General features: G+C 43.0%; 213 protein-coding genes, 1 tRNA gene, 1 other RNA gene, 2 pseudogenes, 3 riboswitches and 2 other annotated features (2 of these 222 only partly in view). Of the genes and pseudogenes, 169 read left to right on the forward strand and 48 right to left on the reverse strand.

Features of this window, described 5'->3' with window-relative positions:
* The 3 genes from D4T97_RS02825 to D4T97_RS02835 all read left to right on the forward strand — a co-directional run.
* Nucleotides 1-1,185, forward strand: partial view of a sigma 54-interacting transcriptional regulator gene (locus D4T97_RS02825; protein ID WP_164525445.1) — the 3' portion only. Its footprint begins 693 nt before the window's first position; 1,185 of the gene's 1,878 nt are visible here — the last part of the coding sequence; its start codon lies off the left edge, out of view; it ends in the stop codon at nt 1,183-1,185.
* Between the two features lie 141 nt (nt 1,186-1,326).
* Nucleotides 1,327-2,733, forward strand: a complete 1,407-nt coding sequence (locus D4T97_RS02830; RefSeq protein WP_126047425.1) for an FAD-binding oxidoreductase — start codon at nt 1,327-1,329, stop codon at nt 2,731-2,733.
* On the forward strand, nt 2,730-4,061 hold the full coding sequence (locus tag D4T97_RS02835) for a (Fe-S)-binding protein (RefSeq protein ID WP_126047427.1): 1,332 nt from the start codon (nt 2,730-2,732) through the stop codon (nt 4,059-4,061). The genes D4T97_RS02830 and D4T97_RS02835 overlap by 4 nt, the downstream gene beginning before the upstream one ends.
* Before the next feature lie 43 nt (nt 4,062-4,104).
* Here the strand turns inward: D4T97_RS02835 and D4T97_RS02840 are convergent, their stop codons facing one another.
* Nucleotides 4,105-5,262, reverse strand: a complete 1,158-nt coding sequence (locus tag D4T97_RS02840) for an NAD(P)/FAD-dependent oxidoreductase (protein ID WP_126047429.1) — start codon at nt 5,260-5,262, stop codon at nt 4,105-4,107.
* 156 nt (nt 5,263-5,418) lie between these two features.
* Between D4T97_RS02840 and D4T97_RS02845 the strand changes: the two genes are divergently transcribed.
* The 13 genes from D4T97_RS02845 to D4T97_RS02905 all read left to right on the forward strand — a co-directional run bounded on the left by D4T97_RS02845 (nt 5,419) and on the right by D4T97_RS02905 (nt 19,182).
* On the forward strand, nt 5,419-6,597 hold the full coding sequence (locus D4T97_RS02845) for a CdaR family transcriptional regulator (protein WP_126047431.1): 1,179 nt from the start codon (nt 5,419-5,421) through the stop codon (nt 6,595-6,597).
* A 149-nt stretch (nt 6,598-6,746) separates the two neighbouring features.
* Nucleotides 6,747-9,884, forward strand: a complete 3,138-nt coding sequence (locus D4T97_RS02850; protein WP_126047438.1) for an Ig-like domain-containing protein — start codon at nt 6,747-6,749, stop codon at nt 9,882-9,884.
* Between the two features lie 84 nt (nt 9,885-9,968).
* Nucleotides 9,969-11,096 carry a glycerate kinase gene (locus D4T97_RS02855; RefSeq protein WP_126047440.1) on the forward strand — a complete coding sequence of 376 codons (1,128 nt, stop codon included), beginning with the start codon at nt 9,969-9,971 and terminating at the stop codon, nt 11,094-11,096.
* 157 nt (nt 11,097-11,253) lie between these two features.
* A complete protein-coding gene (locus tag D4T97_RS02860) occupies nt 11,254-11,715 on the forward strand; it encodes a hypothetical protein (RefSeq protein WP_126047442.1) in 462 nt (153 codons plus the stop codon).
* 157 nt (nt 11,716-11,872) lie between these two features.
* The gene (locus D4T97_RS02865) at nt 11,873-12,325 is read left to right on the forward strand and encodes an SRPBCC family protein (RefSeq protein ID WP_164525446.1); all 453 of its coding nucleotides are present in this window, start codon (nt 11,873-11,875) and stop codon (nt 12,323-12,325) included.
* Nucleotides 12,326-12,344: 19 nt separating this feature from the next.
* Nucleotides 12,345-13,268, forward strand: a complete 924-nt coding sequence (locus tag D4T97_RS02870; protein WP_126047446.1) for a TIGR01777 family oxidoreductase — start codon at nt 12,345-12,347, stop codon at nt 13,266-13,268.
* 70 nt (nt 13,269-13,338) lie between these two features.
* Nucleotides 13,339-14,577: a helix-turn-helix domain-containing protein gene (locus D4T97_RS02875; protein ID WP_126047448.1), complete on the forward strand. Its 1,239-nt coding sequence runs from the start codon at nt 13,339-13,341 to the stop codon at nt 14,575-14,577.
* 196 nt (nt 14,578-14,773) lie between these two features.
* A riboswitch (TPP riboswitch) is annotated at nt 14,774-14,884 on the forward strand.
* A 434-nt stretch (nt 14,885-15,318) separates the two neighbouring features.
* Nucleotides 15,319-16,326, forward strand: coding sequence for an ABC transporter substrate-binding protein (locus D4T97_RS02880; protein ID WP_126047450.1), 1,008 nt, complete (start codon nt 15,319-15,321; stop codon nt 16,324-16,326).
* An 11-nt stretch (nt 16,327-16,337) separates the two neighbouring features.
* Nucleotides 16,338-16,631 carry an MTH1187 family thiamine-binding protein gene (locus D4T97_RS02885; protein WP_126047452.1) on the forward strand — a complete coding sequence of 98 codons (294 nt, stop codon included), beginning with the start codon at nt 16,338-16,340 and terminating at the stop codon, nt 16,629-16,631.
* Nucleotides 16,628-17,389, forward strand: a complete 762-nt coding sequence (locus D4T97_RS02890; protein ID WP_126047454.1) for an ABC transporter permease — start codon at nt 16,628-16,630, stop codon at nt 17,387-17,389. Before D4T97_RS02885 ends, D4T97_RS02890 begins: the two co-directional genes overlap by 4 nt.
* The gene (locus D4T97_RS02895) at nt 17,390-18,130 is read left to right on the forward strand and encodes an ABC transporter ATP-binding protein (RefSeq protein WP_126047456.1); all 741 of its coding nucleotides are present in this window, start codon (nt 17,390-17,392) and stop codon (nt 18,128-18,130) included.
* A gap of 1 nt (nt 18,131) precedes the next feature.
* Entirely contained in the window at nt 18,132-18,917 is a 786-nt protein-coding gene (locus D4T97_RS02900; protein ID WP_126048047.1) for a TatD family hydrolase, read from the forward strand.
* Between the two features lie 49 nt (nt 18,918-18,966).
* Nucleotides 18,967-19,182, forward strand: coding sequence for a hypothetical protein (locus D4T97_RS02905; protein ID WP_126047458.1), 216 nt, complete (start codon nt 18,967-18,969; stop codon nt 19,180-19,182).
* Between the two features lie 192 nt (nt 19,183-19,374).
* Here D4T97_RS02905 and wrbA read toward each other — a convergent pair whose 3' ends face one another.
* The 5 genes from wrbA to D4T97_RS02930 form a co-directional block, all read right to left on the reverse strand.
* The gene (gene wrbA, locus D4T97_RS02910) at nt 19,375-19,986 is read right to left on the reverse strand and encodes an NAD(P)H:quinone oxidoreductase (protein ID WP_126047460.1); all 612 of its coding nucleotides are present in this window, start codon (nt 19,984-19,986) and stop codon (nt 19,375-19,377) included.
* A 78-nt stretch (nt 19,987-20,064) separates the two neighbouring features.
* Nucleotides 20,065-20,670 carry an alpha/beta hydrolase gene (locus D4T97_RS02915; RefSeq protein ID WP_126047462.1) on the reverse strand — a complete coding sequence of 202 codons (606 nt, stop codon included), beginning with the start codon at nt 20,668-20,670 and terminating at the stop codon, nt 20,065-20,067.
* A 12-nt stretch (nt 20,671-20,682) separates the two neighbouring features.
* Nucleotides 20,683-21,294 carry a flavin reductase family protein gene (locus D4T97_RS02920; protein ID WP_126047464.1) on the reverse strand — a complete coding sequence of 204 codons (612 nt, stop codon included), beginning with the start codon at nt 21,292-21,294 and terminating at the stop codon, nt 20,683-20,685.
* A 15-nt stretch (nt 21,295-21,309) separates the two neighbouring features.
* The gene (locus tag D4T97_RS02925) at nt 21,310-22,245 is read right to left on the reverse strand and encodes a ring-cleaving dioxygenase (protein WP_126047465.1); all 936 of its coding nucleotides are present in this window, start codon (nt 22,243-22,245) and stop codon (nt 21,310-21,312) included.
* Between the two features lie 13 nt (nt 22,246-22,258).
* The gene (locus D4T97_RS02930; protein WP_126047467.1) at nt 22,259-22,690 is read right to left on the reverse strand and encodes a MarR family winged helix-turn-helix transcriptional regulator; all 432 of its coding nucleotides are present in this window, start codon (nt 22,688-22,690) and stop codon (nt 22,259-22,261) included.
* A 205-nt stretch (nt 22,691-22,895) separates the two neighbouring features.
* Between D4T97_RS02930 and brnQ the strand changes: the two genes are divergently transcribed.
* From brnQ to D4T97_RS02975, 9 genes are all read left to right on the forward strand, one after another.
* Entirely contained in the window at nt 22,896-24,266 is a 1,371-nt protein-coding gene (gene brnQ / locus D4T97_RS02935; protein WP_126047469.1) for a branched-chain amino acid transport system II carrier protein, read from the forward strand.
* 82 nt (nt 24,267-24,348) lie between these two features.
* Nucleotides 24,349-24,604 (forward strand) — a binding site (T-box leader).
* Between the two features lie 123 nt (nt 24,605-24,727).
* Nucleotides 24,728-24,974: a binding site (T-box leader), on the forward strand.
* Between the two features lie 115 nt (nt 24,975-25,089).
* Nucleotides 25,090-26,115: an anthranilate phosphoribosyltransferase gene (gene trpD, locus D4T97_RS02940; RefSeq protein WP_126047471.1), complete on the forward strand. Its 1,026-nt coding sequence runs from the start codon at nt 25,090-25,092 to the stop codon at nt 26,113-26,115.
* 1 nt (nt 26,116) lies between these two features.
* Complete coding sequence (gene trpC, locus D4T97_RS02945) at nt 26,117-26,905, forward strand: indole-3-glycerol phosphate synthase TrpC (protein WP_126047473.1); 789 nt, start codon at nt 26,117-26,119, stop codon at nt 26,903-26,905.
* Nucleotides 26,906-27,511 carry a phosphoribosylanthranilate isomerase gene (locus D4T97_RS02950; RefSeq protein WP_126047475.1) on the forward strand — a complete coding sequence of 202 codons (606 nt, stop codon included), beginning with the start codon at nt 26,906-26,908 and terminating at the stop codon, nt 27,509-27,511.
* A gap of 18 nt (nt 27,512-27,529) precedes the next feature.
* Entirely contained in the window at nt 27,530-28,735 is a 1,206-nt protein-coding gene (trpB, locus tag D4T97_RS02955) for a tryptophan synthase subunit beta (RefSeq protein WP_126047477.1), read from the forward strand.
* Complete coding sequence (gene trpA, locus D4T97_RS02960; protein WP_126047479.1) at nt 28,728-29,522, forward strand: tryptophan synthase subunit alpha; 795 nt, start codon at nt 28,728-28,730, stop codon at nt 29,520-29,522. The genes trpB and trpA overlap by 8 nt, the downstream gene beginning before the upstream one ends.
* A 66-nt stretch (nt 29,523-29,588) precedes the next feature.
* Nucleotides 29,589-29,870 carry a hypothetical protein gene (locus tag D4T97_RS02965; RefSeq protein ID WP_126047481.1) on the forward strand — a complete coding sequence of 94 codons (282 nt, stop codon included), beginning with the start codon at nt 29,589-29,591 and terminating at the stop codon, nt 29,868-29,870.
* A gap of 187 nt (nt 29,871-30,057) precedes the next feature.
* Nucleotides 30,058-30,894, forward strand: a complete 837-nt coding sequence (locus D4T97_RS02970) for a metallophosphoesterase (RefSeq protein ID WP_126047483.1) — start codon at nt 30,058-30,060, stop codon at nt 30,892-30,894.
* A 51-nt stretch (nt 30,895-30,945) separates the two neighbouring features.
* A complete protein-coding gene (locus D4T97_RS02975) occupies nt 30,946-31,308 on the forward strand; it encodes a DUF2512 family protein (protein ID WP_126047485.1) in 363 nt (120 codons plus the stop codon).
* Nucleotides 31,309-31,605: 297 nt separating this feature from the next.
* Here D4T97_RS02975 and D4T97_RS02980 read toward each other — a convergent pair whose 3' ends face one another.
* The gene (locus tag D4T97_RS02980) at nt 31,606-32,232 is read right to left on the reverse strand and encodes an NAD(P)H-binding protein (protein WP_126047487.1); all 627 of its coding nucleotides are present in this window, start codon (nt 32,230-32,232) and stop codon (nt 31,606-31,608) included.
* 132 nt (nt 32,233-32,364) lie between these two features.
* Here D4T97_RS02980 and D4T97_RS02985 point away from each other — a divergent pair, with 132 nt between their 5' ends.
* The 3 genes from D4T97_RS02985 (at nt 32,365) to D4T97_RS02995 (ending at nt 37,097) form a co-directional block, all read left to right on the forward strand.
* Nucleotides 32,365-33,033 carry an SOS response-associated peptidase gene (locus D4T97_RS02985; RefSeq protein WP_126047489.1) on the forward strand — a complete coding sequence of 223 codons (669 nt, stop codon included), beginning with the start codon at nt 32,365-32,367 and terminating at the stop codon, nt 33,031-33,033.
* Between the two features lie 213 nt (nt 33,034-33,246).
* The gene (locus tag D4T97_RS02990; protein ID WP_126047491.1) at nt 33,247-35,643 is read left to right on the forward strand and encodes a M14 family zinc carboxypeptidase; all 2,397 of its coding nucleotides are present in this window, start codon (nt 33,247-33,249) and stop codon (nt 35,641-35,643) included.
* Between the two features lie 332 nt (nt 35,644-35,975).
* Nucleotides 35,976-37,097, forward strand: coding sequence for a YsnF/AvaK domain-containing protein (locus D4T97_RS02995; RefSeq protein WP_164525447.1), 1,122 nt, complete (start codon nt 35,976-35,978; stop codon nt 37,095-37,097).
* An 87-nt stretch (nt 37,098-37,184) separates the two neighbouring features.
* On the opposite strand, the gene D4T97_RS03000 is transcribed toward D4T97_RS02995, so the two are convergent.
* Entirely contained in the window at nt 37,185-37,643 is a 459-nt protein-coding gene (locus tag D4T97_RS03000) for a low molecular weight protein-tyrosine-phosphatase (RefSeq protein WP_126047495.1), read from the reverse strand.
* Nucleotides 37,644-37,813: 170 nt separating this feature from the next.
* Here D4T97_RS03000 and tagU point away from each other — a divergent pair, with 170 nt between their 5' ends.
* Complete coding sequence (gene tagU, locus D4T97_RS03005) at nt 37,814-38,740, forward strand: polyisoprenyl-teichoic acid--peptidoglycan teichoic acid transferase TagU (protein ID WP_126047497.1); 927 nt, start codon at nt 37,814-37,816, stop codon at nt 38,738-38,740.
* A gap of 493 nt (nt 38,741-39,233) precedes the next feature.
* Complete coding sequence (locus D4T97_RS03010; protein ID WP_126047499.1) at nt 39,234-39,641, forward strand: VanZ family protein; 408 nt, start codon at nt 39,234-39,236, stop codon at nt 39,639-39,641.
* On the opposite strand, the gene D4T97_RS03015 is transcribed toward D4T97_RS03010, so the two are convergent.
* Complete coding sequence (locus tag D4T97_RS03015; RefSeq protein WP_126047501.1) at nt 39,612-40,796, reverse strand: M14 family metallopeptidase; 1,185 nt, start codon at nt 40,794-40,796, stop codon at nt 39,612-39,614. The two genes, D4T97_RS03010 and D4T97_RS03015, sit on opposite strands and share 30 nt — an antisense overlap.
* A gap of 409 nt (nt 40,797-41,205) precedes the next feature.
* On the opposite strand from D4T97_RS03015, the gene D4T97_RS03020 reads away from it, so the two are divergent.
* Nucleotides 41,206-42,081: an ROK family protein gene (locus D4T97_RS03020; protein ID WP_126048049.1), complete on the forward strand. Its 876-nt coding sequence runs from the start codon at nt 41,206-41,208 to the stop codon at nt 42,079-42,081.
* Nucleotides 42,082-42,148: 67 nt separating this feature from the next.
* Here the strand turns inward: D4T97_RS03020 and D4T97_RS03025 are convergent, their stop codons facing one another.
* Entirely contained in the window at nt 42,149-42,784 is a 636-nt protein-coding gene (locus D4T97_RS03025) for a YigZ family protein (RefSeq protein WP_126047503.1), read from the reverse strand.
* 180 nt (nt 42,785-42,964) lie between these two features.
* Between D4T97_RS03025 and D4T97_RS03030 the strand changes: the two genes are divergently transcribed.
* The 19 genes from D4T97_RS03030 to D4T97_RS03110 all read left to right on the forward strand — a co-directional run bounded on the left by D4T97_RS03030 (nt 42,965) and on the right by D4T97_RS03110 (nt 58,071).
* Entirely contained in the window at nt 42,965-44,125 is a 1,161-nt protein-coding gene (locus D4T97_RS03030; protein ID WP_126047505.1) for a sensor histidine kinase, read from the forward strand.
* A 30-nt stretch (nt 44,126-44,155) separates the two neighbouring features.
* Nucleotides 44,156-44,836, forward strand: a complete 681-nt coding sequence (locus D4T97_RS03035) for a response regulator (RefSeq protein ID WP_126047507.1) — start codon at nt 44,156-44,158, stop codon at nt 44,834-44,836.
* A 255-nt stretch (nt 44,837-45,091) separates the two neighbouring features.
* Nucleotides 45,092-46,429: a DEAD/DEAH box helicase gene (locus D4T97_RS03040; protein ID WP_126048051.1), complete on the forward strand. Its 1,338-nt coding sequence runs from the start codon at nt 45,092-45,094 to the stop codon at nt 46,427-46,429.
* The gene (locus tag D4T97_RS03045) at nt 46,422-47,123 is read left to right on the forward strand and encodes a ComF family protein (RefSeq protein ID WP_126047509.1); all 702 of its coding nucleotides are present in this window, start codon (nt 46,422-46,424) and stop codon (nt 47,121-47,123) included. The genes D4T97_RS03040 and D4T97_RS03045 overlap by 8 nt, the downstream gene beginning before the upstream one ends.
* Before the next feature lie 84 nt (nt 47,124-47,207).
* Nucleotides 47,208-47,474 (forward strand): flagellar biosynthesis anti-sigma factor FlgM, encoded by a 267-nt coding sequence (gene flgM, locus D4T97_RS03050; RefSeq protein WP_126047511.1) that lies wholly within the window; start codon nt 47,208-47,210, stop codon nt 47,472-47,474.
* Nucleotides 47,475-47,492: 18 nt separating this feature from the next.
* Complete coding sequence (locus tag D4T97_RS03055; protein ID WP_126047513.1) at nt 47,493-47,978, forward strand: flagellar protein FlgN; 486 nt, start codon at nt 47,493-47,495, stop codon at nt 47,976-47,978.
* Nucleotides 47,979-47,997: 19 nt separating this feature from the next.
* Nucleotides 47,998-49,425 carry a flagellar hook-associated protein FlgK gene (flgK, locus tag D4T97_RS03060; RefSeq protein WP_126047515.1) on the forward strand — a complete coding sequence of 476 codons (1,428 nt, stop codon included), beginning with the start codon at nt 47,998-48,000 and terminating at the stop codon, nt 49,423-49,425.
* Nucleotides 49,426-49,438: 13 nt separating this feature from the next.
* Nucleotides 49,439-50,305: a flagellar hook-associated protein FlgL gene (gene flgL, locus D4T97_RS03065; RefSeq protein WP_126047517.1), complete on the forward strand. Its 867-nt coding sequence runs from the start codon at nt 49,439-49,441 to the stop codon at nt 50,303-50,305.
* A gap of 50 nt (nt 50,306-50,355) precedes the next feature.
* Nucleotides 50,356-50,922 carry a DUF6470 family protein gene (locus D4T97_RS03070; protein ID WP_126047519.1) on the forward strand — a complete coding sequence of 189 codons (567 nt, stop codon included), beginning with the start codon at nt 50,356-50,358 and terminating at the stop codon, nt 50,920-50,922.
* 13 nt (nt 50,923-50,935) lie between these two features.
* Nucleotides 50,936-51,370 carry a flagellar assembly protein FliW gene (fliW, locus tag D4T97_RS03075; protein ID WP_126047520.1) on the forward strand — a complete coding sequence of 145 codons (435 nt, stop codon included), beginning with the start codon at nt 50,936-50,938 and terminating at the stop codon, nt 51,368-51,370.
* A gap of 4 nt (nt 51,371-51,374) precedes the next feature.
* Nucleotides 51,375-51,602, forward strand: coding sequence for a carbon storage regulator CsrA (csrA, locus tag D4T97_RS03080; RefSeq protein ID WP_126047522.1), 228 nt, complete (start codon nt 51,375-51,377; stop codon nt 51,600-51,602).
* 139 nt (nt 51,603-51,741) lie between these two features.
* The gene (locus tag D4T97_RS03085) at nt 51,742-52,980 is read left to right on the forward strand and encodes a flagellin N-terminal helical domain-containing protein (RefSeq protein WP_126047524.1); all 1,239 of its coding nucleotides are present in this window, start codon (nt 51,742-51,744) and stop codon (nt 52,978-52,980) included.
* A 64-nt stretch (nt 52,981-53,044) separates the two neighbouring features.
* Nucleotides 53,045-53,479: a hypothetical protein gene (locus D4T97_RS03090; protein WP_126047526.1), complete on the forward strand. Its 435-nt coding sequence runs from the start codon at nt 53,045-53,047 to the stop codon at nt 53,477-53,479.
* A 277-nt stretch (nt 53,480-53,756) separates the two neighbouring features.
* Nucleotides 53,757-53,903, forward strand: a complete 147-nt coding sequence (locus D4T97_RS20380; RefSeq protein WP_164525448.1) for a hypothetical protein — start codon at nt 53,757-53,759, stop codon at nt 53,901-53,903.
* Nucleotides 53,904-53,978: 75 nt separating this feature from the next.
* Complete coding sequence (locus D4T97_RS20385; protein WP_328588750.1) at nt 53,979-54,182, forward strand: methyl-accepting chemotaxis protein; 204 nt, start codon at nt 53,979-53,981, stop codon at nt 54,180-54,182.
* A gap of 59 nt (nt 54,183-54,241) precedes the next feature.
* Nucleotides 54,242-54,478: a hypothetical protein gene (locus D4T97_RS20390; protein WP_164525449.1), complete on the forward strand. Its 237-nt coding sequence runs from the start codon at nt 54,242-54,244 to the stop codon at nt 54,476-54,478.
* A gap of 130 nt (nt 54,479-54,608) precedes the next feature.
* Nucleotides 54,609-54,791: a hypothetical protein gene (locus D4T97_RS03100; RefSeq protein ID WP_126047528.1), complete on the forward strand. Its 183-nt coding sequence runs from the start codon at nt 54,609-54,611 to the stop codon at nt 54,789-54,791.
* Nucleotides 54,792-55,091: 300 nt separating this feature from the next.
* Complete coding sequence (locus tag D4T97_RS03105; protein ID WP_126047529.1) at nt 55,092-56,390, forward strand: PD-(D/E)XK nuclease family protein; 1,299 nt, start codon at nt 55,092-55,094, stop codon at nt 56,388-56,390.
* Nucleotides 56,391-57,360: 970 nt separating this feature from the next.
* On the forward strand, nt 57,361-58,071 hold the full coding sequence (locus tag D4T97_RS03110) for a hypothetical protein (protein ID WP_126047531.1): 711 nt from the start codon (nt 57,361-57,363) through the stop codon (nt 58,069-58,071).
* A 198-nt stretch (nt 58,072-58,269) separates the two neighbouring features.
* On the opposite strand, the gene D4T97_RS03115 is transcribed toward D4T97_RS03110, so the two are convergent.
* Nucleotides 58,270-60,144: a sigma 54-interacting transcriptional regulator gene (locus D4T97_RS03115; protein WP_126047533.1), complete on the reverse strand. Its 1,875-nt coding sequence runs from the start codon at nt 60,142-60,144 to the stop codon at nt 58,270-58,272.
* Nucleotides 60,145-60,406: 262 nt separating this feature from the next.
* Between D4T97_RS03115 and D4T97_RS03120 the strand changes: the two genes are divergently transcribed.
* From D4T97_RS03120 to D4T97_RS03135, 4 genes are all read left to right on the forward strand, one after another.
* The gene (locus D4T97_RS03120) at nt 60,407-61,870 is read left to right on the forward strand and encodes an aldehyde dehydrogenase family protein (RefSeq protein WP_126047535.1); all 1,464 of its coding nucleotides are present in this window, start codon (nt 60,407-60,409) and stop codon (nt 61,868-61,870) included.
* 65 nt (nt 61,871-61,935) lie between these two features.
* Nucleotides 61,936-62,628 carry a cyclase family protein gene (locus tag D4T97_RS03125; RefSeq protein WP_126047537.1) on the forward strand — a complete coding sequence of 231 codons (693 nt, stop codon included), beginning with the start codon at nt 61,936-61,938 and terminating at the stop codon, nt 62,626-62,628.
* A gap of 70 nt (nt 62,629-62,698) precedes the next feature.
* Nucleotides 62,699-62,974 carry a hypothetical protein gene (locus tag D4T97_RS03130; protein WP_126047539.1) on the forward strand — a complete coding sequence of 92 codons (276 nt, stop codon included), beginning with the start codon at nt 62,699-62,701 and terminating at the stop codon, nt 62,972-62,974.
* Entirely contained in the window at nt 62,975-64,480 is a 1,506-nt protein-coding gene (locus tag D4T97_RS03135) for a sodium:solute symporter family protein (RefSeq protein ID WP_126047541.1), read from the forward strand.
* An 81-nt stretch (nt 64,481-64,561) separates the two neighbouring features.
* Here the strand turns inward: D4T97_RS03135 and D4T97_RS03140 are convergent, their stop codons facing one another.
* A complete protein-coding gene (locus D4T97_RS03140) occupies nt 64,562-66,514 on the reverse strand; it encodes a sigma-54 interaction domain-containing protein (protein ID WP_126047543.1) in 1,953 nt (650 codons plus the stop codon).
* A 103-nt stretch (nt 66,515-66,617) separates the two neighbouring features.
* Between D4T97_RS03140 and D4T97_RS03145 the strand changes: the two genes are divergently transcribed.
* The 8 genes from D4T97_RS03145 to D4T97_RS03180 all read left to right on the forward strand — a co-directional run bounded on the left by D4T97_RS03145 (nt 66,618) and on the right by D4T97_RS03180 (nt 74,616).
* Nucleotides 66,618-66,818, forward strand: coding sequence for a hypothetical protein (locus tag D4T97_RS03145; protein ID WP_126047545.1), 201 nt, complete (start codon nt 66,618-66,620; stop codon nt 66,816-66,818).
* Between the two features lie 97 nt (nt 66,819-66,915).
* Nucleotides 66,916-68,346 carry a purine-cytosine permease family protein gene (locus D4T97_RS03150; RefSeq protein ID WP_126047547.1) on the forward strand — a complete coding sequence of 477 codons (1,431 nt, stop codon included), beginning with the start codon at nt 66,916-66,918 and terminating at the stop codon, nt 68,344-68,346.
* A 210-nt stretch (nt 68,347-68,556) separates the two neighbouring features.
* On the forward strand, nt 68,557-69,897 hold the full coding sequence (gene hemA / locus D4T97_RS03155) for a glutamyl-tRNA reductase (protein ID WP_164525450.1): 1,341 nt from the start codon (nt 68,557-68,559) through the stop codon (nt 69,895-69,897).
* Between the two features lie 16 nt (nt 69,898-69,913).
* On the forward strand, nt 69,914-70,903 hold the full coding sequence (locus D4T97_RS03160; RefSeq protein WP_164525451.1) for a heme-dependent oxidative N-demethylase family protein: 990 nt from the start codon (nt 69,914-69,916) through the stop codon (nt 70,901-70,903).
* A 25-nt stretch (nt 70,904-70,928) separates the two neighbouring features.
* The gene (locus tag D4T97_RS03165; RefSeq protein WP_126047553.1) at nt 70,929-71,456 is read left to right on the forward strand and encodes a dimethylamine monooxygenase subunit DmmA family protein; all 528 of its coding nucleotides are present in this window, start codon (nt 70,929-70,931) and stop codon (nt 71,454-71,456) included.
* 59 nt (nt 71,457-71,515) lie between these two features.
* Entirely contained in the window at nt 71,516-72,475 is a 960-nt protein-coding gene (locus tag D4T97_RS03170) for a PDR/VanB family oxidoreductase (protein ID WP_235872133.1), read from the forward strand.
* 18 nt (nt 72,476-72,493) lie between these two features.
* Nucleotides 72,494-73,987 carry an aldehyde dehydrogenase family protein gene (locus D4T97_RS03175; protein WP_126047555.1) on the forward strand — a complete coding sequence of 498 codons (1,494 nt, stop codon included), beginning with the start codon at nt 72,494-72,496 and terminating at the stop codon, nt 73,985-73,987.
* A 74-nt stretch (nt 73,988-74,061) separates the two neighbouring features.
* The gene (locus tag D4T97_RS03180; protein ID WP_126047557.1) at nt 74,062-74,616 is read left to right on the forward strand and encodes an HPP family protein; all 555 of its coding nucleotides are present in this window, start codon (nt 74,062-74,064) and stop codon (nt 74,614-74,616) included.
* 103 nt (nt 74,617-74,719) lie between these two features.
* On the opposite strand, the gene D4T97_RS20875 is transcribed toward D4T97_RS03180, so the two are convergent.
* Together D4T97_RS20875 and D4T97_RS03185 are read right to left on the reverse strand one after the other, a co-directional pair.
* The gene (locus D4T97_RS20875) at nt 74,720-74,845 is read right to left on the reverse strand and encodes a hypothetical protein (RefSeq protein ID WP_268920389.1); all 126 of its coding nucleotides are present in this window, start codon (nt 74,843-74,845) and stop codon (nt 74,720-74,722) included.
* Between the two features lie 83 nt (nt 74,846-74,928).
* A complete protein-coding gene (locus tag D4T97_RS03185) occupies nt 74,929-75,531 on the reverse strand; it encodes a Dph6-related ATP pyrophosphatase (RefSeq protein ID WP_126047559.1) in 603 nt (200 codons plus the stop codon).
* A 506-nt stretch (nt 75,532-76,037) separates the two neighbouring features.
* Here D4T97_RS03185 and flaG point away from each other — a divergent pair.
* The 11 genes from flaG to D4T97_RS03240 all read left to right on the forward strand — a co-directional run bounded on the left by flaG (nt 76,038) and on the right by D4T97_RS03240 (nt 87,970).
* Nucleotides 76,038-76,397 carry a flagellar protein FlaG gene (flaG, locus tag D4T97_RS03190; protein WP_126047561.1) on the forward strand — a complete coding sequence of 120 codons (360 nt, stop codon included), beginning with the start codon at nt 76,038-76,040 and terminating at the stop codon, nt 76,395-76,397.
* A 25-nt stretch (nt 76,398-76,422) separates the two neighbouring features.
* A complete protein-coding gene (gene fliD / locus D4T97_RS03195; protein WP_126047564.1) occupies nt 76,423-78,426 on the forward strand; it encodes a flagellar filament capping protein FliD in 2,004 nt (667 codons plus the stop codon).
* 35 nt (nt 78,427-78,461) lie between these two features.
* Nucleotides 78,462-78,869 carry a flagellar export chaperone FliS gene (fliS, locus tag D4T97_RS03200; protein ID WP_126047566.1) on the forward strand — a complete coding sequence of 136 codons (408 nt, stop codon included), beginning with the start codon at nt 78,462-78,464 and terminating at the stop codon, nt 78,867-78,869.
* The gene (locus tag D4T97_RS03205) at nt 78,866-79,213 is read left to right on the forward strand and encodes a flagellar protein FliT (protein ID WP_164525452.1); all 348 of its coding nucleotides are present in this window, start codon (nt 78,866-78,868) and stop codon (nt 79,211-79,213) included. The genes fliS and D4T97_RS03205 overlap by 4 nt, the downstream gene beginning before the upstream one ends.
* 144 nt (nt 79,214-79,357) lie before the next feature.
* Nucleotides 79,358-79,918, forward strand: coding sequence for a ribosome hibernation-promoting factor, HPF/YfiA family (gene hpf, locus D4T97_RS03210; RefSeq protein WP_126047570.1), 561 nt, complete (start codon nt 79,358-79,360; stop codon nt 79,916-79,918).
* A 238-nt stretch (nt 79,919-80,156) separates the two neighbouring features.
* Complete coding sequence (gene secA, locus D4T97_RS03215; RefSeq protein WP_126047572.1) at nt 80,157-82,670, forward strand: preprotein translocase subunit SecA; 2,514 nt, start codon at nt 80,157-80,159, stop codon at nt 82,668-82,670.
* Nucleotides 82,671-82,717: 47 nt separating this feature from the next.
* A protein-coding gene (prfB, locus tag D4T97_RS03220) for a peptide chain release factor 2 (RefSeq protein ID WP_235872134.1) occupies nt 82,718-83,816 on the forward strand; the annotation gives its coding sequence in 2 pieces (ribosomal slippage) (nt 82,718-82,780 and nt 82,782-83,816; 1,098 coding nt in all).
* A 113-nt stretch (nt 83,817-83,929) separates the two neighbouring features.
* The gene (cccB, locus tag D4T97_RS03225; protein WP_126047576.1) at nt 83,930-84,265 is read left to right on the forward strand and encodes a cytochrome c551; all 336 of its coding nucleotides are present in this window, start codon (nt 83,930-83,932) and stop codon (nt 84,263-84,265) included.
* A 694-nt stretch (nt 84,266-84,959) separates the two neighbouring features.
* Nucleotides 84,960-85,646, forward strand: coding sequence for a cell division ATP-binding protein FtsE (ftsE, locus tag D4T97_RS03230; RefSeq protein ID WP_126047579.1), 687 nt, complete (start codon nt 84,960-84,962; stop codon nt 85,644-85,646).
* The gene (gene ftsX, locus D4T97_RS03235) at nt 85,636-86,520 is read left to right on the forward strand and encodes a permease-like cell division protein FtsX (RefSeq protein WP_126047581.1); all 885 of its coding nucleotides are present in this window, start codon (nt 85,636-85,638) and stop codon (nt 86,518-86,520) included. Before ftsE ends, ftsX begins: the two co-directional genes overlap by 11 nt.
* Nucleotides 86,521-86,599: 79 nt before the next feature.
* Nucleotides 86,600-87,970 (forward strand): murein hydrolase activator EnvC family protein, encoded by a 1,371-nt coding sequence (locus D4T97_RS03240; protein WP_328588751.1) that lies wholly within the window; start codon nt 86,600-86,602, stop codon nt 87,968-87,970.
* A 42-nt stretch (nt 87,971-88,012) separates the two neighbouring features.
* Here the strand turns inward: D4T97_RS03240 and D4T97_RS03245 are convergent, their stop codons facing one another.
* Entirely contained in the window at nt 88,013-88,897 is an 885-nt protein-coding gene (locus D4T97_RS03245; RefSeq protein ID WP_126047583.1) for a leucine-rich repeat domain-containing protein, read from the reverse strand.
* Nucleotides 88,898-89,168: 271 nt separating this feature from the next.
* On the opposite strand from D4T97_RS03245, the gene cls reads away from it, so the two are divergent.
* The 4 genes from cls (at nt 89,169) to D4T97_RS03270 (ending at nt 93,589) form a co-directional block, all read left to right on the forward strand.
* Entirely contained in the window at nt 89,169-90,623 is a 1,455-nt protein-coding gene (cls, locus tag D4T97_RS03255; RefSeq protein WP_126047586.1) for a cardiolipin synthase, read from the forward strand.
* 92 nt (nt 90,624-90,715) lie between these two features.
* Nucleotides 90,716-91,327: a hypothetical protein gene (locus D4T97_RS03260; protein ID WP_126047588.1), complete on the forward strand. Its 612-nt coding sequence runs from the start codon at nt 90,716-90,718 to the stop codon at nt 91,325-91,327.
* Nucleotides 91,324-91,917, forward strand: coding sequence for a TlpA disulfide reductase family protein (locus tag D4T97_RS03265; protein ID WP_126047590.1), 594 nt, complete (start codon nt 91,324-91,326; stop codon nt 91,915-91,917). The genes D4T97_RS03260 and D4T97_RS03265 overlap by 4 nt, the downstream gene beginning before the upstream one ends.
* Nucleotides 91,918-92,031: 114 nt before the next feature.
* A riboswitch (SAM riboswitch) is annotated at nt 92,032-92,138 on the forward strand.
* Nucleotides 92,139-92,284: 146 nt separating this feature from the next.
* Nucleotides 92,285-93,589 (forward strand): homocysteine synthase, encoded by a 1,305-nt coding sequence (locus D4T97_RS03270; protein ID WP_126047592.1) that lies wholly within the window; start codon nt 92,285-92,287, stop codon nt 93,587-93,589.
* A gap of 836 nt (nt 93,590-94,425) precedes the next feature.
* Here the strand turns inward: D4T97_RS03270 and D4T97_RS03275 are convergent.
* On the reverse strand, nt 94,426-94,998 hold the full coding sequence (locus tag D4T97_RS03275) for a DUF3891 family protein (protein ID WP_126047594.1): 573 nt from the start codon (nt 94,996-94,998) through the stop codon (nt 94,426-94,428).
* A 117-nt stretch (nt 94,999-95,115) separates the two neighbouring features.
* Between D4T97_RS03275 and D4T97_RS03280 the strand changes: the two genes are divergently transcribed.
* The 3 genes from D4T97_RS03280 to ybaK all read left to right on the forward strand — a co-directional run bounded on the left by D4T97_RS03280 (nt 95,116) and on the right by ybaK (nt 99,094).
* Nucleotides 95,116-96,555: a S41 family peptidase gene (locus D4T97_RS03280; protein WP_126047596.1), complete on the forward strand. Its 1,440-nt coding sequence runs from the start codon at nt 95,116-95,118 to the stop codon at nt 96,553-96,555.
* 721 nt (nt 96,556-97,276) lie between these two features.
* On the forward strand, nt 97,277-98,470 hold the full coding sequence (locus tag D4T97_RS03285) for a PDZ domain-containing protein (protein ID WP_126047598.1): 1,194 nt from the start codon (nt 97,277-97,279) through the stop codon (nt 98,468-98,470).
* Nucleotides 98,471-98,608: 138 nt separating this feature from the next.
* Complete coding sequence (gene ybaK / locus D4T97_RS03290; RefSeq protein ID WP_126047600.1) at nt 98,609-99,094, forward strand: Cys-tRNA(Pro) deacylase; 486 nt, start codon at nt 98,609-98,611, stop codon at nt 99,092-99,094.
* Between the two features lie 181 nt (nt 99,095-99,275).
* Here the strand turns inward: ybaK and D4T97_RS03295 are convergent, their stop codons facing one another.
* Nucleotides 99,276-99,629 (reverse strand): winged helix-turn-helix transcriptional regulator, encoded by a 354-nt coding sequence (locus D4T97_RS03295; RefSeq protein WP_126048057.1) that lies wholly within the window; start codon nt 99,627-99,629, stop codon nt 99,276-99,278.
* A 143-nt stretch (nt 99,630-99,772) separates the two neighbouring features.
* On the opposite strand from D4T97_RS03295, the gene D4T97_RS03300 reads away from it, so the two are divergent.
* From D4T97_RS03300 to D4T97_RS03330, 7 genes are all read left to right on the forward strand, one after another.
* Nucleotides 99,773-100,615: a pirin family protein gene (locus tag D4T97_RS03300; RefSeq protein WP_408021583.1), complete on the forward strand. Its 843-nt coding sequence runs from the start codon at nt 99,773-99,775 to the stop codon at nt 100,613-100,615.
* Between the two features lie 145 nt (nt 100,616-100,760).
* Nucleotides 100,761-101,327 (forward strand): NADPH-dependent FMN reductase, encoded by a 567-nt coding sequence (locus D4T97_RS03305; protein WP_126047601.1) that lies wholly within the window; start codon nt 100,761-100,763, stop codon nt 101,325-101,327.
* A 306-nt stretch (nt 101,328-101,633) separates the two neighbouring features.
* Nucleotides 101,634-102,689 carry an ABC transporter ATP-binding protein gene (locus D4T97_RS03310; RefSeq protein WP_126047603.1) on the forward strand — a complete coding sequence of 352 codons (1,056 nt, stop codon included), beginning with the start codon at nt 101,634-101,636 and terminating at the stop codon, nt 102,687-102,689.
* A 299-nt stretch (nt 102,690-102,988) separates the two neighbouring features.
* Nucleotides 102,989-103,957 (forward strand): ABC transporter ATP-binding protein, encoded by a 969-nt coding sequence (locus D4T97_RS03315; RefSeq protein ID WP_126047605.1) that lies wholly within the window; start codon nt 102,989-102,991, stop codon nt 103,955-103,957.
* A 51-nt stretch (nt 103,958-104,008) separates the two neighbouring features.
* Nucleotides 104,009-105,625, forward strand: a complete 1,617-nt coding sequence (locus D4T97_RS03320) for an ABC transporter substrate-binding protein (protein ID WP_126047607.1) — start codon at nt 104,009-104,011, stop codon at nt 105,623-105,625.
* Nucleotides 105,626-105,713: 88 nt separating this feature from the next.
* Nucleotides 105,714-106,718 carry an ABC transporter permease gene (locus D4T97_RS03325; RefSeq protein ID WP_126047609.1) on the forward strand — a complete coding sequence of 335 codons (1,005 nt, stop codon included), beginning with the start codon at nt 105,714-105,716 and terminating at the stop codon, nt 106,716-106,718.
* 12 nt (nt 106,719-106,730) lie between these two features.
* A complete protein-coding gene (locus tag D4T97_RS03330) occupies nt 106,731-107,639 on the forward strand; it encodes an ABC transporter permease (RefSeq protein ID WP_206435525.1) in 909 nt (302 codons plus the stop codon).
* Nucleotides 107,640-107,704: 65 nt separating this feature from the next.
* Here D4T97_RS03330 and D4T97_RS03335 read toward each other — a convergent pair whose 3' ends face one another.
* Nucleotides 107,705-107,881, reverse strand: a complete 177-nt coding sequence (locus tag D4T97_RS03335; RefSeq protein ID WP_235872135.1) for a DUF4083 family protein — start codon at nt 107,879-107,881, stop codon at nt 107,705-107,707.
* 656 nt (nt 107,882-108,537) lie between these two features.
* Between D4T97_RS03335 and D4T97_RS03340 the strand changes: the two genes are divergently transcribed.
* From D4T97_RS03340 to D4T97_RS03350, 3 genes and pseudogenes are all read left to right on the forward strand, one after another.
* The gene (locus D4T97_RS03340) at nt 108,538-109,236 is read left to right on the forward strand and encodes a Type 1 glutamine amidotransferase-like domain-containing protein (protein WP_126047611.1); all 699 of its coding nucleotides are present in this window, start codon (nt 108,538-108,540) and stop codon (nt 109,234-109,236) included.
* Between the two features lie 44 nt (nt 109,237-109,280).
* Nucleotides 109,281-109,373: pseudogene (locus D4T97_RS21045) on the forward strand (GrpB family protein); the annotation flags it as partial.
* Nucleotides 109,374-109,709: 336 nt separating this feature from the next.
* On the forward strand, nt 109,710-110,540 hold the full coding sequence (locus tag D4T97_RS03350) for an EcsC family protein (protein ID WP_126047613.1): 831 nt from the start codon (nt 109,710-109,712) through the stop codon (nt 110,538-110,540).
* Nucleotides 110,541-110,591: 51 nt separating this feature from the next.
* Here the strand turns inward: D4T97_RS03350 and D4T97_RS03355 are convergent, their stop codons facing one another.
* From D4T97_RS03355 to D4T97_RS03365, 3 genes are all read right to left on the reverse strand, one after another.
* A complete protein-coding gene (locus tag D4T97_RS03355) occupies nt 110,592-111,428 on the reverse strand; it encodes a MetQ/NlpA family ABC transporter substrate-binding protein (protein WP_126047615.1) in 837 nt (278 codons plus the stop codon).
* A gap of 113 nt (nt 111,429-111,541) precedes the next feature.
* Nucleotides 111,542-112,927 carry an LLM class flavin-dependent oxidoreductase gene (locus D4T97_RS03360; RefSeq protein ID WP_126047617.1) on the reverse strand — a complete coding sequence of 462 codons (1,386 nt, stop codon included), beginning with the start codon at nt 112,925-112,927 and terminating at the stop codon, nt 111,542-111,544.
* Nucleotides 112,928-112,941: 14 nt separating this feature from the next.
* A complete protein-coding gene (locus D4T97_RS03365; protein ID WP_126047619.1) occupies nt 112,942-114,117 on the reverse strand; it encodes an acyl-CoA dehydrogenase family protein in 1,176 nt (391 codons plus the stop codon).
* A 104-nt stretch (nt 114,118-114,221) separates the two neighbouring features.
* Nucleotides 114,222-114,329: riboswitch (SAM riboswitch) on the reverse strand.
* 254 nt (nt 114,330-114,583) lie between these two features.
* Between D4T97_RS03365 and D4T97_RS03370 the strand changes: the two genes are divergently transcribed.
* A complete protein-coding gene (locus tag D4T97_RS03370; RefSeq protein WP_126047621.1) occupies nt 114,584-115,453 on the forward strand; it encodes a cation diffusion facilitator family transporter in 870 nt (289 codons plus the stop codon).
* A 54-nt stretch (nt 115,454-115,507) separates the two neighbouring features.
* Here the strand turns inward: D4T97_RS03370 and D4T97_RS03375 are convergent, their stop codons facing one another.
* The 4 genes from D4T97_RS03375 to D4T97_RS03390 form a co-directional block, all read right to left on the reverse strand.
* Nucleotides 115,508-115,891 carry a DUF302 domain-containing protein gene (locus D4T97_RS03375; protein ID WP_126047623.1) on the reverse strand — a complete coding sequence of 128 codons (384 nt, stop codon included), beginning with the start codon at nt 115,889-115,891 and terminating at the stop codon, nt 115,508-115,510.
* 122 nt (nt 115,892-116,013) lie between these two features.
* Nucleotides 116,014-117,054 (reverse strand): M14 family zinc carboxypeptidase, encoded by a 1,041-nt coding sequence (locus D4T97_RS03380; RefSeq protein WP_126047625.1) that lies wholly within the window; start codon nt 117,052-117,054, stop codon nt 116,014-116,016.
* A gap of 1,419 nt (nt 117,055-118,473) precedes the next feature.
* Nucleotides 118,474-119,229, reverse strand: coding sequence for an ABC transporter permease (locus D4T97_RS03385; RefSeq protein ID WP_126047628.1), 756 nt, complete (start codon nt 119,227-119,229; stop codon nt 118,474-118,476).
* On the reverse strand, nt 119,226-119,918 hold the full coding sequence (locus tag D4T97_RS03390; protein ID WP_235872136.1) for an ABC transporter ATP-binding protein: 693 nt from the start codon (nt 119,916-119,918) through the stop codon (nt 119,226-119,228). The genes D4T97_RS03385 and D4T97_RS03390 overlap by 4 nt, the downstream gene beginning before the upstream one ends.
* 190 nt (nt 119,919-120,108) lie before the next feature.
* Here D4T97_RS03390 and D4T97_RS03395 point away from each other — a divergent pair, with 190 nt between their 5' ends.
* Nucleotides 120,109-120,435, forward strand: a complete 327-nt coding sequence (locus tag D4T97_RS03395; protein ID WP_126047632.1) for a four-helix bundle copper-binding protein — start codon at nt 120,109-120,111, stop codon at nt 120,433-120,435.
* A gap of 152 nt (nt 120,436-120,587) precedes the next feature.
* On the opposite strand, the gene D4T97_RS20395 is transcribed toward D4T97_RS03395, so the two are convergent.
* Together D4T97_RS20395 and D4T97_RS03400 are read right to left on the reverse strand one after the other, a co-directional pair.
* A complete protein-coding gene (locus D4T97_RS20395; RefSeq protein WP_164525453.1) occupies nt 120,588-120,737 on the reverse strand; it encodes a hypothetical protein in 150 nt (49 codons plus the stop codon).
* A 199-nt stretch (nt 120,738-120,936) separates the two neighbouring features.
* Entirely contained in the window at nt 120,937-121,917 is a 981-nt protein-coding gene (locus D4T97_RS03400) for a DUF4003 family protein (RefSeq protein WP_164525454.1), read from the reverse strand.
* A gap of 178 nt (nt 121,918-122,095) precedes the next feature.
* On the opposite strand from D4T97_RS03400, the gene D4T97_RS03405 reads away from it, so the two are divergent.
* Together D4T97_RS03405 and D4T97_RS03410 are read left to right on the forward strand one after the other, a co-directional pair.
* Entirely contained in the window at nt 122,096-122,803 is a 708-nt protein-coding gene (locus D4T97_RS03405; RefSeq protein ID WP_126047636.1) for a cytochrome c biogenesis CcdA family protein, read from the forward strand.
* A gap of 92 nt (nt 122,804-122,895) precedes the next feature.
* The gene (locus tag D4T97_RS03410) at nt 122,896-123,945 is read left to right on the forward strand and encodes a beta-carotene 15,15'-monooxygenase (RefSeq protein WP_126047638.1); all 1,050 of its coding nucleotides are present in this window, start codon (nt 122,896-122,898) and stop codon (nt 123,943-123,945) included.
* 351 nt (nt 123,946-124,296) lie between these two features.
* Here the strand turns inward: D4T97_RS03410 and D4T97_RS03415 are convergent, their stop codons facing one another.
* The 4 genes from D4T97_RS03415 to D4T97_RS03430 all read right to left on the reverse strand — a co-directional run bounded on the left by D4T97_RS03415 (nt 124,297) and on the right by D4T97_RS03430 (nt 125,847).
* Nucleotides 124,297-124,434 (reverse strand): YjcZ family sporulation protein, encoded by a 138-nt coding sequence (locus D4T97_RS03415; RefSeq protein WP_126047640.1) that lies wholly within the window; start codon nt 124,432-124,434, stop codon nt 124,297-124,299.
* A 155-nt stretch (nt 124,435-124,589) separates the two neighbouring features.
* A complete protein-coding gene (locus D4T97_RS03420; protein ID WP_126047642.1) occupies nt 124,590-124,814 on the reverse strand; it encodes a hypothetical protein in 225 nt (74 codons plus the stop codon).
* A gap of 232 nt (nt 124,815-125,046) precedes the next feature.
* Entirely contained in the window at nt 125,047-125,445 is a 399-nt protein-coding gene (locus D4T97_RS03425; RefSeq protein ID WP_126047644.1) for a DUF1259 domain-containing protein, read from the reverse strand.
* A 162-nt stretch (nt 125,446-125,607) separates the two neighbouring features.
* Nucleotides 125,608-125,847 (reverse strand): indolepyruvate ferredoxin oxidoreductase subunit alpha, encoded by a 240-nt coding sequence (locus D4T97_RS03430; RefSeq protein WP_126047646.1) that lies wholly within the window; start codon nt 125,845-125,847, stop codon nt 125,608-125,610.
* Nucleotides 125,848-126,254: 407 nt separating this feature from the next.
* Here D4T97_RS03430 and D4T97_RS03435 point away from each other — a divergent pair, with 407 nt between their 5' ends.
* The 32 genes from D4T97_RS03435 to D4T97_RS03595 all read left to right on the forward strand — a co-directional run bounded on the left by D4T97_RS03435 (nt 126,255) and on the right by D4T97_RS03595 (nt 158,781).
* Nucleotides 126,255-126,572 (forward strand): ArsR/SmtB family transcription factor, encoded by a 318-nt coding sequence (locus D4T97_RS03435; RefSeq protein WP_206435526.1) that lies wholly within the window; start codon nt 126,255-126,257, stop codon nt 126,570-126,572.
* 24 nt (nt 126,573-126,596) lie between these two features.
* Nucleotides 126,597-128,702, forward strand: coding sequence for a heavy metal translocating P-type ATPase (locus D4T97_RS03440; RefSeq protein WP_126047648.1), 2,106 nt, complete (start codon nt 126,597-126,599; stop codon nt 128,700-128,702).
* A gap of 13 nt (nt 128,703-128,715) precedes the next feature.
* A complete protein-coding gene (locus D4T97_RS03445) occupies nt 128,716-129,423 on the forward strand; it encodes a response regulator transcription factor (protein WP_126047650.1) in 708 nt (235 codons plus the stop codon).
* Between the two features lie 2 nt (nt 129,424-129,425).
* Complete coding sequence (gene pnpS / locus D4T97_RS03450; RefSeq protein ID WP_126047652.1) at nt 129,426-131,189, forward strand: two-component system histidine kinase PnpS; 1,764 nt, start codon at nt 129,426-129,428, stop codon at nt 131,187-131,189.
* A 606-nt stretch (nt 131,190-131,795) separates the two neighbouring features.
* On the forward strand, nt 131,796-132,788 hold the full coding sequence (locus tag D4T97_RS03455) for a PstS family phosphate ABC transporter substrate-binding protein (protein WP_126047654.1): 993 nt from the start codon (nt 131,796-131,798) through the stop codon (nt 132,786-132,788).
* A 65-nt stretch (nt 132,789-132,853) separates the two neighbouring features.
* Nucleotides 132,854-133,801 carry a phosphate ABC transporter permease subunit PstC gene (gene pstC / locus D4T97_RS03460; RefSeq protein ID WP_126047656.1) on the forward strand — a complete coding sequence of 316 codons (948 nt, stop codon included), beginning with the start codon at nt 132,854-132,856 and terminating at the stop codon, nt 133,799-133,801.
* Entirely contained in the window at nt 133,801-134,679 is an 879-nt protein-coding gene (pstA, locus tag D4T97_RS03465; RefSeq protein WP_126047658.1) for a phosphate ABC transporter permease PstA, read from the forward strand. The genes pstC and pstA overlap by 1 nt, the downstream gene beginning before the upstream one ends.
* A gap of 27 nt (nt 134,680-134,706) precedes the next feature.
* Nucleotides 134,707-135,507 (forward strand): phosphate ABC transporter ATP-binding protein PstB, encoded by an 801-nt coding sequence (gene pstB / locus D4T97_RS03470; protein ID WP_328588758.1) that lies wholly within the window; start codon nt 134,707-134,709, stop codon nt 135,505-135,507.
* 22 nt (nt 135,508-135,529) lie between these two features.
* Nucleotides 135,530-136,189 (forward strand): phosphate signaling complex protein PhoU, encoded by a 660-nt coding sequence (gene phoU, locus D4T97_RS03475; protein ID WP_126047662.1) that lies wholly within the window; start codon nt 135,530-135,532, stop codon nt 136,187-136,189.
* A gap of 101 nt (nt 136,190-136,290) precedes the next feature.
* Nucleotides 136,291-136,935 (forward strand): YfbR-like 5'-deoxynucleotidase, encoded by a 645-nt coding sequence (locus D4T97_RS03480; RefSeq protein ID WP_126048067.1) that lies wholly within the window; start codon nt 136,291-136,293, stop codon nt 136,933-136,935.
* 349 nt (nt 136,936-137,284) lie between these two features.
* Nucleotides 137,285-137,524 (forward strand): CsbA family protein, encoded by a 240-nt coding sequence (locus D4T97_RS03490; protein WP_126047666.1) that lies wholly within the window; start codon nt 137,285-137,287, stop codon nt 137,522-137,524.
* Between the two features lie 375 nt (nt 137,525-137,899).
* A complete protein-coding gene (locus D4T97_RS03495) occupies nt 137,900-138,880 on the forward strand; it encodes a DMT family transporter (RefSeq protein WP_126047668.1) in 981 nt (326 codons plus the stop codon).
* Nucleotides 138,877-139,539, forward strand: a complete 663-nt coding sequence (locus tag D4T97_RS03500) for an HAD family hydrolase (protein ID WP_126047669.1) — start codon at nt 138,877-138,879, stop codon at nt 139,537-139,539. The genes D4T97_RS03495 and D4T97_RS03500 overlap by 4 nt, the downstream gene beginning before the upstream one ends.
* 68 nt (nt 139,540-139,607) lie before the next feature.
* Entirely contained in the window at nt 139,608-139,982 is a 375-nt protein-coding gene (locus tag D4T97_RS03505) for a hypothetical protein (RefSeq protein ID WP_126048069.1), read from the forward strand.
* A complete protein-coding gene (locus tag D4T97_RS03510) occupies nt 139,969-140,487 on the forward strand; it encodes an RNA polymerase sigma factor (RefSeq protein ID WP_126047671.1) in 519 nt (172 codons plus the stop codon). The genes D4T97_RS03505 and D4T97_RS03510 overlap by 14 nt, the downstream gene beginning before the upstream one ends.
* Nucleotides 140,477-140,695 carry a hypothetical protein gene (locus D4T97_RS03515; protein ID WP_126047673.1) on the forward strand — a complete coding sequence of 73 codons (219 nt, stop codon included), beginning with the start codon at nt 140,477-140,479 and terminating at the stop codon, nt 140,693-140,695. Before D4T97_RS03510 ends, D4T97_RS03515 begins: the two co-directional genes overlap by 11 nt.
* Before the next feature lie 19 nt (nt 140,696-140,714).
* The gene (locus tag D4T97_RS03520; protein WP_126048071.1) at nt 140,715-140,957 is read left to right on the forward strand and encodes a DUF2164 domain-containing protein; all 243 of its coding nucleotides are present in this window, start codon (nt 140,715-140,717) and stop codon (nt 140,955-140,957) included.
* A gap of 226 nt (nt 140,958-141,183) precedes the next feature.
* Nucleotides 141,184-143,160 (forward strand): excinuclease ABC subunit UvrB, encoded by a 1,977-nt coding sequence (uvrB, locus tag D4T97_RS03525; RefSeq protein ID WP_126047676.1) that lies wholly within the window; start codon nt 141,184-141,186, stop codon nt 143,158-143,160.
* Between the two features lie 7 nt (nt 143,161-143,167).
* A complete protein-coding gene (gene uvrA, locus D4T97_RS03530; protein ID WP_126047678.1) occupies nt 143,168-146,053 on the forward strand; it encodes an excinuclease ABC subunit UvrA in 2,886 nt (961 codons plus the stop codon).
* Nucleotides 146,054-146,128: 75 nt separating this feature from the next.
* Nucleotides 146,129-147,310 carry a DUF4097 family beta strand repeat-containing protein gene (locus D4T97_RS03535; protein ID WP_164525455.1) on the forward strand — a complete coding sequence of 394 codons (1,182 nt, stop codon included), beginning with the start codon at nt 146,129-146,131 and terminating at the stop codon, nt 147,308-147,310.
* A 3-nt stretch (nt 147,311-147,313) separates the two neighbouring features.
* Nucleotides 147,314-147,670: a phage holin family protein gene (locus tag D4T97_RS03540; RefSeq protein WP_126047682.1), complete on the forward strand. Its 357-nt coding sequence runs from the start codon at nt 147,314-147,316 to the stop codon at nt 147,668-147,670.
* A gap of 290 nt (nt 147,671-147,960) precedes the next feature.
* On the forward strand, nt 147,961-148,896 hold the full coding sequence (gene hprK / locus D4T97_RS03545) for an HPr(Ser) kinase/phosphatase (RefSeq protein ID WP_126047684.1): 936 nt from the start codon (nt 147,961-147,963) through the stop codon (nt 148,894-148,896).
* Nucleotides 148,897-148,933: 37 nt separating this feature from the next.
* A complete protein-coding gene (gene lgt / locus D4T97_RS03550) occupies nt 148,934-149,743 on the forward strand; it encodes a prolipoprotein diacylglyceryl transferase (protein ID WP_126047686.1) in 810 nt (269 codons plus the stop codon).
* 29 nt (nt 149,744-149,772) lie between these two features.
* Nucleotides 149,773-150,714 (forward strand): nucleoside recognition domain-containing protein, encoded by a 942-nt coding sequence (locus D4T97_RS03555; protein WP_126047688.1) that lies wholly within the window; start codon nt 149,773-149,775, stop codon nt 150,712-150,714.
* Nucleotides 150,714-151,367, forward strand: a complete 654-nt coding sequence (ppaX, locus tag D4T97_RS03560) for a pyrophosphatase PpaX (RefSeq protein ID WP_235872137.1) — start codon at nt 150,714-150,716, stop codon at nt 151,365-151,367. Before D4T97_RS03555 ends, ppaX begins: the two co-directional genes overlap by 1 nt.
* Entirely contained in the window at nt 151,364-151,891 is a 528-nt protein-coding gene (locus D4T97_RS03565; protein WP_126047692.1) for an acyltransferase, read from the forward strand. The genes ppaX and D4T97_RS03565 overlap by 4 nt, the downstream gene beginning before the upstream one ends.
* 495 nt (nt 151,892-152,386) lie before the next feature.
* On the forward strand, nt 152,387-153,898 hold the full coding sequence (locus D4T97_RS03570; protein WP_126047694.1) for a tetratricopeptide repeat protein: 1,512 nt from the start codon (nt 152,387-152,389) through the stop codon (nt 153,896-153,898).
* Nucleotides 153,899-154,049: 151 nt separating this feature from the next.
* Nucleotides 154,050-155,012, forward strand: coding sequence for a thioredoxin-disulfide reductase (gene trxB / locus D4T97_RS03575; RefSeq protein WP_126047696.1), 963 nt, complete (start codon nt 154,050-154,052; stop codon nt 155,010-155,012).
* A 625-nt stretch (nt 155,013-155,637) separates the two neighbouring features.
* Complete coding sequence (rapZ, locus tag D4T97_RS03580) at nt 155,638-156,531, forward strand: RNase adapter RapZ (protein WP_126047698.1); 894 nt, start codon at nt 155,638-155,640, stop codon at nt 156,529-156,531.
* Complete coding sequence (locus tag D4T97_RS03585; RefSeq protein WP_126047700.1) at nt 156,528-157,511, forward strand: gluconeogenesis factor YvcK family protein; 984 nt, start codon at nt 156,528-156,530, stop codon at nt 157,509-157,511. Before rapZ ends, D4T97_RS03585 begins: the two co-directional genes overlap by 4 nt.
* Nucleotides 157,512-157,536: 25 nt before the next feature.
* Nucleotides 157,537-158,496: a DNA-binding protein WhiA gene (whiA, locus tag D4T97_RS03590; protein WP_126047702.1), complete on the forward strand. Its 960-nt coding sequence runs from the start codon at nt 157,537-157,539 to the stop codon at nt 158,494-158,496.
* A 27-nt stretch (nt 158,497-158,523) separates the two neighbouring features.
* On the forward strand, nt 158,524-158,781 hold the full coding sequence (locus D4T97_RS03595; RefSeq protein WP_126047704.1) for an HPr family phosphocarrier protein: 258 nt from the start codon (nt 158,524-158,526) through the stop codon (nt 158,779-158,781).
* 305 nt (nt 158,782-159,086) lie between these two features.
* Here the strand turns inward: D4T97_RS03595 and clpP are convergent, their stop codons facing one another.
* A complete protein-coding gene (gene clpP / locus D4T97_RS03600) occupies nt 159,087-159,686 on the reverse strand; it encodes an ATP-dependent Clp endopeptidase proteolytic subunit ClpP (protein ID WP_126047706.1) in 600 nt (199 codons plus the stop codon).
* A 228-nt stretch (nt 159,687-159,914) separates the two neighbouring features.
* Between clpP and D4T97_RS03605 the strand changes: the two genes are divergently transcribed.
* From D4T97_RS03605 to D4T97_RS03620, 4 genes are all read left to right on the forward strand, one after another.
* Nucleotides 159,915-159,986: transfer RNA gene (locus D4T97_RS03605), tRNA-Arg, on the forward strand.
* 893 nt (nt 159,987-160,879) lie between these two features.
* Nucleotides 160,880-161,419, forward strand: a complete 540-nt coding sequence (locus tag D4T97_RS03610; protein WP_206435527.1) for a hypothetical protein — start codon at nt 160,880-160,882, stop codon at nt 161,417-161,419.
* A gap of 125 nt (nt 161,420-161,544) precedes the next feature.
* Nucleotides 161,545-161,742 (forward strand): DUF2642 domain-containing protein, encoded by a 198-nt coding sequence (locus tag D4T97_RS21050; protein ID WP_164525456.1) that lies wholly within the window; start codon nt 161,545-161,547, stop codon nt 161,740-161,742.
* A gap of 1,198 nt (nt 161,743-162,940) precedes the next feature.
* The gene (locus tag D4T97_RS03620; protein WP_126047710.1) at nt 162,941-163,618 is read left to right on the forward strand and encodes a DUF2642 domain-containing protein; all 678 of its coding nucleotides are present in this window, start codon (nt 162,941-162,943) and stop codon (nt 163,616-163,618) included.
* Between the two features lie 522 nt (nt 163,619-164,140).
* Here the strand turns inward: D4T97_RS03620 and D4T97_RS03625 are convergent.
* From D4T97_RS03625 to D4T97_RS03640, 4 genes are all read right to left on the reverse strand, one after another.
* On the reverse strand, nt 164,141-164,527 hold the full coding sequence (locus D4T97_RS03625) for an SET domain-containing protein (RefSeq protein WP_328588759.1): 387 nt from the start codon (nt 164,525-164,527) through the stop codon (nt 164,141-164,143).
* Between the two features lie 14 nt (nt 164,528-164,541).
* Complete coding sequence (locus D4T97_RS03630; protein WP_126048073.1) at nt 164,542-165,594, reverse strand: CotH kinase family protein; 1,053 nt, start codon at nt 165,592-165,594, stop codon at nt 164,542-164,544.
* 2 nt (nt 165,595-165,596) lie between these two features.
* Nucleotides 165,597-166,187 (reverse strand): hypothetical protein, encoded by a 591-nt coding sequence (locus tag D4T97_RS03635; protein WP_126047714.1) that lies wholly within the window; start codon nt 166,185-166,187, stop codon nt 165,597-165,599.
* A gap of 833 nt (nt 166,188-167,020) precedes the next feature.
* A complete protein-coding gene (locus D4T97_RS03640) occupies nt 167,021-168,379 on the reverse strand; it encodes an arsenic transporter (RefSeq protein WP_126047716.1) in 1,359 nt (452 codons plus the stop codon).
* Between the two features lie 1,286 nt (nt 168,380-169,665).
* Here D4T97_RS03640 and tnpA point away from each other — a divergent pair.
* A pseudogene (tnpA, locus tag D4T97_RS03645) lies at nt 169,666-170,018 on the forward strand (IS200/IS605 family transposase); the annotation flags it as partial.
* Between the two features lie 801 nt (nt 170,019-170,819).
* Here tnpA and D4T97_RS03655 read toward each other — a convergent pair.
* On the reverse strand, nt 170,820-171,137 hold the full coding sequence (locus D4T97_RS03655; RefSeq protein WP_126047718.1) for a CotD family spore coat protein: 318 nt from the start codon (nt 171,135-171,137) through the stop codon (nt 170,820-170,822).
* A gap of 245 nt (nt 171,138-171,382) precedes the next feature.
* Here D4T97_RS03655 and rpoN point away from each other — a divergent pair, with 245 nt between their 5' ends.
* The 13 genes from rpoN (at nt 171,383) to ssrA (ending at nt 185,521) form a co-directional block, all read left to right on the forward strand.
* Entirely contained in the window at nt 171,383-172,723 is a 1,341-nt protein-coding gene (rpoN, locus tag D4T97_RS03660; RefSeq protein WP_126047720.1) for an RNA polymerase factor sigma-54, read from the forward strand.
* Nucleotides 172,724-172,738: 15 nt separating this feature from the next.
* A complete protein-coding gene (locus D4T97_RS03665; RefSeq protein ID WP_126048075.1) occupies nt 172,739-172,981 on the forward strand; it encodes a glutaredoxin family protein in 243 nt (80 codons plus the stop codon).
* A gap of 101 nt (nt 172,982-173,082) precedes the next feature.
* The gene (locus D4T97_RS03670; protein ID WP_126047722.1) at nt 173,083-174,111 is read left to right on the forward strand and encodes a sugar-binding transcriptional regulator; all 1,029 of its coding nucleotides are present in this window, start codon (nt 173,083-173,085) and stop codon (nt 174,109-174,111) included.
* A 4-nt stretch (nt 174,112-174,115) separates the two neighbouring features.
* Entirely contained in the window at nt 174,116-175,123 is a 1,008-nt protein-coding gene (gene gap / locus D4T97_RS03675) for a type I glyceraldehyde-3-phosphate dehydrogenase (RefSeq protein ID WP_126047724.1), read from the forward strand.
* A gap of 138 nt (nt 175,124-175,261) precedes the next feature.
* A complete protein-coding gene (locus D4T97_RS03680; RefSeq protein WP_126047729.1) occupies nt 175,262-176,443 on the forward strand; it encodes a phosphoglycerate kinase in 1,182 nt (393 codons plus the stop codon).
* 226 nt (nt 176,444-176,669) lie between these two features.
* A complete protein-coding gene (gene tpiA / locus D4T97_RS03685; protein ID WP_126047731.1) occupies nt 176,670-177,431 on the forward strand; it encodes a triose-phosphate isomerase in 762 nt (253 codons plus the stop codon).
* Complete coding sequence (gene gpmI, locus D4T97_RS03690) at nt 177,424-178,956, forward strand: 2,3-bisphosphoglycerate-independent phosphoglycerate mutase (protein ID WP_126047733.1); 1,533 nt, start codon at nt 177,424-177,426, stop codon at nt 178,954-178,956. The genes tpiA and gpmI overlap by 8 nt, the downstream gene beginning before the upstream one ends.
* 266 nt (nt 178,957-179,222) lie before the next feature.
* On the forward strand, nt 179,223-180,512 hold the full coding sequence (gene eno, locus D4T97_RS03695) for a phosphopyruvate hydratase (protein ID WP_126047735.1): 1,290 nt from the start codon (nt 179,223-179,225) through the stop codon (nt 180,510-180,512).
* Between the two features lie 79 nt (nt 180,513-180,591).
* Nucleotides 180,592-180,825: a preprotein translocase subunit SecG gene (secG, locus tag D4T97_RS03700; protein ID WP_126047737.1), complete on the forward strand. Its 234-nt coding sequence runs from the start codon at nt 180,592-180,594 to the stop codon at nt 180,823-180,825.
* A 236-nt stretch (nt 180,826-181,061) separates the two neighbouring features.
* Nucleotides 181,062-181,808: an alpha/beta hydrolase gene (locus D4T97_RS03705; RefSeq protein WP_126047739.1), complete on the forward strand. Its 747-nt coding sequence runs from the start codon at nt 181,062-181,064 to the stop codon at nt 181,806-181,808.
* Between the two features lie 17 nt (nt 181,809-181,825).
* On the forward strand, nt 181,826-184,162 hold the full coding sequence (rnr, locus tag D4T97_RS03710; protein ID WP_126047741.1) for a ribonuclease R: 2,337 nt from the start codon (nt 181,826-181,828) through the stop codon (nt 184,160-184,162).
* Nucleotides 184,163-184,574: 412 nt separating this feature from the next.
* Nucleotides 184,575-185,042 (forward strand): SsrA-binding protein SmpB, encoded by a 468-nt coding sequence (smpB, locus tag D4T97_RS03715; RefSeq protein ID WP_126047743.1) that lies wholly within the window; start codon nt 184,575-184,577, stop codon nt 185,040-185,042.
* Between the two features lie 113 nt (nt 185,043-185,155).
* Nucleotides 185,156-185,521, forward strand: a transfer-messenger RNA (tmRNA) gene (ssrA, locus tag D4T97_RS03720).
* Between the two features lie 82 nt (nt 185,522-185,603).
* On the opposite strand, the gene D4T97_RS03725 is transcribed toward ssrA, so the two are convergent.
* A complete protein-coding gene (locus tag D4T97_RS03725) occupies nt 185,604-186,920 on the reverse strand; it encodes a VTT domain-containing protein (protein WP_126047745.1) in 1,317 nt (438 codons plus the stop codon).
* A 631-nt stretch (nt 186,921-187,551) separates the two neighbouring features.
* On the opposite strand from D4T97_RS03725, the gene mprF reads away from it, so the two are divergent.
* The 6 genes from mprF (at nt 187,552) to D4T97_RS03755 (ending at nt 198,688) form a co-directional block, all read left to right on the forward strand.
* Complete coding sequence (mprF, locus tag D4T97_RS03730; protein ID WP_126047747.1) at nt 187,552-190,077, forward strand: bifunctional lysylphosphatidylglycerol flippase/synthetase MprF; 2,526 nt, start codon at nt 187,552-187,554, stop codon at nt 190,075-190,077.
* Nucleotides 190,078-190,313: 236 nt separating this feature from the next.
* Nucleotides 190,314-191,246, forward strand: coding sequence for a bile acid:sodium symporter family protein (locus D4T97_RS03735; protein WP_164525457.1), 933 nt, complete (start codon nt 190,314-190,316; stop codon nt 191,244-191,246).
* Between the two features lie 121 nt (nt 191,247-191,367).
* Entirely contained in the window at nt 191,368-191,841 is a 474-nt protein-coding gene (locus D4T97_RS03740) for a CarD family transcriptional regulator (RefSeq protein ID WP_126048077.1), read from the forward strand.
* Nucleotides 191,842-192,254: 413 nt separating this feature from the next.
* Entirely contained in the window at nt 192,255-195,215 is a 2,961-nt protein-coding gene (gene fdhF / locus D4T97_RS03745) for a formate dehydrogenase subunit alpha (protein ID WP_126047751.1), read from the forward strand.
* Complete coding sequence (locus D4T97_RS03750) at nt 195,208-195,774, forward strand: DUF1641 domain-containing protein (protein ID WP_126047753.1); 567 nt, start codon at nt 195,208-195,210, stop codon at nt 195,772-195,774. The genes fdhF and D4T97_RS03750 overlap by 8 nt, the downstream gene beginning before the upstream one ends.
* 169 nt (nt 195,775-195,943) lie before the next feature.
* Entirely contained in the window at nt 195,944-198,688 is a 2,745-nt protein-coding gene (locus D4T97_RS03755) for a M14 family metallocarboxypeptidase (RefSeq protein ID WP_126047755.1), read from the forward strand.
* 800 nt (nt 198,689-199,488) lie between these two features.
* Here D4T97_RS03755 and opp4C read toward each other — a convergent pair.
* The 6 genes from opp4C to D4T97_RS03785 form a co-directional block, all read right to left on the reverse strand.
* On the reverse strand, nt 199,489-200,358 hold the full coding sequence (gene opp4C / locus D4T97_RS03760) for an oligopeptide ABC transporter permease (RefSeq protein WP_126048079.1): 870 nt from the start codon (nt 200,356-200,358) through the stop codon (nt 199,489-199,491).
* A 53-nt stretch (nt 200,359-200,411) separates the two neighbouring features.
* Nucleotides 200,412-201,362, reverse strand: coding sequence for an ABC transporter permease (locus tag D4T97_RS03765; protein ID WP_126047757.1), 951 nt, complete (start codon nt 201,360-201,362; stop codon nt 200,412-200,414).
* Between the two features lie 113 nt (nt 201,363-201,475).
* On the reverse strand, nt 201,476-203,137 hold the full coding sequence (locus tag D4T97_RS03770) for a peptide-binding protein (protein ID WP_126048081.1): 1,662 nt from the start codon (nt 203,135-203,137) through the stop codon (nt 201,476-201,478).
* A gap of 553 nt (nt 203,138-203,690) precedes the next feature.
* Entirely contained in the window at nt 203,691-204,710 is a 1,020-nt protein-coding gene (locus D4T97_RS03775; RefSeq protein WP_126047759.1) for an ABC transporter ATP-binding protein, read from the reverse strand.
* On the reverse strand, nt 204,707-205,690 hold the full coding sequence (locus D4T97_RS03780) for an ABC transporter ATP-binding protein (RefSeq protein WP_126047761.1): 984 nt from the start codon (nt 205,688-205,690) through the stop codon (nt 204,707-204,709). The genes D4T97_RS03775 and D4T97_RS03780 overlap by 4 nt, the downstream gene beginning before the upstream one ends.
* A gap of 296 nt (nt 205,691-205,986) precedes the next feature.
* A complete protein-coding gene (locus D4T97_RS03785; RefSeq protein ID WP_126047764.1) occupies nt 205,987-206,133 on the reverse strand; it encodes a lmo0937 family membrane protein in 147 nt (48 codons plus the stop codon).
* A 103-nt stretch (nt 206,134-206,236) separates the two neighbouring features.
* Between D4T97_RS03785 and D4T97_RS03790 the strand changes: the two genes are divergently transcribed.
* Nucleotides 206,237-206,683, forward strand: coding sequence for a GNAT family N-acetyltransferase (locus D4T97_RS03790; RefSeq protein WP_126047766.1), 447 nt, complete (start codon nt 206,237-206,239; stop codon nt 206,681-206,683).
* A 305-nt stretch (nt 206,684-206,988) separates the two neighbouring features.
* On the opposite strand, the gene D4T97_RS03795 is transcribed toward D4T97_RS03790, so the two are convergent.
* Nucleotides 206,989-207,138, reverse strand: a complete 150-nt coding sequence (locus D4T97_RS03795; RefSeq protein ID WP_126047768.1) for a lmo0937 family membrane protein — start codon at nt 207,136-207,138, stop codon at nt 206,989-206,991.
* Between the two features lie 166 nt (nt 207,139-207,304).
* Between D4T97_RS03795 and D4T97_RS03800 the strand changes: the two genes are divergently transcribed.
* The 7 genes from D4T97_RS03800 to speB (D4T97_RS03830) all read left to right on the forward strand — a co-directional run bounded on the left by D4T97_RS03800 (nt 207,305) and on the right by speB (D4T97_RS03830) (nt 215,089).
* Nucleotides 207,305-208,735 carry a phospholipase D family protein gene (locus D4T97_RS03800; protein WP_126047770.1) on the forward strand — a complete coding sequence of 477 codons (1,431 nt, stop codon included), beginning with the start codon at nt 207,305-207,307 and terminating at the stop codon, nt 208,733-208,735.
* Between the two features lie 93 nt (nt 208,736-208,828).
* Nucleotides 208,829-209,428 (forward strand): spore coat protein, encoded by a 600-nt coding sequence (locus tag D4T97_RS03805; protein ID WP_126047772.1) that lies wholly within the window; start codon nt 208,829-208,831, stop codon nt 209,426-209,428.
* Nucleotides 209,429-209,706: 278 nt separating this feature from the next.
* On the forward strand, nt 209,707-210,885 hold the full coding sequence (locus D4T97_RS03810) for an FtsW/RodA/SpoVE family cell cycle protein (protein WP_126047774.1): 1,179 nt from the start codon (nt 209,707-209,709) through the stop codon (nt 210,883-210,885).
* Nucleotides 210,886-211,267: 382 nt separating this feature from the next.
* Complete coding sequence (locus D4T97_RS03815) at nt 211,268-212,626, forward strand: purine-cytosine permease family protein (RefSeq protein ID WP_126047776.1); 1,359 nt, start codon at nt 211,268-211,270, stop codon at nt 212,624-212,626.
* Nucleotides 212,623-213,429, forward strand: coding sequence for a carbon-nitrogen hydrolase family protein (locus tag D4T97_RS03820; protein ID WP_126047778.1), 807 nt, complete (start codon nt 212,623-212,625; stop codon nt 213,427-213,429). The genes D4T97_RS03815 and D4T97_RS03820 overlap by 4 nt, the downstream gene beginning before the upstream one ends.
* A complete protein-coding gene (locus D4T97_RS03825; protein WP_126047780.1) occupies nt 213,419-214,066 on the forward strand; it encodes a cyclase family protein in 648 nt (215 codons plus the stop codon). Before D4T97_RS03820 ends, D4T97_RS03825 begins: the two co-directional genes overlap by 11 nt.
* Nucleotides 214,067-214,090: 24 nt before the next feature.
* Complete coding sequence (gene speB / locus D4T97_RS03830) at nt 214,091-215,089, forward strand: agmatinase (protein ID WP_126047782.1); 999 nt, start codon at nt 214,091-214,093, stop codon at nt 215,087-215,089.
* A 135-nt stretch (nt 215,090-215,224) separates the two neighbouring features.
* On the opposite strand, the gene D4T97_RS03835 is transcribed toward speB (D4T97_RS03830), so the two are convergent.
* Complete coding sequence (locus tag D4T97_RS03835) at nt 215,225-216,112, reverse strand: LysR family transcriptional regulator (protein ID WP_126047784.1); 888 nt, start codon at nt 216,110-216,112, stop codon at nt 215,225-215,227.
* 155 nt (nt 216,113-216,267) lie between these two features.
* On the opposite strand from D4T97_RS03835, the gene D4T97_RS03840 reads away from it, so the two are divergent.
* From D4T97_RS03840 to D4T97_RS21055, 5 genes are all read left to right on the forward strand, one after another.
* Nucleotides 216,268-217,215, forward strand: a complete 948-nt coding sequence (locus tag D4T97_RS03840; protein WP_126047786.1) for a D-2-hydroxyacid dehydrogenase — start codon at nt 216,268-216,270, stop codon at nt 217,213-217,215.
* A gap of 32 nt (nt 217,216-217,247) precedes the next feature.
* The gene (gene speB / locus D4T97_RS03845; RefSeq protein WP_126047788.1) at nt 217,248-218,207 is read left to right on the forward strand and encodes an agmatinase; all 960 of its coding nucleotides are present in this window, start codon (nt 217,248-217,250) and stop codon (nt 218,205-218,207) included.
* 157 nt (nt 218,208-218,364) lie between these two features.
* Nucleotides 218,365-219,765 carry a sodium:solute symporter gene (locus D4T97_RS03850; RefSeq protein ID WP_126047790.1) on the forward strand — a complete coding sequence of 467 codons (1,401 nt, stop codon included), beginning with the start codon at nt 218,365-218,367 and terminating at the stop codon, nt 219,763-219,765.
* A 313-nt stretch (nt 219,766-220,078) separates the two neighbouring features.
* Nucleotides 220,079-220,210 (forward strand): hypothetical protein, encoded by a 132-nt coding sequence (locus tag D4T97_RS20880; protein WP_268920390.1) that lies wholly within the window; start codon nt 220,079-220,081, stop codon nt 220,208-220,210.
* Nucleotides 220,211-220,265: 55 nt separating this feature from the next.
* A complete protein-coding gene (locus D4T97_RS21055; protein WP_408021588.1) occupies nt 220,266-220,985 on the forward strand; it encodes a nuclease-related domain-containing protein in 720 nt (239 codons plus the stop codon).
* 251 nt (nt 220,986-221,236) lie between these two features.
* Here the strand turns inward: D4T97_RS21055 and D4T97_RS03860 are convergent, their stop codons facing one another.
* Both D4T97_RS03860 and D4T97_RS03865 read right to left on the reverse strand, forming a co-directional pair.
* The gene (locus tag D4T97_RS03860) at nt 221,237-221,581 is read right to left on the reverse strand and encodes a spore coat protein (RefSeq protein ID WP_126047794.1); all 345 of its coding nucleotides are present in this window, start codon (nt 221,579-221,581) and stop codon (nt 221,237-221,239) included.
* 340 nt (nt 221,582-221,921) lie between these two features.
* Complete coding sequence (locus D4T97_RS03865; protein ID WP_126047796.1) at nt 221,922-222,200, reverse strand: hypothetical protein; 279 nt, start codon at nt 222,198-222,200, stop codon at nt 221,922-221,924.
* A gap of 139 nt (nt 222,201-222,339) precedes the next feature.
* Between D4T97_RS03865 and D4T97_RS03870 the strand changes: the two genes are divergently transcribed.
* The 6 genes from D4T97_RS03870 to D4T97_RS03895 form a co-directional block, all read left to right on the forward strand.
* Entirely contained in the window at nt 222,340-223,257 is a 918-nt protein-coding gene (locus tag D4T97_RS03870; protein ID WP_126047798.1) for a proline dehydrogenase family protein, read from the forward strand.
* A gap of 147 nt (nt 223,258-223,404) precedes the next feature.
* Nucleotides 223,405-225,831, forward strand: a complete 2,427-nt coding sequence (locus D4T97_RS03875; protein ID WP_408021584.1) for a 3-hydroxyacyl-CoA dehydrogenase/enoyl-CoA hydratase family protein — start codon at nt 223,405-223,407, stop codon at nt 225,829-225,831.
* A gap of 33 nt (nt 225,832-225,864) precedes the next feature.
* Nucleotides 225,865-227,040 carry an acetyl-CoA C-acetyltransferase gene (locus D4T97_RS03880; RefSeq protein ID WP_126047802.1) on the forward strand — a complete coding sequence of 392 codons (1,176 nt, stop codon included), beginning with the start codon at nt 225,865-225,867 and terminating at the stop codon, nt 227,038-227,040.
* Between the two features lie 58 nt (nt 227,041-227,098).
* On the forward strand, nt 227,099-228,883 hold the full coding sequence (locus tag D4T97_RS03885) for an acyl-CoA dehydrogenase family protein (RefSeq protein ID WP_126047804.1): 1,785 nt from the start codon (nt 227,099-227,101) through the stop codon (nt 228,881-228,883).
* 301 nt (nt 228,884-229,184) lie between these two features.
* Nucleotides 229,185-230,012: a MotA/TolQ/ExbB proton channel family protein gene (locus tag D4T97_RS03890; protein ID WP_235872139.1), complete on the forward strand. Its 828-nt coding sequence runs from the start codon at nt 229,185-229,187 to the stop codon at nt 230,010-230,012.
* Nucleotides 229,993-230,686: the 5' portion of an OmpA family protein gene (locus D4T97_RS03895; RefSeq protein ID WP_126047806.1), read on the forward strand. The gene runs 65 nt beyond the window's last position; the window shows 694 of its 759 coding nt (coding positions 1-694); its start codon is at nt 229,993-229,995; the stop codon falls past the right edge of the window. The genes D4T97_RS03890 and D4T97_RS03895 overlap by 20 nt, the downstream gene beginning before the upstream one ends.

Here is a 230,686-nt window from a genome sequence, read left to right on the forward strand (position 1 = left end):
TCTGCGCAAGAGATATTGTCCATCACGAATCGAAACCTGATTGGAATGTCTATAGAAGGTATTTTAAACAAGGGAAAATTCCTGGATCTTTTATTAAGCGGAAATGATTACCAAGAGGAGATTGTCAGCTATGACTCCATTCAGTTGTCAGTGAAAAAAGCGGGGATCTTTTTAAAGGGTAAAAGAACCGGGGACATGGTCGCATTTCAGGACGTAACAGGTATTCAGGAAATGGAAGGGGAAATCAGGAAAAAGATTCATTTGCGCGGACATGTGGCGAGGTACCGCTTCGATGATATCCTTTATAAAAGTGATTTGATCGGACAGACGATTGAAACGGCGCAGCTGTATAGTGAAGCTGATTCGAATATTTTAATTGTCGGTGAGACCGGAACAGGGAAAGAAATGTTCGCACAAAGCATCCACAATTATAGTGAACGCAGAAAAAATCCCTTTGTTGCAATCAACTGTGCGGCCCTTCCGGAAAGTCTGCTGGAAAGCGAACTTTTCGGATATGCGGAAGGCGCTTTTACCGGTGCCATGAAAGGTGGAAAGCAAGGGTTCTTTGAGCTTGCACATAGGGGGACGCTCTTCCTGGATGAAATCGGTGAAGTTTCTCCCAAGCTCCAAAGCAGGCTGCTCCGTGTTTTACAGGAGCGGGAGATCATGCGCATCGGGGACGATAAGGTAATTCCCGTTGATGTAAGGATCATCGCTGCAACCAACAAAGACCTGATGGACATGGTGAAAAACAACGAATTCAGGGCGGATCTGTTTTATCGCTTGAGCGTCCTGGACCTTCAATTACCCCCGTTAAGAGAACATCGTGAAGATATTCCCGTGCTGGCCGAGGCTTTTATCAAAAACAGCAGGTTGACAGAAGAAGCGAAAGAAAGGCTGAAAGAAGAAGAGTGGGAAGGAAATGTCAGGCAGCTCCAAAACTTTTGCGAACGGATGACGGTGCTTTGCAAGGATCGGGTGATAGATGTTTCCGAGATAGAAAAACATCTTCCGAAAAGCTCCGTGGAAGCTAAGATTGGAAGAGTCTACATTTCTGAGCGTGAAAGAATATTCATGGCGCTTGAAAAGCATCACTACCATAAAGGTAAAGCCGCCTCTGAATTGGGAATGAGCCGAACAACATTTTGGAGGAAATTAAAAAAGTGGGACATTGAAACAAACTGAAACAATTGTGAAACGAAATAACTCATTATATTTCTTTGTGTGATAGAATATATAAATGAAGTCACTGTTGTTGTGTTGGCATAATAATTGCATATATAACATTACAGTGATTTTATTTTCTTATAGATGGAGTGACCCCACATGGAAACCAATCAATTATTTAAGTTGATCCAGTCCATTGTTTCTGAAAATCGGATCTTAACAAACTTGGCTGATCGCTATTCATACAGTTTTGATGCTTCGTTCGGGGAATATTTGCCGGATATTGTTATCCAGCCGAAAAATAAAGAAGAGATTGCTTTAATTATAAAGCTTGCCAATGAGCACAAGATTCCCGTCTATCCGAGAGGGGCAGCGACCTCATTAAGCGGAGGATCGCTGGCTGTCAAAGGCGGTATAGTCCTGGATATGTCTCAGTTTGAAAAGAAACTGGTCATTGACCAGGAAAACCTTCTGGCCATTGTTTCACCGAGTGTCATCACAGGAGATATTCACAAGCAGGCAGAGGCCGTCGGCTTGTTTTACCCGCCGGACCCAAGCAGTTCACACGTATCTACAATAGGTGGCAACCTGCTTGAGAATTCCAGCGGTCCGAAGGGATTGAAATACGGAACCACAAAGGAATATGTGATCGGGCTGGAAGTCGTTACACCGACCGGGGAGATTATAAGGACGGGCGGAAAGACTGTGAAAAATGTAACTGGGTACGATCTAACCCGCTTGATTGTAGGCTCGGAAGGAACGCTTGGAATTGTGACGGAAGCGACCTTACGGCTGATTCCGAAGCCGCAGGCACAAAAGACATTGCTTGCTTCTTTTGGTAGATTAATAGATTCGGGACATGCGATTACGAATATTTTAGCGGCAGGAATTTTACCAAGCGCGATGGAATTGATGGATAATGCCTGCATTCGTGCGGTGGAAAATTACACACCGAGCGGGCTTCCTGTCGATGCGGAAGCTATCATCATCATTGAAATTGATGGGCATGAAGCCGCCATTGAAGAAGAAATTAAAAGATGTGAAGAAATCTGTCTGAAACAAAATGCAACAGAAGTTAAAGTTGCGCAGGACGAAAAATCCCGGGCCAGCATCTGGAAAGCGAGAAAAATGGTTTCCCCCGCGATCACTCAAATGGGACCGACAAAAATTTCCGAGGATGCGACTGTTCCACGGAGCGAAATTCCGAAAATGATGGAAAGGCTCCATGCAATCCGTGATAAATATCAATTGAACCTCGTTGTATTCGGCCATGCCGGTGACGGAAATCTTCATCCAAACATCATCACAGACAAACGTAATTTGGAAGAAATGAAGAAGGTCGAAGACGCAGTCAGCGAAATTTTCGAGGCAGCCGTCGAACTTGGAGGAACACTTTCAGGAGAGCATGGAATCGGCACGTTGAAATCACCGTACATGGAAATGGAGCTTGGGAAAGAAGGGCTCATAATGATGAAAAAGATCAAAGATGCATGGGACCCGAACGGTATTTTGAACCCAGGTAAAATATTCCCGGAGCCTGGACAGACGAAGGTGGCGTTAATATGAGTAAACCAGCCTGCACTCAAGACAATAAATATGTTTCTTTGCTACATGACCTTTCCTATGAAGCTGCAAATATGTGTGTTCAGTGCGGATACTGTCTTCCTGCCTGTCCGACGTACGAATCGATGGGGAATGAAGCGCACTCTCCAAGAGGACGCATCAATCTAGTAAAAATGGCTGCTGAAGGAAAAATAGATTTGCAGCAGGATCTCGCTGAGCCGATCGATCTTTGTCTCGGCTGCCGCGCTTGTGAAGTCGCCTGCCCGGTAAATGTGCCTTACGGCCAAATATACGAAGCGGCCAGGGAGGTAATCACTCTCCAGCAAAAAGAGGAACAGAAGAAGCCTTCTGCCGGAGAGAAAGTCCGGGATCAAGTGCTGAACAATCTTTTTCCACATCAAAAGCGCCTCCGGTTACTCGGGAATGCAACGTGGCTCTATCAAAAAACAGGCGTGAACAAAGTTGCCCAGAAGATGAAGCTTGTCAATAAGGTGTCAGAACCGATGGGGCAATTTGAAAAAATCCTCCCGCCGGTGGAGTCGCCTTTGAAACGGTATAAATTCGGAGATGTATTCCCGGCTCACGGTACGAAAAAAATGACCGTTGCTTTTTTCCCGGGCTGTATTATGGATGCGGTGATGTCGAAGATTAACCGTCAGACGATTGAACTGCTACAGAGCTCCGGCTGTGAAGTGTTCATCCCAAAAGGGCAGAACTGCTGTGGCGCATTGCATGCCCACCAGGGAATCATGGATGAGGCCAAAGTGCTGGCAAAATCAAACATCGAGGCATTCGAAGCTTCAGGTGCGGATTATTTTATCAATAATGCCGGCGGTTGTGGAGCGATGCTTCGCGAATACGATCATCTTTTCAAGGGAGATGCCGAGTGGCATGAGCGTGCGAAAGCCTTCGTGGAAAAAACGCGCGATGTTACTGAGGTGCTATTTGAACTGGGACCCCTTCCGTTCAAGAAGGAATGGGATGGAATCATCACTTACCAAGATTCCTGCCATTTAAGAAATGTTCAGGGAGTAGCGGAACAGCCGAGAGAGCTTCTTCGTTCGGTTCCGGGGGCAACATTTGTGGAAATGGAAGGCAGCGACCGCTGCTGTGCTTCAGGCGGAATCTATAACCTTATTCATTTTGACGAATCCATGAAAATATTGGATGACAAAATGGTCAAAGCAAAAGAGACCAAAGCCCAAACAATTGTCACGACGAATCCGGGCTGCTTGCTGCAAATGAAACTGGGAGTGGAAAGAAGCGGCCTCGAAAATGCAAGGGCGCTCCACCTCGTTGAAGTTTTGGCGGAAGCCTGTGATATCCAATGAAAATAGCGCTTTGTACTTTACTTGTACAAGGCGCTATTTTTCTCTAAACGATGGCTTGCTCCAGTACCAGATCATTTTCAGCAAATCGTTCAAAGCGAAGCGGTGTCAAATCAAGTGTTTCATATTGGCCTTTTACGATGAGCTCAGCCAACCCAAGGCCGACTCCAGGCGCCTGCTGCATCCCGTGGCCGCTGAATCCAAGGGCCATGTAATAGCCCTTCATGTCCGGATGTCCGCCAATGATGGCGTTTTGATCCTTTGTGTTGTGATCGTACAATCCCGCCCAGCCCGATTCTAGCTTCAGGCTCTCAAAATTGGCTACTCTATGAGCGAGGATTGGCCATAGTTCATCAAAATAAGAGCGCTTCCAATTGAAGTCATAGCCGGGTTTGACCTTTTCGGAAAAACCGGTGATGACGCGATCGCCCTCATGGCGGAAGTAAACGCCGGTCGTATCTACAGTAAGGGGCAGCGGGTTTTTCAACGGGACGGATGTATCGAACAGGAATACTTGTCTTTTTAAAGCCACGACTGGAACTGGAAGACCGATTTTTTCACTTAATTCCGGGCCCCATGCACCTCCGCAGTTGATAACAATGTCTGCATCGTGGCGGCCGCCGCTGATTGTCCGGACCCCTGTAATCCGATCTTGTTCACAAAGAATTGTATCGACTTCCTCCGAAATGTAATCCACCTCGCTTTCCCGTGCCTGATGTTTGTATGCCTGCATGACGGAATAAGGATCCAAATAGCCGTCTTCCGAGCAATAAAGCCCGCCGGCCAAATCCTCGGTATTCAATTCCGGAATGATCGACAGCAATTCTTGGGGAGCAAGAAGCTGAGAAGGTACGCCCATTTCATTTTGAAGTTTTTTCTGTTTTTCGATAGCAGGAAGCATTTCTTTTGTTGCTAAAAAAAGGTACCCGCGCTGTCTGAAATCAATTTCTGCAGGGTCGCCGTTAATTTTCATCGTTTGCGGGAAATTCTTATATTGCTGGAGACTGTAGCGGCTCAGTTTTATATTGATGGCAGTGGTGAAAAGCTGCCTGATGCCCCCGGCGCTCCGAGGAGTCGAAGAGTATTCATAGACAGGATCTTTTTCGAAAACTGTAATTTTACCTTCGTAGCCGATTTTGCGCAGGTGATAGGCGGTACTCGACCCCATGACACCTCCACCTACAATAATGATGTGATCTTTCAAAAAGTTCCCTCCTCGCTTGATTTTACTTGTATTATAGATGACTGAACCAATCAATCAATAATCAAAGTGCACAAATTTCAGAATGTCGGAATACTTGGAATTTGGTATAATTACTATATAAACAATGAAAGCTTGATATTGTTTGGGGGTAGGAGCATGAAGATTCTTGAGCAGGTTGCACAATCAATTGTAGAACAAACATCGTCTTTACTTGGCGTTTCCATGAGTATCACTAATGCGGAAGGCCTGATTATCGGATGCGACCGGAAAGAACGTGTCGGCACACTCCATCGTGTATCCGTTCAAGTAATCAAGGATGGAAGAGAGGCTATTTTTACAAAAGAAAAAGCGGCGACGCTTGAAAATGTGCTGCCGGGAGTTGCGGTCCCCATTCGATTTAATCAGCAGATCATAGGTGTGCTCGGGATTATTGGGGAACCGTCGGAAGTGAAAAAGTATGTGAAGTTTGTCCGGAATCATGTTGAAATGATGCTGCAGGAAAACTTCAAGACAGAATCTTTTTTCGTACAGATGAAAACGACGGAGGTCTTTGTGCAGCACTTGATTCACTACAAGGAGTGGGAAAATAAGAAAGACCTTGAGAGTTACAGTGAGCTGCTCGGGGTTCAATTTGACAAGCCTAAAGTTTGCATATTGATCCATCTTCCTTCGCTTGTCAGAACACATACGGAAGCGAGGCAGTTTGCCAAGCTGTCGCTGCTTGAACTGAACAATCTCATTTGCCATCTTTTTCAGGAAAGCATGGAGGACATTATTTGCCCCATCAGCCAAGATCAATGGATTGTGATAAAGGAAGTCAAAGCCCGTGACTTGTTAAGGTTAAAGAAGCTGTGTGAACGTGCTGCTGAAAAGCTGAATTCTTTTATGGACCAGCAAAATCTTCATTGCAAAGTGTCCATCTCTTATGGAAAAAGCTACGAAGGCTTTGGAGGCGTCTCGCGTTCGTATCGCCAGGCTCATAAAACATTGATGGTCGGGCTGGAGAAAAGACCGGAGGATACTGTGTATTCGTTTGACAGCTGGACGATTTTACCGGATATTTTCCTCGAAGGAATCGATTTGTCGTTTATGGAGTTGTTCAGTGATGATATCGAGGTCATATGGGATCATCCCGAGGCCGATATGCTTGTAGAAACATTTATTGCCTACTGTGAAAGCAGTATGAACATCAGCCAGGCAGCTCGCAATTTGTATGTCCACCGGAATACGCTCATATATCGCTTGAATAAAATAAGCGAGCTTTTCCATATTGATACGCAGTCGTTTGAACAATGCCTTGTTTTATATGTGGCGTTAAAAAAGGGAACGAGTTAATAATAGGAAAAGCAATTTTTTCAAAAAAATGTTTATTAAAAGAATGGAAAGTTTTGCAAAAATGAAAAGAAAATATTTCCAAAGTAGCTATTTATTAACTTTGGATTAACTTATAATCCTATTATATTAAATATAATGGGGTGTATTGCATGAAAAAGGGGAAAATCAGATATACGGCCTTTTTGCTGGCTATCATGCTGTTGCTGAGCATAGTTCAACCGCTTGCTCCGAAAGCCAGTCCAGCAACTGCCAATGAGGCGATTCAGCTTGTTAAAGGCGATGCGGTTGTTGGGAGTTTCAGCGAGCCTGGAGATGTCCAATGGTATAAGATAGAGCCGACGAACGAGGAAATTCAAAGAGATACACATATGAAAATAGTACTCTCTGGGACTTTTGAGGGAAATATATCGGTTTACCCTGATAAGGACAGGGCTGAAGAGGACTTTACATTTGATGACTATAGAGCAGAAATCACTGAAGGTGCACCGGCAGTCATTTACATGCCGCACGCCTGGACAGGTCCTTATTTTATAAAAGTGGAATATTACGGCAATATTGAAGAAATAGACGAAGTTGAAGGTGAAACAGAGGAACCTCAGGGAGCGGACTATGAAATCAGCTACGAAGGAAAAAGGCTTACCCCGTCAGACTTGTCTGAGGAGGCTTGTCCGGTTGAATTAAGTGTGAATAAACGGGCGGCAGGCGTGGAGATCTTAAAAGAACTTCGCCAGGTGAGAGACGAACTGTTGTCAAAAACGGACAAGGGACAAGAAGTGACATCCCTGTACTACAAGATAGCTCCCTTCCTTGTTACGAAAATGACTTTTGATAAAGAGACTCGGGATCAAGCTTACAAAAGTCTGGTCACGCTGAAACCGATTTTTAGTGAGTTAGCGGAAAAAGGCGATGCCAGCAGCTATCGTCTGAACAAAGCAGATCAGATCGCGATAAATGAGTTGTATGAAATCGTCATCCAAAATGTACCTGACTGGCTAAAGCCGGAAATTGAAAAGATTGCAAAAGAGATTGGCATTGACAAGTTAATAGGAAAAGAAGTTTCTGCAATTTTAAAAGAAAATAAAATGGCTGTTTCACAATCGGATACAGACCGGGTCATCGTTAAATTGAAGAGTGGAAAAACGAAATCAGTATTAGAAAACAAAGCTAAGCGATTAGCCAAATCCCCTTCTTTTAAAACGGTTAAGGGAAACGGGACAAGCCTGAACAACATGTATGTCCTGGACGAGGTTAAAAAACCGGAGGAACTGGCTAAAAATCTGGAAGAATTACCGGAAGTAGAGTATGCGGAGCCAGTGTATACATATCATAAAAATGCTACAGATCAACCCGTTTTCGATGCCCAATACTCTTCTCAATGGAGCTTGGAAAATACAGGAGAGGGTTTCGGGAAAGCGGGAGCCGATATCCAATTTAGAAAGTTCTATAAAACTATTAATAATAAACAACTAGAAGAAGTGGTTATTGCGGTCGTAGATACAGGGGTTGATTATACCCTGGCTGACTTGGAAGAAATAGTTTTGCGGGACGAAGGGTATGATTTTGTGAACAGGGATGAGGATGCATACGATGACGAAGGTCACGGGACCCACGTTGCGGGAATCATTGCAGCAGGAATGGATAATAATTATTCCATGACGGGTATACATCCGAATGCAAAAATTTTACCAGTCAAAGTCCTTGATGCCAGCGGAAGCGGTGATACGGAAAAAATTGCTCTGGGTATTAAGTACGCTGTGGACGAAGGTAAGGCTGATGTCATCAACCTTAGTCTCGGCGGACCATATAGTAGAGTGATTGAGGAACAATTGAAGTATGCGGCATCAAAAAATGTGACCATAGTCGCTGCAAGCGGAAATGATGGGGCTGATATGTTAGATTACCCAGCTGCATCAAAACACTCCATTGCAGTAGGAGCATCGAACAGGCTCGATATCGTTTCCGACTTTTCAAGTTACGGAGAGGGATTGGATCTCGTTGCTCCTGGATCGGATATCCCAAGCTTGCTTCCGAACGGAAATGTCACTTATCTCAGCGGTACATCAATGGCTGCCCCTCATGTTGCGGCGGCTGCAGGATTATTGCTTTCAGTAAATAAGGACCTGAAACGGGAAGAAGTAAGAAGGATATTGACCGAAACAGCAGAGGATATTGCTGTTGAAGAGCCTGTGAGTCAACCGGATTACTATGATGACGATTTTCCAGTGAGAGTCTTGGAGCCTGGATATGATGAAGTTTCCGGGTGGGGCAGGCTGAATGTATGGAGTGCCTTTAATACGGTTGGCTTGAGACTTGCTGTTGATCCTTTAACAGACAATGATATGAATATATCAGGAAAAGCTGTGAAAGGAATGCCGCTTGAATTAATGGATGGCGAAACTTCTTTAGGAAAAGGCGTAGCGAAAGCGGACGAGAAATTCAGCTTTAAAATTACTCCCCAACAGGGGAATAAAGTTCTTCATCTTGTGGCAAATGACGGAGCTGCTTCTGTCAGGGTTTCAGTCAAGGAAACACCGGCTCCTGAAATCCCCATAGTAAAACCGGTAAGTGACAGTGATACAGTTGTGACAGGCCAAGCGGAAAAAGGGACGACTGTAGCTGTTAAATCAAAGAAGAAGTTGCTCGGCGAAGTCAAGGTCGATGCCAAAGGGCACTTTAAAGTGAAAATTGAGAAGCAAAAGGCCGGTACGCAACTTTTAATTACATCCACAAGTGTTTCCAAAAAAGTGAGCAAAACTGCGAAAGTTGTTGTCATTGATAAAACACCTCCGGCAAAGCCGAAAGTGAATTCGGTCGGTGACTCGGATCAGTTCGTCGGTGGTAAAACGGAACCCGGAGCGACCGTTATTGTGAAGCTTAAAGGAAAGACAATCGGAAAGAAAAAGGTCGATGCAAAGGGTACTTTTAAAGTCGCGATTAAGAAGCAAAAAGCGGGCACTGTTCTTTCGGTGACAGCGAAGGATGCCGCAGGAAATGAAAGCAAGGCAACTAAAGTGACGGTCAAGGATAAAACCCCGCCGGCGGTGCCCAAGGTAAACAAGGTGACAGATCGGGACAAATTTATTACCGGTAAAACAGAAAAGAATGCGGTTGTCTATGTAAAACATAAAGGGAAAACCCTTGGAAAGAAAAAGGCAGACGCAAAAGGCAAGTTCAAGGTGAAAATCAAGAAACAAAAAGCCGGAACCACGCTGTCTGTGACAGCAAAAGATGCAGCTGGAAATACAAGCAAAGCTGCAAAAATCAAGGTGAAAAATTATAAAAAGTAAAAGGTGATTCCTAAAACCCTCGGCTTGCCGGGGGTTTTAGTTGAATACTAGGCCTAATGCTTATAAATAAAGGAGGCGGCTATCATAAAAGTCGTAATTGCACCTGATTCGTTTAAAGGCAGCGTTACCGCTCTGGAGGCAACACTGTCGATTGAAAAAGGAATAAAAAGGGCTTTTCCGGATGCGGAAACAATCCGAGTTCCGTTGGCAGATGGCGGTGAAGGAACAATGGAAAACCTAGTGTCCGCCACAAGCGGAAAAAAGATTGCCGCCACAGTAACAGGACCGCTTGGAAAGCCAGTCGAAGCTTTTTACGGCGTGCTTGGCGATGGAAAAACATGCGTCATAGAAATGGCAATTGCTTCCGGTTTGGATCTCGTTCCAGAAATGGAACGAAATCCGCTTGTAACAACAACATATGGAACAGGTGAATTGATTAAAGCTGCTCTTGAAGCAGGCTATAGGAACTTCATCTTAGCTCTAGGCGGCTCTGCCACAAATGACGGCGGAGCCGGAATGCTACAGGCACTAGGGATAAAGCTTTTAGATGGAGAAAAAGAAGAAATCGGCTTTGGAGGCGGTGAACTGGCCCAGATTCATGAAATAGTCGTTGAAGGGCTAGACTTGCGTATAAAAGAAAGCTCCTTTGTCATTGCCTCGGACGTTGAAAATCCTCTTGTCGGGAAAAACGGTGCTTCGTTTGTTTTCGGCCCTCAAAAAGGAGCAACGGAAGAGATCGCCCAAAAGCTGGACTCCAACCTGACACATTGGGCAGACAAAGTGAAAGAAGTAACAGGGGTTAATTTGCACGATATGCCAGGTGCAGGAGCGGCAGGTGGTCTAGGAGGGGCTTTCCAGGCATTTTTCCCCGCTGTAACGGAAAAAGGTGCCGAGGTTGTTATAGGATACACGAAGCTGAAAGAAAAATTGACCTGTGCCGATCTTTTAATAACAGGCGAAGGTCAGGTCGACTTTCAAACAGCCTTTGGCAAAACGCCGAAGAGGGCTGCGCAGGCAGCAAAGGAACAGGGCGTTCCAACGATTATTATCGCTGGATCCGTCGGGAAAAATATTGAGGAGCTTTATCAGTACGGGGTGGTCAGTGTACATAGTATCATGACAAGGCCGATGGCGCTTGATGAAGCAATGGAATCAGCCTCTGAACTGCTTGAGCATACCGCTGAGCAGATTTGCCGAACATATTTTAAATAAATCTCCCTTCCATGTCATAGCACCTGCAGCATTTTTTGCATATAAAAATAATAAAATAAAGGCATATTAGCAATGCATTACGTTTAAGAATTGGGAAAGAAGGGTATGTATCAATCTAAAGAGAAAACCAAGCAAGAAATGGAGAGGGGGCACAACAGTGAGTACGATTTATTCTCACTCGGATGACCATATGCTAGTTGGAGAAACCAATTTAAAAATTAAATCTTTTGTTAAAGGGGATCCTTCACCTTTTCCCGATATCGATTATTCTCATTCATGTGTTTACGAACTAACCGATTTTACATTTAGAACCCCGTTAGAAAAAATGGATGTATTCAATCAGTTGCTTGAAATACCCCACCCTTGCGAAGTATGGATTTTGCCGGTTACGGAAGAGACGACAGCACTTTTGGAAGACATGCCAAAAGATGAAACTTATGAGAAGACAGCGGCGCTTTTTTCAATGCTGTCAAATGTAAAAGAAAAAATTGAAGCCGACCGAACATTTCTCATTACCCACAAAGACTATTGCAGCGACATCATTCAGTCGCTTGAAAAGCTGGGATTCACGGTCACTGAGAAAAAGAAGGAAGAATTAAAAACAATCGACTTATCATAATACAAAAAGCCGATCTATTGATCGGCTTTTTGCATGTTCCAAATTTCTTCAAATTCAATATAAAGTAACAGTGCTAGAAGATTTGGTTAGTTAGTTATTTGAATATAATGTAAGCTAAGCTATGTATCATTTAAAGAGGAAAAAAGGGGTATCCGGCTTGAAGATATATCATATGAATAACAGTCTGATCGTGAATGCGCCAATAGAGGAAGTGTGGGGCTTTTTTTCAAATCCCGGCAATCTGGCTGTTCTTACACCACCGAAACTTAAATTCAAATTTATGCAGGAGTCGCCTTCCCGTATGTTTCCCGGCCAACGGATTACCTATTGCCTGTCTCCATTTCCAGGCTTCCGAACTAGGTGGGAAGGCGAAATAACAGAAGTTATCGAACTTGAACGATTCATCGATGAACAGAGAAAAGGACCTTTCGCCTATTGGCGGCATAAGCATCTGTTTTATGAAAAAGCTATAGGGACAGAAGTACGTGACCACCTGAACTATGCTCTGCCGTTAGGCATGATTGGATCCGCCTTTCAGCCTTTTGTCCAAAGGAAAATGACGGAGATGTTTACATATAGGAATGAAAAGTTGAAAGAAATATTTTCGTAATAAGGGAGCGTGGGGACAAGTGCATGTTGTCATTGCCGGTGGAAGCGGGTTTGTCGGGCAGGTTTTGCAGGAAAAGCTGCTATCCGAAGAAAGCCGTGTGACTATTTTAACAAGAAACCCTGAAAATATCCGACAGACGGACAGGTTGAGGGCTGTCGAGTGGCTGAAGGAAAATAGCCACCCGGAAAAAGAGATGGGAAACGTGGATGCTATCGTCAACCTGGCCGGAGAATCAATAAACGGACTTCGCTGGACAAAGCAAAAGAAAGAACGAATCCTGCAAAGCAGGATGGAGGCAACAGGGGAAATCATAAAGCTGATTGACAAATTGGAGAGGAAGCCACAGGTGCTAATTAATGCTTCGGCTGTCGGATATTATGGAATGTCGGACACAGAAGTTTTTACGGAAAAAAGTCCTAGTGACGCTAACGATTTCCTGGCTGACACGGTACAAAAGTGGGAGCGAAAAGCGTCTGAAGCAAGCCGCTATGGCGTCAGGACAGTTTTTGCCCGTTTTGGGATCATCCTTGGCCGTGAAGGGGCACTCCCTCTGATGGCGCTTCCTTACAAAGTGGGAATCGGCGGAACGATTGGTACTGGAAGGCAATGGGTGTCATGGATTCATGTTGACGATGCTGCCAAGATGATCAAATTTGCCATCGACACTCATGCCATAGAAGGGCCGCTCAATGTCACCGCCCCGACGCCTGTAATGATGAAGGAGTTTGGCAAAGTGCTCGGCTCTGTTTTAAGAAAACCGCACTGGCTCCCTGTACCTGAAACTGCTTTGAAGGTGATTTTGGGCGAAATGAGCAGCATGATTATCCGGGGCCAACGCGTTCTTCCGGAAAAAGCCAAGGTGCATCATTATGAGTATCTTTTTCCTGAACTGGAAAGCGCACTTAAAGATATTTTTTTAAAGACAAAGATTACAAGTTCATGAAAAAATAGATTTATTATCCAAATTGTGCTACTATTTATCTATAAAAGTAGCATGACTAGAGGATGAAAAGATGAATTTGGAGAAAATGAATATTGGTGCAATGATCAAGTATCATCGCCAGCTGCGGAACATGACTCAGTCCGAGCTTTGTAATGGCATCTGCTCTGTTACCCATTTGAGCAAGTTTGAGAACTACAACAAAGAAGTGAATCAGGAAACTATAATGCTGCTGCTCGACCGTTTGGACATTTCGTTGGAATCAATTCAAAAAGCGACGAAGTCCATTGCTGCCGACCTCACTAAATTGCTCGATGCTGTCCTTTCTTATGATAAGAAACGGGCGACAGAATGCTTCAAACGTGTGGAAGAACAGCGTGAATACATTACATTCTCCAACTACATAGCACGCTACCACCTTTATGTATACCGTTACTTTTTGCTTGTCAACGACATTGAGAACGCCGAGAAGGAAAAGGAAATCCTCAGGCAAATTGCAAACTCGTTAAGTGCCCAGGAAAGGGAACTTTATGAGTATTTGAATGCGCTTTTGCAAATGTTCAAGGGAGAGTATAAGCCCTCTTTGGATGTATTGTTAAGACTCGAAGCCAATGATTTGCTGCCCTCAAATTGGAAAGCGGAGCTATATTATTTTATTGCTTTCAATTTTGGCAATCTGAAAGACAGCAGTAGCTGTGTAGCATATGGTCTCAACGCACTGGAAGAGTATTCAAGAACGTTCAACTATTTGAGGATATTGCATACTCAATTTTTGCTAGGCATAGCTTACACGGATTTAGGGCTTTACGATAATGCCGAGGAACAGTATCAATTTATCTTTAAAAACATGAATCTAATAAATGCTGAAGAACTGACTTCAGCCATGTATAACAACTATGCCCTGTTGTTGGAAAAGACGGGGAACATGGAAGAAGCCTTTGAGTATTATCTTCATTCCATGGAACATGCAAAAAGTGATATAGAATATTTGATGAGCCTGTGTAGTTACACCGAATTGTTGATAACTCAAGGGGAGAAGGAAAAAGCTCTTCGTAATATATCTAAAATATTGCGTGAAACAAAAACAAGTGCAACAAGGAAACAGCATTTAACTTTCAAGTATTATCAATACTTATTGAGGGATCAAAAGGATAAAGCGATGAGCTATTTGGAAGAAGAAGTCCTACCCTATTTAGATAAGCTCTTTTTTATTGAGGATTATAATAAATTTGCTTTATCCTTAGCTAAATATTATTCAGCAAAAAATACGGATAAAGCACTTTATTATTATAAAAAAATTGCAGAAAGGTGATGAACCATGAAAAAGCTTATTCTTACAGCAGGCGTTGCCTGGGTATTATACGCTGCTCCGATTTTTGGAGGCGGAATCACTCCGCAGTCACCGCCTATTTTCCCTCCATTGTAATTAGAATGCAAGACAGGGGAAGCTGCTCCATTTACGGGGCAGTTTTTATTTTTTTCTGCTATAATGATGTTGAATTAAATAATTATTTTTGTAGGGGAACCGGTGAAGCCGGTTGAGAAAGCTTTCGGGGAATTGCTGACCCTTTGAACCTGATCTGGCTCATACCAGCGAAGGGAACGTCAAACTATGAATGCCTTGGCGCCTGGGTTCAACTTCCCCGGCGCTTTTCTTTTAGTTAAAGAAGTATAAAATCATACCAAATTTTCTATTCAAATTAGGAAACGGTATGTCTAGCTCCGACGCACAGGAAGTGCTAGTGCAGGCGAAGCGACAGGACGTCGCTGCTTGAGCCTGCCAGGCGCCTAGCCCCTCGAGGTCACAAGCCTGCAAGGAAGCTGATTCAAGAAGAATGTGCTCCTGCGCCATAGATATTCGAGGAAGTTTTGTTCAGCTCGTCGCAAAGCTGCACGAAGCATATTCAAAGAAGTTTCACACGGTGTGATTGAAGTCAGTAGCTTCCCTGTGGTGGCTGAAGAACTACCTCCTCGGGAATCGTCTTGTGCTTGTCGGGGCTGATCAAGGCGCCTTGCGCTTTTCTAATATACATAACATCTAGGAGGACACTCAATGAAAAAGTGGTTGGCAAGTTTTGCTTTTATCTTATTACTATTGGCCGGATGCAGCGGGAATGCTGATGAGAAAAAGGATTCCGCTGAGAACGCTGAAAAAGAGGACGCCCTGAAAAAGGTATCTGTTGTCCTGGATTGGTCGCCGAATACGAACCACACAGGGTTATATGTTGCAAAGGATCAAGGTTATTTTAAAGATGAGGGGCTCGATGTGGAAATCATCCTACCGGGTGAAGCCGGTTCGGACCAGCTTGTAGCCTCAGGGAAGTCTGAATTTGGGGTCAGCTACCAGGAGAGCATAACTGAAGCGCGCGTACAGGATGTACCGCTTGTTTCCATTGGAGCAGTGATCCAGCATAACACGTCCGGGTTTGCATCTCCAGCTGAAAAGAACATTAAATCGCCGAAAGACTTTGAAGGAAAAGCTTACGGAGGCTGGGGAGCCCCGCTTGAAAAAGCGGTTTTGGGCTCTTTGATGGAGACTGAAGGAGCGGATGTGGAGAAGGTGGACATCGTTAATATGGGCGACTCCGACTTTTTTACAGCTGTAAAAAGAGACATTGATTTTGCTTGGATTTATTACGCGTGGACAGGCGTGGAAGCTGAGCTGCGCGGAGAAAAAATCAACATGGTTTACTTGACGGATTACACCGATAAGCTCGATTATTACACGCCGGTCATTTCGACGAGTGAAAAAATGATTGAGAATGATCCGGAGACGGTAAAAGCCTTCATGGCCGCGGTGACCAAAGGGTATCAATTTGCCATCGATGAACCCGAAAAGGCCGCTGATATTTTAATCACTGCTGTTCCTGATCTGGACCCTGAGCTTGTAAAGGCAAGCCAGAAATGGTTATCGCCGAAGTATCAGGATGATGCTCCGCGATGGGGAGAACAAAAAGCCGAAGTTTGGAAAAATTATATGGATTGGATGCTCGGAAAAGGATTGCTGGAAAAAGAGATCGATGTGGACAAAGCGTTCACCAATGAATTTTTACCTAAATAGGAGGGCTGAAAATGGCCAACTCACTGATTAGCATACAAATCATCCCGAAAACGAAAAACGGCGAAGATGTCATTCCATACGTGGATGAAGCGATCAAAGTGATTCAGGAAGCGGGCGTCAAGTATGAGGTGCATCCGTTGGAAACGACAATGGAAGGGGAATTCTCAGAATTGATGGAAGTCATCAGGAGAATGAATGAGCGGATGATTGAAATGGGGAGCAAAAACGTCATTTCGCAAGTGAAAATTTTATATCAGCCGGAAGGAATAACAATGGACCAGTTGACGGAGAAATACCAAAAATGAACTGGGTCATAAAAAAAGGATGGAGGCCGGCAGCGGTCCTCCTCCTTTTATTATGTATATGGGAATTAGCTGTAAAAATGCTCGATATTCCGGGATGGCTCCTACCGGCTCCTTCTTCTATAATAACGGAAGCTTTGGCTGGCTATGAGGGGCTTCTGCCGCATCTGCAGTCGACCACTGCTCTTGCGGCTGGCGGCTTTTTAATTGGCTGTTCCATCGGACTGCTGACTGCTGTCATTTTGCATTTGCTGCCAGGTGTGCAGGAATCTGTTTATCCGTTGTTGATTTTATCCCAAAACGTCCCGATCATCGTATTGGCTCCGCTTTTGGTCATTTGGTTCGGCTTCGGTCTGCTTCCAAAAATCATCGTCATTACGCTTGTCTGCTTTTTTCCGGTGACAGTGGCTGCGATGGACGGGTTTCGCAATGTCCCTTCTGATATGAAGCATTATATGCTTATGGCCGGCGCTTCCAAAACCCAGTTGTTTTCCAAGCTGGAGTGGCCGTACGCTCTTTCCTCGGTTTTTTCAGGCTTGAAAATTTCAGCGACGTACAGTGTGATGGGAGCGGTCATTTCAGAGTGGCTCGGAGCAAAAAACGGAATCGGCGTCTATATGACACTGGCTTCTTCCTCTTTCCGGACAGATCGGGTTTTTGTAGCCATAATTATCATTATGATCTTGAGCTTGCTGTTTTTTGCAATTATCGTGGCTATCGAAGCGAAGCTTGTTAAATGGAGAAGAAAGAAGGTTGGATAAATGAGTCATTTGGAAATCAGAAATTTGTCCATTAGCTTCGCTGGAAAAGAAGTATTGAAAGATATCCGCCTTACAGTTGAGGGAGGGGAATTTGTCACTATACTCGGGCCCTCCGGCAGCGGTAAAAGTACACTTTTTCATACCATTGGGGGTCTTTTGACACCTGATGAGGGTGGTGTCTTTTTGAGCGACCAGGAAATTACAGGAGAACGCGGACATATTAGCTATATGCCGCAGCAGCATTCCTTGTTTCCTTGGCGGACGATATTACAAAATGTGCTTCTGGGGCAGGAGCTGACCGGAAAAACTGATAAAGCCCGGGCATTGGAAATGATTGAAAAAGCCGGGCTGGCAGGCTATGAAAATGAACTGCCGGATGCTTTATCAGGCGGAATGAAGCAACGAGCCGCTTTTATTCGGGCATTATTAAGCCCGCAATCTCTCATTCTCCTGGATGAGCCGTTCTCAGCGCTTGATGATTTCACGAGGCAGGATATGCAGCAATGGCTTCAGTCCATCTGGATGGAGTATAAAAAGACGATTCTTTTCGTAACACACAATATTGAAGAGGCTCTTTTCCTGTCTGATCGGATCGTAGTCCTGTCAACGAAACCGGCAACTGTAGTCAAGGAATATAAGCTGCCTTTCGGTAGGCCACGAAAAAAGGAGCTGTTTTTTTCGAGAGAGTTTTTTGACTGGAAGCAGGAAATCAGCCGCTGGATTGTGAATGGCGGTGACTAAAATGAATCGAGTGATTGATTCCCACATTCATTTGGATTTGTACGAGCAAAAAGAAATTGAAGAGATCATGGCGGGGCTGAACTCTGCCGAGTGTACGGATTTGATCTCGGTATCTTTCCATTTGGATTCTTGTTTGCGTAATTTACAACTGGCCGAAACATATGATCAGGTGCATCCGGCATTCGGATTTCACCCGGAGCAGGAATTGCCTTCAGATGAAGAGCTTCAGGATTTATTTTCCTGGATGGAAAAATATCAGAAGCAAATGGTCGCTGTCGGGGAAGTGGGACTACCTTATTATTTGCGTACGGAAAAGGGAACCGGTTTTTCAATTGATGAGCACATTGACCTACTCGAACAATTCATTGTGAAGGCTAAGCAATGGGACAAGCCGGTCATTTTACATGCCGTGTACGATGATGCGCCGATCGCCTGTGATTTATTGGAAAAGCATGGAGTGGAAAAAGCGCATTTCCATTGGTTTAAAGGAGATTCAAAGACTGTGGGGCGGATGATTGAAAACGGATGGTTTATTTCCGTGACTCCTGATCTTATTTATGAGAAGGAAATCCAGGAGCTGGTAAAAAAGTACCCCCTCGGACAAATGATGGTGGAAACCGATGGACCGTGGCGTTTTGAAGGACCTTTTACAGGGAAAATGACGCAGCCAATAATGATCCATGATACAATTACCGCCATTACTTCGATAAAAAACTGCGGACGGGAAGAGGCGTATCGAACGCTGTATGACAACACCGCCAAATTCTATCGATTGAACATGTTTTAAACTCCCTTTTTAAGGAAAAAAGAAGAATAAAGAAGTGGAGGGAGTAAACATGGGATCTAAACCGACACAAAATAAGATAGACAGGGCGAAGGCCCTGGAAGAACGCAATGAGAAGGATAAAGCTTTTTACAAAGACAAAGTGAAGCAGGCGCAGCGTGATCAGCTGGTCATGCCAGTCGATGATATTTCTAACGAACTGGTGGAAAAAAGGGAAGAGTTTGAGGATGATAAGAAAGCTTCTTATGGACCGCGTAAAGATGAATAAAGTGTAAAAAGCTGACCGTTGAAGGTCAGCTTTTTTTAAAGCAGTTTTTATTGCAGAATCCTTATACGTATAGATGCGGAATTCCGCTCTTGTGCGCGTAAACAGGCATTATTCAAGTATGCCCTCGCAGCACAACTTGCGGTAACATTGTTCTTCAAAAGGTACGCTACCGATCGAGTTTGTTATCCACGGTCACTGACTCCCGTTTTTCACCCACTCTGCAACGGTCACAGTACGTTTCGCCTGATAGTTGACAGCATCCTTAACGTCCTCCACCATATTCCCGTCCTGGTCGACGGAGACGCTTGTCCCATAAGGGTTTCCTCCCGCGCCAAACAACACAGGGTCCGTGTAACCCGGAGCCGCTACGATAGCGCCCCAATGATACATCGTTGTATATAAAGATAAAATTGTTGCCTCTTGTCCGCCGTGAGGGTTCTGCGCAGAAGTCATGGCGCTGACAACTTTGTTCGCGAGTTTGCCTTTTGCCCAGAGGCCGCCCTGCAAATCAAGAAATTGCTTCATTTGGCTGGCAGGGTTGCCGAACCTGGTTGGAACGCTGAATATGATGGCATCCGCCCATTCCAAATCCTCAGATTTTGCTTCCGGGACATTCTTTGTCTTCTCTACGTGGGCTTTCCAGAGCGGATTGGACTCAATGGCCGACTGTGGGGCCAGTTCAGGCACCTTTAACACCCTTACCTCAGCACCTGCTTCTTTCGCTCCTTCTTCTGCCCATTTTGCCAATTGATGATTTGTTCCAGTTGAGCTGTAATAAATGACTGCGAGTTTAACGTTTGCCATTCCATCTCCTCCTAGAGCTTATTACAACTCTTGTTTTCCCTGCTGGGCAAAAATCAATCCTCTTAAAAGGAAGATGAATTAGAGATAGATTTTTTCATACGATTTAGCGGCTTCTACAACCTCGGTCCTGGTCAATTGGTGCCCGTTATGTTCCCAATGTACCGTCACATCGGCATGGGCCCCGGTAAGCAAGTCATAAAGATCCTTAGATTCTTCGGGCGGGCACATTGGGTCATTTTTACCAGCCGCTATAAAAACATGCCTGCCTGTCAGATCCGGAAGTTCAATTCCTCTTCTCGGCACCATCGGATGGTGTAAAATCGCTCCTTTTAATGAATCTTTATCATGAAACAATAAGCTTGCTGCAATGTTGGCGCCGTTTGAATATCCGATGGCTACAACATTATTCCGGTCAAATTCGTATTGTCCTGCTGCCTCATCCAAAAATTCGTTCAATTCATTTGTACGGAAAATTAAATCCTGTTCATCAAATACACCCTCTGCCAATCTACGGAAAAAACGGGGCATCCCATTTTCCAGGACATTACCGCGGACGCTCAATACCGAGGCGTCCTTGTCGATGATTTCTGCCAGAGGTAGGAGGTCGGATTCAGTTCCTCCTGTCCCGTGAAGTAAAAGCAAGGTCGGATTTGATAATTTCCCTTTTTTAAAAATATGCTTCATAGTTTTCTCCTTTCATTTCGGTCTTTCAATCTCAAAGATTTCTCCTACTTTTGCATAATTGTTCCCAGCCAAACGGCTCACTGCTCTCAAAGCATCAGGATCAATTTTTCCATCAAAATATATTTCTTCATCGAAATGGAATTGGACCACTTTGCCGATGATCAGATCGACGCCAGGCGTGTCGCCGTTACCTCCAAGTGCCACGGCTTGCTCCAATACGCATTCCATTCTCACTTTGGCTTCTTTTATCCCAGGAACTGAGACCATCCTGCTGTCTACCGTTGCCAATTGTGCAACGTCCAGCTCACTTTCATCAGGTGGAAGAGAGGCTGCTGTTTCATTGATCTTAGTCACGTTTTGTTCATCAACGATGTGAACGACGAATTCTTTCCGCTCTTGAATGTTGTGCGCGGTATCTTTGGGCATTCCGTTTTTCCGCTGGATTGCCAGCGAAATCATCGGCGGGTTGGAAGAGACGATGTTAAAGTAGCTGAACGGCGCACCGTTGATCGTGCCGTCTTTCGTTTGGCTTGTCACAAAAGCGATGGGTCTTGGAATAATGCTTCCAATCAGAAGTTTGTAATTATCCCTTTCACTGTTTTGAAATGGATCGATTGATATCATTACAATACCCTCCCCTTAATTCAGTTCCCTTACCTTAATTGGAATCAGGCTCTCCTCCAACCGCTGTCTATACATTTCATACTGCTGTGGAAGCATCAATTTTTCACCCATCGTCTCGAACGATTCATCGTGGGCGAATCCCGGCGGATCAGTCGCAATTTCAAAAAGGATATTTCCATGCTCTCTGAAATAGATGGCGTTAAAATAGTTCCTGTCTTGGACGGGCGTCACGCCATATCCATGGCTGGCGACGTATTTTTGCCAGTCCAGCTGATCGGCATCGTCTGCTGCACGCCAGGCGATATGGTGCACGGTGCCGACGCCCATTCTGCCGGGACCGCTCCGGGTTGATTTCAGGTCGATGACATTTCCAATATCGGCAGATGAGCGGAATCGGATCAATCCGCCTTCTTCCCCGACTTTTTCAAGACCCATGATATTTTCCAACAGTTCCGCCGTTTTCTCCGGACGCGAAGATAAAAGTGTTGCACCTCCAAACCCTTTGATGGCGACATCAGGATGGATCCCATCAAAAGCCCAAGTGTTTTTCTCTCCCGCTTCCCTTTCGACAATTTCCAGTTGAAGGCCGTGCGGATCAGTCAACGAGAGATAACTTTCTCCAAAGCGCTCGGATTTGGTAAAAGGCACTTGAAGCGTCTCCAGACGCTTTTCCCAGAATGGTATTGCGTCTAAAGGCACCGCATACGAAGTCACGCCTACTTGACCGTCACCGATTTTTCCCGGATACGCATCGGGCCATGGAAAAAATGTAATGATTGTACCGGGCCTTCCGCCTTCATTTCCGAAATACAGATGGTACGTGCCCGGGTCATCAAAGTTGACTGTTTTCTTGACCATTCTCAAACCCAGTACACCGGCGTAAAAATCCACGTTTTCCTGAGGATGTCCGACAATTGCTGTGATATGATGTATCCCTGCGGTTTTTTTCACAAGCTCATCTCCTTTAAATGCTTCCGGCTTTCTGTCCGATTTTCTTTAACATGCTGATTAATGATTCTTTATCTTTCTCGCCTAAATCGCCAAAAATCTTATCAATCAATTGTTGATGCACAGGAAAAACCTTTTCCATAAATGCGTTTCCCTGTTCCGTTAAAATCACATGGATTACCCTTCTATCTACTGGGCACGTTTTCCTTTCGAGCATGCCTTTTTTCTCCAACTTATCAATGACATATGTCATTGATCCGCTGGCAATCAAGACTTTGCTGCAAATTTGCTGGACCGTCAACTGTCCCTTGTGATAGAGAGCTTCCAAGACGGCAAATTCAGAAAGGTTGACATCGTAGTTGGCGACATCCTGTTTGACCTTTTCTTCAATCGACTTGGCGGCTTTCATCAGGACAACGAATGATTTTAAGCCCAAGTTTTCACCCATGTTGAAACCTCCACGAAGTTATTCTGAATTCAAACTATATGAATTGAGAATATTTTATATCGCCGAAAACTTATTGTCAAATAATAAAAGTTGAAAATTATTCCACTTATTGCATACCAACAGTAAAAAAGGTAATATAGTAGAGTCTCTATTATATTCGACATTATTCTTACTTTTTCAACATTTTGGAGGGGAACCAATTACTATGGAGAAAAAACTTTCTTTTTCATCATACTTTATTATTGGTGTGATGTTATTTGCGTTATTCTTTGGGGCAGGAAACCTTATTTTTCCAGCGTCGCTTGGACAGAATGCCGGAACAAATCTTTGGCCTGCTGTTATTGGATTTTTAATTACAGGAACTGGCTTGCCATTTCTTGGAATACTTGCCATGGGCTTTTCAGGAAGTCGCAATCTTCAGGAACTTGCGAGTAGGATCAATCCGATTTATGCAGTGATTTTTACATCGCTTCTTTATCTGACAATTGGACCTTTTTTCGCAACTCCGCGTACAGGAGCAGTGGCTTATGATATCGGGATTGCTCCTTTTGTCGGCGATGATTTTGCAAAAATCGGGCTGTTCATTTTCACTCTTGCGTTTTTCGGAATCACTGTCTGGCTTTCGCTGAATCCTTCAAAAATGGTAGACCGTGTCGGAAAGATTCTGTCACCGGGTATCATTATTCTTCTTGCTGTTTTACTTATAACAGTCATTGTCAAACCGATGGGCTCATTTGAAGCACCTCAGGAAGCGTATAGCAGCGGCGCATTCCTAAAAGGTTTTACAGAAGGATATAATACGATGGATGCTCTTGCATCACTCGTTTTCGGTATTATCGTCATCAATGCAATCCGCGCTTTAGGTGTTACTAGCAAAAAGGACATCCTGTCAGCAACAATGAAATCCGGTATTGTTGCAACACTATTTCTAAGTATCATCTACGTAGGTATCGCTTATTTGGGTGCGACCAGTACGGAGAAATTCGGCCTTTTTGATACAGGTGGACCTGTATTGAGTGGTGCATCTTCTTATTATTTTGGTACGTTCGGATTGATTATGCTTGCGGTAATTATCATCCTAGCTTGCTTAACTACAAGTATTGGATTGATCACGGCTTGCGGGGAATATTTCCATACTCTTTTTCCAAAAATCAGCTATAAAGCATTCGTTGTTTTCTTTTCGTTGTTGTCTTTTACAATCGCGAATTTCGGGTTGGCGAATATCATCAACTATTCGATTCCAGTGTTGATGTTCCTGTATCCTTTGGCAATTGTTCTAATGCTGCTTACATTCTTGTCACCATTGTTCAAGCATTCACGCCTGGTATATGTGGCTGCAACTGCAGTGACTTTCTGCATCAGCATCATCGACGGGCTAAAAACATTCTGTGCCTTGTTTGAAATCCCATATTGGGGCTGGATGGCTCCGATTGTTGATTTTTATGAAAGCAATCTTCCAATGTATGCTGAAGGCCTTGGCTGGCTAGTACCTGTCCTTCCAGTGATCGTTGTGACGGGAATTATTGGACGAGTGATTTCTAATAAACAAGAAGACTTGAAGGCGTCTGAAGTCTGATTTTATTAAAAAATTGACCAAATGGTCTTGACATCCATTTATGAAAAAGATATTATCATAAATAATTAAAACTTTACGGATAATTCCGGCTGTGACGAAGAGGAGTAGCTGTTTTTCAACACTTAAGAGAGCCAGTGGGTGGTGTGAACTGGTGTGTGGGAATGGTGAATGGACTTCCGAGCCTTCAAACTGAACTTTGCCGCAAGGCAGTCAGTAGGTTTAGACGTGCGAGTCTCAACGTTATAAGAGACGGGCAATAAGCGTATGTGCTTGCTGCCGGCAAAGTGAGCCGAATTTCGGCTAATAAAGGTGGTACCACGGGTTCCCTCGTCCTTTGGATGAGGGGCCCTTTATGTATTTATATAAAGAAAAGCGGCAGGCGCCTATAGGCGCTGAAGCTAGACGCAACATTAATTCGGATCACAAATTAGTAGCAATTAATAATTTTTATAACAACATAAACCAAATCGATGAATAAGAAGAGTACACATGGCACGTACGTTACAGAGAACCGGTGATGGTGGGAATCCGGTGCGGACCGCTTTGTGGAATGGGCTTATGAGAGGTTTCCTGAAGAGAAGTAGGGAAAGACGGTTTCCCCCGTTAAAGGGATAGGGTATCGGCCGGATAAGCTGGCGCTGTACCCGAAAGAGATGGAGATTTTCATGTCTTCAATAAGAGGTGGCACCGCGTACTTTCGCCCTCTATAAATGCACTTATGTGTATTTATAGGGGGCTTTTTGTATTTATAATTATCGCGCATAGGCAGGATGAAAAGCGACAGGCCGTCGCGCTTGCGCTTGAATAAAAAGGAGGAATTCAAATGAAATTTCAATTGCAAAAATTGATGGCTGGTGAAAATTTAAGCATAGAAGAAATGAGAGAAGCCGCCGGTTTTCTGTTTACTGGCGAAGCCACGGAAAGTGAAGCTGGAGCATTGCTCGGATTGTTGGCATTGAAAGGGGAGACTGCCGATGAAATTGCCGGCTTGGTTCAAGCCATTCGGGAAAGGTCGGTTCCCATTCGATCCATACAAGGCAGTGTCATGGATAATTGCGGCACAGGCGGAGACGGATCCAGAAGCTTCAATATCAGCACGACGTCAGCGTTTGTCATTGCAGGAGCCGGAATCAAAGTCGCAAAACATGGGAACAGAAGTGTTTCCAGTCAAACAGGCAGTGCAGATGTGTTGGAATATTTGGGAGTTGCCCTTGAATGTACACCAGAGGAAACAGAGGAATTGCTGGAAGAAAATAATATCGCCTTTTTGTTTGCGCCGTATATTCACCCTGGAATGAAACAGGTGATGAAGGTTAGAAAGGACCTGCGGGTTCCAACGATTTTTAACCTGATCGGCCCTTTGACCAATCCGATTGAACTCGATACTCAGCTGATGGGGATTTACCGCCGTGATAAATTGCAGCTGATGGGGAATGTCCTGGAAAGGCTAGGGCGCAAACGAGCTGTAATCGTCAACGGGGCAGGACATATGGATGAATTGTCACTTGCGGGTGAAAATCATCTCGTAATTCTGAATCAAGGGAATATACAATCCATCACCCTGACTCCGGAGCAAGTTGGCCTTCCAACGTATTCTCTTGAAGAAATCGCGGGCGGGGATGCCGAAAGAAATGCCAGCATCATGATGAGCATTTTGCGTGGCGACGACGGTCCGTTCCGTGATACGGTACTGCTTAACGCTGGCGTAGGAATTTTTGCAAACGGCAAGGCGGATACGATTCAGGAAGGGATTAAGTTGGCAAAAGAGAGCATCGATTCAGGAGCAGCTTTATCGAAATTGGAGTTTTTAATTAAAAAGAATGAGCGTTTAACGCGGGGAGTGGTATAAAATGACAATATTGGATCGCATCATTGCACAAAAAGAAATAGAAGTAAATGAATTGAAAGCTATATACGGCTTCAAACAGCAAAAGCCTGTGAAAAGAAAGTCTTTATATGAAAGTCTTCAACAATCCGATACGATGAGCGTGATTGCGGAAGTGAAGCGTGCTTCTCCATCAAAAGGGGACATCAACCAGAAGGTGGACCCGGTTGCACAAGCAAAGCAATATGAAATCGCGGGAGCCACGGCAATTTCAGTGCTGACGGACCGGCAGTTTTTCAACGGCTCGATGGCGGATTTATCGGCGGTGGCTTCAGCTGTTCCCGAACTGCCTTTGCTTTGCAAGGATTTCATGATTGACCGAATTCAAATTGACACGGCCGTCGATCATGGCGCAAGCATCATATTGCTCATTGCAGCGGCCTTGGAGGAGGAGCAGCTCAGAGATTTGTACGACTACGCCAAATCGCTTGAGTTGGATGTATTATTTGAAGTTCATAATGAGAAGGAAGCGGAAACGGCCCTACGGATCGGAGCGGATATCATCGGAATCAATAATCGCGACCTGAAAACTTTCAACGTCGATTTGGCAGTGACGGAGCGGGTGTCTGCTTTAATAAAAGATGAGAATATTGCGGTTGTCAGCGAAAGCGGTATTCGGACACGTGAAGATGTTGTTTTTGCCGAAGCCGCAGGAGCCAGGGCGGTGCTTGTGGGAGAAACATTGATGCGAACAGATGATATTACTGCAACGATGAATGAAATCCGCATTCCGCTTCGCAAGGCGGTGCGCTGATTGAAAGTAAAAATCTGCGGAATCACTACAAAAGAATCAGCACAGGCAGCGTGTGAAGCGGGTGCTGACATGCTGGGGTTCGTGTTTGCAGAAAGTACGAGGAAGATTACTCCAGAAGCTGCGCGGGAAATCGTGGATCAACTCCCACAGCATGTAGCGGCTGTCGGTGTTTTCGTAAACGAGACAGTCGAAAACATTGAGCAGATTGCTGAAACTGCTGGACTCGATTACATCCAGCTTCACGGGGACGAACCTCCGGAATTTTGTGGAAAGCTTTCGCGTCCTATTATCAAGGCTTTTACAATTAGAGAAAAAGATGACGCTGAAAAGTTGTTCAAATATGAATGTGACTATTACTTAGTGGATAGTCCGGGTATCCGTTACCGTGGAGGAAGCGGGATGCCGTTTGATTGGAGTCTTTTACAAAATCAAAACATCCCAAGGGGGAAAATGATCCTTGCGGGTGGCTTGAATGAAGCGAATGTAACAGAAGCTATCGATATGGTGCAGCCCTCCGGAGTGGATGTATCAAGCGGCGTGGAAACGGACGGACAAAAAGATTTAAAGAAAATATTTGCTTTTGTCAAAACGGCAAAACAATTATAACAAGGGAGAGAAATGGCTATGGCTACCAATATTTTACCAGATAAAAAAGGCCGTTATGGACAATTTGGCGGACGTTTCGTCCCAGAAACATTAATGCCAGCAGTATTGGAATTGGAAAAGGAGTATAAAAAGGCGGTAACTGACCCCGAATTCGCCGAACAGATGGACTATTACTTAAAACAATATATCGGCAGAGAAACACCTTTATATTTTGCCGAGAATTTAACGAAGCAGTTGGGCGGAGCCAAAATCTATTTGAAGCGCGAAGATCTGAACCATACTGGCGCCCATAAAATCAATAATACAATCGGCCAGGCTTTACTGACGCAGAGGATGGGTAAGAAAAAAGTTGTTGCGGAAACAGGAGCCGGCCAGCATGGGGTGGCAACGGCTACAGTCTGCGCATTGCTTGGTTTGGAATGCATCGTATTCATGGGAGAAGAAGACATCAGACGCCAGCAGCTGAATGTTTTCCGGATGGAACTGCTTGGTGCTGAAGTAAGAGGCGTCTCTCAAGGAAACGGGACATTAAAAGATGCGGTGAACGAAGCGCTGCGCTACTGGGTCGCAAATGTAGAGGATACCCACTACATTTTGGGTTCAGTCGTTGGTCCGCATCCGTTTCCGCAAATCGTCCGCGATTTCCAAAGCATCATTGGAAACGAGACAAAAAAGCAGATGATCGAGCAGGAAGGGAAACTCCCTGATGCAGTCGTTGCCTGTGTTGGCGGCGGAAGCAATGCGATGGGGATGTTTTATCCGTTTGTAGAGGATAAGGAAGTGAAGATATACGGTGTTGAGGCGGCAGGATCCGGAATTGGAACAGGCAAGCATTCGGCAACACTGACGGATGGAAGAGCGGGAGTTTTACACGGCACGTTAACGTATTTACTGCAGGACGAAGCGGGGCAAATTCAGGGAGCGCATTCCATTTCTGCTGGATTGGATTATCCGGGAGTAGGTCCGGAACATGCTTATTTAAAGGACTCTGGGCGTGTTATTTACACGTCTGCGACAGACGAAGAGGCTCTGGAAGCCTTTCAGTATTTATCCAAAACAGAAGGGATCATTCCTGCGCTTGAAAGTTCTCATGCAGTGGCTTATGCAGTTAAATTGGCAAAAGAGATGAAGCCGGAGGAAACATTGGTCATTTGCTTGTCAGGAAGAGGCGACAAGGATGTTGAAACTGTAAGAGCAGCGTTGGGAGGCGGATTGAATGGGTAAAGAACGGGTCGTTGAGGCAATACGCAGCGTGTTGGATCGGGGAAATAAAGCTTTTGTTCCTTACATCATGGCGGGAGACGGTGGTCTTGAAAAATTACCGGAGCAAATTTCATTCTTAGAAAAAAGCGGGGCGACAGTCGTTGAACTGGGAATTCCGTTTTCCGACCCGGTCGCCGACGGCCCCGTCATACAGGAAGCTGGAATCCGAGCGCTGGCCAATGGAACTACATTGGAAGCCGTGCTGGAGACAGTAAAGGGAACGAAGGAGACACGCACCATTCCAATCGTGTTAATGACATATTTCAACCTTATTTTCGCCTATGGCATCGAACGGTTTGCAGCGGACTGTGCAACGTCCGGCGTTGACGGCGTCATTATTCCTGATCTTCCGTTGGAAGAAGAGGAATTGGCTGTTCCGGCACTTTCCGAGCATAATATCGCATTGATCCGACTTGCTGCCCCGACAAGTCCTCGAAGCAGACTGGAGGAAGTCGCAAAACGGACAGAAGGCTTCCTTTATGCGGTGACTGTCAAAGGGACGACAGGAGCCCGATCCGAATATGAAGAAGGAGTCGCGGGATATTTGGAGGAGCTGAAATCTTTATCATCCACTCCGGTATTGGCAGGCTTTGGCGTATCGTCTCCGGAACAAGTGAAGACATTGGCGCAGCATTGCGACGGCGTCATTGTCGGAAGTAAAATCGTCCAGTCGCTTGCGGAAGGAAAACTGGATGACATCACAGAGCTTATTAGCGCAGCGAAACAGGCAGAGCCGAAAACCGTTTAAAAAAGATGCTTTATTCTCTGGAAAACGGGTAAATAGGGGGAAAGGGAATAAAGGAGGAAACCTCTTATGGGTAAAACCAGAAAAATGAACCCTTATTTACTGTTGGGACTCGGCGTGGCCGGAGCTTTCTTATCGTCTAAGGAAAACCGTGACAAAGCAATGGAAATGGTAGAAAAAGTAAAACACAAGGCGATGGATCTTTGGGGAAATACAAGCAATCCGGACCCAGATCTTTTGGAAAAGGCCGGACGTCCCGATCCTCATGATTTGGAAGATGCTAAAATGGTTGGGGAAGGCGCGCAATATAGCGTTGACTATTACAACAAACAAGTACAATCAACAAAATGAAGACGAGGTCAGTCAATTTAGTAAATTGACTGGCTTTTTTTGTAATTGCCCAGTAATATCCTCGCATAAAAATCAATGTATAGTCATTTTTTTATCAAAGATTTTTAATGGAAAGTGATACAATATTCATAGAAAGGAATGAAGTTTTGTCTATGAAAACCGATAAAAAAATCTGTATATGAAAAAGATGAAAAGTAAATTATTCAAATTTGTTCTGTTTATTGCATTCATTTGGTTATTTTTATATGGAAACAATCATTGGCTGCAAGTATCCTCCTATGAAATAACTTCTGACAGAATCCCGAGCGCATTTGACGGTCTTGTCATCGTGCAGCTTTCGGACTTGCATGATGCCGAATTTGGCGAGAATCAGGTGAGGTTGGCAAAAAAAGTAAAAGACCTCAATCCCGACCTTATTTTTCTTACAGGAGACCTGATTGACAGCAACAGGTACGACCTGGAAAGAAGCCTGAATCTTGTACGGCAATTGGTGAAGATGACAGATGTTTATTATGTAACAGGAAACCATGAAGTTGCTGTCAACCGCGTGGACGAAATCACAGGTTCCCTTCGGGCATTGGGTGTTCATGTATTGAATAATGAGACAAACATCCTGGAGCGGGAGGGTGAACAGTTGGTGATTGCAGGGATTGAGGACCCATTAATGAATCCGCTGGAGCTGCCTGAAAAAACTGTCGCACAGTCGATCGATCGCGCATTGGATGGTATATCTGATCAAAATTATCGCCTGCTTCTTTCTCATCGCTCCGAGGTGCTTGATGTTTATGTTGACCAACAGGTTGATTTAATATTTACGGGGCATGCTCACGGAGGGCAAGTCCGGATTCCGGGAATCGGAGGCCTTATCGCACCTGGCCAGGGATGGTTTCCGAGATATACTGCAGGGGTCCATACAAGGGGGATCACTACTATAGCAGTGAGTCGGGGACTAGGTAACAGCGTCATCCCATACAGGGTTTTTAACCGTCCTGAAATTGTTGCGGTGACGCTTAGAAAAGAATAGGAATAAAAAAGCAATAGTCATGGCATCCTTTTCATTAAAGGGGGCCTTTTTATGTTGAATCTCATTATGAAATTGATTATTTGCCCAATCGTTGTAAGCATCGCGGGAAACATGCTGGCGAGCGTGAACTTTTCACATGCCTACCAGCCGATCATCATTGGCGTTACATTGGCTGTCGCCGGGCATCTGCTTGAATGGGCATTGCTGTCCAGAAACACATTTTGGTTCAGTACAATTACTGATTTTGTAGCTTCTACCCTCATCATTTACATTTTGGGTTACTTCTTTTATACGGCGCAGGTAACGCTTTTCGGAGCAGTAGTCACTGCATTGCTGCTGACTCTAGTAGAGTTTTTCGTCCACATGTGGCTGATCCGGTCAGGGCGGGCCAGAAAGGAAATGAAATTGGGATAAGAAGAGTGGTAGGCGCGCAGCCTTAGTCCACAAGCACAAGACGAATATTGATTAGGGAGCTTTTGGCCACGACAGCAAAGCTGCTGACATCAACACTTTATGCGAAGTGTCAGCAAATAAATTCCATGCAGCTTTGCAACGAGGGATACAACATTAGCTGTGCCGCAGGAGCATCTTTTTCATGAGTAAGCTAAGCTTCCTCGTGGCTTGTGACCTCGAGTCCAAAATTTACTCTAGATTTGTCTTCTTTTAAGAAAAGAGGCGGGGTAGTCCATCCTAGAAGCACTCAGCCCGCCTTTATATTTTTTGTACAGCATCTTCCACAGGAGTGTCCCCTGAGCTTAGTTCAACCGTTTTGTTCCTAACATGGTCGGACTCGAGGGAGGCGGAAATCACTTTTGCCAGATCTGCGCAAGAAATGGTTGGATCATCAATCCAATGAATATTCTCCTTGAGGTTCACTTTTCCCGAGGGTTCTTTATGGGCAATCTCCCCGGCCCTAATGATCGTAAAGTTTATTCCAGAGTTTTTTAAATAATCCTCCGCTACCCGTTTCATATATAAATAATCTTCAATGGAGCCCTGCGGATCATCCGCCCCCATCGCACTGAGAAGAATGAAGCTTTTCACGCCGCTGCGGACAGATGCATCAATCAGCGTTTTCGTATCGTTTAATACGGAGTCGATCACCCTACGGTCATTCGATTTAACATCACAACCGCCTGCATATACCACTGCATCCATTTCGGCGATCAAAGAGTCCGAAGGCTTGATTGCAATTCTTTCCTCGTTTATATGATCGAAAGCGCCCTTTAACTCTTCATTCTTAATGACGGCATAAATTTCGTGATCTGTATTGTCAGCTAAAAAGTCTGCAAGACAGCGCCCGGTATGTTCACAAGCTCCGGCAATCAATACATTCATGGACAACGCTCCTTTTCCATAGTGTTAAATATTATTTTTCCTGTTTTAAGGTAGAATAAACAACCCCTCACCATTTCATTGAGCCGCAAGTAATTGTATGATAGTAGGAAATGGACGAGGGAGTGGAAAGCCGTGTGCGGACGATACAGCTTGTTTGCAAATAGAAATGAGCTTGTTGACAGATTTCAAATCATCAACGGGGAGGATCTGGAATGGATAGAGCGGTTCAATATAGCCCCGAGCCAAAATGTTCTCGCCATAGTAAAAGATGAACATGGAAACAGGGCAGGGTTTCTTAAGTGGGGACTTGTTCCTTCCTGGGCGAATGATCCAAAAATCGGCTTTAAAATGATTAATGCAAGAGCTGAAACAGCGGATCAAAAGCCTAGTTTTAAAAGGCTCCTGAAAAGGCGGAGGTGTCTTATTGCAGCCGACGGTTTCTACGAATGGATAAAGCAAAAGGACAATGTCCGGAAACCTTACCGATTTGAATTGAAGACACAAGAGCCTTTTGCTTTCGCCGGTCTTTGGGACAGGTGGGAGAGTGAAGATGAAGTCATTCATTCCTGTACAATCATTACAACGGAAGCGAACGATCTCGTGAAGGAAGTTCATGACCGGATGCCGGTGATTCTGACGAAAGACGCGGAAGAAATATGGCTCGATCGTTCCGTTGAAGATACAGAAAGGTTGAAAGGGATTTTGCTGCCTTACGATATGGAAAAAATGGCTGCCTACCCTGTGTCCACGCTTGTAAACAGTCCGAAAAACGATACGAGAGAAATACTTAATTCTAAATAAAGTCCCCTGATTTTTGGAGGGGGCTTTTTTCTGTGCCAAAAGCCCTCGCAATTTGTGAAAAAGGTAGATGAATAGTCGTATGTCTTTACTTGAAACGACAAAGATTACGAGAGGAAAGAACTATTTTAAAATAATTTAGAATTTTCTAATGAAATGTGGTATCAATAGTCTTATAATAAGGTTGATTTAACAAAAGACGGGAGGTTCGTTTAAATGGTCATGAAGAAAAAGCGAAGGAGCTCCTTTGTTATTTTGACAACTTTTGTTATGCTCGGCTTTACTTTTTCAGCATCAGGGAATGATTTTCAAGTGTCGGCTGCTGATGAAAAAGCAGAACCTATTGCTGAAGAAGAGTCCGTTTCCACTGTTCAGCTTAATGTTCCTAACCAGCAGGCCATGGAAAAATTGATGCAGCTTGATATCGACCTGGCACACCGGGTCCTTGAGCATGACGGCGCGTGGGAAGTGGATGCAGTAGTGACACCTTCGGAGATTGCGATGTTGAAAGTTCATGGGATTACGGTGAAAGACACACTGTTGACAGAAAAACAGTGGAATCAACGGGTAGCGGAAAGGGAAAGGGCCATTCAGCAACAGTCGGCTATTGCTGCGGCTGAGGATCAATTGAAAGTTTTGCGTGCCAACCATTTTACTAATCAATCAGGGACGTTTCTTTATCTCGAAGTGAAATCAAGTGCGGGTTCGACTGCAAGTACTGCTTTAAGAGCGGAATGGACGGAGAATGGAGAGCAGAAGTCCGCGGCTATGTCCCGCAAGGTGGACTATGGAGAGTATTTATATCACTTTCTTCTTTTGCCTATCGAGGCAAAGCCTGACACGGTAAAGATTACAAGTAATCTCGGTGGTTCGGCAAGTGCCGATATTACAGAGTGGCTTGGAGCGGACAAGCCCGGCAATCCAAAGAAGCACTATGTGACAAACTTTGTCGATCATTATATGGATCCGACCGAAGTGGATGAGCGCATCGAACAATTAGCCAAAGAGTTTCCTGATCTCGTGGAAATTATAGAAATGCCAAACAAAACAAATGGATATAGACGTCATGCCCAAGCGACAATGGGAGGTTTTACAAATACCGCAGTTGTTGTTACATCGAAATCGTGGGGCCACGAAGGTGGAAATGATATTTCCGTAGAATTCAAGAATCCAGGAAAGAACAGCTCACCGCTCGACGTATCTGTCAATGGAACCAACATTGTTGTTGAGCTGGCAACAAACGCCTCGGGAAGTACAACAAGCACAGCAGCACAGGTTGTATCGGCGTTGAATTCAAAAGCTGGGAATCTTGTATCTGCGACAACCTACCGCGGGAACGCCGGAGCGGGAGTTGTAACTCCGGTCAATGCCAAATTAACGGATAACTTGAGTGCACCTGACCATATTTCCAGGGATCCTAATACAGTAAAAGCGATTCGGATCGGAAAGCATAGAGACGGTTCCAAACCTGGAGTACTGGGATATTCGCAGGAACACGCACGCGAGTGGGTCACACCGCTTGTTACCATTGAAACTGCTGAGCGTCTGCTAAGAAACTACGCTCAAGACGGGGAAACGAAGCGTTTGGTCAATAATCTCGACATCTTTTTAATCCCATCGGTAAACCCGGACGGCGGACATTACAGTTTCTATGATTACAATATGCAACGGAAGAATATGACGAACCACTGTGGTCCGACACAATCAGATTCGGGCTACCGTGACAGCTGGGGAGTCGACTTGAACCGCAACCATTCGGTAGGTTCCATGTTTGATGGATTTGTTGGAGCATCGGCCAGCTGTACAAGCAGTACTTTTGCCGGTCCTTCAGAGAATTCAGAGCCTGAAGCTAAAAACATTGTCTGGCTGGCAGACCAATATCCAAACCTGGCGTTCGGTATGAACATTCACTCGTACGGAGGATATTTCATGTGGTCACCGGGAGCGTATGACCCGCAGCGGAAGACGCTACCGCGTCCAACTGCAGGGGAAGAATCGTTTTACTGGGCAGCATCCACGCATATTTTAAATAAAATTCAGGACCACCGTGGAACGGTAATTTTACCAAGCAGAACTGGCCCAATTCCGGACGTACTTTATTCTGCGGCAGGAAACTCTGCGGACTATCTATGGTATGAAAAAGGGATCTATACATGGAACTTTGAAGTAGGCGCTGATCTCTGGAATGCAAGCACAAATAGATGGCAGGCAGTTGGATTCCAGCCAACTTATGCAGAGGGGCATGAAGAAGCGATGGAGTTTGCCAACGGTTTGATTGCTTTGATGGAAGTGGCCTACAATCATGCAAAAGACAAGCAGCCGCCGAAATCCAAAGCAGTTCCAGGGAAAGGAACTTTTGACGGACCAGTTGATGTAACATTTGAGCTCAGCGAACCGGCCACAGTGTACTATACATTGGACGGCAGCAAGCCGACCTTCGAGTCCGAGAAAATTCAGCTGAGCGGAACAAGGGAAGGCGCTGAGAGCATCCGTGTAACGGAGTCAACAACGATTAACTACTTTGCAGTAGACCCAGCTGGAAATATTGAGAAGAATTACAACCCATTGGGGAATGGCAACAACTTTAATTCAGCTAAAATAACAATTAAATAAAAGTGAAAAAGCAAGGGAGCCTCTTTGAAGTAGGCGTACCCTTGCTTTTTTAGGTTCTTCATCAAAATCATTTAATTTCAAACAAAGACCATATGCTCTTTTCGATCAAAACTTCAGGGTGAAGTCGGGCCAAAAAATCCTTCATAAAAGTAGGCTCATCTTCAACTCAGTCTGGACAAGTTCCAGACTACTGGGGCTTTTTTATTTTTTGTTCCAAATTTTACATTTTCATTGCATTCCAATTTCAAGCAAATATGTGTGTTTCCATTAAAAACAGCCGGGTATACATTAAAACGAACAACAAAAAGTCAACCCAAAGGAGGAACACATTCATGAATAAAAAAATCATAGGTGTATTTCACTCAGAAGAAGATGCTATCCGGAAGGTTGAAGAATTGGAAACGCAAGGCTGTGACGTAAGTGATATATATGCAGTGGCAAAAGATGAAGATGATATATCAATGGTACGCGGAAGAACGAATATTGATGTGAGGTCGACAGGCGGAAACTGGTTTGATCGCTTTGTCGGATTCCTTACAGGAGAAGAGCCGGTAAGAGAAGCATTGCACAATGTCGGACTAACGGGGCCGGAAATGGATGAATATTACCATGAGATCGATGATGGCGGAATCCTACTTTATGTAGACAAGGAGTATGACAGTATGTACGGTTCAACCATCCGTAATATGGATGAAGACCCGACGGATGTGCATAATGTTGACTCCGAGATGCATACAGAAGCCAACTTTTTTCCTCATACAGAATTGGACACAAGCCATCAGGCAGATCGATTGCACAATGATGTCGAGACTTCTGACGAAGCACGCATGAAACTCCATGAAGAAAAGCTTCGCGTGGATAAAGAAGAAGTGGAAACAGGTGAAGTAAGGGTCCGTAAACATGTCGTGGAAGAAGAGCAATCTGTCGATGTCCCGGTAAGCCGTGAAGAAATATATATCGAACGACGGCCTGTGGATGAAACGGAGGCAATGAATGAAGCTTCCGCTGCCTTTGATGATGATGGACAGAACATCCGTATACCGTTGAGGGAAGAGCGAGTTGAAGTAACGAAGAAGCCTGTCGTCAATGAGGAACTCATCATCGGCAAGAAAACAGTTGACGATACCGAAACGATCAGCGAAACCATTCGCCGTGAAGAGGCGGATATTGACGGGGCGGATGAAATGTATGGCCAAGTCGACAATCAGGCTTCGATGAATGCCGATTTAAAACAAAATCAAAACATCGAAAACACAAGTCAAGATTCCAGAATAGATGTAAATCAACCATTGAATGAGACATTGAATGGGACAAGCAATAATCTGATGGGCCTTCATGATGAGGAGCAGGCTCGAATGAATAAGCTGGATGAAGAACTTGAAAAAAGAAGAGCTGAAATGCAAGCTAAAAATTACAACCCGTACTCTGAAGAAAACAGGAACGATAACTTATAAGAAGAAAGTGGAAAAAAGAGCGGACCTCCACAGGTCCGCTCTTTTTCACTCGACAATATTCGAGAAATTCCGGGAAGTGACAAGCACCTACATTTCCGATTTAATTTTTTCCAAAAGCACCTGGCAGCCCTCACTCACTAAATCGTACGTTTCCTGAAAATCCCCGGTGTAATATGGATCTGGAACGTCCTTTTTTGCTTCTGTCAGATCAAGGAGCCGGATGATTTTCGGGGCTTCAGGCTTGCCCGTCATCTCATAAATATTCCGGATGTTCGATTCGTCCATTCCTACAATGTAGTCATATTCATCAAAATCTTTTTCTGAAAATTGCCTAGCGACAAGGCCTTCTGTGCTGATATTATATTCTGCCAGCTTTTTCAGCGTACCTTTATGCGGCGGGTTCCCGATATGCCACGAACCTGTTCCGGCAGAATCAACAGAAATTTTACCGCTAAACCCTTCTTTTTCAATCAAGTCTCTCATGATCGCCTCAGCCATCGGCGACCGGCAAATATTACCCAAGCAGACAAATAATACTTTAACCATATCAACGTCTCCCCATAATTTGCTTCTAGTCATAATTTATCTGATATAGTAGCATATAGGGATGGCAAAGTGAATCAAACTGCTTAAATTATATTGATTTATGAGAATTGTCGATTATAATTAAGGTTGGTAGATTTAGAAGATTTAACCAATACAAAGGGGAAAAATGTATGTCCAGACATAAACCGAAAAAGAAATCAAGAGTTTTGAGAATTTTCCTGATTATTGCACTTCTTTTAGTTGTAGTCGTGGCAGGATTTGGGTTTGCGATCTATCATAGCATTAATAAAGCTGCTAAAAATATGCACAGCCCGCTTGACCGGACACCCGAAGTAGCAAGGCCGGCTGATCTGTCACTTAATAAAAAAGAGCCATTTTCAGTCCTTATGCTAGGGGTGGATGAACGTCCTGGCGACCGTGGCCGATCCGACTCCATCATCGTGATGACAGTCAATCCGCAAAAACAATCGATTGACATGCTCAGCATTCCGAGGGATACAAGGGTAGAGATTGTCGGCAAAGGCATTGACGATAAGATCAACCACGCGTATGCTTTCGGCGGTGTTGAAATGTCCATGAATACAATTGAAAAATTCCTTGATATTCCAATTGATTATTATATTAAAATCAATATGGAAGGCTTCAAGGAAATCGTGGATGCAGTCGGCGGTGTCGATGTAAATAATGATATCGACTTTTCAGTCGGCAATAAACATTTCAATCAAGGTCCAATCTCTTTGAACGGCGCAGACGCCTTGGCGTACGCACGGATGCGTTACGATGACCCACGCGGGGATTTCGGCCGCCAGCTTCGCCAACGCCAAGTGATCCAAGGGGTAATTAACAAAGGTGCCAACATTTCTGCGCTTTGGAAATACGACGATGTGCTAAAAGCACTTGGAAAAAATGTGGAAACAAACCTCTCACTGGATGAAATGGTGGAGATTCAAAAGAATTATAAAGAGGCGCGCCATAATATCGACCAATATCAAATTGAAGGACAAGGTTCTATGATCAATAATGTCTGGTACTATATCGTTCCCCAAGAGGAAAGGGAAAGAGTCCAGGGCGTGTTGAGGGAACATCTTAATATGTAATAAAAACAATGAAAAGGCGGGACTGCCTATGCAAAATAGGGTCCCGCCTTTATTATTTCGGACATTCAGAAGATAGTGTGGAAAGGGACCTTGAAATACCAAATCCTACATACTTTATGCTTTGTGGGATTATTATTCGTCATTTGAAAAGTCCATGGTGCCCGAGAAAGCGGGAAAAACATTGTTAGGGTAACTATGAGTGGTTCATAGTTACCGAACTAGCAGAAAGCTCGTTGTCATGGTCACTATGAAGAATTCATGGCGACCAGGCAAGTGAAAAAACCGTTACCGTGGTCACTATGATGAGGAGACTGTCCAAGCAAAAATTAAGTAACTTTAAGGTGCATGTATTTCCCAAGTTAAAGGAATTGAACGCACACAGAAAAGCCAGCTTTATCAAAAGCCTGAGATACTATTCGTTTTTGAATCAAGTCTCTAAGATTTTACCGCACGATTGTCCGATATCCAGTATTCCAAAAAAAGAGGTTATTTTATGAAAAAAAGTCATCTCTGGCTCATTGCAGCGGTTGCCTGGGCCACGGCAATTTTTATCGCCACCCAATCCCCGTCTTCGACCGGCGGGAATACCCAATTTTTAATAGAGAAATTCTTAAGGCTGACACCAGAGCAGGCTGCCCTAATCAATTTGGCATTTCGCAAGTTCGTGCATCTTGCTGCGTTCGGCTTGCTGGCCTTCCTTCTTTATAACAGCTTTGAAAAAAGAAAATATTTTTTGGCCTGGTTCATTACAACCATTTATGCGGCAACGGACGAAATCCACCAATCCTTCGTTTCTGACCGGACCGCTTCCATATGGGATGTCTGCCTGGATTCGCTCGGAGCCCTAATTGTTTTGGGCTTGATCAAAGCATTAAATCAACGCTCTTACAAAAAGGCCTAGCATGTGGGCATAGATTTCCTCAAACTGTGACAAAGGAAGTGGGTTTTGGCCAATGCCCAACTCAATAGTAAAGCCCGACTTTCTGAAATCCTGGATAAACCAATCTTTGTATCCGGCATAGCTGTCAATATAGCGGACGGCCTCATATCCGCTGAGCCTGGCAAAGTCACTTGCAATAATTTGGGATTCCGGCGGTTCCAGCCCTTCATAGCCCCAATATATTTCTTGCCCTTGCGTATGAAGGGCGAGCAGCCGGTCATATTTTTCGGTTCTGGCCAATTCCGCCATCGTCTTCGTTTCAGGCTCGGAAATCGGGGTATAGCCTGGAAAGTCGCGAGGCCCGGGTTCTTTGGGCTTTCTTTCTTTTTCAAACTCCCAATTCGCGGGGAACTGTTTATTTAAATCTACCCCACGTATATTCGATTTCCAGCCTGAAAAGTCACGGCTTCCTTTATTAAGCCGGACGAGGTTCTCCTCCCTTTCAGGCGGAGGACCGTTCAGCACAAGATTGACACCGTCCGGATTCACCATGGGAATGGCAAACAACCGACTGGCTGTATACATCGTTAAAGCGGGTATGCCTTTGATCATCAATCCATTTGTCAAAGCAACCATATAGTCATTTAAAAATCTCATGAAAATTGCTGTGGTAATCCATTCATTTGCATGAAAGGAAGCGTTGATTTGAACTTTTCTTCCTAGCCGTCCGATCTGCATTTCATATAGTGGATGGCCAAGGACACTTTTTCCCGCTTCCCGACGTCCGATAAATGGATAGATGGCTAAAAGTTTGTTCATGTCACGGGTCATTTTTTGAAAATCATACGGTTCATTTCCATTGATCACCCTAGACATGACTCTCACTGGGATATGGATTAACTGGCCAATAGCCAGTTCATTCGGATTGATATTTTGATTTAAAAGCAATAGGGCGTCAATATCAACATTACGGCTATGTGCAATTTTCCAAAAAGTGTCACCTTGCTGAATAGTATAAGCCCCTATTCGAAATCCGGGAATTTGAATCGTCTGCCCAACTTGAAGGGCGTTTGGATTGGCTAGATTCGTATTGGAATCGAGGATTAAAATGAATGGAATATGAAATAACAGGCTGTAATGCCAAAGTGTATCCCCTGACCGTACTTTGACTTCCATGGCCGTCCCCCCAAATTGTCTTTATCCTGTCCAGCTTCAGCGCCTAGCCCTTCGATGTCATAGGTAGATTCGGAAAAAATGTACTTTTTCATTATAATTTTTTAGAGGACGTTTTGTTCAGCATGTCGCAAAGCTGCTTGAAGCATACTAAAGGGGCATCGCATGATGTGATTGAATTCAGCTGCTAGGCTGAAAAGCTGCCTCCATGGGAATCGGCTTATTTGCCCGGGCTGAACAAGGTGCTGCCGCATTTCTTAAGTGATTAAGAAAGAAAAAAGTTAAACGATAATGTTATTTGTCCAGCTCCCGGCGCCTTCCCCATTTCTTATAATTAGTTGTATGTTCATAACAGATAAATATGATGATAGAATAAAAGGAAAAGACCGCCAGGAAAGTAGTGATTTATAATATGCTTGGAGCGATTGAAGCCGGAGGGACCAAGTTCGTCTGCGCTATAGGGACCGAGGATGGGAAACTGATCAAACGTTTGGAATTTCCGACGGAAATACCGGAAAAAACAATCCCGCGGGTAATTGAATTTTTTCGTGCGCATCAGATCTCTGCTCTTGGAATCGGAAGCTTCGGTCCTCTTGATTTGAATAAAAGCAGCGATACATTTGGATATATTACATCGACACCGAAACCTGGATGGGTCAACTTTCCATTTGTTGAGACTATGATTGAGGCTCTGAATGTGCCTGTCGCATTTGATACAGATGTGAACGCAGCGGTTTGGGGGGAATTCCTTTTTGGTGCAAGAAAAGGGCTTGCCAGCTGTCTGTATATAACGGTTGGAACCGGAATCGGTGCAGGAGCCGTTGTTGATGGGAAGCTTCTTCATGGTCTTTCCCACCCGGAGATGGGGCATATCCACCTCCGCAGGCATCCCGAAGACCAATTCGCCGGCTTTTGTCCGTATCACACAGACTGCCTGGAAGGGCTGGCGGCCGGTCCGGCACTTGAAAAAAGATGGGGAACGAAAGGGACCGGGCTGTCAGAAGATCATCCCGCTTGGGGAATGGAAGCCTATTATCTTGCACAGGCTTTGATGCAATATATTTTAATTCTCTCGCCGGAAAAAATTATCATGGGCGGCGGGGTAATGAAACAGGCACATTTATTTCCCCGCATTCATCAAAAAGTCGAGCAATTATCTAGCGGCTTCCTTTCACTGCCAGCGATGAAAAGCTATATCGTGCCGCCAATGCTTGAGAATGATTCCGGCATTATGGGTGCGTTAATGATGGCGAAAGAAATTTATGATGGCAAAAAATGTAAAAAGTAACGGTCGAAAAAGAAATTTTCCCTAATAAAAAAGATAGGAGTCTTTACTCCTATCTTTCCCAATAACATTATTTTACATCTGATTCCATATAGAGTTGTTCGCCATCGGATATGTCGGCCTGTCCATTTGTCAGCTCAGTCATCCATTCTTGAAATTCGTTGATTTGATCTTCTTTTACATACACTTCAATTTCAACAGTGTCCGCATAATGGATTTCTTTCAATTGGTAGACAGAGGAACGGATTTCATTTTCAAGCTTGCCGAGCCATGTATAATCGACCTTCACATGCATGATTGTCATGAGCGTTCTTTGGACGGTCCCGATAGCGTCCAATCCCTCAGAAACCGCTCTGCCGTAGGCGCGGATGAGTCCTCCGGCCCCTAACTTAATGCCTCCGAAGTACCTCGTCACGACGACAACCGTATCTTTCAAATTTCTTTTCTTAAGCACCTCGAGCATCGGAACGCCGGCCGTCCCGCTTGGCTCGCCATCGTCGTTCGCCTTTTGAATCTGGTCGTTCTCACCGATCATATAGGCTGAGCAGTTATGGGTGGCATTCCAGTGTTCTTTCTTGATTTCCTGTATAAAGGCTTGAGCCTCTTCCTCCGTTTCAGCCCTTTTTAGATGTGTAATGAACCTGGATTTTTGAATGTTGATCTCATGTGTTCCTTCCGTTTTTACTGTCAAATATTGTGGAAGCACGACTCTGCTCCTTTCAAAATGCTAAATATTTTCCCAACTAAAATAGTGTGTTTAATGAAATTATACATGATATAATAATTTTAGTAGAATGGTAGGTATGTCTTAACGCCTATTTTTTCTAAGCGCTTGCGCTTTCTTACCATTATACCAATCCGAAAGGGGGAGCCCTCGAGGAAAAAAATGGCACTGAAAAAAGTAAATATAAAAGAACTGGATAACATTGTCGAACAGATGATCAGCACCGTGGACCGCAGTAAGGATGAGATTTTTGAAATTGCCGAGCAGTGCCGCCGTGATCATGACAATATATTAAATGAACTGGAAAAAATCAAGGAAGAAGTCATGAAAGTTATCGATGAAGGCGATCAATTGGAAGTGAAATCCAGGCTTTCAAGGCAGCGTCTATCCAATTTGAGCATGCACTTCAAAGAATACAGCGAGGAAGAGGTTCGTACGGCGTACGAACAGGCCCATAGTCTGCAGACAAAATTAATGATTAACCGACAACAGGAAAAACAGCTGAGAGAGCGCAGGGATGACCTTGAAAGACGACTGATCATTCTACAGCAGACGATTGAACGGGCAGATACCCTTGTTTCGCAAATCTCCATTGTATCTAACTATTTGGTCAGTGACATAAAAGAAATGGGCGAGGCCCTGGAAGATGCAAAAATGAAGCAGGATTTCGGTTTGCGTATCATCGAGGCACAGGAAGAAGAAAGAAAGCGGTTATCCCGGGAAATTCACGATGGTCCAGCCCAGCTGCTCGCAAGTGTTCTGATCCGTTCGGATCTTGCGGAGAGAATGCATTATGAAGAAGGGCCGGAGCAATCGCTTGAGGAAATCCGCAGCCTGAAGAAAATGATCCGCACAACTCTTTATGAAGTCAGGCGCATCATTTATGACCTGCGGCCGATGGCACTCGATGATCTCGGGTTGATCCCGACGTTGAAGAAATACTTGGCGACAGTCGAAGACTATCACAAAACTACAGCTATCGAGTTCCTATATTTAGGGAAGGATACAAGACTTCCGCCAAAATATGAAGTAGCTCTTTTTCGTCTCATCCAAGAAGCTGTACATAATGCCTTAAAACATGCTCAGGCAAGGACTATTCAGGTGAAACTGGAAATTCAGCCGGAGCAGATATATGTACTTGTAAAAGATGACGGCGTCGGCTTTGACGTCAACGTGAAAAAGAGTGACAGCTACGGGATGATTGGAATGAGAGAGCGTGTGGGGATTTTGGACGGTATGTTCACTGTTCATTCCAAATTGGGAGCGGGAACAGTGATTTCAATCAAGATACCCCTCGACGCAATGAGAGTAAGCAGTTTTTAAAAAAACAAAAAAATTAAGGGGGAATAACGAATGCAAACAAAAATAGCCATTATTGATGATCACGAATTGTTTCGCGAAGGTGTAAAGAGAATATTGGAATTCGAGAAGACATTCTCTGTCGTCGCGGAGGGCGCAGACGGCTGTGATGCAGTTGGAATTGTTGAGGAATATTCCCCGGATGTTGTCCTGCTGGATATCAATATGAAAAATACTAACGGAATTGAAGCAACACGCCAACTGATGGAAAATTATCCGGATTCCAAAGCGATCATCCTCTCCATCCACGACGAGGAAGCGTACGTAACGCATGCCATGAAGACTGGTGCTGCGGGATATATGCTGAAGGAAATGGATTCAGAAGAACTTATTGGAGCAATCAAAGTTGTTGCGGGTGGCGGCTCCTACATCCATCCGAAGGTCACTCACAAATTGGTGAGGGAATACAGACGCTTAGCCAACCAGCAAAACAAAGGAACAGGCTACCAACAGCCGGAAGTGAGAGTGCCGCTTCATCTGTTGACAAGCCGCGAATGTGAAGTTCTCCAGCTGTTGGCTGATGGAAAAAGCAACCGTGCAATCGGTGAGACACTTTATATAAGCGAAAAAACAGTTAAGAACCACGTGAGCAATATTTTACAAAAAATGAATGTCAACGATCGTACCCAAGCAGTAATCACTGCCATCAAGAATGGATGGGTCGAAGTACGCTGATATTTGGGCCGAAATGCATGATGCATTTCGGCCTTGCCGCGGTCTATAGGAAGGGTGGCACCTAAGGTGAACCATCATGAACTGGACAATTAGCATCGACACTATGATTATTGCAATTAAACTGAAATAATCGCGAGAATCGCCTTTTAACATTATTTTAAATGAGGTGATAAATTGAATACCACGAAATTTTCCCCGTCGGCAACTCCCCCACGAAAATACTCTCCTGAACTTCAACAGTTTCTATCCGGACGAATGCTCCTTTCCAGTGAACTTCCATTTTCCCAAGAAGAAATCGACCGGCATTTGAATGCCGGATATATTGAAAAAGTGCCTGGGTTGAACCGCAATACCAAGGGCTGGGTGTGCCACCGTTGCAACAATAATATACAGCGGCTTTTCTCCTGGTTTCCGTGTGCTTTGTGCAAGCGTGAATGTGTGTATTGCCGGCATTGTCTCATGATGGGAAGAGTTTCTTCGTGTTCGAGCTTTTACCGCTGGATAGGACCTGACATTGGATGGGTTCCGGAACAATCTTATTTAGAGTGGGACGGGCAATTATCTGAGGGGCAGGTAGCGGCAGCTGGTGCCGTAGTTTCTGCTGTGCAAAACAAAGAGGAGTTGCTTGTATGGGCGGTATGCGGAGCTGGAAAGACAGAGGTGCTGTTCCACGGCATTGGAGAATCTTTGAAGCTTGGCCATCGAGTCTGTATCGCCACTCCTCGGACTGACGTTGTCTTGGAACTGGCTCCCCGTCTTCAGAAAGTGTTTCCTTCCATTTCCGTTGCTGCTCTATACGGAGGCAGTGAAGACCGCCATCGATTTTCCCCCATCACGATTTCAACTACACACCAACTCCTTCGTTTTCACCATGCCTTCGATACAATGATCGTCGACGAAGTCGATGCCTTCCCATATACATTTGATGAAAGCCTGCAATGGGCCGTTGAAAAATCAGCCAAACCTGGAGCTGCACGGATATATTTGACTGCTACCCCAAGCAGGAAGTGGCAGGATGAATGTCGATTTGGAAAACGGAAATTTATTAAAATCCCTGCCCGTTTTCACCGTAAACCTCTCCCGCTTCCTCAGTTTATGTGGTGTGGTAACTGGCAAAAACGGTTGGAAAGGGACCAGCTTCCGCCATCTGTTTTGAAATGGGCGGATAAACGGCTGAAGTTGGGAAAACAGGCACTAATTTTTCTTCCCCATATAGAGCTGATGAAAAAATCGCTTCCTCTTTTTCAGCGGCTGCATCCGGCTGTCGAATCCGTTCATGCTGAGGACCCACTAAGGAAAGAGAAAGTACAGAGAGTGAGGACAGGCGAAACGCCGATTCTTCTAACGACGACCATTTTGGAAAGGGGCGTCACTTTTCCCAATATAGATGTAGCTGTTCTGGGAGCGGAAGATGATATTTTTACAGAGTCAGCCCTCGTTCAAATTGCCGGCCGGGTGGGACGCAGTTCGGAATATCCTGCGGGTGATATTACATTTTTTCATTATGGTCGCACGAAAGCGATGATTCAGGCTTTGCTTCATATTGACGGGATGAACGAGGAAGCCCGGAAGGCAGGGCTGCTCGATGAATAATCATTGTCTGTATTGCGATGCTGTCATCCAGGAAGAAATGACGTGGAGAAAATTTCTTTTTGGTGCTCCGGAGCAGAAGCTATGCAAGACGTGTACAGGGAAGCTGGCGATAATCACCGGTCCAACTTGCCGAAAGTGTTCTCGGCCTCTTGCTGAACTGGCTTCCGAGTACATTCATGAAGACATTTGTCGCGACTGCTTTCGTTGGAAACAAGATTCAAAGTGGGAAGGTATTCTTGAACGCAATGTTTCCATATATCAATATAATGATTTTTTAAAAGAGTTGATGGCACGATATAAATATCGCGGGGATTATGTACTGGCGAAAGCATTTTCGCAGGAAATACGAGACGCCCTTTCAGAAGCATCATTCGATTTGGTGGTGCCGATTCCGTTAAGTGAGGAGCGGTTGATGGAGCGCGGCTTCAATCAAGCTGCTGGCTTAGCGGTCGGAGCTGGTTTTAAAACACTTGATGCTCTCGTAAGAATCCATGGCGAAAAACAATCGAAGAAGTCCCGTGAAGAGAGAATTCATTTGTCACAGGTTTTTAAAGTGGATCAAACCGTTTCAGGAAAAAGCATTTTTTTAATAGATGATATTTATACAACAGGATCGACGCTGCATCATGCAGCGCATGCTTTGATGCAAGCCGGAGCTAAAAGCGTGAGTTCTTTTACACTGGCAAGAGGTTGAATTTTTCAGCGAAGTTTATCTAAACAATTATTCAGATAAACCGATATAATAGATACGTAACGTTGAAAGCAAGGAGGTTATTTAATGAAAATCAATTCTTTCAACAGACCTGATACGAATCCGTATTCAAAACAGATTAATCACGTAGAAAAACAAACCCGCACAGAACGTATCGAGGCGGATCAAATACAAATTTCCAAAGAAGCCAAAGAGCTTCAGCAAACATCCAAATATGACGCAGAGCGGTCAGCTCGCATAGATCATTTGAAAAATCAGATCGAACAGGGCAATTATAAAGTCGATCCGAAAAAAGTTGCGTATAGCATAGCGAAATACTACTTCAATCAATAATTGAAAGGAGGCTGCTCCATGTCTGCAGAGACTTTGATTAACAATCTGACCAAGCAATATCAACTGCATGAGGCTTTGCTGAAAAATGCCCTCAAAAAAACGGAAGTCCTGAAAAAAGGCGATGTGGACAGCCTTCAGGAAATCATGCGTGAAGAACAAAAGCTGACAACAGCCATCACTATGATGGAAAGTGAGCGGCAGACGGCTGCGCAGTCGTTTTTAAAGAAAAACGGAGACGGCCAGATAACGATGGCGGACTGCATAGCAGAGGCAACCCCTGAGGCGGCGGAAACGCTGCGGGCATTACAGGAGCAATTGGTTTCAGTGATAAACAAGCTCCAGGAACAGAATGAACTGAACAAGCAGCTCATCTACCAGTCATTGCAATTCGTCAACATGAACCTGGACATGTTGCAGCCAGAAAAAGAGACGGCTACTTACGGCAGGCCGGACACAAGAAAACAAACGAAACTAGGCAAGTCTTTCTTCGATTCAAAGGCTTGATTAAAACGGAGGAAATCACATGTCATCTACCTTTCATGGCCTGGAAACGGCAAAGCGTGCGCTACATACTCAGCAGGCCAGCCTTTACACGACCGGAAATAATGTTGCAAATGCGAACACACCTGGCTATACGCGCCAGCGGATCAATATGCAGGCAACCGAAGCATATCCGCCGGCTTCATTGAACCGTCCGCAAATTCCTGGGCAGATAGGAACTGGGGTAACAGCAGGCGAGGTTCAGCGTGTACGGGAATTTTTTTTAGACAGTCAATATCGTAAAGAAGGCGCCAAACTTGGCTATTACGGAACGACTTCCGACGCACTAGCCAAGCTAGAGGATATTTTAAACGAAACAGGAAAAGACGCTACTGGCATTTCCAAGGTGCTCAATGAGTTTTGGCAGTCGCTTCAAGATTTAAGCGTCCATCCCGAGAATGACGGTGCCCGCGAAGTTGTGCTTCAGCGTGGACATATGGTGGCAGATACATTCAATTACATATATGCAAACATACAAACTTACAGGGAAGATCTTGGTCTGCAAATCGAAACAGACCAGAATGCAATCAATTCCATTTTGAAAAACATTGATGCGCTCAATACAAGGATTGCGGAAGTGGAACCGCTCGGTTTTATTCCGAACAACTTGTATGACGAACGCGATAAGCTTGTTGATGAACTTTCCCAATATATAGATATACAAGTTGTTAAAGAGGACAGCTACGTAAATCCAAAGGGTGCAATGGAAGGCATCTATAAGATTAAAGTTGGCGACATTGAAGTTGTTAACCGTTCTGGGTACAAGGAGCTGGATATTACGACAGATGGAGATCCAGATATTGTCACTGGGTTATCATTTGGGGGGGAACAGGTTTCCATTGAAAGCCTGCCTCAAGGAAGAATGAAGAGTTTAATCGAAAACTATGGCTATGGCAGCGATGACCATGATTCTTATTTACAAATCATGAAACAACTGGACGATTTGGCGAATGAATTTGCAAAAAGTATCAACGATGTTCACAAGCTTGGAAAAACGAAAGACGGCAATGATGGCGGAGTTTTTTTTACTGAAGGAGTAGGAGCATTAGGGCTGAAAATGCTGTTACAGCATACGAATGCCCTTGCAGCTTCAAAAACCGGCTCAGTCGGCGATAGCCAACAAGCTTTGGAAATGGCAGACTCGTTTAAGAGCGTGCTTACAGGTTATCAAAAAGTCATTGGAAAGCTCGGGGTGGAAGCACAATACGCCAACCGGCAAAAGGCCAATGCGGCCACACTTCAATCCTCTGTTGATGAAAGGCGCCTTTCAGTGACCACTGTTTCTTTGGACGAAGAAATGATGAATATGATTAAATTCCAGCATGCATACAATGCGGCTGCAAGAAATATAACCGTAGTCGATGAAATGCTCGATAAAATAATCAATGGAATGGGCGTTGTTGGGAGATAGGGGGTAACGGAATATGCGTGTCACACAGTCAATGCTTGCAAATAACTCACTTAGACATTTAAGCAACACATATGGAAGGCTTGGGCACCTACAGGAGCAGATGAATACGGGAAAAAAGATCACCCGTCCGTCTGATGATCCGGTTATTGCAATGAAAGGGATTGCGTACCGGACAAATGTGCTTCAAACCGAGCAGTTCAAACGGAACTTCTCGGAGGCACACAATTGGATAGATAACACAGATGCTGCCCTTGACCATGCGACAAAGGCAATGGATCGGATCCGGTATTTAACCGTTCAAGCGTCAAATGGTACTTATGAAGAAGGACAGCTAGGAGCTATTACTGAAGAAATAAAGCAAATCATGAAGCAACTGGAGAATATCGCTAATACGGAAGTTGCGGGGAAATATATTTTTAATGGAACGGATACAGATAAACCTCCAGTCAATCTTGATGCGGGAACGTATCCATCAAGTACAGAGGACGTAAAAATTGAACTTGGAAAAGGCGTAATTATACCTGTTAACACAAAGCCAGAAACAATTTTTTCAGAGGACTTCTTTACTTCTATCAAAAACTTGATTAATGACATTGATTCCGAAGGGGACGTCGGCAGCCATTTATCCGTTTTGGATGAGCGGATTGATGAATTGTTGAAAGAGCGTGCCTCACTCGGAGCAAGGTCTAACCGGATTGATTTGATGGAACAGCGGGTAGACCAGCAGGAGGAAATCTCCAAGAAAATGATGTCTGACAATGAAGATGTGGAATATGAGAGAGTGATTACGGAATTAATCATGGAAGAAAGTTTGCTCCGTGCATCACTGAGCGTCAGTTCCCGAATCATCCAGCCAACGCTGATCGATTTTCTGAGATAAAAGCTATTCTATGGGATAGCTTTTTTGTTGATTATAAGGAGGGGTGTAGCATGAGGTTAATACCGCAGATCCGGATGGAGTCAGTGATGGGGCAGATTGGTATGAGAACAAGGCCGGCCAGACAAACCATTGAACAGCCCAAGGCGGTTTTGGACATTCAGCAGCCTCCGGCTGAAATGCACATTGAGCGAACGCCTTCGAAATTAACGATTGATCAGACGAAGGCGTGGGAAGATATGAATTTGAAATCATTGCCAAAGGTCATGGAGGAGTTTGCGCAGGAAGGCAGGTCGAAGGCAATGGAGGGAACTGCTAGGCGAGCCGAAGAAGGAGACGAATTGATGCGAATTGAGCAGGGAGGCAATCCAATTACAGGCTTGGCAAAACGCAATTCGGAAAGGCCTGAAGCTTCGTTTAATATTGGCTTTATCCCATCTCCTTTCAGTGTGAAGCTGAACTATGAACCTTCTATCGTGGACATACAGTGGACAAGACGTGAGCCGATTATTCATGTGGAGCCGCAGAAGCCTGTCGTGGAATACGAACAGGGTAATGTGGACATTTATATGGAACGTGAACCATCTTTGAAAATAGATTTTATTAATTTGGAAACGTGAAGGGAGCGAGAAGATGAACATTGAAACGAAATACCACGGAACCCAGGAAATAAAGAGAGAAGATATTTTGAAGTTTGAAAGCGGGATACCGGGGTTTCCGGATGAGAAGGAGTTTGTTTTATTGCCGCTTGATGAAAGCACTTTGTCAGTAATGCAATCAGTGAAAACCCCGGAAATCGGCTTTATCGTTGCAGATCCTTTTTCATTTTTTCCGGAATATGATTTTCAATTGGATGAATCGGCGGTCGGGCAGTTAGGCTTGGAGAAGCCGGAAGATGCTGTGGTTTTTGTAATTTTAACTGTGCAAGATCCTTTTGAAAAAACAACCGCAAACTTGCAGGCGCCAGTTCTTAACAATGCTCGAAATAACAAAGCGAAGCAAGTGATCTTAAACGATTTCCAATACAAAACAAGACACCCACTGTTCGGGCAGAAAGTGGAGGCCTGACGGTATGCTTATATTATCAAGGAAAAAAGGCGAAGCCATCCAAATCGGACCGGACATTGAAATTTCCATCACAGCCATTCAGGGGGATCAGGTCAAAATCGGCATCAATGCACCCAAAAACGTTGAAGTTCACCGCAAAGAAGTTTGGGTGGAAATCCAAAACGAAAATACGGCTGCACTAAAAGGGGTGTCCGATCTCTCAAGCATCCTGAAAAACGCGAAAAAACATTAAAACACTATTAAAATATATCCTCCTCATGCCGATATAAACATTGAAGGCGAAAACCGGGCGGCCGACCGGTCACTTTGCCAACAATAAAGGTAAACCGCCCACAAGGATGTGAGCGGCACATTCAAGGAGGAAAAATTAAATGAGAATCAATCACAACATTGCGGCGTTGAATACGCATCGTCAGTTGAATGCAGCTACAACTGGACAAGCTAAATCTATGGAGAAATTAGCTTCAGGTCTTCGTATTAATAAAGCTGGTGACGATGCTGCAGGTCTTGCAATTTCCGAAAAAATGCGCGGACAAATTCGTGGGTTGGATATGGCATCAAAAAACTCTCAAGATGCAATTTCTCTAATTCAGACAGCTGAAGGTGCGTTAAATGAAACTCATTCCATCCTTCAACGTATGCGTGAACTTGCTGTTCAATCTTCAAACGATACAAATACAGCAGAAGATCGTAAGAACATTCAAGATGAAGTAAAACAACTTGGTGAAGAGATTGAAAGAATTGGTAACCAAACAGAATTTAATACGAAAAAATTAATCAATGGCGATTTGGGTACAGGAGTTAGTGCTGCAACTACTCATGCAGTTACAGGTTCATTGGAAGCAACAATGGCAGATGGCATAGCGTTAAGTGGACTTCTTGATGCAAATGGAAATAATCTACAATTAGCTGTTGGAGATACATTCACAATGACTTGGTCAGTTAATGGTACGCAACATTCAGCTACACACACAATTGTTGCTTTAACTGAAACTCTTAAAGATGTAACTGATAAAATTGCAGCGGATGCGTCAGTAGCATCAGTAGCAACTACTGCAGGGAAAATGGTTGTTACTTCCGCTACCGCTGGGACTGCTGGTCAAATAAATGGTTTATCTATCCAAGTAACTAGTCAAGATGGAACAAGAAAAGAAGCTGCATCAAATGCATTGTCTAACTTCGCAACTACAACAGAAGCAAAAGATAAACGTGCAGATGGTAGTGCTGATTTCCAAATTGGTGCAAATCAAGGACAAACTCTTAACCTATCAATTAATGATATGAGAGCAAGTACTTTGGGAGTAAGAGAATTACAAGTTGGAACAAAGTCTCAAGCGGGTACGGCAATTAAAGTTTTAGATCAAGCCATTCAAACAGTATCTGCTGAGCGTTCAAAACTTGGTGCTAACCAAAACCGCTTAGAACACACAATCAACAACTTGAACACATCTTCTGAAAACTTAACTGCAGCTGAGTCTCGTATCCGTGACGTTGACATGGCGAAAGAAATGATGGAGCAAACTAAAAACTCTATCCTATCTCAAGCTGCTCAAGCAATGTTGGCTCAAGCTAACCAACAACCACAAGGAGTTTTACAACTTCTTCGTTAATATTAAATATTATTGAGGCTCTAGTTTCTACTAGGGCCTCTTTTCCATTGGGGGAAAGGAACTTATGGGTATTTATGATATCTTATCCAATTTGGCTGAAACTTACGAGAAACTAGAAGAAGGGTTCTACTCTTATGGTGATTATCCAGCACCGGAGAAATTAATTAGAAATGACCCATATATATCAATAAGTACATTTAATGGACTAATTGATATAATTATGGAACTGGATGAATTCCTAGGTGGCTCACGTGTAACAAGAGAAATTATTGAATTGATAGAAGAGGATTCTGCAATTTCAAATCTAGTAAACTTTGATGAACAAGACCATGCTTCGGAAAGAATAAATCAAGATATTGAGGCATATGATGAAAACTTAGGACCTACTCAAGAGAATGCCTCTCAGCAAGCACATGAAATAAAATCAGAATTATTGGATGTTGCAATGGAGGATATTAGGCGCTTAATGGAAGAGATATTACCGTCTTTAATCCGATAAGTTTTAAAGCTGTTTATTATAAGGACTAAAGATAGGATTCGGAAAGTGCACTCCCTCGAATTTTGTCATAACAAGCGGTTAGGAAACACCGGGTGAAGATATAGTCTAATAACTAAGGTGATGCAACTTCTTCGTTAATTTCAAGGGGGGCACTAGCTTTGCTAGGGCCTCTTTTTACATATAGGGGTCATGACGAAGAATGAAAATATAGCAAATTGTCCTAGAAGCTTATAAAATAAAGAGGTTAGAGTCTCAGTTTGAAGAAGGGAAAACCTTTTTGAAAAATAAAATGGCTGCTGTAAGTGAAGAATTGCTGGCAATGGTCAAGCAAATAGAAGATTCTGTTGAAGAGCTAAGCTCAAATATTCACAAAGTCAGTTTGACTACTTTGGAAAGCAACGATCAGGCGGTATTGGCAAATTAATACACGAGTGAAGGCAAACATAAATTGGATGAACTGCTTCAAAAGAACAATTTTATGGAGATTCTTTCTAGGAAAATGATAGATAATATACACCAATTAGGTGAGTCATCCAATCAGATTTCCAGCGTCATCCACATTGTCCAAGACATTGCAGAGCAGACGAACATATTGGCTTTGAACTCTGCCGTCGAGGCGGCGCGTGCCGGTGAACATGGCAGAGGATTTGTGGTTCTACTGGAAGAGGTCCGAAGGCTCGCTGAACAAAGAAAAGCTCCATAGACGAAATACATAATCTAATTTCCACGTCCGACATATACAAGCAGCAGGTCAAAGAGTCATTGGAGCAGGTGGAAGATGCTGTGCAGTCCAGCATTTCGACTTCAGTACATTCCCATGAGTCTTTTCAGCAAATTGTGCAATCCATTCAACAAAATGGAGCGACCGTATTGAAGGTTCAGGAACAGATGAATAAGCTGATACAAGTGGTGGATGAAATTGAAAAAAGCCACCTCGATTGCCGCTTCGGCATCTGCGGAGCAGTTGAACGAAGCGGCAATCAAGGTGTAGACATTTGATATGGAAGCTTAAAGAGTAGGAGTATGGAAAATTCATGTGTCTACTTTTTTATTTGATTGTCTGATATGCCCTTTTCTTAAACATTTTTCCGGCTATTACATATACCAAAGATTGCATGGGAGTGATCAAGTGAAAGAGTATCAAAAACTGTATAAGTATCTGCCCTATTTTGAAAATCTGAACAACGGGGAGCCTACGGAAGGGAAACAGTCGTTTGTGCTTGAAGCTCATCCGTTTTATTACAATTATGCACAGGAGATGGAAGGTTTCGCAAAATGTGATTCTGAAATCGGGTTTGTCGATTATGAATAGCCTAAGACGCTCAGTGAGTATGGTGTAATAAATAGGGGAAATATGGAAAGTGCAATTTCATCTGCAGAAGAAAGACTATTAAAAGCTATTCTAACAAAGATGGTCAGGGATGAGAGGTTTACGGCGGATGCCTGGGCATCATAAAAAGGCTGTTTGAAAAAGTGTTGCGGAGAATGGGAGAATTATATGGATTTACGTCCTCAAGCTGATTAGAGAACAGGCATCTACTAAAGCTGTTTGAAAAATTATGCTCCCTTTGAACCATTCAGCCGTCTATAGGGAAAAGAAAGGAGAATTTATATGACAAAAGAGATTTGCCCTGAGTGCGGGGCTGGTTTGATTGAGGATGCTTCAGAGAAATTGATAGAAAGAGAGGATAGCACGGTGGAAATCGATGCGTATCCGGCTCTTGTCTGTAAATCAGGGTGCGGTCATACGGAGCCGATTAAGGAATATCCGAGAATCATTGGGCAGCAAGATAAAGACCAGCTGTTATTGCTTTATCCAAATGAACAGGGAAGAATTTTGGATCTGCGTGATAGGGTGCTTTATCCGCCGATTCACTATCTTTCGATTCTTGGACGCGGTTATTGGGAAGAATACAGCGGGATTCACGATGTCCATGCATTGCTTGAAGGGATATATGATCCGGAAGAATCTGCGACTGAGCCACCTAATCTATTTACCTATGCAACGAGTGAGCTGTCGCAGGATGCCTTTTTATGTTGGCTGCTATCTTGGAGTGAAAAGAAATACCAATCCATGGATCGCTTTTTACATAATGTGGCTGTTGAGTTTGTCTCCACCATTTTTGCTGTACATAACTTGGCAATTCCGGAAATTCGTTCATTAAAAATCATTCCGCAATTCAAGTCACTCGATATATTGGCGATAGTGAATAATCAATATGCAATTTTAATAGAAGATAAGACTTTTACGAAAAATCATTCCAATCAGTTATGCCGTTACCGAAATGCTGTGAAAAATGAATACCCCGATCTGATTCAACTTCCGATTTATTTTAAAATAGCTGACCAAAGTCATTACCGTTCTGTTGAATCTGCCGGATACATACCGTTTACGCGTAAAATGATGCTGAAGATTATGGATAAAGGCAAGGATATAAACAACGCGATCTTCCTTGATTATTACCGACATTTGCAGCGTTTGGACAAGAAGGTTTCATCATTTTGGGTTACACCTGTATCGGAGTGGAGTGCTTTCGCTTGGCAGGGTCTTTATCAGGAACTGCAAAAAGAAATTGGTGGCGATTGGGGATATGTGTCTAATCCTCGGGGAGGATTTTGGGGATTTTGGTGGGGGCGAGACCGAAATGAAAAACATTATTACCAGCTGGAACAGCAAAAGCTATGTGTGAAAGTGGTCGCTGCAGATGATGAGGACAAGCGGGAGTTGCGATATCAAGTGATGGAGGAGATCCTGCTGAGATCGGATAAGGAGGGGCTTTCTTTGCAGAAACCAGCCAGGGTAATGAGCGGACGAACGATGACCGTTGCCGAAAGGCACGACTATATCTTGACGGACGCGGCAGGGTTTGTAGATATGGAATTGACGATTGCAGAATTGAAGAAACTTTAAAGAACCTAACAAACTGGTGCCATTGAAGCCGAGATGTATTTAGCTGAGTGGATATGGCATCTTAGAGCAATATTCCACCTTGTACAAAAATCAGTAATATAAAAAGGTGTACCAATTCTTGTGTCATAATAAAATGAAACACTTTATTTTTGTAAGCTTAATATAACGCTCTTGATAGCTGTACGCGAAATGGGATGTTATTCATATGGACCTAACAGAAAGCCGTATGGGATGCAGAAGCAGATAATAATAAAAAGCCAAGCTCCAAAAGGCTTGGCTTAATGAATATATATTTATGCAGTATCTAGATGCTTGATGTTTAGTTGCATTTGTTTGATGTTCCGAATCGTACGAAGCCTTCAAACATACCGACTAAGCTAGTAATGAAACTAATCTTCATTTAAACTACCTCTTTCATAATTGTGGTAACTTCATTATCAGTCCCATTCTTAAGAATCTATTTGCTTAGTTGCGTTTGTTGAGGACTCTTGCTGTTCTGACGCGTACGAAACCTTCGTACTTATTGACTAGGCTATTGATGAAAGTCTTCATTTAACCTACCCTCTTTCCTGTCTTATTAATTTTATTATCAGATTCTTCCTCATAATAAACAAACTCGGAAAGTTTGAAAGAAAACGGAAACAAGTACAATGAAAGCGAGTGTCATCGTTCATTTTCTCCTTAAATCTCACTATATCTCTTCTTTTCAGGGTATTGTCCTTAATACTTAATAATATATGGCGAATATTTGAACAACTCTGCAGAATGAAAGGGCGAAACCGTCCCGATTCCGGGGTTTGGTCCGCTTTATAATAGAAGCCGCGGCTTGTGGGATAAGCAAATTAATTTTCACGGCGAAATTTAATGGAAGCCCAAAGTTATTCCTGAACAATTATACAATTTCCAATTTTTACTAGCATCTTTATTAATGTTCCTAGGCACTTTATAATAGTTTCAAAGGGGGGTTAATGTGAAAAAGTTATTATCTATTATGCTTTTATTTTTATTAGTTTTAGCCGGCTGTTCTAGTGAAGGTAAAAGTGCCAACACCAATGAAAGTGGTTCAGGAACAGAGGAAGTCTCTGAAGCGACGGATACAGAAACAACTGACGTTGAGCAAGCGGAAGAGGCGCCAGATGTGGAAGAGACTCCACAAGTCAAGATGATTCAAAGTATCCAAGAATTGATTGAAGAAGGCTCTGCTTTTGATGCCGGTTCATACATAAAAGGTGATATTCCTAAAGGGGAGTATGCTTTCACTACTTTTGACGGGAGCGGCCAGTATTATTCCGAAGAAGATAGTGCAGGCAATATCATTGATAATGAAAACTTTGACAGTTTCGGATATGTAAATGTTCACGAAGCAGGAAATATTAAAACTTCAGGTGTATTGGTCAAAGTAGATGCGTTAGAAAAATTGGGTGTTTCAGGGGCTAAAGAGCTGTATGAAATAGTCAATGATCAGGAAGATTATACGGAAGCGGGTTACTACAAGATCGGCGCCGATCTGAAGCCTGGCGAGTACGTTATTGAAAGTTTCGGGGAAGGCTATGTCGCTATTATGACAGGACCAGTCGGAAACAGTGAAATTGTCGATAACGAAATTTTTAACGGCAAGTACAGTATTAACGCCAGTGATGGACAATATTTAAAGATTTCAAGAGGTACCTTGGTAAAATAAACTTAAGGCCTGAAACCTGGTTTCAGGCTTTTTTTTGCATTTGGAAAAAGAAGTTGTCCTCATGTCGTGAGAGCCTATTTTAAATTTTAAACGCCGCAGTATTGTTCCCTGCCGATTTTTTCTCCTTTGAACAGCTTTATTAACCGTAAATGTAATAAAGTCACAACTCACATTAGTCAATCAAACTATATGCTCCACTTAAATATGGACATTCAACATTTTTCCTATCTTCCTAATCTCCATATCTACATAATTTTTGCTATAATCATACCCGACCAGGGCGATCACTGTACCGGAATCATCGAAAATCGGTGCGAAACAAGTTTTCCATATACCGTAATCATCCTTGTACAGGTTAGTTACTTCGACTTTTCCGTTCATAGCAGCAGTAGCAGATTTTATCGCGTCAGGAGAGCTTTTATACAGCTGTCCGGGTTCTAATGGATAAGTATCATCAGCGACTAAATTGCGTAATGTTGAATCATTGATATATTCAAAAAGATACACATATTCTATGGAGCCTTCTTGTTCCTTAAGGTTGGAGAGTCTTTTTTTCAATGCTTGGTATGCTTTACTATTCGGTAATAGATCATTTTTTAACTGGATGATTTTATCCGGTTGAATGGCTGCTGCTGTTACAATAGCCGTGGAGCGTAGCTGCTTGTTAAGCTGCTCTTCCAATATTTTTCTTTTGTTGGTAGGAGATAAGTTGGCATTATCCAGCTTTTCACGAATCTTTTTGTATTTTCGGCTCATGGTCGGCTGGGTGAGACCCAATACTTTTGCTGCAAGGTTTACTGATTTAAATTGTTCCATGGACATGGTGATTAATTGTTCTTCCACTAAATCAATGGCTTCTTGAAGCGGCATAATGTGCTCTATTATCGGGGTAGCTTTCACCGCGTCTTTTTTCCACGGAATCATGTGACGGATGGAGGCAGCATTCAGTTTATTTTTAACAGCTGTAACTACAATTCTTTCAATGAGATTTTCCAGCTGCCGAACATTGCCCGGCCAATGGTAAATGGAAAGCAGATCAATGGCTTCTTTTGTAAGGCGTATTTTTCTTCCATATAACTCATTGTATTTTTGAACAAAATGCGTGACTAATGAAGGAATCTCTTCAACTCTTTCTTTTAATGAAGGAATTTCAATGGGTACGACATTTAAGCGATAGTAGAGGTCCTCTCTAAATTTCCCCTCTTTTACCATCTTCTCTAGTTCTTGATTGGTAGCAGCTATGAATTGAATATCAAGTGGAATCGATTGCGAGCTCCCAAGAGGAGTGACTTCCCTTTCCTGAAGGACTCGTAAAAGTTTTACCTGCAAAGTAAGAGGCATTTCTCCAATTTCATCCAGGAAAAGGACACCGTGGTTGGCAAGCTCAAATTTTCCAGGCATCCCTTCTTTTTTTGCTCCGCTGAAGGCTCCTTCTACATAGCCAAACAACTCACTCTCTAACAAGTTTTCAGGAATGGCACCGCAGTTCACTGCAACAAAAGGTTGATCTTTTCGGAGACCCAACTCATGAATGGCTCTGGCGATCATTTCTTTTCCGACCCCGGATTCTCCCAGAAGCAGAACTGTGGATGGATACTTTGAGACCATCTGAATCGTTTGGTATACTTCTAACATTTTTTTGCTCTTTATGATCAACGGGAAAGAAAGTTTAGTTGCTTTCGACACATCTCCTCCAGACTGAATCTCAGTTTTTAAAGTATCCGTCACTTTCGTCAATCCCCAGGCAAATCCAGCCATCCCTTCTTTTTTCAAAGGATAGGCCGTGACCAGGATCTCCATATTGTTCCATGCAGTCAAAAGGGCAGATGACTCTTCTTTATTAATCAATGTTTTCAAAACGGCATCTCCTGTAAAAAAACGTTCTTCCAATTCAAGGAGCGATGTTCCGATCAATCCGTCCTGCTGCGTATCCCATAGACCTTCAATCTGTCCTGCACTACTTTTTATAACGCAGATTTCGTCTGTAATGAATACTTCATCGTAAATGGATAAAAGCATTGTCTGATAAGCGAAAATAGTGCTTTCATGATCCATTTCCTGAATAGTAGGCATGTTGTTCACTTCCTTTTGTGGTGATGGAATCAATCCATTTTCGGATCGAATATTCAAAAAAGTATATTTTTAATAGTGGAAATCCCGAGATTACTGGGTTTATAGTTTGGCACGGGATTTGCAAATTAGTTAAGTAACTGCAATCAAAAGAGGTACTTCGTAGCTAATGGCATCATTTGATTGAAGTCAGGGTTAAAAACCCTAATTGTAAGCGGTTTAGAAAAACAATACATTTGAAAAAAATGAAAGGGGAGATTGGAATATGGCACAAGCCGTAACCGCCGTAAAATTACATGCTAAATCTTATATTAACGGAAAATGGGTCGAAGGAGAAGGGGAGACAGTAGAAGTCATCAGCCCCATTGATGGAAGTGTGATCGGAACATTCAAAGCTTGTTCAAAAGAGCAGGTGGATGAAGCAGTCAAAGGAGCGAAAGAAGCGCAGAAAAAATGGGCTGCCCTTCCAGTACTGGATCGCCTGGATATTATCAATCGTGCGATCGAGCTGTGGGATGAAAGAGGCGAAGAGATGGCGCAACTGATCAGTAAGGAAATGGGCAAAACCATTCGTGAAGCCCGCGAAGAGATTTACGACATGTTATTGCCGATTTCTAAAAATGTAGAGGGAGACGTGTTGAGATTCCGGGGGGAAACATTGCCAAGCACAGCCGACAGAAGCAACAGTAAAAAAATCATGACGACTTTTGTTCCGATTGGGGTCATTGGCGTCATCACTCCATGGAATTTCCCAGTTTCGATTTCCAGTGAAGTTCTTCCTCATGCATTGGCCATGGGAAACGCGACTGTTTATAAGCCATCTGAAAAAACTCCATTTAGTACAGAACTGTGGGTAAGGCTTTGGGAAGAGGCCGGTGTTCCAAAAGGTGTACTGAATATGGTTCATGGCTTGGCGGAAGTGGGAAGCTCAGTGGTTGAACATGATGATGTCGGAGCTATTTCTTTTACAGGAAGTACGGCTGTCGGTGAAAAAATTGCTAAAGCAGCCGGCTTAAAAAAGCATTTGTTTGAACTGGGCGGAAGCGACCCAATGATCATCATGGATGATGCGAACATTGAAGAAGCAGTGAAAAGTGCTATCATCGGCTGCTTTTATAATGCAGGCCAAGTATGTACTTGTACGGAAAGAGTTTTGGTACACGAAGACGTACATGACGAATTCGTCAGCAAGCTGGCTGCAGAAGTAAGAAAAATCCGCGTCGGCAATCCTCTGGATGAAGAGTCTGATATGGGACCGCTATCCAGCCAGGCAGTTTTAAATAAAATTAACGCACATGTTCAGGATGCGGTTGAAAAAGGGGCAGAAATTGTTTGCGGAGGCACACACGAGGATCTCTATTACCAGCCGACAATTTTGACGGGTGTAACGCCTGAAATGGAAGTCGGTTCCGAAGAAACATTTGGACCTGTAGCGCCGATCATCAAATTCTCTACTCGGGAAGAAGCGGTAGAAATTGCCAATGATACAAAGTATGGTTTGACTGCCTCAGTTTTCACATCCGGATTGGAGAATGCATGGTACCTTTCCGACCATATTCAAAGCGGGATGGTTTATATCAATGAAGATACGAACTATTGGGAACTTCTTGCTCCATTCGGAGGCGTAAAGAAGAGTGGAAACGGCGGAAGAGTGCTTGGCAAATATGCTGTTGAAGGAGTATGTGAGATTAAGCAGGTTGTGATGGAACCTACAAAAGTGAAAAAGTAAGATTTTATGGTTCGGAGAAGTTTGAATAAAAAAACTTTTAAAAAAGATGCTGAGGAGGAATTATAATGGTTACAAGTATAGTAGTACAAGAGACAAAAAAGACATATGTAGATTTCACAAAAGCTCTGGAAGACGGCATGCAGGTGTACCCTGGAGAGCCGGAAGTTAATATCGAGTACCGTCAGACAGGACAATATGCAACAGTAGCTCTATCCATGAGCAGCCACTCCGGAACAAGTATTGACACACCGAAGCATATTATTCCTGACGGAAAGACATTGGATGAATATCCGTTCGATACATGGAACAGCCATGGTGTGATCATCTCTTTTGCAGAATTTGGCAGAAGAGATGTTGTGGAACCAGTAGATTTTGAAAAAGTGACGGCTGAGATCAGAGACCAGCTGCCTGGAAGCTTTGTTTTTATCCATACTGGCTGGGACAGACATTGGGGCGAAGATGAGTATTTCAACCATCCTTATATCAGCAAAGCATCATGCGACTGGCTCGTGGAGCAGGGTGTAGCTTTGGTCGGAATTGATGCTCCAAATGTAGACGCTTCCTGGAACAATGAGGACATTGCCCATACAACACTTTTGGAAAATGATGTGATTGTGGTTGAAAACGTGTATGATTTAAACTCTGTTATGTCTGCTGGACAGGCTTACCAAGAGTTGGATGATGCATGGGTGGTTCCATTGAAGGTGGCTAAATCCGACGGTGCTCCTGCAAGAGTATTTGCTTCATTAAAAAAATAAACTTACCAGATAAATAGGCTGTCTCATTAAATAAGGGGGCAGCCTTTATAAATCCGGGGGAGGTATTTGAGTGAAAATCAACCATAATGTAATCTTCGTAATGATTTTAGCAGCCATGGTGACCTTAGTCGTACATCCCACTCCTTTTGGCTGGGCAAACCGTATAGATCCTTGGGTATTTGGAGTCCCCTTTGTGATGTTTTGGGTCCTATTGATTTGCACTCTCATGTGTGGAGTGATGATCGTCTGGTACTTTGTTGATTTGAAAAAAGGAAATATAGATATCGATATTGAACCTGCTACAGAAGAAGAAATGAACAGCTGGAATCCAAAGGGGGGAAATTAAATGTCCATATTGATGATTGTGGCCTTTTTTGCTATTACCATTATAATAAACCGAAAAAACTTCGGAGTAAAAAACTTTGAAGATTATGCAACCTCCAGCGGAAGCTTTGGTACGTTTGCTGTGGCATTGGCTATATTCGCCACCTGGTATACAGGAGCGGTTTATGTTATTTGGGCTGATTTTACGGTTGTATACGGTTTTATCGGGACGTATGTTCTTGTATATACCTCTATCATGCTCGTGTTCATGTATCTGGCCAGCGAAAAGACCTATTTGTGGGGAAGGAAATATGGGATCAAGACTCAGGCCGAATTGATGGACCTCCGGTATCGAAGCAAGTGGCTCCGCTTAATCATGGGGCTAACTGGCATCGCTTTCATTGCGCCGTGGCTGTTATTGGAGTGGGTAGCGCAAGGTTACGTATTTTATTACGCTACTGGTGGAGCGGTAGAGCCAGTTTGGGGAATGATTCTCGGTGCTATTGTTGTACTGATTTATGTAACCACTGGTGGTATGCGTTCAGTGATCACGGCGAACCTGCTGCAAGGCTCATATATGTTTTTTATTGGAACTGCCCTGATGTTTTATTTGATTTATCTGTTCTTCGATAGCTTTGGCGGGGCGATGAGCACGATTCAAACTGTTTCTCCTGAAGCGTTGACATACCCTGGGCCGGGATTGGAAGTACCAAACACATACTGGGCTTCAATCATTCTTTCCAGTGGCATGGGTGCGCTCTTATTCCCGTTTGTATTTAATAAAATCTTGGTGGCAGACAGTATTCGTTCAGTGAAAAAATCCACTTTGATTGCACCCATTTTGAGTATTATTTTCTGGGCAGCATTTGTTTTCTTGGGACAAGCTTTGCATACGATTGACTTTGCAAGAGAAAATCCGCTTGATTCCTATATGTGGCTTGCGAAAGAGGCCGGACCGTTGCCGTTGGCTCTCATGAGTACGCTTGTCGTGGCAGCGAGTGTTTCAACTGTTGCAGGGATTATCCAGGCGATTGCCAGCTGTGTTTCCACAGATGTCGCGGAAGTATTTAACCGAAAAATCACTGACCGTCAATCTTTGAAAGTGGCAAGAATTTCTGTAGTAGTCATCTCTTTGATTACCTTGTATTTTGCTACAGGAAACCAAGAACAATTAGTTTATCTTGGTCTTCTTTGTTATCAAGGTATCTTGGTTCTTTTCCCAGCCGTCATGCTTGGACTGTTTTGGAAGCGTGCCAATAAGCAAGGGGCTCTTACTTCCATTATCATCGGTGTTCCGATCTCCATGTATTTAACGATTACGCAGCCAGCCTGGATGGTCGAATCTGGATGGACCGGCGGAATGTACGCAATGGTTGTCTGCTCTGCGATTATGATTATATTCGGGTTCCTCAAACCTGCTGATGCTCATGTGGAAAAACTTTGGAAAGACATTGAAGATGCAAAAGCACGATCGAAAGCAAAGAAAGAAATTCCTGAAACCAGCATTAAACAAAGTTATACTGGTTAAGGCTGGCTTCCCTTAATTGTTTCGACAAATCCGGAGAGTGACAGGCACGAAAAGGCGGGCATTCGCCCGCCGCCTTTCTTCTTATATATTAATCTTCAATACTTTCCCCATTTTGCTTAACTCAGCCTCAACGTATTCTTTGCTATAGTCATAGCCGATTAATGCAATGACTTGGCCTGACTGGTCCATGACTGGAGCGAGGCAGGATTTCCACTCACCAAATACATCTCTATATACAGGGGTGACTTCGACTCTTCCTTTCATAGCGTTACGGGCCACTTTGGCGAATTCGGCACCAACTTCGTATAGATCTCCCGGTTGCATTACAAAATCTTTATCGCCTGCTATTGTTCTGAGAGTTTCATTGTCAATTACTTCAAAGATAAAAGCCCATTTCATTCCCCCTTCCTGCTTGATAACCATCGTCAGTTGTTTTTGTATTTTTAGGAAAATTGGATTTTTTACTGATGGGTTTTTCCTTAGCTCCATGACTTCGTCTGTTTCTATTATAGCAGCCGTTGCGATAGCTACGGAGCGCAGCCGGTTATTTAATTGTTCCTCAAGAATCTTTCTTTTTTCAGAAAGGGGAATATTTTGTTTTGAGAGATTATTAAGTATTCTCTTGTACTTCCTGCTCATAGTAGGCTGGCTGACATTCAGCGCTTTGGCCGCAAGCTTAAGTGATTTATATTTTTCCATAGCCATCGTGATCAGCTGTTCCTCGACAAGGTTAACTGCATCTTGGAGCGGCATGAGATGATCAAACACTGGAGGTGTTTTAACAGTCTCCTGAGCAATCGGTACATACTCTTGAACGGCGGACGCATCTACTGTAGGTTTCGTACACGTAACGACTATTCTTTCAATTGTATTTTCGAGTTGTCTGACATTTCCAGGCCATTCATATATGGACATGTGGTCAATGGCATCTTGCTCAATTTGAACCGAGCGGTCATACAGATTGTTATATTTATGCAAAAAGAAGTTAATAAGGTATGGTAACTCTTCGAACCTTTCTCTTAATGGTGGAATTTCAATGGGGATGACATTTAATCTATAGTAAAGGTCCTCTCTAAATTGCCCTTTTTCAACCAAAGTCTTAATATTTTTGTTGGTCGCCGCAATAATTTGGATATCCAATTTGATTGATTTGGAACTGCCCAAAGGTGTAATTTCTCTCTCTTGAAGAACCCGCAGCAGCTTCACTTGAAGGTTAAGCGGCATTTCCCCTATCTCATCCAAAAAAAGCACGCCGTTATTTGCAAGTTCAAATTTGCCGGGTACGCCTTCTTTTTTTGCCCCGCTAAAGGCTCCATCCACATAACCGAACAATTCACTTTCTAACAAATTATCGGGTATTGCCCCGCAGTTGACTGGAATAAACGGCTGGTTTTTTCGTGGTCCCAAATCATGGATGGCCCGGGCTATTACCTCTTTGCCAACACCGGATTCTCCTAATAAGAGAACAGAAGAAGAGACTTTAGCGACCATTTCAACTGTACTTAAAACTTTCATCATGCTTTGACTTTTCATAACGAAAAGTCTGGAGGTCTCTTTCTTTGAAATGCTTGGAAAGTCAATCTTTTCATCCGTGTTGCTTTCCATTAAAACGCTATCATTTCTTGAAATAACTTTAAAACCCCATGTAATGTACTCTTGATCTACCGTTTTAATATCCGGATAACAAGTAACCAAAACCCTTTTGTTGTTCCAAGAAGTTTTGATGATCGATCTCTTATATTCATTATTGAAATCCTCTAGTGGTAATTCTTCATGAAAGAGCTGTTTTTCAATTTCAAATAAATTCATGCCGATTAAATTACGCCTATCACCCCACAACCTTTTTATTTTCCCAAAGTTCTCCTTAATCTTCCCATGAATGTCTGTGATGATGATTTCGTCGTAGATTTTTAGAAGGGTAGACTGTAAAGCGTTTACAAAAGATTTGTTTGTTTGTAAGGATAGACTCTTAATTTTAATCACTCCCACCTTTTCTAAAAGAATAATGATTTCAATTTTAAATGAAAATTTCATAAATGCAACTGGAATTTTGTCGAAACGCGGAAATGTAAGGGCTTCCAGTTTGGCATGCTACTTGCAATATAGGTATTCACAATAAATTATTGGGGGAATTTAAATGAAAAGGGAAAGCATGATTGAAAAGAATATGAAGTCATCGGATGAGTTTGTTAGGAACTTGTTCACTGATCTTCATGGGAGAATTCAAGATTATGAGAGGGAGGAATCGAATGTAAAAAAAATGTCGAAGTTAGACGCTGCACCGGAGCTCGTCATAGTAGGGGGTTTTACCGTTTTTTTGTTCGCTGTTATATTTTAAAAACTATTTACGCTTAGTTTTATGGAGGCGTTTTCTCACGTAGTACAGGCAGCAAGATATTGCCACCAGAAAATAACTATAAAAATTGGAGGATAAAATGAGTAAAGATAATAGATCTGCTATTTCAGATGATGTGGCATTTGGTTTTCTGCCTGCACAAAAAAAAGACCGCGTGTTTGGATTTTGGGATTTGATTCTTATTCAGGTAGGGATCGGTATTTCTTGTATCTGTATACTGACAGGCAGTAGTGCCGGTATGCTTGTCAACGCAAAAGATGCGTTGGCAACGGTATTATTTGGGAATGCCATACCGTTCTTTTTAATTTCTCCCATTATACTTCTTTTTGCCAGGTATGGAGTCGATACGTTTTTAGGATTCCGTAGTGCGTTAGGGTATTTGGGATCTAATATTTTCTACTTTATTTTCATGTTTCTTACAATTGGCTACATGGCTATCGCATTTTTCATGGCGGGAGAGGCTTTGGTCAAGATAGCTTCCGTAATGGGATTACCAGGCTTCTTCTCAAACAGTGCTACTGGAGCTCCATTCTTTGCGATCATGATCTTTGCCATTGTGTTTCTCATAACATTCCAAGGACCCCTGGTCATGCGGAAATTTAACCTGATCGGTGTGCCGGCCATTTTGCTTGTTGTCGTAGGGTTGTTCATCACGTTGATATTTGGAATAGGTATCACGAAAATTTTCGGTTTAACTCCAGCAGAAGCATACCCGGGGGATCATGCCCGTTCGTTTGTAACAGCTTTGGAGATTAATGTTGGTCTTGGATTTTCCTGGCTTCCATACTTGGGACAGTACGCCCGTCTTGCTAAAAATGAAAAAACAGCTTTTAGAGCAGGATTTTTCAGCTATGGTGTCATCGTCAACGTTGCGGTTCTTCTCGGAGCCCTTGCTGCAATTGTCGTTGCATCGGTAGACCCAACGGATTGGATGTTTGCGATATTAGGTTCATGGGCCGGAACGATTGGGCTTGCATTACTTACAATCGGAAATATCACTGCCGGGACATTCTTGATGTATTCACAGGCGATCAGCTTTAAAACTGTTTTCCCGAAAAGATCATGGAAACTTGCCATGGCAACAGCCATCCCGACTATATTATTGCTGCTGAGTGCATCTTTTTACCAAGCGTTCGCATCCTTTATTACAGTCATTGCTTATATCATGTCTATTTTCGGAGGAATCGTCATTGCTGACTTTTTCTTTGTGAAAAAACAGAAGGTTTCTATTAAAGACTTATATGATACGAATGGAAATTATTATTACTGGCGTGGAATAAACCCTTCTGCAATTGTCAGCTTTATTATTGGTACCATCGTTTATTGGAGTTTATATAATCCGGTGTTGGATGCACCAAGCGGCTTGTTCTATTATATATCCGCTGCTATTCCGGCCTACTTTGCGGCAGGGATCACCTACTATCTGTCAGCTAAATTCATTTTTTCCTATGCTGTTGATCGAGTGGCCGATGAAGACCCAATGGCTGGTAACAGAAAAAGTGCTGTTTAATTATAAAATTTCGGAATTTCGTTTTTGAATGGAAATTTAAGAAATGAAATTCAAATGCCAAAAGTAAAAAACCTAAAAGTTGATTGCATCGGGTTTGAACCCGATTTGAATGTTGGCACAGTATTTGCAAATGTAATAAGTGTAAGTGATAAGTTAGTCATCCTTTCAAATACTGTCTGCTACATGTGATCAACTGGAAGGAGGGATATATTGGCTATTTTAGTTGTTGGATTAAACCACAACAGTGCCCCTTTGCAAATAAGGGAGCAGCTTCACTTTAGCGAGGAAGAGAAAAAACTTCTCGAAATAAAATTGACCTCGAGCTTCAGTATTTTAGAATGCATCGTGCTCAGCACATGTAACAGAACAGAAATCTATGCTGTTACAGACAGTCCGTACCTAGCAGAAGGAATTATAAAAAATCATCTCCTACAAAAGGCGGCTAAGCATTCAAAGACTGCTGCCAAAAGCCTGTATGTAAAAGTGAACGATGGAGCTGTCACCCATTTGTTTAACGTTGTATGCGGCCTGGATTCGCTAGTGGTTGGGGAAACTCAAATTTTAGGGCAAGTGAAGGAAGCTTTTTTCCAGAGTCAAAAGGACGGTTGCACCGGGACATTGTTTAATCGGCTTTTTAAGCAGGCTATTACAATCGGTAAAAGAGCTCACACCATTACCGGTATTAGCAAGCAGGCAGTTTCAGTCAGCTATGCGGCTATTCAGCTCCTAAAACAACATATTACCCGCTTAAATCAAAAGCAAACCTTGATTATTGGAGCGGGAGAGATGAGCAAATTAGCTGCCAAGCATTTACAGTCGGAAGGATGCACCAAGCTGATTTTTGCAAACCGTACATTTGACAGGGTTCAAGAATTGGCTGGCCTATTCGATGGAAGTGCCTGCCCATTAGAAGACTCTTTTGGACTAATGGAAAAAGTCGATATCGTCATCTGTTCTGTAAGTAAAAGGGATTATTTGCTTCAGTCAGCAGGCATACATGACTTAATTGCAAAAAGAAAGCGTCCTCTTTATCTGATCGACCTGGGTGTGCCTAGGAATGTTGATCCTAAGATTGCCGGCTTTGAAAACGTTCACTTATATGATATCGATCATTTAAATGGAGTGATTGAATCTAACAGCCGACGGAGATTGGAAGAATCGCATAAGATCAAAGTCATGATTAAAGAGGAATTGACTGATTTTAAACACTGGAAAAAAACACTTCCAGTTACTGCACTTATACGGGAATTGCAAGAAAACGCTTCCCGGATTGAGAGGGAAGCAATGAGGAATATCGAAAATAAGCTTCCGGATTTAACCGATCGTGATAAGCAGATCATTCATAAGTTTACAAAAATGATTTCCAATCAATTGATCCGTCAACCTATTATTTCAATGAAAGAAATAGCTTCCGATGAAGTTGACCAGGCCAAAAAAGATGAATATTTGGCATTGGCTTCACGATTATTGGGACTCGAAAGTGAGATTGCATTGGATCCTGATGGGGACCATGAACGAATAAATGAAATGTTCAAAGAGACTGGAAGTTAAAAGGGAGGAAAAGCAAATGTTTAAATCTATGTATAAATCTACGAATCTGGATATGTTTACATTTCCATTTGTAAATTTCAAAGACAAAACGTACCGTTATTCCAATGACCTGGTGGCGCTGCCCGAAGATAAGGTGAACTTTATGAAAATCACTCCGGAATACGAGGCGCAAATCAAAAGAAAACGGATCTTGTTGGATCAACAGCCGGATGTCCGCTACCAATCATTTCCTCACACGATGGAAATGCAATGGGAATTTGTTGAATTAATTATTGGTTTAGCAGTAGATAAATACCCTGAGCACTTTAGCATTGAAATAGATGGGGATCAATGGACTTTTACCAACCACATTCTCGGAGAAACTGAAAAATTCACATTTGGGGATGAATCCAGTCTTTCACTTGAGCCATACGACATGATCGGCCGCCATTTCCATCATGATTATATGTTGATGGTTCATCGAGATGACAACTTCTATCTTGAAGTGGCACAGGAATCTGTTGCAGCCCTGTTCTCGCCAAACTGGAATCTTGGAATGAGCTTTAATGAAATCCATGCGCCTGTACCATTTAAAAATCGGGAAGGTGTACATCTGGCCGATAGGGTAAGGAAGTTTTTATTGACAATTGAACCAGGAGCACCAAAAACAAGGGTCAATTGGAACCTGATGGCGGGCCGCTGGGATGTAAACTATGAAACGATGGACGAATGGGGACCTCATAGACATCAAGTGACACCTGAAAACGCCGGCAAGTTGGTTCACCTCCGAGTAGAGGAGCAATGGTTCATTCGCATGCCACGAAGCAACGCAGTTTTGTTTGTCCTTGATACAATGTTCCTGCCGTTGGAAGACCTTGTAAAAAGACCTGATTGGCTGGAAATCACTTACTACAATCTCGCTGATATTCCGGAAGATATGGCGGAATATAAAGGTATGGCACCATTTTTGCCTCAATCAGTCGAGTACTTGAAAAACTTGATCGAGAGTATGAAAGTAGCACAATAAAACCAACTAGAAAGGGAGGAGCACTATGAGTACTAGTAATGTATATAGCAGCCCTGTATTTTATGACAATTCCGAAACGATAAAAGAAGAGCTTACACTTCATAGTACAAGAAAAAAACATCTGATTATTTATGATCAAAAGGCTGTTGATGACATCAACCAAGCAATTGACAATCGTTCTGAGGAAGAACTTGAAACAATGGAAATACAAGGTTCTATTAATCTTCAAGATTTGCGAGTTCTCCTTTACAGTCAAAAAATGGGCACTCAATTGTATATAGCAGCTGAGTGGGCTAATGCTGTGACCGTTTTTGACGAAGCTGTAGAAGCAGGTTTTACAGAAGATGAAATTCAAGTGATTATATACGGAGAAACTAAACGGTATGTGTATTGTATGAAATGCTACCACACTAGCGAAACGACGTACGATGATGAAGTTCAATGCCCGAAATGTAGTGCTCATATGGATGTAGGGCCGTTTTTCTCAAAAGTGCGTAAAGGATATATCGGATATCCATTTAATCCAATCTATCGAGAAGTAGGACAGGCGTAGAGGTTTATCGAAATTCATTTAACCCAACTTGGAGAATCATAAGAAAGGACTGATACAAAATGTTGAGAGTATATGGAAACCTTGACATGGTTGTAGAAAAGATAGAACAAGTAACTGACAATGTAAAACGATTCTATCTATACCCAGCAGACCGGAAATTACTGCCTGCTTTTACTGGCGGTGCGCATATTACCACATACGTAGACACCGGAAGTGAGATCATCGATCGGGACTATTCCCTTGTGAGCCATCCGACTGAGCGTACTCATTATTCCATTTCGATCAATCGTGATGAGAATTCAAGAGGCGGGTCTGTCTACTGGCACGACCATGTAAAAGAAGGAGACAAGGTTAAGATAAGCCATCCCAAAAACCATTTTGCCTTAGGATTCCATGCTAAGCACCATGTGTTTTATGCTGCAGGAATCGGGATTACTCCATTCTTAACAATGATGGCTGACCTTGAAGCTCAAGGTAAAACATTCGAGCTTCATTACGCTGCAAGAACAAAAGAACAATGCGCCTTTTACGATTATTTGAATGAAAAATATCCTGGAAAATGTACGTTCTACTTCTCCAGAAGTGAGAAGCCGAACCGACTGACTCCTGAGACGATGAAGGAACATAGAATCGGAAGCCATGTTTACTTCTGTGGGCCTGTTTCCATGGTGACTGAGTATAGGGATGCAGCTTTATCCTATGGCTATCCGACACAATCCATCCATTTTGAAATTTTCAATAATGATACTGGACCTAAGAATCCATTTGTTGTCGAAGTGGATGGCAAGGAAATTCAAGTAACGGAAGAGGAGACGCTGCTAGAAGCACTGTTGGCAGCAGGCGTAGACGCACCATATTCTTGCAGAGGCGGCGGATGCGGCCAATGTGAGGTAGATGTTGTTTCGGGTGATGTGGATCACCGCGATATCTTCTTCAGCGATGAAGAAAGAGCTGAAAGAAATAGTATTTTGACTTGTTGCTCAAGAGCCAAGGAAGAAAAATTAGTTATCAAAATATAAAATAAGGAGTGGTTAGCAATGACAGTAAAAGCAGATGTTATTGAATTAAATAATTATATCAATGGTGAGTGGAGAGGTATTTCTGGCACAGATAGAAATGAAGTCATCAACCCTGCGAACCAGGAAGTGATTGCGGTAGCCCCAAGAGCGACTAAAGAAGAGACAGAAGAAGCGATCGCAGTGGCAAAAGCAGCTTTTGAAAGCGGAGTTTGGTCTGAGTTGACTGCTCATGAGCGCAGCGAAGTTTTGCATAAAATTGCAGACAAAATTGATGAGAAAGCAGAAGAGCTTGTAGAGCTGGAAGTAATGGATAACGGAAAAATAAAGGCTGAGGCAGAATTTGATATCGCTGATGCTGCTGCTTGCTTCCGTTACTATGCAGGATTAATCCTCGCTCCAGAAGGTGAAACTTTCCAGGCTCCAGAAAATGTACAGCCCATGATTGTCAAAGAGCCAGTTGGTGTAACCGGTCTGATTGTCCCTTGGAACTTCCCTCTATTGATGAGTGTATGGAAAGTTGCCCCAGCTTTGGCTGCAGGAAATACAATCGTATACAAGCCGGCAGAAGCAACACCAATCACAGCTATGAGATTGGTTGAGATCATTGAAGAAGTCGGTGTGCCAAAAGGGGTTGTCAACCTTGTCATGGGAAGAGGGTCCGTTGTCGGTCAGACAATTGCAGAAAGCAAAGACGTCGATCTTGTTTCCTTCACTGGCAGTACCGAAGTCGGCCAGGAAATCATGAAAGCAGCTGCAGGAAACTTGAAGAAAATTTCTCTTGAGCTTGGCGGGAAATCACCAAACATCATTTTTGCCGATGCGGATTTTGAGACTGCAATTGACCATGCTCTAATGGGAATCTACTTTGGTTCAGGACAAGTTTGTTCAGCGGGAAGCCGTGTTTTAGTGGAAGAGAGCATTTACGATAAGTTCGTAGAAACCTTCGTCGAACGAGCAAAATTGATCAAAGTTGGTCCTGGCCTAGATGAGAATTCTCAAATGGGTGCAATCAACAGCGAAAGCCAAATGAATACAATCCTGAAATATATTGAAATTGGTAAAGAGGAAGGGGCTACGCTGGCAACTGGCGGTCGCCGTTTGACTGAAAATGGGTTGGATAAAGGATTCTTCATTGAGCCGACTGTATTCACAGATGTAACTTCCGATATGAGAATTGTTCAGGAAGAAATCTTTGGACCGGTTGTCACTATTCAAAAGTTCAAAGATGAAGAGGAAGCAATTCAACTTGCAAATGATACAGATTTTGGCCTTGCTGGTGGTGTATTCTCTAACGATGGAGCAAAAGCGCTTCGTGTCATCAAAAAGGTCCGCGCTGGAATTACATGGGTAAACACATTCGGCCCAACATATAATGAAGCGCCATGGGGCGGTTACAAAATGAGTGGAATTGGCCGCAGCCTTGGAACTTACGGTTTGGATGATTTCCAAGAAATCAAGCAAATCAGTATCAACCTTGATGTACAGCCTTCAGGTTGGTTTCCAAACAAATAAGTGATTGATAAAGAGAAGTGAGATCCTCACTTCTCTTTTCAAAATCGTACCATCGTAAGGAAAGGAGAGAATAAATGGAAAGTCAAAGAGTTACAGATCAGGTGGAAAAATATTCAGTACCCTTTCCATTTACCTCCAAAATGAAGGGTGCGGGCGTAAGCCCGTTAACGATAAATGTTAAAGATGCAATGACAGGGCTGTTAGGTGGTTTTTTGACCATTTCTGTTTTGGCTATATTAACAGGTGCCACTTCAACAGAGTGGTTGATGGCTCCATTTGGAGCGAGTTGTGTTTTGGCATTTGGTGTCTGGAACGCACCGTTATCGCAGCCCAGGAATATTATTGGCGGACATCTGATTTCAACTTTTGTCGGCTTGGCCGTGTATCATACGCTGGGAAACGAGTCTTGGGCAATCGGTTTAGCTGTCGGCCTGGCTATAGCTGCATTGATGCTGACAAAGACAACGCACCCTCCGGCAGGGGCCAACCCGCTTGTTGTAATGATGGGAGATTATGATTGGAGCTTTTTGTTCTCGCCTGTATTAATTGGTTCCGTAATCGTCGTTGTTTTTGCATTAGTAATAAATAATTTGCGAAGTGACAGGGACTACCCGACATTTTGGATATGAATAACATTAGAAGGGACTGCTTCAAAAGTGAATGTGTTTCCTTCTATTTTTTTGATGGCAAAAAACAAAAAACAGGCGAGCACACTCACTCACCTGTTCACCATTACCTGGATTTCTTTGTTCCCAAGGCTTTAAATTGATCCATCAGTTTGTTGCGGGATTTTTCATTTCTCATTAAATAAGCGGCTCCAAGCGCTAGGCCTGTCAACATAGCTTTGTTTTTGTTCATGTAATGTCACTCCCTTTGCGTTGTATGTTTCTTTTTCCCGGGTCCGTCCGGAAATAAACAGGTTATTTTTAGGAGTGATCTGCTTATATATTTACTTCCTTTTTAAATAAAGGGCCATCGTAAACGAACGTATGATATTCTCCTGATTCACCCATCGGACAGACATCTTCTTTGCTTATATCCTTTAAAAAGCTTTCATCTAACTGGCGTCCTACCCAGCTTGCCGGCAGTACATCTTCCCTGACTTTGATGATCTCCGCTTTATATCCGGTTTCGATAAACTTTCTTAAGGATTCCGTCATTTGTGATTGCTCTGCCCACAAGGGATAGAGGGCTTCTAATTTTGCTGCATCCGCCAATTTTTGTCCCCATTCCCTATGCCCATCCAAATACATATCGCCAAATGCAATGGCATCAAGCTTATATTTGGTTTTCAACCGCATCAATTCTTTCAGGAAATCATCAGTGTATGTATCATATGTGCAGTGAATAAATTCCATTGGGATTCGGAGTGAATCTGCCTGAGCTTCAATTTTTTTCATGTCCTCGTTATGAGCAAATGTTTTACCTGTTTCCTCGGGTACTGTCGTAACGAGGCAAACAACATCCGACCCCTTATGGGTCAGTTCGTGAAGGGCCATGCAGCTGTCTTTACCTCCGCTCCACGATAGGGCTATACGATTCATAACTTAACCTCCCAGCCTATTCATCGTATCTATATTATAAAACAGAATTAAAGATAGAAAGACAAAAGTCGAACATTTCCTGGGAAATGAATGCGGAAATTGACGAAACCGGACTTAAATCTGTCCGGCTTTCGAATTCTCTATTACCAGAAAAGTGGGAAGGAAAGCCAAATCCGAATCCCCATGGTCTAAAGAAGGGACTTCTCCATCCCTCACCCCACGGCCCTCCGAAAGAAAACCTTTCATCTGCTGGTAGCATTCCCATGAAAGGATATCCGTGCTGACTCGATTGATAATAATGATTCAACTCAGGTCCTCCTCATCTTTTTTTATTAAAATGTTCAACTTATCCAATGCGCTTGACCCAAAAAAGGGCATTGGAATGAGGGCTGGAGAAGCAAAATAGGCATTTCTTATAGATTTCGGGAGATTCATTATAAAGAAATTCAATTATAATCCGATATTACTTATAAGTATTTAATTTTTTACCGAAGGAGAGAAAGAGGATGATTGGATCGATCGGAGGAAGGCTTCCAGTTGAAGGTGCTGCGATGCCTATACGCTCTGCAATCGGCATCGGAGAGTCAAACCGGGAGTCAAGTACATCGAAAGAACGATCATACGAGCTTTCGGAAAAAGATGCGACGGCGTTGCTTGAAAGAGCGGTAGCATTTGCAAACAGTCAAATGAAAACGTCCAAGCAATATTTAAAATTCGAATATCATGACCAATTGAATAAATATTACGTAAAAGTCGTGAACGAGGAGACGGAAGAAGTGGTGAGGGAGATCCCGCCTAAGAAGCTTCTCGACATGTTTGCGGCAATGGCGGATGCCATGGGAATCCTTATAGATAAGAAGATATAGGAAATAAAAGGAAGTGGAATGATATATGCGGATCGGCGGCTTGGCAAGCGGTATGGACATTGACTCGATCGTCAAAGATATGATGAAGGTCAAAAGGATGCCTCTTGATAAAATGAAACAACAGAAACAGATTATTGAATGGAAACGTGACGACTACCGAAGCATAAACACGATGCTCCTAGGCTTCCGAGATCGGTTGGCACAGCTAAAACTAACCAGCAATTATAGGGCGAGAATGGTGACTTCCACAGACGAGGCGAAAGTTTCCGCAACTGTGACGAGTGGTGCATCGCAGGCTTCGTATTCGATTTCGAAGGTGGAGCAGTTGGCGACGGCGGCGACTAGGATAGGTGGAAAGATTGAGGGAATTGATTCGGCAATAAGTTTAAAGGATCAGGAAAATCTGGGGATTGAATGGAAAAAAGGTGTTATTGAAACAAGAACTTTTTCTGGGGAAGGATCAGCAGTCAATTTTGACGCAGGCGGAAAATATGTGGCTGACTCACTCAGTGTCAAAGTTAATGGAACATCCTACGAGGTTGTTGCAAGTCAAGCTGATCTAAACACCGGGAATTCGGAAGACAACAAGGTTTGGTATGATGTAGGTACAGGTGAATTGAAGTTTAATAAAGATCTGGCAAAGGGAAGTTCAATAAGAGTTGATTATGCAGTTAGTGAAAAAGCGACCACTCACAAAATCGAAGAAAAGCAAAATATGATTCGACTGGGAAAAAGTTCAATTGCTGAGCTTTCGGTTTCTGTAGATGGCAAAACTTATACGATGGAGACGCCGGACGTAAACGGCTTCGCAGCATTAACTCATACTGATGCTGAAAATAATAAAACAGTATTTGGGAAAGTGAATGTTGCTACTGGTGATATTATGTTCGAACTTCCGAATATGGAAGGTAAAGATTTAGATGTTACATTTAAACAAAACTATACGGATTTTACTATCGAATCATATACATCTAAAGGAAAAGTAACCGAACATATCTTTGTAACTGGAAATGAATCTTTGAACAACGTCATCCGTAAAGTAAACGAATCGACTGCTGGTGTAACCATGTTTTTTGACGAACATACAAGTAAATTAACGATGACTCGAAAAGAAACAGGTAAGTTCAATAATACGGGTGATGATATTAATATTTCCGGTGCTTTTAATACGATATTAAAGTTCGACGGTGCAGAAAATAGCGGCCAGAATGCAAAATTCACCATCAATGGTCTCGAAACAGAACGCACGTCTAATACCTTCTCCATGAACGGGGTCTCTTTTACATTAAAGCAGGTTTTTACTGACGGCACCCCAATCTCAGTCAACGTCTCCAACGACTCAGAAGGTGTCTTGAAAACAGTCAAGGACTTTGTCGGTCAATATAACACCTTGATAGATGACATCAATAAAAAGCTGACGGAAGAACGCAATCGAAAATATCTGCCACTTACCGATGATGAGCGGGAAGAGCTTTCCGATAAACAACAGGAAAAATGGGAAGAGCTTGCTAAGAGCGGGCTTCTCAAAGGTGATCCCATGTTATCAGGTGTTCTGTCACAAATGCGCTTGGATATGTCCAGCTCCGTTGAAACAAATAGTCTGTTCAAGCAGCTGGCTGCTATCGGCATTACGACGACAGCTAATTATTTGGACGGCGGGAAATTGGAGATTAACGAGACAAAGCTGAAAGAAGCGATTGAACAGGATCCGGAAGCCGTTGAGAATTTGTTCCGAGGTACGGGAACTACAGATGCAGATCGTGGAGTCGTCCACAAGCTTTATGATTCCGTGAATCAGTCAATCTCAAAGATTCAGGATCGAGCCGGTCGAGCGACCTCAACGAACCAGCAGTTTGCCTTGGGAAGGGAATTAATTTCTGTTGATAAAAATATCGATAGCTTTGAAACAAGGCTGAAAATGCAGGAAGACCGCCTGTGGCGGCAATTCACCGCTATGGAAAAGGCTATCCAGCGTGCGAATAATCAAGCGGTCTATCTCATGCAGCAATTTGGCGGCGGAATGTACTAATTTTAATCAAATGATTTTTCTAGAGGAGTGGAAATATGGCAAGCAGGAATCCGTATGAAGCTTATAAAAACAACTCGGTTACAACTGCTTCACCGGGTGAATTGACACTGATGCTGTATAATGGCTGCCTTAAATTCATCAATTTGGCGAAGAAGGCAATTGAAAATAAAGAAATTGAGCAAAAAAACACGAACATCCAAAAAGCACAAAACATCATTTCTGAGTTGATTCTTACGTTGAACACAGATGTCGAAATATCCAAAAACATGCACTCCTTATATGAGTACGCAAACAGGAGGCTCCTGGAAGCAAACATTCAACAGGATATCTCCATTCTCGAAGAAGTCGAAGAAATTATCACAGAATTCCGTGACACTTGGAAACAGGTCATTCAATTGAACAGGCAGCGGCAGCATGCCCCTCTTGAAAGTGTGAATCGATGAGTGCGGTTCAAGAATGCCTCACCATTACGAGAAAACTCGTTGACAGCCTTAAAAGTATGGAAAAGGACCAACGAGAAGAGCTAATCGTTCAAATTGAAGAATTGCTTGCTCAAAGGGAGGAATTGCTTCCAGCGATTCAACCTCCTTTTTCAGCTCAAGAACAAGCTGCCGGCAGGGAGCTTTTGAAGCTTAATAAAGAACTGGAATTTTTGCTGGAGAAGCTCAATAAGAATATCTTACGGGATTTAAATGCGATTGATTTGAAAAAGACATCAGCGGCACGATATACTAATACATATAAGCAAGTGCATCACGATGGAGTTTTTTACGACAAAAGGCAATAAGGTAGTACTATCCCGCTTTCTGTCACAGACTTTTATGATTCGCCGGTTTTCTCATAAAATCGACAAAATCTTTCACTTTATTTGGCAGGATTCCGGGAATAGATATAGAAGTATATATACATAGCCTTTAAAGGAGGAGTTTATATGCTAAGGTATCAAATCCGCGGTGAAAACATCGAGGTAACTGAAGCAATCCGAGATCACGTAGAAAAGAAAGTGAGCAAGCTAGAGCGGTATTTTATCGAAACTCCTGATGCAAATGTGCATGTTAATTTAAAAGTAAACCCTGATAAAAAATCAAAGGTTGAAGTGACAATTCCGCTTCCACAGCTAGTTTTAAGAGCTGAAGAAGTGAACGATGACATGTATGCTGCTATCGATTTGATTGTAGATAAGCTTGAGCGTCAAATTCGCAAACACAAAACAAAAGTAAACCGCAAATTCCGTGAAAAAGGTGATTTGCAACAATTATTTGCCACTGGGGCTAACGGTGCGGTTGCAGTTGAAACAGCTGACGACGAGGACGAACTGACAATTGTTCGTACAAAACGTTTCGACTTAAAACCAATGGACAGCGAAGAAGCAGTACTTCAAATGAACATGCTTGGCCATAGCTTTTTCGTCTACACTGATGCGGAGACAAACGGTACTAACATTGTTTACCGCCGTAAAGACGGAAAATATGGATTGATTGAAACTAGCTAAAAATGAAATGAAAAGCACGCAGCCTTCATAATAAGGCGAGCGTGCTTTTTTTACATTAATATAACTTAATGTTTTGTTGATGAAAAATTCATATCCCGAGTTTTGGTCGACACTCCATGTTATTGTCATTAAGCATTTATTAATGTTAAAATAAATAGATGATGTTCAACTAACGAACATCACTCAGAACTAAATGTATTGTCGCCCGTATCTGATAAGTAAAGGGAGAGTAATATAAATGATGGCTTTCATAACAAAACTATTTGACCCTAATACACGTGAATTACGTCGTCTAGATAAAATGGCAACAGAAATTAAAAAGCTGGGCTCCGAGATGGAGAAAAAATCCGATGAAGAGCTTCGGGAACTGACGGATCGTTTTAAGAGCCGCTATGCCGGAGGCGAATCGCTCGACAGTATGCTTGCTGAGGCGTTTGCGGTAGTTCGGGAAGGGGCACGCCGTGTCCTTGGCCTTTATCCGTATCCTGTACAGCTGATGGGGGGAATTGCCCTTCATGAAGGAAATATCGCCGAGATGAAGACTGGTGAAGGTAAAACATTGACTGCGACTTTGCCGGTTTATTTGAATGCGTTGACAGGCAAAGGTGTGCACGTTGTCACGGTGAACGAATATCTGGCAAGCCGTGATGCTCAGGAGATGGGCCAGCTGTATGAATTCTTAGGTCTCACTGTTGGCCTAAACCTCAACAGCATGTCCAAGAGTGAGAAAAAAGAAGCGTACGAGGCAGATATCACGTACGGAACGAACAACGAATTCGGCTTTGACTATTTGCGTGACAACATGGTGCTCTACCAGGAAGACCGCGTCCAACGGCCGCTCTATTATGCGGTCATTGATGAAGTGGACTCCATTTTGGTCGATGAAGCCCGTACACCGCTCATTATCTCCGGCCAGGCTCAAAAGTCTGCACAGTTGTACCTGCAGGCAAATGCTTTTGTAAACACATTGAAAAAAGATGAAGACTATACGTACGATGAAAAGACGAAAGGTGTCCAACTCACCGAAGAGGGAATTAATAAGGCAGAGCGTGCCTTCCATATCGATAATTTGTTTGATATTTCACATGTGACGCTGAATCACCATATTAACCAGGCGCTGAAAGCGCATGTGAGCATGCACAAGGATATCGACTATGTTGTCGAAGAAGGCGAGATTGTCATCGTTGACCAATTCACGGGACGCCTCATGAAAGGCCGCCGTTTCAGTGACGGGCTTCACCAGGCCATTGAGGCAAAAGAAGCCGTCGAAATTCAAAACGAATCGATGACGATGGCAACCATCACATTCCAGAACTATTTCCGGATGTATGAAAAACTTTCTGGAATGACAGGTACGGCTAAAACGGAAGAAGAGGAATTCCGTAACATATATAATATGCGTGTCATTGCAATTCCTACGAATAAACCTATTGCCAGGGATGACCGTCCGGACTTGATTTATGCTTCAATGGACGGAAAGTTTCAAGCGGTCGTCGATGACATTGCGGAACGCTATAAAAACGGCCAGCCTGTCCTTGTTGGGACAGTCGCAATCGAAACATCCGAATTGATCAGTTCCTTGCTTAAGAAACGAAAAATTCCGCATAACGTCCTAAATGCGAAAAACCATGAGCGTGAGGCGGAAATCATCGCGGAAGCGGGGAATAAAGGCGCTGTTACGATTGCAACAAACATGGCGGGACGGGGAACGGACATCAAGTTGGGAGAAGGTGTTTTGGAGCTTGGCGGACTCGCCGTCATCGGTACTGAGCGTCATGAATCCAGACGGATTGACAACCAGCTTAGAGGACGTTCCGGACGTCAGGGTGACCCGGGAGTTACCCAATTTTACCTGTCCATGGAAGACGAGTTGATGCGCCGTTTTGGAACAGACAATCTGAAAAATATGATGGAAAAATTCGGCATGGATGATTCCGAGCCGATTCAAAGCCGTTTGGTGTCCAGGTCTGTTGAATCTGCACAGAAACGTGTGGAAGGAAACAACTTCGATGCACGTAAGCAGTTGCTTCAATATGACGATGTCTTAAGACAGCAGCGGGAAATCATCTACAAACAGCGTGATGAGGTCATGGGTGCGGAAGAACTTCGTGATATTGTGGAAAAAATGATTCAATCCGTGATCAACCGTGTTGTTGAAGTATATACACCTCGCCATGAAGAGGAAGAGGAATGGAATCTTCAAGGCATCATCGATTATGTCAATGCAAACCTTCTTCCAGAAGGTGATATCACAGCAGATGATCTAAAACGCAGAGATCCTGAAGAGATGACGGAGCTTATTTTTGAAAAAGTCAAAGCCCGCTATGATGAAAAAGAAGAGCAGCTTACTCCAGACCAAATGCGTGAGTTCGAAAAAGTCATTTTACTGCGTGCGGTTGATACGAAATGGATCGACCATATTGATGCGATGGACCAGCTCCGTCAGGGAATTCATTTGCGTGCCTACGGACAAATTGATCCATTGCGTGAATATCAAAACGAAGGTTTCATCATGTTTGAAAATATGGTGGCTTCCATAGAGGAAGATGCCGCAAAATATATCATGAAAGCTGAAATCCGCAACAATTTGCAGCGCGAGGAAGTGGCCAAAGGCCAGGCTGTCAATCCGAAAGAGGAAGGCGGCAAGGTGAGAAAGAAACCTGTCCGCCGTAAAGAAACTGTCGGACGTAATGATCCTTGTCCATGCGGTTCCGGTAAAAAATACAAACATTGCCACGGTCGTCTAGGATGACGGCAATGGCTGACTGGCAAAACTAATAATACATCAGAGGTGTTAATATGGAACTTTTTGAAATAAGAAGTGAATTAGAAAATACGGCTAAGAGGTTAGCTGACTTTAGGGGGTCTCTTTGACTTAGAGGAAAAAGAGACGAGAATCGCTGAGCTTGATGAACAAATGGCTGATCCATCCTTTTGGGATGACCAGTCAGCTGCACAGACTGTAATCAATGAAGCCAACGGATTGAAAGATTTGGTGGGCGAATACAATGAGTTGATTGAAAACCAGGAGGATCTTGAAGTTACCCACGAGCTTGTAAAAGAAGAGGGCGACGCCGATCTTGAGGCGGAACTTGAAGATGATCTGAAGGAATTCAAAGACAGACTCGATAAATTTGAATTACAGCTCCTTTTAAGTGAGCCTTATGATAAAAATAACGCTATTTTGGAGCTCCATCCGGGTGCCGGCGGTACGGAGTCACAGGACTGGGGGTCCATCCTTCTCCGCATGTATACAAGATGGGCAGAGAAGCACGGCTTCAAGGTGGAAACGCTCGATTATCTGCCTGGGGATGAAGCTGGGATTAAAAGTGTAACCTTGCTCATCAAAGGGCATAACGCCTATGGCTATTTGAAATCTGAAAAAGGGGTTCACCGCCTTGTAAGGATTTCACCATTCGACTCGTCCGGAAGGCGGCATACGTCTTTCGTGTCGTGTGAAGTGATGCCTGAATTCAACGATGACATCGAAATTGAAATTCGCTCAGAAGATATAAAAGTGGACACATATCGCGCAAGCGGAGCAGGCGGACAGCACGTAAATACAACAGATTCCGCTGTCAGGATCACACACCAGCCTACTGGAATTGTTGTGACGTGCCAAAACGAACGTTCCCAAATAAAAAACCGGGATAGTGCAATGAAAATGCTCAAAGCAAAATTGTATCAGCGCGAAATTGAACAAAAAGAAAAAGAACTTGCAGACATTCGCGGGGAGCAAAAGGAAATCGGCTGGGGAAGCCAAATCCGCTCCTATGTGTTTCATCCATATTCAATGGTCAAGGATCACCGCACAAATACCGAAGTTGGAAATGTCCAAGCGGTGACCGACGGAGATATCGATACATTCATTAATGCATATTTGCGTTCCCGATTATAAAAGTTGTCACTAATTTTACATTTATTAGGAATCCGCTGCAGCTTTATTTGTTTAAAAAAACCCGTATATTGGTATACTAAAGGAGCAACATTTTTGAAAAGGAGATGTATGTCTTGAAGAAAAAAATGTGGGCTCTCGTAATGAGTACTGGATTAGCCATCGGACTTGCTGCCTGCGGCGGAGGCGGCAACAATAATGACAACAACAATGCTGGCGGTGGAGAAACTGCCACAAATGATGCAGAATCGATCTACCAAACAAGCTGCGTCAGCTGTCACGGTGAAAACCTGGAAGGCCGGAATGGTCCTGCACTTGACAAAATCGGTGCTAAATTAAGCCAAGATGAAATCCACGATGTCATTGAAAACGGAAGACCAGGAATGCCTGCTGGCATTATCAAAGGTGATGACGCAGACAAAGTGGCTGCTTGGTTAGCTGAGAAAAAGTAAATTAATACAAAAAGGGCAAGCAGATAAAACGGCTTGTCTTTTTTTATGGAAAAATTGCAAGACACTATTTGTTTGGAGCTGACAGGTAAAAAGTGGTTTGTAATGCCAGGCTGTGTCAGCCTTCGGGTGAAGCTTGGAGTTCTTCGTAATAAGAGCAATTAGTGGACTGATTACTAAAACACTATCCGAAAGGGAAATACTATCCAAAACCCCAAAATATTTTCCAAAGTCCACAAATCCTATCCCACATTCGAAAAACCTATCCAAATTTCAAAAACAGAAGAAATCGCATCTGATGTGTTCGAGCAAATTGGAGTGAGTCTTCTTACCTATAGTCAAAAAGGCCCAACCGCTGATAAATACGAAGGTCTAAAGCTGGCAACACAATTATTTTGCCGAACTGCTGTTTTTGCAACATGTCAAAAAACAGCGAATATTACCGTATCGTGACAAAATGAAATATAAATGTAATATAAATGTACCTTAAAATCTGGAGCGCAAGTGTTATAATGGGTCTGGGTTTAAATTTCGATATAATTTGACGAGTTTTTCAAAATGAGCGCGGCTCGATTGGCCGCGATTTGAGTGAAAATATATGTTGCTTTTTATTCTGCTTGTCTTAAGGAGTTTCCCTCGTCTCAATGTTAGAAAAGTACATAGCGAATAATGAAGATAGAGGAGTAAGGTGGTTTATATGATTGAAATGCAGGATGTAAGCAAGAAATATCCTAACGGTATTATTGCTGTAAACGCTTTGGACATCCTGATTAATCAAGGTGAGTTTGTCTATGTAGTAGGTCCCAGCGGGGCCGGGAAAACAACCTTCATTAAAATGATGTACCGGGAAGAAAAGCCCACTTCAGGAAAAATCATTGTCAACGGAGTGGACTTAGCGAAACTTAAAAATAGAGAAGTACCTTATTTGCGCAGAAATGTAGGAGTAGTCTTTCAGGATTTCAAATTGCTTCCGACACTTACAGTCTTTGAAAATGTCGCATTTGCCTTGGAAGTTATTGAACAGTCTCCAAAAGAGATTAAGAGAAGAGTCATGGAAGTTTTGGCATTGGTAGGCTTGAAGCATAAAGTCCGTATGCTACCTTCGGAACTATCCGGCGGGGAACAACAGCGGGTTTCAATTGCAAGATCAATCGTCAATAAGCCGAAAGTCATTATAGCGGACGAGCCTACTGGGAACTTAGATCCCGAAACGTCGTGGGAAATCATGAATTTATTGGAAGAAATCAATTTGCAAGGAACAACGGTGATAATGGCGACCCATAACCGTGAAATCGTCAACACGATCAAACACCGCGTTGTTGCCATTGAAAATGGAATCATTGTCCGTGATGAACAGCAGGGGGAATATGGTTATGAAGGCTAGAACATTTCGGCGCCACCTGGGTGAAAGCTTCAAAAGTCTGCGCCGCAATGGATGGATGACCTTTGCCTCTGCAAGTGCAGTCACCGTCACATTGCTGCTCGTTGGTGTTTTTTTCGTCATCATGCTGAATATGAATAAATTTGCCACGGATATTGAGAATGATGTCGAAATCCGCACGCACATTGAGTTGACAGCTACAAAAGATAATCGGGAAGCCTTACAGAAAAAAATTGAAAAAATTAATCAAGTGGAGTCAGTCACCTTTTCATCCAAGGAACAGGAACTGGATCACTTAATCAAGACAATGGGGAAAGATTGGAAGCTGTACGAACAAGAAAATCCGTTGCACGATGTCTTTATCGTAAAAACGAAAAAGCCGACAGATACGCCGTCGGTTGCTAAAAAGATCAGCTCGTATGAACATGTAAATTCTGCGGTCTACGGTGAGAAAAAAGTCGAAAAACTGTTTAATACGCTAAAAATGAGCCGAAATATCGGAGTTGTCCTGATCATTGGTTTATTGTTTACTGCCATGTTCTTAATCTCAAATACTATTAAGATTACCATTTTTGCAAGACGCAAGGAAATTGAGATTATGAAACTGGTAGGAGCGACGAATTGGTTTATACGCTGGCCGTTTCTATTTGAAGGCATGTGGCTTGGAGTGATCGGTGCGGTAATTCCAATTGTAGTTGTGGCAGCAGGTTATTACTATGCCTATGATTTTTTAGCTACCCGTATCCCAAATCAAGTCATACAGCCGCTTGCATACACACCGTTCGTATATCAAGTCATTGGATTGATGCTGTTGATCGGCGTCATTATCGGTGCCTGGGGAAGCTTCATATCCGTCAGACGCTTTTTGAAAATATAACAGATTTACTTTACCCGACCTTAAAATGGTTGAAATGCGCATACAATGTTTGTTGCCAGGGAGAAAGGGGAACAGTTTGGTGTTGAAAAGACGTTCGTTACTATCAATCACACTAGCAGGAGTCATCGGTTTTGGAGGAACATTTTCATATATAGGACAGGCTTCCGCTTCTAAAATATCAGATTTGCAAAGTGAACAAAATCAGATTTTAAATAAAAAGTCCGACATCAATAAATCCATCGGTGAAAAAAACAGCCAGATTACAGACATTGATCATCAAGTAGGATCCATTGAAGCTGATGTTAAGAAAATCGAAGGTGAAATTGCTACGACTAATAGCAAAATCAAAGAAAAAGAGCAGCAAATTTCCGATACAAAATCAGAAATTGAAAGTTTAAAGGCGGAAATTAAAGAGCTGAAAATTAAAATTAAGAAAAGAAACGAATTGCTTAAAGAAAGAGCACGCAATATTCAAACAAATGGCGGTTCAGTGGATTACATAGATGTTATCTTGGGCGCTGAAAGCTTTGGTGATCTGGTCGACCGCGTTTCAGCAGTGAATACGATTGTCGGTGCGGACAAAGAGATCATGGAAGAACAGCAGCGTGATAAGGAAAAGCTGGAAGAAAACCAGGCTAAAGTAGAGAAAAAGCTTGCTGAAATTGAAGGTATGCTTAAAGAGCTTGAAGGTTTGAAAGCTGAATTGAGCAGTCAAAAAGCCAAGAAAAAAGAAGCAGTAAAGCTATTGGAAAAAGAGAAAAAGCATATTGAAAGTGAAAAGCTTTCTTTAGAAGAAGAACAACAAATACTTAGCGGCCAAGCTGCAGCCATCGAAGAAGCAATCAAGATGGAAAAAGAAAAAATTGCCGCAGCTGAGAAAGCTGAAGCGGAAAGAAAAGCACGGGAAGCGGCTGAAGCTGCGAAAGCTGCAAAAGCACAACAGTCTTCAAAACCAGCTTCAACATCCGGTTCTACAACGTCAAAAAGTACGGCAACACAGTCGTCATCACAACAAAGCACATCTAGACCATCAGTGAGTGCGCCGCCTGTATCATCAGGTATGTTCACACGTCCGGCTGCCGGCTATTTCTCCTCAGGATTCGGTGGACGCAGTGGTGGATACCATTATGGACTTGATATTGCTGCAGGAGGAAAGGTACCGATCGTAGCAGCTGCAGATGGCGTCGTAAATCAGAGCTATTTTTCTTCAAGCTATGGAAATGTCATATTTATCGTTCACAGCATTAACGGAAAAACATATGAAACTGTTTACGCACATTTGAGCAGCCGTTCCGTATCAGCTGGAACAAGGGTATCCAAAGGCCAGTTTATTGGCTACATGGGTAATACAGGCCAGTCATACGGACAGCATCTTCACTTTGAAATCCATGAAGGAAGATGGAACGGTTCTAAATCAAACGCAGTAGATCCACGCAGATACATCAATTAAAAATATTCAAGCCGCATCCAGTCGGATGCGGCTTTTCTGTGCTCATTTTATGAGTTCCAGCAACTCTAAGTTCTCAACGGGTCTGTAATCATGAATGTAATTTTCTGAAAGGTCCAGATGTAATAATGAAGACATGTCTTCTAATGCATCGACTTCACTGATGGCATTTTTTGATAAAATGAGAGTTGTCAATGAATCGAGGTTGGATAGGGCGTCAATATTTTGGACATTGTTATTGGATAAATCCAATTTTACCAACCCTGTCAATTTCGATAAAGGAGAGATATCGTTGATATGATTATCTCTTAAATTCAATGTTTCCAATGCTTTTAAATGGGACAAAAAGGAAATGTCAGTCAAACCGCTGGCGCTTAATCCTAAAATCCGCAGCTCTTTCAAATCTTTCAACGGAGAAAAGTCTTTAATATCATTACCGCATAATGTCAGCGCCTGAAGCGAAACTAATTCCGATAGATGGCTGATATCATCGATTTCATTTCCAGACAGGTATAGTTTTTCAATTGAAGTCAATTGGGAGATCGGCTCCAAATCAGACACACCCGTATCATCCAGAATCAGCATCTTCAGGTTGAAAGCAACTTCCAATCCTTTCAGTGAAGTGATGGAGCCTCTATTATCAGCCCTAAATACGACCAGCTTATCCATGTCTTCGACCGTTGGTCTTTTATCATCATTCACATACCCGTCAAGTCCCAGCTCTTCCAATACACGTATCCGCAACATGGGATCTTCTATCCCTTCATAATTATCGACAGCTTCCTGCCATGCCGGATCCATCTCTTTTTCCGCAGGTTGATCAGCCGATGGTTCAGTTCCCGCTTCAACAGGAGACAGGCTCTGGTCCCCACCGTTGTCACATCCTGACAAAAGCGATATTGTAAATAAACATAAGAATAATCTCTTCATATTCTCCCCCTTAGAAAAATATTAGAAAGAAGAGCTATATAATAGGCTAATGTAATTAAAGAATCGCATAGTTGTAGTACGAAACAGATCAGGTTTGGTTTCAAAAATTAAAATTGAAAATTCAGTTAACTGTGTTGTTTTTCATAAAAAGTCTTTAAAAGTTCCTTAAGACATTACTTTAAACAGCCGGATAATATGTTCGGTTGGAGTTATATGGTAAAATAGATGAGAGTTTTGTCTGTGTATCTTAATGAGTTGAGAGGTTGAGACAATGACATTTGCTGCAATCAGTACAGCTGTAATAAGTATATTTCTCATTTTGAATATCGTGCTTGCCGGCTTCGTTGTTTTTCTTGAAAGAAGAGACGCAGGTGCAACATGGGCATGGCTTCTTGTACTGTTTTTTATACCAGTTGTCGGGTTTGTCCTTTACCTGATCTTTGGCCAAAATTTGAGCAGGAAAAAGATTTTCGAATGGAAAGATAAGAGAAAAATAGGGATCATGGAGATCACCGACACTCAGATCAATATGCTTAGGAATGGCGATTTCCCTTTTCATGATAATAAAACCGCACAGTTTAAAGATTTGGTTTATATGCTTTTAGTCAATGACAGTGCAGTTCTAACCCAAGACAACAGCGTAGATATTTTTACCGATGGAAACGAGAAATTCCAAGCATTAATGAATGATATTCGCGGCGCGAAAGACCATGTCCATCTAGTCTATTACATTATGCGAAACGACAGGCTGGGTAATGAATTATTATCACTTTTGGTGGAAAAGGCTAAACAAGGTGTGGAAGTGCGGGTCCTTTATGATGCAATGGGTTCGAGAAGGCTTCCGCGGAAATTTTTCCGCCCGTTGATTGATGCAGGCGGGAAGGTCAGCGCTTTTTTCCCTGCCATCATTCCCCACCTGAATTTACAGGTTAACTATCGTAATCATAGAAAGTTGGCCATCATCGACGGTGCAGTTGGTTATATCGGCGGCTTTAATATCGGAGACGAGTATCTCGGGTTAAACAAAAGGTTCGGTTATTGGCGCGATACTCATCTAAAAATCTATGGAAAAGCTGTTTTTGCTATGCAAACAAGGTTTATCCTTGATTGGAACCAGGCTTCATCCAGTAAAATCAATTACGAAGATAGACTGTTCCCGGAAATTGAAGCGGTTGGGGACACCGACGTGCAAATCGTTTCTAGCGGACCGGATTCCGAGTGGGAACAGATCAAGTATGGCTATATCAAGCTGATCAATTCGGCTAAAGACTATATTCTTATTCAAACGCCATATTTCATTCCGGATTCGAGTGTTCTGGATGCCCTTAAAATTGCCGTGCTCTCCGGCGTGGACGTCAGGCTGATGATTCCCAATAAACCGGACCATCCCTTTGTATATTGGGCGACTTATTCGAATGTCGGTGAGCTTCTGAAGGCAGGCGCAAAAGTTTATATATATGAAAATGGATTTATTCATGCAAAAACAATGGTTGCCGATGGGAAGATTGCCAGTGTTGGAACGGCCAATATCGATGTTCGGAGCTTCCGCTTGAATTTTGAAGTGAATGCCTTTTTGTATGATCAGGAGCTTGTGGAGGAGCTTGTTCATATATTTGAAAAAGATGTCACGCTATCCCGTGAACTTACATACGAACAATATTTGCAGCGGCCAAAAGTAATTCGCTTCAAAGAGTCGGTTTCGCGGCTGCTGTCGCCTGTCTTGTAAAGGTAATCGCTTGGTTGCGCAGGGAGAATTTTTGGATATGGCCTCTAAAACCAAAGCTTGATAAAATTTAAAACGGAAAGTGAGTCATCATTGTGAAATGGTATTCAATTGGATCACTATCGTTCCCGGCATCCTGGGCGGCCATTGCAGCCGCCCTCATTCTTGCTTATATATATTTAAGGCTTCAAGGGGAAAAGCAGGCTGCGGAATTGTACAGCAATGCTTTTTTTATCTTTGTGCTCACTTGGAAATTGAGCGTCATTCTGTTTTATTTTGAAACGACGGTCAAAAACCCCTTGTCGATTGTGTATTTTAATGGTGGAATCAGGGGCTATTGGCTTGGTATTGCGGCTGGGTTCCTTTACCTATTTTTTGCCGGAAAAAAATCTGCAGTTAATAAACTTCATGTTCAAGTGTGGATTGTGGTTATTACAATATATGAGCTTGTCTTCTTTTTATTAAACAATGGGCATATATTGCTTTCAGGCTTCCAAATTATTGGAAGTATTCTTATTTTATTATTAACGAAGAAACAATCCGGCAACACTGTATGGAGCATTCAAATACTTATATTGTTCATCTGTTTCCAAGGACTCGTCTATTCAATGGCAGGAAATTTATTTTCCATACAAATGATGACTTATTCAGCCGGCGCACTGTTTCTTGGCTGGACAGCATGGAAAGGATGTGGAACTAAACAATGAGCAAAAAAATCTTCGGATTTGCACTCATCGCACTTCTAGTCGGTATTGTTGTTACAAATATTATTCAGGAAGTACGTGAGAAAGACGAAAATAGATTGGCCCAGGAAGAGTTTCTGACGCAGTCGGAATCGATCCAGCAGACGAGTGAAGGTCTGAGGGAAGGCAATATACCGCCGGATTTTGATTTGGAGACTCTTGATGGCACTCCTGTGAAACTGTCCGATTATAAGGGGAAGAAGGTCATTTTGAATTTCTGGGCTTCCTGGTGTCCGCCGTGCAAAGCGGAGATGCCGCATATGGAAAATTACTATAAAACAAAAGCTGAACGGGACAACGTGGAGATTCTGGCAGTTAATTTGACAAGCGCTGAACGGGGGGGCAATGTCAGGGAAAAGGTAGGGAATTTTATTGAAGAATATGGACTTACTTTTCCGGTCCCTTTGGATGAAAGTGGCCAGATTGGAGAAACATTTCAAGCTTTCACGATTCCAACCACCTATATGATTGATTCAAACGGTTTGATCTACACGAAAATCATCGGGCCTATGGACGAGGGAACCATTGAAAAAATCGTTTCAGAGATGGATTGACTTATAATAATAAAAAATATTCATTTTATTGTTGACAGTTGATGGAGCAGTGGTATATAGTATTATCCAAGAGCTCGACAGAGCCGATACAATTAAATGAATCAATAAGCAACACTCTTATCAAGAGCGGCGGAGGGATTAGGCCCTGTGATGCCCGGCAACCTTCAGATTTTCTGAAAAGGTGCTAATTCCTACAAGTCAAATGACTTGGAAGATAAGGGGAGGAAACGTCATATCGGCCCTCTTCTTACACAGAAGAGGGTCTTTAGTTTTATTTCCCCCTTCACAAATGGCAGGCACTAGTGCTTGTGCGTTATCATTACCAACTGTTCCAATCGATTTAAAAAACTTTGAGGAGGAAGAAACAATGACACAAGAAAAACAATATCAACCAGAAACGATTTTATTACATGGAGGACAGGAGCCTGATGCTACGGGATCACGTGCGGTTCCTGTTTACAGAACAACTTCTTATGTATTTAACGATACAGAACATGCTCAAAAATTATTTGCTCTGGAAGAGCAAGGAAATATTTATACAAGAATCATGAACCCGACGACAGATGTATTCGAAAAAAGAATCGCTGAGCTTGAAGGAGGATCAGCAGCAGTTGCCCTTTCATCAGGAATGGCTGCCATTGCATTTTCCATCTTGAACATTGCAGGTGCAGGCGATGAAATTCTCGCAGCTACGGATCTTTATGGAGGTACATACAATCTGTTCTCCATTTCACTTCCAAAGTACGGCATCAATGTAAAATTTGTTGATCCGACTGATCCGGAAAACTTCCGTAAGGCGATTACACCGAAAACGAAAGCAATTTTTGCTGAAATCATCGGAAACCCAAGCCTGCACGTATTGGATGTCGAAGCGGTTGCCAATGTGGCTCATGAGAACAATATTCCTCTTATTGTCGACAGCACATTCGCAACACCTTACTTGTCCAAACCAATCGAGCATGGTGCAGATATCGTTGTTCATTCAGCAACAAAATGGATCGGCGGACACGGAACGGCTATCGGCGGTGTAGTAGTAGATGGGGGGAAATTTGACTGGAATAACGAGAAATTCCCTGATTTCATCGAGCCGGATCGCAGCTACCACGGCATCCGTTATGGTATCGATGTACCTGGTGCAGCATTTGCAACGAAGCTTCGCGTCCAATTGCTTCGCGATTTCGGTCCATGCTTGAGCCCGGATAATGCGTTCATCTTCCTGCAAGGACTTGAAACACTGCATGTCCGTATCGAAAAGCATATTGAAAATGCGAAAGCTGTAGCAGAGTTTTTACAAAATCATGATGCGGTTGAGTGGGTATCCTATCCTGGATTGGAAGACCACCCAGCGCATGAACTGGCGAAAAAATATCTTCCCAAAGGACCTGGCGCGATCGTAAACTTCGGGATTAAAGGCGGAAGAGAAGCCGGCAGAAAAACAATTGACAACGTCAAACTCTTCTCTCACGTTGCCAACGTAGGGGATGCCAAATCATTGATCATCCACCCAGCGTCCACAACGCATCAGCAATTGAGCGCTGAAGAATTGAAGGATACAGGCGTAACAGAAGAGCTTATCCGTTTGGCTGTTGGATTGGAATCTATTGAAGACATTAAAGCTGACCTTGCTCAAGCGATTGAAAAAGCAGTTGAGGCAGTAGCCCAAGCTAAATAAGGTTGAGTGAAAACAGGCCGTCCAGAAAATCAGTGCAATTGATTTTCTGGACGGCTTTTTTATGAATACAGAAGTATTCTTGAAAGTTGTGCGCAAATGAGTGTTTTGGTAATACAGTACAGGGTTTCACTGAGGGGTTCAAACCGTGGACGTTCAGTTAGGATAGCGGAATGGGACGGCTTACCCATGAAAAAAATCTCTAGGAGGGCGTGTTCTAAGTGACCGAGTCGGCGAACAAACCATCAAACCGGTAACTAAGCAGGGGGGTAAGTGACCGAGGCACCGAAAAAAATTCCAAGACGGTAACTAAGAGGGGCTCTAAGTGACCGAGGCACCGAAAGAAATTCCAAGTCGGTAACTAAGGGGTGTTCTAAGTGACCGGTTCGGCGAAAAAATCGTCACGCCGGTAACTAAGGCATGCTCTAAGTGACCGGGTCGGCGAAAAAAATTCCAAGTCGGTAACTAAGGAGGTATCTAAGCGACCAAGGCACCGAAAAAAATCCAAGTCTGTAACAAAGCCGTGCTCTAACTGGCCGAGTCATCGGAAATAACAGTAACCCGATCACTAAAAGCAGCTTTAAGCCCACTGTTTAAACTGTGTCCGTCCGATAATTTCAATTAGCCCCAATCAATGTAAATATCGTATAGTATCTATCAATTCTAGGGAACCAATTTGAAATCTATCTCCTCAAATGGAGCTTCCATATAGCTCTCAATCAAACCCTTATTGGACACGTCCTCTTTTTGCACAGTTTTTTGCTTCACAGTCACCACAAATGTTCTTTCAAAAGGGAAGTCCTCAAATTGAACCACATTCTCGCTGATCCAACGGACATTCATTTTCTCTTTAAGGCCGAGTGCAGGTGACAATGGAATTCCATTCCTGAAAAAAGGATGTCATTCTTTCCAGGTTCGTTTAGGCACAGGAACAGCGAAAGGTTATCGAAAAATTGGAGCAAACCGAAATGGAATTGGAACAAATCCGAATCGAAATCGGGGAGAGATTTTTTCAAATATTCCTGGCGACCCTTTTCCGATTTAACAAAAGCCTTCGCTTCTTCGGACTTATCGTGAATCATGAATCGTGTATAATGTTCGCTGCATAAAAGCGCGGAATAGTTATCTTCTTTGGCAACCTCATCAATACCAGCTTTATAAATCAATGCTTTTAAAGGTGTAGGGAAGTTGATGAACGAGTGGGGAGCAAAGTCTTTGTCATTCCAAAAAGGATGCTTATCAGCAGGTATCCAGCCGCAGTCATGCTGATACACAGCAAAGGTAACGGACTCCAGCGCTTCTCGTCCTTTCATTAAATCCTTTTTCAAGCAGCGCATCAGCTCACCTGAAATCTGAGCGTGATGGTGCTGCTCAACCATGACGAACTCCTTGTCCCGTTCCCTGACAATCATTCAGCTCACCGCCTTTTCAAGCTTTTTCACATCTTATCATAATTTTTTAAAGTCTTCATAACTTGTCCCTTCACGGCATAGATTTTGGAATAAGGGTAACCGTTGAGGGGGAAGACGATGAACAAAAAATTGCTGGCATTGGTAGCTGCCTGCTCTTTGTTTTTAGGGGCCGGCGGGACATATGGAGGTATGAAGTGGAAAGATGCCAAAGTAAAAGAAAATCCGATTGAAGAAAAGCAAAGCATGAATAAATCCTCAGGGGTTTCGGGAGATCTTGAGAAAATTGAGCAGGCGTATCAATTGATTCAAAAATCTTATGTTAAAAAAGTGGAGCGTGAACAACTCGTTCAGGGAGCCATCCAAGGGATGATTGGGACATTGAAGGACCCTTATTCCGTCTATATGGATGCAGCTACAGCGGAGCGCTTCAATGATAGTCTAGACTCATCGTTTGATGGTATAGGGGCACAGGTCACGATTGAAGAGGGCAAGCTGATCATTGTTGCACCCATTAAAAATACACCTGCCGAAAAAGCAGGCCTTAAACCGAGGGATCAAATTTTAAAAATTGATGGAGAGTCGGTGGAAGGGCTGGATTTATATGAGGCCACGACAAAAATCCGCGGAGAAAAAGGCACAGTTGTTAAATTGGAGATTTTGCGTAAAGGAGCGAGCAAGCCGTTTGAACTGGGAATTACACGTGAAGAAGTGCCAGTTGTATCAGTGTTTTCCGATATGAAAGAGAATGGAAATAAGAAAATCGGCTATATAGAAATCACTTCCTACGCCGAAGGGACGGCACGCGAGTTTACGAGTGAGTTGAATCGATTGGAAAAAGACGGAATGGAAGGTCTTATTATTGATGTCCGCGGCAACCCCGGTGGCATGCTTTCCAGTGTGGAGGATATTTTACAGCAGCTGGTCACGGATAAAAAGCCATATGTACAGATTGAAGAAAGAAGCGGGAAAAAGAATCCTTATTTTTCAGGACTGGAAGAGAGAAAGCCTTATCCGATAAAAGTGCTGATTGATGAAGGGAGCGCATCAGCATCGGAAATCATGGCCGGCGCCCTGCAGGAAGTGGAAGGTTATGACTTGGTCGGAGTGAAATCTTTTGGCAAGGGAACAGTGCAGCAGGCCATTCCGCTGGAAGATGGAAGCAATATTAAGCTGACGATGTTCAAATGGCTGACGCCTGACGGAAACTGGATCCATGGTAAGGGTATTGAACCGACGATAGAAGTGGAACAGCCGGAATATTTCCATGCTCACTCCTTGACTGTTGAAAAAGAGTTGACCCGTGATATGAATAGTGAGGATGTGAAAATTGCTCAGGACCTGTTAATGAGTCTTGGCTATGGTCCAGGCCGGACGGATGGGTATTTCGACGGACAGACGGAGCGCGCCGTCCGAGCATTCCAATCAATAGAAAAAATGCCGGTAACGGGCAAGATCGATCAAAGAACTGCTGAAAAACTCGAGGAAGTGATCATCAAGGAAATTCAGGATGAAAGCAATGATCTCCAGCTCCAAGTAGCATTGAAATCGATGAAGTGAAATTTGGTTGGGCACTCGGATTTCGGGTGTCTATTTCTTTTGTTGGGAGAGTCTTCGGTCAGGATTGACATCATATATGGTCATGCATAATGTTCCATTTTAGTCGTTTGACGGTCACTGATAAATAAAAATGTGTTCGGAAATAGATGATCCGTCAAAAGCAACAAACCCGTCAACCGTTGGGTTTGTATTCATTCAGTAAAATATGCGCTATGTATAACTCCGGCGGAAGTCCTAGTGCGGATAGCGCCACAGGGCGTGGCACTTTAAGTTGGCGACGCGCAGGACGCGCTAGTGCCACCGAAGTGACAGGACAAGGAATGCTTCGGCAGCGTTACATCGCACGAAGAAAAAGCGCCAGCTTTTTCGAGGATGTCGCGGTCTGAGGCGGCCAGGCGCCATCGGCTCGAGGTCGCAAGCTGCACGGAGGCTTATTCAGGATGAAGGTGCTCCTGCGGCATAGCTCATTCAAAGAAGCATATGTTTTCCTCGTCGCAAAGCTGCATGAAGCAAATTCGGTGATGATTTTCACGGTGTGAATGAAATCAGCTCCTTTGCTGTGGTGGCTGAAAATCTCCCTCATCAAAATTCGTCTATTGCTTGTCGCTGATAAGCGAGCGCCTTGCGCTTTTCTTATGAATCAACCAATTTTACATTTCTCCCTGATGAAATCTTTGATAGAATGAAAGATAAACCATACATACTAGAGGGAGGCTGCAAGATGGTGCAATTATGGCTACTGGAATTTGCCAAGGGTATTGCAAAATTTTTTCTGAATCCCGTGTTATATTTTTCTATCATACTGGTACTCATTGCCGGTTTTTTAAGGATAAAAAGAGAGAGAGCGGACTTTAACGTAAGGGTGCAAGACCAGTTTCATGAACTGAAGCATTTGCTTCCGGTAGGACTTTTGGCAGGTATCATTTTATCTGTCATTACGCTGGTAACCGGATTTACCCTTCCACTCGAAATGCTGGCATTGGTAGCCGTGGCCACTGTTTTGCTCGGAGTACTTGGGAATGCCAGGCTGCTTTCGCCCGCATTGACGATCGGACTCCCGTTAATATTTGTTTTTATCATCAATCTTTTGAATGTACATATTCCTTATACTGGCGCTTTAATAGAAAATAACCAGTTTTTAATAGGCGTCCCCGTTTTGCTTGGGGTGCTGCTTTTGGTAGAGGGGATTTTTATTTTAAAAGACGGCCTGAAAGATGTTTCACCAAAGTTACGGACAAGCCCCAGAGGATTGACAGTAGGTGCACTTCAGATCAAACGTGTTTGGCTTCTTCCGATACTCTTTTTTCTGCCTGCGGGTCCTTTGACTGTGCCGTTTGATTGGTGGCCGGTGTTTAACTGGGGCACGGAGTCGTATTCGCTGATTCTTGTTCCTCTTGCACTTGGCTTCCAAAACCAGGTCCAAAGCGGTCTGCCAGGCCAGGCGGTTGAGCGGATAGGCAAACAAATCGTTCTTTTGGCCGTGATTGTTCTTGCCCTATCGGCAGCCGGATGGTTTTATCCGAAATTCGTTCCTCCGATTATAGCTGGTATCGCTATTCTCGGTCGGCTGTTCATTTCGTACAGGCACCGGGTCAGGGAAAATAATACACTTTATTATTTTACACCGCGCAACAGCGGAGTCATGATATTAGACGTTATTGAAGGGACGCCTGCAAGTAAAATGGAGCTGAAAACCGGTGAGATTATCCAGTCATGCAACAATACGACAGTTTCAAATAAGGATGATTTGTATAAAGCGTTATTGAAAAACCGTGCGTACTGCAAGCTTGAAGTGCTTGATGTAAATGGAGAAATCAGATTTGAGCAATGTGCTCTTTATGAAGGCGATCACCATGAACTGGGAATTCTCTTTGTTGAAAAACGGACAAAGCGGGAGCCGGGTCGGGCGATTTGATGTCATTTCAACCTATGAAGTCCTTTAAGATTATTACCTTAAAGGACTTTTTTCACTGAAACAAAGTTGAAGTTAGCGAACGGGCGGTTAGTTGTCCTTGATTTCGGTAATCATGTTTTGAGAAGTAGGGGGGAGAGCATGGCGAAAAAAATGCCAAAAACGAATGCAGTCCGTCTGATAGACCAGCAAAAAATCACCTATGAGTTATTGAGTTACGAAACCGAAGCTGGGCGGCCGGTAGATGGGATCTCTGTTTCGGAAAAAATTGGTTATCCATCCGAATATGTATATAAAACGTTGGTGGTTACAGCCGGATCAAATCGTCATTATGTCTTTGTCATACCCGTTGCAGAGGAATTGGATTTGAAAAAGGCAGCAAAGGTAATAGGTGAGAAGAAAGTCGAAATGATTGCGGTGAAGGATCTTCTAGGATTGACTGGCTATGTTCGTGGTGGTTGTTCACCAATAGGTATGAAAAAATTGTTCCCGACCTATATTGAGGCAACTGCAGAGTCACTAGAATTTATTATTGTCAGTGCAGGGAAAATTGGTTTGCAGCTTAAATTATCACCACAAGATCTTGCAAAGGCATGCCATGGAAAATTTGCAGCAATTATTCTATAAAATAAATGCTAATTTTTCATGGATGCGAGTAATTCGTTAAATTGGAGAGTATCCTGGGAATCCGAATAGTATTTTACTAATATGTCGAGTATCTAAAGAAGCTATTAAAATTCGGCAATTTATTTTTACTTAACGATAATTCGGCTACTAATAAATTAAAGAAAACCCTGGACCAATGGCATTAATGCGATTGCTCCAGGATTTTTTTATTCTTCTTTTCGTGCATATGCTTTGTATGGGCGCTCCCCCATTCATGCATAATATTGAGTACGGTCTCAAGACTTTTGCCGTACTCGGAAATGGAGTACTCTACCTTTGGAGGAACTTGTGGATATACCACCCTGTCGATAATATCTTCCTCTTCCAATTCCCTTAATTGTTTTGTCAGCATCTTTTGTGTGATGTTCGGCATGAGCCTTTTTAATTCACTGAATCGCAAAGTTCCTTCACTGAACAGATGCAACAAGATGATCGGTTTCCATTTTCCCACTAATATACTTAAAGCCTCATCAACTTTACATAGCTCGGTCTTCATTTTTTTCACCAGCTTCCATTAGTATCTTTTTGTATACTATACCACTTAAAAGTGCGTACTTCTGTTATTGACTAGTTTAGTTCATAATAACATATATAACTTTTCATTCCTATTCATTTAAAAAATTGAGGGAGGATTTATATATGAACAGCATAAATGTTCAATCGAGAGGAATCAGGAGTGTTAGAGATGTCAGTTATCAGGAACACTCTCCTACTCATAAGGTAGGTTTGGTGGTTGAACCCGGAAAGTGGCAGGAATATGATCCATTTCTATTAATGGCAGAAGATTTTTTCCAAAGAGGGACCTTCGGGATGCATCCCCACCGCGGGATCGAAACAGTAACATACGTCATTGATGGGAAGCTAGAGCATATGGACAACAAAACTGGAGGGGGAGTATTGTTGCCTGGGGATGTTCAGTGGATGACAGCCGGAAAGGGAATTATTCATACTGAAGATCCCGCTGTCGGTGAAACTGTGCATTCGCTGCAGTTATGGGTAAATCTTCCAAGTGATAAAAAATTGACAGAGCCGCGTTACCAGAATATGCGTGCTCAGGATATGCCGGTCCGTTATGAAGAGGGTGCAACTATACGTGTTTTTTCCGGCTCTTCGAAGGGAGTCGAAGCTGACACGAAAAATCACGTTCCTGTAACAATGGTTGAGTTCATCTTAGAACCAGGGGCTGCTGTTACGCAGGATCTTCCCGGCGGTTATAATGGATTCCTTTATATATTGGAAGGAAAAGGTACGTTTGGCAGGGAGAATACGATGGGGGAGAAAGGGCAGGTTCTTTGGCTTGAGCGCGGGAATGATGCCGAAATGAGTGAAGTTAAAATACATGCCAATGAAAAACTGCATGTCCTGCTATATGCCGGCCAACCGATTGGAGAAAAGGTTGTAGCGCGCGGCCCGTTCGTAATGAATTCGGAAGAAGAGATCGCCCAGGCTTACAAGGATTTCAGGGAAGGAAAATTTGAGTAACCAAGGCACTCAATCTCTTATAGTATCTTTTTGTATACTATACCACTTTTAAGTGCGTACTATTACCATGGTTTAATATATTCTATAATTATACTGAGATTTGAATAAAACACCTAATCACTATTCATATAAGGAGCTGTACATCATGACTATTAAGGTGAAAGCAATTATCGGGAGCACAAGCTCCACTTCATTCAACTTGAAACTGGTTGAATTTATGAAAAACCGTTATGCGGACCAACTGGATATTACTCCAGTATTTATTAATGATGTTGAGATGTTTTCGGTTGATTTGGAAAATGCCGTACCGGCTAATGTTAAAAGTTTCAAAGATAATGTAAAAGATTCGGATGCCGTTTTATTTGCCGTTCCTGAATATAACTTCTCCATTCCTGGTGCACTGAAAAATGCAGTCGACTGGCTATCCCGCGGCGGAGATTTCACAATCAAGGATAAGCCAGCTTTTATCATTGGCTCTTCTATGGGTGCATTGGGAAGTGTGCGTGCTCAAATCCACTTGAGAGAGATTCTTTCAAATCCTGCTTTGGCACCTGTTTTACTTCCAGGCAATGAAGTGTATATAGGATCCATTCATGAAAAATTGAACGAAGAAGGAGAGCTTATTGACCAAGGTACCATCGCTTTCTTGGATCAAGTCGTAGAAAACTTCGTAGAGTTCTATAATAAAAATAAAGCTGCGGTTCTTGTTTAATTAACAGCAGTACAGTGGAGAAAAAACGGATCAGACCGAAATGGCTGGTCCGTTTTTCTGCTGTGACTTAGTAACCGTTGATTCAATATCCTAGTTTCATAGAGGATTTGAGTGTAGATGTCCATGTCCTTAAAAAATCATGCTCAAAAAGTTACTTAAAAGGACTTACAGAAAAAACGGCGAATATATTATTAAGAAAATAGATGAATCATAAATATCATTCTATTTTCTGTATTGCCAATTTTCCTCATAAATGCCATAATGTTTTTTGAATATAGTAATTCATCAGGAGAAGGGAGCGAGGGAGTGGAAAGTCCATTGCTAGAAGTAGAAGGGTTGAGAACTTCTTTTTATACAGATGATGGGGAGATACCGATTGTAAACAGCATAGATTTTCATGTTCGTTCAGGCGAAGTCCTTGGCATTGTCGGGGAATCCGGTTGTGGAAAAAGCGTCACTTCATTGTCCATCATGGGCCTTGTTCCGGCTCAATCAGGAAAAGTGGACGGGCAAATCATGTTTAAAGGTGAAAACCTTGCTTCTGCGTCAGAGAGACGCATGCGCCAAATTCGCGGGAATGAAATCGCTATGATTTTTCAAGAACCGATGACAAGTTTAAACCCGGTTTTTACAATTGGCCAGCAGTTAATGGAAGCTATTCAGATCCATAGGAAATTATCTAAAAAGAAAGCGAAAGAACGAGCCATTGAGATGTTGAAGCTCGTTGGTCTGCCGCGGGCGGAGCAATTGCAGAATGATTATTCCCATCAGCTTTCAGGGGGGATGAGACAACGCGTCATGATCGCAATGGCAATGATCTGCAATCCAGAGCTGTTAATAGCGGATGAACCGACTACCGCGCTTGATGTTACCATTCAAGCTCAAATTTTGGATTTAATGAAAGCGCTTAACAAGGATACTGACACTGCAATTATCATGATTACGCATGATTTGGGAGTCGTGGCAGAGATGTGCAGGCGTGTAATCGTTATGTATGCCGGACACATCGTTGAGGAGGCGGATGTCAGAACGATTTTTAAAAATCCCAAGCATCCTTATACGGTCGGATTGATCCAGTCTGTTCCTGATATGCGCCAAAAAAAGGATCGGCTTTATTCCATTGAGGGCAATGTCCCTAAACCGGGTTCAATTCAAACCGGCTGCCACTTTGCCCCGCGGTGTGAACATGCATTTGAACGCTGTTTTGCCGAAACGCCTGACCTTATCAATCTATCAGAAGTACATAAGGTGAAATGTTGGTTGTATGAAAGTAAGAAATGCGGAGGGCGCCCGCCTATCGGCGACAAGCACAAGGCGAATTTTGATGAGGCAGTTCTCCAGCCACCACAGCAAAGCAACTAACTTAAATCGCATCATGCGAAGCATCTTTGGGATGCTCCATGCAGCTTTGCGACGAGGGAAACATAAACTTCCTCGAATAGGCTATGCCGCAGGAGCACATTCTTCCTGAGTAAGCTTCTGTGTGACTTGTGACCTCGAGCCGATGGCGCCCGGCCGCCTCAGACCGCCACATCCTGTGGCTTCGGTGGCACTAGGACCTCCTGTCCGTCGCAGCTAGACAAAACGCATATTATTCGAATAAAAAACTTAGTCTAACTTTTTTTACTTTCTTTACAATCCGAAAAAGGAGAAGTCAGCGGATGACAGAACGTTTATTGGAAGTCGAAAGCTTAAAGAAAAGCTTCCCTATACAAGGTGGGATATTCGGAAAACAAATCGGCGAAGTGAAAGCGGTGGATGATGTTTCATTTTTTATTAAAAAAGGTGAGACATTGGGACTTGTAGGAGAAAGCGGCTGCGGGAAATCAACGACAGGGAAAACGATTCTGCGACTTTTGGAGCCTACAGAAGGCAAAATATTTTTTGAAGGAAAAGAGATTACGAAGCTGCCCAAAAATGAAATGCGCCGGCTGCGCAGAGAGATGCAAATGGTTTTTCAGGATCCTTTCGCTTCGTTAAATCCAAGGCATAAAGTTGAAAAAATATTGGAAGAGCCGTTGATTGTCCATGGGGTGGCTGATTCAAAAGAGAGAAAGAAGAGGGTGGGTGAACTCTTGGAGGTCGTGGGGCTGAATCATTATCACGCAAAGAGGTATCCTCATCAATTCAGCGGCGGGCAAAGGCAAAGGATCGGCATTGCAAGGGCACTGGCTGTCCACCCTAAACTTATCATTGCGGATGAGCCTGTTTCCTCTCTTGATGTATCAATTCAGTCGCAAGTATTGAATTTGCTGAAGGATTTGCAAAAGGAATTTGATTTAACTTACTTGTTTATCGCACATGACCTTGGGGTCGTCCGCCATATCAGTGATCGAGTAGGCGTCATGTATCTTGGGCGGATTGTGGAGCTTTCTGACAGCGAACAATTATATGAAAATCCGAAACATCCATATACGAAAGCACTATTATCTGCCGTACCCGTCCCTGATGTGGACTTTAAAAAGGAGCGGGTTGTTTTAAGCGGGGATGTCCCGAACCCGGCGAATCCGCCTGCCGGCTGCGCATTTCATACGCGTTGTCCAGTGGCGATGGAGCAATGTGCACAGAAGCGGCCGTTGTTCAAGGAAGTTGAAAAAGGCCATTACGCGGCCTGTCACCTATATGAGTGACTTTTCGTGTGAAATAAATAAAGGGCAAATATTATGAATGGGGGTAAAGAAATGAAAAAGGGTATATCCATCATATTTTCGCTATTGCTGGTTCTGTCTTTAGCTTTAATGGGCTGTTCAGGATCAAAGGAAACAGGAAAAGAAGATAGCGCAGAAAAGAAAGAGGAAACTGCTGAAGGCGGAACATTGGTTTATGCTCGCGGGGGAGATGCAGTCAAACTGGACCCAGCAACAGTTACAGATGGCGAATCTTTGATTGTGTCAGAGCAAGTGCTGGAAACACTGGTTGGTTACGAGAAGGAAACTCCGGACATTGTTCCTAACCTGGCCAAGGACTGGGAGGTTTCTGATGACGGACTGACATACACATTCGAATTGGAAGAAGGCGTAAAGTTCCATGACGGAACAGATTTCAACGCTGATGCGGTTGTTAAAAACTTTGAGCGATGGATGAACGGGAAAGATGAAGCACAATTCCCATATTTCGTCTCTCAATTTGGAGGATTTAAAGGTGAAGAAGCCGCTGTAATTAAAGAAGTCAAAGTAGTTGATGATCATAAGGTTGAATTTACTTTATTCAGGCCACAGGCGCCGTTTTTGAAAAACTTGGCCATGACGCCGTTTGCTATTTCAAGTCCAGCTGCCTTTGAAGAATTTGGCGATAAGTACATCGAAAATCCTGTAGGAACAGGACCCTTCAAATTTGATAGCTGGAAGCGAAATGATACGATCACCGTCGTAAAAAATGAGGATTATTGGAAAGAGGGACTTCCGAAGCTGGATAAAGTCATTTTCAAGGTCATCGCTGACAATTCTGCCCGTTTGAATGCATTAATCAAAGGCGAGGTAGACTTAATGGATGGCTTAAATCCAAGTGATGTTGCGAAGGTAAAAGGTGACAGTAACCTGCAAATTTTTGAACGTCCATCAATGAACGTCGGCTATTTAGGATTCAACGTTGAAAAAGAACCTTTCGATAATAAAAAAGTCCGTCAGGCAATCAGCCATGCGATAAATAAGCAAGCGATTATCGATAACTTCTATGAAGGAACTGCGGAAGCCGCGAAAAACCCAATTCCGCCTTCCATCAACGGATATAACGACGAAATCGAAGATTACGAGTTTGATCTGGACAAAGCCAAAGAATTGCTTGAAGAAGCAGGATTCAAAGATGGTTTTAAAATGGATCTTTGGGCCATGCCTGTACCGCGTCCATACATGCCTAATGGTCAAAAAGTTGCCGAAGCAATCCAAGCTGACCTTGAAAAAATTGGTGTGGAAGCAAACATTGTTTCAATGGAATGGGGGACTTATCTAGAAAAAGTCCGGGTTGGAGAGGCTCCGATGTTTATGCTTGGATGGACAGGTGACAACGGGGATGCAGACAACTTCTTATATGCCCTATTGGATAAAGACAGTATCAACTCCAATAACTATTCAAGGTATGCAAATGAAGATGTCCACAAGTTGTTAATTGAGGCACAGACAGAAACAGATGAAGATAAGCGCAGTGACCTATATAAAAAGGCACTGGAAATCATTCATGATGATGCTCCATGGGTACCGCTCGCCCACTCTGTTCCGCAACTTGCCGGAATCAGTACGATCGACGGTTTTTTCCCTCATCCGACGGGGGTTCAAGTATTCGATGAAGTGACAATGAAATAACTATTTGATAGGGGAGTGATCGTACTCCCCTTTTTAAGTAAAAAATCATGCACCAGCCATTCATAAATTTTTCAAAAAAGGTGATCGAATGCTTGCATACACGATAAGACGGCTGACATTGTTAATCCCTGTTCTGTTAGGTATGGTGTTAATTGTATTTTCTCTGATTCATGCAATACCAGGAAATCCAGCGCAAATCATTTTGGGCCAACAGGCAACAGAGCAAGCAGTTGAGGCGTTAAATAAGCAATTAGGCCTTGATCAGCCATTATATATACAATTTCTTGATTATGTTAAGAACTTGTTGACTGGGGATTTAGGTATGTCCATTCGGACAAAAAGCCCGATCAGCGAGGAAATCTGGCCGTATTTGGCAGCGACGATTGAGCTTGCTTTGGCAGCCATGCTGATTGCCATTATCATAGGCGTCAATGCGGGGATTATTTCGGCATGGTTTCAAAACTCATGGTTTGACTATATTGCGATGTTGTTAGCGTTGATTGGCGTTTCCATGCCAATCTTTTGGCTTGGCTTGATGGAACAGTATGTTTTCTCTATTCAACTGGATCTATTTCCTACAACAGGGCGGGATAATATCCGTGATCCGGTCGAACCAATTACTTATTTGTATATCATTGATACACTCATGCAAGGCAGGTTTGACCAGTTTGTTGAGGTCATTAAGCACCTTGTTCTTCCAAGTGTTGCCCTAGCAACAATTCCTATGGCAATTATCGCTCGGATCACTCGGTCAAGTATGCTGGAAGTGATGCGCTCTGATTATATCCGGACCGCCCGCGCCAAAGGGATGAGCATGTTTTGGGTTGTTTATAAGCATTCATTAAAGAACGCTTTTATACCTGTGTTGACGGTCATCGGGCTGCAGACGGGCTTGCTTTTGGGCGGTGCGATCCTGACAGAAACGATATTCGGTTGGCCGGGAATCGGCAGCTATATTTATGATGCTATTCAGTTTCGTGATTATCCGGTCATACAGTCTGGAATTCTAGTCGTTGCCACTATTTTTGTTTTAATCAATTTAACTGTGGATCTCTTATATGCAGCAATCGATCCGCGAATTAAATACCGTTAGGGGGGGAATGCAATGATTGAACCAGCAACGAAGTTACCTGCAAACCATACAAACATGATTGTAAACGAAGAAGAACAAAGCATTTCCCCTTGGAAGGAAGCGTGGCGGAGTTTTCGAAAAAACAAGGCTGCTTTATTGGGATTGTGCATCGTATTGTTTTTTATTCTGTTGGCCATATTCGCAGATCTGATAGCCCCGTATGGGTTCAAAGAAACAGAGCTGGCCAATAAGCATCTTCCTCCATCAAGTAAACATTGGTTTGGAACCGACGAATTTGGCCGTGACATTTTAAGCCGTGTCATTTATGGTGCTCGAATATCGCTGCGTGTCGGATTTTTGGCCGTCAGCGGATCAGTGGTTGTGGGTTCTTTGCTCGGTATCGTTGCCGGCTATTACGGCCGATGGGTGGATGGCATCATATCGAGAATATTTGATATTCTATTAGCTTTTCCTAGTATTTTGCTGGCGATTGCGATTGTCGCCATTCTCGGACCGTCTTTGCAAAATGCCATGATTGCTATTGCAATTATCAACGTGCCGACCTTTGGCCGCTTACTGCGCTCGAGGGTTCTCAGCGTAAAAGAGGAAGAATATATTACCGCCGCCAAAGCGATTGGTATGACAGACAGCAGAATACTTTTTCATCATGTGCTGCCAAACAGCTTGGCGCCGATCATCGTGCAAGGTTCACTGTCGGTTGCAACAGCGATCATCGAAGCAGCAGCCTTGGGTTTCCTTGGATTGGGAGCACAGCCGCCGACACCTGAATGGGGGAAGATGCTTGCTGATTCAAAAGACTTTATTATCCAAGCGCCTTGGACGGTCTTCTTTCCCGGGATTGCCATCATGCTTACTGTCCTGGGCTTTAATCTGATGGGAGATGGGTTGAGAGATGCATTGGATCCGAGGATGAAAAGATGAAAAGAAGGGAATACGGGCATGACTTGACGGAACAGGCTAGTTTCGACAGGTCATGCCCGTAAGCTTTATTCATGTTTTTCCCTCTCGAGCAATTTAATTACTTTGTCCAGCTTTTGTTCTATTCTTTGAGAATCTGCTTTATTCTTTATTGATGAACGGACTACTAGAATAATAGCCATGATAATACCGAGAATAAAAAGCAGCATGATTAATTGAAATATCAAGTCTCCTATATTCACCATTTAACGCCCCCTCTTATAATATCTACGATTGGCGCTTTTAAATAGTTTCGGTTTAATTTACTGGAAAGGTATTTCCTTATATTAGTAAGCGGAAAAGGGAGAAACATGGAAAAGTCTCAGCAACCCCACAGGAAAGTCGGAAGAATATTCACGAAAGACGCACAATAAACATCAGTGAAGTAATGGTTACTTAAGTTTTTTGTAAAAGGTGAATGAACTTTATCAAGGGCTCCCTTCGCAAAGTTGTGTAGCTAAAGGTTTATACTATGAAACCATAACAAAGTAAAAAGTTATTGGACTTCAGCATAATATCTCCCTCATTCCTGGAGAAAGGATGAAAAATGGGAGATTCATATCAATTGTTTAAATTCCCAGCTCATGGTTCGGATTCTACAATGAAGGAGTGTTCAGCTTTTCGGTTGAACCAAAGCTAAACCCAAAAACATACCTGTTTTGAAAGCAGTTGCCAAGGGTAATATTCTATATTCAGCCACCTTTATACGCAATTTGAGAATCCGAGTGTCATAGGTTTTACCATTGACCAGGATTACAATTTAGTTTTTAAAGAAAATATTGGCCCAATTCACGATAACCCCTAGTTTTCAGGTAGCTAAGAGGGCCTTGTTTTTTCACATTCTAACGAAAGGATGAGTTGGATGAGACAAATTATTACTCTTGGAGGCGGAGGGTTTTCCATGGAGCCGGAGAATCACTTGTTGGATACATATATCCTGAATCAGTCAGGAAAACAATCTCCAAAGATATGCTTTCTTCCCACAGCGAGTGGAGACTCGGATCATTATATAACGAGCTTTTACAATTTTTTTGAGCAGCAAGAATGTCAACCTTCCCATCTGTCGCTTTTTCAACCTCCTACACGAGATTTGGAAGGGTTTTTATTAGAAAAAGATATCATTTATGTCGGCGGGGGAAATACCAAAAATTTATTGGCTTTGTGGAAGGAATGGGGATTGGATCACATTTTAAAAAAGGCTTGGGTACAAGGGATTTTATTGGCCGGAATTAGCGCAGGCTCCAACTGCTGGTTTGAAGAAGGAGTGACTGATTCTTATGGCGAAGGCCTTGAACCAATAAAGTGCTTAGGCTTATTACAAGGAAGCTTTTGCCCCCATTATGATGGAGAGGCGGAAAGAAGACCGACCTATAGGCAATTGATAGCCTCTGGTAAAATACAACCCGGAATTGCAGCCGATGATGGCGCTGCTGTTCTTTATATTAATGGGGAAATAAGAAAAATTGTAACTTCCAGACCTGATGCTAAAGCGTATAAAGTGTATTTTGATGGAGATGTAAAAGAGACAGAATTAGAATCAGAGTATCTAGGCTTGAGTTAAATCGGATATCAATGATCAATTAGTGGCAGCCATCCGTTCCGGGATTAAAAGCAAAGCCGGTTATAGACATCCTTTGTGCAGTCCGGGAGATAAGCCAAGTGGATAAATACAATTTAGATGCGGAAGATTGGTTATGAAGAAAAAGGGGAAAATGGTATATCAGCGAGAAGGTTTTTCAATAACGCGGAGACAATCAGTCTCAACACGTCCATATGTATGAGGATGGAAGCCATGGGATGGAGAGACATCTGAATTTAAGCGATTATTTGGTACTCATTCCAAACAAAGCGAAAAATATGGCGGCTTAAAGGAAAGCTTGGCCTGGCAATCTTCCAAATAATTTGATGCATATATGGATGGCGAGGAATGCTTTGGTCGAGAAATTGAAGGGAAAGCGGTAAAATGGTATTAAGAAAAGACGCAATCAATTGCAGTTTAAATATAAAACTTCAATGAGGAAGGGTTAATGCTCAATGATGGAAACGACCGAAGAATTGCTTGCAGAATTGAAGAAGAGCGAGAAATGGGAAAAGGATCAGAAGGGATTATGGTTTTGGGAAAAGCTTGGACGGCTGCCATTCAAGTTCCTGGACAAGCTGACACCTGATTTTTTGCAAAGGAAAATCGGCGTCATACTGGATGAACTAGGTCAGTATATCCAGTCAGGAGGAAGGTATTTGAGCTCAGTATCTTCATTGAAGTCCTATTATCCCCATACAGATGTCCGGTCGCTGGATGATTTGGATTCGCTCTCTATCCAAGAGATGGATCATGCTGTCAGCAAATTGGCAAATAACCGCAAACGTCTGGCAGTTGTTCAAGGTGCAAGCACTGGAGTCGGAGGCATTTTCACACTGTCCATCGATATTCCTCTGCTTTTGGGACTACAGTTAAAAACTTTACAAGATATCGCTATTTGTTACGGATATGATCCAAATGATAAAAAGGAAAGAATGTATATTGTTAAAATCCTTCAGTTTGTTTCTTCGGACATTGTTGGAAAAGAAGTGATATTAAAGCAACTATCTTTAATTGAATCCCCTGACCAGGAGCAGCAGAGAGAAATTATTTCCGAACTTCAAGGTTGGAGGGAGGTTGTATTCACATACCGGGATCAGGTCGGTTGGAAAAAACTATTTCAAATGATTCCGGTTGCCGGGATGGTCTTCGGTGCTTTCATCAATCGTTCTGCGGTGAAAGAACTGGCAGAGGCCGGGAAGATGCTTTATAGAAAAAGAAGAATCAAGGAACGGTTAATGCAAATTGCAACTTCACAAGCAGTGGAGGAAAATAGATTTCCGTGATAGACCAAAAAATTCGAATGGCTGATATAGCCATTCGAATTTTTTGGTGTTTTATTTTTGTGCCTCGAGTTCTCCAAAGTATTCGGGTCTGACAAAGCCGGCGAGGTTATTATCCGTGTATTGAACAAACTTTTCAGACTTGTACGCGTCTTCGAGTGCCTGCACGAACGCTTCGTCTTTATCCTTGCTGTTGATGACCACTTGGTTCATGTACTCGTAGGGTGTTTTTTCCAAACCTAATGCGCTTTCCAGGTCTATACCTGAAGCGATGGCGAAGTTCCCGTTAATGAACGCGAAATCGGAATCGCCCAGTGAGCGTGGTAACTGCGCTGCCTCGAGAGGGACAATTTTTAACTCCAGCTTGTTTTCGGCTACATCCTTTTCAGAAGCTTTTGACGGATCCACTTCGCCATTCAGGGCAATCCAGCCATATTCATCCATCATGATCAGTGCTCTCGCCATATTGACCGGATCATTCGGCAATGTCACTTTTGCACCTTTTTGAATATCAGAAAGGTCTTTGTGTTTTTCGGAATAAACGCCAATGGGCGCGGTTGGAACCGGAAGAACTTCTTCTAAATCCATATCGTGTTCGTTATTAAATTTTTCCATATATAAGATGTTTTGGAATACGTTTGCGTCCAGGTCTCCTTCGTGAAGGGCCTTATTCGGCTGGACATAGTCACTGAATTCAATTACCTTGACGTCGTATCCTTCTTTTTCAAGTATAGGCTTGATGCTGTCCTTGACTTGATCACTGTAAGGGCCGGCGGTAGCCCCAATCTTAATTTCTTTTTTGCTTTGGCTTGCGCTGCTCGAACCGCAGGCGGCAAGAACAGCTATCCCTGTTAATAATATGATTCCGATGACTAACTTTTTCACATCCATACCCCCAAGTTTAATAGATTGGATGAAACTGCCACATGTATGTATCGGCCGCTAGTTTCATCCGGCAATATTTACGTCAGGCCCATAGCCGGCCAAATTTTCTATACTGGCGCTTACTGAGGAACAGCTTGCAGCTTCCAGGAAAATTGCTTGCCTGGATGATGTTCAGCCAACTGGTCGCCGTCACCGAATAAATTGCCGCGCAATGTTTTGCTTGCTCCGTCTACTCTCAATAATCCCCGTTCTTCCAATACCGGGATGACGAGTTCGGCAAAATCCTCGAATGATCCAGGCATAACCGCATACGTAATATTGAACCCGTCCACACCAGCTTCATTAATCCATTTTTCCATTTCATCTGCAATCGCTTCCGGAGTGCCGGCTACGACGGGGCCGATACCGCCAAGTCCCACGAATTCGGCTATTTCATTTATGGTCCATTGTTTGTCTGGATCAGCTTTCGTAAAAATTTCCACCCGTGAGCGCATAGAATCATTCTCGACAAACTGAAGGTTTTCATTTGGATCAAATTGGGAAAGGTCAATACCTGTCCAGCCGCTGAATAGGCTTAATGCACCTTCACGGCTGATATGCTTTTTATAATCTTCGTATTTCGCATTCGCTTCTTCCTCGGTTTTTCCAACAATCGGTGTAAACAAGCTGAATATTTTGATTTCCTCAGGCTTTCTTCCGTAATTTCCTGCTTGGCTGCGAATTTTTTGGACGTATTTCTTTGCGATGGGAATAGTCGGCATTGAAACATAAACACCTTCTGCATGCTTTGCGGCAAAAGCACTGCCCCGTGATGAAAGGCCTGCTTGGTATATAACAGGTGTCCTTTGCGGTGACGGTTCGCACAAGTGGGCGCCCGGCACACTGAAGTACTCGCCTTCGTGCTGGATATCGTGTACTTTGTCCGGATCAACGAACATTTTCTTCTCTGTATCTCTTACAACTGCGCCATCTTCCCAGCTGCCTTCCCAAAGTTTATAGCATACTTCCAAATATTCCTCGGCAATGTTATAGCGTTCGTCATGCTCGACCTGCTCTTTCAGACCGATATTGATGGAGGCACTTTTCAAATACGATGTGACGATATTCCAGCCTACACGTCCTTTTGTCAGGTGATCCAATGTGGACATACGGCGGGCGAATGTGTACGGATGTTCATGTGTGACCGATGCCGTTACACCGAATCCGAGATGCTCCGTGACAGAAGCCATGGCTGGGATGACCAGTAGGGGGTCATTGATTGGCGACTGGACTGCCTGGCGAAGGCAAGCGTCACGGTTCCCTTGATAAACATCGTAAGGTCCCAATACATCTGCCAGAAAAACAGCATCAAATCTGGCGGTTTCCAATGTCTTTGCAAGCTCAATCCAGTGGTCGAGGTCCTTGTAGCGGTGTGAGCGATCTTCAGGATGTGCCCACAGTCCCGGTGCTTGATTGCCCGGGCAATTCATTACAAAAGCGTTTAGTAAAATTCGTTTTCCCGTCATTTTTCATATCTCCTTTATTGTTCGTTTTCTTCCGGCCATAGTGATGTATCAATCCCGACAATTTGTTTCCCAATAAGTTCCCTGGCAAGATTGTTGGAAGGCCCCATGACAATGCCTGCACGTGAATCCCTGTAAAGGCGCTCCAATGCCCCTTTTTTATATCCGAACCCTCCCGCGACATCCATTGAGATTTGCGCTACCTGATTGGCGGTTTCCGATGCATGGACTTTAAATTCATATAGCGTTGTCCTCAATTTATCAGGCAGAGGCCGGCCTGATTGATACCACTCATTCAACTTGGAGGCAACGTCATTCTGCCAGGCGCATAAACTGTCAATTAAAATTTTCGCGGAAGCAAGCTGGTTTCTTACGATTTGGTGCTTTCCGGAAGCCTTGGCTGCAAAAGCGGCAGCTTCATTGAATATTCCGATGGCTGTTCCGGTCCATGCCCCTCCCAGCCCGAAAATATAAGCGTTGCTATTTTCCACGATTCTTTTTCCCGTTCCTTCTTCACCAATCAAGTCGCGCTCGTCAACAAAAATATTGTTTAACCTTATGGGAGAACTGTGATTTCCGCGTACGCCTAAGGCATCCCATGTCCCAGTCTCAATCCCATCCTGCTTGGCATTGACAATGAAATAAGAGAGGTCTGAATAAACTTCAGATTTAGGTGATCTTGTTTGAACGACATAAAAGTCGGCATAGCCGCTGCTGGTCGCAAACGATTTTTCAAAATTAAGCAGGTAACCGCCATCTGTATACTGTGCTCTGCTTTCACTAAGCCAATGCTGTCCACCAGTGGCTCTCTCACTGTTGGCTATCGTTCCTATTTTTCCTTCGCGGAGCGGCTTTAACCATCTGTGCCATTGATCTTCGTTACCATAACCATAAATAATGAGCGAAGCACCAATATTCATCGTGTAGACGAGCGCCGTCGAAGGACAGGCTTTCGCTATCTCACGTACAACGAGCCCGTAGGCATGATAATCAAGCGCAAGGCCGCCTAATTCTTCCGGCAGCAAAATACTGTTCCATCCCGCTTCGCCAAGTGCTTTAAGGTTTTCGCTTGGAAATTCTCCTTCCCGATCAATCCGGTCAGCATTAGGGCGGATGACTTGATCGATGATTTTGCTTATTTGAACTTTCACTTCCTCTAGTGAGGGTTTTGCTTCTTTAATCGCGGTTGTCATGCAACCATCTCCTTTTTTTCATTGTGAATTTTGAAAAGCAAAAAGCCCTTCTCCCAAAAAAGATGAGAGAAGGGCATACAGATACACATATGTAAGCTATATCAGTCTCATCTTTAGAATACAGGAGTATTCTTCTGAAATTAGCACCGTGCAAATAATTGCTGGTTGCTGAGGCTTCATTGGGTCAGTCCCTCCGCCTCTCTTGATAAGAAGATCATTATTCATTTGTTAATTTTTGGAATTACCTATTGGCTTGAATTGAGTATAATCAACATTTTAGAAATAGTCAACTTATTTTTAAAAATATTAACAACTATTTCGAAGGTTTCACGATATGGAAAATTTGCCCTCGACAAACTTTCTTTCCGTCCGCTCACAAACAGGTCCGCCACCAACAAGGTTGCTATAGACCCACACGCATGCCGATTGATATCATGTATGTATAGAGCTTTGTGGAGGGACATCAATGATACAATCGAAGGTCAATGATCTGAAAATGGGGGAGCGCGGAGCGATACTTAGCATTATTGCCTATGTATTTTTATCGGCGTTGAAATTAGTGATTGCTGATATGGCAAATTCGGCAGCTTTAAAAGCGGATGGAATGAATAATGCGACTGACATTGTCGCATCGATCGCTGTTTTGATCGGGTTAAAATATTCACAGAAACCGGCGGATGAAAATCATCCCTACGGTCATTGGAAAGCCGAAATGATTGCTGCAATGATTGCTTCCTTTATCATGATGGTCGTCGGCCTTCAGGTGCTGTTTGAAGCTGTGACATCCGTCTTTTCTGCGAAGCAGGAATCGCCGGATTTGATTTCGGCATTGACTGCTGTTTTTTCTGCTGGGGTCATGTACCTGGTTTATAGATATAACAGGAACTTGGGAAGAAAAATTGATAGCAAGGCTGTAACAGCCGCTGCTAAAGATAATTTGTCCGACGCATGGGTGAGTATCGGTGCGGCCATTGGAATCGTCGGCTCCCAATTCGGGCTCCCTTGGCTGGACCCCGTGACTGCTGTTATTGTAGGTGTGCTAATCTGCAAAACCGCATGGGGTATTTTTAAAGATGCGTCACTTGATTTGACCGATGGTTATGATGAGGACAAATTGGAACTTTATAAGGGATCCATCCTAAAAATTTCAGGAGTGAAAGGGATTAAGGATATAAAAGCGAGAAGGTACGGGAGCAACTCGGTGGTGGATGTTGTCATTCTTGTCAATTCTACGCTCGGTATACAGGCAGCACATAAGATTTCTGATAATGTAGAAGAAGTCTTGATGAAAGAGCATCAGGTATTTGACGTGCATGTCCATGTCGAACCAAACTGAAAAAAGATTTCCAGAAGCAACCTGGAAATCTTTTTTCAGTTTGAAGGACGGCATTCATTGTACTGCATCAATACACCTGATTAACCGTTCTTCAATATCTGCAGCGAATGCTTTTAACTTGTCATTTTCCACCATAGTGATCAAAGCGGTCGGTTTTGGCATTCCGATTTTCGTCCGGTTGTCTTCTTCGTAGACGACTATTTTGCAGGGAAGAAAATAGCTGGCCAGGCTTTCTTCTTCAAGCACTTTTTTCGCCTCATGCGGGTTGCATATCTCAAGCACGGTAAAGTTTTTATCAAAGTCTACGCCTTTCTCCTGCAGTTTGTCCCTGATGTCAAATTGCCACAGAACGCCGAATTGCTCATCTTTCAATGACTGCTCCAACTTGGAGATTGCCTTGTCAACAGGGACAGGAATATCTCTTGTATAATGAAACACGGTAATCCTCCTTCAAAGGTCATCTGAGATTAATATTCCCTTTTACTTTTTGAAAAAACAAAAGGGGGTAGTTTTTTAATAACAAAACGCCAACAGAGAGATCTCTATTGGCGGTAAAAGACTTATTCAGAAGGTCGTGTATTTTGGAACGGCAATGTATCCCAGAAGGAGGTATCTGCGTTCTCAATGGAACGGTCCGCGATGGCCCGGACGGTGGCATCCAAGGTGGTCACTGTCTGCTTGATCAAGTAGCCATTGCTTTTTTGCCCAAGCACATAAGGCTCGTAGTAATGGTCGGCCATGCCTCGCATTTCAAAGAGCAGTGTTGAAATTCCGTATTCTACGGCGATCCCGTTTCTGCTGATTGTCTCGGCAGAGCCGCCGTTATATTTTCCAAGATGGCCCCAGCCTTTTGAATCAATAGCATCAAATACAACCGCTCCCAATTGTTTTGATTTTAATAAAACTTCAGCATCTACATTCGGTGTTGTCGGGTAAAGGATGGAGCCGGATACCAGCTCGCCGTCCCGCTCGCTGCTTGTTCCTTGGTGGTGCAGGTCGATCATATAATCAATGTCATAAACGCCGAGCACGTTATCATGCAGCGCTTTAGTTTCCGGTTGGATCCGCGACACATGATCGCGGTTCAGGTCTACTCTGTTCGCGTTGTATCTTGTTAGGTTATAGCTGCCGTCCGCCACATAGTCTTCCAAAGAAAAATTAACATCTCCTGCCGCCCCATCTGGATTCAGCCTTGGTAAGATCAAGATGTTTACCCCGTCAAGTACCCCTTTCATTTTCCCTGTACCTAAATGTTTGATGAACTCTAATGCTCCCTCAGTATTCAATGTTTCATTTCCATGCTGCTGCGTGAGGAAAAGGATGGTCGGGTTATTGGGGTTGGTGATATACTTGACCAAATAGAGGTCGCGGTCTTTGACTGACTGCCCGATGACTTCAAGCTCCATGTGTTCTTGCTTTGCTTCCTGATTTTTTAAGAAACTGACCATTTCTTCATATGTAGTGAGAATAGATGTGTTTATGGTCTCGTTACCTCCGTAATCAGGGCCTTCTCCAACTGCGGAAGCAGTCGGGACCATCATGAAACCGGTGCTTAATGCCATAGCACCTGCAACCGTTGCTTTGAAAAGCTTTCTTTTCATCATTATCACTCCCAAATATTTTCTTAATGAAAACCTTCGATACACGAATGATAAAACCTGTTAAAAATTTGAAATTGAACCTATTTACATATAAATAGGGTATTTCTTCCATCCGAAACAAAGGAAAAGTACTATCCTCTCTGATTTGTTTTAGCAGTTATTTCACATGTAGAAATCCCCATATAAAAAAGGCCGTCCCAGAAAATCAGTGCAAAGTGATTTTGTGGGACGCCTTTATTGAAAATTAAATGAATGGTTAACTGCTGGAAAAATCTCTAATTTCTATCGGGTCGATTGAAGCAGCGTAAAAAGTGGTAACACGGTCATTAAGAGGCCCTAAGTGACCGAAGCAACGTAAAAAGTGGTGATACGGTCACTAAGAGGGGCCCTAAGTGACCGAAGCAGCGTAAAAAATGGTGATATGGTCACTAAGAGGGGCCCTAAGTGACCGAAGCAGCGTAAAAAGTGGTGATATGGTCACTAAGAGGGGCCCTAAGTGACCGAAGCAGCGTAAAAAGTGGTGATATGGTCACTAAGAGGGGCCCTAAGTGACCGAAGCAGCGTAAAAAGTGGTGATATGGTCACTAAGAGGGGCCCTAAGTGACCGAAGCAGCGTAAAAAGTGGTGATATGGTCACTAAGAGGGGCCCTAAGTGACCGAAGCAGCGTAAAAAGTGGTGATATGGTCACTAAGAGGGGCCCTAAGTGACCGAAGCAGCGTAAAAAGTGGTGATATGGTCACTAAGAGGGGCCCTAAGTGACCGAAGCAGCGTAAAAAGTGGTGATATGGTCACTAAGAGGGGCCCTAAGTGACCGAAGCAGCGTAAAAAGTGGTGATATGGTCACTAAGAGGGGCCCTAAGTGACCGAAGCAGCGTAAAAAGTGGTGATATGGTCACTAAGAGGGGCCCTAAGTGACCGAAGCAGCGTAAAAAGTGGTGATATGGTCACTAAGAGGGGCCCTAAGTGACCGAAGCAGCGTAAAAAGTGGTGATATGGTCACTAAGAGGGGCCCTAAGTGACCGAAGCAGCGTAAAAAGTGGTGATATGGTCACTAAGAGGGGCCCTAAGTGACCGAAGCAGCGTAAAAAGTGGTGATATGGTCACTAAGAGGGGCCCTAAGTGACCGAAGCAACGTAAAAAGTGGTGATACGGTTACTATGAAAGAAAATCATTACCTTTTCACTCGCTCTGATTAATAAAGGAGCTTTCTAGACAGCCTCCTTCATTTTTTCATAGCAAGCTTGACTGCGACATAGACGACAATCCCTGTTAACAGCAGGTGGAAGAGGTAACCCAAAAAGCCGAATCCTGCCATCATTCCACCGTACCCATAATGCATCACAGCCCTTCACTTCCTTTCAAGTGATTTTTTCACTCGCCCATTAAATGCCTATCGAATATCCCTTTTGCGGCCATTCTTATTTCCTTAGTTGAATGAGCTGCATTCTTTCATTAAACAAAGAAGGATATGATAAAAATCCGAGCATGACGCTTGATACCGCAGCCGTTGTCAGCAACAGGAACACAATCAGCAGCTGGAACATAACAGCCTGCATTGGATCGGCGCCTGCGATGATTTGCCCGCTCATCATCCCTGGCAATTGGACAAGCCCCATCGTTTTTTGGCTTTCAATCGTTGGGATCATGCTTGCTCTGATGGAAGAAATCAATTGCGTGTGAATTGCCTGCTTTGGCGTGCCGCCAAGTGAAAGAATTAATTCCGTTTGATCTTCGTGAGCTTCTAATTCTGCAGTAAAACGGTTCAAAAATAAGATCGAAAGGACCATCGCGTTTCCAATGACCATTCCGCTGATCGGAATGATATATTGTGCGGTTGGAGGTGTGATGTTCAAACCAATTAAAATTCCTTGCGTGAGAATCTCGATAAAAATGATGGTTGCTCCGACTTTCCATGTAATACCTTTGATAAACAATCCCTTTTTACGGACGTTTTCGATGGCTGCTCCAATCATGAGCAGTACCATCAGCAAAATATAGACGGGATGCTCAGCTTCAAAGACAAATTTTAAAATATATCCGACAATCAGTAATTGGATGATGGATCTTACAGTAGCAATGATCGTATCTTTTTCAAGACCCAGCTTTAGGGTTTTCGATAACAGAAGCGGAAGGAGGACGAATATAAGCGTCAATGCCAATGCTGTATAGCTCATGCAAGTCCCCCCTCAACGAAGTGCCTTACCTCATCAGTTTTTGGTGATTCAAGCAGGCTGCTATCTCCTGTTTCAGCCACTTTTCCTGCAATCATGACCCATGTATAATGCCCGATGGTCCGGGCCTGTTCGAGATTGTGGGTAATCCACACCATTGTGACGTTGTAGCGCCGGTTTATTTTTACAATGAGCTGTTCAATTTCCTTGCAAGACGTGAGGTCCAGCGATGAGGTGATCTCATCGAGCAATAAAATACGCGGGCGGTTCACAAGTGTCCTCGCGATAGAGACTTTTTGCTTCTGTCCTCCCGAGAGATCCTTGCTGTCCCTATGTAAAAATGATTTGTCCAAACCGACATCTTCCAAGAATGAAACGGCTTCTTTCTCCGAGAGCTTTTTTCCGGCAAGTTCCAATGGAAGGGATAAATTTTGGTATACACTCCCCTTTACCATTGGCGCGTTTTGCAATGCAATCCCGACCTGCCGCCTTAAGTCAACGGGGGCGTATTCACGGATATGTTTGCCGTGGATATAAATGTCTCCTGCAGTTGGCGAGATAAGTCCATTGCATAGCTTCAGCAAGGTTGTTTTTCCCGCTCCTGAAGGTCCTGCCAATGTCGTGATTTTGCCATCCGGAAAGGAGCCGGTCACATCTTTTAAAATTGCTGTTTCGTCAATTGAGTAATCCACACCGTTAAAGTGGATAGCGGGTTTGTATTGGAAATCCGTTGAAATAGTTGATGCACTTCCTTTGTGAGATTAACTTTGTTCTATGAACATTATAGTATAAAAGCGGAAACAGAGTTTGAAATATAAATTTCGTTTAATACGGTTTTTCAAGGGAAATTTTAAAAAAGAATCTACTAGAGGAGGTATAAACATGAACGCAACCTACGAAGAGTGTATAAAAGCCTGTCTGGAGTGCATGGAAGCCTGCAACTATTGCTTCGATGCCTGTTTGAAAGAGACAGATGTTAAAATGATGGTGGAGTGTATCCGGCTTGACCGTGAATGCGCCGACATGTGTGCATTTGCAGTTAAAGCGATGCAGATGGACAGTCCATTTGCCAAGGATATCTGCAGGTTGTGTGCAATTATTTGCGAAGCATGCGGAAATGAGTGTAAAAAGCATGATCAGGATCATTGCCAAAAGTGTGCGGAAGCGTGTTTGAAATGTGCAGAGATTTGCAGAAGCATGGCTTCGTGAAAAAGCCTAAACAGCCCGTGGGCTGTTTAGGCTTTCTTTTCTTAGGAAAACAAAAATGTTTATAACGGATAATCCTACAATAGCCAGCCACATATAAAAGGAAGCCGCGTCACCGCCCAGTCCAAAGGCATCCACAATATACCCACTGGTGATCAGAAGAATCGTGGAAATAGAAAAGCAAATGAAAAGCGGGTAAAGAATCTTTTTTGTGAAAACATCAGGGCCAAAAGAGCAAACAGGAAAATGATGACGGCAATGAATGCAGGCCGTAAATAAATGAATTCCTGAATTTGATAATCCATGAAAATCCACCTCCAACCGAGAACCTCCGCTTAAAAATAGTATGAAACATGTTACAGATCCTCTAAAATAATTTATACATAGATTTATTAGAGTTGTGGTAATCAATTACGGGAGTGAAATCGATGACAAGTGTGCAGCAGGGAGGGCGGATTTTAATGGTCATTCTTGTCCTTATCAAAAAGCAAAGTTTGATATATGTCAGTTTCCAGAACCCGAACTGCTAGATGAAGCAGCAGCCGCTGTAATCGAAGCAGTCATGGCCGCCTGTTGAGCTTGGAGAATGGTTTCAAGTGATGTATACAGGCTAGTTTCTATGAAAGCAGAGTTTTCCAGTTTGTCTTTTACAACAAAGCTGGCAGCAAGGGTTACATTCAAATCTTTCTGCCATTTGAAATGTTTCGTTTGGTTGAGTTGTTCATATACTTGATGGACTTTGTGCATATCCAATTCTTCCGGTGGAATCATCGCAAGCATTCCCATTACCGGGTAATAGAAGGTTTTTTGCTTCAACCCGACCTCTTTGAATGCGTCAAACACTTCAATCGTCCGGCTCAATAATGTTTCGGCGCTTACCTCTTTGTCCAGTGTCAGGATATGGCTTAACATTTGAAGGTGGTTCCCTTTGCGAAATCCATGACGGTTCAGATCTTCATAGAAGCGCTCATTGCGTTCAATGACATCATCCCGGCCGCTTGAAGCAAGCAGCATCGCAAGCGGGTAATCCTCAGCAGATGTCAAAAAGAAGTGCTCTTTTTTCATTCGGTCGTAAATGTCTTTTGCTTTTGTGATGACAGGACCATAATCCCCGGGTTCAGAGCCGGAGTTTTTAATCAACACAGATGCCGCAATATATGTGAATATGCCTCTCCTGAATTTCGCTTCAATCAATTCATCGTAGGCATGAAACAGTGCAGGGATCTTCAGTTCTGGATCTTCGAAGCTCACATCAAGCATCGCAGCTGTAATGTAACGGGATTCTGATCGGATTGAAGAAAAAATGCCGGCCTGTTTTTTGATCTCCTCTGCCACCATCAGATAACGCTCCATTTGAAACAATTGTTGATTCAGCGCATAAAAAGAGGCAATAGTCATCAAAATTTTGTTATCCGTCACTTTCCATTTCATCTTTTTACTAAGTTCCTCATACACTTCAATGTACTTGGCAATATTTTGTTCCATATAAATGGACCCCCTTCGCATTATCCTTTACTCTACATACGAAATTGCTGTATATTTAGTTTCGTTTTTTGCATGTGGTCGTTTTATTCAATAAAATGGCACAGTTACTTCACAATCAATACAATTGTTTTTGTTATGGTGGATATATATGATATAAAAGAGGCTGGTGATCAAAAAAATGCAACAAATAAACTTATTTCTTGCTTTCGGAGCAGGGTTTTTATCATTTATTTCACCTTGTGCCCTTCCTTTATATCCCGCATTTTTGTCATATATTACAGGGATGACTGTGAACGAAATCAAGCAGGAGCGGGGAGTATTCAGGAAAAAGGCATTTATTCATACGATCCTGTTTCTAATCGGATTTTCTATCATCTTCTTGGCGTTGGGCTTGTCATCGACCATTTTCCAGGATATTTTTGTACGGTACCAAGACCTTTTGCGTCAGGTCGGGGCGATTGTTCTAGTGTTTTTTGGATTGGTGTTGACCGGTGTCCTGAATTTTAACCTTTTAAATATGGACAAGAAGATTCAATTCCAGAACAGGCCAGCAGGTTATTTGGGGTCTGTTTTAATTGGAATTGCATTTGCAGCAGGCTGGACACCGTGTACAGGTCCGATATTAATGGGAGTCATCGCGCTTGTGGCTGCAAACCCGGGAATGGGTCTGCTTTATATGGGGGTTTATGTACTTGGATTCTCCATACCGTTTATCATTATGTCTTTGTTTATAGACAAAATGACATTCCTCAAAAAGCACGGGCAACGCTTTATGATGATTGGTGGAATTTTAATGATCGTCATGGGAATACTTCTGTTCTTTGATTGGTTGACAATCATTATTTCAATCTTAATTCCGTTATTCGGCGGCTTTACAGGGTTTTAAAAAGTTGTCACAGATTTTAAATAATTACTGAAAGTCCCGCATATTAGCGGGGCTTTTTCTGTGCTACGATAAAAGAAAAAGGGGTGCTTCTGATGACCGCTGTTCAGAGAGACCGCCGGTTTTATATTTTGCTGTCCCTGCTTTTCCTCGTTCTTGGATCAAATACGTTATTGTACCGATCTCCTCTTACACCAATCGTTCTTCCTACTGATGCCAACTGGGTTGTAGTCGGTTCATTGATCGACTTTGCGATTGTTGCCCCGCTCCTTATTTTGTATCTGAAGCGTGGAAAAAAAATTACCGTTAAATCATTCATTACTTGGATGGTAGCAGGCCTCGTATTTGCCAGATTTCTCATACCAAGCGCTTATTTTGAATCATTCACCTACGTGCCGATTGCAGCAATCGGCATTGAAGCACTGCTCGTTTTGGCCGAACTTGCTTTAGTTGCGTTACTTGCCTGGCGTCTGCCCGGTATCATCCGATGGATCAAGTCGCAGGGAGAAAGCCCGCTGTTCTCCCTTACACCCGCTGTGGAAAAGAGTGTAGGTAATCATATGCTGCTTCAGGTTCTCGCATCGGAATTTCTCATGTTCTACTATGCATTTGCTTCTTGGAAAAAGCAGCCGCCATCAGGCGGGGCTTATTTTTCTCTTCACAAAAATTCAAGCCTCATCGCTTTTTATGTCATGCTCATTCATGCCATTGTCATAGAAACGGCCGCTGTTCACTGGATGATTCATGAAATGTCGGTCGTTTTTTCGGTAATTACGCTCCTCTTGAATATATATACTGTTATTTTTTTCATCGGAGATATTCAATCGATAAGATTAAACCCGCTGTTTGTTCAACGAGAGAAAATTTTTGTTTCGCTTGGGCTTGGCAAACGCATCATAATACCAATGGAAGCAATTAAGGATATCAAGTGGGGGAAGGAAGCAGAAGAAGAGAAAATCAATCAAAAGGAAACAATCACCTTTATTGCAAAAGATTTTGAGACATTGCCGCCGCACTGCATTATTGAATTCAAAAAGCCGCTTACAGCCAATTTTTTTATGGGATTTAAAAAAACATACACGAAAGCAGCAATCCGCCTCGATGAGCCGGACCGCTTCCGTTCACTGATAGACAAAGAACAATGATTGTCCAGATCCGGGCTCCAGCGACTAGCAGACTTCGCTAAACGTTAGCCCCATTGTCTAGCTTCTCGAGGTTATAAGCCTGCTAGGAAGCTTATTCAGGAAGAATGTGTTCCTGCTAGCCTATTCGAAGAAGGAACTGTTAAGCTCGGCGCAAAGCTACGCGGAGCTGATTCAAGGGAGTTTAACAAGATGTGATTGAAGTCAGTTGCTTCCCTGTGGTGGCTGAAAAAGCTGCCTCCTTGGGAAGCGTCTTATGCTTGTCGGGGCTGATCAAGGCGTCTCCGCTTTTCCTATAAACCGCAATCATCCCAGCCATCATTAAAGAGTGACTGGGATGATCATTTTTCAATATTAGTAAAAGCAAACTGCACCGATAATTATTAGCAAGATGAACAGAACGACGATGAGCGCAAAACCGCCGCCGTATCCGAATCCGCCAACACCGCCGTAGCCGCAGCCGCCATATCCGTAGCCTCCGTATCCAAACAAATGACTCACCTCTCTCCCGCAATGTCTCTAAGTGAGAGCCAATGCAGTCAGGAGAACATCCCTGCTGGGCCTCACCATAAAATATGCATTTGTTATACTTCTGGAAGGGATATTCACCCATTTTTTATTTTTTTACTTTGAATTTTGCTTATGAATTACTCAACGCTGCTACTGCTGCTGCTTTCTTCCCCTTCATGCCCCTCACGAGGTCTACCAAAAAGGAAGTTCCAAGGATCTCTATGATGCTCTCTTTCTCTATGATGCTCTCTTTCTCTATGATGCTCCCTTTCTCTATGGCGTTCTCGAATGAACTCAACATTCTTAGCATGAATCACCAAATTTTCCACGTGGATTTCTTTTGTCTTTTTTTCCCTAGACATCACAATCCTCCTCTCAGCTATTGTGTTTCTTTCTTATACTATTCAGTTGGCTTTTTTGTGTATAGGCGCGGAGAAAAATAAAACAACAAAAGAACCGCCCAATCTTTGGACGGTTTATTCATCACTCAGCAAAAGGCTGAAAGCTCCGGTGCTATTTTGTAATGTCCATTGCCTTCATATCAAATCAAGCAACTTCCAAGTTAAATGGCAATAGGGAGTTCAAAAAATCCTCTTAGTGTTTGTGGTTAAAGAGCCCCGCCTCTTTTGCCGCATCAAAGCTTTTATGGGTAAACTCGAACGGATTTCCGACATTTTCCCAGTGCATGTACATCAAACGCGGGCTGTCAAATAACCAGTGGTTGTGAACGGCAGTTACGATCAATCCTCTTTTTCTTAAGGCTGTCATGAACCTGTTGATTTCACTTTGTAGGATGACTGTCTCTCCAAGATTCAAAGTTCGTCCGCCCTGGTTATTTTCAAATGAGAGTGCAAAGGGAAGAGCCAGTGGTGAGCGGGTTCTCCGGTTTAAAATCAAGGCGTTAAAATTTCTGAGCCTCTGGATAACGCAAACAGGTGCAGCCGTGATGACTTCGCCGCCAATGATATTCGCCAAACGTTGACAAGTTGACATTTATCTCCCTCCTTTCGACATGTTGATATAACATATGCGGGGGAAGGAGAGCTTGTATGGTTTTCAAACTAAAAAAGGAGCGATATGGACTACTGTAAAGCTTCGGAGGGGGAAGACAAAAAAACAAGGCCGAAGAGTTTCGTCCTTGTTGTTTTCAAACGTTTATTTGGAAGCGAAGAATTCCTTTGCTTTCTCCAAGTATATGTTATCCTCCGGAAGCATTTCTTCTTCATGGTAGATTGCTTCAACCGGACAAACGGCTTGGCATGCGCCACAGTCAATGCAAATATCCGGATCGATGAAGAACATTTCTTCCCCTTCTTCAATACAATCCACAGGACATACATCGACACATTCACCGAATTTTTCTCCGATACAAGGAGCTGTAATTACGTAAGCCATTCAATAACCACCCTTTACTAATGTATGAAAAAAATATAGGCATGTGTGTAAAACTTCAACTGAAAAAAATCAAACTACTGCTAATATAGCAAACCTGGCATGCACTTTCAATGCAATGGGACTATTTGCCACAAATTTCTCGAATGAAGGCAAAGAAAATAGTGGTATAAAATGTTAGTTTATAGGCATCGGAATCCGGATTAACGTCAATTTGCAACAAAGCCATCTCTTTCCATTTGTTCGATGTTGCAGCTTTTTTACGCCTGCGCCACACTAGGGCATCCTGTCCATCGAAAAAAATACAAACAATTTAGGCGAATTCCCTTGACAAAAAACAAGAACTTCCATACATTGAAATTAATATATGAACATATGCTCATATAAGAAGATTGGAAGTGATACACAACATGGCTAATGAAATGAAAAATGACTTTCCGGATGAATTAGATGAAGAGACATTATTAACTGTTTCGCAAATTTTTAAAGCATTAGGGGATCCGACAAGGATTCGGATTTTGCATCTGCTGTCCGAGCGGGAGTTTTCAGTGAATGAGATTGCTGAAAGCCTTAAATTACAGCAGTCGACGGTTTCACATCAGCTCCGCACGTTAAAAAACTTGCGGCTTGTTAAATATAGAAGAGAAGGAACGAGCTTTTATTATTCACATGATGACGAACACGTCATGAACATTTTGGAACAGACAATCGACCATGCGACGCATTGAGCATCTTAGATGGAGGTTTTAAAAATGGCTGAATACCGGCTGCAGGGGCTTTCTTGCGCAAACTGTGCAAGGGAGCTTGAAGAGGAAATACAAAAGTTGAATCATGGTGAAGATGCAAAGATCCTGTTTAATTCAAGCAAGCTGATTGTTTCGGATCAAATCCCAATAAACAAAGTGGAGAAGATACTGGCCAGCGATGGTGCCGCCATCATCAAGGAGCGCGGAAAAGAAGATGATGATCATGATCACAGCCACCACCATCACGGCTCGGGACGGAAGCTGCTTTATTTAATCGGAATTTCTGCAGTTTTGTATGCCTTTGCCATGATTTTTGAAAAATCAATGCCTGGATGGACGCCCGTTTTACTATATGTAGCTGCGGCTGCATTGAGCGGCTACTCCATTTTTATAAAGGGATTGAAAAATCTTTTTAGATTCAAGTTCAATATTGATACGCTCATGACGATTGCGTTGATTGGAGCGTTTGGCATCGGGGAATGGAAAGAGGGAACGCTTGTTGCGATCCTGTTTGGCATCAACGAATATTTGGAAGGCCTAGGAATGGAAAAGGCCCGAAAGTCGATGGAAACTCTTCTGGATGCAGCGCCGAAGGAAGCGATTGTCCTTGCGGGAGGCTTGGAAAAAGTCATCCCTGTTGCTGATTTGAAGACTGACGATATCGTTCTTGTGAAATCGGGTGAAAAAATTCCCTCGGACGGGGTTGTTGTTGACGGCAGAAGCTCTGTCAATGAAGCTGCTATTACTGGTGAGTCAATGCCCGTGGAAAAAGCGGCAGAAGAAATGGTTTATGGAGGCAGCATCAATAACGAGGGCGTTTTGAAAGTCCGGATTACAAAAGCTTATGAGGACTCCTCGCTTGCAAAGATCCTCCACCTCGTAGAGGAAGCGCAAGAAACAAAAACACCGACCGAGCAGTTCATCAATAAATTTGCCAAATATTATACGCCGCTAATCATGGCGATTGCTGCTATTGTCATGGTCGTCCCACCGTTTTTTGGCGGTGATTGGGGAAGCTGGTTTTACCAGGGGCTTGCCGTCTTGATCGTCGGTTGCCCATGCGCACTGATCATATCTTCGCCGATTGCGATCATCTCAGGGATCACCCGAAATGCCCGCAACGGAATTTTGATCAAAGGCGGAGTTTTCTTGGAACTGCTTGGACACATTGATACAGTCGCTTTCGATAAGACGGGGACTTTAACAAAAGGTGAACCCCATGTAGAAAAAATGATTTCTTACCATGAAGCTGAATTTTTACACATGGCGGGTTCTATAGAAAAATCATCTTCTCATCCTTTGGCTAAAGCAGTCATGAAGGAATTGGAAAAACACAATTTTCAATTGGAGGAGCCGGCCGACATCACGACGATTCCTGGTCAAGGCGTTGAGGCGACCGTCAACGGGAAATTGTATCGCCTGGGAAATGAGGCGAGCATCCATCCAGACGCAATTGACGAACAGGTTCGAGCCGATATTGATCAGTTGAAAAATGCTGGCTACACGCTCGTCGCTGTTTCAGATGATACGCGGGTTCTCGGCCTTTTTGGAATCGCGGATGAAATTCGAGCGGAAAGTAAAGAGGTTGTCCAGCAGCTTTATGAAGCTGGCGTCAAAAAAGCGGTCATGTTGACAGGGGACCATGAAAAAACGGCTACAAAAGTGGCTGATGCCGTAGGGTTGACGAACTTTTATGCCAATTTGCTTCCGGATCAAAAAGTAGAAAAGATAAATGACCTGATTCATGAAGGAAAAACAGCGATGGTGGGTGACGGCATCAACGACGCTCCGGCTCTGGCTGTTGCAGATCTTGGGATTGCCATGGGCAAAGGGACAGACAGCGCCATAGAAACAGCCGATATTGTGCTTATGCAGGATCATCTGGGCAAATTACCGGGGGCAATCAAAATTGCTAAACGGGTGAATTCCGTCATCAAATTGAATATTTCTTTAGCTCTGGGTCTCAAGCTGATTGCCTTGCTGCTAACTATCCCCGGCCTTCTCACACTATGGATTGCGATCCTTTCGGATATGGGTGCTACTGTCCTTGTCACGCTCATCAGCCTGACAATATTAATTGACAAGACGGGATCAGGAGTGCACTCTAAATGAGGAGGCTGAGAAAATGGAACGAATTCTAATTGTGGAAGATGAACCATCTATTGTAACATTACTTCAATATAATCTGGAAAAAGCAGGATTTTCCGTTTTGACGGCATCGGACGGAAATGAAGGTTTAGAAAAGGCGGTTGAAGAGCGTCCCGACTTAATGATTTTGGATTTGATGCTTCCTGGAATGGATGGCATGGATATATGTAAAGCTCTTCGCCAAGAAAAAGTGAACACACCGATTTTAATGCTGACAGCCCGAGGCGATGAGTTTGATAAAGTGCTTGGACTGGAGCTGGGTGCAGATGATTATTTGACAAAACCATTCAGCCCGCGCGAGGTGGTTGCGCGGGTGAAGGCTATTTTACGTCGGACCAAAAATTTTGAAGAAAGCAGCTCCGCAATGGATAAGCCCCCTGAACCTGTAGTAGAATTGGGACAAGTATCGATTTATCCGGAAAGGTACGAAGCGTTATTGAATGGGGAAAGACTGGAACTCACTCCAAAGGAGTTTGAGCTGTTGCTGTATCTTGCGTCAAATGAAGGGAAAGTGTTGAGCAGGACGCAGCTGCTTGATGCCATCTGGAATTACGACTTTGTCGGCGACTCAAGGATTGTTGATGTCCATATCAGCAACTTGCGGGAAAAGATAGAAGATGATACACGGCATCCCCGTTATATTAAAACAATTCGGGGATTCGGCTATAAAATGGAGAGGCCTTAAGGATGCATAAGCTATGGGTACGCATTACGTTCTCATTTTTGGTGCTCATGTTTTTTGCCATGCTCGGGTCTGGCCTTTTTTTGGCCAACACAATGAAAAATACATATATGGATTTAAAAGAGAGCCAGCTCAAGCAAACAGCCCATCTTGTTTTACAGTCGCTTGAGCTGAATGGGCTTGAAAGAGAGGGCCTTCAGGAAAAAGTAAAGGAGCTGTCCGCTCCGGTGACATCCCGGGTGACAGTCATTGATCTTAAAGGACAAGTTTTGGCTGATTCGGAAGACGATCCGGCGCTTATGGAAAACCATGCGGACCGTCCGGAAGTCAAGCGTGTCATAAAAGAAGGGAAGGAATCCGGCATATCGACCAGATTCAGCCACACACTGGGGTACAGCATGATGTATGCCGCCATTCCAGTTAAAATTGACGGGGAGGTTAAAGGTGCCGTCAGGGTTGCCCTTTCTCTTGAAAACATTGAAAACGCCATTAGGCAAATTCGGCTTACTATGACGATTGTTCTACTTGCGGCTTTGCTGTTGACTACTTTGATCGGAATTAGGATTGCCAAAGGTATCGCCAAACCCGTTGAAGAGATGATGTACGTATCCGAAAAATTAAAGGATAAGGACTACTCCGCTAGAGTGCGTCTGCAGCCCAAAGGGGAATTGGGGCAGCTAGCCAACGCTATCAATGTTCTTGCGTCGAGCCTGAAAAGCCAAATGGAGAAAATCCAGGAAAATGAGCAGCAGCTCTCCGGAGTTTTAAGGAACATGATGAGCGGTGTTCTGCTTGTGGACAAAAACGGCAAGATTTTGCTTGCCAATCGTGCATTAGGCAGCATGCTTGATTCGGACCCTGCAGCTTTCACAGGAAGACAACATGTTGAAGTTGTGAAAAACGCAGGCTTAAGCAGAATGATCGATCGATGCCTGAATGAGCAGACAGAAATCAGGGATGAAATCCAATTTTATTACCCAAATGAACGGATACTTGATGCGCATCTTGCGCCATATGTCGGGGAAAACGGCGAGTTAATGGGGATTGTGGCAGTTCTTCATGACATCACTGACATCCGCCGGCTGGAAAAAATGAGAAGTGAATTCATCGCCAACGTTTCCCATGAACTGAAGACGCCGATTACTTCGGTCAAAGGCTTTACCGAAACTTTGCTGGATGGGGCAATGGAGGACAAAGAAGCGCTGACCCATTTCCTGGGAATCATTCATAAGGAAAGTGATCGTCTCCATCGATTAATCAATGATATCCTTCATTTGTCCAAAATTGAGCAGCATTCAATACCGCTTGATATTGAACCATTGAATGTTGCTGAAGTAGTGGATCGTGTCGCTGACACAGTTCGAAAAGAAGTTGCGAAAAAAGAGTTGGAACTCATTTTGCCAGAAAATCGGGAAATCTGGATGGAAGGGCAAAAGGACCGCATTCAGCAAATTATTTTGAACCTTGTTTCTAATGCTATTGCCTATACGCCTGCAGGAGGGGAAGTTGCGGTGACGCTTGCGGAAAGGGAAGACAGCGTTGCAATAACTGTCAAAGATACCGGAATCGGCATCGCCAAAAAAGACCTTCCGCGGCTATTCGAGCGCTTTTACAGGGTCGATAAGGGCAGATCGCGAAACTCGGGCGGCACCGGTCTCGGTCTTGCGATCGTCAAGCACCTCGTTGAATCACATCATGGAAAAATTGAAGTTGAAAGCGAAGAAGGAATAGGAACGGCATTCACCGTTATATTGCCGAAGAAACAGTGATCCTCGCACCTGAATGGGTGCGGGGATTTTTTATGTGCAAAAATTTATGATTTTAAAGTGTGCGATCGAAAAAGGTGAAGATATGATCTGAACTTTAATATGATCTAAGTTCGACGCAGTATGGTCCGACTGGGCGGAAATATAATTGAAATCGGGGTGGATATAGTCGAGTCGGGATGAAATGTGAACAGAAGCAGAGCGTCCAACTTTGCTGAAATACGTCCGCATACAACGGGAGATTTTCAAAATCCTGTCTGAAAAGTACGTGGCTATTAAACGAATTTCATAGTGAAATGCATGAATTCAGGCCGGAAATTGCACGAACCAAATGGAGAATTGCACGAACTCGGGCCGGAATTGCACGAATTCAATGGAGAATTGCACGAACTCAAACCAGAATTGCACGATTTCCGATTACCCATCTTCATCATCCAGACTATGATCTAAATCTATGAAAATATGGTCGAAAGTTAAACAAATCATTTGAATTCATGTGCTTTGTTCATCTTTACATAATCTTTACATTGGCTTCATCGAAAGTTGATAAAGAGAGAGTAATATAATCATTGAAGTTGATCAAAGAAAAAATTAGGGGGAAATTGACGAATGAAATTCAAAACCGCGTTAGCAACAGTCACCTTATCTTCAGCTCTATTATTTGCCGGATGTGGAAATGGTGACGGAAGCACAAGCAGCAATGCAGAAGGAAACGAGAACAACTCATCGAAGGTGGAAGAGACATCTAATGAAAAGTTGACAGGTTCTGTTGGTATTGACGGATCTTCTACAGTTTTCCCAATCATAGAAGCAGTATCCGAAGAATTTGCAGCAGTGCAGCCTGATGTCAAAGCGCCGGTTGGTGTTTCAGGAACGGGCGGAGGATTTAAAAGATTCATCGCAGGTGAAACGGACATCAGCAATGCTTCCCGTCCGATTAAAGATGAAGAAGCGCAGCTGGTGGAAGAAGCAGGCATCGACTATACAGAATTTGAAATTGCCTATGACGGTCTATCTGTTGTAGTGAATAAAGATAATGACTTTGTTGATCAACTGACTGTTGACGAATTGAAAAAAATGTGGCTGGAAAGCGGAAATGTGAAAACATGGGCGGATGTCCGCGATGGATGGCCGGAAGAGCCGATCTCATTCTTCAGCCCTGGTACTGACTCTGGTACTTATGACTACTGGAATGAAGTGATTTTGGAAGACGAGCAAATGAGAAAAGATGCGACTCTGTCTGAAGATGACAACGTATTGGTACAAGGTGTAATGGGAGATAAAGGTGGAATTGGATTCTTCGGTTTCTCTTACTACTATGAAAATAAAGACAACCTGAAGGTTGTACCTATCGTGAATGGCAAAGGAGAAGCAATCGTTCCAGACCATGACACTATCATGGGTGGCGAATACGAGCCGCTTTCTCGCCCACTATACATGTACGTTAGCAATAAAGCATTAGCTGAGAAAGAGCAAGTATACGAGTACGTGAAGTTTGCTCTTGAAAACGCAGGAACTCTATCTGAAGAAGTTGGTTACGTCAGCCTTAAAGACGAAGAATATAAAGCAGCTCTTGAAAAACTGGAAGAAGTTTCAAAATAACAATCATTAGGAGAGAGGGGAGTCCCCCTCTCCCTTTAACATGAAAATAGTGAGGAGTTTTCCGTATGGAGTTAAAAGCGGAAAGGAAATCAGTTGCCGCACTCATTGAAGAAAATAAAAGAAAGTCCAGGTTAAAGCAAGGTTTAATTGAAAAGTCCGTTCCTATTTTTCTTTTTGTTATGGCAGTCATATCTATCTTAACTACGATTGGAATCGTCATTACATTACTAGTGGAAACAATTACGTTTTTTGAACGTGTTAACATATTAGAGTTTATTACAAGCAAAGAGTGGTTTCCGTTTTTTGAAGCAGACCCTCAATATGGCATAGCGCCGCTGATCACGGGCACCTTACTTGTCGCTGTTATCGCCATGGTTGTAGCAGTGCCGATCGGTCTTGCAACTGCTATTTATTTAAGTGAATATGCCAGTGACCGTGTCAGAAGGGTTATCAAACCCATCTTGGAAGTGCTCGCTGGGATTCCGACCATTGTCTATGGATTTTTTGCCCTGACATTTGTTACGCCGCTTTTGCAAAAAATCGTTCCCGACCTGCAATTTTTTAATGCATTAAGTCCCGGTATTGTTGTTGGTGTCATGATTATTCCAATGATCGCCTCCCTTTCCGAAGACGCAATGAGCGCAGTTCCACGTTCCATGAGAGAAGGTGCCCTGGCACTTGGATCTACGAAGCTGGAAGTATCATTAAAAGTTGTTTTGCCGGCAGCATTATCCGGTATCGTCGCAGCAAGTGTACTAGGGATCTCCCGTGCGATTGGTGAAACGATGATCGTTACGATTGCCGGCGGTTCAAAACCGAATTTGACATTTGATCCAACGGAAACGATCCAGACCATGACCGCTTATATTGTGCAGGTGAGCTTGGGGGATGCTTCATATGGTTCAACCATCTACTACAGCATCTATGCAGTCGGGATGGCGCTGTTCATTTTTACACTGATCATGAACATTATTGCTCAATGGATCTCCAAGCGTTTTAGGGAGGAATACTGATGGAATTTATAAATGAAGAAAAGGTAGCGAAAAGGACGGACTCCCGCCTTTTAAAAAATAGACTATCAAAGTGGGTATTCATGCTCGCCACTTCAGTTGGATTGCTTGTATTGGGAGTATTGATTTACCGTATTGTTTCGCAAGGGTACAGCTATTTGAACGCTGACTTTTTTACAAACTTTGCGTCACGCAGACCTGAAGAAGCGGGTATCAAAGCCGCCATTTTCGGAACGATCTGGCTGATGGTCATTACCGGGCCGGTATCCATCGTTTTAGGTGTCGGCTGTGCCATCTACCTTGAGCTGTATGCGAAGAAAAATAGATTTACACGTTTTATTCAAATGAATATTTCCAACTTGGCGGGTGTTCCTTCCATTGTATTCGGATTGTTGGGGTTGACTGTATTTGTACGCATGATGGAAATGGGAAGAAGTGTTCTTGCCGGGGGATTGACGATGAGCTTATTAATCCTTCCGATCATTGTGGTTGCAGCTCAAGAAGCAATCCGCTCTGTTCCGAAGGAGCTTCAGGAAGCGTCTTATGGAATGGGTGCAACAAAATGGCAAACCATTCGCCGGGTCATTTTACCTGCGGCAATTCCAGGGATACTGACCGGGGGTATATTGGCTTTATCACGTGCAGTCGGGGAAACGGCCCCGCTCATTATGATCGGTGCATTGACCTTTGTCGCTTTTGTACCTGAAAATATTTGGTCCGGTTTCACCGTTATGCCGATCCAAATTTACAACTGGACCAGCAGACCGCAGGTTGCATTCCATGATGTAGCTGCTGCCGGAATCATTGTGCTGCTACTGATGCTACTTCTGATGAATTCGATTGCCATTATCATTAGAAATAAATTTTCCAAACGTTATTAAATTGGAGGGATGATTTTGATTTCAACAATGGTCAGAAATGAGCCGACTATCAGACCAGATGATCATGTGGAAAAGAAAGATGTTTTCCAAGCAAAAAATTTTAATCTCTGGTATGGGGAAAAGCAGGTATTGAAAGATATTAATTTTAATATTGCGGAGAACGAGGTCACGGCAATCATCGGACCTTCCGGATGTGGAAAATCCACATTCATCAAGTCTCTTAATCGGATGGTAGAGCTTGTTCCTATAGTGAAAATGAATGGCGAGCTTTTGTATAGAGGGAAGAATATTCTGGACAATAAGTTCGGTGTCGAAGAATTAAGGACAAAAGTGGGAATGGTCTTTCAAAAGCCCAATCCGTTTCCAAAGTCGATTTATGAGAATGTCGTCTATGGCCCGCGGATTCACGGTATCCGCGACAAAAAAATATTGAATGAAATTGTGGAAAGAAGCTTGAAGGGGGCAGCACTTTGGGATGAAGTGAAAGACCGGTTGAACGAAAATGCCTATGGTCTTTCCGGCGGTCAACAACAGCGTCTTTGCATTGCCAGGTGCCTTGCAATTGAACCTGATGTCATTTTGATGGATGAACCGACTTCTGCCCTTGACCCTATCTCCACTTTAAAAGTGGAAGAGCTCGTTCAAGAATTAAAGGAAAAATTCAGCATTATTATTGTGACGCACAATATGCAGCAGGCAGCGCGCATTTCGGATAAAACAGCCTTTTTCCTAAATGGGGAATTGATTGAGTTTAACAGGACTACTGCTATGTTCTCTAATCCGGATGACAAGAGAACGGAAGACTATATAACTGGCCGATTTGGCTAAATCATACAAAGGAGGCAGTCAGATGGCAGTCAGAAATCAATTTGATGAACAATTGCAGAGCTTGCACCATCAATTGCTTAGAATGGGAATGATGGTGGAAGAGTCCGTTCACCAAGCAGTGAAGGCACTGGTCGATAAAGATGTGAGGCTTGCTCAAGATGTGATCGACGGCGACAGGGAAATCAATGATGTAGAAATGGAAATTGAAAAAAAATGCTTTATGCTGATCGCTCTGCAGCAGCCGGTAGGGAGCGACCTTCGGAGAATCGCAACTACGCTGAAGGTCTCGACAGACCTTGAACGGATAGCGGACCATGCGGTGAGTATTGCCAAAACGACTGTAAGATTACAGGGAGAGACATACGCCAAGCCGCTCATCGATATCCCGAAAATGGGCAAGTTGGTTCAGGAAATGGTACGTGACGCATTGGACGCCTACATCAAGATGGATAGAGCTGAAGCGAAAATCATTGCGACCCGTGATGATCAAGTGGATGCTCTTTATAAGGAGATTTTTACTGATCTGGTTGGATTGATGACTCAGGATCAGTCATTGGTGAACCAAGCGACACACCTACTGCTAACTGCACAGTATTTGGAACGGATCGGCGACTATGTAACAAATATTTGTGAGTGGATTGTGTATATGGATTCAGGTCGGAAAGTTGAGTTGAATCAATAACCAGTCAAGGACTTTTTCCAATGGAAAAGGTCCTTTTAATTTTAAAACCGAAGTACTTCATGATACAATCTTTCGAAATAAGAAAGCAGCAGGTGATGCAGTTGGGGATTCATCATTATTTTAAAAGTTTGTCGGATTTGGAGAAAATCAACCGTTGCCCAGGAAAATTTAAATTTCAAGAGCATTCGGTGGCAAGCCATTCGTTCAAGGTGACGAAGATCGCACAGTTTCTTGGCACGGTCGAGGAGCTGGATGGACAGGAGGTCGATTGGCGGCTTCTATATGAAAAAGCGCTGAATCACGATTATGCAGAACTTTTTACCGGAGATATAAAAACGCCGGTTAAATATGCCTCTAAAGAATTGAAGCGCCTATTCAATGAAGTGGAGGAAGAAATGACAAGGAAGTTCGTGGAAAAGGAGTTCCCGCCTGAATTCCAGAAAATTTATTTGGGCCGTTTTAAGGAAGGGAAAGACGATACGCTGGAAGGGCGGATCCTGGCAGTGGCCGATAAAGTCGATCTGCTGTATGAATCGTTCGGGGAAATCCAAAAGGAAAATCCGGAGCCGCTATTCATGGAAATTTACGAAGAGGCGTTAAGCACGATCCTTCTGTTCAAAGATATGACATGCGTCCAATACTTCTTGGATGAAATCCTGCCCGAAATGCTCCGCGAGCGTTTTATCGAACAAAGCGAATTGACGGTTATCACGGAAAAAATGATTGAAGAAAGCAAGAAGCGATAAAAAAGGGGCTTGCACTTTTCGGTGTTTTCGGAAAGACTTATATATAAATTGAATTAAAGTTTTACTATGGTTACCATGAGACATGGCATCACCTTTAGCGGTTTCGGCATTTTACCCCCGTGGCAGCGGAAAAATGGAAAAAACGGGCAACATCTTCGTTTAAAAGCGGGTATCTTTGCCGAAGAACATGCCGGAAAAATGCTGTCTTTGTTAAAAGCGGGTACCTTTGGCCGAAGAACATCGGGCAAGATTAAGGGTCCACATCAACATTGGCGGGCCGTGCCTCAAAGTAAATAATAAAATTCAATCTATATAGATAAGGCTTTCAGTTTTCTCATGGGGGATTGTCATGATAGATAAAGTATTTTCCGCTATATTCTTACCGGCCCTAATGATGGTTTTTTTCGTACGAGTGACGTATAGCCGGCTGGTTTCTTTCATATTGGTTGTCGCCTTGATCATCGTATCTGCATATAACGGATATCTGCACAAATGGTGGCTGATCATCATTGAAGCGGCTTCACTCACTATAGGCTTGTTTATCGTAAATCAAATGAAGGAAAGAAGGAGAAAAAAAGACACTTCATGACCTGGCAGGAGTTGCCGGGAGATGAAGTGTCTTTTTTTGATGAAATGGAGTCGTGTTATGATCTGTACTCTTGAATGTCTGGATGAGCGGATCTAGTGGCTGATGCCTCGATTATGATAGTAAATTGTACGTACGATCTGTGCTAGGGTTTGGACGAAATCCATGACTAATTGCACGAACAGTCTTGAACTTACAAATCCACTGTTAGCTGCTCAATCTCAAATTTTTCGCGAATTTTACGGACTCGGCCTTAGGGGGAGGCCGGAAGTTACATTTTTTTATTTTTTAAAAAATATATGTTAAAAGCCATGTCCGCCATTGTATAATATTATATTAGTATTTCGGATTTCGAAGGAAGCAAGAGGAGGTGGCCCCATGAGGCCGATTTTGTTAGGTGTGGTGGCAGCATTCTTTTTCGCTTTCACCTTCATTTTTAACCGGGCCATGGATTTATCAGGGGGCAGCTGGATTTGGAGTGCCTCACTGCGTTATATATTCATGATTCCTTTTTTACTGATTATTGTATTTTTCAGGGGTAATCTTCGCCCGCTTTTTCAAGAGATGAAGGCACGCCCCGGTCAATGGCTTCTCTGGAGTACGGTGGGGTTTGGCCTGTTCTACGCACCGCTCACATTCGCTGCAGGATATGGGCCAGGCTGGCTCATCGCCGGCACTTGGCAAATAACGATCATATCAGGGTCATTGCTTGTGCCATTTTTTTATGAAACAGTCCAGACATCATCCGGCTCGATTGCAGTCAGGGGGAAAATTCCATTTAAAGGGCTGTCCATGTCGCTGATCATTTTGGTTGGGGTTGCCATGATGCAAATGGAACATATGAACCAGCTCTCGCTGCAAAATGTTTTGTTCTGCGTTATCCCGATTTTGTTTGCATCATTTGCATATCCGCTTGGAAACCGGAAGATGATGGAGGTATGCGGCGGGAGGCTTGATACGTATCAGCGAGTTTTGGGCATGACACTTGCCAGCATGCCGTTTTGGTTAATTCTAGTTGTTTGGGAACTGGCGACTGCTGCTCCGCCCACGATGGAGCAGACGCTTCAATCCCTGCTTGTGGCAGTTTCTTCAGGGGTTATTGCAACTGTTTTATTTTTTCAGGCGACGGATCTCGTTAAAGATGATATGGGCAAACTGGCTGCAGTCGAGGCAACGCAGTCACTTGCGGTTCCGTATGCATTATTGGGAGAAATTGTTGTTCTGAGTGCCCCACTGCCTGCTCCTGCTTCCTTGATCGGCATGCTACTTGTTGTGGCCGGAATGGTTTTGCACAGTTATGTTTCCCGTGCAAAGGAAGTGGAAAGCGTCACTAAAAAAATTGGGGAGATAAAGAGATGAGAGCAATAGTTTTTGATTTTGATGGATTAATTGTTGATACTGAGTCAGTTTGGTATGAAGCATTTCGCCACGTTTTTAGGGGTTATGACTATGAATTGACTATAGATGAGTTTGGACTTTGTATCGGTACGTCCGATGATGTATTATTTGACCGTTTGAAAAAGAAGATTACTTTTACAAAAGAGTCCGTCATAAAAGAAGCCGAGGCAATATACACCGAACAATTACAAGATTTAAAACTGAGAGATGGGGTTTTGGAATATTTAAGCACAGCACAAAAGCTCGGCCTTAAAATTGGGCTGGCATCGAGCTCTAATAGGATTTGGGTGGAAAGCTTTTTAGATCGATTCGGCATAAAAGGTTATTTTGAAGTCATAAAAACCTCTGATGACGTGGCCAATATCAAACCTGATCCCGAATTATATTTAGCAGCCATCAAAGATTTGAAGGCTGGTCCTGAAGAGACGCTAGCCTTCGAAGATTCGAAAAACGGTTTAACGGCGGCGCTGGCTGCAGGCCTTAATGTTGTTGTTGTGCCGAATCAAGTGACATGTAAGTTAAACTTCGAGGGTCATCGATTGCGTTTGGATTCAATGGCTGATATGCCGTTGGAAGAACTGATTCAGACCATTTCTGTCTCCGGCGAAAAAATTATTTAATTTTAATGAACCTTTTTGCCTTGCCGTTTGTATTACTTAACGAAGAGACAGGAAGGGAAGTGTCATATATGCCGGTGACAGGCTGGGTGATCAGTAGTATTGTAGCTGGAGTGCTGGGCTCGATATCCGTTGCGATTGTTGCACCGATGAACAGGAAAGTTGTCCGGGATAAATGGGGGAAGATTGATTTTACTAAAACAGATTTCTATTTTTACTGGACACGTTGGGATACGATTATATTGGTTGCTGCAATCTATACTTTTCTTAATATTACGGGGCTGCTGATTTTTCTGTTACGAGGAGATAATATCAACAGCCCCCTCATACAGTTCTTCATCCATCAGACGTTTGTGTTTAGTTTGATCACTTTCATTTGGCTGATCACAAAACTGATTTATGTGTTCAAAGGAATAAAAGCGCGGTGGCCAGATGAGTTTAAATAGAGAAATACGTTTAGATGGCGGGTCTTCGGAAACAATTGAAACGCTGTATGAACTATATCGGGAACCGCTGTACAAGTTCGTCTTCAGATATAGTGGAGACCAGCAGTTGAGTATTGATGTGGTCCAAGATACGTTTGAAAAATTGCTTAAACATCATCAATACTCTCCTGAAAAAGGCAGGTTTAAAACTTATCTTTTTCAAATTGCGTACAATACGATGGTTACGAAACTGAAGAGAAGGAAAAAGTTCTGGTCATTGCTGCCATTCGTAGCACCTGACAGTACAACTGACCTTTCGATGGATGAGAAGCTGTCCGTCCAAAAAGCTGTACAACAATTGCCGGAAGTACAAAGGGCTGTTGTCCTTCTCACTTATTACCATGATTTGACGCAAAAGGAAGCGGCGGAAATATTAGGGGTTCCTCTGGGGACGGTCAAGTCAAGGCTGTACCATGCGTTAAAACAGTTGAAGGAAGAATTGGAGGTGGACGGGGATGAAAGATGAAAAAAAGCTTTTTGATAAACTGGATGAATTTGATGTGGATATGCCTGATTTTCCCATGCGTAAATCGCGGGTGGACAGAGCGGCAAACTGGCTGTTCGATTCGGTCCGCCTTCCGGAATTTGAATTGACTGAAAGAAAAATGATAATTACATTGTTTCTGCCAGGTTTGATTTCAATCATCTCCGCCATCCCGCTCATATTTTTATAGAAGGAGACAAAATATGTTAATGTCAAAGCTTTCTCTGGAGAAAAAAAGACAAATGATTCAAGAAATCCAAGAGTTTTTTCTGAAAGAGCGCGGCGAGGAAATCGGGGAATTTGCTGCCGAGATTTGTTTTGAGTTTATAAAAGACAGGCTTGGACCCGTTTTTTACAACGAGGGCATCCGTGACGCCAGAGAAGTGGCGGAACAAAGGATGCAGCTGCTGGAAGAAGATTTATATGCGTTGGAAAAAAGACTAGCGGACTAGCGGTAAGGGGTCTCCCTTTATCATTTTAACGCGCCGGGGGTCAGACCCCTGAAAAACCGGTTGTAATTCATTTGCAGCCGGTTTTTCCTTTTTTATGTAATCGAAAATACGTTCGCATATTTATGGTTATGAAAGGGCCGATTGTGGTAAAATGACTGTATGACTATTATTAGTAAAAATGCTGCAGAAATTATAGATAGATCGAAAAAAACGGGAGGATGCCGGTGTGAAAAACCAGTTTGAACTAGAATCAAAATATAAGCCAGCTGGTGACCAGCCAAAGGCGATCGAGCATTTGGTCGAAGGATTCCAATCAGGCAAGAAGTATCAAACGCTATTGGGAGCGACAGGCACAGGCAAGACTTTCACTGTTTCAAATATGATCAAAGAAGTGAACAAACCAACGCTTGTCATCGCGCACAACAAGACGCTTGCAGGGCAGTTATACAGCGAATTCAAAGACTTTTTTCCGAACAATGCCGTTGAGTATTTTGTCAGTTTTTATGACTATTATCAGCCGGAGGCATATGTTCCGCAGACTGATACGTTCATTGAAAAAGATTCCAGTGTGAATGATGAAATCAATAGACTGAGGCACTCAGCGACATCCGCTTTGTTTGAACGGAACGACGTCATCATCATTGCAAGTGTTTCCTGCATATACGGCCTCGGTTCGCCGGAGGAATACAGGGATCATGTCCTGTCGCTTAGGACAGGGATGGAAATTGAGCGGAACCAGCTTTTGCGAAGGCTTGTCGATCTGCAATATGCACGAAACGACATCGAATTTACGAATGGAACGTTCCGCGTCCGCGGAGATGTTGTCGAGATTTTCCCAATTGCCCGTGAAGAGCAATGTATCCGGGTTGAATTTTTCGGAGATGAAATCGACCGGATCCGTGTAGTGGACGCGTTGACCGGAGAGATTGCCGGCGACCGTGAACATGCGGCCATTTTCCCTGCCTCCCACTACGTGACAGGTGAAGAGAAATTAAGGATTGCCATCAAAAATATCGAAATGGAATTGGAAGAGCGGCTGGCTGTCCTTCGTGCCGAGGAAAAATTACTGGAAGCCCAGCGGCTCGAGCAGAGAACGCGCTACGACTTGGAAATGATGCGGGAAATGGGCTTTTGTTCCGGGATTGAAAACTATTCCCGCCACTTGACCTTGAGGCCGCCGGGAGCAACACCTTTCACGTTAATGGACTATTTTCCTGACGATTTTCAAATTATCGTAGATGAGTCCCATGTGACGCTCCCACAAATCCGCGGAATGTACAACGGGGACCAGGCCCGGAAGCAGGTGTTAGTCGACCACGGCTTCCGCCTGCCGTCCGCGCTTGATAACCGTCCGCTCATGTTCGAAGAGTTCGAGAAACATATTAAGCATATCGTGTTTGTATCTGCCACGCCAGGACCGTATGAATTGGAGAAAACACCGGAAATGATCGAGCAGATCATCCGTCCGACAGGACTGCTCGACCCGAACATCGATGTCCGCCCTATCGAAGGGCAGATTGATGACCTGCTTGGGGAAATTAATGACAGGATCGAAAAGAATGAGCGCGTCCTCGTTACGACGCTGACGAAAAAAATGTCTGAGGATTTAACGGATTATTTAAAGGATGTTGGGGTAAAGGTTCAGTATTTACATTCTGAAGTCAAAACCCTGGAACGGATCGAAATTATTCGAGATTTGAGACTCGGAAAATATGATGTCCTCGTAGGGATTAACCTTCTTAGGGAAGGACTGGATATACCTGAGGTGTCTCTGGTGGCCATCCTTGATGCGGATAAAGAGGGTTTCTTGCGTTCCGAGCGTTCGCTCATTCAGACGATTGGGAGGGCAGCGCGGAATTCAAACGGGCATGTGATCATGTATGCCGATAAAATGACCGACTCCATGAAAAAGGCAATTTCGGAAACGAAACGGAGACGCTCCATCCAGGAAGAATATAACGCGAAGCATGGCATTACGCCGACAACGATCCAAAAGGATGTCCGCGATGTGATCCGTGCTACGATGGCAGCAGAGGATGCAGAAGAATACGTTTATGAAAATACGAAAAAATTAACGAAAAAGGAAAAAGACAAGCTGATCACTTCAATGGAAATGGAAATGAAAGAAGCGGCAAAAGCGCTTGATTTCGAACGCGCGGCCCAGCTTCGCGACGCAATATTGGAATTGAAAGCGGAAGGATGAAACAACGATGGCACTAGAAAAAATTATTGTTAAAGGTGCACGTGCTCATAATTTAAAAGATATCGATGTAACGATACCAAGGGATCAACTCGTTGTAGTAACGGGACTTTCCGGATCCGGGAAGTCTTCCTTGGCGTTCGATACGATTTATGCAGAGGGACAGCGGCGTTATGTAGAGTCACTGTCGGCCTACGCCAGGCAATTTTTAGGCCAGATGGATAAACCGGATGTTGATGCAATTGAAGGGTTGTCGCCGGCGATTTCAATCGACCAGAAAACGACAAGCAGAAACCCTCGTTCGACTGTCGGGACGGTGACAGAAATATATGATTACCTCCGTCTGTTGTTTGCCAGGGTAGGCAGACCGATCTGTCCTGTCCATGGAATTGAAATTTCTTCGCAGACGGTGGAGCAAATGGTTGACCGGATCATGGATTATCCGGAAAGAACAAGGCTGCAAGTCCTTGCCCCCGTCATATCTGGAAGAAAAGGCGCACACGTCAAGGTGTTGGAAGATATTAAGAAGCAGGGATTCGTTCGGGTCCGGGTGGACGGCGAAATTTTTGATCTTGGGGAAGACATTCAACTGGAAAAAAACAAAAAGCATTCCATCGAGGTAGTTGTCGACAGGATTGTCATTAAAGAGGATATAGAAACCCGTTTGGCCGACTCACTCGAAACAGCTCTAGGTCTTGGCGAAGGAAAGGTCATGATCGATGTAATTGGGGAAGAGGAATTGTTGTTCAGTGAGCATCATGCGTGCCCAGAGTGCGGCTTTTCCATCGAAAAGCTGGAACCGAGGATGTTTTCATTCAACAGCCCATTCGGTGCATGCCAGGAATGTGACGGTCTTGGATCGAAGCTGGAAGTGGATAAGGACCTTGTCATTCCTGACGATTCCTTGACATTGAACGAAGGGGCGATCGCTCCCTGGATTCCGGTAAGTTCTCAGTATTATCCGCAGCTTTTAAAAACAGTCTGCGCGCATTATGGCATAAACATGGATGTTCCTGTAAAAGAGTTACCGAAAGAGCAGGTAAATAAAATATTACACGGTTCGGGTGTGGAGCTTATCCGTTTCCGTTACAAAAATGATTTCGGCCAGGTAAGGGAAAGCAAGATCCGCTTTGAAGGCGTCCTTCGAAACATAGAGCGCCGCTATCATGAAACTAGCTCCGATTATATAAGAGAACAGATGGAAAAATACATGGCTGAGCAAGATTGCCCGCGTTGTAATGGATATAGACTGAAAGAAGAAACCCTCGCAGTCAAAGTCGAAAACAAACATATCGGGCAAGTAACTGAACTGTCCATCCAGGATGCTGCGAACTTTTTCCAGACTATTCAACTGTCTGATAAGGAAATGCAGATCGCGCACATGATTTTAAAAGAAATTGATGAGAGGCTGAGCTTCCTTGTCAATGTGGGGCTTGATTATCTGACATTGAGCCGCGCAGCGGGGACGCTTTCCGGAGGAGAAGCGCAGCGGATCAGGCTTGCCACGCAGATCGGTTCACGTCTGACAGGGGTTTTATATGTGCTTGACGAGCCATCCATCGGACTTCACCAGCGGGATAACGACCGCCTGATTGATACGATGAAAAATATGCGTGACATCGGCAATACGCTTATTGTTGTGGAACATGACGAGGATACAATCCTTGCGGCCGACTATTTGATAGACATCGGTCCTGGTGCCGGGGTGCACGGCGGAGAAGTGGTAGCATGCGGTACACCAGAGGAAGTCATGAAACAACCGGATTCGCTGACAGGACAGTACTTGTCAGGAGATAAGTTCATCCCGCTGCCGCTGGAGCGCCGGGAATCCGATGGCCGACTCATTGAAATCAAAGGTGCCAAGGAAAACAATCTTAAAAATGTGAATGTGAAAATCCCGCTCGGGATGTTCATTGCAGTGACAGGCGTATCCGGTTCCGGAAAAAGTACGCTGGTTAATGAAATTTTACACAAATCACTTGCTATGAAATTGCATAGGGCCAAAGCGAAACCCGGCGCCCACAAGGAAATAAAGGGATTGGACCATTTGGAAAAAGTGATTGATATCGACCAGTCGCCGATTGGCCGGACGCCACGTTCCAACCCAGCCACATATACCGGTGTATTTGATGATATCCGCGATGTGTTTGCTTCCACCAATGAAGCAAAGGTCCGTGGATATAAAAAGGGCCGCTTTAGCTTTAATGTCAAAGGCGGAAGATGCGAAGCGTGCCGCGGAGACGGGATCATCAAAATTGAGATGCACTTCCTGCCGGATGTGTACGTTCCTTGCGAGGTATGCCACGGCAAAAGGTATAATCGGGAAACGCTGGAAGTAAAATATAAAGGTAAAAATATTGCAGATGTATTGGCCATGACGATTGAGGATGGCTTGGAGTTTTTCGAAAACATCCCGAAAATTAAACGGAAGCTGCAGACAATCGCAGATGTCGGGCTAGGATACATGAAACTGGGGCAGCCGGCGACAACTCTATCTGGCGGTGAGGCGCAGCGGGTGAAGCTGGCATCCGAGCTGCACAGACGGTCCAACGGCCGCTCAATCTATATTTTGGATGAGCCGACAACCGGGCTTCATGCAGATGACATTGCGCGACTGTTAAATGTTTTGCAGCGGCTAGTCGACAATGGAAATACCGTTCTTGTCATTGAACATAATCTGGATGTAATCAAGACAACTGATTATATTGTCGATCTTGGACCCGAAGGCGGCAATAAAGGCGGAACCATTGTTGTAACGGGTACCCCTGAAAAAGTGGCGGAATGCCCGGAATCATACACTGGACAATATTTGAAACCTATTTTAGAACGGGACAGAGCCCGCATGAAACGATTAATTACCGTTCAAGAAAAGAAAGAAAAAGCCATTGCCAAGTAATTTTTTTTCCGAAAGTGAAACATTTTCCCGTTCATCTCGTATTACATGACAGATGAAAAAATAGGAGGATTGACCATGAACCAGGATCGAAAACGAATACTTGAAATGGTGCAAGAAGGAAAGCTGTCGGCACAAGAAGCGATCATTTTGCTTGATGCGTTGGAAGACGGCGGTGGAGATGCTGCTGATGCAAAACCTGCCAGTCTGGAGAAACAATCTACGGATACTGCTTCAAAGGCCGAATCAAAGGCTGAATCGACCACGGGATCCACTGGTGATACATCATGGCAGCAAAGCAAATCGAAGGAATCCGATTCCGGAGATGACACTTTCTACACTCAAATAGAACAGGCAGGCGAGCGGATTTTTGATTTTGTCAACACAGCACTCCGCAAAATTAAGGATTTAGACTGGCAGATTACACAGTCTGTCGAAGTTCCTCATGTGTTCCAGCAGGCGGACGAACAAATTGAGAGAATTGATATTGATATTGCGAACGGTCCTGTCCGGGTCATCGCATGGGATCAACAGGAGGTCCGGGTTGAATGCCAGGCTAAAGTGTACCGGGTGGAAGACCGTGATGAGGGGCGAAGCTATTTCCTTGATAATACAGTTTTCTCTCAGGATAACGGGCTCCTTTGCTTTGCCACGAAATCCAAATGGATGCGCGTGGAGACGACAGTTTATATCCCAAGAAAAATTTATAAAAAAATCACCGTTCGTATTTTTAGTGGCGAAATGACAGGAGAGTTGCTTGAAAGTGAGCATCTAATTGTGAAAACGACGAATGGGAAAGTGGATCTGACTGGGATTTCTGGTAAGAAACTTGATGTGGAAACGATGAATGGTCAAATTAAAGTGATTGATTTAAATACCGATCAGGTAGAGGCTGAAACGGTGAACGGGGCAGTCGACGTGACAGGATTCTCACGGAAAGCGGATTTGAAATCCTTTAATGGGAACATCACCTGTACATTGGCTCATTCCGGAACCGAAATGGTTGAAGCGAAAGCTGTCACAGGCAACATCTATGTAAATGTTCCAGATTCAGCCACCATTGACGGGGAGGTCCGATCTAATCTCGGAAGCTATACACTTGATCTGGAAGGCATCAATGTGCTCCATGAAAAGAAGGAAGTCATCCAAAAACAAATGAAATTCAAGCGCAGCGGTTCGGATGACCATACGATGTATCTGGAGGCAGATACGAAAACCGGCTCTGTGTTTATTCGAAAAGCGAATCAAAAAGGAGAGTAAAACATGAGATGGTTGATTGGAATCCTGATCAACGCGGTTCTTTTTATCGCCTTTGCCGGTTACTTTGAAGGGTTTCACGTTTCTAGTTTTGGAGCGGCAGTCGTGGCAAGCCTCGTGCTTTCAATTTTGAACATCCTGGTGAGGCCGCTCCTCATCCTATTGACATTGCCGATCACGCTGCTGACGCTCGGACTTTTCCTGCTGGTGATTAATGGTATCACTCTTTCGATGACCGACGCCATCATGGGAAGCAAATTCGAAATTGATGGGTTCGGTTTTACAACTTTGATTGCCGTGATTATGGCGATAATCAACATGATTATCCAAAAAACAATTCTTGATTCTGATCGGAGCAAATAACCCGGACAGCCTTGGCTGGACCGGGTTATTTGCTCCAACCTTCTTATAAAGTCTCCAACCTTCTTATAAAGTCTCCAACCTTCTTATAAAGTCTCCAACCTTCTTATAAAGTCTCCAACCTTCTTATAAAGTCTCCATTCATCCTCCACACTCAAATACGTTTTTCAAACACAAATATTCTCGAAAGGTGGAGTTTACTGGCCGGAAAGTGCTAAAATAGACAAGGTGAGGTTTTTTTATGTAGAATGCGAATTTCGCACCGAGAGGTTCGGTATTAGGGAGGGATTCCGATGGCAAAAGTTCGTACGGAAGATATCATCAAGGAATTCGATCTGGAGCTGGTCAGCGGGGAAGAAGGCATCCACAGACCAATTACGACAAGTGATATTTCTCGTCCCGGATTGGAGATGGCCGGCTTTTTTCATTATTACCCGGCTGAGCGTGTCCAGCTATTAGGACGGACGGAGATAAAGTTCACAGAAATGCTCATGACTGGTGAAAGGAAACTCCGCTTGGAGCAGCTATGCACTGATTCGACTCCGTGTATTATTATTACGAGCGGAATGGATGTGCCGGAAGAATTAATTGAAGTATCTGAAACTCATTCGGTTCCTGTATTGCGGACACGGATGAAGACGACAGGTTTTTCAAGCCGTCTTACCTATTATTTGGAAAATAAACTGGCGCCCACGACCGCTGTTCATGGAGTGCTTGTAGAGATATATGGAGTTGGCGTCCTTATCACCGGCCAAAGCGGTGTTGGAAAAAGTGAAACTGCGCTTGCCTTAATTGAAAGAGGGCACAGGCTGGTAGCGGATGACTGCGTAGAAATCCGGCAGGTCGATATGGACAGGCTTGTGGGGACTGCACCGGAATTGCTCGAACATCTGCTTGAAATTAGAGGTTTGGGCATCATCAACGTAATGACTCTGTTTGGAGCAGGAGCTGTCCGCCCCTATAAAAGAATCACGCTGACGATCCACCTGGAATTCTGGGATGGAGAAAAGCAATATGATAGACTCGGTCTGGATGAAGAGACAATCAAAATTTTTGATACTGAAATTACAAAGTTGACGATACCCGTACGGCCCGGCCGGAACCTTGCTGTCATCATAGAAGTGGCAGCGATGAATTTCCGTTTGAAAAGAATGGGAATGAATGCGGCGGAACAGTTTGCTAATCGGCTTTCCGATGTAATTACGGAGGAAGAAGCACAATTCGACTGACCGATGCGAAAATTCTAAATAGATGGAGTTGAAGTATATGGATCCGGATATTCAACCGCTGAACCCCATTGCCATACAAATCGGCCCTTTTGCTGTCCATTGGTACGGCATTATTATCGGTTTGGGAATTGCTCTCGCATTATATATTGCAATGAGGGAAGGGAATAAACATCACCTGGATAAAGAAACCTTTCCAGATTTGCTCATTTGGGCCATTCCTATATCGATCATTTGCGCTCGGATATATTACGTTATTTTTCAGTGGGACTATTACTCTCAAAACCCTGGAGATATGATAAAAATTTGGGAAGGCGGCATCGCGATTCACGGTGCACTCATAGGAGCGGTTGCGACCGCAATCGTTTTTTCCAGATTCAAAGGCATTTCCTTTTGGAAAATTGCAGACATCGCTGCTCCGAGCATTATTCTCGGACAGGCGATTGGCCGCTGGGGAAATTTTATGAACCAGGAAGCATACGGCGGAGAAGTAAGCCGTGCGTTCCTCGAAAACATGCATCTTCCTCAATTTATCATCGACCAAATGTATATAAACGGTGCTTATCATCACCCAACGTTTCTGTATGAATCAATCTGGAATATTATCGGGTTTGTGATACTAATTTTGTTAAGGAAAGTGAATTTGCGCCGCGGAGAGCTTTTCCTGTCGTATGTAATCTATTACTCGATCGGCCGTTTTTTCATTGAAGGAATGCGGACGGACAGTTTGATGCTGACAGGCAATTTAAGGATAGCGCAGGTCATTTCCCTTGTATTGATAGCCGTTGCAATAGCCCTGTGGGTGTATAGAAGGAAAGCAGGATTGTCAAAAGCCGGCTATTATGAATGAAGATATCGTTGTAATGGGGAGAATGGTAAGTGTATAAAACGTCGGTGAAACGTGGAACTATCAACGGATTAAAAACGACATGGACCCTCGGGAAAGTGATTTTTCCGGTAACCTTATTTGTCGTTCTGCTGCAACATACGCCCATTTTGCCGTGGGTGATACGGCTGATCGAGCCAGTCATGGGATTGCTAGGATTATCGGGAGATGCTGCAATCCCGCTTGTTCTCGGGAATTTCTTGAATTTGTACGCAGGCATTGCTGGGGTCATGTCCCTTGAGTTAACTGTCAAAGAAGTTTTCATCATTGCTGTGATGATGTCTTTTTCACATAACCTATTCATTGAATCGTCCGTCGCCATGAAGGTGGGAGTACCGTTTTGGCTCATTTTGGTCGTCCGACTCGGTTTGGCTGTCATCTCGGCCATAACAATAAATCTTGTATGGAGCGGCGGCCAGGATATAGCCCAGTACGGAATGGTTCCTGTACAGGATGAGCACGTGACGGGCGTTGCTGCCATCACCATGCTCGCTTTGAACAAGGCATCCCTCGGTGTGATCCAGCTGGCTATTATCGTCATACCTCTCATGGTCGGGATTCAGCTGTTAAAAGACTACAAATGGCTTGATGTCTTTTCCCGCTGGGTTGCGCCGTTCACCCGCATGCTTGGAATGAAGGAAAATACATCGACAACTATGGCTTCAGGACTTGTTTTCGGATTGGCCTATGGCGCTGGGGTCATGATTCAGGCAGTAAAAGAAGACGGTGTAAGCAAAAAAGATGTGACACTGGCATTTATTTTTCTTGTCGCCTGCCATGCGGTTGTCGAAGACACACTGATCTTTATTCCGCTTGGAATCCCAGTTCTGCCGCTGCTTATTATCAGACTTGTGACAGCGATCGCTTTGACATGGATTGTTGCTTCCGTTTGGAAACAGACGGATACTGCAAGAAGAGAAGGGAAAGTTGCATAGTGACTGAAGAAATAAATACATTGTTATTTGATCTGGACGGAACTCTGCTTGATACGAATGAATTAATTATCACCTCCTATTTGCATGCATTTGACCAATTTTACCCCGATCGCTTCAAGCGCGAGGACGTTCTTCCGTTTCTTGGACCACCTTTGATTGATGCGTTTGCGAGTGTGGATCCGGAAAAAGCGGAGGAAATGGTAGAGATTTACCGTAGGTTCAACACGGAAAAGCATGACATGCTTGTACATGAGTTTGAAGGTGTCTATGAGACCATCCGGACGCTTCATGAAAATGATTTTAAACTGGCGATTGTATCAACGAAAATACGGAAAACTGTTTTACAAGGGCTGGCCCTTACCAACTTGGACGAGTTCTTTGACGTAATTGTAACGCTGGACGAGGTGGAGAAAGCGAAGCCTGATCCGGAGCCGCTAGAAAAAGCGCTCGCAGCACTTGGTTCCAAGCCTGAGGAAGCTATGATGATCGGCGATAATTACCATGATATTTTAGGCGGAAAAAATGCCGGTACATATACGTGCGGTGTGTCGTGGTCAATCAAGGGAGCCGACTTTTTAAAACAGTATGAGCCGGATTATATGCTTGATAGGATGTCCGATCTGCTCGACATCGTCGGAGTGGGCAGGAGATGAGGAGGACAGTGCGCTTCCCGGTAGAGGGAGCGAACTCACTGTGGCATATATACAAGACCGTCCCGTTCTGGAAAGTCATGCGGAATTTCATCGTCATCCAGGCGGCCAGGTACACCCCTTTTTTAGCCATGAAAAATTGGATGTACCGCTCCTTTTTGAAAATGTCGGTCGGGGAGAAAACCTGCTTTGCCTTGATGGTCATGCCGGATATCATGTTTCCGGAAAAAATATCGGTCGGAAACAACACGATTATCGGTTATAATACTACAATTCTTGCCCATGAGTACTTGATCGAGGAATACAGGCTTGGTCCAGTTGAAATCGGCGATAATGTATTGATTGGTGCGAACACGACCATTCTCCCCGGGGTTGAAATTGGAAGCGAAGCGATCGTCTCCGCTGGGACCCTCGTACATAAAGATGTTCCGGCCGGCTCGTTTGTCGGCGGCAATCCAATGAAAATCATATATACAAAAGAAGAAATGGATGAACGCCGGAAGGCAGATTCCGAATATAGAAAATAACCCTTTTCGAAGGGTTATTTTTTGTTTAGCCCCCGTTATACTATTTTGTTGTTTTAAACGACTTCTTATGATTTTTAGCATAAGGGCGACGCCTTGCCTGGAATACTCTTCCTTTTTACAAGGCCGAAACGATCCCAACGGCAGGGGGTTCGCAGCCACAAAAGGGATAAGCGTAACCCGGTAAGACCCTCAGGAAAAGCCACCATGGAGAACGGCAATTGCACTCAAATGTATAAGCGCTGGGCTAGTACTGAAGCGACAGGAAGGCTCGCCGGTAGCTCGCGAAAAGCGTCCTGCAGCAGAGTAATTCAACGGTATAAAATAACAGCGCTTGTGTTTAATAAGGATTTTAATGGTTAAATGATTAAACATCCGTTCTATTAGATCATCATTTTGCGTATGAATCTGGTAGTTTCATTTTGGGCGATTTAAACAGGCAAATTTATGTTATACTACAAAAAGCGACAAAGGACGATTGCAACGGAGGAAATAACTATGTCCAGACACTCGAAAAAGAGAAAAGAGCGGGCGAAAATCTATACATTTTTACCGACAGGAGATTACTATTTTCATAAAGGACTCCAGTCGTATGATCGCTATGATTTTATAAATGCAAAAAAATATTTACAGAGGGCTTTGGAACTGGAACCGTTGGAACCGATGATTGCCTGCCAGCTTGCGCTTGTTCATACTGAAACAGGAGATTATGAAAAGTCAAATGAGCTCCTGTTAATGACGTTGAAAGAACTCGATGAACGGATGACGGAGTGCTACTATTTTTTAGCGAATAACTATGCTCATATGGGTCTGTACACGGAAGCATACCGCTATGCCCGGCTTTACCTTGAAAAGGATGAAGTAGGTGAGTTTTCCGTCGATGCGGAAGAACTGATTGAGTGGATTGGAATCAACGATGACGATAATATCTCATTGCTGAAAGAGCAAGAGGAGCTTCTTTACATGCAGGAAGAGTCAAGAGCCCTGCTTGAAGATGGAAAATATGCCGAGGCCGTGGAAATGCTCGAGGATATTGTAAAAGCACATCCGGATTTTTGGCCTGCTCATAACAATTTGGCATTGGCTTATTTTTATGAGGGGGAAACGAGCAAAGCCTTCTCAATGACAGAAAAAGTAATAGCGAATAATCCAGGGAACCTGCATGCCCTTTGCAATCTGGCTGTGTTTTATTACTATGAGCAGCAGACAGAGGATCTTGAAAAATTAATTAAAGCTTTAGAAAAAGTAAAGCCGATAAATTCCGAACACCGCTATAAACTGGGTGCGACCTTCGCACTGACAAAAAAATATGAACAATCTTATTATTGGTTAAGACAGCTTCAAAAGTCAGGATATGAGGGGAATTCAGGTTTCTATTACTGGCTTTCCAAGGCGGCCTTTTTTACAGGGAATGAGAAAGCCGCAAAGAGCGCCTGGAATCAGCTTGTCCTATTGGAACCTGATAAGGCCGGCTCCGAGCCATGGAATGAATCAAAGGAAGAAGCTGATCAAAAAAGCGGTGGGGACCATGCCCTTTTGAAGTTGTTGAGAAGTGATAATATACCTGAGCGGTTGTGTGCTATTTTTTTCATTTCGATATCTGATAGACAGCCGGCGCTGTTGACTCATCCATCCTTTAAATCAATTGATGAGTTCACTTATCCGGAAAAGCTTTATTTGGCAACAATTCTTAAAGTGGACAAACGACAGGGTGTCCACGCACGAATGAAGATTGATAAGGCTCACGAAACGGCAATTGAATTATATGAAAGATACGATGGACATCCCGCTGATGTCTTTGAACTTCTGAAGATGTGGTTTGAAGTTTTTCAAAAAGTTGTTGAATCAGGCGGTAAATTTGCAAATCCTGCAGCCTTTGCAGCTGCGGCAGAGTATGTCTGGAGTCTTGACAATCAGCAGGCCATCACACAGCGCGAAGTGGCAAAAAAATACGGGGTTTCCCCTTCTACACTTCGGAAATATATTACAAAAATAGAACTTTATCTTTAAATGAGCATATGTTTGGACGTACAGCAAATACTTTAATACGATATGATTAAGGGACTAATTAAAAACATTATAAAGTAAAAACTGTTCTTTTCTCGACGTAATTTCGAAGAGAAACAATAACCCTTTAAATATCCGAAGGAGTGTAGCAGCTATGTCAGAAGATAAAATTTATGATGTGATTATCGCAGGAGCGGGACCGGCGGGAATGACGGCCGCCGTCTATACATCCCGTGCAAACTTATCAACGCTTATGATTGAACGCGGTGTGCCGGGCGGCCAGATGGCGGATACGGCAGATGTGGAAAACTACCCAGGATTCGATCATATTTTGGGACCTGATCTATCAACGAAGATGTTTGAGCATGCGAAAAAATTCGGTGCTGAATATGCGTACGGCGACATTAAAGAAATTGTTGACGGCGATGAATATAAAGTTGTAAAAGCTGGGAACAAAGAATACAAAGCGTACGCAGTCATTGTGACCACAGGTGCCGAATATCGGAAAATCGGTGTTCCAGGGGAAGCAGAATTGACTGGCCGCGGAGTTTCATACTGTGCAGTGTGTGATGGAGCTTTCTTTAAGGATAAAGAGCTTGTTGTCATCGGAGGCGGGGATTCAGCCGTTGAGGAAGGCGCTTATTTGACACGTTTTGCTTCAAAAGTGACAATCATTCACCGCCGTGATGAGCTTAGAGCTCAGAAAATCCTTCAGGACCGCGCTTTTGCCAATGACAAGATCGACTTTATCTGGAGCCATACGGTAAAACAAGTAAACGAGGAAGATGGAAAAGTCGGTTCACTCACACTTGTTTCAACTAAAGACGGTTCCGAAAAAGAATTCAAGACAGACGGAATGTTTGTATATATAGGAATGGATCCTTTAACTCAATCAGTAGCCCATCTTGGCATCACAAATGAAGAAGGCTATATCGAAACAAATGAAAACATGGCAACAAGGGTACCAGGTATTTTTGCTGCGGGAGATGTGCGTGACAAATTATTAAGACAAATTGTCACTGCTACTGGAGACGGAAGTATTGCCGCCCAAAGCGCGCAAATTTACATTGAACGTTTGAAAGACGAACAGCTTGCAAAAAAACAAGCTGAAGCGTAATGCCCATTTAATCTGTTTGTAACAGTGTTGCAATGAAATTTGTGTATATTTATAGATGAGATATTGACCCCCTTTTTATACAATATCCCTTTTTGACGCACAGGAATTATCCTGTGCCTTTTTTTGTGTCAATAACAAGATGCGAGGTCCAGCCTATCTATAAAAAAGGCGTCTTTAAAGTTACCAAAGTGTTGTTCTTTTCTCCTTATCGGGCACTAAGAACTCGTCATAGTTACCGAAGAACTGTTAATTTCGCTTTTACGGTAACTAATGATTTTCAATGTAAGCCTAAATTTTTTTCGCATTTACAGTACCTAAGGGTAAATCTAACATACTATTTTCAAAATAATTGAGAGAAAATCGAATTCTTTATCTGAAATCAAATGGCAATGCGAATTTCCTGTTCCGCACGGCCTATGTTCAAATAATGAACTGTATTATTTTAGCCATGGAAACTTGCCCGTGGCGCTGTCCTTCTTGTCAAGAAAATAGTATAATATGTAGAACATCGTCTATTTTTTACAATTAATTTCTAAAACTACACATAATAATGAGGAGCGGCCAAGCTGTTTCCGCATATACATATGTATTATCCCTGTTTTTAGAGTGAGAGAGGGTGAAGTCCATGAATAACGTATCCATGGAGGATATTCAATTAGTTATCATAACAGGCATGTCAGGAGCAGGTAAAACTGTTGCCATTCATAGTTTCGAGGATTTGGGTTTCTTTTGTGTGGATAACTTGCCGCCAGCTTTGATGCCCAAATTTCTGGAATTGATGAAGGAATCTGGTAATAAGATGAACAAGGTTGCGCTTGTAATGGACTTGCGGGGCCGGGAGTTTTTTGATACCTTGCTTCGTGTTATTGATGACTTGTCAGATTCTAATTGGGTTGCGCCGCAAATCCTGTTCCTTGATGCTGATGACGCAGCGCTTGTCCGAAGATATAAGGAGACGCGCCGATCCCATCCTCTTGCTCCGCTGGGCCTTCCACTTGAAGGAATCAAGCAGGAGAGGGATTTGCTGGAGGAGCTGAAAGGGAGGGCGCAGTATATTTATGATACTTCCCAAATGAAGCCGAAAGAATTACGTGAAAAGATTCTTACCGAGTTTTCAGCTAATAAACAGGCTGTATTTATGGTGAATGTCATGTCGTTCGGTTTTAAACACGGCATTCCCATTGATGCCGATCTTGTATTTGATGTAAGGTTTTTGCCGAATCCCCATTATATCGATCATATGAGGCCGAAAACGGGACTGGAGGATGAGGTGGCAAGCTACGTTCTCAAATGGAGCGATACACAGAAGTTTCTTGCCAAGGTGACTGATCTGTTGACATTCATGCTGCCGCATTATAAACGGGAAGGGAAAAGCCAGCTTGTGATCGCCATCGGGTGTACCGGCGGGCAGCACAGGTCTGTAGCGCTGACTGAATATATTGCCCATTATATTAAAAAAGATTATCATACAAGGATTACACACCGTGATATTCATAAGAGAAAGGAAATAGCCACATGACGACTCAATATGTACCTAAAATTGTTGTCATTGGCGGGGGTACCGGATTGCCAGTTCTGTTAAGGGGACTTAAGAAGTATCCTGTCGATATCACGGCGATTGTAACAGTAGCCGACGACGGAGGAAGTTCCGGAAGATTACGGACCGAGCTTGAAATTCCACCGCCTGGAGACATACGGAATGTCATAGCTGCTTTGTCGGAAGCTGAGCCTCTGATCATCGACATGTTTCAGCATCGCTTTAATACGTCAAACGAGCTTTCCGGCCACTCATTGGGCAACTTGATCATCGCTGCCCTTACGTCAATCACCGGTGATTTTGTCCAGGCAGTAAAAGAAATGAGCCGGGTATTGAACGTCCACGGGAAAGTCCTTCCTGCGGCCAACCAGAGTGTTGTCCTTCATGCAGAAATGACGGATGGCAGCTTTGTTTCAGGAGAATCCAAAATTCCTTCCTTAAGAAAAGAAATTAAAAGGGTATTTTTGACGCCAGAAATAATAAAGCCATTGCCGGAAACGATCCAGTCCATCCGAGAGGCGGATATGATAGTGATTGGTCCCGGAAGCTTATATACGAGCATTCTGCCCAATCTACTCGTTCCTGGTTTAGGTGAGGAAGTCTGCAACGCAAAGGCGCGTAAAGTATATATTTGCAACTTGATGACACAGCCGGGAGAAACAACGGGATTCACTGCCAGCAGGCATGTAAAAGCCCTGTATGAACACATGGACTGTTCATTTGTCGATACGATACTTGTAAACAACGAAGAGATTCCTCCCGATCTCCAGCATCGATATGAAAAAGAAATGGCTATTCCCGTTTATTTCGATGTTGACCAACTCATCGCCCTTGGTATGGAGGTTGTCCAGGACAAAATCGTCACCATTGAAAAAGGTTATATTCGACATGACACTGAAACGGTGGCAAACATACTCTACTCATTGCTGGGCAGTAATTTGAGCCGGGTTGCCAGCACTTAGACGTTGGTAAAAGGAGGAAGCAACAATGTCTTTTGCCTCGGAAACGAAAAAGGAACTTACGAATTTGCCTGTAAAGGATTGCTGCTCAAAGGCGGAGCTTTCAGCGCTTATCAGAATGAACGGCTCACTGTCTTTTTCCAATAAAGAATTGATTGTGAATGTCCAAACTGAAAATGCAGCAATTGCAAGAAGGATTTATACTTTAATAAAAAGGATCTACGATGCTGAAGTAGAATTGCTTGTGCGGAAGAAGATGCGTCTGAAGAAAAATAATGTGTATATTGTCAGGCTGAGAGAAGATGCTGAAAACATACTGAAGGATTTAATGATTCTTGGTGACAATTTCATGTCCATCCGTGAAATTTCTCCCGCGCTCATTTATAATAAATGCTGCAAAAGATCCTATATGCGGGGAGCTTTCCTTGCTGGTGGATCAGTGAATAATCCCGAAAGATCATCTTACCATCTTGAGATTTTTTCATTATATAAAGAGCACAATGATGCATTATGTGAACTCATGAACGAGTTTGAGTTAAACAGTAAAACGCTCGAAAGAAAAAACGGTTTTATCACCTACTTGAAAGAGGCAGAAAAAATAACCGAGTTTTTGAATATCATTGGCGCTCATAATGCGCTGCTACGCTTTGAAGATGTACGGATAGTCAGAGATATGCGCAATTCGGTCAATAGGCTTGTCAATTGTGAAACAGCCAACCTGAATAAGACGATTGGCGCGGCCCTCAGACAGGTGGAAAACATCCGCTACATCCAGGAGACAGTCGGGCTTGAGCACTTGCCGGAGAGACTTAGGGAAATTGCAGTGCTCAGGATGACGCATCAAGATGTTACCCTCAAGGAGTTGGGTGAAATGGTGTCAACTGGACAAATCAGCAAATCAGGCATCAATCATCGCCTGCGAAAAATCGATGAAATTGCGGATAAACTTCGCTCTGGCGATCCATCTCTTTTGATTAATAAAAAATAAGATTTCCGATTTGAAGGAGGAAGTACATTGGCAGAAAAAGAAGTTACAGTAGGATTGAAATCAGGTTTACAAGCACGGCCTGCAGCACAATTTGTTCAGGAAGCAAACCGGTTCTCATCAGATATTTTCATTGAAAAAGATGGCAAAAAAGTAAATGCGAAAAGCATTATGGGATTAATGAGCCTGGCGGCTGGTACAGGAGCAGCCATCAAATTGATTGCTGAAGGTCCAGACGAAGAAGATGCGATTAAAACGCTGGCGGAATTCGTGGAAAATGACCGCTGATTCAATGATAAAAGGGCTACCCTTATAAAAAGTCTTTTAACCGACTTTATGGGAAGCCCTTTTAACTATGAAAAATAGGAAAAAGCGCCAAAGTAGGCGCTTTAAGCTTTTCTATTGTCCAGCGACGCACAGGATGTGCTAGTGCAGGCGAAGCGACAGGACGTCGCTAGCCTTGAGCCTGCCTCCGACGCCTAGCCCCTCGAGGTCACAAGCCGCTTCCCTGTGGTGGCTGAGAAACTGCCTCCTCGGGGATCGTCTTGTGCTTGTCGGGGCTAATCCAGGCGTCTCCGCTTTTCTTTAACCTCTTATTTTTTTGTGATTCCTTCGTTACGATCGATGATGTGGTCAATCAAACCGTATTCTTTCGCTCTTTCCGCAGTCATGAAGTTATCGCGGTCTGTGTCGCGCTCAATCACTTCAAGTGGCTGGCCAGTACGCTCAGCAAGGATTTTATTGAGTTTTTCGCGCATGAACAAAATACGTCTTGCTGCGATCTCAATTTCCGTCGCCTGCCCTTGAGCACCGCCAAGCGGCTGGTGGATCATTACCTCACTGTTTGGCAGGGCATAACGTTTGCCTTTTGTGCCTGCTGCCAATAGGAAGGCACCCATGGAAGCCGCCATTCCGATACAGATTGTCTGTACGTTCGGCTTGATGAACTGCATTGTATCGTAAATCGCCATTCCGGCTGTGATGCTTCCGCCAGGGCTGTTAATGTAGATGGAAATATCTTTTTCAGGGTTTTCCGCTTCAAGGAATAATAGCTGCGCGACAATGGAGTTCGCGACATTATCGTCTATCCCGCTTCCAAGCATGATAATCCGATCTTTCAATAGTCTGGAATAAATGTCGTATGCTCGTTCCCCACGGTTTGTTTGTTCAATAACTGTTGGAATTAAATTCATCTTTCTCCTCCTCTTTAAAGTGGCTGGTATCAGCCGTTTTTCACTTTGGTAAACTTTGTATGTAATGATATCATACATTGATGGTCAATAAAGGTCAAACGATTCGACTCTTTGTGCAATATAGATATCATACAAATCATATTAACCATCTGGACATAATTTAAACTAAATAAGGGTTGCAAGCTTTACTTTTATCGCTTATAATCATATATCGTACGATAAAAAATTGCCCTCGTAGTGTAACGGATAACACGTAAGATTCCGGTTCTTAAAATGTGGGTTCGATTCCTGCCGAGGGCGCTTCCAGGTAAATATGTTCATAAAACACTCGAAAATGTTGTTATATCAATGTTTCGGGTGTTTTTTTTTTGAAGAATTTGATTGGAAACGATAGGTTTTGAAACGTTTTTATACAAAATTTACGCAACTCTCATATTCTTGAATGTTTTTATGGCGATCTTGTATCTTCTTCACGCAATTCCTTTATCAAATAGCCGAGAATACTCGCGTCATAAGTCGTGCAGGGTTCGAGACGTGTGTGGAAATCCAAGTATGGTGATTGGTTCTATTTTAAACTTTTTAAACATATGTTCAAGTATTTTGTTTGCATTATTGTTATTAATAACCTTGCTCTCGCTTTATGGGTTAAAAAACACCACCCCATTTTGATTCGCTAATTCAATAGAATTCTCTTCCCGTTTTGATTAAGCTATTAGGGATGCCTTCCTTTCTAACCTTTCACGAAAAAGCCCTGCCAAATAAATTTTTTTAAAATAACCTATGTTAAAGTATGTCCTACGGTATATTTAGAAAGGGAAAAAGACCCACCCCTTGTTAAATAGATGTAACACCCGGTAAAGGAGGAAAATGTGATTTACCAGAAGTATTTGACATGACCCACTTTGAACTTTTCTACCATTAAATCATATGTTTTCCCCCCCCTGACAAGGATTTCTAAACGTTCTGATCCGGCAAGGCTTTAAATTTCCCCCCATATTTTTGGAACACATCAGTCATTTTTAACTATGACAAATCCATCAATTAATTAAGGAATAGCTTCAGTGAAAAGGCAATTTTTCAAGTTTTGTCGGCAGGCTAAGCACGTCGGGTAAATAAATGGGCGTATTGCTGTTTCAATATCACTGCATGGCACATATAAATATAAGGAAAATATTCTAGGAGGCTAAAAAAATATGAATAAGGATTTGATGCGTTCCTTACAAGATAGAGTGGTTAAAATAGACCGGGGAGGACCCGAGTCCCGTGTTGGTAAAATGCTCGAAGTAGCATACGATCATATTACAGTTCTTACAGAAGGTGACGGGGTAGTTTATTATAATACACACCATATCAAGAGTCTGACTGAAAATGTTAAAAAAGGATTGAATTTGGAACTTGAAACTCCTGAGGAATTGGATTATATAAAAGCGGGGGATTTTAAAAGTGTTTTACGCGGCCTAAAATCCCGCTGGGTACAAATTAATCGTGGTGGCCCCGAAATGCTTGAAGGTGTGCTTGAGGAAGCCAATGACGATTTCATAAAAGTTATATCGAATGAAGAAGTCGTTTGGGTTTCAAGGTTTCATATTCGCAACATCAGTCACGGGGCTAAGGTTGAAAAAGGAAAGTCTGAAAAAGCTGATAAGGATGGAAAAAAGCAAAATAATCAAAAGAACACAGCGGAAAAAAAGGCAAAAAAGCAGGAAGATGGTTCAAAAGGTGGAACTTACTAACTGGTATAACTTATTTATGTCGCTTCAATAAGGTGGAGCGACAAAGTCCTTTAGAGGGGCTTCTAAAATGGAAGAAACAAAAATTACCGCAAGTGCTGAGTATCCTTAAAGGTACGAGTGTTGGTATGTTTCTTCAAAACTGCCAATTTGTTGAGGGGGTTTTGCAAGGTGTTAAACCGGACCACCTTATTGCTGTTGTAAATAATCATATTTTTTATTTAGCGTCTCATCAAATCCTTGCACTTTCTAAGAATGCCAAAAGCTACAATTTTAAGCCTGTATTTGTTCCTTATCTTGAAAGAGTTCAATTTGGGATATCTTGACCATTTGAAATATAAACCCTCAATGGTTTGAATAAACTAGCATTCGTTGGGATACCTACCACTAATTCGGAAGATTACATCTTGTTAATGAGGAACAACTGTTTATTCAAAGGCTATTAATATCGAATAAATTAAATGAGATTTATGATATTAAGGGTCGGTGCAATCAAATTTTAATAAGGAAGTATTCAAGGCTCCTCATTTAAATGCAAGTGCTTAATCAACAGACAAGTTGGAGCCTTTCCAAGAAGAGGTAAGTAATAGTATGGCTGGAAGGCACATCATTGGAAATCATGTGCAATTCCCAACTGAAGGTGATTCGCGATTTTAAGAAAGAAGAAAATCATGAATAATAATATCCCGTTCAGCGAGCTTCTTCCATAGTTGAATTTGAGGAAGATTCCCAAGAAGATCCGGAATATGTATTTGAAGAACAGCCTAAAGTCGCGTTATTCAAATGGAAGAAAATTTAAAGGACGCCTACTTCAAAAGTGGAAAGAACTTGTGTGAAGTTACAGCAACAAATATAACTAATAATTTTACTGAAGAATATTCAGTTCATAAAGGATCCCATGAAAGTTAGTGATAGGCTATTAGATATAAATAAGGAAAATGAATTGCTTACTCAGTCCGCCAGGGATAACCGACGTCAATTGGTGCAGTAATAGTTTTATTGCAGGTATTTTTTATGGGGCGATGTTCTAGGAATACTAAATGTCTCTGACTATATTTTCCATCATCATGATGACAATAGTGTTCGACAACATAGGTCTATTCAGGTGGGGTGCATTTATTGTAGTTAATTAGTCAAGAGGATCAGGAGTTACACTATATATATTTATACTAATCTTCTTTTCTTTTTTATGACCATGTTTTTTTATAAAGACGGCAGTATACCCATCACAACACCAATAATCATTCTTATTATTACAATTCTGCGGATAAATCCCCACCAGTTTTTCCCCTATCTAATATCGGTGCAATCATTACAACTGCAGCAAAGTTCCGCTAGCAGTCAGAAATTCTTCCAATCTAATAGCGTAAAAGATTGTCGGATTAAGTTTATGACTGCATAGCTACTTTAATAAGGATGTTTATTCTTAAAAAGCTTTCATTCAACATTATATGGAGACAGTACATGCAAGTTATATTTCTTTATTCCAATTGGTTTATTTGATTAAATAATGGAGGAGTAGGTATGAATAAAATTTTTCAAAAACTTATTAACGAAATTGTTAATATAGAAATTTCCGGAAAAAAATATATTAATGGTACTCTTATTGATGCTGGAAGTGATATAGCTGTCATTTTCGACGGAAAAGATTATGTGTATATTCCTTTGGTTCATATACAAAGTATAAAAATGGCTGATGCAAATGAGTATAATATATCGGGGCCCACAGAACCATCAGTACTAGTTTCGGAAGATGGAAATAATGAATTGTCACTGCGAAAAGTTCTTACTAAAGGGAAAGGAATGTTTGTTGAAATTTATGTCACCGGTAAACAAGAATTACACGGTTATTTAACAAGTATCATGAATAATTACTTTGTGTTCCATTCTCCTGTTTTTAAAACGATGTACATCACACTCAATCATCTTAAATGGATTATTCCATACACACAGGAGAAACGCCCGTATGGACTGGAGAGCCATAATTTCCCCATTCAACCAACAAATACATTATTAGCAAGATCATTTGAGGTTCAAATGGAAAAATTTAAAAATAAAATGGTTGTAATCAATCTGGGGGAGAATAATACTCATATAGGCAAAATAAATAACATCTCCGAACAAATGGTAGAGATTCAAACAGCAAGAGACGAACCCATCTTAATAAACCTTCACCACATTAAAACACTTCATCAAGTGTAGTTTTTTATCAGAAAGAATGTACAAACTACAAAGTATGAATCCATCATTAGTACAGACCAAGGCCATGGTTTGTACTGATACTTTTTTAAACCTAAGTGAAGGAAAGTTTCAGAAAGATATGTGTAAAACCATCCTTCTGCAGTTGTAGTTGCTTATTTAGGAACCTATATTTTGTTCAAAAAGTTGCTGTTCTGACTTTAAGAAATAAATACTATCAACCAATGAACAAATGGGAAAAGGTAATGACGTAACTCGCAAGATGTTTTCAAGGTTCATGACAAGAAGCTGGAGGCAATGACGGTCTCATTTGTCTATTGAGGACATGCTTAAATAAGGCCAAGCCTAACAGCATGCTTGCCCTCTCAAAATTTCCTTAGATGAGATTTCCAGGTAATCCTGAATTCTTTTTGTATTTGACCGAGGTTTTCCCGGGGTAATCTTGAAAAATGAAAAGCAAATAGAGATTTTTATAAACGCAATGGGATGTTCATAAGTTACATGTTTTAAATCCAAAGATTTCCACTACTTAATCACTTCAAACCAAACATTAGATTCACTATCCGGATCACCATTATAGTTAACTGTAATCTCTTCACCTTTTTTTATATCTTTCAGAGCATAAAAATCAATTGTATACTGATCAAGATTATTGACAAATTTTGAGTTGGGTGTATAGGAATGATTGTATAATGAACCGTACCCCAAGGCAATTGCAGGGTTTCTATATTTTTTCCCCCAGTTAAAGAAGTACTCATTAAGTTTTGTCTTTTTTATATATTTTCGTTCAGATTTTGATAAAACTATGACAGGTGCGGATTCAATAAGATCTCCTTTCTTGAAATCACACAATGCAAAAACACCTCTTCCATATTTACCTGTATCTTGTACGGAAACCTTCTGCAGTGAAATCCCTCCTTTGGGTTTTAATCAAGTTCTGATAAATGCTCTTTTAAATAATGACTTCTATCTTTAATAAATTGACAGATGAATTCTGGTTCGTTATTAAAGGTATCTATTTTCCTTTTTTTGTAGGGATCATTCAAGATATGGGGGCGCAGTGATTGGTGTAGTTTATTTATTTTGTTTTCCATATTGTGAACAGTAAATTTTGTGTCGAGCACTTTCTCCAATTTCTGTTTATACTGTTTTCTGAATTCCGGCATTTGTAAAAGACGGAAGCACAGGTAATTTCCTTCTTTTCCTTGAATCGGTACGTAATCACATGCCATTCTGCCTCCATCTACTTTCCGTCCCCATGTTGCATCGTAATCCCAAGGGATAATTTCATACAGGCCTGTATGTGTGTTTTGATATAGTGAGTAGTTATGTGTAAATCCGTCATTATTCATGGTGCAGACCGCGCCAACCATCCAGTCCAAATACTTATCAATTTTTACATAATCAGGGATAACATTGGAAAATTTCAAGTCCGATGTAGTATTGATTACGTCAATTAGTTTCCTCAGTGATTCATCATCATCCTTGTTCCCGATCTTTTGTTTATATCCGGAAATCCTTGATCTTTTTTTGTGCCCATCCCTTGTAAATGAAAAATTTGCATTATTATTAACTGCATAATAAATAGGACCTATTGGCAGATTCCGCTTCTTGAGAAACAAATCATCAACGGATTCCAATAATAAATAAATGCCTTTAGGGACACCATTTCGTATTAGGTTGACGTGGTAGCTTTTCGGTGATAGAACACCAATGTCGTTAAAAAAGTCAAGAGATAACTTATTTCGGATAAGAGATGGGTCCCTATATTCAGCATTAAGATGGATTTCCCGACTTCCAGCAAACATATCGGGTTCAATAAATTCTATAAAATAGGACCTTTTACGAAACGCACGGGTATATGAACCTCTGTAAGCAATATCAACATCATAAGCGGTATGATCGATAACCAAGTTGGCAGGTAAAGGTAAGTCGTTCCAAATATCACTCCGAAGTTCTTCCAAATCCTTTTCTTCCATAGTTATGGAAAAAGTTGGTGTTTGGCTCTCCACGGTTTTTTCACCTCTTTTGTATTCAAAAAGAGGAGTTTATATACCCCTCTATAATTAACTAGTGCTCCTTCTTCTACGACGCGATCCTGTACTACTTGTGCCGGTTGAAGCAGTACCTGTTGTACTTGTGGTAGTGCTAGTTCCTGTTGCCTCCCCTTTACCCTTACCCTTACCCTTACCCTTACCCTTACCTTTGCCTTTGCCTTTGCCACCTGTAGAGCTGGTACCAGTAGTACTTGTGCCGGTTGAACCAGTACTTGTTGTACCTGTGGTAGTGCCAGTTCCAGTTGATCCCCCTTTACCTTTGCCTCCTGTAGAGCTGGTGCCGGTTGAACCAGTGCTTGTTGTGCCAGTACTTGTTGTGCCAGTACTAGTTGTACCTGTAGTAGTGCTAGTTCCGGTTGATCCCCCTTTACCTTTTCCTCCCGAAGAGCTGGTGCCGGTTGAACCAGTGTTTGTTGTGCCAGTACTAGTTGTACCTGTGGTAGTGCTGGTTCCAGTTGACCCCCCTTTACCTTTACCTTTACCTTTACCTTTACCTTTACCTTTACCTTTGCCACCTGTAGAGCTGGTACCGGTAGTACTTGTGCCGGTTGCTCCAGTACTGGTTGAACCTGTGGTAGTGCTTGTTCCTGTTGAACTTGTACTGGTTGAACCAGTTGTATGCTCATTTAAATTAATATCTGACATTTAATCGCCCCATTTCCAATAATTTAATATATCGTATGAGACGCCAAATAAATGGATACAGCAAATTCACTAACATTTGAAGACTATTTTGTAAAAACATTATGAAAACAGGATGCCAGGATACCTGATAAACCGGAAAATGTTAATTATCTCAAGTTGAAGAGGCTTGGGCACAATGGAAGAATCAACGGATTCAGCGCTGTCTATAGAGATAATGGAGAAAACAGTTGTCAATTTGATGGGGGCACTTACTTAAACATAAAAAAAGTTTTAAAAAGATAAAACTTGTGTCTGCTATTCTCAAGTTAATTGATTGATAAGTTCGATGAAAAATTAGCAGAACAAACCTTGGCCTTGGTCTGTGCTGCCAATGTAAGTTTTCTATTAAAAGTGCCTTGGAGAAGAAAAGGTTTCTCTCTTACTGCTGCATCAGTACAGACAAAAACCTGATTAAAATTTAAATTGCGCGGATTTCCTGGTCCATGTTCGTGTCCTAAAGCATATAATAAATGGGAAGAAAAAATTTTCTTTGTGTCTAATTTAAATTAGGGAAGGACTTTTTAAGGGGCAATCATTTTTGCCTCTTTTTTTATTTGTATTTTGTATTTTTCTCATATCCACATTCTCCTTTGAATTTGAAAACCTTTCTCCAAACTATTTTTCCTTTTTCAATGAGCGGTATCTCTTGTATTTTTCATGCCAGTTAGGCAAAAACCATTTGTACCCAGTAGTATAAAAGGAACAAGGTCACAAAGGTAGTTATTGGAATTACAATCACAGAAACGCTCAAATAGTCTTTCCATTTCACTTTGATCCCATATTGTTTAAGAATAGACATCCAGATAAGAGATGCCAGTGTTCCTATCGGTAACAGAAGGGACCCTATGTCGCTTCCAATAATGTTCGCAAGGTAAATGGTTTTTAAAGTGATAGGTTCTAGTCCCATTTCTGTTAAGGTAATCGTTCCAATCATTAAGGCAGGGTGATTATTAAAGAAGTTAGACAGGATGGATACCAATCCTCCCATGGTAAAACTCGCATAAACCAATCCTTGATTTACAATTGGTTCAGATATGTTTACAAGCGTTGCTGTCAAACCCACATTGTGTAATCCGTAAATGATAACGTACATTGAAAAAGCGAAGATCAGAATGTGATAGGGAATTTTTTTCAAAATATCAATAGGGGTTATACCGAGACTGAACCATCTCCATATAAGCAATATAATGGAGCCGAAGACGGCAACCAATTCAATTGGAATGGAGAAAAAGGAGGCAACAAACAAGAGACATCGGATCAAGAAGACGAACAGTAGGATTTTCAACATAAACTTCGTTCGCTTTTCTTGTGCTATTATCGGAACCGCTGTTTCTTTTAGTGGATGATATTGTCTGTCAAAAAAGCTTTCTTCTATTCCATCTGAAGTGACCGGTATGTGTTTCGGTAACTTCTTTCGAACAACCATAAACATGAGCCAAGACATAAAGAGCAACCCTAACGTCGCGGGTACAAACATCATGGCAGTATGCATGTATAGACTCATATCAATAATGTTTAATGCGATTAAATTGACTATATTGCTTACACCGATAGGGGCGCTTGAGGCTGTTGCAATGAGGCAGCCGCTTAATAAGTATGGAATAATCTCATAATGTTTTAAGCGAAGGTTTTTAAGGAGCAGAATTAATATTGGTGTTGTAATCAGGATACTTCCATCATTATTAAATAAAAGTGTCATTAAAAAGCAGAGCAGCTGGATGTACCAATATAGGCGATACCCTGATCCTTTAGCTAAATTAGCAAGCCGCGCTGCTGCCCAATGGAAAAAACCGAAACTTTCTAATATTACCGCCATGACGACCGTTGCGATGATTGTTACGGATGCTCCACCAATCTTATCGATAATATCTAGAAGGTCTGTTCCTGATACTATCCCTACCAGCAAAATGACTACTGCTCCTGCAGTCGCTGGAACTGCTTCATTCATACCTCCTGGCCTCCAAAAGATCACCAACATGGTCGTAAGGAATACAGAAAAGGTAATTCCTATTTCAAACACTATACCACTCCCTTCTTTGATAACGAGATAGAGAGAGTCTATTGTCTCTATATGTTCGTTTGCTTATATATATATTCGTCGAGAAGTAGATGGTACTAGATAAGTAACTAAATTTATCTAAATGTATGTTTGTCTCATAGAGATGGTAGTACCGTAAAGATGCCAGACTAGAGTTGTTTTGCTGTATGTTTTGCTCATAAAGATGGTAGTACTACAAGGAGATTTATCTAAATGTATGTTTGTCTCATAGAGATGGTAGTACCGTAAAGATGCCAGACTAGAGTTGTCTTGCTGTATGTTTTGCTCATAAAGATGGTAGTACTACAAGGAGATTTATCTAAATGTATGTTTGTCTCATAGAGATGGTAGTACCGTAAAGATGCCAGACTAGAGTTGTCTTGCTGTATGTTTATCTCATAGAGATGGTAGTACCATAAAGATGGTAGACTAAAATTGTCTAAATGTATGATTGTCCCATAGAGAGGATAGTACTCTAAGATAGATGGAGAGTTAAATGAGAATGGATTGAAAAGCTGAAGGCTTATTTAAAAAAACATAGAAAAGTCCTTACAACTATGTCATAGGGACTTTTAATATACTCAAGGACGCGAAAGCCCTTGAATTGGTTTGTGAGGGACTGGCTTCAGTTAAAACAGGCTTGGATCACCGGTTCCGCATTAAAGGCTAAAATGAAGTCATCCTTATTATTTTTTCAACCAATAAACATGTTTGGAAAAATTCTTATTATTAAACAGAACCTTTACATGGCCTTAACACCCCATTTACAAGCAGATGTTACATTATATTTAACAACAAAATGGAGGTGGAAAATTGCTCAAAAAACTCTTTGGTTATTTCAATCGAAAATCTAGTTGCGAAATAGACTGCGATGAAGATTTATTCGAATGGGCAGGGGAAACACTTTATGAATTAACTGAAGAAGAGTTTGACTATGAATACATGTATTATATGCATTGACCAAAACCATGGAAAAAGGTGACAAAATGATTGCTAGATCAGGGGTTATCTTTTTGCTTTTGATGACGCATTTGTATATTTTGTGAGGAGTTGCCGAAACATCTCAAAGGAGATGTTTTTTATTGGATAAATGAAAGCCATACGCTAGACGTATGGTTCAGGAAAGCTTATAGCGATGTATTAAAAAAGGCCCCTCCTTGGTATCTAAATTTTGGTTCGCCAACCAAATTTAGATACCAAGGAGGGGCCCGTTATGTCTTCCGACTTAAACAGTTTACACCAAAATAGAAGCAAATCATTTAAGGGAAACGAAACAAGATATAGGACAAATTTCACGCCAATTGTGTGAAAGAAATGGCGTGAAAATTATTGAAGCTACCGCATGTAAAGATCATTTACATATGTTGGTAAGTATTCCGCCGAAAATAAGAGTCTCTTCATTCGTGGGATATTTAAAGGGAAAAAGCAGCTTGATGATTTTTAATCGGCGTGCCTAATTAAAATAACGGTACGGGAACAGGAAATTTAGGTGTAAAGAATTTTATGTGGATACAGTAGGAAAAAATAAGAAAGTAATTGAAGAGTACATTCGAAATCAAATAGAAGTGGTATAGTCGAAAAACAATTAAGCATGGTGGAATTAATCGATCCGTTCACAAATGAAACATTTCATCATGGAAACCCGGCAATGGTTAAACTACCGATTAAGACAACTTATCCAGAAAAGATGGAAAAAGGTAAAAACAATATACAGGATGCTTCGGAATTATGGAATAAACCATGATGGCGCCATGAAATATGCGAAATTCCCGAAAGGGATACTGGCGAATATTACGAAGTAAAGTCCTGCATATAGCACTAACAAAAGAAAGACTCATAAAGTGGGGGTTAATAGACATATCCCAACTTTATGAGTCTTGATACTTAAAAGGTTGAACCGCCTTGTACGGAACCGTACGCACGGTGGTGTGAGAGGTCGGCTAATCAATTAATGATTAGCCTCCTCGAAAAAAAACCGGGCTCGCCGGAAAAAAAAGAAAACCCTTCGCAAGAAAGGTCTTCCACATATAATAAAAGGGGGTATCAGGTCGAAATTTGACCTTGTTTTTATTGTATCGCAAAAGCTTGGAATCAAACAATGCGCCATAAGGTCCATTTTATGGAATTTTTCTCAGTCTAGCTTCAGACGCCATCGGCCCGAGGTCACAAGGTGCCAGGAAGCTTATGAAGAATTTGTGCTCCTGCGAGATAGCCTATTCGAGGGAGCTAATGTTTTCCTTATCGCAAAGCTGCATGAAGTATCTCAGAGATGCTTTTCACGACGTGATTCAAGTTAGTTGCTTAACTGTAATGGCTGAGGGGCTCCCTCATCAATATTCGCCTTGTGCTTGCCGCCTAAGGCTTCGCGCCTTGCACTTTTCTTTAAGGAGGATAAAGCAGATAGTTCCGCTTTTCCGCTCCTATTTTACCAGTAATGTTTAGGTTTGCATCCGCAATGCTTTTTAGGTGGGCAAACGCAGTAATGCTCTTCTGAAACGGAGTTTACGACTGATTGTGTGTGCGGGTAGGAATGCATGTATTTGTAAGTTGTATGATTCACCTGTGTCGTATGGGAAGGATGCACTACCGGAATATAAACATCCTGGCCTACATATTCATTTAGCTGTTTTGTTGGGCTGATTTGAGCAGGCATTGTTTTGGCGGGCAATTGCTGCGTGGGTGAGACCTGCGGGTAGCCGCAGGTGCATTTCTTATAACAGCCGCAAGGTTTATAGTGTCTCATGACAAAAACCTCCTTTATAAATCGTATACTAAATACTATGTAGGACAACCGTCCAACGAATGGACAACTACCCAGAATGCGACAAATTAGGCGGGAATACTTTTCTGTAATGGAATATCTTGGGTTTTCTCATCAGTAAAGGGAGAAAAAAGGATTGGGATTGGCTATAAAATTCACAAATTCTCAAAAATGTATACGGTTTTATGGTAATATAGTAGAATAGCAGGAGGGGGGAGAGAGGATCAATGAAACTGGAACCAGCTTTGTTGCAGAAGCAGACTTTAAATTTAACGATGACACAGGAATTGCAGCAGGCGATTACGATATTACAATATACCGCCCATGAATTGACAGCTTTTCTGGAATCGAAAGAAATGGAAAATCCGCTCATCCAGCTAGAATCACCGATCGTTCGATCTGTTGATCCCCGCTACGACAGAGTGAGGAAAAGAAAAGTCACGAATCCTGAAAATGACCAAAAAAAATGGCTGGAGCAAATGGCTGAGCCCACTGAGGGGCTTGCAGATCACTTGTTTTCTCAGCTCGTGATGAAAGCGCTGTCCGGTTTTCAGGAAAAATTGGTGGAACAGTTCATATATAATCTAGATCCGAATGGATATTTGACAATAACAGTCGATGAAGCTGCGGATGCATGCGGCACAACGATTGAAGAGGCAGAAGAAATCCTTCAGCTTGTTCAAAGCCTTGAACCTGCGGGAGTAGCAGCAAGGTCGCTGCAGGAATGCCTGATATTGCAAGTGGATAGAAGACAGGATGTACCCCCATTAGCTGTCAAATTATTAACTGAATATTTCAATGAATTCGCGGAGAAAAAGTGGAAACTTCTATCGGATAATCTGTCTGTCAGTTTGCAAGAGATCCAGCAGGCAGCCGATTTCATTACAACTCTGGACCCGCGGCCAGGGACACATTTTGACTACGAGAGACCACAATACGTCATTCCTGACCTCATTCTTGAAATCGTTGATGGGAAGTTGGAACTGCAATTGTTTGAAAGACATTTGCCGGCCATTCGTTATCAATCCGATTACTATAATGAAATGTCAAGCATTGCGGATGATAAAGTGAAGCAATACTTGAATGATAAACGCCAGGACTTCCGCTGGATCATGCGCAGCATCGAGCAGAGAAAGCAGACGCTGATGAAAGTGGGGATGGCGATCCTTGAAGAACAGCAGGACTTCTTTTTAAAGGGGCCAAAGTATCTCAAGCCATTGACGTTAAAAGATGTCGCGGAAAAAATTGAGGTGCATGAGTCGACTGTCAGCCGTGCCATCAGAGGTAAATATATTCAAACGCCTAGCGGTATGCATGAACTGAAGAAGTTCTTCTCACAAGCACTTCAATCGAATGCAGCCAGCGACGGTGAACAGGCATCGGCCGGCCAGGCGAAAGCCCTGATCAAAGGACTCGTTGATAAAGAGGATAAAAGCAAACCGTTGTCCGATCAAGCCATCGCCAACATGTTAAAAGAGAAAGGGCTTACCTTATCAAGGAGAACTGTTGCCAAATACAGGGAGCAGTTGCGAATACCTTCATCAACGAAAAGGAAGCGGTACGAGTAAGAAATGGAGAAACATATGGAAGTTTATTTTTATACGAGAACTAAATGCGAACTATGTGAAGAAGGCAAGCTGCTTTTACAGCTTCTTCAAAAAGATTACCCCTTTGATATCATCGAAAAGGACATCGACGCCAGCGACGAATTGACGGAAAGGTTTGGGCTGATGATTCCTGTAGTAGAAATGAACGGGGAAATTATCCAATATGGCCAGATTGATTTGGTTTCATTGGAAGAGATATTAAAAGAAAGTTTGAAATGAGCTGATTGAACCTGCTACTATACAGATGAAGGCAGGTTCTTTTTTATTCATCTGGGACAAAAAATGACCCAAAGGGACAAAGGGGTGAAAGGAGGATTAATATGCAAAATTTATTAAAGCTGCAGAAACAGTTGGTTCCTGATCTCCTGAACGATATGGAGAGGAGGTACACTATTCTGAGATCGATCCGACTAACGGAGCCGGTTGGCAGAAGGTCCCTTGCTTCAATGCTTGATATGACCGAAAGAGTGCTGAGGAGCGAAGTGGAACTTTTAAAATCACTGCACCTGATTAACTTTCAAAAAGCCGGTATGCATCTGACTACAAATGGAAGACAGCTTTTGACAGGGCTTGAAGATGTGATGAAAGACATCTCCGGGATTCATGAAATAGAAAAACAAGTGTGCAGCGTTTTGGGCATTGCAGAAACAATTATTGTACCGGGGGACAGCGATAAGCTGTCTTTAATCAAGAACGAGATCGGCAAGGCGTGTGCCCGGCAACTGGAACGATTGCTAGATGAAAAAAACATCATAGCGGTTACGGGAGGATCTACGATGGCTTCCGTGGCTGAAGCGCTAGCAGATGTGGATGTCATGGGCAAAGAACTGTTATTTGTACCTGCACGGGGCGGAGTAGGTGTCAAGGTAAGCGACCAAGCCAATTCCATCTGTGCAGCAATGGCGGAAAATGCAGGCGGGAATCATCGTATCCTATACGTTCCAGATGAAGTAAGTGATGTGCTTCGTTCAACCTTATTACAAGAACCTTCCATCCAAGAGGTTTTATCTTTAATCGAGTCAGCAGATATTGTAATGCATGGCATAGGAGAAGCTATGAAAATGGCTGAACGGCGGAATACTGGTGAAGAGGGCATGAATAAACTAAAAAAGGGACACGCTGTTGGAGAAGCATTTGGGTATTATTTTAACTGCGAAGGTAAAGTTGTGCACAAAGTTTCCACAATCGGCTTGCAGCTGGAGGAACTTCCGCAATTTAAGCATGTCATAGCGGCCGCAGGAGGAAACTCTAAGGCAAAAGCCATCCGTTCATATATGAAAAACGCGCCGAAATCCACCATTTTGGTTACTGATGAAGGTGCTGCAATGGAAATTTTAAAGGGGGAATGAAAACATGACAGTAAAAGTCGGAATAAATGGTTTCGGAAGAATTGGGAGAAATGTTTTTCGCGCGGCCTTAAGACATCCTGAAGTGGAGATCGTGGCTGTAAATGATTTGACGGATGCCGGGATGCTTGCGCATTTGCTAGAGTTCGATTCTGTACATGGAACCCTTCAGGAAGAGGTTACTGTGGAAGGTGATCAAATCAACGTGGGAGGACGCACATTGAAGGTGCTAGCCGAAAGGGATCCATCCCTCATTGGCTGGGAAGACCTCGGTGTTGATATTGTAATTGAGTCCACGGGCCGTTTTACAAAAAGGAATGACGCTGCGAAACATCTGGAAGCAGGTGCAAAGAAAGTTATCATTTCGGCTCCGGCGACAGATGAAGATATTACGATTGTGATGGGTGTAAATGAAGAAAAGTATGAACCGGAAAAAGACCATATCATTTCTAATGCTTCCTGCACAACGAACTGCCTCGCACCATTTGCCAAAGTGCTGAATGAGCAGTTTGGTATCCGGCGCGGCATGATGACGACGGTCCACTCTTATACGAATGATCAGCAGATCCTTGATTTGCCGCACAAAGATTACCGCCGGGCACGGGCAGCCGCTGAATCGATCATACCAACAACGACAGGCGCCGCGAAGGCAGTTTCACTTGTGCTTCCGGAATTAAAAGGCAAGCTTAATGGGATGGCCATGCGTGTGCCAACACCAAATGTATCGGTTGTCGACCTTGTTGCTGAGTTGGAAAAGAATGTTACAGCTGAAGAGGTGAATGCCGCCCTGAAGGATGCCTCAGAAGGGGAACTGAACGGGATATTAGGTTACAGTGATAAGCCTCTTGTTTCCGTAGATTATAACGGAGACCGGCACTCTTCCATCATTGATGCCCTTTCAACCATGGCCCTGGAAGGTAATATGGTCAAGGTTCTATCTTGGTATGACAACGAAACCGGGTATTCAAACCGCCTTGTCGATTTGGCTGCTTATATCAAAAAAAGAGGATTATAGTCAAAAAATCAGATTTGGTATTGGATAATTCGCGGGTTGGCATCTATAATATAGAGGGGTGTAGAAAAGGGAGCGGGAAAGTGAAACCCACTCTCTTATTTTCTGCGTTTAAAGGCACGTTAGGAGGAGACTTACCCAGTGAGGAAAAAATCAATCAAGGATCTGGATGTACAAGGAAAAAAAGTTTTTTGCCGAGTGGACTTCAATGTTCCAATGAATGACGGAACTATTGCTGATGATACAAGAATTCGGGCGGCGCTGCCGACCATCCGCCATTTGGTCGACCAAGGGGCGATTGTCATTTTGGCCAGCCACATGGGAAGGCCAAAAGGGAATGTGGTTGAAGAGCTAAGGCTGGCTCCGATTGCGAAAAAGCTTGAAGAGTTAGTAGGGAAAAATGTTCGTTACTCTAAAGAAGTAATCGGAGAAGACGTAAAAAAGCAAGTTTCCGAGTTGGAGGCAGGCGATATTCTTTTATTGGAGAATGTAAGATTCCATCCGGGTGAGGAAAAGAATGATGAAGAATTAGCCAAGGCATTTGCTGAACTTGCTGATATATATGTTAATGATGCGTTTGGTACTGCTCACCGTGCACATGTTTCTACAGAAGGAGTGGCCAAGCATTTGCCGTCTGCAGCAGGATTTCTAATAGAAAAAGAATTAGAAGTTCTTGGGAATGCCCTGTCTGATCCGGCAAGACCGTTTACAGCTATTATCGGCGGTGCAAAAGTGAAAGATAAGATCGGAGTCATCGACAACCTGCTGGATAAAGTGGATAACCTCATCATTGGCGGAGGGCTTGCATTCACTTTTGTCAAAGCCCAGGGCTATGAAATCGGGGATTCCTTATTGGAAGAAGATAAAATTGAATTAGCCAAAACCTTTATGGAAAAAGCTGCGAGCAAAGGTGTGAAATTCCTTTTGCCGATTGATGCAATCGTTGCTGATGCTTTTTCTGAACAAGCGAATGTCAAAGTTGTGGACATAGATAGCATTCCAGACGGCTGGTTGGCATTGGACATTGGACCAAAAACGGCGGAATTGTACAGCAATGTAATCAAAGATTCCAAGCTGGTTATCTGGAACGGACCGATGGGCGTGTTCGAGATGGAACCATTTGCCCAAGGAACGAAAGCTGTAGCCGAAGCGCTAGCTGAAGCTGAAAATACATATTCCATCATCGGCGGTGGAGATTCTGCCAGGGCAGTGGAGCATTTTTCCCTCTCTGAGAAAATGGACCATATTTCCACAGGCGGAGGAGCTTCCCTTGAGTTCATGGAAGGGAAAGACCTGCCGGGAATTGCGGCGCTTGATGAATAAGAAAAGCGAAATCGCCTTGTGACCTCGAGGGGCTAGGCGCTGGCCGACTTAAAGCGCTACGTCCTGTGGCGCCGGCATGCTCAGAACGCGACATCCTGTCGCTTCGCTTGCACTAGTACTTCCTGTACGACGTCGGCACTAGGACTTTCTGTCCGAAAAAAATTAATATTTTATACTTTCGTAGCACTAAAATATGCACCTGTATAGATTGAAAGGATGAAACTGCATGCGAAAACCGATTATCGCAGGTAATTGGAAAATGCACAAAACAATGGAAGAGGCGGTAGACTTTACCGAGAAAGTAAAAGGCATGGTACCATCAAGTGCCCAGGTTGAAACGGTTATCTGCGCACCATTCCTATTTCTCGACCGCCTTGTGAACGATGTTAAAAGGTATAATGTGAAAGTCGGCGCTCAAACTATGCATTACGAAGAACAGGGTGCATACACGGGTGAAGTCAGTCCTGCGGCTTTGAAAGGGATCGGCGTTTCCCATGTCATATTAGGACATTCCGAGCGGCGTGAACTCTATAATGAGACGGATGAAGCCGTGAATAAGAAAGTCCTATCGGCTTTTCAATATGGCTTGACTCCGATTGTCTGCGTAGGTGAAACATTGGAACAATGGGAAAACGGAGAAACGAACGAACACGTCAAAAGCCAGGTGACAAAAGCGCTTCAGGGACTGTCTGAAGATCAGGTGAAAAGCCTTGTGATTGCCTATGAACCTATATGGGCAATCGGTACAGGCAAATCATCGACGGCTGATGGCGCAGAAGAAGTGTGCGGTCATATACGCCAAGTGATTGAAAGCAATTTTTCAAAAGGTGCAGCTGATGCTGTAAGGATTCAATACGGTGGAAGTGTGAAGCCGGAAAACATCCGAGAATTCATGAACTGCCCAAATATTGACGGAGCGCTTGTTGGTGGAGCAAGTCTGGATCCTGACTCATTCCTGAAATTACTGGAGGCATCCGCCAATGAGTAAATCACCTACAGCCTTGATCATTCTTGACGGCTTCGGTCTTCGGGAAGAGACAAAGGGAAATGCCGTGGCACAGGCAGAAAAGCCCAACTATGACCGCTATTGGGATGCGTACCCGCATACCCAATTGACGGCATGCGGGGAAGCGGTCGGCCTTCCGGAAGGACAGATGGGAAATTCTGAAGTGGGGCATTTAAACATTGGTGCAGGAAGAATCGTTTACCAAAGCTTGACAAGAGTGAATATTGCAATCAGGGACGGAGAGTTTGAGAAAAACGAAACATTTCTGGACGCTGTCAAGCATGTGAAAGGAAATGGGAAAAAGCTCCATTTGATGGGTTTGCTTTCAGACGGCGGGGTACATAGCCATATTAACCATATGTATGCTCTCTTAAAGCTTGCGGCTGATCAGGGTGTGAAAGAGGTATATGTACACGCCATCTTGGACGGCAGGGATGTCGGCCCGCAAACAGCTAAAAAATATGTTAAAGCAGCCCAGGAAAAAATGGATGAAATAGGGGCCGGCAAGTTTGCCACCGTATCCGGAAGGTTCTATTCGATGGACCGCGACAAACGCTGGGATCGTGTGGAGAAAGCATACCGTGCGATGGCCTTCGGCGAAGGACCGCAATATTCCGATCCGCTGGAAATGATAGAAGACTCGTATGAGCATGGAATCTTCGATGAATTCATGATACCTTCCATCATAACAGATGAAAATGGAAAGCCGAATGCCGCGATTGAAAGCGGAGATTCTGTCATTTTTTATAACTTCCGTCCAGACCGTGCGATTCAGATTTCAAATGTGTTTACTAATGAAGAATTTCATGGGTTCGATCGCGGTGAGAATCGTCCAAAGGATCTGCATTTCGTTTGCATGACCCATTTTTCCGAAACAGTAGATGGATATGTCGCGTTTAAAACGGTTAACCTGGATCAAACGCTTGGTGAAGTCATTTCCAAAGCAGGATTAACTCAGCTGAGGATTGCAGAAACGGAAAAATATCCTCACGTCACTTTTTTCATGAGCGGCGGTAAAGAGGATGAATTTCCGGGAGAAAAGCGAATTTTGATTGACTCGCCAAAAGTGGCAACATATGATTTGAAACCGGAAATGAGCGCTTATGAAGTTACCGATGCTTTATGTGCAGAAATTGAGAATGATCGTTTTGATGCTGTCATACTGAACTTTGCAAATCCTGATATGGTTGGCCATTCAGGTATGCTGCAGCCGACCATTGACGCCATTGAAGCAGTGGATGAGTGTCTTGGACGTGTAGTAGATCTGATTTTGGAAAAAGGCGGTACAGCCATCATTACAGCGGATCACGGAAATTCGGACGAAGTTTTGACATTGGAAGGTACGCCAATGACCGCTCACACGACGAATCCGGTACCGGTAATTGTTACAAAGAACGGGATTCGACTGCGAGACGGAGGCATCCTTGCTGACTTGGCGCCTACGATGCTGGACTTGCTTAATGTAAAAAAACCGGCTGAAATGACAGGCAGCAGTTTGATTTATTAGAAGAACGGAGAGCGCCTGCTATCGGCGACAAGCACAAGACGAGCGTTGGCAAAGGCGTATTTTGCCTTCAGAAGCGCTTGGCTTGATCCTGCGCTATGCGCGCTCAGCCGTCTTAGATCGCCGCGACCTGTGGCGGTACCAGGACATTCCGTCCGTTGAAGCTAGATATAAGTGGAGAACGTCTGTCTATCGACGAACAAACAAAAGGCTTGCGTTCCGAGCTTTACATAAAATGCTTTTACTTTTAAAAACAAGGAGAGATTTTCATGCCATTCATAGCAAACGTATATGCACGCGAAGTATTGGATTCCCGCGGCAATCCGACAGTAGAAGTGGAAGTCATTACAGAATCAGGAGGATTTGGCCGTGCGCTCGTACCAAGTGGTGCTTCCACTGGTGAGTATGAAGCGGTAGAATTGCGTGACGGTGACCAAGGACGCTACCTGGGTAAAGGTGTAGAAAAAGCTGTTGAAAATGTAAACGAAAAGATTGCCGAAGAAATTATCGGCATGGATGTCACAGACCAAATCGGAATCGACAAGGCTATGATTGAGCTTGACGGCACTGATAACAAAGGTAAGCTTGGTGCTAATGCCATCTTGGGTGTTTCCATGGCAGTTGCCCATGCGGCGTCTGACTTGCTTGGCCTTGAGCTTTATCAATATTTAGGCGGATTCAATTCCAAACAGCTTCCAGTTCCGATGATGAACATTTTAAACGGCGGAGAGCATGCTGATAACAACGTGGACATCCAGGAATTCATGGTTATGCCTGTCGGAGCTCCCAGCTTCAAAGAAGCGCTTCGCGTGGGTACAGAAATTTTTCACAGCCTGAAAGCGGTCCTGAAAGAAAAAGGCTTAAATACTGCTGTTGGTGATGAAGGCGGTTTTGCACCGAACTTGGAGTCCAACGAAGAAGCTTTGGAAACCTTGATGTTAGCCATTGAAAAAGCAGGTTACAAACCAGGCGAGGAAATCAAGCTTGCAATGGATGTCGCTTCTTCTGAGCTTTATAATAAAGAGGACGGCAAGTACCATTTAAGCGGTGAGGGCGTCGTCAGAACTTCCGAAGAGATGGTTGACTGGTACGAAGAGCTTGTGAACAAATATCCGATCATCTCGATTGAAGACGGTTTGGATGAAAACGACTGGAAAGGCCATAAGCTGTTGACTGAGCGTATCGGCTCCAAAGTACAGCTTGTGGGTGACGACCTTTTTGTTACAAATACTGAAAAACTTGCCCAAGGAATCGAGAAAGGCGTCGGCAACTCTATTTTGATCAAAGTGAACCAAATTGGTACATTGACTGAAACATTTGATGCGATTGAAATGGCTAAGCGTGCAGGCTATACTGCCGTCATTTCCCACCGTTCCGGTGAAACGGAAGACAGCACGATCGCTGATATCGCTGTAGCAACAAATGCCGGTCAGATTAAAACAGGAGCTCCGTCCAGAACGGACCGTGTGGCCAAATACAACCAGCTTCTCCGCATCGAAGATACACTTGGAGAAACTGCCATCTACCCTGGCATGAAAGCTTTTTATAACGTTAATTAATTTTACAGCCCCTCTTGTCCGGAGGGGCTGATTATGCTACATTTAAATTATTGTTAAGGGCCTGGAGGTGTGTTTTTCAGTGCATGCGATAGCTATTACATTATTGATCATTGTTTCGATCGCTTTAATTATCGTTGTTTTATTGCAATCCGGTAAAAGTGCCGGGCTTTCCGGGGCAATTTCCGGAGGTGCGGAGCAGCTTTTCGGAAAGCAGAAAGCCCGCGGAATGGATCTTGTCCTCAACCGCATCACGATCGTTTTATCAGTATTATTTTTCTTGCTTACGATGGCCGTGGCCTTTTTTGAAGTTTAATAATGGCATGTAAACCTGGTTCGTGAAGGACCGGGTTTTTTATTTTTTTATGGAAGGAAATACGCGGTATTTTGAATGATTGTATGATGATTGAATTTTTTGCGCGAACTCCTTTTTTTGGCGGCCCATTCGGACATCAAGCATAATTTGGTGTATATCATTGGATTGTCCTGCAATAGTTTGCGTAAAATAGGGTAATACACCTATGATGGAATGACAAAAAGGGGATCGATCATATGAAAATCAAAGCTCCTCAGCCATTTACTTTTGAATCGGGAAAGCGTGCGGTTCTTCTGCTGCATGGCTTTACAGGAAATACAGCCGATGTAAGAATGCTGGGAAGGTTTTTGGAAAAGAACGGCTATACATGCCATGCACCTCAATATAAAGGGCATGGGGTACCGCCTGAGGAACTTGTTCAAAGCGGCCCGAAAGACTGGTGGGCTGATGCACTTGGCGGGTATGAATTTTTAAAAGAACGGGGCTACGATGAAATTGCCGTTGCGGGATTATCCCTGGGCGGAGTATTTTCCCTAAAATTGGGCTACACTGTACCTGTAAAAGGGATTGTTCCGATGTGTGCTCCAATGTACATAAAAGATGAAGAGTTTATGTACGAAAGGGTGTTGGATTACGCGAGAGAATATAAACGGCTCGAAGGAAAATCTAAAGAACAGATCGAAACGGAAATGGATGAGTTTCGGGAAAAACCCATGAAAACATTGAAAGCACTGTGGAAGCTGAACGAGGATGTCCGTAGTCAGGTGGATATGATTTATGCTCCACTTTTTGTGGTACAGGCAAGACACGATGGAATTGTTGGCCCCGGAAGTGCAGAGTATATTTATGAGCAGGCGGAATCCATCGAAAAAAATTTGAAATGGTATGAACATTCCGGCCATGTTATCACACTGGATGCTGAAAAAGAACAGCTCCATGAAGATGTCCTTCATTTTCTGGAAGGACTGGATTGGACAGTATAGAAGAGAGGAGGAGCAAAATGGAAGAAAATTTGCAACAGTATATAGATCAAATTTTGACCTATATGAAAGATGAGGCATATAAGCCGTTAACTGTCAAAGAGCTTGAAGAGGAATTCAAAATCGAGGGTTCGGAAAACTTCAAGGATTTTGTAAAAGCGCTTGTGGTCATGGAAGAACAAGGGCTAATTGTCCGGACGAGAAGCAACCGCTATGGTGTTCCGGAAAAAATGAATCTTGTCCGGGGGTCATTGTCGGGAAATGCCAAAGGGTTTGGTTTCCTGTTGCCGGATGAGCCGGGGATGGATGACATTTTTATCCCTCCGCATGAAATTAACGGAGCCATGAATGGAGATAAGGTCCTTGTAAGGGTATCCCCGTCAACTGGAGGAGCACGGCGAGAGGGGGCAGTTGTGCGTATTCTAGAACGTGGAACTGTCCAAGTAGTTGGAACTTACACTGAAAGTAAATATTTCGGTTTTGTCATCCCGGATGACAAAAAGATAGCCGATGATATTTTTATCCCAAAAAATGCAAGCATGGGGGCCGTCGAAGGCCATAAGGTCATAGCCAAGATTACAACCTATCCGGAGAATCGCAAAAATGCGGAAGGTGAAATCATCCAAATACTAGGGCATAAAAACGATCCTGGGGTGGATATTTTATCCGTTATCTATAAGCATGGTTTGCCGCTCGCATTCCCGGACGAAGTGATGGAGCAGGCCAATAACGTGCCGGAAACCATTGATGAGAATGATATTGGAAACCGCCGTGATCTGCGGGATCAGACAATTGTAACGATTGACGGCGCAGATGCGAAGGATCTCGATGATGCGGTAACTCTTTCGAAACTCGATAACGGAAATTACAAGCTTGGTGTTCATATTGCGGACGTAAGTCATTATGTAACAGAAGGATCGTCAATCGATCAAGAAGCGTATGAACGCGGAACAAGCGTCTATTTGGTGGATCGTGTTATCCCAATGATTCCGCACCGGCTGTCGAACGGGATATGCTCACTTAATCCTAAGGTAGATCGCTTTACATTATCCTGTGAGATGGAACTGAATTCAAGCGGAGAGGTTGTCAGCCATGAAATTTTTCCAGCTGTTATAAAAACAACTGAACGGATGACCTATTCTGACGTTAATAAAATCCTGATTGACAAAGATCCGGTTTTGCGTGAAAAATATGAATCGCTTGTTCCGATGTTTGAGCTGATGGAGGAACTGCAGGGGATATTACAGAAAAAAAGGATGAAACGCGGGGCCATCGACTTTGACTTTAAGGAAGCAAAGGTTATTGTTGATGAAGATGGCAAACCCATTGATGTCGTTATAAGGGAGAGGTCAATTGGTGAGCGGATCATTGAGGAATTCATGCTGGCGGCGAATGAAACGGTGGCTGAACATTTCCATTGGATGGAAGTCCCTTTTATTTACCGTATACACGAAGACCCGAAAGAAGAGAAGCTGCAGAGGTTCTTTGAGTTCATCACGAATTTTGGACTGGTTGTGAGGGGAACTGCTAATGTTGTTCACCCGCGGGCGCTGCAGGAGATTATTGAATCTGTACAGGGAAAACCGGAAGAATTGGTCGTTTCGACGGTCATGCTCCGTTCGATGCAGCAGGCAAAATATTTTCCGGAAAGCATCGGTCACTTCGGGCTGTCGACGAAGTTTTATACGCATTTTACTTCACCGATCAGAAGGTACCCGGATTTGATTGTACACAGGCTGATCAGGACGTATCTTTTTGAAGAAAAAGTCGATCCAGCAACCCGTGAAAAGTGGAATGCACAGTTGGATGAAATCGCTCAGCATACGTCTTCGAGAGAACGGCGTGCCGTCGATGCGGAACGAGATACGGATGAATTGAAAAAAGCGGAGTTCATGGAAGATAAAATTGGCGAGGAATTCGATGGAATTATCAGCTCCGCGACTAACTTCGGCTTGTTCGTTGAACTTCCGAATACAATCGAGGGTCTTGTTCACGTCAGCTATATGACGGATGATTACTACCATTATGATGAACGACAGTTTGCTTTGATTGGCGAGCGTACCGGTAATGTGTACCGTATCGGCGATGAGGTGACTGTCCGAGTGATTAATGTCAACAAGGACGAGCATTCCATCGACTTTGAGATTGCAGGAATGAAGGGCAGCAAACGGCGCGCTGCTAATGATGGTCCGAAAAAAATCGTCAAATTGAAAGAAGGCGGCGAGAAAAAGAGCAGGGGTCCGCAGGGAAACAGTGATGACGGTGAGTGGACGACAAGAAAACCGCGGAAAAAGAAAAAGTCCTATGATAATAAACCTGCCAATGTGAGAAATGCCAAACGTGGGAAAAGACGTTGAGGTTAGAAGTGGAAGCTTCTAACCTTTTCTTTGTCCAGCTTCCGACGAACAGGACGTTCTAGTGCAGGCGATGCGACAGGACGTCGCTGCTTGAGCCTGCCGACGGACAGTCGGTCCTAGTGTCGACGGCACCGCAGTACGTGACGCTTAAGTCGAGGTCACGAGCCTGCAAGGAAGCAAAAGTGCTCCCGCGCCATAGCATTTTTGAAGGAGAGTCTTGTTCAGCTCGTCGCAAAGCTGCAAGGAGCATCTTCAAAGGAGCTTCTCAAGCTGCTTTCAAGTAGGCTGCTTGGCTGAAGAACTGTCTCCTCGGGAATCAACTTGTTTGCCCTCGCCGAGCAAGCTGCTTGCGCTTTTCTTTATTTCACATGTTATAATGGTTTATCATGTAGAATGCAGGGGGGGATACCAGATGGCTAAGCAAGAAGGGAAGTTGGTTGCACAAAACAGAAAAGCGAACCATGATTATTTCATAGAGGATACGTATGAAGCCGGAATCGTTTTGCAAGGGACGGAAATTAAATCCATCCGCGCGGGAAGGGTCAATTTGAAAGATTCGTTTGCCCGCATCCAAAACGGGGAAGTTTTTATCCACAACATGCATATCAGCCCATATGAACATGGCAACCGTTACAACCATGACCCGATTAGAACGAGGAAATTGCTCTTACACCGTAAGCAGATCAATAAACTGATTGGTGAAACAAAAGAAGCGGGATATACGCTTGTGCCGTTAAAGCTCTATTTGAAAAACGGTTTTGCCAAATTACTCATAGGCCTTGGTAAAGGTAAAAAGCAATATGATAAACGTGACGATCTGAAGAGGAAAGAAGCAAAACGCGATATTGAAAGAGCGTTCAGGGAACGGCAAAAAATGTAAATACCGGCTGCAGACCTTGAAATTTTATCATTTTCTGCTATAATAAAGCTGTACCCGATAGACAGGGTACCCCGAAACGATCCTTTTTACAGAAAAAGGTGTTTCTCTTATATGGGGACGTTTTGGATTCGACAGGGATAGGTCGAGCTCGAGTTGCGAGTCGAGGGGATCGTCCTCGTAAAAACGTCAACGCCAATAATAACTGGCAAATCTAACGATAACCTCGCTTTAGCTGCCTAATTAAGGCCTAACGCGGATCCTCCCTCCATCGCCCATGTGGTAGGGTAAGGGTCTCACTTTCAGTGGGCTACGCCGGACGTCCTCCGCCTGAGGACCATGGAAGAGACTAATCAGGCTAGCGCTTTGGAAGCCCGTCGATAGGCTGAAGAAGACGCGAAACGCTAATATATCGACTACACTCGTAGATGCTTGAGTGCCGATATTCTTGGACGTGGGTTCGATTCCCACCGTCTCCACCAAATACATAATTTGGTGGTTTTTATTTTTATAAAGTAAACCAGCTGCAGACACTAAATGTTTGCAGTTTTTTTATGTTTTAAATCATTCCCCCGCTTCAAAGTCCGGCATATTACCAAGCTTATGGGAGAAACGAAAAACCTCCAAAATTAATATATTAAGACTTAGCCAAACGCCTCCAAAAACGTAGCCGGCTACCACATCACTCGGGCTTTGCTGCAAAAAATAAATTCGGCTTAATCCAACCATCATAATCGTGATGCCAGTCATGATTATAATAAGGATATTGAATGCCCCTTTTTTTAAGTGCCTTATTAAAAGATATGCTGAAAAACCATAGAGAACAAAAGCTGTTAAGGTTTGTTCACTTGGAAAAGGGTATAAAACATATTTAGGCAAGAGTGCATGAACGGGATGTAAATGATGAAATAAACGCCTTATTCCTTCTTCATAAATTTCTCCACCAATAACGATGATAAGCAAGAATGAAGATTCTATTCTCTTTTCTGTTCCCCTAATCAAGATCCAAATGACTGAAAACACCACAAGTGATATTAATGCTTTTACGCTTGAAAACATCCCAAAATATTTCATCCATACTCCCCATTTTTCATTGAAGATTAGAGGGATTAAGGTCATGACAAGATCGTCAAATTGCTTAAATTCGTTATTTAAGTAATTCTCAATTAAGCTTCCCATTATAATGACAAATGTTAAAAATATGACAGTAATCGCTCCGATTAAAAATCTTAGCCGCCGGAGAGATTGAAATCTTTGGGCGCCTTTACCAAGCCCTAATAATAAGAGAACTTTGATTTTCAATTTGTATGTTTTTAAAAGATAGCCCATAGTAAAAATGATAAGCAAAAAAATACTTCCCAGAAGCAGATATTTCTTAATTGAGGTGTGGAACTGCTCCCATTGAGGGCCAAGTAACTTCCCGAGGGAAATAAACGTACTTGTCCAAATAAAAGCCCCAGTAAAAGCATAGATTGAATATGTACTAAATCGCAGACGGGTAATACCGGAAAAATAGCCGGTAACATGACGAATTCCAGGGATGAAATATGCAATGATCAATAACTTATTTCCGTGTCTTTTAAACCAACTTGAAGTTTTCTCAAGTCGTTCCGGCCCAAAATGAATCCGGTGACCATGTTTATAAAAAAAAGGAGCCCCCAATTTATGACCTATCAAATATGATAGTGTCATACCTGTACAACTGCCCGTTCCAGCTATTAATATGCTCACCGTCCAATTCATCTTTCCCTGAAAAACAAGAACGCCGGCATACCCCATTAGAAATTCTCCCGGCAATGGGAGGGCAATAAGTTCCAGCATAAGGGACATAAATAAGACTGTATATCCGAAATGTTCTATTAACCCTGTCAATAGTTGCATATAAACTTCTCCCTTTTTAAAAGGAAACTTTTATTAATGTAACCTTAATTTATATATTCAAACCCTCTTGATAACGACTATGAATGTAATGTGCGCAGGTAGTTTTAGGTACATTCATAAATCGATCAATGGCAGTATTCATCTAAGTGACCGAAGCAACGGAAAAATTGATAACACGGTAACTAAGGAGAGTTCTAAGTGACCGAAGCAACGGAAAAATTGATAACCCGGTAACTAAGGAGAGTTCTAAGTGACCGAAGCAGCGGAAAAATTGATAACCCGGTAACTAAGAGGAGCTCTAAGTGACCGAAGCAGCGGAAAAATTGATAACACAGTAACTAAGGACCCAAATTTTACGAAACCGATATAATGATCAATGATCACTCTCATACAGGTGCTTGAACTTGTTGAATCAAAGGCTGAAAAAAGCGGCTATAGTTGAATTCAATCATTGGCGGTATTCATTCAGGGATGCTTTTCAATTTTTTTCCTCTATAAAAAATAAATACTGATATAATGAGAAAATAGTTTGAATAGCTTTTCAGGTGATACTTTATAAATAAAGGATGAGCTTTTCGAAACTTTAATAATAAAACTATCCTGCTGTTATTGTCCAGAATAGGGGATGTATATGCAAAACTCATTATTCAACAGGATTTTATCTTATCTTAAGGTCATTTTTCCTCTTGCATTATTAATTCTGGCCGGTTATGAAATCCAAAAATTCATTAAGGGCTTGGATTATCCCCTGCTTCAACGAGAAATGGCTCAAATTCAATTTTGGGATATGGCCGTCACATTATTGGTAGTAGCCGCAGCTATCGTCCCCATGTTTTTCTATGATGTAATCATGGTCAAATTGTTGGGTATTGACACTCCGAAAAAGAAGCTGGTGAAGCAGTCGCTGGTTGCCAATACGTTTTCCAACTTAATCGGTTTTGGCGGACTGATTGGATTGATGATCCGAACCTATTATTATCGAACTCGTGAGTTAGAAAAGAAAAAAGTATTAACAACAATCGCTTCTGTATCCTTGTTTTACCTGACAGGGATATCTTTGTTTTCATGGATTATTCTAGCGGGATACAGGGACATTCCACTTCTGGTGAATACAAAATGGCTTTATTTGGCTGTGATTGTAGTAGCGCTCTATCTTCCAGTCTTATTATTTGTCATTCATAAAAAGGGCACTGACATGAGTATTAAAGTCCGCGCGCAATTGGTTTTAGTTTCTTTTTGCGAGTGGGGAGCCATTTTTATTGTCATATGTTTTTTAGTCAGGATGCTCCATATACAAATTAGTTTTCACGATTTATTCTCCGTATTCATCGTTGCTTGCTGTGCGGGGATTGTCAGTATGATTCCAGGCGGACTGGGCTCATTTGATCTTGTCTTCATCTGGGGAACAGATTATTTAGGGATACAGGATGAAAAAGTGCTTGTTCTTTTGATGCTGTATAGGATTGGATACTTTTTTATACCTTTCTTAATTGCTGGTGCGCTATTTCTCAAAGATTATTGGGACAGATGGAATGAGGCATGGGATAACGTACCGAACAGCGTTATTCAGACGGTAAGCCACTTTATCCTTACCGTCTTGGTTTTTATTTCGGGCCTCCTGTTGCTTTTGTCGGCATCAGTTCCTGGAATTGTCGAGAGATTAAGGCTTGCTGAAGAATTTTTATCTTTTCCGATCATGAATGTCTCTCATCAACTTACGGTAGCTGCCGGCTTTGTGCTTTTAGGCCTTTCAAGGGGAATTGAGTACAAGGTAAAGCGGGCATATCATATAGCGATGGCTGTTTTGTCGATTGCTGCGGTTCTTTCTCTTTTTAAAGGCCTGGACTATGAGGAGGCAATCTTTCTTCTTGTAGTAGTATTGCTTTTAAGAATTTCAAAGGATCGATTTTATAGGCAGAGCTATGTTTTGTCATGGAGTAAAACAATTTTTGATGTTGCAATCATTTTCATTATTACATTCATGTATGTATTGATTGGCTATTTAAATTTACCGGAAGCAAAAGTAAGCTTGCCTACAAAGTTGTTGCCATATGTCATAACAGACTATCAAGATTTGTTTTTTAGTGCCTTTATCGGACTCTGGATTGCGGTACTTGTATTCATTGCTGGGTATATTATCGGCAGACCGCGGAAGATGATCATGGAAAAGTCCGTTTTTCAAGAAGAGGAAGTCTACGAACATGTTAACAAATATGGGGGCAATGTGCTCACCCATTTAATTTTTTTGCATGATAAATATCTGTTTTGGAACAGCAAAAAAACCGTACTTTTTCCTTATCAAATGTATGCCGATAAACTAATCATTTTAGGAGATCCGGTTGGGGATCGAAAGGATATGCCTTCGGCCATAGAAGAGTTTCAACAGGTGTCGGACCTTTACGGCTATACGCCTGTATTTTATGAAGTCAGCATGAACATGCTACCATATTTACATGAAAGCGGATTTGACTTTTTTAAGCTGGGTGAAGAGGGATTTGTAGAGTTAAATGAATTCTCCCTTTCAGGCAAAAAAATGAAGGGAGAAAGGGCTGTAATCAATAAGTTTAAAAGGGAAAATTATACTTTTGAAATAATAAAACCGCCTTTCAGCTCTGAGTCACTTAGTAATTTGAAGGAAGTCTCAGATGATTGGCTTCAGGGTAGAAGAGAGAAAGGCTATTCCTTGGGTTTTTTTGAAGAGTCCTATTTGAATAAATCTGATATCGCTATTTTAAAAGATGAAAATGGGTATGTAACGGCCTTTTCAAGCCTAATGCCTGTTTATGATGACCATCACACAATTTCAGTTGATTTGATGCGTTTTAAGCAGAACTCTCCTTCTGGAACAATGGATTTTATTTTCCTGTCACTGTTTGAATGGGCAAAGGAGGAGGGGTATGGAAGATTTAATTTGGGAATGGCTCCTCTTTCCAATGTAGGGCTTTCCAAGTATTCATTTTTGGGTGAAAAAATTGGTTCCCAAATTTATCTTCACGGGCAATTTTTTTATCACTTTAAGGGTCTGAGACAATTTAAAGAGAAGTATGTGGATGAGTGGGACTCAAAATATATGGCCTATAGGAAAAAGTCATCGTTGCCGATTACAATGCTGCAAGTAACTAATTTGATTGGAAGGAAAAGACAGCGTTCAGGTTGATTTTCCAAGTTGTTTTGATGGCGGCGACCTGAAATGAGGTCGCCGTCTTTTGAATTGCAATCGCGTTACACCAATAGAAAGCCAGCAGGTTTTCAGCCAATTCGCAAGGTAATGACGACCAAGGGTCCAGCACTCAAAACGATATTGGAAGTTTAAAGAGGTCTATAGCAGCTTAACAGGCAGTATACCGAAAGCTCTGCCGTTAATAATTAAAGCTCTATATTGGAGGATTTAGCTTGAAGTTTATAGTTTTAATCAATCATGCAGTTACCAAATATTTACCGGCATGGATAGTTATTTCCGCTTTGTTCGCTTATTGGGTTCCATCCTTGTTTAATCCTTTGATGGACTGGACTGGGTTTATGTTGGGCTTTATTTTATTTTTAATGGGATTAACCATTCCAGCGGCAAGTATCTCCTATGTATTTAAGCAGCCTAGGACAGTTTTGTTTGGCGTTGTATTTAAATGGACTTTTACCGTCTTGTTAACTATTGGATTGGGAATGCTTTTTTTGCGTCAACACCATGAAATCCTTGCCGGATTCATACTTGCAGGAAGTGTGCCCAGCGCAACGGCTGCCAGCTTATATACATTTATAGCCGATGGAACAGTGATTTTAAGCATCACCATGTCGGTTGTTGATACTTTGATCAGTCCGATCCTTACTCCATTTATTATGGAACACGCTGTCGGACATTTGATCCCAATCGATTATTTGTCTTTGGTTTCACAAATGCTGATGATTGTACTGCTACCCATTCTGGCCGGTATGGCTATCAAAAGGTATTTGCCCTCATTTGTAGATAGAGTGCGTCCAGCCGTCCGATTCTGTTCTTCCATCACATTGATTGCCATTGTTTTGTCGGTAGTGGCAGGTTCGCAGGCACTAATAAAAGTTAACTTGAAGCTGCTGCCAATACTCATACTTATTACGATTGCGCAAATTATTCTCCCGATGATCGCAGTTTTTGCGGTATCAAGAAAACTTAAGATTAACCCTATGGACAGTAAAGCAATTCTGTTTGAAGCTGGACTTTGCAACACGGCACTTGCGGCCATTTTAGCGATAAATCATATTAGTTTCTTGGCAGCTGTTCCGGCAGTTATTAACACGGTCTTGAATTTGTCGTTAGGAGCATGGATTGCAGCTAAATTGGGGAAAATATAGAAAACTCATTCTTTGAAAAAATGTATTGACTATGTATATGATAGGTGTTAAAATAATAAATTTGCCAATTTTGTTAACTTGTGATATAATGAACATGTTAGCAAATTTGGAGGTGGACAATTTGTTCCAAGTTGGTGATAAAGTATTTTATCCGATGCACGGAGCAGGTGTTGTGAAAGCCATTGAAGAGAAAGATTTTCGCGGTGAGATGGAGAACTATTGTTTAATCACTATCCCAAGCAGCAGCATGGATGTAATGCTGCCCGTAAAAAAAGCATCGAAAGCCGGTTTGCGCTCAATTGTTGATCAACAGACAGCAAAGAGAATGCTTCAGGATTTCTATGATGCAGGGCATGGATCCGAGCTTCCATGGAAACAAAGGTACAGTTCTAACATGGAGAAGATTAAGACGGGCGAGCTTGAAGCCAGCCTTGAAGTGGTGAGTGACCTCCTGTATCGGAATAAGGAAAAGCCGCTCAACGCCAGTGAAAAACAAATGCTTAATAATGCGAAGCGACTGGTTGTTAGCGAGTTGGCTTTAATCAAAGATATAAGTGAAAGTCAGGCGGAAAATTTATTGGAATTGCCAAGTTAAAGGGATCTTTTCTCCATTTGATTGATGGAGAAAAGATCCCTTTAATTTTTGTTAAAAGAAAATATAAAAATGGACAGAATTTTCTATTTAAAACGAGAGTTCGATATCTATAACTCCAGGTGCCAATGGCTCGAGGTCAAAAATTGCACAATAGTTTATTCAATGATGCTTTACATAGGGTATTAAGAGTTAGTAGCTTAGCTGTGATGGCTGAGGAATTCCCTCCCCAAAAATTCTCCGGGTGCTTGTCGCCTAAAGCTACCGCGCGTTTCGCCTTTCTCTATGTTTGCAGGCTGAATGAATAGGGTAAATTAGTAAGTGATTGTCAATGCATTCTTTGAAAAATATACGCTATAGTGGTAGACTCTTTTATAATCAGAACATTCAAATGATTGCAGAAGGGAGAGGTTGAGTTGGCATCGGAATTCAAAGTGACTATTGATGGAGAGAGGATTCAGGTGAAGGGGACAGGCACTGTAATGGAAACGTTGAAAGCGCTTGATGTTTCTGTTCCGGATGTGTGCTTTCACCCAAGCCTGGGAGCGATCGAAACATGTGACACTTGCATAGTGAAGGTGAACGGGGAGTTTGTCAGGTCATGCTCAACAGAAATCAAGAGCGGGGATGTAGTTGAATCGGGCAGCAGAGAAGTCAGGGAAGCCCAAGTCATTGCAATGGATCAAATACTGCATAATCATGAGCTGTATTGCACCGTCTGCGACTACAATAATGGCACATGCGAAATACATAACACAGTAAAAGACATGCAAATCAATCACCAAAGCATCCCTTTTGAACCGAAGCCATATGAGGTGGATAATTCACATCCTTTTTACCGCTACGATCCCGATCAGTGCATTTTGTGCGGCCGGTGTGTAGAGGCATGTCAAAATGTCCAGGTAACCGAAACGCTTTCCATTGACTGGGAGAGGGAACAGCCGCGCGTCATCTGGGATAATGACGTTCCCATCAATGAATCATCCTGTGTGTCTTGCGGACACTGCTCCACTGTCTGCCCGTGCAATGCGATGATGGAAAAAGGGATGACCGGCGAAGCCGGATATTTGACTGGACTCAAGCGGGAAACCCTGCGTCCGATGATTGACCTTACAAAAGACATAGAAACGGGCTATGGCTCCATTTTGGCGATTTCAGACATGGAGGCAGCCATGAGGGAGGAAAGAATTAAAAAGACAAAAACGGTCTGTACCTATTGCGGAGTTGGCTGCAGTTTCGACATTTGGACAAAAGGGAGAAAAGTTTTGAAAGTGGAGCCCAATGCAGAGGCTCCTGCCAACGGCATTTCCACATGCGTCAAAGGGAAATTCGGCTGGGATTTCGTAAACAGCGAAGACCGTCTGACAAAGCCGCTTATCCGTGAAGGCGATGTGTTCAGAGAAGCGGAATGGGACGAAGCACTGGATCTGATCGCTGAAAAGATGAGTGCAATCAAGGAGGAATCGGGTCCCCATGCGCTCGGCTTTATCAGTTCTTCCAAATGTACGAATGAAGAGTCCTATTTAATGCAGAAGCTGGCAAGGGGAGTCATCGGAACAAATAATATCGACAACTGCTCTCGCTACTGTCAATCTCCGGCAACGATGGGATTGTTCCGCACAGTGGGTTATGGCGGAGACTCCGGCTCCATTACAGATATTGAAAAAGCGGGGATGGTGTTGATCATCGGATCAAATACAGCCGAATCGCACCCGGTTCTTGCCACCCGTGTCAAGCGTTCCCATAAGCTCAAAGGGCAGAAGCTTGTTGTATCGGACTTAAGAGAGCATGAGATGGCCCAGCGGGCGGATTTGTTCGTGAAACCGAATCCTTCTTCGGACCTTGTCTGGCTGTCCGCGGTGACGAAGTACATCATCGACCAAGGGTGGGCTGATCGTGAATTCATAGATAACCAGGTAAATGGCTACGACGAATACTGTAAAAGTCTTGAAGAATATACATTGGAATATGCCGAACAAGTAACGGGCATATCCAAGGAAGATATGATCCAAATCGCCGAAATGATTCGAGACTCTGACAGCCTTGCTGTACTTTGGGCAATGGGCGTCACTCAGCAGTTGGGCGGAAGCGATACGAGTACAGCCATTTCCAACCTTTTGCTAGTCACCGGAAATTACACGCGTCCAGGATGCGGATCCTATCCGCTTCGCGGCCATAATAATGTGCAGGGGGCCAGCGACTTTGGCAGCATGCCTGACAGAATGCCGGGTTATGAGAAAGTGGCTGACCCGGATGTGCGCGCCAAATACTCTGAAGCGTGGGGCAGCGAAGTTCCTGAGCATCCGGGCTTAAATAACCATGATATGGTTGATGCGATGCATGATGGCACACTAAGAGCCCTGTATATCAAAGGAGAAGAAATGGCCCTTGTCGATTCGAACGTGAACTATGTCCGGGCAGGTTTTGAAAAACTGGATTTCTTTGTTGTTCAGGATATTTTCTTCTCGAAAACTGCAGAATATGCAGATGTCATTCTTCCTGCTTCACCAAGCCTTGAAAAGGAAGGGACTTTTACCAACACAGAGCGTCGTTTTCAAAGACTTTATCAGGTGTTGGAACCCCTCGGAGAATCGAAACCGGACTGGCAAATCATTATGGACGTCGCCAACAAGCTTGGCGCAGAGTGGAAATATGAGCATCCAAGCGAAATCATGGAAGAAGCGGCAAAGCTTGCGCCGCTGTTTGCCGGCGTAAGATATGATTTGTTGGAAGGCTATAATTCGCTTCAATGGCCGGTCAGAGAAGACGGGACGGACACGCCGCTTTTGTTTACGGACGGCTTCCCGTTCCCGGATAAGAAAGCAAGGCTCTTCCCGGTCAAATGGACGACACCGCTTGAATACGAAGATAAATACGATATCCATGTCAACAATGGCCGCTTGCTGGAGCATTTCCATGAAGGAAATCTCACTTACCGCTCAAAAGGGATTTCATCGAAGACACCGAGTGTTTTCCTTGAGGTTTCCACAGAGCTGGCAAAAGAAAGAAGGCTTACGAGTGGCACAGAAGTCAGATTGATTTCCCCTTACGGACAGGTAGTCGTCAGGTGTCATGTCACAGACCGGGTGAAAGGGAAGGAAGTCTATCTGCCGATGAACGACATGGGTAATGCGGCGATTAACCTTTTGACGAGCAGTTACGCTGATAAAGACACGGATACGCCAGCTTATAAGGATATCATGGTGAAAATGGAAGTAGTGGAAGAAAGAGGTAAAGATCCTCTGCCAAGTAACAACCACCGTTTTGGAAATCCGAATCCTCAAAAAGGCGTGGAGGTTGAGAGGAAGTGGGCAAGGGAAGATTATGTATTTCCAGGTGACCTTGTAAAGAGAAAGGGGCTGAAGACGAATGGCTGAGCCGATTAAAAACATTCAATTCAAGCCTGTTGATGAGGAAGAGCAAAGAAAGAAGGACCTTTTGGAAATTGAAGATGCACTTTTGGCCAACAAAGATTCCATATTGGAAGTCATGGAAGTGATGGGCTATCTAAAGCAAAGGGGAATTCTTGACATGGCCAAAGGTCTGCTCGGGCAAGGGGATAAAGTGCTGGACATCGCAGTCAACCTGGCTAATATGCCTGAAAATAAAAATTCGCTTAAAAACCTTTTGCTGCTCGTGGGAACTATCGGAATGATCAATGTAACCCAACTCGAGCCTGTATTGTTGAAATTAAATGCAGGAATTGCCCGGGTTGCTGAACTTGAAGACAAAGAGGGTGAAAAGACGAGCTATCTAGGCATGGCGCGCGCCCTAAAGGACCCAGAGATCAATCGGTCCATCACTTTGCTTCTCGAATTTTTAAAAGGTATGGGAACGGATGTAAGTGAATTGGAAAAAAACGAGCCGGCCACTGTGTCTCCTAAGGTAAATACGGGAGAAACGCAAGAGCCGGAGAAAGGAAAAAGCCGAGGATGAATTCTCGGCTTTTTTAGCGCGAAATTTGTTGAAAAGTGCAAAACGAAATATTTGTTCTATTCCTAAATAAATACGAAGTTTTTACGATAATAATAATGCCTGCATAGTGGAGCGGCTATTATTTTGGCCATTTTGCAGGACAAGAGATTAAGGAAAGATGGGTGACTATATGTCAAGACGGTATAACAGTGCAATTATATATATTATTTTATTTGCAATGATTATTCAGCTTTTTCCACAATCTTCTTTCGCCCAAGAGGAGAGCGGACAGGAAGAAATAGAAGAGGTAGTGTTATTTGCGAAGCAGCCGAATGAGGAAATCGAGCTGTTTGAGGACGGAAAATCAGACAAAGTATTAGTGAGCATCCCGGACGATACAACGGTGGAATTAATAGAGACTGAGGATCAAGTATCATTCGTTCGTTATTTGCAAGATTCCGAGGGGCGGACTGAATGGAGTGGCTATGTTAATATTCTGCATATTATACCGAGCGATGATGCGGAGGAGTTTCGAAAGTTGCGGTTGAAGCCTGGCTTTGATATAGAAAAATACCAGGCAGAAAAAATGGAAGAAGATAAAGAGAGTAATAATAATGACTTAGAGACAAAAAAGCAAGAAAGCAATGATAAAACTATAGAGATTACATTAAATCCTAAAACGAATGAACCTGAAGAGCAGCCGGAAAAGAACAGCCAAAAGCTGATTGCACCAAAAGCTTTTTCAGTTACTTCTGAATCAGAGGTACTTTTAAGGGGAATTGCGCTTAGAGACGAGACGAAGGTTTATGATGAAGATAGATACACAATTCTAGGAACATATAAAAAAGGTTATATATTAGAATTTCATGATATTGACAAAGATTGGTATATGACAGCAGTACCTATTAATGGCAAAACAGGATTCTTAAGCAAAAGCGACGTTGAAACAGCTGTTACACCGCAGAAATCGCAAAAAGGCGTGGCTGTTAAAAGCCCAGTACGCGCATATTCAACAGCTTCCATAGCTTCGAAAGTGATGAAGACATATGAGTATGGAACCATCTTGGATTATAAGACTTTTACAAAAGGCTGGCATGAAGTAACGGTCCAGGTGAATGGAAAAGCCCAAAATGGCTACATACAAGCTGCAGATATAGGAAAACTTGAAACGAAATTAAAGGGGTATGCACTCGCTGATCCTGCCTATGTTTACGAACAGGGTGATCGAAAATCTACTAAGTTAAAAACCTATAAAAAAGGTTCGATACTTCAATTTCGGGCACACGATGCAAGCTGGTTCCAAATCGATGTGGCGGTCAAGGGGAAGAACCAAATTGGATACATCCATAAAAAGGATCTGACTGATAAGCCGCCGCTCTTAACAGGCTATGCACTGAAAGATTCAACTTATGTATTCGGAAGCAGAAGCAAAAAGGGCTCCAAATTAAAGACATACAAGAAAGGGAGCATCCTGAAATACCGTCCTTATGACTCCAACTGGTATACAGCAACAGTTAAAGTAAACGGAAAATCTAAAACCGGATATATCCATAAAAATGACGTAAGCGATAAACCGCCGCTTTTAACGGGCTACGCCCTCAAAGACTCGACTTATGTATTCGGAAGTATGAGTAAAAGTGGCTCCAAGTTAAAGACGTATAAAAAAGGGCAATCTTTAAAATACCGTCCTTACAATTCCAACTGGTATACAGCGACTGTTAAAGTAAGTGGAAAATCTCGAAAAGGCTATGTCCATAAAAAAGATGTCGGGGATAAGCCGCCTGTCTTTACCGGCTTTGCGAAGAACGCTTCTACATATGTTTACAGCAAGCCTGACCGCAAATCATCAAAACTTAAAACTTATAAAAAGGGCCACCAATTAAAATATTATTACCATAGCAGCAGTTGGTTTAAGTCAACCGTTGTTGTGAAGGGAAAAAAGCGAACTGGCTATATTCATGTCAAAGATGTAGGCAAGGCAACAGATATATCTTTTGTAAATCCAAATAGGGTATATTCCTATAACCACATGGCTGAAGATATTAACAAGCTTCAGAAAGCCTATCCCGACTTAATCAAATACAAGGTTGTAGGGAAGTCGGAGTATGGCAGGAATATTTATGCTGTATCGCTTGGAAAAGGAAAGCCTACGACCTTTATTAATGGTTCCCATCATGCCAGGGAGTGGCTGACCACAAACTTGAATATGTACATGGTTGAGCAATATGCCAAGGCCTATCAAAAAAATAGCAAAATTAAAGGTTATGATGTTAGGAAAATATTGAATGAGACAACGATCTGGTTTATCCCTATGGTCAATCCGGATGGAGTCACTCTTCAGCAGCAGGGTCTAAAGGCATTTCCTAAAAACACCCATGCTTCGTTAATTGTCATGAACAACGGAAGTACAAACTTCAAGCGGTGGAAAGCGAATGGCAAGGGAGTAGATTTGAACCGCCAATATGATGCTGGCTGGAAAACGATAAAAGGCAATCCCGGCCGTCCCAGCTATAAAAATTATAAAGGCAAGGCACCGGCAACTGCCTCGGAAGTAAAAGCAGTTTTGAAACTGGAGGCGGAAATCAGGCCTGAAATAGCGGTGGCCTACCATAGCAGCGGAAAAATTCTCTATTGGAATTATAAGCAAAAAAGTGCCGATTATAGGCGCGATCATGCTTATGCAAAGACCATCGGCAAGATGACAGGTTACGGATTGGTATATCCGGGGCCGAATCCTTCGGGCGGCGGCTTTACCGATTGGTTTATCCAGAAGCGAAAACGTCCGGGATTCACACCGGAAATTTCAAGATATGTATATGAAACCAATCCCCCTCTTTCTGAGTTCAACGGAGCATGGAGAGAAAACCAGGCGGTCGGCCTCCATGTGGCCCAAGAGAGTGCAAAACTTTATATGGCAAGGAATAAAAAGAAGTAGTAGCAGATAATTGGTTTGGGAAGGGTCCTGTAATAATAATGCTAGGCTTTGAAAATATCAAATCATGGATTTTTTTCTAGTAGATTAAACTTGCTTTATGATTGGTGATACTTGCAAGGAACATTCTACGTTTAAAAAGCTCATGGTGACGGATCAAGAAGAAATATCACTGCGATAGTAACTATGGCTGGTTTATGGTTACCGTGCATGTGGAAATATCACTGCCACGGTAATTATAACGTGTTCATGGTTACCGATTATGTGGAAAAATTGTTAATTCGGTAACTATGGAACCCTTGTCCGTATGAATTCTCTCCTAAAAAATAAACGTCCCACTCATGATCTTAGAAGAACATGAATGGGACGCTTTTTATTTAGGGAAAATCCAGATTGTAAGTCGCTAGCCGAGCGCTTCCGCTTTTCATTGTCCAGCTCTAGCGCTCAGCGACTAGCAGACTTCCCTCCTCTGGGTGCTCCAAGGCATAGCTTATTCAGGAAGCTATGTTATCTTGTCGCAAAGCTGCTTGAAGTTTACTCGAGGAAGATACACACGATGTTATTGAAGTCAGTAGCTTTCCTACGATAAGTCAACATCGCTACGCTTTGCTTCGCGTGTTGTCCGGCTACGAGTGCCATCGGCTCGAGGTCATAAGTCAAGCGTAGCTGAAGGCAAACTACGCCTTCAGCTACGCTCGTCTTATGCTTGTCGCCGATAAGCAAGCACTCTCCGCACTTCCTTTTCCTTTATCTCGTCAGGATTCGTCCAGTCTGTACGTCGCTAACCGAGCGCTTCCGCTTTTCTAGTTCCCCTTCGGATCCAACGCATCCCTTAGTCCGTCACCGACAAAGTTAAAGCACAGTACGGTAATCAAGATTAGCAATCCCGGGAATGCCGGGTACCATGGGGCTTTCAGCAGAACGGTAAAGTTCTGGGCATCCTCCAACATATTCCCCCAGCTTGGAGTAGGGGGCTGAACGCCGAGTCCAAGATAACTTAAGGCGGCTTCAGCCAAGATGACATACCCTACCAGCAAAGTAGCAGTAACGATAATGGGCGCCATTGCATTAGGCAATATATGGCTGAAGATAATTTTGACAGGACGCGTTCCTATTGTCCTTGAGGCCAGTACAAATTCCCTTGTACGCAAAGATAAAAATTCCCCCCGCACAATTCTTGCGGTTGTTGTCCAAGAGGTAACCGCAAACACAAGAATGAGCTTGTCCACGCTGGGGTTGAAAATTGTTACAATCGTAATTAACAGGAAAATGGATGGAATCGAAATAATAATATCCACAAATCTCATTAATACGGCATCAACAACCCCGCCGTAATAGCCTGCAGTTGCGCCTATAGTCGTACCTATGAGCAAAGCTCCCGCAACAGAGCCAAACCCTACCAGAAGTGAGATTCTTCCGCCATATAACAGCCTGGTAAAAATATCTCTCCCAAAACGGTCGGTTCCCAGCCAGTTCTCAGAACTCGGCGGAGCCAGTTTATTGGCCAGATTGGTCGTTGCTGGGTCGTAAGGGGCAATCCAAGGGGCGAGCGCAGCAGAAAGTATGATGACGAACAGTACAACAGAACCAAATACAGCCAATTTATTTCTTGAAAACTTACGAAGAAATACTTTAGTGAGTGTCTCAGGTTTCTCCTGGATTCCGGGGTTCATATTCAAATTATTGATTGTAGGTTCATAGTTCGTTTGTGCCAAATTTACCCCCCCTAATACTCAATCCGCGGATCAAAAATTGCATATAGGATATCCGCCAATAAATTTCCTATCACAACAAATATGGCTGTCAAAACCGTTAATGCCATGATCACTGGATAATCACGGGTAAAGGCCGATTCAATGAACAATCTGCCTATGCCTGGCCAGCTGAAAACCAGTTCTGTGATAGCTGCTCCTCCGATAAAATTTGGAAGCATGAGGCCGAACATTGTAATAATGGGAATCAATCCGTTGCGTAATCCATGTTTTAAAACGACTGTCCGTTCTTTAAACCCCTTCGATTTGGCTGTTCGGATATAGTCCTGCTGCAGAACCTCCATCATGCTTGAACGCGTATAGCGAGTTAAGGCAGCCATATCTGCTGCAGCCAATACAAATGCGGGCAAGATCAAGTGGTGAAGTCTGTCCCATATGCTGAATGGGGCATTCAGTGTTGCGACCCCGCCGGTAGGGAACCACCCAAGCTGCACCCCGAAAAAAATAATTAACATGATACCAAGCCAAAAGTTGGGGGTGGCTACGCCAAGAAAAGAACCGACAGTGACTGTATAGTCCAGCTTTGTATATGGTCTCATAGCGGAAAAAATACCGAGCGGTACAGCAATGAGGAAAGCTAATATTGTGGAGGTTACCATAAGCAACAAGGTATTCGGAAGCCTGTTCAAAATCATTTCACTGACTGGCACACCTCTCCGGATCAGGGATGTACCGAAGTCTCCCTTGACCATATTCCCCAGCCATTTCCCATACTGAACATGGACTGGATCATTTAGTCCGTATTTTTCTTCGAATTTTGCCCTGTCCCCAGGCTTTGTGTTTGGGTCCATTAACAAAGATGTAGGGCCCCCGGGGGCGGCTTTAATAATGGCAAATGAAAGAATAGTGATCCCGAGCAACAATGGTATTGCCATGAGGACCCGCCGAATAATATATGAAATCATTCGTCCTGCTCCTTCCGCTGTATATGTTATAAAGTGCAGAATGCGTTCAGAATAGAAAAACATATAAAGATATGGGAATGGGGCACCCATTTCCCATATCTTTGAGAATTCCTTTATTTGTTTAACCACCATTGATGAGGCTTGTACATCACATTTTTTGCATGGAATTCATAACCTTCCAATTCTGTAGGCATGGCTCGGAATTCAATTGGGTAGTATAGGAAAGTATACGGCTGGTCTTCGGCAAGTCCTGCTTGGATCTGGCCTATCAATTCTTTCCGTTTTTCTTGATCCTTCTCTTGAAGCTGCTGGTCCATCAGTTTATCAAGGTCAGGGTTTGAGTATCCGTTAAAGTTCAGCCCATTTTCAATTTCCTTCGTATGGTAGATGCCGCTTGGATCGGGATCAGTCCCGAGTGACCAGCCCAGCACAATTGCGTCAAAGTTCCAGACTCCAGGGTCTAAATCAGCGACAAGTGAACTGAATTCAACAACTTTAGGCTTCGCTTCAATACCGACTTCCTTTAGCTGCTCCTGCAGCAGCACGACGATATCTTCCCTTGCTTTATTACCTTGGTTTGTCTTTATTTCGAATGAGAATTTTTTGCCGTCTTTTTCAAGAATTCCGTCACTACCTGGTTTCCAACCTGCTTCAGCAAGCATTTTCTTTGCCTTTTCAGGGTCATAATCAAAATGAGGAACATCTTCATTGTATGCCCAGCTTAGAGGACTTTCAGGAGTATGCGCCACTTCTCCATGTCCTTCCACAATTTCATTAATAATTGTCTCACGGTCAATCGCATGAGTGATTGCCTGACGTACTTCCTTGTCTTTGAACAAGTCATTTCTCAAATTACCGGCAAGGTAATTATATTGTAGGGCCAATCCTTCTTCGATTTTGATACCGATATTATCCTGGAAAGATTTAACCGTTTCAATATCGGACGGCGGAACGCCGGCCCAGAAATCAATATCACGGTTTTGAAGCTGCGTCAGCATGGCATTGGCGTCAGGTACAAACTTTAATGTAATTGTATCTAAATGCGGGCGGCCCTGATAATATTCTTCGAACGCTTCAACTTTTAAATATTCGCCGTCCTTCCATTCAACAAACTTGAATGGACCTGACCCGATCGGATTTTTTGTATTGAATTCATGCTCTCCGAGTTCACTGACAGGAACGTCTTTTAATATATGCTCAGGTAAAATTTTGAAACTCAGGCCGACAGTGTGGAACTGGGCGTCCACCCTTTTCATGTTGAACTTCACTGTCAAGTCATCGACTTTTTCAACGCTTTCCAAGGCTTCGAAATAAGACTTACTAATTCCGTCATAATCTTTATTGAGTGGAATATTGTATGTGAAAACTACATCATCGGCAGTCAAATCTTCTCCATCGTGGAATTTGATGCCTTCCCTCAATTTGACTGTATACGTTAGTCCATCCTCAGATTCATCGACACTTTCGGCGAGCTCATCTGTGTTGGGAGTGAAGTCTTCTTTATTGGAGCCGACAAGGCCCTCAAAAATCAAATCTTCAACATCTGCGCTTATTTGATCATCGGAGTACAGCGAGTTAAAAAGAGTAGGTGATCCGGAATACCCCATGATCAGATCGCCACCATCCACCGGTTCTGTATTCTCGGACACTTTATCATCGTCTTCTTGTTTTTTTCCGTCCGTAGCTGTTTTATCTCCGCCGCTGCACGCAGCTAAAAACAGCGAAAGGACGAGCATCATGCTCAGAAATAACCAAGCCGGTTTCCTCATTGTCATGCCCCCTCTAAAAATTTTTCGGAATTCAAATGAACTTAACGCCAATCTGTTCATGAATCACCCCTTTCAAGTATTTTCATCTATTTTCAACAGATAAGAAAGCTTAAAATCAAATATTTTCTCCAAATTATGATTTGTGTCTAGCTCTGACGTACAGGAGTACTAGTTCCACCAACGTACAGGATGTCTCGCTCTAAGGCGGCAACGCGCAGACCACGCTAGTGCCAGCGAAGTGACGGTCAAGGAAAGCTTCGGCAGTGTTACATCCACGAAGGAAAAGCGTCAGCTTTTTCGAGGATGTTGCACCCCAAGGCTGCCAGATGCCATCGGCTTAAGGACACAAGTCACAAGGAAGCTTACTCGGGATGAGTGTGCTCCATCGGCATAGTGGATTCAGGGAAGCTCATGTTTTCCCTCGTTGCAAAGCCCCATGAAGCAAATTCGGTGATGATTCTCACGAGTAATTGGGATCAGTAGCTTTGGTGGCTGAGGAACTCCCTCATCAAAATTCCCCTTGTTGCTTGTCCCCCAAGGCTAGGCTTTGCGCTTTTCCTTATTGATATAAGTGACAGGCGACATAGTGCTCTTTTTTCACCTCTTGAAAGTCAGGAGTGACTTTTCGGCAAATATCCATTGCTGCCGGACACCGGGTATGAAAAACGCAACCGGAAGGCGGATTGGCCGGACTCGGCACATCACCTTTCAAAACAATCCTTTCGCGCTGCTGTATGCCACGCTTTCTCGGAACAGGAACTGCCGAAAGCAAAGCAGTTGTATAAGGATGAAGAGGGTCTTCATATAAGTCTTTTTTTCTGGCAAATTCCATGACTTTTCCAAGATACATGACGGCGACCCGATCGCTTATATGGCGCACGACGCTTAAATCATGTGAAATGAAAATATAAGTAAGCCCAAATTCATCCTGTAAATCCTCCATTAAATTGATGATCTGGGCCTGAATAGATACATCCAATGCGGATACAGCCTCGTCAGCAATGATCAATTCAGGGTTAAGAGCCAAGGCGCGTGCTATTCCGATCCGCTGGCGCTGGCCTCCTGAGAACTCATGCGGATACCGGTTGATGAAGGAAGGGTTGAAGCCGACACGGTTCAATAGCTCCGCTATTTTTTCATCCCTGCCTTTTCGATCATACAATTTATGGGTAATTAAAGGTTCGTTTAATATCGACTTCAATGTCTTCCTTGGATTCATTGACGCGTAGGGATCCTGAAAAATCATTTGAATATTCTTTCGGACCGTGCGGCTAAGTTCACTTTCGGATAGACGCGAAATGTCCCGCCCTTTAAAAAGTACTTTGCCTTCCGTCGGTTCATATAAGCGGATGAATGTTCTTCCGGCCGTTGATTTTCCGCAGCCTGATTCTCCGACAATTCCAAGTGTCTCTCCTTTTTTTACATACAGGGAGATGCCGTCCACCGCCTTGATTTGTCCGGTAGTCCTTTGGAAAATGCCGGTTTTGATAGGGAAATGTTTGGCCATATTGACAGCTTCAAGCATATAATCAGTTTGATTAATAAGCGCCCTTTTCTGTGCTTCTAAGGTTGTGGTCATGCTTTACCCTCTCCTTTGTCATACAAAAAGCACCTTACTGACCGTGACTTTCCGACTGCCAACAAACTTGGAACCTCTTGCAGGCAGCGGTCAAATGCATGAGGACAGCGGGAGGCAAAGCGGCACCCTTTTGGATAATGCTCAGGAGAGGGGACAGTGCCTTCGATAGGTATAAGCCTTTCGGCATCGGCATCAATGGATGGTATTGAATCCATAAGACCCACTGTATAAGGATGCAAGGGTTCGTTAAACAAGTCATCAACAGAAGCTTCTTCCACAACTTGTCCACAGTACATGACAAGAACCCTATCTGCAATTTCGGAAACGACCCCAAGATCATGGGTGATTAATAATATGGAGGTATTAAACTGCTTGCTCAAATCTTTCATCAAATCAAGAATTTGAGCCTGGATTGTTACATCCAGTGCAGTTGTCGGCTCATCGGCAATAAGCAGCTTCGGATTACAGCTCATGGCAATAGCAATCATGACGCGTTGCCGCATTCCGCCCGATAGCCTGTGAGGATATTCATTGAGCATTTCTTCGGCACGGGAAAAGCCAACCATTTTTAACAGATCGATAGCTTTTTTGTCAGCTTCCCTTTTTGAAAGTTTCTTATGGTAGATTAAAACCTCCGAAATTTGCTCGCCGATTGTCAAAACGGGGTTCAAAGAGGTCATCGGTTCCTGGAATATCATAGATATATCATTTCCGCGGATATGATACATCTCCTCTTCTGGAAGCGCTGCCAAGTCGGCTCCGTCAAAGAGAATTTGCCCCTCAACGATTTCCCCTGGAGGACTTGGTACAAGTCTCATGATGGAGAGGGATGTGATGCTTTTTCCCGAACCGGATTCACCGACAAGTGCAACGGTTTCTCCCTTATTAATTTTAATGTCGACACCATCCACTGCGGGAATCACTTTTTTATTTGAAAAGAAATGAGTTTTTAGATTTTTTACATCCAGCAATGCAGTCAATTTCAGGCCACCATCCTTTGCTGTAAAAATATTTGCGGTATTCAGGTAATTGTAACTGCAAACTAGTCTACTTTATGTAAGTTAACTATAACTATATCAATTTTTCAATTGAAAAAACATGAGTAATATGGTCTATTCCTAGGACTGTAGATGGAGGCCGTGGGATATAAGTAGTGTTCACTCATATTAGAGTATGCTATTTTAAACAAAAAAATGATATTTTTAATAAAACTCTATCCTATCTTATACATAAAACGTCAACAGAAAAAAGACCTCGAAAAACATGAGGTCCTCTACTAGATACTTCTTCTGTTTAAGATAAATTGGACTAAAAACAAAATAACCGCAGTAAGTAAAAGAATATGTATGATTCCTCCTGCTAAATTGGTGATGGCTCCGATTAACCATAACACCAGTAAAACACCCATAATCATCCAAATCATGTCAATCCCTCCGCATTGTAAATACCCCAAAAGATGTAAAGTTAAACATAAATGTCCATTAAAAATGCTATAATTTCATAAAAAAGAAGAGGGATGTCTGAAAATGGAGTGGATGGTAAAAACGTTTGATGAATTGACAACAGGCGAGTTATACAGCATATTGCAGGAGCGTGTGGATGTTTTTGTCGTGGAACAAAAATGTATATACAGGGAGCTTGATGGCTTTGATCAAGCATCGTACCATTTGTATGCAAGCAATCAAAATGAGATTATCGCATATGCTCGGATATTATTTCCTGGTACGGCCTACAAAGAGTTGTCAGTTGGAAGGGTGTTGGTGAAGGAACCGTATAGGGGGAATGGATTGGCAACTGAATTGGTGACTAGAGCACTCGATTTTATTCGTACAGAACTAAAGGAGAAAGTTGTAAAGCTACAGGCTCAGGAATATTTACTCCCATTTTACGCTTCATTCGGATTTACAGCGGTTTCGGAAGTGTATTTGGACGAAGGTATCCCTCATGCCGATATGATATTGGAAGTGAAATAGACCGCCTCCAAAAGAAGGCGGACTAAAAAATATTTTATGATTATAGGTTTATGTTGGCCAAATAACAGGTTGCCAATCAGATTCGTGCCCGAATTCCTGCTACATGTGCTCTCAGGGTAACAAATAAGCTAGTTTCGTTACCGTACTCGTGTCATTGATGCTTCCTCGGTAACGAATGAGCCAGTTGCATGCCAATATACCTGCCAAGACACCTTTTAAGAGGTACCATAAGTAAAAAACCAGACGGAAAAACATAATGTTTTCCGTCTGGTTTTTTTGGGGAGGTTTTTAACAGGTCCTTCTAGTTATCCAGCTTTATTTCTACCTGTCACCAAGTTGACGATGAAGATAATGACAGCTGCAACAAGCAAAATATGAATGAGTGCACCGCCGACTTTAGCAACAAGGCCAAGTATCCAAAGCACAAGTAATATTCCAATGATTGTCCAGAGCATTCAATTCACTTCCTTTCAATAAGATACTTGCTTGTTTTATATTTACCCGACGAAAGGCCATTCAAACAAATCTGTTGATGGTAAATGAAGTTTGCTTCTTGAGGTTTTGTAAAAATGATACGGGGAAAGTAGTTGGTATCTAAGTTGTTCACTAAGGGGGCAAAGTATGAGGAATAAAAATAGATGGTTGTTCAGTATTGTGGCCCTTTTTTTATGTGTGCTTTTTTCAATCATCTATTATGAAACGACGAAGCCCTTACCAGAAGGAATTCCGTATGAAGGAAAGGTTCATCATGTGTCGGCGGAATCGATTACCTTTTTATATGACTTAACATATAAAAGTGGAGAGCGCCAAAAAACTGACCAGCATATGTTCAAAGCTGTTTTTGAAGCGATTGATGAAGCGGAGGAGTTCGTTGTCATGGATTTCTTCTTATATAACGATTATTACGATCAAGACCAGAAATTTCCTCCGTTGAGTTCCACCTTGACGAAAAAATTGATTGCCAAGAAAAAAGAAAATCCTGATATTAAGATTGTTCTTATAACAGATGAAATCAATACATCATATGGCTCTCATAAAAACTGGCAATTTGAAATGCTGAAGAAGAATGGGATTGATGTACTGATCACTGATGTGGATCCGCTTAGGGACTCGAATCCTCTGTACTCAGCTGTTTGGAGAATGTTTTTCCAGTGGCTGGGCCAAAAAGGAAATGGAACAATTCCTAATGCCATGGCTGATACTGCACCAAAAATGACAGCCAGATCTTATTTGAAGATGTTAAATATCAAAGCTAATCATCGGAAGACTGTGGCGACTGATAAAACTTCTCTCGTCTTATCGGGAAATCCTCACGACGCCAGTGCTCTTCACTCGAATATCGGATTCCAGATTGACGGGCCGTTTGTCAAGAATTTGCTTGAGTCCGAACAGGCTGCGGTCAATCTTGCAGGGGGAGAAAAGCTTCCAGTGTACCATGGCAATGAAAATTCATCGGGAGATCATAAGGTACAACTTATAACGGAAGGGAAGGTGCTTGACAAAACCCTCACTTCCATCAAGTCGGCCGAAAAGGGAGACGAACTATGGCTTTCCATGTTTTACCTTGCCGAACGAAAAATCATTGATGCTCTGCTTGATGCTGACGGCCGCGGGGTAAAAGTTAGAATCATCATGGATCCCAACGAAAATGCTTTTGGGTCGAAGAAAACCGGACTCCCAAATAAGCCTGTTGCTCTGGAACTTGAGGAAAAAACAGAAGGAAGAATAAAAATCCGCTGGTATAATACTGGACAGGAACAGTATCATTCAAAACTACTCTACATTAAGAAAAAGAATAAGGTCCTTATTACAGGCGGTTCGACCAACTACACTGCAAGAAATTTGGATAATTACAATTTGGAAACGAATGTGTATATAGAAGCGCCTTTAAATTCTCCACTTGTTATAGATTTGGACAACTTTTTTCAAAGGCAATGGAGAAACGAAGGTGGGCAATTTACTGTCGATGTAAAAGAAAGCTTAAGTCCGTTGACCTTCGGACAGCAGGTAGTTTATTTTTTACAAAAAGTATTCAGCTTCACTACGTTTTAAACATAGAACACTTCATTTTTATGAGGTGTTTTTTTCGAATAAAACCAGAGGATTAAACAACAATAAGAGCAGACAGATGGAGGTGAAAAGACGATGCAACTGGCAGCCCATGAATTTCGTGATCTTAGTGAATTGATCGCCAGCTGTTATAATACGGTTACCTGTATGGGGTCGTTTATCAATCAGGCGCAGGATCCTGAGCTAAAATCGATGCTGGAAAGGCATTATCCCAAGCATATTGCGGACTATAATTTGAAGGTGGATTTTGTACAGAGTGTCTCGACACCGGACATAACGAAGTTCCAGCCGGATGACTTAACAAAGAAGCTTGACAATTATACGGCCCCGCCACAAATAGTCAGTGCATCAGCCCCAAGAACTGATGCGACAACCCACACTGACCGTGAAATTGCTTTGGCCTATCTGCTTAACCAAAAGGCGGCGGCAAAAAATTATGCGTCAGCCGTACTGGAATGCGCCAATCCGGAGCTAAGGACATTTCTTGAAAATGCCTTTCTAAACAGCAGTAGGCATTCTTACGAGGTTTGGCAGTATATGGCTCAAAAGGGGTATTATCCACTTTCCCCTGCACCACAGCAAGATATTCAAATGGTAAGCAGCATGTATCAAATTGTCCCGCAGCCTCCATTATTTGGGGGACAACAGGCTAATCCACAATCTTTTTTACAGTAATTGGTTAAGACAGTCCATAAAGCGGACTGTCTTCTTTTACATTTTGTCATATGACTTACGGTAAAAAGTGGGGCGGAATCATAACTCTGAACTATTGCACCCCGTCAAATTATTGTGCCAGTACCACGTTCCTTTGTCGCATGCGGTGGTCATTCGCTTCTCCGATAGTCCGTATTCTTAAGAATAGACATAATTTGTTCCTTTTTAAATCACGCATCATTCAGTATAATGTTAAGATGGTTAGAGTGTTATTTTTTGATTAAAGAGGAGAAATTTGAATGACCTCACAGAAAAAGCAAATCCCTAAAATTGATTACGGAATAATTCTCACTTTGATGTTGATGATGATAGCAAGCCTTATCATTATCTTTAGCGCCCAAACAACAGGGCAATATAAAACAAACTTCGTCCTGCAGCAGGTCATGTGGTATACGATTGGCTCGGTTGTCGCAGCTTTTGTTATGCAACTTGATTCTGAACAAATGAGAAAAATTTCTTGGTATCTATATGGTGCTGGCCTTGTCATGCTTATTATTCTATTTCTTTCACCAGATAATATTGCATTTACAAGAAGAGTGAACGGGGCACAAAGCTGGTTCTTCATACCCGGAGCGGGAGCCATTCAGCCTTCAGAATTCATGAAGGTATTTACCATCTTGGTACTGGCGAGACTTGCTACTGATCACCATGTGAAATTCATCCATAAAACAACAAAAACAGATTTTTGGTTACTGATGAAGCTGGGATTGACAACAGCAGTTCCGGTAGCATTCATTTTAAAACAGCCTGACCTTGGAACGTCACTCGTCTTTTTAGCGATATTCCTGGGCGTGGTCCTGGTTTCCGGGGTCACTTGGAAACTGCTTGTTCCGATATTTGCAAGTGTTTCCCTGCTTGGAGGAACGGTTCTCTATATTGCGATTAAAATGCCGCAGTATTTAAAGTTCCTTGGTGTTAAGCAATATCAATTCAAACGGATCTATTCCTGGCTTGACCCATATACATATCAATCAAACGAAGGCTTCCAGCTTGTGAAGTCCCTCCTTGCGATTGGCTCAGGAATGACGAGTGGGAAAGGGTTCGGCAACAGGGAAGTGTACATGCCGGAGAGCCATTCGGACTTTATTTTCAGTACCCTTGGGGAAGAGTTTGGTTTTATCGGTGGAAGTATCGTTATAAGTCTCTTTTTCCTGCTGATTTATCAGATTACGAGAGTGGGTCTGGACACTAAGAATCCATTTTATTCCTATATTTGTGTCGGTGTCATTTCGATGATCGCATTTCACGTGTTCCAAAATATCGGCATGACCATCGGTCTTTTACCGATTACCGGAATTCCGCTTCCTTTTATCAGCTACGGAGGAAGCTCGCTCCTCTCTAATATGTTGGCTATCGGGATAATCATGTCTGTACGGTACCATTATAGAAAATATATGTTTTCATCTAATGACGAGTAAAGTCGCCCCTGTTAAGGGGCGACTTTTTTTTGATGCACTAACAAATTAAAATTCACTTTCGCATCGATATATGTCAATATAATGCAGAAGTGGTTCAAAACAAATAAAATAAACCTTTTAGAAGAGAAAGAATAGATATCCAATTGAAAAATTCTTTGCCTAGCTTCGACAGACAGGAAGTCGCGTCCTGAGCCTGCCAATGCACAAGCCGTGGTGCTTTAAGGCGGCCACCGCTTGTCGCCCCTAAACTGCCGGCTTCCGCATTTCTGAACAGTCTGTACGTGGATGGACAGGCGTTTGTGTTTTTCTTTATGGCATGCTTCTTGCATTGAATATTATAAAAATATAGAAAAAATAAAAAAGAAAAAAAGGGGGAAATGACATGGCGCGTTTGCAAGCTGTGCTTGGCAACGATAATATACGCCCGCTGTCAATGCAGCAGCGTTCTGTAGGTTTTTTTGGCATTTTTTCAATTTGGGTAGCGGCTAACTTTGTTATTACAACAATTTTAACAGGGATGCTTTTCTTGCCGGATATTTCGTTTTTTGATGCATTAAAAGTGATTTTCCTAGGGTCCGCAATTGGCGCTATTCCAATTGCGCTCATGGGAAGGATTGGAACGACGACAGGGCTTCCGACGATGGTAATCACCCGGGCCGCCTTTGGACAGAAAGGCGCTTTGCTTCCAGCAGCAGCTAATACAATCATACTTGTTGGCTGGAGCTGGATTCAGGCTTATATGGCAGGTTTAAGTTTCGATTACGCATTTAACTATTTGACGGGGTACAGCAATGTTAATTTGTTTACGATTTTAACCCAGGGTCTTGTTGTTTTTATTACGATTTACGGAATTCGCGGTATCGATACAGCCCAACGGTTTATTTCAACCGCGATGTTAACTTTGTCATTCATGGTTTTTTATAAATTGTTCACCGCATATGATGTTCATTCTCTAATCCAATTGCAATTATCTAAAAATCCTGAAATAACATTTATTATCGCTTTCGACATCGTTATTGCAACCGCTTTTTCTTGGATGTCATCGGTTTGCGACTATAACCGGAGTGCCAAGTCGGAAACGGGCGGAATGATTGCCACTTATTTGGGATATGTACTGGCATCGATGGTAGCATTCGGTCTTGGAGCAGCTGTCGGCGGCTTCAGTCTGGCGCTTGGAATGGAGCAGACATATGATCCTGTTGTTTTGCTTGCAGCCCATGGATTTGGTTTGATTGCGGCAATTGTTGTTTTTCTTTCGGTCGTATCGACAAATGCGATGGCGTTGTACAGTGCGAATATGTCGTTTTTGAATGTATTCCCGAAAGCTTCTTTTTGGAAAACAGCACTCGTATTAGGTGTCATTACAATTTCAGGGGCATTGTTGAAGGAAAGGCTGATGACGCATTTCTTTGACTTCGTACTTTTTATCGCAACTTTATATATACCGATTTTTGCTATTGTCCTGGCGGATTTCTACCTTGTAAAAAAGAGGCGCTATGATGAAGAAGATATCGCCCTTGATAAGAAAGGTTTGTACCGCTATGTAAAAGGTGTTCATCCGGCTGCATATATTGCCTATGTGTTAAGTGCTGCTTTTGCGCTTTTCTTCACATATGTCAGCCCGCTGTCTATTGGGTCTACCGTGTTGACGTTCTTTGTAGCAGGAATTCTTTATACTGTTCTTGCAAAAATGATGCGCTCTAGTGCAGTAGAAAATGTGGAAGGTGAAAAAATAGCATGACAAAGTGGAAATTGGCTGTTGTGCAAGATGATTTTAACGGCGAAGGCAATTTGGAATTAATGGAATCACACATAACGGCCTGTATGCAAAAGGAACCGGAAACAAAGCTTATTTTGTTCCCGGAAGCCGCGGCTGCCGGATATATCTTTTCAGAAGAGCATGTAAGGAGTAAAGCCGAGCCGGCGGATGGAAATGCTTTTAGCTTCCTGTCCGTGTTGGCAAAAAAATATAAACTGTATATAGGTTACGGTTTTATTGAAAAGAAGGACGACAAGATATTTAATTCTATGAATTTGATTAGTCCTCAGGGTGAGCTTTTGGACACCTATCAGAAAATACATTTGACGCCTCTGGAAAAACATTTATTTTCGGCAGGCGATAGACTTGTCACTGTAAAAACTGAGCTGGGAACAATCGGTATGATGATCTGCTGGGATATGGCATTTCCGGAGCTGGCTCGCCTGCTGGAAAAACAAGGAGCAGATGTGATTCTAGCACCAAGTGCATGGGAAAGTCCGTATGAGGCTCCGTATCATCGTATGGCATCTGCTAGGGCGATGGATAATACGGTCTATTTGGCGACTTGCAATTATACCGGCGGGAAAGGAGATATCCAATTTTTTGGAAGATCCGCCATTTTTGGACCGGATGGAGAAGTGATTAGCTCACAAACCGGGGATGTTACAGCAGAAATAGATATAGAAAAACGGCAAGAGCTTAAAGAAAATTTTTATTCGATGCGTTCAGATGAACGAAGAGATTTATATAAGATTCAATGGAGGAAAGAGAGCTGTGGAATTTAAAAGAATAGTAGATTTGACCTTGCCATTGGACAATAACATTCCGATTTTTCCGGGTGATCCGGAACCGAATGTGCGTCCTGCTACGACTATAGAAAAGCATGGTTATAATACTTCACACTTAGATATAGGCTCACATACGGGAACCCATGTGGATGCCCCTTTCCATTTTAGGAAAGAGGGAAAAACGATTGATCGGCTTCCGTTGGAGAGTTTTATAGGAGAAGGTGTGTTGATTCCTGCGACTAATAAAAAAAGCGGAGAGGCAATCACGGTTGAAGATGCAGCCCCGTATTTCGATAAGCTGGGTCCAGGAAAAGTCGTTTTATTCCATACAGGCTGGACTAAGTATTTGGAGGAAGAGGAATACTTCAACCACCCTTACGTGGATATTGAGGTCATTGTCAAAATGCTTGAACTTGGTGTCCGAACGTTTTTTATAGATGCGTTGAATATTGACCCGCCTAACGGAGAGCAGTTTCCTGCGCATGAAGCCATTACTGTTGTTAATGGAATCATCGGAGAAAATTTTACTAACTTTGATCAAATCACCTTTAACAAACCGCTGATTATCGCACTTCCTTTAAAAGTTGCAAACGGGGATGGCTCGCCTGTAAGGGCTGTTGCGATGGAAATATAAATATACATCGGGAGGGTTTTAATAATGCCAAAGTACAAACCGAAAGATTCATCACAATCTCCCCGCTTTGTAGGGAACAGGACTTTCATGAGGTTGGAACAGGTCAGAACGACTGATGATATAGATTTTGCCGTTCTCGGCGTACCTTTTGATACAGCAGCATCCAACCGGACCGGGCAGCGTTTGGGTCCTCAGCATATCCGTGATTTTTCCGTATTGCTCCGTCCGTACAATCCGGATATGGACATCGACATATTTGAATATTGCTCAGGGGTTGACTACGGGGATATCAACGTCATCCCGGGAAATGCACTCCGGACATATGACAGCATAGTTGAAGGCTTGACGCCGCTTCTCGAGAAAAACGTCATCCCTGTCATCATGGGAGGGGACCACTCTATCACATTGGGGAATTTGCGCGCCTTCCATAAGAAATACGGAAAGATTGCACTTGTTCATTTCGATTCACATGGCGATACATGGGAGCATTACTACGGAGAGAAATATATGCACGGCACCCCGTTCAGGCGGGCAGCTGAAGAAGGGCTGCTGGATATGGAGCATTCAATCCAGGTTGGCATGAGAGGTCCGCTTTACGGACCGGGAGACATTGAAGATGCAAGGGATCTTGGATTCGAGGTAATTACGATGAAGGAAATTCGCCAAATCGGTTTTGACGAAGTCATGAGAAGAATTCATGACCGCGTAAAAGATCGCCCGGTGTTTGTCACATACGACATCGACTTTGTTGATCCGGCGTTCGCACCGGGGACAGGAACGCCTGAGGTCGGAGGGCCGACAAGCTATGAGGCGTTGGAATACGTCCGCGGGTTGGACGGACTGGACGTTGTCGGTTTTGACCTAGTGGAAGTGCTCCCAGCTTATGATGCCAACGAAATTACGGCCGTGCTGGCTTCGGCAGTTATCTATGAAATGATTACACTGGTTGCGCTGAAAAAAAGACGGCAAATGGAGGAAAGAAAAAGGCTGTTATTACAATTTGAGGCAATTAAAGATGTATAGCAACGAATGATTAAAGTAAGTCTTCGCTGAAGTTATCAATCTGGCAATAAAGGTTGGAAGTTTTTCAGGGAATTAAGAAGATTAATATGGTACTTGGTAAATAAAAACTCAACAATGCTGATGCATTGTTGAGTTTTATTCTATATCCGATTTTGTCCATAATGATTCGATCACATCGCTGAATGATTTAAGTACATCCTTCTCTTCATTTTTCTTTAAATAAATAAGAGAAGTTTTAAGGCCTATCTTTTGATCCGTCAATTCAATAGGTATGAGTTCGCCACTTTGGATCTCTCTTTTTATTAGGTTGCTGGAAAGCAAACCATAGCCAGTACCGTTTAATACAGCCCGCTTAATAGCCTCTTCACTACCGATTTCTATAACTTTTCTGGGTGAAAAATTGGCATGCTGCATATATTGATTAATCATTGATTGAAGGATAATCCCGACTCTATACCTAATAAAGGGAAATGTATTTAATATGTGATTAATTCGTTCTGAATCAAATATATCTTTCGAGATAACGAGCAAAAGCTCTTCTTCATCCAGGATGATGTTGTTTATACCGCTTTTCGAAACTTCTCCGGCAACGACGCCCAAATCGTAAGTATTGTTTTCAACACCTTTTAACACTTCGTCACTATTGCATGACGTTAAATTAATATGAACATCAGGAAAGGTCTTTAAAAATTCCGAAATGACCATAGGGAAATAGTTGGTGCAATAAAATTCAGGAGCCGCAACTTTAAGGTAGCCATGTGGTTTTTCAAGCTCCAAAAATGCAGCTTCCATTTCGTCAACGATATGAAAAAGTTCATCAGTGTATTTTTTCAACAGTTTGCCTGCGGGAGTCAAATGGTTTTTTCTGCCAACTCGAAAGAACAATAATTGATTCAGTTCCCTTTCTAGCGACTGAATTTGTGCCGTAACCGTCGGCTGTGTAAAATTCAGTTTTTCTGCCGCTTTTGTAAAGTTCAGGCACTCTGCCACAACTTGGAACGTTTTTAAGTTCCTTAATTCCATCGATCCCACTCCTGTATTCGTCTCTTTATATCATTTTATCATATTTGCCAAGATTCACATGCTGAAGTATCGAAAGATACTATGCATACGATAGATTTTATCAATTTCTCAACGAGAAATTCCTATGCTAATTTTAAAAAGAAGGGGGTCATCGGGTGATTGTTTGTACAACTGCTGATATATCCAAAGAATTGCAAAATAGGGTGATGGAAGAAACGGGGTGTAAAGTTGTTCGAAAAAAGCTCCCGATGCTCGAATCCACTGAAAAATATGAAGCGCAATATCTTTTAACGTACGGAAATTTTGATGATGAGATTAATCCTGAAGAACTGAAACAGCTTCCTAACTTAAAATGGATTCATGTGTTGAGCAGCGGAACAGAACAACTGCCGAAAAGTGTGATCAAGGACAAGGATATTCTTGTTACCTCTTCCAAAGGAATTCATGCTATTCCGATTAGCGAATATGTCCTCTATGCGATTTTGCATTTTGCAAAAAGAAATACAGAGTTTCGTAAACTGCAAGATGAAATGAATTGGTCATACACTATGGGCATGTTCGAAATTCATGGCAAAACTTTAGGCGTTCTTGGAACCGGTTCAATTGGAAGCGGTATCGCCAAAAAGGCGAAAGCATTTGGCATGAATGTCATTGGTGTGAATCGCAGCGGACGCCGACCTGCAGAGTTTGATCGAATTTATAAAATAGAACAATTAAAAGAAGCGGTTCCGCAATGTGATTATATATGCTGTGTACTTCCATCCACGGAGGAAACAACTAACTTAATAGACAAAGAAATCATTGGCTTAATGAAAGATCAAGTGATTTTTATAAATGTGGGCAGAGGAGACATAGTCATTGAAGAGGATTTAGTAAAAGCACTGAAAACGGGAAAAATCGGTGGTGCAGCCTTAGACGTATTTAATAATGAGCCGCTTGAGGCAGCGCACCCTTTTTGGTCAATGGAAAACGTACTGGTTACCCCGCATGCTTCTGCCAGGACGGATATGTATATGAATCGGGCAATCAAATTATTCCTTGAAAATTATCAACATTTTCAAATGAAAAAATTTGATGACATGATAAACAAAGTCACTTTATAGATAGGTTAAATCAGAAGAAAAGAGGAAAAGACATGGTTAAATATAAACAAGATCCTACATTTTCACAACCGCGTTTCAGCGGAATCAGTACCTATATGAGACTGCCTCACGTTAAAACATTGGATGATGTGGATGTAGCAGTCGTTGGTGTTCCATTTGACACGGGACAAACATTCCGGACAGGAGCAAGGCTTGGGCCGCAGGCGATCCGTAATTTCTCATCTCTCGTACGCTGTGCCTCCGATTATCATAAAATAAACATATTTGACTATATTTCAGCAGTGGATTACGGTGATGTTCCTGTTGTTCCAGGATTTATCCAGGAAACATATAAGAATATGGTTGATGTTCTTGCACCGATGTATCAAAAAGGAATCGTACCTATTGTCATGGGTGGGGACCATTCGATTACACTCGGTGAACTGCGGGCGGCAGCTCAAACTTACGGGCCTGTTTCACTGCTTCATTTTGATGCCCATACTGATACGGTTGATAGCTATTTTGGACAAAAATATACCCATGGCACTCCTTTTAGGCGGGCAGTGGAGGAAGGGTTAATTGATCCAACTCGTTCCATTCAAGTAGGGATGCGAGGGCCTGTCAATAGCCTGGATGAATATGATGAATCAAGAGAATTAGGATTTGAAGTGATCACAACAGATGAATTGGTGGAAATGGGGATACCTTCACTTATTTCAGCAATAAAAAATAGAGTCCAGGGCCAACGCGTATTTCTTTCTTTTGACGTGGACTTCATTGACCCGGCTTTTGCTCCAGGAACAGGAACGCCTGAGGTTAATGGTGTTTATCCGCGGGAAGCGTTTCAAATTTTGCGGCAATTGACGGATATTTCATTTATCGGGTTTGATGTGGTGGAAGTCCTTCCTGCCTATGATCATGGCGAGATTACATCTGCACTGGCAGCGAATGTCATGTTTGAAATGATGTGTTTGGCCGCATTGAATAAAAAAGCAGCAGTAACGAATATGTAGTTGAAAGGCCCGGCACGAAGCCGGGCTTCTCCAAACGATAGAAGCGGGCTATTTATTCGATAAGAAACAGCGATTTTTAATCGGCCAGAAGCGATGCTATATTTTATAAAAACTCTATTGAAAACGATTACTTTTAAAGGTGAAAAGGGGGATTATTATGGGAGCAATTGATATAGTCATTATTATTCTTTATTTTGCAGTGATTGCTGGAGTTGGGATTTATGGAGCGAGACGGGCCACGAACGCAGAGGAGTATATGGTGGCTGGCAGAAATTTGAACTTTTTCATGTATCTCGGCTGTTTGGCCGCTGTCATACTTGGCGGGGCCTCGACAATGGGGACAGCCAGACTGGGTTATGAATTCGGAATTTCGGGAATTTGGATGGTTGTTGCGATTGGTACGGGTGTAGTCATTCTGGGATTATTTTTAACAAAGAAAATATCCCAATTCAAAGTGCTGACAATCAGCGAAATGCTCGAAAAGCGCTATAGTAAAGAGACAAGACTGGTTAGTGCAATCGTTGCTGCTATTTATACATTGATGTTGACGGTCGTTCAAATGATCGGTATCGGTTCATTGCTGAATGTATGGCTAGGGTGGAACTTGGCACTTTGCATAATCATCGGCGGAGGGATTGTCTTTTTATATACGACACTTGGAGGAATGTGGTCCGTCACGATGACGGATATTGTCCAGTTTGTCGTGATGACTGTGGGGGTTTTCTTTCTCATGCTTCCGCTTAGTCTTTCCAAGGTTGGTGGCTTTAGCGCTTTAAATACTAACCTGCCTTCCGGATATTTTGATATGGGCAATATCGGCGGAGACCGTATCTTTCAATATTTTATCCTGTTTACACTTGGACTGATGGTTGGTCAGGACATTTGGCAGCGGCTGTTCACCGCAAAAACACCAAAAGTATCTAAATACGGTACAGTGGCGGCTGGACTCTACGCCTATGCCTACGCAATTGTATTGGCCATCATCGGGATGTGTGCTTTTGTTATGCTGCCAAATATCGAAGATACTCAAAACGTTTTTGCCGAGATGGCTATGATCTCCTTGCCTCCAGGTATCTTGGGTCTCGTTTTGGCGAGTGTTGCAGCCGCAATCATGTCAACAGCATCCGGAACAATCATTGCCTGTTCGACTCTCATATCTAACGATGTTGTCAGGCGATTCTTCAAACCGGATATAAGTGATAAAAACTTCATCCGGATTTCCCGCTTGACAACTGTAGGAATTGGAATATTTTCGATCATATGTGCCATTTGGATTCAAGATATACTAGTGGCTTTAGATGTGGCATATGCAGTGTTGTCAGGTGCCTTATTCTTCCCGGTCATTTTCGGACTGTTTACGAAGAAAGTCAATGCCCGAGCTGCTTTTTACTCTATCATTTTAAGTGCAGCTGTAATCCTTGCTGGATTGGGAATTCAGGGAATTACTGCAACTGAACCAATCGTTTACGGTTTGGTTGTGAGCCTAATTTCAATAATACTGCTGTCTCTTTATCCGACTAAAAAAGATAAAGGTGAAATGGATGTAAAGGTTGGGTAGTTTTTCGAGGTGTACAATTTTGATGAAAATTGTGCAATTCCGGACGGAACCCAATTAAAAAAGTAATTGGGAAATCTATAAAAGTGAAATCGTGCAATTAACAATCTATTGTGGGCAATTCCTTCCTCGAATCGTGCAATTATTGACTTGGTTCGTGCAATCCCGGGTTACATTCGTGCAATCCAACCTAAAGTTTTACAATAATGGGCTTAAACGTAAAAAAGCAGATCATCAAGGTCTGCTTTTTTTCTATGAAGGATTTTTAAGAAATATATAGAAGCCTATGTTAAGCCACCATTAAGGAGTTGTGAACATGATTGTAAAAAAGAAAACCGTTCCAATCTTAATCCGGAAGCTTGAGGCCCTAAATCGAAGGCTTTCAAAGACGGATTTGCGAAAACTTGCTGTTTTGGAGGATTTGAATAGGAGGAAGGCTGGACCATAGAGGCGAGCATTCAATCGATTATCACTTAAGTTTTCTGGAAGACAATCGATATCATATACTCCATGACTTAAGACTGCTGAATCATTTCGGGTCAAATTATTTCCAACTTGACAATGTTATATTATCTTCTCCTTTTATTACTTTGATTGACGTGAAGAATTATAAGGGCGTAATCCAATTTGACAATCAGTATCATCAACTTATACAAGTTACAGACGGGAAAAAAAGATCGCTGGAAGATCCTATTCCACAAATAAGGAGGCAGAAACTGCAATTAAAGAAATGGCTGAAAGCCCATTATTTCCCCGATGTTCCCATCGAGCCTCTCATTGTGATCAGCAATCAATCCACTATTATAGAGACAACAGGTAATTCCTCACATTTCAAATATATCACCCACAGCATCAATCTTCCGTTTCAAATAAAATCCTTTGAGGATAAATATCCAATAGATGTAATTACACCTAAAGATTTAGTCAGGCTGGGAAATTTGTTAAAGAAAAAAGATACTCCACTTAACTACAATGTACTCGAGTATTTTGGCATCCATCCAAATGAATTGATTAGAGGCGTACATTGTCCAAAATGTTTTGCCATACCTATGCAACGGGGACACGGAAAATGGTTATGCCGTGTTTGTAGGTTTGCCTCTGCAGATGCTCATATTTATTCGATTCAGATTATAAATTACTTTTGGGCAATGTGCTTACAAACGAAATTCTTCGCGAATTTCTTCTCCTTGACAATGCCCGGACAATTGCGACCAATATTTTAAAATCAATGAATCTTCGTCATACGGGGAAGACGAAAGACAGAGTATATTTTCTTTGAAAAAGCAATCGTGCGATCCTGGGTTAAACTTGTGCAATTATCAGCTTAGTTCGTGCAATCTCGGGTTACATTCGTGCAATCCCAACATAGATTCGTGCAATCCCGGCAGAGATTCACGCAATTCAGCCTAAAAATTTACAATTACTAGGCTGAAACGTTAAAAAGCAGACCGGTCAGGGCCTGCTTTTTCAACTTTCACTGAACTCCGCCTCCATACGGGAATTGATTGGAATACCCGGCGTGTTGCTTGTATGATTGCTGGATTTTCTGCTCACTTTCAGCCTCCATTTTATACCAGCCGCTTTTGAACATGTGTTCAAACAGGCTCCGCTGTGCATGCTGCGTTTCATTGAAAATGGTAAGCAGATCATCATAAAGATGCTGGTGGCTTGCTTCATGAAGTGCAACCGCGTAGCTGCTTGTCATGTACTTTTCCGTTGCAAGCATGTCATTGATGAAATCGCGGTCGTTCATCTGCGGCGTCTTTGGTACTTGCGTGGACGGGTTTTTGATTTGCCCTGGTTGATTTTGGTTGTTCATGGAAAAGAGAATCTCCTTTCAAAGTTAAAGAAAGTATAAAATTTTACCGAATTATCGCTTTAAATAAAGGGTACGTAATGTCGAGCTCCGACGGCCAGGCGCCATCGGCTCGAGGTCACAAGCTGCAAGGAAGCCTATTCAGGATGAATGTGCTCCTGCGCTATAGCTTATTCGAGGAAGCCTTGTTGAGCTCGTCGCAAAGCCGCGTGAAGCATATTCAGAGATGTTTCTCACGATGTAATTAAGTAAGCAGCTTTGCTGTGGTGACTGAAAAGCTCCCTCATCAAAATTCATCTTGTGCTTGTCGCTCTAAGGCTGCGCGCCTTCCGCTTTTCTTCTATCACATGATTTGGTTGTTCTGCTGTTTTTCCTGTAAATGGGCAAGCAACATCTCATAATGGCGCTGATGCATTTGTCCGCACTTTTCAATTTCCATTTTAACTTCCTGGTCTTGACACTGCCCTGCAAAAAAATGAGCTTTTTTCATTGCCAGCAGGTTCCACGCCATCATATCATTTATATAAGAGAGGTCTTTTGTTGTAATGACGTGCGGTGGTTGCTGCATGCCCGGCTGTTGCTGATTTGGCGTTTGTTGCGGGTTCATTTGCTGGTTTTGCATGTCCTTCCCTCCTTGAACTTTACAAAAATAGCTTGTGTGCCCGCAGGAATTTTATTCATATAAATACTGATGCTAAACAAAAAAAGTGAAAAATGATATGATGTTAGTAAGCGGTTACATCAAGGGGGAGCATAATGTCATGGAAAATGTAATGCGCAATTTCTTTTTGTTCTTATCAAAAAATAAATTCCTTACTAGGTCGGCAAAAAGATACGGCCTCCGGTTCGGAGCTGCAAAATTTGTTGCAGGCGAAACAATCGAGGAAGCGGTTGCGGTCATTAAAGATTTAAATAATAGAGGATTGAAAGTGACAATTGATTACCTGGGAGAATTTGTTGACAACAAAAAGGAAGCGGATCATATGGCAGACAATTGCATCACGGCAATCGAAGCGATTGGAAGGGAAAAACTTGTTTCGCAACTGTCGCTGAAGCTGACGTCGATGGGCATGGATATTTCAGATGAGATTGTCATGGCCAATATGAAGAGGATCATGGAAGCAGCAAAAAACTACAATGTGTTTGTCACCATTGATATGGAAGATTATGAACGGTGTGAAAAAACACTCCAGATTTTCAAACAGCTCAGGCTTGAGTATGACAATATCGGAACTGTCATCCAAGCGTATCTTTTCCGGACACAGGAGGATATGAAAGATCTGGATGAATATGCCCCCAATCTAAGGCTCGTCAAAGGAGCATATAAGGAATCCCCGGAAGTGGCATTTCCTGATAAATCAGATGTTGATGATAATTATAAGAAAATCATTCAAATGCATCTTTTACATGGGCATTATACGGCTGTAGCCACACATGACGACGCGATTATTGAATTCACCAAGCAATTTGTGAAAGAACACGAGATTCCGAATGATCAGTTTGAGTTTCAAATGTTGTACGGCATTCGGAGCGAGCGTCAGCTGGAGTTGGCAAAAGAAGGCTATACGATGCGGGTCTATATCCCGTACGGAACCGATTGGTACGGTTACTTCATGCGAAGGCTTGCTGAGCGGCCGGCGAATGTCACCTTTGTTTTAAAAGGAATATTCAAGAACTGAGTGGCAGCCTGTTTCTACAGTCAGGCTGCATAACTTAATGATATTTTTTGAATTTTTAATTAGAAATCATTGCGCAAATTTTACAATTCCGTTATATTAATAGTTAACGAAACTCACTTCATTCATGAGCTTTTTTTTAAAAACAAAATGAATGAGTATTCATTCAAAGTTGTGAAGGAGGAAATTTCATTGTCATTTCGAATTCGAAAAGCGGCAGTCCTTGGTTCAGGAGTCATGGGCTCCGGCATAGCTGCGCACTTGGCCAACGTTGGAATACCAACCCTGCTTCTGGATATTGTTCCGAAGGAACTGACGGAAAAAGAGAAGTCAAAGGGCCTTACACTGGAAGACAGGGAAGTGCGAAACAGGAATACGCAAGAGGCATTGAAAAAACTGTTTAAACAAAAGCCGGCTCCTTTAACAAGCAAGAAGAATATTAATCTGATCACAGCCGGAAACCTGGAAGATGACCTGGATCAGCTCAAAGATGTAGATTGGATCATTGAGGTAGTAGTGGAAAATCTTGAAGTGAAAAAGAAAGTGTTTGAACAAATTGATCAGTACAGAAAAGATGGCTCGATCATCAGTTCTAATACATCAGGCATTTCTGTGGAAGCGATGTCCGAGGGACGATCGGAAGATTTTCAAAAGCATTTTCTTGGGACGCACTTTTTCAATCCGCCGCGCTATTTAAAGCTGCTGGAAGTCATTCCGACGAAAAAGACCGACCCTAAAGTGCTCGAGTTTATAAAAACGTTCGGTGAAGATGTACTGGGTAAAGGAGTCGTTGTTGCAAAAGACACGCCAAACTTCATCGCCAACCGCATCGGAACGTACGGTCTTCTTATCGCTGTGAGGGAAATGTTAAAAGGCGGATACAGTATCGGTGAAGTGGATTCCATTACAGGCACTTTGATCGGCAGACCGAAAAGCGCGACGTTCAGGACACTCGATGTTGTTGGCCTTGATACTTTCATCCATGTGGCCAATAACGTGTATGAATTGGTGGAAGGCGAAGAAAAGAAAGTGTTCGAAGTCCCTGACTTTATGAAAAGAATGCATGAAAAAGGCTGGCTTGGCAGCAAATCCGGCCAGGGCTTTTATGTGAAAAAGGGCAAGGAGATTCTCGAGCTCAATCCGGAAACTTTCGAATATGAACCGCGAAAGAAGTTCAAAACGCCTGGTCTTGAAATGGCTAAACAGGAACAAGGGACAAAAGGGAAAATGAAAGCGCTTATGTATTCAGACGACCCAGCAGGGAAGCTGCTTTGGAGCATCACGGCGCCAGTATTGACAATTTCTGCAGAGCTCCTCGGGGAAATAGCGGATGATATCGTCGCAATCGACCAGGCGATGAAATGGGGATTCGGCTGGGAGCTTGGACCATTTGAAACGTGGGATGCCATCGGAGTGGAAAAGTCTGTCGCTAAAATGGAGCAGGAAGGCATCGAAGTTCCTGGCTGGGTGAAGAGTATGATTGAAAACGGCCATTCTTCTTTTTATAAGGAGAATGAAGGAATCGAACATTATTATTCAAACGGTGAATATAAAGAAGTTACCAAAAATCCTAAAGTGATAGATTTGAAGCTTTTGAAAAAGCAAGGGAAAGTGTTAAAAAAGAATTCAGGAGCAAGCGTAATCGATGTCGGAGATGGGGTTCTACTTCTTGAATTCCATTCCAAAAACAATGCAATCGGGTTTGATATCATTCAAATGCTTAATTATGCGATTGAAGAAACAGAGAAGAACTATAAAGGACTCATCATCGGCAACCAGGGGAAAAACTTCTGTGTAGGAGCAAATATTGCCTTGATTTTAATGGCGGCCCAGGATGATGACATTTTCGAAGTCGATATGGTCGTACGCCAATTCCAGCAGGCGATGATGAAAATCAAATACAGCGAAAAGCCGGTTGTGGCAGCACCATTTGGCATGACACTCGGCGGAGGATCGGAGGTCTGCCTGCCTGCTGACCACATACAGGCATCCATGGAAACATATATGGGTCTGGTGGAAACCGGGGTTGGACTCATACCAGGCGGAGGAGGAAATAAAGAGCTTTATATAAAAACATTAAAAAGCATGGCTGATGGCGTGGAGTTTGATTTGCAGCAGGTGGCGAACAAAGTGTTTGAAACGATCGCTATGGCAAAAGTATCCACTTCAGCGGAAGAAGCGGCCGAAAATAATTTCTTGAATCACGCCGATGGAATATCGATCAACGGAGATCATCTCATTTTTGATGCGAAACAGGCGGTTTTGGCCTTGCACGAACAAGGATATAAACCTCCGGTTAGAGAAAAGATTCCGGTTACGGGAGAGACGGGTTACGCAACCTTGCTGCTGGGGGCAGAAGCTATGAAACTGTCAGGGTATATTTCCGAACATGATATGAAAATAGCAAAAAAATTGGCGTATGTGATTGCGGGCGGCAAAGTGCCATATGGAACGACAGTAGATGAGCAATATTTGCTGGATCTAGAAAGGGAAGCTTTCTTAAGTCTTGTGGCAGAGCCGAAATCACAGCAGCGCATGCAGCATATGCTTGTCAAAGGGAAACCATTGAGAAACTGACCAAAGTTTACTAGGAAATGAGGAGGATCATTTATGCGTGAAGCGGTCATCGTAGCTGGTGCCAGGACGCCTGTTGGGAAAGCGAAAAAAGGGACGCTCGCCCATACGCGTCCAGATGATCTTGGGGCGCTGGTCGTAAAAGAAACTTTAAAACGGGCAGGCGATTATGGAGGGAATATCGATGATATCATTATTGGCTGCGCTGTACCGGAAGCCGAACAGGGATTGAACATGGCGCGGAACATCGGAGGGCTTGCAGGCCTGTCCGATGATGTGCCGGGTATAACGATTAATCGGTTTTGTTCATCGGGTCTGCAGTCCATTGCGTACGCTGCCGAAAGGATCATGGTAGGCTCTTCGGATACAATCATTGCCGGAGGCGCTGAATCGATGAGCCTTGTTCCAATGACGGGGCATGTTGTCAGGCCGAATCTTCGGCTTGTAGAATCAGCTCCCGAATACTATATGAGCATGGGACATACAGCTGAAGAAGTTGCCAGGAAATTCGGTGTATCCCGGGAAGACCAGGATGCTTTTGCTGTGCGCAGCCACCAAAAAGCAGCCAAAGCTATTGCGGAAGGGAAATTTGCAGATGAGATCGTACCGGTCGATGTGGTTGCGAGAACGGTAGGTCCTGATAATAAATTAAAAGAAAAGCATATTCAATTTTCACAAGATGAAGGAGTCCGCCCAGATACGAACATGGAAGTATTGTCAAAGCTTCGACCGGTGTTCTCTGTCACAGGCTCGGTGACGGCAGGAAACTCTTCGCAAACGAGCGATGGAGCGGCTGCCGTAATGGTGATGGACCGTGAAAAAGCGTATTCCATCGGGCTTGAGCCGATGTTGAAATTCCGTTCGTTTGCTGTTGCGGGAGTGGCCCCGGAGATCATGGGAGTCGGTCCGGTTGCAGCGATACCGAAAGCATTGGAAATTGCAGGACTCGAGTTGGCGGATATCGGATTGTTCGAATTGAATGAGGCGTTTGCTTCCCAGGCGATTCAAGTGATTCGCGGGCTAAATCTTAATGAAGAGATCGTCAACGTAAATGGTGGCGCCATAGCGCTCGGACATCCGCTCGGCTGCACAGGTGCGAAACTGACCTTGACGCTCGCCCATGAAATGAGGAGGAGACAGGTTCAATTCGGAGTCGTGACGATGTGTATAGGCGGTGGCATGGGAGCTGCTGGTGTGTTTGAACTGTTATAAGAAAGGTATAAGACGCTTTTAACGACTTTATTAATTAAAAGAAACGGAGGAATGATCAATGGCGGAAGAAGTTGGAAAGTTAATCAAAGGCGGAGCTTTTTTAATCGAGGATATTACCGCAGATCAAATGTTCACTCCCGAAGATTACACCGATGAGCAAAAAATGATAGCGAAAACAACGGACGAATTTGTAACAAACGAAGTGATGCCACAGGTGGATCATCTGGAAAATCACGAATTTGAGCACTCTGTCAAACTATTAAAAGAAGCTGGGGAGCTTGGTCTTTTGGGAGCTGATGTTCCGGAGGAATATGGGGGCCTTGCTCTTGATAAAATCAGCTCTGCCTTGATTGCGGAAAAGCTGGCTAAAGCCGGAGGCTTTTCAATTTCCCATGGGGCGCATGTTGGAATTGGGTCGCTTCCAATCGTTTTATTCGGTACGGATGAGCAGAAACAGAAATATTTGCCGTCTTTGGCGACAGGGGAACTGCTCGCTGCGTATGCTTTGACAGAACCGGGATCGGGATCAGATGCGCTTGGTGCAAAAACAACAGCAAAGCTGAACGAGGCGGGCACTCATTATCTCTTGAACGGTGAAAAACAGTGGATTACCAACTCTGCGTTTGCAGATGTATTCATTGTTTATGCAAAAGTGGACGGCGAGCATTTTTCGGCTTTCATTGTCGAAAGGGAATATCCCGGAGTATCAACAGGCCCGGAAGAGAAGAAAATGGGGATCAAGAGTTCATCGACACGGACGCTCATTTTAGATGATGCCGAGGTGCCGGTTGAAAACCTGCTCGGTGAGGTCGGAAAGGGACACCGAATCGCTTTTAATATTTTAAATATCGGCCGTTATAAGCTCGGGGTAGGTGCGGTAGGAGCTTCCAAACGCGCGCTTGAAATTACATTGGAATATGCCAACCAGCGGAAACAATTCAAAACTCCGATTTCCCAGTTCAATTTGACAAAAGAAAAATTTGGAACGCTTGGTTCAAAAATCTATGCTGCCGAAAGCTCCGTCTACCGGACAGTCGGCCTATTTGAAGACCGCATGAGCCGTCTTAGTGAGGAACAGATCAAAGATGGTACGGAGGTCGCGAAATCTATCGCGGAATATGCCATCGAATGTTCCTTGAACAAAGTATTCGGAACGGAAGTCCTGGACCATGTCGTAGATGAAGGTGTCCAGATTCACGGCGGATACGGCTATATGGAAGAGTACGAGATAGAACGTGCTTACCGCGATTCAAGGATCAACCGGATCTTTGAAGGTACAAATGAAATCAACCGGCTGCTTGTTCCGGGAACCTATTTACGCAAGGCATTCAAGGGAGAACTGCCGCTCCTCGAAAAGGCACAAACACTTCAGGAAGAACTGATGATGCTTATGCTGGAAGAGCCTGGTGACGAACCGCTGGCTCAGGAAAAACAACTGACGGGTGGAGCGAAGAAAGTTGCCCTCATGATTGCAGGGCTTGCTGCCCAGAAGTACGGAAAAGCATTAGAAAATGAGCAGGAAATCCTTTCCCGAATCGCCGATATTGTATCTCTTGCCTATGCAATGGAGTCCGTTGTCTTAAGGACAGAAAAGGCGATTAGCCGAAGCGGATTGGAAAAGAGCAAACAGAAACTGCTTTATACAGAGATTTTCTGCCAAGATTCCATCGTAAAAGTGGAGCAGTTTGCGCGCGAAAGTCTCGCAGCCATCGAAGAGGGCGACACGTTTCGTATGATGAACTCCGCTCTTCGCAGATTGACGCGCCATACGCCGATCAACGCGATTGCGAAAAAGCGGGAAGCTGCCGAACAGCTGATTGCCGCTGAAAGGTACGTCGTTTAATAGAAAAAATGAGCGAGCCACCAGACTCGCTCATTTTTTCTGTTTTCTGTAAGTAAAATGGGATTTGTGCAAATTAACGGTTGAGCTCTTTGAAAAGTCATCGAAACTCGCGCAATTACCATCTGAATTAGTCCAATTGTCATTATAAAAAATGTGCAGTTTATTTTTACTCCAATCAAATATTATCAGTCCTCTCCTACTTTTGCCCCCCATGCTTTTCCAATCTATTAAAAATAAATCACACAAACCGATATTAATGATAGAGGCCATCCGCCTATCAAAGAAAGAAGGTGCATCATCTGTGCTCAGGAAAGATATTCTGACACCCATTGGCATTATATTAGGCTTTGCGGTAATATTTTTTGCTATCTATCTTGCAGGGGGATATGATAGCTTTTTGGTTTTTATTAGCTTCTCCTCCTTTGTTATAGTTTTTGGAGGGTTGTTTGCCTCTTTATTTGTTGGTTTCGGGGCGAAGGAAGTTGGCAGTATGTTTAATGTTTTACATACAACTTTCAGACGCCGGGAGGTTCCAATCCAAGATTTCATCAACAGTCTTGTGGATTTGGCAAGAACATCAAGAGTTGACGGGATGATCAAGGGGCTGGAAAGAGAGAGGGAACGGACAGCGGATCCGTTCATTCAAAAAGGACTCCGCCTGGTCATTGACGGGTATGAAGAAGAAATGATCCGAAAGATAATGGAGATGGATATCCGGGCTATGGAAAAAAGGCATGCCCGCGGCCAGCAGTTGATTACGAAAGCAGGGGAGTTGTCACCGGCATGGGGAATGATCGGTACCATTGTCGGATTGGTCCTGATGCTGCAGCAACTAGATAATCCAAGCGACTTGGGCCCGGCAATCGCAGTAGCCCTGATAACGACATTTTATGGAGTGCTGATGGCAAACCTTGTATTTATTCCGATTGCCAACAAGCTGGTGCTCCTGACCGAAGAGGAGGTTTTTTTAAAAGAAGTTGTCATTGATGCTTTGATCAGTATCCGCAATAATGAAGGTCCTACTATTTTAAAAGATAAATTACACATGTTCCTCACAGAAAGCACACAGGTGACTACCATCATCGATGATTACATAGGAGAAGGCACCCATGAAGAGAAACAAATTTGAAGTGCCTAGGACAACCCAGCCGTGGCTGATCACTTTTGCAGATTTGCTGATGGTTATACTGATACTCTTCGTATTGTTGTATTCTTATTCGGATACAGATTTTAAATCTGCTACGAATTCCTTCCAAAATCATAATCGTGGCTCGGCACCTGAAGAATCCGGTGGCGGAGGAATCGCTGGGGACGGCGAAGAAAAACCTTCAGATGGTGAAAGCGAAGGAGAAAAAACAGTACCCAAAGAGTACGAAAAACAATTGGAAGAGATGATAAAACGTGAGAAACATATCCAAGAAATTTTAGATTATGTAAAAACATATGCCACCAAACATGATTTGGAAGGTAAAATGACAGTGACTCCGACTGAAAAAGGAATTGAAGTCATACTGCCGGAAATCATGCTGTTCCCTTCAGGCAAGGCGGATCTCAAAGAAGAAGCTATCCTCTTTTTAGATGATATGGCGCCTTTGTTGGCGGAGATTTCCAATATCATTGAAATCGAAGGGCACACGGATAACCGTCCTATCTCCACTGAGCGCTTCCCTTCCAACTGGGATCTGTCAACAGCAAGGGCCAATATCGTTATCCGCCATTTGACCGAAAAACATAAGCTTGACCCGAATCGATTCAAAGCGATCGGATACGGAGAATACAAACCTATCTCTACGAATAATACCG

Origin of the sequence: Siminovitchia acidinfaciens, assembly GCF_003605385.1 — a bacterium.
Classification (GTDB): domain Bacteria; phylum Bacillota; class Bacilli; order Bacillales; family Bacillaceae_C; genus Siminovitchia; species Siminovitchia acidinfaciens.

Excerpts from the sequence above, each read along its gene's own strand:
- D4T97_RS03505 (WP_126048069.1), top strand. The coding sequence starts at position 139,608 with ATGCCGGTGACAGGCTGGGTGATCAGTAGTATTGTAGCTGGAGTGCTG.
- ybaK (WP_126047600.1), top strand. The coding sequence starts at position 98,609 with ATGGCGAAAAAAATGCCAAAAACGAATGCAGTCCGTCTGATAGACCAG.
- D4T97_RS03350 (WP_126047613.1), top strand. The coding sequence starts at position 109,710 with ATGATGGAAACGACCGAAGAATTGCTTGCAGAATTGAAGAAGAGCGAG.
- D4T97_RS03850 (WP_126047790.1), top strand. The coding sequence starts at position 218,365 with ATGGGAGCAATTGATATAGTCATTATTATTCTTTATTTTGCAGTGATT.
- D4T97_RS03150 (WP_126047547.1), top strand. The coding sequence starts at position 66,916 with ATGAGTAAAGATAATAGATCTGCTATTTCAGATGATGTGGCATTTGGT.
- D4T97_RS03440 (WP_126047648.1), top strand. The coding sequence starts at position 126,597 with ATGGCTGAATACCGGCTGCAGGGGCTTTCTTGCGCAAACTGTGCAAGG.
- D4T97_RS03340 (WP_126047611.1), top strand. The coding sequence starts at position 108,538 with ATGAGACAAATTATTACTCTTGGAGGCGGAGGGTTTTCCATGGAGCCG.
- D4T97_RS03035 (WP_126047507.1), top strand. The coding sequence starts at position 44,156 with ATGCAAACAAAAATAGCCATTATTGATGATCACGAATTGTTTCGCGAA.
- gpmI (WP_126047733.1), top strand. The coding sequence starts at position 177,424 with ATGAGTAAATCACCTACAGCCTTGATCATTCTTGACGGCTTCGGTCTT.
- phoU (WP_126047662.1), top strand. The coding sequence starts at position 135,530 with ATGGCAGTCAGAAATCAATTTGATGAACAATTGCAGAGCTTGCACCAT.
- flaG (WP_126047561.1), top strand. The coding sequence starts at position 76,038 with ATGATTGGATCGATCGGAGGAAGGCTTCCAGTTGAAGGTGCTGCGATG.
- speB (WP_126047788.1), top strand. The coding sequence starts at position 217,248 with ATGGTTAAATATAAACAAGATCCTACATTTTCACAACCGCGTTTCAGC.
- D4T97_RS03860 (WP_126047794.1), bottom strand. The coding sequence starts at position 221,581 with ATGAACAACCAAAATCAACCAGGGCAAATCAAAAACCCGTCCACGCAA.
- D4T97_RS03765 (WP_126047757.1), bottom strand. The coding sequence starts at position 201,362 with ATGATTTCATATATTATTCGGCGGGTCCTCATGGCAATACCATTGTTG.
- D4T97_RS03805 (WP_126047772.1), top strand. The coding sequence starts at position 208,829 with ATGCAACTGGCAGCCCATGAATTTCGTGATCTTAGTGAATTGATCGCC.
- D4T97_RS03105 (WP_126047529.1), top strand. The coding sequence starts at position 55,092 with ATGACAAAAGAGATTTGCCCTGAGTGCGGGGCTGGTTTGATTGAGGAT.
- D4T97_RS03670 (WP_126047722.1), top strand. The coding sequence starts at position 173,083 with ATGCAAAATTTATTAAAGCTGCAGAAACAGTTGGTTCCTGATCTCCTG.
- D4T97_RS03510 (WP_126047671.1), top strand. The coding sequence starts at position 139,969 with ATGAGTTTAAATAGAGAAATACGTTTAGATGGCGGGTCTTCGGAAACA.
- mprF (WP_126047747.1), top strand. The coding sequence starts at position 187,552 with ATGCAAAACTCATTATTCAACAGGATTTTATCTTATCTTAAGGTCATT.
- D4T97_RS03265 (WP_126047590.1), top strand. The coding sequence starts at position 91,324 with ATGAGCAAAAAAATCTTCGGATTTGCACTCATCGCACTTCTAGTCGGT.
- D4T97_RS03790 (WP_126047766.1), top strand. The coding sequence starts at position 206,237 with ATGGAGTGGATGGTAAAAACGTTTGATGAATTGACAACAGGCGAGTTA.
- D4T97_RS03630 (WP_126048073.1), bottom strand. The coding sequence starts at position 165,594 with ATGGAAGAAAAGGATTTGGAAGAACTTCGGAGTGATATTTGGAACGAC.
- trpC (WP_126047473.1), top strand. The coding sequence starts at position 26,117 with ATGACAATATTGGATCGCATCATTGCACAAAAAGAAATAGAAGTAAAT.
- D4T97_RS02835 (WP_126047427.1), top strand. The coding sequence starts at position 2,730 with ATGAGTAAACCAGCCTGCACTCAAGACAATAAATATGTTTCTTTGCTA.
- D4T97_RS03385 (WP_126047628.1), bottom strand. The coding sequence starts at position 119,229 with ATGAGCTATACAGCATTGGCATTGACGCTTATATTCGTCCTCCTTCCG.
- D4T97_RS03205 (WP_164525452.1), top strand. The coding sequence starts at position 78,866 with ATGAGTGCGGTTCAAGAATGCCTCACCATTACGAGAAAACTCGTTGAC.
- D4T97_RS03665 (WP_126048075.1), top strand. The coding sequence starts at position 172,739 with ATGGAAGTTTATTTTTATACGAGAACTAAATGCGAACTATGTGAAGAA.
- D4T97_RS02890 (WP_126047454.1), top strand. The coding sequence starts at position 16,628 with ATGAACTGGGTCATAAAAAAAGGATGGAGGCCGGCAGCGGTCCTCCTC.
- D4T97_RS03170 (WP_235872133.1), top strand. The coding sequence starts at position 71,516 with ATGTTGAGAGTATATGGAAACCTTGACATGGTTGTAGAAAAGATAGAA.
- D4T97_RS03160 (WP_164525451.1), top strand. The coding sequence starts at position 69,914 with ATGTTTAAATCTATGTATAAATCTACGAATCTGGATATGTTTACATTT.
- hpf (WP_126047570.1), top strand. The coding sequence starts at position 79,358 with ATGCTAAGGTATCAAATCCGCGGTGAAAACATCGAGGTAACTGAAGCA.
- D4T97_RS03185 (WP_126047559.1), bottom strand. The coding sequence starts at position 75,531 with ATGAATCGTATAGCCCTATCGTGGAGCGGAGGTAAAGACAGCTGCATG.
- D4T97_RS03070 (WP_126047519.1), top strand. The coding sequence starts at position 50,356 with ATGAGGTTAATACCGCAGATCCGGATGGAGTCAGTGATGGGGCAGATT.
- brnQ (WP_126047469.1), top strand. The coding sequence starts at position 22,896 with ATGGAGAAAAAACTTTCTTTTTCATCATACTTTATTATTGGTGTGATG.
- D4T97_RS20395 (WP_164525453.1), bottom strand. The coding sequence starts at position 120,737 with ATGGATTATCAAATTCAGGAATTCATTTATTTACGGCCTGCATTCATT.
- D4T97_RS21050 (WP_164525456.1), top strand. The coding sequence starts at position 161,545 with ATGTTTCTTCAAAACTGCCAATTTGTTGAGGGGGTTTTGCAAGGTGTT.
- uvrA (WP_126047678.1), top strand. The coding sequence starts at position 143,168 with ATGGCACTAGAAAAAATTATTGTTAAAGGTGCACGTGCTCATAATTTA.
- D4T97_RS03515 (WP_126047673.1), top strand. The coding sequence starts at position 140,477 with ATGAAAGATGAAAAAAAGCTTTTTGATAAACTGGATGAATTTGATGTG.
- D4T97_RS03180 (WP_126047557.1), top strand. The coding sequence starts at position 74,062 with ATGGAAAGTCAAAGAGTTACAGATCAGGTGGAAAAATATTCAGTACCC.
- whiA (WP_126047702.1), top strand. The coding sequence starts at position 157,537 with ATGTCTTTTGCCTCGGAAACGAAAAAGGAACTTACGAATTTGCCTGTA.
- clpP (WP_126047706.1), bottom strand. The coding sequence starts at position 159,686 with ATGAATTTAATTCCAACAGTTATTGAACAAACAAACCGTGGGGAACGA.
- D4T97_RS02905 (WP_126047458.1), top strand. The coding sequence starts at position 18,967 with ATGGGATCTAAACCGACACAAAATAAGATAGACAGGGCGAAGGCCCTG.
- D4T97_RS03535 (WP_164525455.1), top strand. The coding sequence starts at position 146,129 with ATGAACCAGGATCGAAAACGAATACTTGAAATGGTGCAAGAAGGAAAG.
- D4T97_RS03275 (WP_126047594.1), bottom strand. The coding sequence starts at position 94,998 with ATGATTGTCAGGGAACGGGACAAGGAGTTCGTCATGGTTGAGCAGCAC.
- hprK (WP_126047684.1), top strand. The coding sequence starts at position 147,961 with ATGGCAAAAGTTCGTACGGAAGATATCATCAAGGAATTCGATCTGGAG.
- D4T97_RS03010 (WP_126047499.1), top strand. The coding sequence starts at position 39,234 with ATGAAAAAAAGTCATCTCTGGCTCATTGCAGCGGTTGCCTGGGCCACG.
- lgt (WP_126047686.1), top strand. The coding sequence starts at position 148,934 with ATGGATCCGGATATTCAACCGCTGAACCCCATTGCCATACAAATCGGC.
- ftsX (WP_126047581.1), top strand. The coding sequence starts at position 85,636 with ATGAAGGCTAGAACATTTCGGCGCCACCTGGGTGAAAGCTTCAAAAGT.
- D4T97_RS03570 (WP_126047694.1), top strand. The coding sequence starts at position 152,387 with ATGTCCAGACACTCGAAAAAGAGAAAAGAGCGGGCGAAAATCTATACA.
- D4T97_RS03405 (WP_126047636.1), top strand. The coding sequence starts at position 122,096 with ATGCAACAAATAAACTTATTTCTTGCTTTCGGAGCAGGGTTTTTATCA.
- D4T97_RS03400 (WP_164525454.1), bottom strand. The coding sequence starts at position 121,917 with ATGGAACAAAATATTGCCAAGTACATTGAAGTGTATGAGGAACTTAGT.
- fliS (WP_126047566.1), top strand. The coding sequence starts at position 78,462 with ATGGCAAGCAGGAATCCGTATGAAGCTTATAAAAACAACTCGGTTACA.
- D4T97_RS03040 (WP_126048051.1), top strand. The coding sequence starts at position 45,092 with ATGCTCCTTTCCAGTGAACTTCCATTTTCCCAAGAAGAAATCGACCGG.
- gap (WP_126047724.1), top strand. The coding sequence starts at position 174,116 with ATGACAGTAAAAGTCGGAATAAATGGTTTCGGAAGAATTGGGAGAAAT.
- D4T97_RS03755 (WP_126047755.1), top strand. The coding sequence starts at position 195,944 with ATGTCAAGACGGTATAACAGTGCAATTATATATATTATTTTATTTGCA.
- opp4C (WP_126048079.1), bottom strand. The coding sequence starts at position 200,358 with ATGAACCCCGGAATCCAGGAGAAACCTGAGACACTCACTAAAGTATTT.
- D4T97_RS02980 (WP_126047487.1), bottom strand. The coding sequence starts at position 32,232 with ATGAATGTATTGATTGCCGGAGCTTGTGAACATACCGGGCGCTGTCTT.
- D4T97_RS03325 (WP_126047609.1), top strand. The coding sequence starts at position 105,714 with ATGCTTGCATACACGATAAGACGGCTGACATTGTTAATCCCTGTTCTG.
- trxB (WP_126047696.1), top strand. The coding sequence starts at position 154,050 with ATGTCAGAAGATAAAATTTATGATGTGATTATCGCAGGAGCGGGACCG.
- fliW (WP_126047520.1), top strand. The coding sequence starts at position 50,936 with ATGAACATTGAAACGAAATACCACGGAACCCAGGAAATAAAGAGAGAA.
- D4T97_RS03885 (WP_126047804.1), top strand. The coding sequence starts at position 227,099 with ATGGCGGAAGAAGTTGGAAAGTTAATCAAAGGCGGAGCTTTTTTAATC.
- D4T97_RS03770 (WP_126048081.1), bottom strand. The coding sequence starts at position 203,137 with ATGACAATGAGGAAACCGGCTTGGTTATTTCTGAGCATGATGCTCGTC.
- trpA (WP_126047479.1), top strand. The coding sequence starts at position 28,728 with ATGGGTAAAGAACGGGTCGTTGAGGCAATACGCAGCGTGTTGGATCGG.
- D4T97_RS03330 (WP_206435525.1), top strand. The coding sequence starts at position 106,731 with ATGATTGAACCAGCAACGAAGTTACCTGCAAACCATACAAACATGATT.
- D4T97_RS03540 (WP_126047682.1), top strand. The coding sequence starts at position 147,314 with ATGAGATGGTTGATTGGAATCCTGATCAACGCGGTTCTTTTTATCGCC.
- D4T97_RS03495 (WP_126047668.1), top strand. The coding sequence starts at position 137,900 with ATGAGGCCGATTTTGTTAGGTGTGGTGGCAGCATTCTTTTTCGCTTTC.
- D4T97_RS03500 (WP_126047669.1), top strand. The coding sequence starts at position 138,877 with ATGAGAGCAATAGTTTTTGATTTTGATGGATTAATTGTTGATACTGAG.
- D4T97_RS03175 (WP_126047555.1), top strand. The coding sequence starts at position 72,494 with ATGACAGTAAAAGCAGATGTTATTGAATTAAATAATTATATCAATGGT.
- D4T97_RS03370 (WP_126047621.1), top strand. The coding sequence starts at position 114,584 with ATGATACAATCGAAGGTCAATGATCTGAAAATGGGGGAGCGCGGAGCG.
- D4T97_RS03785 (WP_126047764.1), bottom strand. The coding sequence starts at position 206,133 with ATGATTTGGATGATTATGGGTGTTTTACTGGTGTTATGGTTAATCGGA.
- D4T97_RS20385 (WP_328588750.1), top strand. The coding sequence starts at position 53,979 with ATGATAGATAATATACACCAATTAGGTGAGTCATCCAATCAGATTTCC.
- D4T97_RS03395 (WP_126047632.1), top strand. The coding sequence starts at position 120,109 with ATGAACGCAACCTACGAAGAGTGTATAAAAGCCTGTCTGGAGTGCATG.
- flgM (WP_126047511.1), top strand. The coding sequence starts at position 47,208 with ATGAAAATCAATTCTTTCAACAGACCTGATACGAATCCGTATTCAAAA.
- D4T97_RS03305 (WP_126047601.1), top strand. The coding sequence starts at position 100,761 with ATGACTATTAAGGTGAAAGCAATTATCGGGAGCACAAGCTCCACTTCA.
- D4T97_RS03820 (WP_126047778.1), top strand. The coding sequence starts at position 212,623 with ATGACAAAGTGGAAATTGGCTGTTGTGCAAGATGATTTTAACGGCGAA.
- D4T97_RS03655 (WP_126047718.1), bottom strand. The coding sequence starts at position 171,137 with ATGAGACACTATAAACCTTGCGGCTGTTATAAGAAATGCACCTGCGGC.
- D4T97_RS20880 (WP_268920390.1), top strand. The coding sequence starts at position 220,079 with ATGATTGTAAAAAAGAAAACCGTTCCAATCTTAATCCGGAAGCTTGAG.
- tagU (WP_126047497.1), top strand. The coding sequence starts at position 37,814 with ATGTCCAGACATAAACCGAAAAAGAAATCAAGAGTTTTGAGAATTTTC.
- D4T97_RS03835 (WP_126047784.1), bottom strand. The coding sequence starts at position 216,112 with ATGGAATTAAGGAACTTAAAAACGTTCCAAGTTGTGGCAGAGTGCCTG.
- D4T97_RS03165 (WP_126047553.1), top strand. The coding sequence starts at position 70,929 with ATGAGTACTAGTAATGTATATAGCAGCCCTGTATTTTATGACAATTCC.
- D4T97_RS03320 (WP_126047607.1), top strand. The coding sequence starts at position 104,009 with ATGAAAAAGGGTATATCCATCATATTTTCGCTATTGCTGGTTCTGTCT.
- D4T97_RS03295 (WP_126048057.1), bottom strand. The coding sequence starts at position 99,629 with ATGAAGACCGAGCTATGTAAAGTTGATGAGGCTTTAAGTATATTAGTG.
- secA (WP_126047572.1), top strand. The coding sequence starts at position 80,157 with ATGATGGCTTTCATAACAAAACTATTTGACCCTAATACACGTGAATTA.
- D4T97_RS03135 (WP_126047541.1), top strand. The coding sequence starts at position 62,975 with ATGTCCATATTGATGATTGTGGCCTTTTTTGCTATTACCATTATAATA.
- D4T97_RS02995 (WP_164525447.1), top strand. The coding sequence starts at position 35,976 with ATGAATAAAAAAATCATAGGTGTATTTCACTCAGAAGAAGATGCTATC.
- D4T97_RS03520 (WP_126048071.1), top strand. The coding sequence starts at position 140,715 with ATGTCAAAGCTTTCTCTGGAGAAAAAAAGACAAATGATTCAAGAAATC.
- D4T97_RS03055 (WP_126047513.1), top strand. The coding sequence starts at position 47,493 with ATGTCTGCAGAGACTTTGATTAACAATCTGACCAAGCAATATCAACTG.
- D4T97_RS03750 (WP_126047753.1), top strand. The coding sequence starts at position 195,208 with ATGGCTGAGCCGATTAAAAACATTCAATTCAAGCCTGTTGATGAGGAA.
- D4T97_RS03445 (WP_126047650.1), top strand. The coding sequence starts at position 128,716 with ATGGAACGAATTCTAATTGTGGAAGATGAACCATCTATTGTAACATTA.
- D4T97_RS03420 (WP_126047642.1), bottom strand. The coding sequence starts at position 124,814 with ATGTCTAGGGAAAAAAAGACAAAAGAAATCCACGTGGAAAATTTGGTG.
- smpB (WP_126047743.1), top strand. The coding sequence starts at position 184,575 with ATGGCTAAGCAAGAAGGGAAGTTGGTTGCACAAAACAGAAAAGCGAAC.
- D4T97_RS02920 (WP_126047464.1), bottom strand. The coding sequence starts at position 21,294 with ATGATATCAATCGATCCATTTCAAAACAGTGAAAGGGATAATTACAAA.
- D4T97_RS03425 (WP_126047644.1), bottom strand. The coding sequence starts at position 125,445 with ATGTCAACTTGTCAACGTTTGGCGAATATCATTGGCGGCGAAGTCATC.
- D4T97_RS03090 (WP_126047526.1), top strand. The coding sequence starts at position 53,045 with ATGGGTATTTATGATATCTTATCCAATTTGGCTGAAACTTACGAGAAA.
- D4T97_RS03365 (WP_126047619.1), bottom strand. The coding sequence starts at position 114,117 with ATGACAACCGCGATTAAAGAAGCAAAACCCTCACTAGAGGAAGTGAAA.
- D4T97_RS03565 (WP_126047692.1), top strand. The coding sequence starts at position 151,364 with ATGAGGAGGACAGTGCGCTTCCCGGTAGAGGGAGCGAACTCACTGTGG.
- D4T97_RS20875 (WP_268920389.1), bottom strand. The coding sequence starts at position 74,845 with ATGAACAAAAACAAAGCTATGTTGACAGGCCTAGCGCTTGGAGCCGCT.
- pstC (WP_126047656.1), top strand. The coding sequence starts at position 132,854 with ATGGAGTTAAAAGCGGAAAGGAAATCAGTTGCCGCACTCATTGAAGAA.
- D4T97_RS03795 (WP_126047768.1), bottom strand. The coding sequence starts at position 207,138 with ATGCTCTGGACAATCATTGGAATATTACTTGTGCTTTGGATACTTGGC.
- D4T97_RS03145 (WP_126047545.1), top strand. The coding sequence starts at position 66,618 with ATGAAAAGGGAAAGCATGATTGAAAAGAATATGAAGTCATCGGATGAG.
- rpoN (WP_126047720.1), top strand. The coding sequence starts at position 171,383 with ATGAAACTGGAACCAGCTTTGTTGCAGAAGCAGACTTTAAATTTAACG.
- D4T97_RS02885 (WP_126047452.1), top strand. The coding sequence starts at position 16,338 with ATGGCCAACTCACTGATTAGCATACAAATCATCCCGAAAACGAAAAAC.
- D4T97_RS03875 (WP_408021584.1), top strand. The coding sequence starts at position 223,405 with ATGAATGAGTATTCATTCAAAGTTGTGAAGGAGGAAATTTCATTGTCA.
- D4T97_RS03455 (WP_126047654.1), top strand. The coding sequence starts at position 131,796 with ATGAAATTCAAAACCGCGTTAGCAACAGTCACCTTATCTTCAGCTCTA.
- D4T97_RS03245 (WP_126047583.1), bottom strand. The coding sequence starts at position 88,897 with ATGAAGAGATTATTCTTATGTTTATTTACAATATCGCTTTTGTCAGGA.
- rnr (WP_126047741.1), top strand. The coding sequence starts at position 181,826 with ATGGAAGAAAATTTGCAACAGTATATAGATCAAATTTTGACCTATATG.
- trpB (WP_126047477.1), top strand. The coding sequence starts at position 27,530 with ATGGCTACCAATATTTTACCAGATAAAAAAGGCCGTTATGGACAATTT.
- D4T97_RS02875 (WP_126047448.1), top strand. The coding sequence starts at position 13,339 with ATGAATTTGGAGAAAATGAATATTGGTGCAATGATCAAGTATCATCGC.
- D4T97_RS03020 (WP_126048049.1), top strand. The coding sequence starts at position 41,206 with ATGCTTGGAGCGATTGAAGCCGGAGGGACCAAGTTCGTCTGCGCTATA.
- pnpS (WP_126047652.1), top strand. The coding sequence starts at position 129,426 with ATGCATAAGCTATGGGTACGCATTACGTTCTCATTTTTGGTGCTCATG.
- D4T97_RS03300 (WP_408021583.1), top strand. The coding sequence starts at position 99,773 with ATGAACAGCATAAATGTTCAATCGAGAGGAATCAGGAGTGTTAGAGAT.
- D4T97_RS03000 (WP_126047495.1), bottom strand. The coding sequence starts at position 37,643 with ATGGTTAAAGTATTATTTGTCTGCTTGGGTAATATTTGCCGGTCGCCG.
- D4T97_RS02895 (WP_126047456.1), top strand. The coding sequence starts at position 17,390 with ATGAGTCATTTGGAAATCAGAAATTTGTCCATTAGCTTCGCTGGAAAA.
- D4T97_RS03865 (WP_126047796.1), bottom strand. The coding sequence starts at position 222,200 with ATGCAAAACCAGCAAATGAACCCGCAACAAACGCCAAATCAGCAACAG.
- wrbA (WP_126047460.1), bottom strand. The coding sequence starts at position 19,986 with ATGGCAAACGTTAAACTCGCAGTCATTTATTACAGCTCAACTGGAACA.
- D4T97_RS02915 (WP_126047462.1), bottom strand. The coding sequence starts at position 20,670 with ATGAAGCATATTTTTAAAAAAGGGAAATTATCAAATCCGACCTTGCTT.
- flgK (WP_126047515.1), top strand. The coding sequence starts at position 47,998 with ATGTCATCTACCTTTCATGGCCTGGAAACGGCAAAGCGTGCGCTACAT.
- D4T97_RS03115 (WP_126047533.1), bottom strand. The coding sequence starts at position 60,144 with ATGCCTACTATTCAGGAAATGGATCATGAAAGCACTATTTTCGCTTAT.
- fliD (WP_126047564.1), top strand. The coding sequence starts at position 76,423 with ATGCGGATCGGCGGCTTGGCAAGCGGTATGGACATTGACTCGATCGTC.
- D4T97_RS03775 (WP_126047759.1), bottom strand. The coding sequence starts at position 204,710 with ATGACCACAACCTTAGAAGCACAGAAAAGGGCGCTTATTAATCAAACT.
- D4T97_RS03585 (WP_126047700.1), top strand. The coding sequence starts at position 156,528 with ATGACGACTCAATATGTACCTAAAATTGTTGTCATTGGCGGGGGTACC.
- D4T97_RS02845 (WP_126047431.1), top strand. The coding sequence starts at position 5,419 with ATGAAGATTCTTGAGCAGGTTGCACAATCAATTGTAGAACAAACATCG.
- D4T97_RS03140 (WP_126047543.1), bottom strand. The coding sequence starts at position 66,514 with ATGAAATTTTCATTTAAAATTGAAATCATTATTCTTTTAGAAAAGGTG.
- cls (WP_126047586.1), top strand. The coding sequence starts at position 89,169 with ATGACATTTGCTGCAATCAGTACAGCTGTAATAAGTATATTTCTCATT.
- D4T97_RS03125 (WP_126047537.1), top strand. The coding sequence starts at position 61,936 with ATGGTTACAAGTATAGTAGTACAAGAGACAAAAAAGACATATGTAGAT.
- D4T97_RS03360 (WP_126047617.1), bottom strand. The coding sequence starts at position 112,927 with ATGACGGGAAAACGAATTTTACTAAACGCTTTTGTAATGAATTGCCCG.
- flgL (WP_126047517.1), top strand. The coding sequence starts at position 49,439 with ATGCGTGTCACACAGTCAATGCTTGCAAATAACTCACTTAGACATTTA.
- D4T97_RS02975 (WP_126047485.1), top strand. The coding sequence starts at position 30,946 with ATGTTGAATCTCATTATGAAATTGATTATTTGCCCAATCGTTGTAAGC.
- D4T97_RS03045 (WP_126047509.1), top strand. The coding sequence starts at position 46,422 with ATGAATAATCATTGTCTGTATTGCGATGCTGTCATCCAGGAAGAAATG.
- D4T97_RS03430 (WP_126047646.1), bottom strand. The coding sequence starts at position 125,847 with ATGGCTTACGTAATTACAGCTCCTTGTATCGGAGAAAAATTCGGTGAA.
- rapZ (WP_126047698.1), top strand. The coding sequence starts at position 155,638 with ATGAATAACGTATCCATGGAGGATATTCAATTAGTTATCATAACAGGC.
- D4T97_RS03380 (WP_126047625.1), bottom strand. The coding sequence starts at position 117,054 with ATGAAAAGAAAGCTTTTCAAAGCAACGGTTGCAGGTGCTATGGCATTA.
- D4T97_RS03880 (WP_126047802.1), top strand. The coding sequence starts at position 225,865 with ATGCGTGAAGCGGTCATCGTAGCTGGTGCCAGGACGCCTGTTGGGAAA.
- D4T97_RS03085 (WP_126047524.1), top strand. The coding sequence starts at position 51,742 with ATGAGAATCAATCACAACATTGCGGCGTTGAATACGCATCGTCAGTTG.
- D4T97_RS02970 (WP_126047483.1), top strand. The coding sequence starts at position 30,058 with ATGAAAAGTAAATTATTCAAATTTGTTCTGTTTATTGCATTCATTTGG.
- D4T97_RS03870 (WP_126047798.1), top strand. The coding sequence starts at position 222,340 with ATGGAAAATGTAATGCGCAATTTCTTTTTGTTCTTATCAAAAAATAAA.
- D4T97_RS02930 (WP_126047467.1), bottom strand. The coding sequence starts at position 22,690 with ATGGGTGAAAACTTGGGCTTAAAATCATTCGTTGTCCTGATGAAAGCC.
- D4T97_RS03705 (WP_126047739.1), top strand. The coding sequence starts at position 181,062 with ATGAAAATCAAAGCTCCTCAGCCATTTACTTTTGAATCGGGAAAGCGT.
- D4T97_RS03335 (WP_235872135.1), bottom strand. The coding sequence starts at position 107,881 with ATGGTGAATATAGGAGACTTGATATTTCAATTAATCATGCTGCTTTTT.
- D4T97_RS02965 (WP_126047481.1), top strand. The coding sequence starts at position 29,589 with ATGGGTAAAACCAGAAAAATGAACCCTTATTTACTGTTGGGACTCGGC.
- eno (WP_126047735.1), top strand. The coding sequence starts at position 179,223 with ATGCCATTCATAGCAAACGTATATGCACGCGAAGTATTGGATTCCCGC.
- D4T97_RS03815 (WP_126047776.1), top strand. The coding sequence starts at position 211,268 with ATGGCGCGTTTGCAAGCTGTGCTTGGCAACGATAATATACGCCCGCTG.
- pstA (WP_126047658.1), top strand. The coding sequence starts at position 133,801 with ATGGAATTTATAAATGAAGAAAAGGTAGCGAAAAGGACGGACTCCCGC.
- pstB (WP_328588758.1), top strand. The coding sequence starts at position 134,707 with ATGGTCAGAAATGAGCCGACTATCAGACCAGATGATCATGTGGAAAAG.
- D4T97_RS03800 (WP_126047770.1), top strand. The coding sequence starts at position 207,305 with ATGAGGAATAAAAATAGATGGTTGTTCAGTATTGTGGCCCTTTTTTTA.
- D4T97_RS03435 (WP_206435526.1), top strand. The coding sequence starts at position 126,255 with ATGGCTAATGAAATGAAAAATGACTTTCCGGATGAATTAGATGAAGAG.
- D4T97_RS03490 (WP_126047666.1), top strand. The coding sequence starts at position 137,285 with ATGATAGATAAAGTATTTTCCGCTATATTCTTACCGGCCCTAATGATG.
- D4T97_RS03315 (WP_126047605.1), top strand. The coding sequence starts at position 102,989 with ATGACAGAACGTTTATTGGAAGTCGAAAGCTTAAAGAAAAGCTTCCCT.
- ftsE (WP_126047579.1), top strand. The coding sequence starts at position 84,960 with ATGATTGAAATGCAGGATGTAAGCAAGAAATATCCTAACGGTATTATT.
- D4T97_RS03015 (WP_126047501.1), bottom strand. The coding sequence starts at position 40,796 with ATGGAAGTCAAAGTACGGTCAGGGGATACACTTTGGCATTACAGCCTG.
- D4T97_RS03620 (WP_126047710.1), top strand. The coding sequence starts at position 162,941 with ATGAATAAAATTTTTCAAAAACTTATTAACGAAATTGTTAATATAGAA.
- D4T97_RS03280 (WP_126047596.1), top strand. The coding sequence starts at position 95,116 with ATGAACAAAAAATTGCTGGCATTGGTAGCTGCCTGCTCTTTGTTTTTA.
- D4T97_RS03030 (WP_126047505.1), top strand. The coding sequence starts at position 42,965 with ATGGCACTGAAAAAAGTAAATATAAAAGAACTGGATAACATTGTCGAA.
- D4T97_RS03610 (WP_206435527.1), top strand. The coding sequence starts at position 160,880 with ATGAATAAGGATTTGATGCGTTCCTTACAAGATAGAGTGGTTAAAATA.
- D4T97_RS02900 (WP_126048047.1), top strand. The coding sequence starts at position 18,132 with ATGAATCGAGTGATTGATTCCCACATTCATTTGGATTTGTACGAGCAA.
- D4T97_RS03270 (WP_126047592.1), top strand. The coding sequence starts at position 92,285 with ATGACACAAGAAAAACAATATCAACCAGAAACGATTTTATTACATGGA.
- D4T97_RS02850 (WP_126047438.1), top strand. The coding sequence starts at position 6,747 with ATGAAAAAGGGGAAAATCAGATATACGGCCTTTTTGCTGGCTATCATG.
- trpD (WP_126047471.1), top strand. The coding sequence starts at position 25,090 with ATGAAATTTCAATTGCAAAAATTGATGGCTGGTGAAAATTTAAGCATA.
- speB (WP_126047782.1), top strand. The coding sequence starts at position 214,091 with ATGCCAAAGTACAAACCGAAAGATTCATCACAATCTCCCCGCTTTGTA.
- D4T97_RS03355 (WP_126047615.1), bottom strand. The coding sequence starts at position 111,428 with ATGGATGTGAAAAAGTTAGTCATCGGAATCATATTATTAACAGGGATA.
- D4T97_RS02880 (WP_126047450.1), top strand. The coding sequence starts at position 15,319 with ATGAAAAAGTGGTTGGCAAGTTTTGCTTTTATCTTATTACTATTGGCC.
- D4T97_RS03810 (WP_126047774.1), top strand. The coding sequence starts at position 209,707 with ATGACCTCACAGAAAAAGCAAATCCCTAAAATTGATTACGGAATAATT.
- D4T97_RS03410 (WP_126047638.1), top strand. The coding sequence starts at position 122,896 with ATGACCGCTGTTCAGAGAGACCGCCGGTTTTATATTTTGCTGTCCCTG.
- D4T97_RS02830 (WP_126047425.1), top strand. The coding sequence starts at position 1,327 with ATGGAAACCAATCAATTATTTAAGTTGATCCAGTCCATTGTTTCTGAA.
- tpiA (WP_126047731.1), top strand. The coding sequence starts at position 176,670 with ATGCGAAAACCGATTATCGCAGGTAATTGGAAAATGCACAAAACAATG.
- D4T97_RS03285 (WP_126047598.1), top strand. The coding sequence starts at position 97,277 with ATGGTGCAATTATGGCTACTGGAATTTGCCAAGGGTATTGCAAAATTT.
- D4T97_RS02990 (WP_126047491.1), top strand. The coding sequence starts at position 33,247 with ATGGTCATGAAGAAAAAGCGAAGGAGCTCCTTTGTTATTTTGACAACT.
- D4T97_RS03725 (WP_126047745.1), bottom strand. The coding sequence starts at position 186,920 with ATGCAACTATTGACAGGGTTAATAGAACATTTCGGATATACAGTCTTA.
- D4T97_RS03120 (WP_126047535.1), top strand. The coding sequence starts at position 60,407 with ATGGCACAAGCCGTAACCGCCGTAAAATTACATGCTAAATCTTATATT.
- csrA (WP_126047522.1), top strand. The coding sequence starts at position 51,375 with ATGCTTATATTATCAAGGAAAAAAGGCGAAGCCATCCAAATCGGACCG.